Annotated in this window: 206 protein-coding genes, 4 tRNA genes, 3 rRNA genes and 1 other RNA gene (2 of these 214 cut by a window edge); 135 read left to right on the top strand and 79 right to left on the bottom strand. The window is 65.1% G+C overall.

Annotation, left to right across the window (positions count from 1 at the left end):
* The 5 genes from U0034_RS15510 to U0034_RS15530 all read left to right on the top strand — a co-directional run.
* Positions 1-46, top strand: partial view of a DUF2818 family protein gene (locus tag U0034_RS15510; protein ID WP_085230141.1) — the end only. Its footprint begins 251 nt before the window's first position; the window shows 46 of its 297 coding nt (coding positions 252-297); the start codon falls outside the window, past its left edge; its stop codon occupies positions 44-46.
* 45 nt (positions 47-91) lie between these two features.
* Positions 92-730 (top strand): NUDIX domain-containing protein, encoded by a 639-nt coding sequence (locus U0034_RS15515; protein WP_085230142.1) that lies wholly within the window; start codon positions 92-94, stop codon positions 728-730.
* Positions 731-846: 116 nt separating this feature from the next.
* Positions 847-1,338: a DUF1178 family protein gene (locus tag U0034_RS15520; protein WP_085230143.1), complete on the top strand. Its 492-nt coding sequence runs from the start codon at positions 847-849 to the stop codon at positions 1,336-1,338.
* Between the two features lie 156 nt (positions 1,339-1,494).
* On the top strand, positions 1,495-1,971 hold the full coding sequence (locus tag U0034_RS15525; protein WP_085230144.1) for a MaoC family dehydratase: 477 nt from the start codon (positions 1,495-1,497) through the stop codon (positions 1,969-1,971).
* A complete protein-coding gene (locus tag U0034_RS15530; protein ID WP_085230145.1) occupies positions 1,968-2,465 on the top strand; it encodes a MaoC family dehydratase in 498 nt (165 codons plus the stop codon). The genes U0034_RS15525 and U0034_RS15530 overlap by 4 nt, the downstream gene beginning before the upstream one ends.
* Before the next feature lie 95 nt (positions 2,466-2,560).
* On the opposite strand, the gene U0034_RS15535 is transcribed toward U0034_RS15530, so the two are convergent.
* The 7 genes from U0034_RS15535 to U0034_RS15565 form a co-directional block, all read right to left on the bottom strand.
* Positions 2,561-3,253: a glutathione binding-like protein gene (locus tag U0034_RS15535; protein ID WP_085230146.1), complete on the bottom strand. Its 693-nt coding sequence runs from the start codon at positions 3,251-3,253 to the stop codon at positions 2,561-2,563.
* 134 nt (positions 3,254-3,387) lie between these two features.
* The gene (locus U0034_RS15540; RefSeq protein WP_085230147.1) at positions 3,388-4,623 is read right to left on the bottom strand and encodes an acyl-CoA dehydrogenase family protein; all 1,236 of its coding nucleotides are present in this window, start codon (positions 4,621-4,623) and stop codon (positions 3,388-3,390) included.
* Between the two features lie 20 nt (positions 4,624-4,643).
* Positions 4,644-5,765, bottom strand: coding sequence for a phosphotransferase (locus U0034_RS15545; RefSeq protein WP_085230148.1), 1,122 nt, complete (start codon positions 5,763-5,765; stop codon positions 4,644-4,646).
* A 50-nt stretch (positions 5,766-5,815) separates the two neighbouring features.
* Positions 5,816-6,535 (bottom strand): histidine phosphatase family protein, encoded by a 720-nt coding sequence (locus U0034_RS15550; protein ID WP_085230149.1) that lies wholly within the window; start codon positions 6,533-6,535, stop codon positions 5,816-5,818.
* Between the two features lie 12 nt (positions 6,536-6,547).
* The gene (locus U0034_RS15555; protein WP_085230150.1) at positions 6,548-7,336 is read right to left on the bottom strand and encodes an oxepin-CoA hydrolase, alternative type; all 789 of its coding nucleotides are present in this window, start codon (positions 7,334-7,336) and stop codon (positions 6,548-6,550) included.
* 71 nt (positions 7,337-7,407) lie between these two features.
* Entirely contained in the window at positions 7,408-8,586 is a 1,179-nt protein-coding gene (locus tag U0034_RS15560) for a pyridoxal phosphate-dependent aminotransferase (RefSeq protein ID WP_085230151.1), read from the bottom strand.
* Positions 8,583-9,131 carry a putative toxin-antitoxin system toxin component, PIN family gene (locus tag U0034_RS15565; protein WP_085230152.1) on the bottom strand — a complete coding sequence of 183 codons (549 nt, stop codon included), beginning with the start codon at positions 9,129-9,131 and terminating at the stop codon, positions 8,583-8,585. Before U0034_RS15565 ends, U0034_RS15560 begins: the two co-directional genes overlap by 4 nt.
* Before the next feature lie 57 nt (positions 9,132-9,188).
* Here U0034_RS15565 and yaaA point away from each other — a divergent pair, with 57 nt between their 5' ends.
* On the top strand, positions 9,189-9,971 hold the full coding sequence (gene yaaA / locus U0034_RS15570; RefSeq protein ID WP_085230153.1) for a peroxide stress protein YaaA: 783 nt from the start codon (positions 9,189-9,191) through the stop codon (positions 9,969-9,971).
* Between the two features lie 65 nt (positions 9,972-10,036).
* Positions 10,037-11,203, top strand: a complete 1,167-nt coding sequence (locus tag U0034_RS15575) for a M14 family metallopeptidase (protein ID WP_085230154.1) — start codon at positions 10,037-10,039, stop codon at positions 11,201-11,203.
* A 26-nt stretch (positions 11,204-11,229) separates the two neighbouring features.
* Here U0034_RS15575 and U0034_RS15580 read toward each other — a convergent pair whose 3' ends face one another.
* From U0034_RS15580 to U0034_RS15595, 4 genes are all read right to left on the bottom strand, one after another.
* A complete protein-coding gene (locus tag U0034_RS15580; RefSeq protein WP_085230155.1) occupies positions 11,230-11,811 on the bottom strand; it encodes a BspC domain-containing protein in 582 nt (193 codons plus the stop codon).
* Positions 11,812-11,984: 173 nt separating this feature from the next.
* The gene (locus tag U0034_RS15585; RefSeq protein WP_085230170.1) at positions 11,985-12,659 is read right to left on the bottom strand and encodes an energy-coupling factor ABC transporter permease; all 675 of its coding nucleotides are present in this window, start codon (positions 12,657-12,659) and stop codon (positions 11,985-11,987) included.
* A 95-nt stretch (positions 12,660-12,754) separates the two neighbouring features.
* The gene (locus U0034_RS15590; protein WP_085230156.1) at positions 12,755-13,606 is read right to left on the bottom strand and encodes a helix-turn-helix transcriptional regulator; all 852 of its coding nucleotides are present in this window, start codon (positions 13,604-13,606) and stop codon (positions 12,755-12,757) included.
* Between the two features lie 177 nt (positions 13,607-13,783).
* Positions 13,784-14,989: a DUF2863 family protein gene (locus U0034_RS15595; protein ID WP_085230157.1), complete on the bottom strand. Its 1,206-nt coding sequence runs from the start codon at positions 14,987-14,989 to the stop codon at positions 13,784-13,786.
* Between the two features lie 646 nt (positions 14,990-15,635).
* On the opposite strand from U0034_RS15595, the gene U0034_RS15600 reads away from it, so the two are divergent.
* From U0034_RS15600 to U0034_RS15625, 6 genes are all read left to right on the top strand, one after another.
* Positions 15,636-17,166: ribosomal RNA gene (locus U0034_RS15600) — 16S ribosomal RNA — on the top strand.
* Between the two features lie 64 nt (positions 17,167-17,230).
* A tRNA-Ile gene (locus U0034_RS15605) sits at positions 17,231-17,307 on the top strand.
* A gap of 110 nt (positions 17,308-17,417) precedes the next feature.
* A tRNA-Ala gene (locus tag U0034_RS15610) sits at positions 17,418-17,493 on the top strand.
* Between the two features lie 335 nt (positions 17,494-17,828).
* Positions 17,829-20,712: ribosomal RNA gene (locus tag U0034_RS15615) — 23S ribosomal RNA — on the top strand.
* Between the two features lie 171 nt (positions 20,713-20,883).
* Positions 20,884-20,997: ribosomal RNA gene (gene rrf / locus U0034_RS15620) — 5S ribosomal RNA — on the top strand.
* The 16S, 23S and 5S rRNA genes sit together here with 2 tRNA genes alongside, the layout of an rRNA operon.
* Positions 20,998-21,333: 336 nt before the next feature.
* Positions 21,334-22,461, top strand: coding sequence for a PA0069 family radical SAM protein (locus tag U0034_RS15625; protein WP_085226530.1), 1,128 nt, complete (start codon positions 21,334-21,336; stop codon positions 22,459-22,461).
* 21 nt (positions 22,462-22,482) lie between these two features.
* On the opposite strand, the gene U0034_RS15630 is transcribed toward U0034_RS15625, so the two are convergent.
* Positions 22,483-22,953: an NINE protein gene (locus tag U0034_RS15630; RefSeq protein WP_085226532.1), complete on the bottom strand. Its 471-nt coding sequence runs from the start codon at positions 22,951-22,953 to the stop codon at positions 22,483-22,485.
* Positions 22,954-23,165: 212 nt separating this feature from the next.
* Here U0034_RS15630 and rpsP point away from each other — a divergent pair, with 212 nt between their 5' ends.
* The 6 genes from rpsP to U0034_RS15660 all read left to right on the top strand — a co-directional run bounded on the left by rpsP (position 23,166) and on the right by U0034_RS15660 (position 27,323).
* The gene (gene rpsP, locus U0034_RS15635; RefSeq protein WP_008342343.1) at positions 23,166-23,420 is read left to right on the top strand and encodes a 30S ribosomal protein S16; all 255 of its coding nucleotides are present in this window, start codon (positions 23,166-23,168) and stop codon (positions 23,418-23,420) included.
* 67 nt (positions 23,421-23,487) lie between these two features.
* The gene (rimM, locus tag U0034_RS15640) at positions 23,488-24,165 is read left to right on the top strand and encodes a ribosome maturation factor RimM (protein ID WP_085226534.1); all 678 of its coding nucleotides are present in this window, start codon (positions 23,488-23,490) and stop codon (positions 24,163-24,165) included.
* A 26-nt stretch (positions 24,166-24,191) separates the two neighbouring features.
* Entirely contained in the window at positions 24,192-24,959 is a 768-nt protein-coding gene (gene trmD, locus U0034_RS15645; RefSeq protein ID WP_085227225.1) for a tRNA (guanosine(37)-N1)-methyltransferase TrmD, read from the top strand.
* 150 nt (positions 24,960-25,109) lie between these two features.
* Positions 25,110-25,490, top strand: coding sequence for a 50S ribosomal protein L19 (rplS, locus tag U0034_RS15650; RefSeq protein WP_085226536.1), 381 nt, complete (start codon positions 25,110-25,112; stop codon positions 25,488-25,490).
* A 93-nt stretch (positions 25,491-25,583) separates the two neighbouring features.
* On the top strand, positions 25,584-26,267 hold the full coding sequence (locus U0034_RS15655; RefSeq protein ID WP_085226538.1) for a CoA pyrophosphatase: 684 nt from the start codon (positions 25,584-25,586) through the stop codon (positions 26,265-26,267).
* A gap of 117 nt (positions 26,268-26,384) precedes the next feature.
* The gene (locus U0034_RS15660; protein ID WP_085226541.1) at positions 26,385-27,323 is read left to right on the top strand and encodes a CobD/CbiB family protein; all 939 of its coding nucleotides are present in this window, start codon (positions 26,385-26,387) and stop codon (positions 27,321-27,323) included.
* A 46-nt stretch (positions 27,324-27,369) separates the two neighbouring features.
* Here U0034_RS15660 and U0034_RS15665 read toward each other — a convergent pair whose 3' ends face one another.
* From U0034_RS15665 to U0034_RS15675, 3 genes are all read right to left on the bottom strand, one after another.
* Positions 27,370-27,690: a putative signal transducing protein gene (locus U0034_RS15665; RefSeq protein WP_085227226.1), complete on the bottom strand. Its 321-nt coding sequence runs from the start codon at positions 27,688-27,690 to the stop codon at positions 27,370-27,372.
* Positions 27,691-27,758: 68 nt separating this feature from the next.
* The gene (gene rsgA / locus U0034_RS15670; RefSeq protein ID WP_085226543.1) at positions 27,759-28,700 is read right to left on the bottom strand and encodes a ribosome small subunit-dependent GTPase A; all 942 of its coding nucleotides are present in this window, start codon (positions 28,698-28,700) and stop codon (positions 27,759-27,761) included.
* Entirely contained in the window at positions 28,697-29,956 is a 1,260-nt protein-coding gene (locus U0034_RS15675) for a M48 family metallopeptidase (protein WP_085226545.1), read from the bottom strand. Before U0034_RS15675 ends, rsgA begins: the two co-directional genes overlap by 4 nt.
* Positions 29,957-30,115: 159 nt before the next feature.
* Here U0034_RS15675 and orn point away from each other — a divergent pair, with 159 nt between their 5' ends.
* Positions 30,116-30,724, top strand: coding sequence for an oligoribonuclease (gene orn, locus U0034_RS15680; RefSeq protein ID WP_085227227.1), 609 nt, complete (start codon positions 30,116-30,118; stop codon positions 30,722-30,724).
* 22 nt (positions 30,725-30,746) lie between these two features.
* Here orn and mog read toward each other — a convergent pair whose 3' ends face one another.
* On the bottom strand, positions 30,747-31,370 hold the full coding sequence (gene mog / locus U0034_RS15685) for a molybdopterin adenylyltransferase (RefSeq protein ID WP_085226547.1): 624 nt from the start codon (positions 31,368-31,370) through the stop codon (positions 30,747-30,749).
* Positions 31,351-31,971: a ribosome biogenesis factor YjgA gene (gene yjgA, locus U0034_RS15690; RefSeq protein ID WP_276330975.1), complete on the bottom strand. Its 621-nt coding sequence runs from the start codon at positions 31,969-31,971 to the stop codon at positions 31,351-31,353. Before yjgA ends, mog begins: the two co-directional genes overlap by 20 nt.
* A 210-nt stretch (positions 31,972-32,181) precedes the next feature.
* Here yjgA and pmbA point away from each other — a divergent pair, with 210 nt between their 5' ends.
* Positions 32,182-33,552: a metalloprotease PmbA gene (gene pmbA, locus U0034_RS15695; protein WP_085227229.1), complete on the top strand. Its 1,371-nt coding sequence runs from the start codon at positions 32,182-32,184 to the stop codon at positions 33,550-33,552.
* 48 nt (positions 33,553-33,600) lie between these two features.
* Here the strand turns inward: pmbA and U0034_RS15700 are convergent, their stop codons facing one another.
* The gene (locus U0034_RS15700; RefSeq protein WP_085226550.1) at positions 33,601-34,815 is read right to left on the bottom strand and encodes a PepSY-associated TM helix domain-containing protein; all 1,215 of its coding nucleotides are present in this window, start codon (positions 34,813-34,815) and stop codon (positions 33,601-33,603) included.
* A 299-nt stretch (positions 34,816-35,114) separates the two neighbouring features.
* Here U0034_RS15700 and U0034_RS15705 point away from each other — a divergent pair, with 299 nt between their 5' ends.
* Entirely contained in the window at positions 35,115-37,286 is a 2,172-nt protein-coding gene (locus U0034_RS15705; RefSeq protein ID WP_085226552.1) for a TonB-dependent siderophore receptor, read from the top strand.
* A 21-nt stretch (positions 37,287-37,307) separates the two neighbouring features.
* Here U0034_RS15705 and U0034_RS15710 read toward each other — a convergent pair whose 3' ends face one another.
* On the bottom strand, positions 37,308-37,808 hold the full coding sequence (locus tag U0034_RS15710) for a dihydrofolate reductase (RefSeq protein WP_085226554.1): 501 nt from the start codon (positions 37,806-37,808) through the stop codon (positions 37,308-37,310).
* Between the two features lie 112 nt (positions 37,809-37,920).
* On the bottom strand, positions 37,921-39,567 hold the full coding sequence (locus tag U0034_RS15715) for a sigma-54 dependent transcriptional regulator (protein ID WP_386092259.1): 1,647 nt from the start codon (positions 39,565-39,567) through the stop codon (positions 37,921-37,923).
* A 1,212-nt stretch (positions 39,568-40,779) separates the two neighbouring features.
* Here U0034_RS15715 and U0034_RS15720 point away from each other — a divergent pair.
* Positions 40,780-42,150: a sigma-54 dependent transcriptional regulator gene (locus U0034_RS15720; protein ID WP_085226558.1), complete on the top strand. Its 1,371-nt coding sequence runs from the start codon at positions 40,780-40,782 to the stop codon at positions 42,148-42,150.
* 143 nt (positions 42,151-42,293) lie between these two features.
* Positions 42,294-43,265: a thymidylate synthase gene (locus U0034_RS15725; RefSeq protein WP_085226560.1), complete on the top strand. Its 972-nt coding sequence runs from the start codon at positions 42,294-42,296 to the stop codon at positions 43,263-43,265.
* A gap of 79 nt (positions 43,266-43,344) precedes the next feature.
* On the opposite strand, the gene U0034_RS15730 is transcribed toward U0034_RS15725, so the two are convergent.
* Together U0034_RS15730 and U0034_RS15735 are read right to left on the bottom strand one after the other, a co-directional pair.
* The gene (locus U0034_RS15730) at positions 43,345-45,849 is read right to left on the bottom strand and encodes a DUF6600 domain-containing protein (RefSeq protein WP_139831133.1); all 2,505 of its coding nucleotides are present in this window, start codon (positions 45,847-45,849) and stop codon (positions 43,345-43,347) included.
* A 136-nt stretch (positions 45,850-45,985) separates the two neighbouring features.
* Positions 45,986-46,705 carry an ArsR/SmtB family transcription factor gene (locus U0034_RS15735; RefSeq protein WP_085226564.1) on the bottom strand — a complete coding sequence of 240 codons (720 nt, stop codon included), beginning with the start codon at positions 46,703-46,705 and terminating at the stop codon, positions 45,986-45,988.
* A gap of 199 nt (positions 46,706-46,904) precedes the next feature.
* Between U0034_RS15735 and U0034_RS15740 the strand changes: the two genes are divergently transcribed.
* Positions 46,905-47,042 (top strand): hypothetical protein, encoded by a 138-nt coding sequence (locus U0034_RS15740; RefSeq protein ID WP_170151679.1) that lies wholly within the window; start codon positions 46,905-46,907, stop codon positions 47,040-47,042.
* Between the two features lie 114 nt (positions 47,043-47,156).
* Entirely contained in the window at positions 47,157-47,660 is a 504-nt protein-coding gene (locus tag U0034_RS15745) for an acyl-CoA thioesterase (protein WP_085226568.1), read from the top strand.
* Positions 47,661-47,729: 69 nt separating this feature from the next.
* On the opposite strand, the gene fumC is transcribed toward U0034_RS15745, so the two are convergent.
* The 4 genes from fumC to U0034_RS15765 all read right to left on the bottom strand — a co-directional run bounded on the left by fumC (position 47,730) and on the right by U0034_RS15765 (position 53,018).
* Positions 47,730-49,124: a class II fumarate hydratase gene (fumC, locus tag U0034_RS15750; protein ID WP_085226570.1), complete on the bottom strand. Its 1,395-nt coding sequence runs from the start codon at positions 49,122-49,124 to the stop codon at positions 47,730-47,732.
* 71 nt (positions 49,125-49,195) lie between these two features.
* Positions 49,196-50,833: a phospholipase D-like domain-containing protein gene (locus U0034_RS15755; protein WP_085227230.1), complete on the bottom strand. Its 1,638-nt coding sequence runs from the start codon at positions 50,831-50,833 to the stop codon at positions 49,196-49,198.
* A gap of 327 nt (positions 50,834-51,160) precedes the next feature.
* A complete protein-coding gene (locus U0034_RS15760; RefSeq protein ID WP_085226572.1) occupies positions 51,161-52,540 on the bottom strand; it encodes an MATE family efflux transporter in 1,380 nt (459 codons plus the stop codon).
* A 256-nt stretch (positions 52,541-52,796) separates the two neighbouring features.
* Positions 52,797-53,018, bottom strand: coding sequence for an RNA-binding S4 domain-containing protein (locus tag U0034_RS15765; RefSeq protein ID WP_085226574.1), 222 nt, complete (start codon positions 53,016-53,018; stop codon positions 52,797-52,799).
* A 100-nt stretch (positions 53,019-53,118) separates the two neighbouring features.
* On the opposite strand from U0034_RS15765, the gene U0034_RS15770 reads away from it, so the two are divergent.
* Positions 53,119-55,287 (top strand): ATP-dependent helicase, encoded by a 2,169-nt coding sequence (locus U0034_RS15770; protein ID WP_085226576.1) that lies wholly within the window; start codon positions 53,119-53,121, stop codon positions 55,285-55,287.
* Between the two features lie 28 nt (positions 55,288-55,315).
* Here U0034_RS15770 and U0034_RS15775 read toward each other — a convergent pair whose 3' ends face one another.
* The 7 genes from U0034_RS15775 to fdxA form a co-directional block, all read right to left on the bottom strand.
* A complete protein-coding gene (locus U0034_RS15775) occupies positions 55,316-56,083 on the bottom strand; it encodes a DUF4088 domain-containing protein (RefSeq protein WP_085226578.1) in 768 nt (255 codons plus the stop codon).
* A gap of 252 nt (positions 56,084-56,335) precedes the next feature.
* Positions 56,336-56,659 carry an AzlD domain-containing protein gene (locus U0034_RS15780; protein ID WP_085226580.1) on the bottom strand — a complete coding sequence of 108 codons (324 nt, stop codon included), beginning with the start codon at positions 56,657-56,659 and terminating at the stop codon, positions 56,336-56,338.
* Positions 56,656-57,330 carry an AzlC family ABC transporter permease gene (locus U0034_RS15785; protein ID WP_085226583.1) on the bottom strand — a complete coding sequence of 225 codons (675 nt, stop codon included), beginning with the start codon at positions 57,328-57,330 and terminating at the stop codon, positions 56,656-56,658. Before U0034_RS15785 ends, U0034_RS15780 begins: the two co-directional genes overlap by 4 nt.
* A 192-nt stretch (positions 57,331-57,522) precedes the next feature.
* Positions 57,523-58,350 carry an AraC family transcriptional regulator gene (locus U0034_RS15790; protein WP_085226585.1) on the bottom strand — a complete coding sequence of 276 codons (828 nt, stop codon included), beginning with the start codon at positions 58,348-58,350 and terminating at the stop codon, positions 57,523-57,525.
* A 232-nt stretch (positions 58,351-58,582) separates the two neighbouring features.
* Positions 58,583-58,658: transfer RNA gene (locus U0034_RS15795), tRNA-Asn, on the bottom strand.
* A gap of 78 nt (positions 58,659-58,736) precedes the next feature.
* Positions 58,737-58,812, bottom strand: a tRNA-Asn gene (locus U0034_RS15800).
* A gap of 241 nt (positions 58,813-59,053) precedes the next feature.
* Positions 59,054-59,377 (bottom strand): ferredoxin FdxA, encoded by a 324-nt coding sequence (fdxA, locus tag U0034_RS15805; RefSeq protein WP_085226587.1) that lies wholly within the window; start codon positions 59,375-59,377, stop codon positions 59,054-59,056.
* 223 nt (positions 59,378-59,600) lie between these two features.
* Between fdxA and pncB the strand changes: the two genes are divergently transcribed.
* The 5 genes from pncB (at position 59,601) to U0034_RS15830 (ending at position 65,675) form a co-directional block, all read left to right on the top strand.
* Positions 59,601-60,797, top strand: coding sequence for a nicotinate phosphoribosyltransferase (gene pncB, locus U0034_RS15810; protein WP_085226589.1), 1,197 nt, complete (start codon positions 59,601-59,603; stop codon positions 60,795-60,797).
* Between the two features lie 131 nt (positions 60,798-60,928).
* Positions 60,929-61,600 carry a LutC/YkgG family protein gene (locus U0034_RS15815; RefSeq protein ID WP_085226592.1) on the top strand — a complete coding sequence of 224 codons (672 nt, stop codon included), beginning with the start codon at positions 60,929-60,931 and terminating at the stop codon, positions 61,598-61,600.
* Between the two features lie 121 nt (positions 61,601-61,721).
* Positions 61,722-63,134 carry a sodium:proton antiporter gene (locus U0034_RS15820; protein ID WP_233212098.1) on the top strand — a complete coding sequence of 471 codons (1,413 nt, stop codon included), beginning with the start codon at positions 61,722-61,724 and terminating at the stop codon, positions 63,132-63,134.
* Positions 63,135-63,195: 61 nt separating this feature from the next.
* Positions 63,196-64,185, top strand: coding sequence for a 2-hydroxyacid dehydrogenase (locus U0034_RS15825; RefSeq protein WP_085227232.1), 990 nt, complete (start codon positions 63,196-63,198; stop codon positions 64,183-64,185).
* The gene (locus U0034_RS15830) at positions 64,182-65,675 is read left to right on the top strand and encodes a DNA recombination protein RmuC (RefSeq protein ID WP_085226594.1); all 1,494 of its coding nucleotides are present in this window, start codon (positions 64,182-64,184) and stop codon (positions 65,673-65,675) included. Before U0034_RS15825 ends, U0034_RS15830 begins: the two co-directional genes overlap by 4 nt.
* A 38-nt stretch (positions 65,676-65,713) precedes the next feature.
* On the opposite strand, the gene U0034_RS15835 is transcribed toward U0034_RS15830, so the two are convergent.
* The 6 genes from U0034_RS15835 to U0034_RS15860 form a co-directional block, all read right to left on the bottom strand.
* Complete coding sequence (locus tag U0034_RS15835; protein WP_085226596.1) at positions 65,714-66,196, bottom strand: GNAT family N-acetyltransferase; 483 nt, start codon at positions 66,194-66,196, stop codon at positions 65,714-65,716.
* A complete protein-coding gene (locus U0034_RS15840) occupies positions 66,196-66,471 on the bottom strand; it encodes a hypothetical protein (RefSeq protein WP_085226598.1) in 276 nt (91 codons plus the stop codon). The genes U0034_RS15835 and U0034_RS15840 overlap by 1 nt, the downstream gene beginning before the upstream one ends.
* 96 nt (positions 66,472-66,567) lie before the next feature.
* Positions 66,568-67,860 (bottom strand): molybdopterin molybdotransferase MoeA, encoded by a 1,293-nt coding sequence (gene moeA, locus U0034_RS15845; RefSeq protein ID WP_085226600.1) that lies wholly within the window; start codon positions 67,858-67,860, stop codon positions 66,568-66,570.
* 111 nt (positions 67,861-67,971) lie between these two features.
* Positions 67,972-68,589 (bottom strand): molybdenum cofactor guanylyltransferase MobA, encoded by a 618-nt coding sequence (gene mobA / locus U0034_RS15850; RefSeq protein WP_085226602.1) that lies wholly within the window; start codon positions 68,587-68,589, stop codon positions 67,972-67,974.
* Between the two features lie 15 nt (positions 68,590-68,604).
* On the bottom strand, positions 68,605-69,711 hold the full coding sequence (moaA, locus tag U0034_RS15855; protein WP_085226603.1) for a GTP 3',8-cyclase MoaA: 1,107 nt from the start codon (positions 69,709-69,711) through the stop codon (positions 68,605-68,607).
* Positions 69,712-69,962: 251 nt separating this feature from the next.
* Positions 69,963-73,163, bottom strand: coding sequence for an Rne/Rng family ribonuclease (locus U0034_RS15860; protein ID WP_085226605.1), 3,201 nt, complete (start codon positions 73,161-73,163; stop codon positions 69,963-69,965).
* A 729-nt stretch (positions 73,164-73,892) separates the two neighbouring features.
* On the opposite strand from U0034_RS15860, the gene U0034_RS15865 reads away from it, so the two are divergent.
* Genes U0034_RS15865 through U0034_RS15880 form a run of 4 tightly spaced genes read left to right on the top strand, consistent with a single transcriptional unit; the run spans position 73,893 to position 76,996 of the window.
* Positions 73,893-74,918, top strand: a complete 1,026-nt coding sequence (locus U0034_RS15865) for an RluA family pseudouridine synthase (RefSeq protein WP_085226609.1) — start codon at positions 73,893-73,895, stop codon at positions 74,916-74,918.
* Positions 74,899-75,558, top strand: coding sequence for an HAD-IIIA family hydrolase (locus U0034_RS15870; RefSeq protein ID WP_085226611.1), 660 nt, complete (start codon positions 74,899-74,901; stop codon positions 75,556-75,558). Before U0034_RS15865 ends, U0034_RS15870 begins: the two co-directional genes overlap by 20 nt.
* Complete coding sequence (locus tag U0034_RS15875) at positions 75,555-75,962, top strand: Rieske (2Fe-2S) protein (protein ID WP_085226613.1); 408 nt, start codon at positions 75,555-75,557, stop codon at positions 75,960-75,962. Before U0034_RS15870 ends, U0034_RS15875 begins: the two co-directional genes overlap by 4 nt.
* Positions 75,963-76,009: 47 nt before the next feature.
* Positions 76,010-76,996 (top strand): S49 family peptidase, encoded by a 987-nt coding sequence (locus U0034_RS15880; protein WP_085226615.1) that lies wholly within the window; start codon positions 76,010-76,012, stop codon positions 76,994-76,996.
* 81 nt (positions 76,997-77,077) lie between these two features.
* Here the strand turns inward: U0034_RS15880 and U0034_RS15885 are convergent, their stop codons facing one another.
* Positions 77,078-77,800, bottom strand: a complete 723-nt coding sequence (locus U0034_RS15885; RefSeq protein WP_085226617.1) for an SAM-dependent methyltransferase — start codon at positions 77,798-77,800, stop codon at positions 77,078-77,080.
* The gene (locus U0034_RS15890) at positions 77,797-78,444 is read right to left on the bottom strand and encodes a Maf-like protein (protein ID WP_085227233.1); all 648 of its coding nucleotides are present in this window, start codon (positions 78,442-78,444) and stop codon (positions 77,797-77,799) included. Before U0034_RS15890 ends, U0034_RS15885 begins: the two co-directional genes overlap by 4 nt.
* Positions 78,445-78,800: 356 nt before the next feature.
* Here U0034_RS15890 and U0034_RS15895 point away from each other — a divergent pair, with 356 nt between their 5' ends.
* The 22 genes from U0034_RS15895 to nagZ all read left to right on the top strand — a co-directional run bounded on the left by U0034_RS15895 (position 78,801) and on the right by nagZ (position 98,906).
* On the top strand, positions 78,801-79,475 hold the full coding sequence (locus U0034_RS15895; RefSeq protein ID WP_085226619.1) for a DUF177 domain-containing protein: 675 nt from the start codon (positions 78,801-78,803) through the stop codon (positions 79,473-79,475).
* 144 nt (positions 79,476-79,619) lie between these two features.
* Complete coding sequence (rpmF, locus tag U0034_RS15900) at positions 79,620-79,799, top strand: 50S ribosomal protein L32 (protein ID WP_007741736.1); 180 nt, start codon at positions 79,620-79,622, stop codon at positions 79,797-79,799.
* A 240-nt stretch (positions 79,800-80,039) separates the two neighbouring features.
* Positions 80,040-81,143: a phosphate acyltransferase PlsX gene (gene plsX / locus U0034_RS15905; protein ID WP_085226621.1), complete on the top strand. Its 1,104-nt coding sequence runs from the start codon at positions 80,040-80,042 to the stop codon at positions 81,141-81,143.
* Complete coding sequence (locus U0034_RS15910) at positions 81,143-82,132, top strand: beta-ketoacyl-ACP synthase III (protein WP_085226623.1); 990 nt, start codon at positions 81,143-81,145, stop codon at positions 82,130-82,132. The genes plsX and U0034_RS15910 overlap by 1 nt, the downstream gene beginning before the upstream one ends.
* Before the next feature lie 96 nt (positions 82,133-82,228).
* Complete coding sequence (gene fabD, locus U0034_RS15915) at positions 82,229-83,167, top strand: ACP S-malonyltransferase (protein ID WP_085226625.1); 939 nt, start codon at positions 82,229-82,231, stop codon at positions 83,165-83,167.
* A 71-nt stretch (positions 83,168-83,238) separates the two neighbouring features.
* Positions 83,239-83,988, top strand: coding sequence for a 3-oxoacyl-ACP reductase FabG (fabG, locus tag U0034_RS15920; RefSeq protein WP_085226627.1), 750 nt, complete (start codon positions 83,239-83,241; stop codon positions 83,986-83,988).
* 158 nt (positions 83,989-84,146) lie between these two features.
* On the top strand, positions 84,147-84,386 hold the full coding sequence (gene acpP, locus U0034_RS15925; RefSeq protein ID WP_004197638.1) for an acyl carrier protein: 240 nt from the start codon (positions 84,147-84,149) through the stop codon (positions 84,384-84,386).
* Positions 84,387-84,561: 175 nt separating this feature from the next.
* On the top strand, positions 84,562-85,800 hold the full coding sequence (gene fabF / locus U0034_RS15930; RefSeq protein ID WP_085226630.1) for a beta-ketoacyl-ACP synthase II: 1,239 nt from the start codon (positions 84,562-84,564) through the stop codon (positions 85,798-85,800).
* 19 nt (positions 85,801-85,819) lie between these two features.
* Positions 85,820-86,272, top strand: a complete 453-nt coding sequence (locus U0034_RS15935; protein WP_085226632.1) for a hypothetical protein — start codon at positions 85,820-85,822, stop codon at positions 86,270-86,272.
* Between the two features lie 102 nt (positions 86,273-86,374).
* Positions 86,375-86,974: an RNA polymerase sigma factor RpoE gene (rpoE, locus tag U0034_RS15940; RefSeq protein WP_085226634.1), complete on the top strand. Its 600-nt coding sequence runs from the start codon at positions 86,375-86,377 to the stop codon at positions 86,972-86,974.
* A 79-nt stretch (positions 86,975-87,053) separates the two neighbouring features.
* Positions 87,054-87,647, top strand: coding sequence for a sigma-E factor negative regulatory protein (locus U0034_RS15945; protein ID WP_085226636.1), 594 nt, complete (start codon positions 87,054-87,056; stop codon positions 87,645-87,647).
* A 4-nt stretch (positions 87,648-87,651) separates the two neighbouring features.
* A complete protein-coding gene (locus U0034_RS15950) occupies positions 87,652-88,698 on the top strand; it encodes a MucB/RseB C-terminal domain-containing protein (RefSeq protein WP_085226638.1) in 1,047 nt (348 codons plus the stop codon).
* Positions 88,699-88,718: 20 nt separating this feature from the next.
* A complete protein-coding gene (locus U0034_RS15955) occupies positions 88,719-90,233 on the top strand; it encodes a DegQ family serine endoprotease (protein ID WP_085226640.1) in 1,515 nt (504 codons plus the stop codon).
* Positions 90,230-90,550: a glutaredoxin family protein gene (locus U0034_RS15960; RefSeq protein ID WP_386092097.1), complete on the top strand. Its 321-nt coding sequence runs from the start codon at positions 90,230-90,232 to the stop codon at positions 90,548-90,550. The genes U0034_RS15955 and U0034_RS15960 overlap by 4 nt, the downstream gene beginning before the upstream one ends.
* A gap of 110 nt (positions 90,551-90,660) precedes the next feature.
* Positions 90,661-92,454 carry a translation elongation factor 4 gene (gene lepA / locus U0034_RS15965; RefSeq protein ID WP_085226642.1) on the top strand — a complete coding sequence of 598 codons (1,794 nt, stop codon included), beginning with the start codon at positions 90,661-90,663 and terminating at the stop codon, positions 92,452-92,454.
* 17 nt (positions 92,455-92,471) lie between these two features.
* Positions 92,472-93,365, top strand: coding sequence for a signal peptidase I (gene lepB / locus U0034_RS15970; protein ID WP_085226644.1), 894 nt, complete (start codon positions 92,472-92,474; stop codon positions 93,363-93,365).
* 123 nt (positions 93,366-93,488) lie between these two features.
* Positions 93,489-94,712, top strand: coding sequence for a ribonuclease III (gene rnc / locus U0034_RS15975; RefSeq protein ID WP_085226646.1), 1,224 nt, complete (start codon positions 93,489-93,491; stop codon positions 94,710-94,712).
* A 100-nt stretch (positions 94,713-94,812) separates the two neighbouring features.
* Positions 94,813-95,676: a GTPase Era gene (gene era, locus U0034_RS15980; RefSeq protein ID WP_085226648.1), complete on the top strand. Its 864-nt coding sequence runs from the start codon at positions 94,813-94,815 to the stop codon at positions 95,674-95,676.
* Positions 95,663-96,496: a DNA repair protein RecO gene (gene recO / locus U0034_RS15985; RefSeq protein ID WP_085226650.1), complete on the top strand. Its 834-nt coding sequence runs from the start codon at positions 95,663-95,665 to the stop codon at positions 96,494-96,496. Before era ends, recO begins: the two co-directional genes overlap by 14 nt.
* Positions 96,493-97,257 (top strand): pyridoxine 5'-phosphate synthase, encoded by a 765-nt coding sequence (gene pdxJ / locus U0034_RS15990; RefSeq protein WP_085226652.1) that lies wholly within the window; start codon positions 96,493-96,495, stop codon positions 97,255-97,257. Before recO ends, pdxJ begins: the two co-directional genes overlap by 4 nt.
* Before the next feature lie 10 nt (positions 97,258-97,267).
* A complete protein-coding gene (gene acpS / locus U0034_RS15995; RefSeq protein ID WP_233212097.1) occupies positions 97,268-97,783 on the top strand; it encodes a holo-ACP synthase in 516 nt (171 codons plus the stop codon).
* 94 nt (positions 97,784-97,877) lie between these two features.
* Positions 97,878-98,906: a beta-N-acetylhexosaminidase gene (gene nagZ / locus U0034_RS16000; RefSeq protein ID WP_085226654.1), complete on the top strand. Its 1,029-nt coding sequence runs from the start codon at positions 97,878-97,880 to the stop codon at positions 98,904-98,906.
* A gap of 43 nt (positions 98,907-98,949) precedes the next feature.
* On the opposite strand, the gene U0034_RS16005 is transcribed toward nagZ, so the two are convergent.
* The 3 genes from U0034_RS16005 to earP all read right to left on the bottom strand — a co-directional run bounded on the left by U0034_RS16005 (position 98,950) and on the right by earP (position 102,471).
* Positions 98,950-100,329 carry a sigma-54-dependent transcriptional regulator gene (locus U0034_RS16005; RefSeq protein WP_085226657.1) on the bottom strand — a complete coding sequence of 460 codons (1,380 nt, stop codon included), beginning with the start codon at positions 100,327-100,329 and terminating at the stop codon, positions 98,950-98,952.
* A 311-nt stretch (positions 100,330-100,640) separates the two neighbouring features.
* The gene (efp, locus tag U0034_RS16010) at positions 100,641-101,198 is read right to left on the bottom strand and encodes an elongation factor P (protein WP_085227235.1); all 558 of its coding nucleotides are present in this window, start codon (positions 101,196-101,198) and stop codon (positions 100,641-100,643) included.
* Positions 101,199-101,292: 94 nt separating this feature from the next.
* Positions 101,293-102,471 (bottom strand): elongation factor P maturation arginine rhamnosyltransferase EarP, encoded by a 1,179-nt coding sequence (gene earP, locus U0034_RS16015; RefSeq protein WP_085226659.1) that lies wholly within the window; start codon positions 102,469-102,471, stop codon positions 101,293-101,295.
* A 99-nt stretch (positions 102,472-102,570) separates the two neighbouring features.
* Between earP and uvrC the strand changes: the two genes are divergently transcribed.
* The 3 genes from uvrC to tcuC all read left to right on the top strand — a co-directional run bounded on the left by uvrC (position 102,571) and on the right by tcuC (position 106,905).
* Complete coding sequence (uvrC, locus tag U0034_RS16020) at positions 102,571-104,697, top strand: excinuclease ABC subunit UvrC (RefSeq protein WP_085226661.1); 2,127 nt, start codon at positions 102,571-102,573, stop codon at positions 104,695-104,697.
* A gap of 139 nt (positions 104,698-104,836) precedes the next feature.
* Positions 104,837-105,433, top strand: a complete 597-nt coding sequence (gene pgsA, locus U0034_RS16025) for a CDP-diacylglycerol--glycerol-3-phosphate 3-phosphatidyltransferase (RefSeq protein ID WP_085226663.1) — start codon at positions 104,837-104,839, stop codon at positions 105,431-105,433.
* A 167-nt stretch (positions 105,434-105,600) separates the two neighbouring features.
* Positions 105,601-106,905 carry an MFS transporter gene (gene tcuC / locus U0034_RS16030; RefSeq protein WP_085226665.1) on the top strand — a complete coding sequence of 435 codons (1,305 nt, stop codon included), beginning with the start codon at positions 105,601-105,603 and terminating at the stop codon, positions 106,903-106,905.
* Between the two features lie 7 nt (positions 106,906-106,912).
* Here the strand turns inward: tcuC and U0034_RS16035 are convergent, their stop codons facing one another.
* Entirely contained in the window at positions 106,913-108,838 is a 1,926-nt protein-coding gene (locus U0034_RS16035) for a tetratricopeptide repeat protein (RefSeq protein ID WP_085227236.1), read from the bottom strand.
* Positions 108,839-109,045: 207 nt separating this feature from the next.
* Here U0034_RS16035 and U0034_RS16040 point away from each other — a divergent pair, with 207 nt between their 5' ends.
* On the top strand, positions 109,046-110,776 hold the full coding sequence (locus U0034_RS16040) for an FAD-dependent monooxygenase (protein WP_085226667.1): 1,731 nt from the start codon (positions 109,046-109,048) through the stop codon (positions 110,774-110,776).
* A 64-nt stretch (positions 110,777-110,840) separates the two neighbouring features.
* Here the strand turns inward: U0034_RS16040 and U0034_RS16045 are convergent, their stop codons facing one another.
* Genes U0034_RS16045 through U0034_RS16060 form a run of 4 tightly spaced genes read right to left on the bottom strand, consistent with a single transcriptional unit; the run spans position 110,841 to position 116,197 of the window.
* Positions 110,841-111,083, bottom strand: a complete 243-nt coding sequence (locus tag U0034_RS16045) for a formate dehydrogenase subunit delta (protein ID WP_085226669.1) — start codon at positions 111,081-111,083, stop codon at positions 110,841-110,843.
* 42 nt (positions 111,084-111,125) lie between these two features.
* Positions 111,126-114,074 (bottom strand): formate dehydrogenase subunit alpha, encoded by a 2,949-nt coding sequence (fdhF, locus tag U0034_RS16050; protein WP_085226671.1) that lies wholly within the window; start codon positions 114,072-114,074, stop codon positions 111,126-111,128.
* 18 nt (positions 114,075-114,092) lie between these two features.
* Complete coding sequence (locus tag U0034_RS16055) at positions 114,093-115,682, bottom strand: formate dehydrogenase beta subunit (RefSeq protein WP_085226673.1); 1,590 nt, start codon at positions 115,680-115,682, stop codon at positions 114,093-114,095.
* Positions 115,679-116,197: an NAD(P)H-dependent oxidoreductase subunit E gene (locus tag U0034_RS16060; protein WP_085226675.1), complete on the bottom strand. Its 519-nt coding sequence runs from the start codon at positions 116,195-116,197 to the stop codon at positions 115,679-115,681. The genes U0034_RS16055 and U0034_RS16060 overlap by 4 nt, the downstream gene beginning before the upstream one ends.
* A 131-nt stretch (positions 116,198-116,328) precedes the next feature.
* Here U0034_RS16060 and U0034_RS16065 point away from each other — a divergent pair, with 131 nt between their 5' ends.
* The 8 genes from U0034_RS16065 to U0034_RS16100 all read left to right on the top strand — a co-directional run bounded on the left by U0034_RS16065 (position 116,329) and on the right by U0034_RS16100 (position 126,779).
* Positions 116,329-117,426, top strand: coding sequence for a substrate-binding domain-containing protein (locus U0034_RS16065; protein WP_085226677.1), 1,098 nt, complete (start codon positions 116,329-116,331; stop codon positions 117,424-117,426).
* 131 nt (positions 117,427-117,557) lie between these two features.
* The gene (locus U0034_RS16070) at positions 117,558-117,824 is read left to right on the top strand and encodes a hypothetical protein (RefSeq protein ID WP_085227237.1); all 267 of its coding nucleotides are present in this window, start codon (positions 117,558-117,560) and stop codon (positions 117,822-117,824) included.
* A gap of 720 nt (positions 117,825-118,544) precedes the next feature.
* Positions 118,545-120,314 (top strand): Hint domain-containing protein, encoded by a 1,770-nt coding sequence (locus U0034_RS16075; RefSeq protein WP_085226679.1) that lies wholly within the window; start codon positions 118,545-118,547, stop codon positions 120,312-120,314.
* A gap of 160 nt (positions 120,315-120,474) precedes the next feature.
* A complete protein-coding gene (locus U0034_RS16080) occupies positions 120,475-120,747 on the top strand; it encodes a hypothetical protein (RefSeq protein WP_146012743.1) in 273 nt (90 codons plus the stop codon).
* A gap of 66 nt (positions 120,748-120,813) precedes the next feature.
* Positions 120,814-121,122, top strand: a complete 309-nt coding sequence (locus U0034_RS16085; protein ID WP_085226683.1) for a hypothetical protein — start codon at positions 120,814-120,816, stop codon at positions 121,120-121,122.
* Between the two features lie 230 nt (positions 121,123-121,352).
* The gene (locus U0034_RS16090; protein WP_085226685.1) at positions 121,353-122,837 is read left to right on the top strand and encodes a hypothetical protein; all 1,485 of its coding nucleotides are present in this window, start codon (positions 121,353-121,355) and stop codon (positions 122,835-122,837) included.
* 84 nt (positions 122,838-122,921) lie between these two features.
* Positions 122,922-124,463, top strand: coding sequence for a hypothetical protein (locus U0034_RS16095; protein ID WP_139831134.1), 1,542 nt, complete (start codon positions 122,922-122,924; stop codon positions 124,461-124,463).
* Between the two features lie 315 nt (positions 124,464-124,778).
* Positions 124,779-126,779 (top strand): Ig domain-containing protein, encoded by a 2,001-nt coding sequence (locus U0034_RS16100; RefSeq protein ID WP_139831135.1) that lies wholly within the window; start codon positions 124,779-124,781, stop codon positions 126,777-126,779.
* 119 nt (positions 126,780-126,898) lie between these two features.
* On the opposite strand, the gene U0034_RS16105 is transcribed toward U0034_RS16100, so the two are convergent.
* Entirely contained in the window at positions 126,899-127,264 is a 366-nt protein-coding gene (locus tag U0034_RS16105; protein ID WP_085226693.1) for a hypothetical protein, read from the bottom strand.
* 410 nt (positions 127,265-127,674) lie between these two features.
* Here U0034_RS16105 and U0034_RS16110 point away from each other — a divergent pair, with 410 nt between their 5' ends.
* The 5 genes from U0034_RS16110 (at position 127,675) to U0034_RS16130 (ending at position 132,783) form a co-directional block, all read left to right on the top strand.
* Complete coding sequence (locus U0034_RS16110) at positions 127,675-130,056, top strand: HAMP domain-containing protein (protein ID WP_085226695.1); 2,382 nt, start codon at positions 127,675-127,677, stop codon at positions 130,054-130,056.
* Between the two features lie 34 nt (positions 130,057-130,090).
* Positions 130,091-130,825 carry a methyl-accepting chemotaxis protein gene (locus U0034_RS16115; protein WP_102622847.1) on the top strand — a complete coding sequence of 245 codons (735 nt, stop codon included), beginning with the start codon at positions 130,091-130,093 and terminating at the stop codon, positions 130,823-130,825.
* Positions 130,822-131,361 (top strand): hypothetical protein, encoded by a 540-nt coding sequence (locus U0034_RS16120; RefSeq protein WP_085226699.1) that lies wholly within the window; start codon positions 130,822-130,824, stop codon positions 131,359-131,361. The genes U0034_RS16115 and U0034_RS16120 overlap by 4 nt, the downstream gene beginning before the upstream one ends.
* A 61-nt stretch (positions 131,362-131,422) precedes the next feature.
* On the top strand, positions 131,423-132,385 hold the full coding sequence (locus U0034_RS16125; protein WP_085227238.1) for a chemotaxis protein CheX: 963 nt from the start codon (positions 131,423-131,425) through the stop codon (positions 132,383-132,385).
* A 32-nt stretch (positions 132,386-132,417) separates the two neighbouring features.
* Positions 132,418-132,783, top strand: coding sequence for a response regulator (locus U0034_RS16130; protein ID WP_085226701.1), 366 nt, complete (start codon positions 132,418-132,420; stop codon positions 132,781-132,783).
* Between the two features lie 109 nt (positions 132,784-132,892).
* Here U0034_RS16130 and ssrA read toward each other — a convergent pair.
* From ssrA to ompA, 4 genes are all read right to left on the bottom strand, one after another.
* Positions 132,893-133,250, bottom strand: a transfer-messenger RNA (tmRNA) gene (gene ssrA, locus U0034_RS16135).
* A gap of 110 nt (positions 133,251-133,360) precedes the next feature.
* On the bottom strand, positions 133,361-134,074 hold the full coding sequence (locus U0034_RS16140) for an HAD family hydrolase (RefSeq protein ID WP_085226703.1): 714 nt from the start codon (positions 134,072-134,074) through the stop codon (positions 133,361-133,363).
* Between the two features lie 45 nt (positions 134,075-134,119).
* A complete protein-coding gene (gene ubiG, locus U0034_RS16145) occupies positions 134,120-134,818 on the bottom strand; it encodes a bifunctional 2-polyprenyl-6-hydroxyphenol methylase/3-demethylubiquinol 3-O-methyltransferase UbiG (RefSeq protein ID WP_085226705.1) in 699 nt (232 codons plus the stop codon).
* Positions 134,819-135,090: 272 nt separating this feature from the next.
* Positions 135,091-135,762: an outer membrane protein OmpA gene (ompA, locus tag U0034_RS16150; RefSeq protein ID WP_085226707.1), complete on the bottom strand. Its 672-nt coding sequence runs from the start codon at positions 135,760-135,762 to the stop codon at positions 135,091-135,093.
* A 529-nt stretch (positions 135,763-136,291) separates the two neighbouring features.
* On the opposite strand from ompA, the gene gyrA reads away from it, so the two are divergent.
* The 17 genes from gyrA to cysM all read left to right on the top strand — a co-directional run bounded on the left by gyrA (position 136,292) and on the right by cysM (position 155,652).
* Complete coding sequence (gene gyrA / locus U0034_RS16155; RefSeq protein WP_085226709.1) at positions 136,292-138,910, top strand: DNA gyrase subunit A; 2,619 nt, start codon at positions 136,292-136,294, stop codon at positions 138,908-138,910.
* A 127-nt stretch (positions 138,911-139,037) separates the two neighbouring features.
* On the top strand, positions 139,038-139,649 hold the full coding sequence (locus U0034_RS16160) for a DUF2059 domain-containing protein (protein WP_085226711.1): 612 nt from the start codon (positions 139,038-139,040) through the stop codon (positions 139,647-139,649).
* Positions 139,650-139,857: 208 nt separating this feature from the next.
* Positions 139,858-140,940, top strand: coding sequence for a 3-phosphoserine/phosphohydroxythreonine transaminase (gene serC / locus U0034_RS16165; RefSeq protein ID WP_085227239.1), 1,083 nt, complete (start codon positions 139,858-139,860; stop codon positions 140,938-140,940).
* 64 nt (positions 140,941-141,004) lie between these two features.
* Positions 141,005-142,087, top strand: a complete 1,083-nt coding sequence (gene pheA, locus U0034_RS16170) for a prephenate dehydratase (RefSeq protein WP_085226713.1) — start codon at positions 141,005-141,007, stop codon at positions 142,085-142,087.
* 115 nt (positions 142,088-142,202) lie between these two features.
* Positions 142,203-143,312: a histidinol-phosphate transaminase gene (gene hisC, locus U0034_RS16175; RefSeq protein ID WP_085226715.1), complete on the top strand. Its 1,110-nt coding sequence runs from the start codon at positions 142,203-142,205 to the stop codon at positions 143,310-143,312.
* 59 nt (positions 143,313-143,371) lie between these two features.
* Positions 143,372-144,316: a prephenate dehydrogenase gene (locus U0034_RS16180; RefSeq protein WP_114717871.1), complete on the top strand. Its 945-nt coding sequence runs from the start codon at positions 143,372-143,374 to the stop codon at positions 144,314-144,316.
* Between the two features lie 12 nt (positions 144,317-144,328).
* Positions 144,329-145,633, top strand: coding sequence for a 3-phosphoshikimate 1-carboxyvinyltransferase (gene aroA, locus U0034_RS16185; RefSeq protein ID WP_085226719.1), 1,305 nt, complete (start codon positions 144,329-144,331; stop codon positions 145,631-145,633).
* 7 nt (positions 145,634-145,640) lie between these two features.
* Complete coding sequence (cmk, locus tag U0034_RS16190; protein WP_085226722.1) at positions 145,641-146,315, top strand: (d)CMP kinase; 675 nt, start codon at positions 145,641-145,643, stop codon at positions 146,313-146,315.
* Positions 146,316-146,461: 146 nt separating this feature from the next.
* A complete protein-coding gene (rpsA, locus tag U0034_RS16195) occupies positions 146,462-148,219 on the top strand; it encodes a 30S ribosomal protein S1 (protein ID WP_327197019.1) in 1,758 nt (585 codons plus the stop codon).
* Between the two features lie 22 nt (positions 148,220-148,241).
* Positions 148,242-148,565, top strand: a complete 324-nt coding sequence (locus U0034_RS16200) for an integration host factor subunit beta (RefSeq protein ID WP_085226726.1) — start codon at positions 148,242-148,244, stop codon at positions 148,563-148,565.
* Between the two features lie 300 nt (positions 148,566-148,865).
* Positions 148,866-149,159, top strand: a complete 294-nt coding sequence (locus U0034_RS16205) for a LapA family protein (protein ID WP_085226728.1) — start codon at positions 148,866-148,868, stop codon at positions 149,157-149,159.
* A 54-nt stretch (positions 149,160-149,213) separates the two neighbouring features.
* Positions 149,214-150,389 carry a lipopolysaccharide assembly protein LapB gene (gene lapB, locus U0034_RS16210; protein WP_085226730.1) on the top strand — a complete coding sequence of 392 codons (1,176 nt, stop codon included), beginning with the start codon at positions 149,214-149,216 and terminating at the stop codon, positions 150,387-150,389.
* Positions 150,390-150,558: 169 nt separating this feature from the next.
* A complete protein-coding gene (locus U0034_RS16215) occupies positions 150,559-151,956 on the top strand; it encodes a UDP-glucose dehydrogenase family protein (protein ID WP_085226732.1) in 1,398 nt (465 codons plus the stop codon).
* Positions 151,943-152,950, top strand: coding sequence for a D-glycero-beta-D-manno-heptose-7-phosphate kinase (rfaE1, locus tag U0034_RS16220; protein WP_170151683.1), 1,008 nt, complete (start codon positions 151,943-151,945; stop codon positions 152,948-152,950). Before U0034_RS16215 ends, rfaE1 begins: the two co-directional genes overlap by 14 nt.
* A 64-nt stretch (positions 152,951-153,014) precedes the next feature.
* Positions 153,015-154,007, top strand: a complete 993-nt coding sequence (gene rfaD, locus U0034_RS16225) for an ADP-glyceromanno-heptose 6-epimerase (protein ID WP_085226736.1) — start codon at positions 153,015-153,017, stop codon at positions 154,005-154,007.
* Positions 154,008-154,089: 82 nt separating this feature from the next.
* Positions 154,090-154,437, top strand: a complete 348-nt coding sequence (locus U0034_RS16230) for a ComEA family DNA-binding protein (protein ID WP_085226738.1) — start codon at positions 154,090-154,092, stop codon at positions 154,435-154,437.
* 312 nt (positions 154,438-154,749) lie between these two features.
* Positions 154,750-155,652, top strand: a complete 903-nt coding sequence (gene cysM / locus U0034_RS16235) for a cysteine synthase CysM (RefSeq protein ID WP_085226740.1) — start codon at positions 154,750-154,752, stop codon at positions 155,650-155,652.
* Between the two features lie 20 nt (positions 155,653-155,672).
* Here cysM and mltB read toward each other — a convergent pair whose 3' ends face one another.
* The gene (mltB, locus tag U0034_RS16240; RefSeq protein ID WP_085226743.1) at positions 155,673-156,899 is read right to left on the bottom strand and encodes a lytic murein transglycosylase B; all 1,227 of its coding nucleotides are present in this window, start codon (positions 156,897-156,899) and stop codon (positions 155,673-155,675) included.
* Positions 156,900-157,123: 224 nt separating this feature from the next.
* On the opposite strand from mltB, the gene U0034_RS16245 reads away from it, so the two are divergent.
* Both U0034_RS16245 and U0034_RS16250 read left to right on the top strand, forming a co-directional pair.
* Complete coding sequence (locus tag U0034_RS16245; protein ID WP_085226745.1) at positions 157,124-158,047, top strand: histone deacetylase family protein; 924 nt, start codon at positions 157,124-157,126, stop codon at positions 158,045-158,047.
* Positions 158,048-158,093: 46 nt separating this feature from the next.
* Positions 158,094-158,921 carry an enoyl-CoA hydratase gene (locus U0034_RS16250; RefSeq protein ID WP_085226747.1) on the top strand — a complete coding sequence of 276 codons (828 nt, stop codon included), beginning with the start codon at positions 158,094-158,096 and terminating at the stop codon, positions 158,919-158,921.
* A 25-nt stretch (positions 158,922-158,946) separates the two neighbouring features.
* Here the strand turns inward: U0034_RS16250 and U0034_RS16255 are convergent, their stop codons facing one another.
* On the bottom strand, positions 158,947-159,843 hold the full coding sequence (locus U0034_RS16255; RefSeq protein WP_085226749.1) for an alpha/beta hydrolase: 897 nt from the start codon (positions 159,841-159,843) through the stop codon (positions 158,947-158,949).
* 239 nt (positions 159,844-160,082) lie between these two features.
* Here U0034_RS16255 and U0034_RS16260 point away from each other — a divergent pair, with 239 nt between their 5' ends.
* From U0034_RS16260 to U0034_RS16280, 5 genes are all read left to right on the top strand, one after another.
* Positions 160,083-161,114: a methionine ABC transporter ATP-binding protein gene (locus U0034_RS16260; RefSeq protein WP_085227240.1), complete on the top strand. Its 1,032-nt coding sequence runs from the start codon at positions 160,083-160,085 to the stop codon at positions 161,112-161,114.
* On the top strand, positions 161,107-161,760 hold the full coding sequence (locus tag U0034_RS16265) for a methionine ABC transporter permease (RefSeq protein ID WP_085226751.1): 654 nt from the start codon (positions 161,107-161,109) through the stop codon (positions 161,758-161,760). The genes U0034_RS16260 and U0034_RS16265 overlap by 8 nt, the downstream gene beginning before the upstream one ends.
* A gap of 210 nt (positions 161,761-161,970) precedes the next feature.
* Positions 161,971-162,720 (top strand): electron transfer flavoprotein subunit beta/FixA family protein, encoded by a 750-nt coding sequence (locus U0034_RS16270; RefSeq protein WP_085226753.1) that lies wholly within the window; start codon positions 161,971-161,973, stop codon positions 162,718-162,720.
* 16 nt (positions 162,721-162,736) lie between these two features.
* Positions 162,737-163,672 carry an electron transfer flavoprotein subunit alpha/FixB family protein gene (locus U0034_RS16275; protein ID WP_085226755.1) on the top strand — a complete coding sequence of 312 codons (936 nt, stop codon included), beginning with the start codon at positions 162,737-162,739 and terminating at the stop codon, positions 163,670-163,672.
* A gap of 91 nt (positions 163,673-163,763) precedes the next feature.
* Entirely contained in the window at positions 163,764-165,554 is a 1,791-nt protein-coding gene (locus tag U0034_RS16280) for an acyl-CoA dehydrogenase (protein WP_085226757.1), read from the top strand.
* 145 nt (positions 165,555-165,699) lie between these two features.
* Here the strand turns inward: U0034_RS16280 and U0034_RS16285 are convergent, their stop codons facing one another.
* Positions 165,700-166,986, bottom strand: coding sequence for a D-amino acid dehydrogenase (locus U0034_RS16285; RefSeq protein ID WP_085226759.1), 1,287 nt, complete (start codon positions 166,984-166,986; stop codon positions 165,700-165,702).
* Between the two features lie 98 nt (positions 166,987-167,084).
* Here U0034_RS16285 and U0034_RS16290 point away from each other — a divergent pair, with 98 nt between their 5' ends.
* Positions 167,085-167,573: an Lrp/AsnC ligand binding domain-containing protein gene (locus U0034_RS16290; RefSeq protein WP_085226761.1), complete on the top strand. Its 489-nt coding sequence runs from the start codon at positions 167,085-167,087 to the stop codon at positions 167,571-167,573.
* 129 nt (positions 167,574-167,702) lie between these two features.
* Positions 167,703-168,779, top strand: coding sequence for a DMT family transporter (locus U0034_RS16295; protein WP_085226763.1), 1,077 nt, complete (start codon positions 167,703-167,705; stop codon positions 168,777-168,779).
* On the opposite strand, the gene U0034_RS16300 is transcribed toward U0034_RS16295, so the two are convergent.
* Genes U0034_RS16300 through U0034_RS16310 form a run of 3 tightly spaced genes read right to left on the bottom strand, consistent with a single transcriptional unit; the run spans position 168,773 to position 173,388 of the window.
* Positions 168,773-169,939, bottom strand: a complete 1,167-nt coding sequence (locus U0034_RS16300; protein WP_085226765.1) for an acyl-CoA dehydrogenase family protein — start codon at positions 169,937-169,939, stop codon at positions 168,773-168,775. The genes U0034_RS16295 and U0034_RS16300 overlap by 7 nt on opposite strands.
* Before the next feature lie 53 nt (positions 169,940-169,992).
* Entirely contained in the window at positions 169,993-171,201 is a 1,209-nt protein-coding gene (locus U0034_RS16305) for an acyl-CoA dehydrogenase family protein (protein ID WP_085226767.1), read from the bottom strand.
* Positions 171,202-171,261: 60 nt separating this feature from the next.
* Entirely contained in the window at positions 171,262-173,388 is a 2,127-nt protein-coding gene (locus tag U0034_RS16310; RefSeq protein WP_085226769.1) for a 3-hydroxyacyl-CoA dehydrogenase NAD-binding domain-containing protein, read from the bottom strand.
* Positions 173,389-173,569: 181 nt separating this feature from the next.
* On the opposite strand from U0034_RS16310, the gene U0034_RS16315 reads away from it, so the two are divergent.
* Entirely contained in the window at positions 173,570-174,490 is a 921-nt protein-coding gene (locus U0034_RS16315) for a LysR family transcriptional regulator (RefSeq protein WP_085227241.1), read from the top strand.
* Between the two features lie 173 nt (positions 174,491-174,663).
* On the opposite strand, the gene U0034_RS16320 is transcribed toward U0034_RS16315, so the two are convergent.
* Both U0034_RS16320 and U0034_RS16325 read right to left on the bottom strand, forming a co-directional pair.
* Entirely contained in the window at positions 174,664-174,846 is a 183-nt protein-coding gene (locus U0034_RS16320; protein WP_085226771.1) for a CsbD family protein, read from the bottom strand.
* A 100-nt stretch (positions 174,847-174,946) separates the two neighbouring features.
* Positions 174,947-178,093: a transglycosylase domain-containing protein gene (locus tag U0034_RS16325; protein WP_085226773.1), complete on the bottom strand. Its 3,147-nt coding sequence runs from the start codon at positions 178,091-178,093 to the stop codon at positions 174,947-174,949.
* Between the two features lie 655 nt (positions 178,094-178,748).
* Here U0034_RS16325 and U0034_RS16330 point away from each other — a divergent pair.
* Entirely contained in the window at positions 178,749-179,462 is a 714-nt protein-coding gene (locus tag U0034_RS16330) for an autoinducer binding domain-containing protein (RefSeq protein WP_085226775.1), read from the top strand.
* Between the two features lie 102 nt (positions 179,463-179,564).
* Here U0034_RS16330 and U0034_RS16335 read toward each other — a convergent pair whose 3' ends face one another.
* Entirely contained in the window at positions 179,565-180,296 is a 732-nt protein-coding gene (locus tag U0034_RS16335) for an ABC transporter ATP-binding protein (protein WP_085226777.1), read from the bottom strand.
* Positions 180,297-180,548: 252 nt separating this feature from the next.
* On the opposite strand from U0034_RS16335, the gene U0034_RS16340 reads away from it, so the two are divergent.
* On the top strand, positions 180,549-181,589 hold the full coding sequence (locus tag U0034_RS16340) for an alpha/beta hydrolase family protein (RefSeq protein ID WP_085226779.1): 1,041 nt from the start codon (positions 180,549-180,551) through the stop codon (positions 181,587-181,589).
* A 93-nt stretch (positions 181,590-181,682) separates the two neighbouring features.
* A complete protein-coding gene (locus tag U0034_RS16345) occupies positions 181,683-182,468 on the top strand; it encodes a 4'-phosphopantetheinyl transferase family protein (protein WP_085226781.1) in 786 nt (261 codons plus the stop codon).
* A 67-nt stretch (positions 182,469-182,535) separates the two neighbouring features.
* Here the strand turns inward: U0034_RS16345 and U0034_RS16350 are convergent, their stop codons facing one another.
* Complete coding sequence (locus tag U0034_RS16350) at positions 182,536-182,706, bottom strand: hypothetical protein (RefSeq protein WP_170151680.1); 171 nt, start codon at positions 182,704-182,706, stop codon at positions 182,536-182,538.
* A gap of 566 nt (positions 182,707-183,272) precedes the next feature.
* Here U0034_RS16350 and hutH point away from each other — a divergent pair.
* The 8 genes from hutH (at position 183,273) to U0034_RS16390 (ending at position 192,530) form a co-directional block, all read left to right on the top strand.
* Positions 183,273-184,808, top strand: a complete 1,536-nt coding sequence (gene hutH / locus U0034_RS16355) for a histidine ammonia-lyase (protein ID WP_176072612.1) — start codon at positions 183,273-183,275, stop codon at positions 184,806-184,808.
* 18 nt (positions 184,809-184,826) lie between these two features.
* Complete coding sequence (gene hutC, locus U0034_RS16360; protein ID WP_085226784.1) at positions 184,827-185,522, top strand: histidine utilization repressor; 696 nt, start codon at positions 184,827-184,829, stop codon at positions 185,520-185,522.
* Between the two features lie 24 nt (positions 185,523-185,546).
* Positions 185,547-187,238 carry a urocanate hydratase gene (hutU, locus tag U0034_RS16365; protein ID WP_085226786.1) on the top strand — a complete coding sequence of 564 codons (1,692 nt, stop codon included), beginning with the start codon at positions 185,547-185,549 and terminating at the stop codon, positions 187,236-187,238.
* A gap of 11 nt (positions 187,239-187,249) precedes the next feature.
* Complete coding sequence (locus U0034_RS16370; protein WP_233211796.1) at positions 187,250-187,879, top strand: HutD/Ves family protein; 630 nt, start codon at positions 187,250-187,252, stop codon at positions 187,877-187,879.
* A gap of 127 nt (positions 187,880-188,006) precedes the next feature.
* A complete protein-coding gene (hutI, locus tag U0034_RS16375; protein ID WP_085227244.1) occupies positions 188,007-189,260 on the top strand; it encodes an imidazolonepropionase in 1,254 nt (417 codons plus the stop codon).
* Positions 189,257-190,651 carry a formimidoylglutamate deiminase gene (locus U0034_RS16380; protein WP_085226788.1) on the top strand — a complete coding sequence of 465 codons (1,395 nt, stop codon included), beginning with the start codon at positions 189,257-189,259 and terminating at the stop codon, positions 190,649-190,651. Before hutI ends, U0034_RS16380 begins: the two co-directional genes overlap by 4 nt.
* 90 nt (positions 190,652-190,741) lie before the next feature.
* Positions 190,742-191,563 carry an N-formylglutamate deformylase gene (gene hutG / locus U0034_RS16385; protein ID WP_085227245.1) on the top strand — a complete coding sequence of 274 codons (822 nt, stop codon included), beginning with the start codon at positions 190,742-190,744 and terminating at the stop codon, positions 191,561-191,563.
* Between the two features lie 127 nt (positions 191,564-191,690).
* Entirely contained in the window at positions 191,691-192,530 is an 840-nt protein-coding gene (locus U0034_RS16390) for an alpha/beta fold hydrolase (RefSeq protein WP_085226790.1), read from the top strand.
* Positions 192,531-192,620: 90 nt separating this feature from the next.
* Here the strand turns inward: U0034_RS16390 and U0034_RS16395 are convergent, their stop codons facing one another.
* Entirely contained in the window at positions 192,621-193,589 is a 969-nt protein-coding gene (locus U0034_RS16395) for a LysR family transcriptional regulator (RefSeq protein ID WP_085226792.1), read from the bottom strand.
* Between the two features lie 160 nt (positions 193,590-193,749).
* Entirely contained in the window at positions 193,750-194,100 is a 351-nt protein-coding gene (locus U0034_RS16400) for a hypothetical protein (protein WP_199187016.1), read from the bottom strand.
* Between the two features lie 403 nt (positions 194,101-194,503).
* On the opposite strand from U0034_RS16400, the gene U0034_RS16405 reads away from it, so the two are divergent.
* Positions 194,504-194,809 carry a HigA family addiction module antitoxin gene (locus tag U0034_RS16405; RefSeq protein WP_085226797.1) on the top strand — a complete coding sequence of 102 codons (306 nt, stop codon included), beginning with the start codon at positions 194,504-194,506 and terminating at the stop codon, positions 194,807-194,809.
* A 36-nt stretch (positions 194,810-194,845) separates the two neighbouring features.
* Here U0034_RS16405 and U0034_RS16410 read toward each other — a convergent pair whose 3' ends face one another.
* Positions 194,846-195,394, bottom strand: coding sequence for a hypothetical protein (locus tag U0034_RS16410; protein ID WP_085226800.1), 549 nt, complete (start codon positions 195,392-195,394; stop codon positions 194,846-194,848).
* 151 nt (positions 195,395-195,545) lie between these two features.
* Between U0034_RS16410 and U0034_RS16415 the strand changes: the two genes are divergently transcribed.
* The 4 genes from U0034_RS16415 to U0034_RS16430 are packed head-to-tail and all read left to right on the top strand — an operon-like array spanning position 195,546 to position 200,082.
* A complete protein-coding gene (locus tag U0034_RS16415; RefSeq protein ID WP_085226802.1) occupies positions 195,546-196,439 on the top strand; it encodes a helix-turn-helix transcriptional regulator in 894 nt (297 codons plus the stop codon).
* Positions 196,440-196,445: 6 nt separating this feature from the next.
* Complete coding sequence (locus U0034_RS16420) at positions 196,446-198,410, top strand: DUF3857 domain-containing transglutaminase family protein (RefSeq protein ID WP_085226804.1); 1,965 nt, start codon at positions 196,446-196,448, stop codon at positions 198,408-198,410.
* Positions 198,411-198,440: 30 nt separating this feature from the next.
* Entirely contained in the window at positions 198,441-199,079 is a 639-nt protein-coding gene (locus tag U0034_RS16425; protein ID WP_085226806.1) for a helix-turn-helix transcriptional regulator, read from the top strand.
* A gap of 40 nt (positions 199,080-199,119) precedes the next feature.
* Positions 199,120-200,082: a threo-3-hydroxy-L-aspartate ammonia-lyase gene (locus U0034_RS16430; protein WP_085226808.1), complete on the top strand. Its 963-nt coding sequence runs from the start codon at positions 199,120-199,122 to the stop codon at positions 200,080-200,082.
* 16 nt (positions 200,083-200,098) lie between these two features.
* Here the strand turns inward: U0034_RS16430 and U0034_RS16435 are convergent, their stop codons facing one another.
* The 4 genes from U0034_RS16435 to U0034_RS16450 form a co-directional block, all read right to left on the bottom strand.
* Positions 200,099-200,920 carry a hypothetical protein gene (locus tag U0034_RS16435; protein WP_085226811.1) on the bottom strand — a complete coding sequence of 274 codons (822 nt, stop codon included), beginning with the start codon at positions 200,918-200,920 and terminating at the stop codon, positions 200,099-200,101.
* Between the two features lie 97 nt (positions 200,921-201,017).
* Positions 201,018-201,881, bottom strand: coding sequence for a cytochrome c oxidase assembly protein (locus tag U0034_RS16440; RefSeq protein ID WP_102622845.1), 864 nt, complete (start codon positions 201,879-201,881; stop codon positions 201,018-201,020).
* Positions 201,882-201,958: 77 nt separating this feature from the next.
* Complete coding sequence (locus U0034_RS16445) at positions 201,959-203,002, bottom strand: HoxN/HupN/NixA family nickel/cobalt transporter (RefSeq protein ID WP_085227246.1); 1,044 nt, start codon at positions 203,000-203,002, stop codon at positions 201,959-201,961.
* Between the two features lie 165 nt (positions 203,003-203,167).
* Positions 203,168-204,325 carry a pyridoxal phosphate-dependent aminotransferase gene (locus U0034_RS16450; protein WP_085226815.1) on the bottom strand — a complete coding sequence of 386 codons (1,158 nt, stop codon included), beginning with the start codon at positions 204,323-204,325 and terminating at the stop codon, positions 203,168-203,170.
* 35 nt (positions 204,326-204,360) lie between these two features.
* Here U0034_RS16450 and U0034_RS16455 point away from each other — a divergent pair, with 35 nt between their 5' ends.
* Positions 204,361-205,071: a GntR family transcriptional regulator gene (locus U0034_RS16455; protein WP_085226818.1), complete on the top strand. Its 711-nt coding sequence runs from the start codon at positions 204,361-204,363 to the stop codon at positions 205,069-205,071.
* 58 nt (positions 205,072-205,129) lie between these two features.
* On the opposite strand, the gene U0034_RS16460 is transcribed toward U0034_RS16455, so the two are convergent.
* The 4 genes from U0034_RS16460 to pdxY form a co-directional block, all read right to left on the bottom strand.
* On the bottom strand, positions 205,130-206,278 hold the full coding sequence (locus U0034_RS16460; RefSeq protein ID WP_085226820.1) for a branched-chain amino acid ABC transporter substrate-binding protein: 1,149 nt from the start codon (positions 206,276-206,278) through the stop codon (positions 205,130-205,132).
* Between the two features lie 491 nt (positions 206,279-206,769).
* A complete protein-coding gene (locus tag U0034_RS16465; protein WP_085226824.1) occupies positions 206,770-207,246 on the bottom strand; it encodes a cupredoxin domain-containing protein in 477 nt (158 codons plus the stop codon).
* A 161-nt stretch (positions 207,247-207,407) separates the two neighbouring features.
* Positions 207,408-207,758, bottom strand: coding sequence for a hypothetical protein (locus U0034_RS16470; protein WP_085226826.1), 351 nt, complete (start codon positions 207,756-207,758; stop codon positions 207,408-207,410).
* Between the two features lie 62 nt (positions 207,759-207,820).
* Positions 207,821-208,672, bottom strand: coding sequence for a pyridoxal kinase PdxY (gene pdxY / locus U0034_RS16475; RefSeq protein ID WP_085226829.1), 852 nt, complete (start codon positions 208,670-208,672; stop codon positions 207,821-207,823).
* A gap of 518 nt (positions 208,673-209,190) precedes the next feature.
* Here pdxY and hpnI point away from each other — a divergent pair.
* The 14 genes from hpnI to astE all read left to right on the top strand — a co-directional run bounded on the left by hpnI (position 209,191) and on the right by astE (position 225,407).
* A complete protein-coding gene (gene hpnI / locus U0034_RS16480) occupies positions 209,191-210,366 on the top strand; it encodes a bacteriohopanetetrol glucosamine biosynthesis glycosyltransferase HpnI (protein ID WP_085227247.1) in 1,176 nt (391 codons plus the stop codon).
* Positions 210,367-210,421: 55 nt separating this feature from the next.
* Positions 210,422-211,843, top strand: coding sequence for a hopanoid biosynthesis associated radical SAM protein HpnJ (gene hpnJ, locus U0034_RS16485; RefSeq protein WP_085226831.1), 1,422 nt, complete (start codon positions 210,422-210,424; stop codon positions 211,841-211,843).
* Between the two features lie 5 nt (positions 211,844-211,848).
* Positions 211,849-212,718 carry a hopanoid biosynthesis-associated protein HpnK gene (gene hpnK / locus U0034_RS16490; protein WP_085226833.1) on the top strand — a complete coding sequence of 290 codons (870 nt, stop codon included), beginning with the start codon at positions 211,849-211,851 and terminating at the stop codon, positions 212,716-212,718.
* Positions 212,715-213,767, top strand: coding sequence for a lysylphosphatidylglycerol synthase domain-containing protein (locus U0034_RS16495; protein ID WP_085226836.1), 1,053 nt, complete (start codon positions 212,715-212,717; stop codon positions 213,765-213,767). The genes hpnK and U0034_RS16495 overlap by 4 nt, the downstream gene beginning before the upstream one ends.
* Before the next feature lie 679 nt (positions 213,768-214,446).
* Positions 214,447-215,136, top strand: coding sequence for an ABC transporter permease (locus U0034_RS16500; RefSeq protein WP_176072614.1), 690 nt, complete (start codon positions 214,447-214,449; stop codon positions 215,134-215,136).
* Complete coding sequence (locus tag U0034_RS16505) at positions 215,133-215,846, top strand: ABC transporter permease (protein WP_085226838.1); 714 nt, start codon at positions 215,133-215,135, stop codon at positions 215,844-215,846. The genes U0034_RS16500 and U0034_RS16505 overlap by 4 nt, the downstream gene beginning before the upstream one ends.
* A 15-nt stretch (positions 215,847-215,861) precedes the next feature.
* On the top strand, positions 215,862-216,659 hold the full coding sequence (locus tag U0034_RS16510) for an ABC transporter ATP-binding protein (RefSeq protein WP_085226841.1): 798 nt from the start codon (positions 215,862-215,864) through the stop codon (positions 216,657-216,659).
* Positions 216,660-216,767: 108 nt separating this feature from the next.
* On the top strand, positions 216,768-217,838 hold the full coding sequence (locus U0034_RS16515; protein ID WP_085227249.1) for a GlxA family transcriptional regulator: 1,071 nt from the start codon (positions 216,768-216,770) through the stop codon (positions 217,836-217,838).
* 75 nt (positions 217,839-217,913) lie between these two features.
* Positions 217,914-219,131, top strand: a complete 1,218-nt coding sequence (locus tag U0034_RS16520) for an aspartate aminotransferase family protein (RefSeq protein ID WP_085226843.1) — start codon at positions 217,914-217,916, stop codon at positions 219,129-219,131.
* Positions 219,132-219,171: 40 nt separating this feature from the next.
* Positions 219,172-220,335, top strand: coding sequence for an arginine/ornithine succinyltransferase subunit alpha (gene aruF, locus U0034_RS16525; protein WP_085226845.1), 1,164 nt, complete (start codon positions 219,172-219,174; stop codon positions 220,333-220,335).
* Entirely contained in the window at positions 220,332-221,369 is a 1,038-nt protein-coding gene (gene astA, locus U0034_RS16530; protein WP_085226847.1) for an arginine N-succinyltransferase, read from the top strand. Before aruF ends, astA begins: the two co-directional genes overlap by 4 nt.
* Positions 221,370-221,506: 137 nt before the next feature.
* Positions 221,507-222,973: a succinylglutamate-semialdehyde dehydrogenase gene (astD, locus tag U0034_RS16535; RefSeq protein ID WP_085227250.1), complete on the top strand. Its 1,467-nt coding sequence runs from the start codon at positions 221,507-221,509 to the stop codon at positions 222,971-222,973.
* A 30-nt stretch (positions 222,974-223,003) separates the two neighbouring features.
* A complete protein-coding gene (gene astB, locus U0034_RS16540; protein WP_085226849.1) occupies positions 223,004-224,344 on the top strand; it encodes an N-succinylarginine dihydrolase in 1,341 nt (446 codons plus the stop codon).
* Positions 224,328-225,407, top strand: a complete 1,080-nt coding sequence (astE, locus tag U0034_RS16545; protein ID WP_085226851.1) for a succinylglutamate desuccinylase — start codon at positions 224,328-224,330, stop codon at positions 225,405-225,407. The genes astB and astE overlap by 17 nt, the downstream gene beginning before the upstream one ends.
* Before the next feature lie 12 nt (positions 225,408-225,419).
* Here the strand turns inward: astE and gstA are convergent, their stop codons facing one another.
* Positions 225,420-226,037: a glutathione transferase GstA gene (gene gstA / locus U0034_RS16550; RefSeq protein WP_085226853.1), complete on the bottom strand. Its 618-nt coding sequence runs from the start codon at positions 226,035-226,037 to the stop codon at positions 225,420-225,422.
* Positions 226,038-226,335: 298 nt separating this feature from the next.
* On the opposite strand from gstA, the gene U0034_RS16555 reads away from it, so the two are divergent.
* Positions 226,336-226,773 (top strand): Hsp20/alpha crystallin family protein, encoded by a 438-nt coding sequence (locus U0034_RS16555; RefSeq protein WP_085226855.1) that lies wholly within the window; start codon positions 226,336-226,338, stop codon positions 226,771-226,773.
* A gap of 97 nt (positions 226,774-226,870) precedes the next feature.
* On the opposite strand, the gene U0034_RS16560 is transcribed toward U0034_RS16555, so the two are convergent.
* Positions 226,871-228,700 carry an adenosylcobalamin-dependent ribonucleoside-diphosphate reductase gene (locus U0034_RS16560; RefSeq protein WP_085226857.1) on the bottom strand — a complete coding sequence of 610 codons (1,830 nt, stop codon included), beginning with the start codon at positions 228,698-228,700 and terminating at the stop codon, positions 226,871-226,873.
* A gap of 109 nt (positions 228,701-228,809) precedes the next feature.
* Positions 228,810-229,493 (bottom strand): hypothetical protein, encoded by a 684-nt coding sequence (locus U0034_RS16565; RefSeq protein WP_249037212.1) that lies wholly within the window; start codon positions 229,491-229,493, stop codon positions 228,810-228,812.
* A 260-nt stretch (positions 229,494-229,753) separates the two neighbouring features.
* Here U0034_RS16565 and U0034_RS16570 point away from each other — a divergent pair, with 260 nt between their 5' ends.
* A complete protein-coding gene (locus U0034_RS16570; protein WP_085226859.1) occupies positions 229,754-230,005 on the top strand; it encodes a hypothetical protein in 252 nt (83 codons plus the stop codon).
* Between the two features lie 63 nt (positions 230,006-230,068).
* On the opposite strand, the gene ppsA is transcribed toward U0034_RS16570, so the two are convergent.
* A protein-coding gene (ppsA, locus tag U0034_RS16575) for a phosphoenolpyruvate synthase (RefSeq protein ID WP_085226861.1) crosses the window boundary here: on the bottom strand, positions 230,069-230,686 show its 3' end. Its footprint extends 1,818 nt past the window's final position; the window shows 618 of its 2,436 coding nt (coding positions 1,819-2,436); the start codon falls outside the window, past its right edge; its stop codon occupies positions 230,069-230,071.

The following is a 230,686-nucleotide window of genomic DNA, read 5'->3' on the forward strand; positions in this document are numbered from 1 at the left end:
CGCGTTTCCCGGCTTTACGTTTCAATACCTCGTCAAACGCCGCTGACGGTTTCTCGCCGGCTGCGGCGTTGTGCGCCACCGGAGACTGCAGATGGCTCAACTGCCCGATCACGATCACGATGCGTCGCTGACCGAGACGCGGGTCGATTCCCGCACGCTCCACGAAGGCTCCTTTCTGGTCGTCAAGCGCGACACCGTCCGCTTGCCCGACGGCAAAGAGGCGACGCGCGAATACGTGCAGCATCCCGGCGCCGTCATGGTGATCCCGATGTTCGACGATGGGCGCGTCCTGCTTGAGCGGCAGTATCGCTACCCGATCGGCCGCGTCATGATCGAATACCCAGCCGGGAAGCTCGATCCCGACGAAGGCGCTCTCGCGTGCGCGCAGCGCGAGTTGCAGGAGGAAACGGGCTATACGGCACGGGATTTCCTCTTCCTCACGCGCATCCATCCGATCATTTCGTACTCCACCGAATTTATCGACCTTTATCTTGCGCGTGGCCTGACGGCCGGCGAGCGCAAGCTCGACGACGGAGAGTTTCTCGACACGTTCGTGGCTGATTTGCCGCAGGTGCTCGAATGGGTGCGAACGGGTGCCATCAGCGACGTGAAGACGATTATCGGCACGATGTGGCTCGAAAAGCTGATATCCGGCGCATGGGAGCCGGGTGAAGTCCAACAATCGGCGCTCGATGCGATCGCGGCCGCGGCGCCCGCGCCGCGGGACTGAGGTTTCCGGCCGTACGGCGCGCGCGAGGACGTGTTCTCGAGCAGCGCTGGAACGCTGGTAACGATTTCGCGCTACACTGTACCGGCACTTTTGCCGCACCCAGGTTCCGATTCGTCATGAAGGTTCTCGATCTGCAATGCTCGCACGGTCATCGGTTCGAAGGCTGGTTCGCCTCCGCCGCTGACTTCGAATCCCAGTTGTCGCGCAAGTTGGTCGAATGTCCGATCTGCGCCGCGACTGAGGTGAGCCGCGTGCCGTCTGCGCCGAGGCTGAATTTGTCGGGGGCGACGGCGCCCGAGCAGCCAGCGGCAAACCGCGGCGCGGGAGCGGGCGACAGCGCGCGAGCGGGCGGCCAGGAGCGGGAAGTGGCCGAACACATGCGCGAAGTCGAAGCCCGCGTCATGCGTGCCTTGCGCGAAGCCGTGCAAAAGGCCGAGAACGTAGGCAATCGATTTGCCGAAGAGGCGCGTCGCATTCATTACAACGAAGCCCCGGCGCGTACGATTCGCGGCGTCGCCTCGCCCGAAGACGCGCGTTCGCTCGCCGAGGAGGGCATCGACGTCATGCCGTTGCCCGGCGCCTGGGCCCCGAAAGAGACGCTGCAATAGGCCGTCCAGCCTATTGCGGGTTCGCCCCTGTCCGTTCGATACTGCTCATCGCTTCCATGCAAGCAGACCGCGTATTCGCGTGACCTGCTTGCCTCGTCATGCCGTACCGTATCCGCCGCGGCGTAAGCTGGGCGGCGATCAAAGGAGACGCCGGAGATGGGATTGAGCTTCGAAGACCTGACCGTGGGCGCACGCGACGAAATTGGCGCCCACACGTTTACCGCTGAGGAGATCGTCGAGTTTGCTCAGCGATACGATCCACAGCCATTTCACGTCGACGAAGTCGCCGCCCGGGCTTCGCCGTTTTGCGGCTTGATCGCGAGCGGCTGGCAGACCTGTTCGGTGCTCATGGGCATTTTCGTGCGCAAGCGGCTCAACGGCTCCACGTCAATGGGCTCGCCCGGCGTCGAGGAAATTCGCTGGCTCAAACCCGTCCGCCCCGGCGATACCATTCGTCTTTTCAGCACCGTTCTCGACAAGCGTCCGCTGGCGAGCCGCCCGGATCGAGGCATCGCGACCATTCTCTGGGAAGGCGTGAATCAGGCTGGCGAAACCGTGGTCAGCGTTCGCTCGAAGGTGCTGTTCGGCCTGCGCGGCGAAGGCGGCGAGGGTGTGCCGGGAGCGCCGGTATGACGGGGGCCACGGAGCGCGCCGCGCCGGCCGCACCCGTTGCCCGCGCGATTGCGGATGCGGCGGCCCTTCGCGCGCTCGTCGGTGGTGCCCAGCTTTGCAGCGCGCCGGTGCTCGTTGATCAATCGCGCATCGATATGTTCGCCGAAGCCACGGGCGACCGGCAGTGGATTCATGTCGATCGCGAACGGGCCCACCGGGAGTCGCCGTTCGGCGGCACGATCGCGCACGGCTTCTTGACGCTTTCGCTGATTCCCGCGTTGCTGACCGAGACGGTGACCATTCGCCAACGCATGGGCGTGAACTATGGCTTGAACCGCGTCCGTTTCACTTCGCCGGTGCCTGCCGGTGCACGCGTGTTCGCGAGGTTTCAGGTTGCCGACGCAAGCGACGTCGAAGGCGGCGGCGTGCAGGTGACGTGGAACGTCACGCTGGAAGTCGAGGGTGAGCGCAAGCCTGCGTGCGTTGCGGAGTTCCTCACCCGTCATTACTTCTGAGTGCGTGTATCGTGTATCGGGCTCGAGGCGGAGCCAGGAGACGAAAGGCGCCCCTTCCGCGGAGGGCGCTGTTCGCTTGAGCTTGCCGCCACGCGTCAATGCTTCGCGTATTGCGTCGCGCCGAACAGTACTTCTCTGGCTTTGTCGTCCATCAAAGGCTTGCGCGCCGAGGCCAATACTTCAACGCCGCGGATCACGGCAGGCCGTGCGGCAATTGCTTCGTGCCAGCGCTTCACGTTGGGGAACTCGGCGAGCTCGATGCCCTGGTTTTGCCATGAGCGCGTCCACGGGAAGGCCGCGATGTCCGCGATCGTGTATTCGTCCGTCGCCAGGTATTGCGTCTTCCCAAGTTGCCTGTCCATCACGCCGTAAAGCCGCTTTGCCTCGTTCGTGTAGCGATTGATCGCATACTCGATTTTCTCGGGTGCATAGACGCGAAAGTGGTGCGTCTGCCCGAGCATTGGGCCGATGCCGCCCATCTGGAACATCAACCACTGCAGCGTGGCATAGCGTGCAACGGGCTCGGCCGGCAGGAACTTGCCCGTTTTCTCGGCAAGGTAGATCAGAATCGCGCCCGACTCGAAAAGTGCGAGCGGCTTGCCCCCCGGCCCGTCGGAGTCGACGATGGCCGGGATCTTGTTATTGGGGCTGATGGCGAGAAATTCCGGTTTGAACTGATCGCCCGCGCCGATATCGATCGGATGGACACGGTACTCGAGGCCGGTCTCCTCGAGCATGATGTGAACCTTGTGGCCGTTGGGTGTGGCCCAGCTATATGCATCGATCATCGCCGCTCCTTGATGAAGGAGGCGCCGCGGCCGCAGCGCCGGTCGAGCCGCAAATTAGCATAGAACTGCCGGTATCGTGCGCGAGCCCGGCATGTCGCCTCGCGCGCGGCATCGATGCCGATGCTGCGCCGTCGTCAATGGCGCGTGGCATCTTGTGCGGCGTGGCGGGCGAGCTCGAGCTTCGCAATCGCGTTGCGATGCACTTCGTCCGGGCCGTCGGCAAAACGCAGCGTGCGTGCGCAGGCATATGCGTAGGCGAGCGGGAAGTCGTCGCTTACGCCGCCGCCGCCATGCGCCTGGATCGCCCAATCGATTACCTGACACGCTACGTTCGGCGCGACGACCTTGATCATCGCAATCTCCGCGCGTGCGGCCTTGTTGCCGACCGTATCCATCATGTAGGCGGCCTTGAGCGTCAGCAGCCGCGCCTGCTCGATCGCGCAGCGCGCTTCGGCGATCCGCTCCTGCGTCACTGTTTGCGCGGCGATCGGCTTACCGAACGCCACGCGTGCGGCAGTGCGCTTGCACATGAGTTCGAGCGCGCGCTCGGCCAGCCCGACGAGCCGCATGCAGTGGTGGATGCGCCCCGGCCCGAGCCTGCCCTGGGCGATCTCGAAGCCGCGGCCGGCGCCGAGCAGGATATTCCCGGCCGGCACGCGCACGTTGTCGAGCGAGATATCCATGTGGCCGTGCGGCGCATCGTCATAGCCGAATACGTTCAGCGGGCGCTGCACGGTAATACCCGGCGTATCGGCGGGAACGAGGATCATCGATTGCTGCGCATGCTTCGGCGCGTCGGGATCGCTTTTGCCCATGACGATATAAAGTTTGCAGCGCGGGTCGCCGGCGCCGGACGACCACCATTTGCGGCCATTGATGACGTAGTGGTCACCGTCGGGCTCGATGCGCGTGGCGATGTTGGTGGCGTCCGACGAAGCGACGTCGGGTTCGGTCATCAGAAACGCCGATCGGATTTCGCCGGCGAGGAGTGGCTCGAGCCACTGTCGCTTTTGCTCATCGGTGCCGTAGCGCTCGATCGTTTCCATGTTGCCCGTGTCTGGCGCGTTGCAATTGAAGACCTCCGGCGCCCACGGCACGCGTCCCATGATTTCGGCAAGGGGAGCATATTCGAGGTTCGTGAGGCCAGCGCCGCGCGCGGAGTCGGGCAGAAAGAGATTCCAGAGCCCTGCCTCGCGAGCGCGTGCCTTGAGGGATTCGACGAGGCGCGTCGGCACCCATGCATTGCCCGCTCGCCGGTTGCCGGCCACTTCGTCGAGAAAGGCGCGTTCGTTGGGATAGATGTGCTCATCGAAGAATGCGAGCAGCCTCGCACGCAAGGCTTGCACTTTCGGGGTGTAGTCGAAGTTCATCGGGTCCTCGCGGTATCGGGTCAGCGAACCTTTTGCGCATAGCGCCACGCCAGCTCGGCCATCGGGCGGGCGCGGCGGCCGGCGTCCGCGGCCTGTGCGCTCGCGGCCGTGCCCACCGTGACGCGTTTCATGATGCCTTGCAAGATGGCGGCGATGCGGAACATGTTGAATGCCAGATAGAAATTCCAGTCGCCCGGGATGACGAACCCCGTGCGCCCGCAATACCGCGCAATGTAATGGTGTTCGTCGGGAATCCCGAGTCCGGGCAAGTCCAGGCCGCCGATGCCTCGGAACTGCTGCGGATCGGTGTGCCAGGCCATGACGTGATACGCGAAATCGACGATCGGATCGCCGAGCGTCGAGAGCTCCCAGTCGAGCACCGCGAGCACGCGCGGCTCGCTCGGGTGAAAGATCAGATTGTCGAGCCGGTAATCGCCGTGCACGACGGCCACGCGCGCGCCGTCGGAGGATTCGCCCGGAATATGCGCCGGCAGCCACGCCATGAGTTCGCGCATCGCCTCGATGGGCTCCGTCTCGGACGCTTCGTACTGCTTGCTCCAGCGTGCGATCTGGCGCGAGAGATAGTTGCCGGGCTTGCCATAGTCGGCGAGGCCGGCTGCCTCGACGTCGATCATGTGCAGCGCTGCGATCACGCGATTCGTCTCGTCGTAGATGGCCGCGCGCTCCTCGCGCGTCATTCCGGGCAGGGAGGGGTCCCACAGGACGCGGCCTTCGACGTACTCCATCACATAGAACGCGCGGCCGACGATCGATTCGTCCTCGCACAATGCCAGCATGCGTGCGACCGGCACGTCGCTGCCGGCGAGTGCGCGCATCACGCGATATTCGCGCTCGATCGCGTGGGCGGAAGGCAGCAGCTTGGCCGCCGGGCCCGGTTTCGCGCGCATGACGTAGCAGCGCGCCGGCGTGACGAGTTTGAACGTCGGATTCGATTGGCCGCCCGCGAACTGCTCGACCGCAAGCGGGCCCACAAAGCCGTCGATGTGGCTACCGAGCCATGCTGCCAGCTTGTCGACATCGAAGCGTTGTTGCTCGGAAACGGCCCGAGTACCGGCGAATGCCGTGTAGTCCTGCGTGTGCTGCGTGCCCTGCGAGGGTGTTGCCGAAGCTTCTGTCGCCATCGTCTCCTCCCGTCCGTGGTGCCGCGCCCCATGCCGCTGGCCGATTCAGTTCAACTGTCGCTCCGGTAGCGCAGGTACTGAGCGTAGAGCATTTCCATCGTCGTATGCCTCACGTCGCGAAAGAGCGGCGCGGGCGGTGCGTAGTTGATCGCGCGCACGACCCAGTCCTGCTCTTTTTCACCGACGTCGAGCGCATTGATGCATCCCGTCGCTTGCGCAAGATGCCCGAAGAACACGCGAGCGCCCGCGGCAATCGCATGCGAAAGGAGCGCGCGGTTGACGCCGCCGTGCAGCACGAGCAGGACGGTGTCCCAACGGCTATCGGCACGCAGGCGTGCAAGGGGGGGAAGCACACGATCGAGCAGCTCGCCGATCGTCTCGCCGCCGAGAAAGCGCGTGTGTTCGGGCACGATACCGTCGAAGATGCCGAGGAACGCGCGCTCGACATCGGCGGGGGTGAGATCGGGAAGCCGTCCGGGGCGGATTTCGCGCCACTCCGGCCAGGTCTCGATTTCGATGCGCTGGCCCGTCTTCGCGAGCACGCGCTCGGCCGTCTCGACGGTGCGCGGCAGACCGCTCGCGATTACCCGGTCGAAGCGCACTTCGCCTGCGGAGAACGCCTCGCCGGCCGCACTGGCTTGCAGGCGTCCTTGTTCGTTGAGCGGCACGGCATCGGGGTCGATCGCGCGCCCCGTGTCGTCGAAGTAGGTCACGTCGCCGTGACGCATGAGAAAGATGCGGCGGCGTCGAGGGAGCGTAAATCCGGGCATCGTCGTATTCCGCTAGCGATAGCGCGGGGCGCGCTTGTCGAGAAACGCCATGATGCCTTCGAGTGCGTCCCGGTGGTGTAACGACGCGACGAATTCATCGCGCTCGATGTTCAGATGCTCGGGGAGTGTCGAGTCGCTCGCAGCCGAAATCAGATTCTTGATGCGCGCGAACGCATTGGGGGAGCCGCCGCCGAGCGTGTCGGCCCATGCGATGGCCGCGTCTCGTGTCTGGCCGGGCTTGACGAGGCGATTGACGACGCCGAGCGTATGGAGCCGTTCGGCGGTAACCGGCTTGGCTTCGAGCAGGATTTCGCTCGCGAGCTGCCGTGGCAGGCTTTGGGCGAGGAACCAGGACCCGCCGCCGTCGGGGGTGAGTCCGACGCGCGCGTACGACATGACGAACTTGGCCTCGGCGGCCGCGACGATGAGATCGCAAGCGAGCGCGAGCGAGAATCCCGCACCTGCGGCGGCACCCTCGACCGCCGCGATGACGGGCTTCGTGGACGTGCGCAGCGCCAGAATCCACTGTGCCAGTTGGTCGATGCTCTCGGCCTGAACCGAGGCGTCCTTCGCCCGGTTCTCGAGGAGGCGGTGCAGATTGCCGCCCGCGCAGAAAAAATCGTCGGCGCCTGTCAGCACGACGGCGCGGATCGACGGATCGCGTTCGGCCGTCTCGAGCGCGACGATGCCCGCGGCGTACATATCAGGGTGCAGCGCATTGCGAGCGCCGGGGTTGGACAGCGTGAGGACGAGCGTCGACTCGCTTTCGGGTGGACGCGAGGCGAGCAGTTCTGCGCTCATGAGGTCTCCTTTTCGTCGATATGTCGTTGTCGCTGTCGTCGTCGCTATCGCTGCGGCCGCTGCAGCGGCCGTCAAAGCCGGGCAAGCCGCTCGAGTGCCGTCGCGAGCGTATCTTCGCGCTTTGCGAAGCAAAACCGCACGATTCCGGACTCGTGAGGCTCATGATAGAACGCCGAGACCGGAATGGCAGCGACGCCGATCTCGCGCGTGAGCCACTTCGAGAACTCGGCTTCGGGCAGATCGCTCACGGCCGAATAGTCGACACACTGGAAATAGGTACCCTCGCACGGCAACAGCTTGAAGCGCGTATTCGCGAGGCCGTCGCGGAACAAGTCGCGCTTGCGCTGATAGAAGGCGGGCAAGCCGAGATAAGGGGCCGGGTCGTTCATGTAGTCTGCCAGCCCGGCCTGCATCGGGGTGTTGACGGTAAACACGTTGAACTGATGGACCTTGCGGAATTCGGCGCTCAGCGCCGCGGGTGCGGCGACGTAGCCGACCTTCCATCCCGTCACGTGATAGGTTTTGCCGAAGCTCGAGACGACGAAGCTGCGTTCGGCGAGTTCGGGGTAGCGCGCGACGCTTTCGTGACGCGCGCCGTCATAGACCATGTGCTCGTAGACTTCGTCCGAGACCACGAGCGCGCGCGTGCCGCGCACGATCGACTCGAGCCGACGCATGTCGTCGGTGTGCCAGACGCGCCCGGTCGGGTTGTGCGGGGTATTGACGATGATGAGCCGCGTGCGCGGTGTGATCGCGGCCGCGAGCTTGTCGAACGGGATGGCGTAGTCGGGTGCTTCGAGCGATACGAACACCGGCGTGCCGCCCGCGAGCTCGATCGACGGCACGTAGCTGTCATAAGTCGGCTCCAGTACGACCACTTCGTCGCCAGGGTGGACCGTGGCCAGGATTGCGGTGAGCAGCGCCTGCGTGGCGCCGGCGGTGACGGTGATTTCCGTTTGCGGGTCGTAGCGGCGGCCGTACACCGATTCGATCTTGTGTGCGATCGCGTCGCGCAGCGCGAGGGTGCCCGCCATCGGAGGGTACTGGTTGTGGCCCTCGCGCATGGCACGGGCAACGGCATCGACGACGCGCGAATCGCACTCGAAGTCGGGAAATCCCTGCCCGAGGTTGACCGCGCCGTGCTCCGCGGCAAGCGCGCTCATTACGGTGAAGATGGTGGTGCCGACGTTCGGCAGGCGGGAGTCGAGCGCGATGCGCGCGGTGGTCGTCGGTTCGTGCGGTGCATTCATGGCGCAATCGGCGAAGTGGTCGAAACGAGAGGGTGGGGCGCCGGCGCGTTGGCTTCGGGCACTGCCGGCGGCGGCAGACATGCGGCGACGAAGGGCCCGGGCTGGGCGATCCTGAAGCCGAATTCGCGAGCCGTGCGCTTCGCGAGCTTGAGCAGCGCGCGGTCTTTCGATACGAGCCAGTCCACCCCGGCCGCATGCGCGAGCTCGAGAAACTTCTGGTCGTCGCGGTCTTTGCACTTGGGCAGCGCCGGTGTGCCCCCGGGCGCCCCGGCTGCCGGTGCGGCCATCACCGACAGTTGGGCAACGCGTGCGAGGGCGGCCGGTTTGTCCACGGCACGGCGCGTGAACTGCGGATAGTCGAGCACGCACGAAAGTTCGGCGAGGCAGCGAGCGTCGATCACCGCGCGAAGCAGGCCGGCACTCAATGCGGCATGAATCGGACGGGTGGCATCGTCGTCGAATACGAGGATGTCGATCCAGACGTTCGAATCGAGCACGACCTGTGCGAGGGGGCGCACGGCGCCGGAACCAGGAAGACTAGGCATTCGCTACAATCGGAATTTTGGCTTTCACCGCTCGGCACGGCGTGCCGGCGAACCTTTATGATAATTGTTTTGTCTCCGGCGAAGTCGCTCGACTATGAGACGCCGCCGCACGTCGCCCGCCATACGATTCCCGATTTCGTCGACGAGGCTGCCGAACTGGTCGATGGCCTCAAGCGCCTTTCGCCGCAGGAAATCGGCACGCTGATGGGTATTTCCGACACGCTGGCGCGGCTGAATTTCGAACGCTTCGCCGAATGGTCCCCGCGATTCGGTACGGGCAACGCGAAGCAGGCGGTGCTGGCGTTCAACGGCGATGTGTACGAGGGCTTCGACGCGAAGTCGCTTTCGGCAGCGGATCTCGACTACGCGCAGCAGCACGTGCGCGTGCTCTCGGGACTCTACGGCCTGCTGCGCCCACTGGATCTGCTGCAGCCGTACCGGCTCGAAATGGGCACGCGTTTCGCCAACGCCCGCGGCAAGGACCTTTATGCCTTCTGGGGGGATCGGATCACGCAAGCGCTCAATAAGGCGCTCGCGAAGAAGTCGCATGCAACCCGCGTGCTCGTGAATTGCGCGTCGGAGGAATACTTCAAGTCCGTCAAGAAGGACCGGCTCGACGCACCCGTGGTCACGCCCGTATTCGAGGACTGGAAGGGCGGGCGCTACAAGATCATCAGCTTCCATGCGAAACGCGCGCGCGGGCTGATGGCGCGGTTCGTCGTCGAAGGCCGCCTCGAACGGCCCGAACAGCTGAAGGCCTTCGAGGCCGAAGGCTACGCATTCGACGAGGCCGCCTCGAATGACGAGACGTACATTTTTCGCCGACGCGTAGGCGATTGACAGGCCATTGCCTGTTCACCATTGCACCTTTTCCCTTTCATTGCGTTGTCCGTCCGAGGAAAACCATGGCGCTTTCGATTACGAGCAACTTCCACGGTGGTGCGATCGACGTGCTGGCTTGCGAGCGGGCCGGTGACATTCGCCTGCGTATCCGGCCCGACAGCCAGGCGCCGTTTGCACAGTGGTTCTACTTCCGGCTTTCGGGTGCGCGCGGCGAGCGCTGCGTGATGACGTTCGAAAATGCGGCCGAATGCGCCTTTACCGAGGGGTGGGCTCATTACCGTGCGGTGGCGAGCTACGACCGCGTGCACTGGTTCCGCGTACCTGCGAGCTACGACGGGCGCGTGCTGACGATCGACCACACGCCCGAGTTTGACCAGGTCTATTACGCGTACTTCGAGCCTTATAGCGACGAGCGCCATTCCGATTTTCTCGGCGCGGTCCAGCAGATGCCGCATGCCCAGGTGGTGGAACTCGGCCGCACGGTCGAGGGCCGGCCGATGTCGCTGCTCGTGCTCGATACGGGCGAGGCCGCGCCTTCCGAGCCCGCAAGACCGAAGAAGAAAGTCTGGATCATTGCGCGCCAGCACCCGGGCGAGACGATGGCCGAATGGTTCGTCGAGGGGCTCGTCAAGCGGCTCGCGGGCTGGGGCGATTGGGCTGGCGACGCGGTTGCGCGCAAGCTTTACGAGCGTGCGGTGTTCTATATCGTGCCGAATATGAACCCCGACGGCAGTGCGCATGGCAACCTGCGTACGAATGCGGCCGGCGCGAATCTGAATCGCGAGTGGATGGAGCCCGATGCCGGGCGCAGCCCCGAGGTGCTGGCCGTGCGCGAGGCGATCCACGCCACCGGGTGCGACCTTTTCTTCGATATCCACGGCGACGAGGCGCTGCCTTATGTATTCGTTGCCGGCTGCGAAATGCTGGCCGGGTTCACTGCGCGGCAGGCCGAGGAGCAGAGCGCTTTCATCGAGGCCTTCAAGCGCGCGAGCCCCGATTTCCAGGACAAGTACGGCTACGAGGCCGGCAAGTATCAGGAAGATATGCTCAAGCTCGCGTCGAAGTACATCGGCAAGACGTTCGGCTGTCTCTCGCTCACGCTCGAGATGCCGTTCAAGGACAACGCTGATTTACCGGACGAGCGCGTCGGCTGGAACGGCGAGCGCAGTGCCGCGCTGGGCGCTGCGATGCTCGGGGCCATCTTGCATCACGTCGAATCGTTCGACTGAGCGGTGCGCCCTGGCGAGCGCGCCCGCTATGACTTCGTGGTGCTCGTGCGGCGCTTGGCGGGCGCCTGCTTCTGTTTCTTCGTCGAACGCTTTACGGCATTTTTGGCGCCGTGCTTGCCTTTGCTCTTTTGCGCGCGTTCGGAGCGCGGCTTCGCGGCCGGCACCGGATCGTTCCAGCTGAAGGCGAGCATTTGCTGCCCGACATACCCGCAGCGGAACTTCAGTGGATAGGCGGAGTGCCCCTGCTCGCGCGCGACGCCTTGACCCTCCACGGTCACGACGTTGTCCACTTTCGTGCGTTGTTTGCCTTCGTCGAATGGCTCGTTCCAGGGCGTGACGGACGCATGCTTGCTGTCGAGTGCCTCGGGCGGGAATTCGACGCGGTCGATCACATTCGAGGTGCTGGCAACGAATGCGCCGTGCGCCGCGCAATCCGCGACGAGCGGGTCCGCGTGCATTTCGTTGACGAACCTGGCGATCATTTCGTTGCGCTGATCGATCAGATCGGCGCGTGCGGACAGAGCGAAGACGAGGGGCAGGCCGGCGGCCGCGGTGCTCAGCCAGCGGCCGAATTGGCGCCGGCGGCGTAGAGTGTTGGAGCTATCCATCCAGGTGGCAATATCGAGACATCAGGCACGTAAGATGCCGCAGTCTCGCCCGGAGTTCAATCGGCGGTTGAAAATTTCGCTCGCGCGAATGGTGCGGGGCCGCTCTTCGCTCGTTACGTTGGCGCTGAGGCTGGCGCGGCATGGGGCCGCGCATGTCGCGCAGGTCCTCGTCCTCATGTACGCGGACCGCCGAGGTGGTAACGCCGGACATCGTTGGTCGTCACCCAGGTGGGCCGATAGACGGCGATGAGCGCGGTGGCCATGCCGGTGAACCATGATTCGCCGAGCGAAAGCAGAACGACGCTGAGCGCATAACCGGCCGGTACGACGGCGAGCGAGCCGTTCGCGAGGCCGACGTGCACGCCGGCGGCGGCCGCCGACGCCGCGACCACTGCAATCGCGGGCGAAACAACGCCTTGCGTGCCGACGAATACGAACAGATTGCGGGGTAGCCAGGCGGTCGAGGCGCGTTGCAGTATCGCCGATACGCCGACCGGCATCGCGCCGTAAACGAGGAACGTGAGGGCGACGCCTTGCCAGGTCGCGTCGAAGACGACTACCGCGATGCCCGTTACCGCCGCCATGGCGATCAAGGCGAGCGCCCAGTCGAACAGCGTGACGAAGAGGGTGGCGCCGAGCAGATGCATGACCGGGCCGTCTTCGAGCCAGGCGTTGGTCGCCCAGAGCACCGAAACCGCGACGACGAGCGCGAGCCAGACGTGTTGGAGCGTGGCATCCTGGAGACGCCGAAACGGCCTTGTTGCCAAGGCGAGCGCGAGAAGGCCCGCGGCGGCGATCCAAGCACCGACGGCGAACCATGGCGGAAGCGGCGTGTAAAGGAAACCCATATCGTCCATATTACTCGTTGGAATGCGACTCGTGGGAATGCGCAAGCTGCCGCGCACGCTGTTGTGCAAAAGCAGCCACAGCAACCGCCGCCGCTTCAGCCGGGATGCGATTCCGTCTTGCGAAAAGGCGTGTCCGGCTCGGCGGCCAGCGGCAGACCGTCAGGCTCCTCATGCCTCGGCAATGCGTACTTGAATCCGATGCCTTGGCGCAACGGCGCGGCGCAAGGCTGTCCTACGGCTGCCTCGGGTGCTTCCTCGTCCGCACGCAGCACTTCGAGATGCGGTGCCAGCCAGCCGTTGTAGATTGCCACGGCGGCCGCGCGATTGGGCGCGCCCAGTTGCTGGAAGATGCTGGCCAGGTGGATCTTGACCGTACCTTCGCTGATGCCGAGTGTGCGCGCGATCATCTTGTTGGTGCTGCCCATATGGACACAGCGCATGATTTGCTCCTGACGTGGCGAAAGCGCCGGGCAGAACCGCATACGCCTGGCCGGCGACCCGGAGAGTTCACGGACGGGAGCGAGCGGGGCCTGCGGGGGCTCGTAGGACGCGTGGCCGTCATGCAAAAAAGCGCGGTGCGGCGCGTAATGTCCGCCTGCGAGGACGAGCTCGAGCAGCCGTACGATCAGCTTCGGGTTCGTGGTGCGGGGGATTACCCCGTGCACGCCCTCGTCCATGAGCGGGCGCACGCAGCCGGGTGAGGCATCGTCCACGACGGCGGCGATGCGCAGCGACGGCTGCTCGCCGACGAGCGAGCGCAGATCGGCGATCCGCATTGCATCGCTCCAATCGACCACGAGCAGATCGGCGGGCATGCGCCGCAATGCGCGGGCCGACTGCAGCCAATCCCTCGCCTCGCAAAATCGGGCCTGCCGGTTGATCTGCCGCAACAGCGCTTTCAGGCCGTCGCGTCGTTCTGCTTCTGAACTGAGAACTGCGAACCGCATGCTTGCCTCCTGGGTAGTCCGATGAGGCGGTGCCCCTGGCCGGCCCGAGAGGATGCGCCGGCTGGCCCAGGGGGCGCCGCCGATGCAATAATGACAAATTCCTTACGGAGAATCGGCTAGCCGGACGGCATAGGACGCTCCTGCCGCCCCGGAGGGGCAGCAGGCAGGCAGGGGGGGTCAGTGGAAGTGGGGTTGAGCTGGCTCGGCGTCTTCCGGCATCTCCGCGTGGACGATTTCGCCGAGCGGGTCCGCGTAAAGCGGTACGCCGCAATCGTCGCAATATTCCGGCTCGAATCGCCCCGCATGCCGGCGGATGTCGCTGATGCCGGCTTCTTTCAGCAACGCGACGATTTCCTCGAGCGGACCATCGCCATCTTCGTCCTCCTCGTCGGTCGAGAGCTCGCCGTTTTCGCGGCCGTAAAGCGGCCAGACCACGCCGTAGATGACGTCGTTGCTGCCGCGGCGCGTGAATCCGATCCGGTATTCGTCGATGCGCCGCTCGCCGAAGCCTGCTACGACGGCGCGCAGCTCTTGCGGTGTCGCACCCGTCGTGTCGAACAGGTAGCGGATGGCCGTGCGCACGGTGTGCGGACGTACCCGCTCGTCGGCGTCGCGGCAAGCGGAGTAGTACGCGTCCGGCAGCAGGCACTCGAATTCGCAGCCGGGCAAAACGAGCGCGAGGTTCGCACCCCCCTGGCTCGCCCATTGTTCGAGGCATTGCCCGCGCTCGATGCGCGTGCCGTTTTCTTCTTCCTGCCAACGAAAGAGCGGGGCGCCCACCGGCGCGGCCACGACGGCGAGCAAAAAGCGCGGATCGGCGAGAATCGGCGAGGTCTCGGGCAACTCGCCGAAGTTTATCTTCGCGGGCGATCCTGCGATGGCTGCCTGGACGAGCTGCTGGGCGACCCGGTACGTCTCGACGTGGTGGCGCGGCAATTGATCGATGCTGTAGAGGAAAGGCGCGAGTGCCACGCGTGCGCCGTCGGCGAGGACGTGAGCCTGAAGATGAGTGCGCAGCGCCTCGACCGAATCGGCCTTGAGCGACCCGGAGGGAATAACGTAGCGTGTCCAGGCAAGCACGGGGGCGGCGATCAGCAGTGCCTCGTAAGGTGCGCCTTCGTGGTCGACGACGAACGATTCGCTGTGCGTTTCGGCCATGTCCGCGAGTGCCCCGTAAGCGTCGGGGTGGTTCTGCTGGAGATGGTCGAGGGCTGCATCGAGCGTGGTCTGATTGCCGTTGCGGATGATCTTCGCGAGCAATGCATCGAGCTTGGCTTCCCAGAAGCGGTCTTCGATGCGGCTGCCGGAGGCGAAGAGCGCGAGGGACAGACCGACGAGTTTGTCGGCGTCAGGGGGGAGGCGTTTGGCGATTCGCGAGCGCATAGGGAACTGGGTTGGTTGGATTCGATGAACCTTCCATTCTAGACGCTTCGGGCGGCTTTAAGCGCCGCCGCGCGCGCCGCCTGGGAGGAGCGTGCGCGGCAAGCACGGGCGGAGACCATGTATTTGGCTGCGAGCGTTTTCCGCTTGCGCCCCGTCGAGAAGGCGCCTAGAATCACGCCCTTTCCGCGCTACCGAAAGCGGCGGCGCGGGGGAAGCGAGGGGTTGTAGCGATGGAGTGGCGAGGCGTTGTGTGCGGTTTGTGCGCGGTTTGTGCGCGGTAAGCGGAAGGGCGCAACACAACGGCTGAGTCGATGGGTGAAGCAAGCAGCGATGCAAAAAACCTGTTGACGAAAAGCGAAACGCTCTGCATAATCTCGTTTCTCTGCTGCTGATGCAGCAACGCAAGACGGGCGGTACGGAAGGTAGGTACTGCGGTGTTGAGCGACGTGATCTTTAACAATTCACAGCCGATAAGTGTGGGTACTTGATGGCGAGCGCAGTCGAATCCTTCGGGGTTCGATGAAGCGAAAGTATCAAGTCTCACGCTGTATTGAGAGTAAGGTTTGTCCGTCGAGAGATGGATGAATCCTGTCAGTACGTTGAGTGAGCGACCGACTCGAGAGAGTCGAAAACAGTAACAGGTATTGAACTGAAGAGTTTGATCCTGGCTCAGATTGAACGCTGGCGGCATGCTTTACACATGCAAGTCGAACGGCAGCACGGGGGCAACCCTGGTGGCGAGTGGCGAACGGGTGAGTAATACATCGGAACGTGTCCTGGAGTGGGGGATAGCCCGGCGAAAGCCGGATTAATACCGCATACGCTCGGGAGAGGAAAGCGGGGGACCTTCGGGCCTCGCGCTCAAGGGGCGGCCGATGGCGGATTAGCTAGTTGGTGGGGTAAAGGCCTACCAAGGCGACGATCCGTAGCTGGTCTGAGAGGACGACCAGCCACACTGGGACTGAGACACGGCCCAGACTCCTACGGGAGGCAGCAGTGGGGAATTTTGGACAATGGGGGCAACCCTGATCCAGCAATGCCGCGTGTGCGAAGAAGGCCTTCGGGTTGTAAAGCACTTTTGTCCGGAAAGAAATCCTGCCTGATAATACCGGGCGGGGATGACGGTACCGGAAGAATAAGCACCGGCTAACTACGTGCCAGCAGCCGCGGTAATACGTAGGGTGCGAGCGTTAATCGGAATTACTGGGCGTAAAGCGTGCGCAGGCGGTTCGCTAAGACCGATGTGAAATCCCCGGGCTTAACCTGGGAACTGCATTGGTGACTGGCGGGCTAGAGTATGGCAGAGGGGGGTAGAATTCCACGTGTAGCAGTGAAATGCGTAGAGATGTGGAGGAATACCGATGGCGAAGGCAGCCCCCTGGGCCAATACTGACGCTCATGCACGAAAGCGTGGGGAGCAAACAGGATTAGATACCCTGGTAGTCCACGCCCTAAACGATGTCAACTAGTTGTTGGGGATTCATTTCCTTAGTAACGAAGCTAACGCGTGAAGTTGACCGCCTGGGGAGTACGGTCGCAAGATTAAAACTCAAAGGAATTGACGGGGACCCGCACAAGCGGTGGATGATGTGGATTAATTCGATGCAACGCGAAAAACCTTACCTACCCTTGACATGGACGGAATCCCGCTGAGAGGTGGGAGTGCTCGAAAGAGAACCGTCGCACAGGTGCTGCATGGCTGTCGTCAGCTCGTGTCGTGAGATGTTGGGTTAAGTCCCGCAACGAGCGCAACCCTTGTCCTTAGTTGCTACGCAAGAGCACTCTAAGGAGACTGCCGGTGACAAACCGGAGGAAGGTGGGGATGACGTCAAGTCCTCATGGCCCTTATGGGTAGGGCTTCACACGTCATACAATGGTCGGAACAGAGGGTCGCCAACCCGCGAGGGGGAGCCAATCCCAGAAAACCGATCGTAGTCCGGATTGCACTCTGCAACTCGAGTGCATGAAGCTGGAATCGCTAGTAATCGCGGATCAGCATGCCGCGGTGAATACGTTCCCGGGTCTTGTACACACCGCCCGTCACACCATGGGAGTGGGTTTTACCAGAAGTGGCTAGTCTAACCGCAAGGAGGACGGTCACCACGGTAGGATTCATGACTGGGGTGAAGTCGTAACAAGGTAGCCGTATCGGAAGGTGCGGCTGGATCACCTCCTTTCCAGAGCTTGCGCGCTCAAGATTAAGTACTCACGCTTATCGGCTGTGAAGATTGACAGACTCAGGGGTCTGTAGCTCAGTCGGTTAGAGCACCGTCTTGATAAGGCGGGGGTCGTTGGTTCGAATCCAACCAGACCCACCAATTGCGATGATCGTTAGTGCTTCAGCACTTACGAGCATCTCACTCCCGAAGGGAGTTAAGCGGTGGTGATAAGCGACGGAGTTATCTGAGTCTCAAATTGGTTGTGCCTTGGGGGCATAGCTCAGCTGGGAGAGCACCTGCTTTGCAAGCAGGGGGTCGTCGGTTCGATCCCGTCTGCCTCCACCATCCCCGCCCACGTTGGCGCTTTAGCGCGTACGTGGGTGCGATCGCCGAAGGGGGGTCCCCAATGACAAGTGCGTGAGCGCATCCGCTCGAGCCTTTGTCATTGGCGATAGAGCCAGTCAGAGCGACTGAACAAGTCGGCTGTCGATCTTTAACAATCTGGAAGAAGTAGTAATGGATATTGGAAGCGTCTGATGAGATGGACGTGGAAGATATCAATGGGTAGTGATTGTATCGAAGTATGAAAAGGGAATCGAAAGATGCCCTTGGAATACGGCACAAATGCGAGAACTCAACCTGTAGCGCAAGCGGCTCGAAGAGAGACGCTCTCGTTATAGGGTCAAGCGAACAAGTGCATGTGGTGGATGCCTTGGCGATCACAGGCGATGAAGGACGCGGTAGCCTGCGAAAAGCTCCGGGGAGCTGGCAAACAAGCTTTGATCCGGAGATGTCCGAATGGGGAAACCCGGCCCGTATGGGTCATCCATGGCTGAATACATAGGCCATGCGAAGCGAACGCGGTGAACTGAAACATCTAAGTAACCGCAGGAACAGAAATCAACCGAGATTCCCAAAGTAGTGGCGAGCGAAATGGGATGAGCCTTGTACTCTTTATCTTTGTTGTTAGCCGAACGCTCTGGAAAGTGCGGCCATAGCAGGTGATAGCCCTGTAGGCGAAAACAGCGAGGAAGAACTAGGTGTACGACAAGTAGGGCGGGACACGTGAAATCCTGTCTGAAGATGGGGGGACCATCCTCCAAGGCTAAATACTCGTGATCGACCGATAGTGAACCAGTACCGTGAGGGAAAGGCGAAAAGAACCCCGGGAGGGGAGTGAAATAGATCCTGAAACCGCATGCATACAAACAGTCGGAGCCTCGTAAGGGGTGACGGCGTACCTTTTGTATAATGGGTCAGCGACTTACGTTCAGTAGCAAGCTTAACCGATTAGGGCAGGCGTAGCGAAAGCGAGTCCGAATAGGGCGTTCAGTTGCTGGGCGTAGACCCGAAACCAAGTGATCTATCCATGGCCAGGTTGAAGGTGCGGTAACACGTACTGGAGGACCGAACCCACTAACGTTGAAAAGTTAGGGGATGAGCTGTGGATAGGGGTGAAAGGCTAAACAAACTTGGAAATAGCTGGTTCTCTCCGAAAACTATTTAGGTAGTGCCTCGTGTGTCACCTTCGGGGGTAGAGCACTGTCATGGTTGAAGGGTCCATTGCGGATTACTTCGCCATAGCAAACTCCGAATACCGAAGAGTGTAATCACGGGAGACAGACATCGGGTGCTAACGTCCGGTGTCAAGAGGGAAACAACCCAGACCGCCAGCTAAGGTCCCCAAATATGGCTAAGTGGGAAACGAAGTGGGAAGGCTAAAACAGTCAGGAGGTTGGCTTAGAAGCAGCCACCCTTTAAAGAAAGCGTAATAGCTCACTGATCGAGTCGTCCTGCGCGGAAGATGTAACGGGGCTAAGCCATATACCGAAGCTGCGGATGCGTACGTAAGTACGTGTGGTAGGAGAGCGTTCCGTAAGCCTGCGAAGGTGTCTTGTAAAGGATGCTGGAGGTATCGGAAGTGCGAATGCTGACATGAGTAGCGATAAAGGGGGTGAAAGGCCCCCTCGCCGTAAGCCCAAGGTTTCCTACGCAACGTTCATCGGCGTAGGGTGAGTCGGCCCCTAAGGCGAGGCAGAAATGCGTAGCTGATGGGAAGCAGGTCAATATTCCTGCACCGTCGTGAGATGCGATGGGGGGACGGATCGCGGAAGGTTGTCCGGGTGTTGGAAGTCCCGGTCGCTGCATTGGAGAAGGCGCTTAGGCAAATCCGGGCGCGTAATTCAAGGGTGTGGCGCGAGTGGCTATAAGCCGCGAAGCAATCGGAAGGGGTCCCAAGAAAAGCCTCTAAGCTTCAGTCTCACGATGACCGTACCGCAAACCGACACAGGTGGGCGAGATGAGTATTCTAAGGCGCTTGAGAGAACTCGGGAGAAGGAACTCGGCAAATTGGTACCGTAACTTCGGGATAAGGTACGCCCTTGTAGCTTGACTGGCTCGCGCCAGGAGGGTGAAGGGGTTGCAATAAACTGGTGGCTGCGACTGTTTAATAAAAACACAGCACTCTGCAAACACGAAAGTGGACGTATAGGGTGTGACGCCTGCCCGGTGCCGGAAGATTAAATGATGGGGTGCAAGCTCTTGATTGAAGTCCCGGTAAACGGCGGCCGTAACTATAACGGTCCTAAGGTAGCGAAATTCCTTGTCGGGTAAGTTCCGACCTGCACGAATGGCGTAACGATGGCCACACTGTCTCCTCCCGAGACTCAGCGAAGTTGAAGTGTTTGTGATGATGCAATCTCCCCGCGGCTAGACGGAAAGACCCCATGAACCTTTACTGTAGCTTTGCATTGGACTTTGAACCGATCTGTGTAGGATAGGTGGGAGGCTATGAAACCGGAACGCTAGTTTCGGTGGAGCCGTCCTTGAAATACCACCCTGGTTTGTTTGAGGTTCTAACCTTGGCCCGTGATCCGGGTCGGGGACAGTGCATGGTAGGCAGTTTGACTGGGGCGGTCTCCTCCCAAAGTGTAACGGAGGAGTACGAAGGTACGCTAGGTACGGTCGGAAATCGTGCTGATAGTGCAATGGCATAAGCGTGCTTAACTGCGAGACCGACAAGTCGAGCAGGTGCGAAAGCAGGTCATAGTGATCCGGTGGTTCTGTATGGAAGGGCCATCGCTCAACGGATAAAAGGTACTCTGGGGATAACAGGCTGATACCGCCCAAGAGTTCATATCGACGGCGGTGTTTGGCACCTCGATGTCGGCTCATCTCATCCTGGGGCTGTAGCCGGTCCCAAGGGTATGGCTGTTCGCCATTTAAAGAGGTACGTGAGCTGGGTTTAAAACGTCGTGAGACAGTTTGGTCCCTATCTGCCGTGGGCGTTGGAAGTTTGAGGGGGGCTGCTCCTAGTACGAGAGGACCGGAGTGGACGAACCTCTGGTGTACCGGTTGTCACGCCAGTGGCATCGCCGGGTAGCTATGTTCGGAAGAGATAACCGCTGAAAGCATCTAAGCGGGAAACTCGCCTCAAGATGAGACTTCCCTGGGGACTCGATCCCCTTGAAGGGTCGTTCAAGACCAGGACGTTGATAGGTCGGGTGTGTACGTGCAGTAATGCACTCAGCTAACCGATACTAATTGCCCGTAAGGCTTGATCCTATAACCGGAGCGTCTTCGCTCTGATCGCGCGTGCCCCGCACCGCGTTCAGTGTGTGACAGGCGCGCTCAGGTTGACTCGCGATTCAGTGCCGTACAAGCACTACCACATTACGCCATACTTCTTCCCAGATTGGCTTCGCAGCCCACACCGCTGCGCAGCAACAAGTCATGCCTGATGACCATAGCGAGTTGGTACCACCCCTTCCCATCCCGAACAGGACCGTGAAACGACTCCACGCCGATGATAGTGCGGATTGCCCGTGTGAAAGTAGGTAATCGTCAGGCTCCCTTCTTCTGAAAACCCCCGCCAGCTCCAAGCTCGCGGGGGTTTTTGCTTTGCGCCGCGCGCCCCCCTTCGAGCGCGCTACGCTGCCTCAACCCCTTTCAGAAACCGCTGCGCGAGCTGCACCCAGTAACTCGACCCGATCGGCAGTAGCGCGTCGCCGACGTTCACCGCGATGCTGCGACGTTTTGCTGCAGGGCGCGTATCATAGTGACATCCGCACTTCCCGATCCCGCCTGATTTCCGGGGCGAATCCGGAACGTCTCCCACGCTTCGACGCATTCCTCGCTTTCGCTTGCTACCGCTTTACGATCAGCACTTTCCTGATCGCCTAGATCATGGACGATTCAGACGTCGAATTTCCCATTGTTCCTCCGACCCCTAGAAAGGGGCGCGGTGCCGTCACGAATCTGCAGGGCCGTTACGAGGCGGAGCAGAGGGAGTCCGTCGACGATGGCTGGGCCGCGAACGTCCATGTCCACGACGACGGCGAAGGGGAAGCGACACTTCGCACACTGGTGTTCGAAGAAAGGGCGAAGTCCATTCTCACGCGCAACGCCTCGCCGGACATTCCTTTCAGCGTTTCGTTGAATCCCTACCGCGGATGCGAGCACGGTTGCATCTATTGCTTCGCGCGTCCAACGCATAGCTATCTCGGTCTTTCGCCCGGCCTCGACTTCGAAAGCCGAATCTATGCAAAGATCAACGCGCCCGAGCTGCTTCAGCACGAGTTGTCGAAGAAGCGCTATGTACCGGAACCCATCGCGTTGGGCGTCAATACCGATGCCTATCAGCCCGTCGAGCGCGAGCTGCGCATCACGCGTCGGGTCATCGAATTACTGCACGAGCATCGGCATCCATTTGCCGCGATCACGAAATCTTCGTTGATTGAGCGTGATCTCGATCTTCTGGCGCCGATGGCGGCCGAGGGGCGCTGTATGGTAGCCGTGACGATCACGACGCTCGATGCGGATATCGCGCGCACGCTCGAGCCACGTGCCGCCGCACCCGCACGGCGTCTGAGAACGATACGCACCTTGAGCGAGGCCGGGGTGCCGGTTGGCGTCAGCATCGCACCGGTCATTCCGTTTGTGACCGAGCCGGATCTCGAGCGCGTACTCGAGGCCTGCGCAGAGGCGGGGGCAACGAGTGCCAGCTACATCGTGCTTCGGCTGCCGTGGGAAGTGGCGCCGCTTTTCAAGGAATGGCTCTCCGCCCATTTCCCGCAGCGCGCCGAGCGCGTCATGGCGCGAATCCACGACATGCGCGGCGGCAAAGACTACGATTCGTCGTTCGCAAAGCGAATGAAGGGCGAAGGCGCATGGGCGCAACTGCTTAAGCAACGCTTCGACAAAACGGTGCGCCGCCTCGGCCTCAACGAACGCCGGCACGGCATCCTCGATATGTCGCAGTTTCGGCGGCCCGCCGCCGACGGAAGACCGAATCCGCAGCTGAGCCTCTTCTGATCGTCGCGAAGCAGTCGGTTGCTATCGCGACAGCGATCCGTTGACGTCTGGCTGCGACTCGAAGTAGGTCTGAAACGATACTGCGAGCCCGGCCATCAGAAGCAGCGCACCGATGAAAAGCGAGAAGATGACTACGAAGACGACAGCCCAGCCCGAGCGGCTGCGCTCATCGCATTGCGCATTGAACTGCGCATCCCACTTGGCATCGGGACGCAGACCGTAGACGATCGCCGCGAGAAATGAGGCGAGCACGGAGACGGCGCCGGGCACGGCCAACGCCCAGCCAAGCGGCACGGTGCGCCCGCTCTCGACAAGCAGCAGCACGCCCGGTATGCCGGCCAGCGTTGCCACGACATGCAGCCATGCCATGACGTCGCGCACACCATAAAGATAAAAGCGATGCCCGCCGAGGCTTCCGAGGAAAAAGGCCAGTGTGGCTGTCAACGTTTTCGAACGAAACCGCGGACGAGGTGCGAGGACATGCGTGGACATAGGCGCGGGTTGCAGCGTCGCTGCGTGGAATCAATGCGAGATCGTGCCCGGCCGTATCGGCCGGAGCGCGCATTTTACGCCTAAGACCCCGGGTCGCCGCTCCCTTCGGCCCTCTCGAGGGCGTGGTTGCGTAAGTGTTTGTTATGGTTTTGATTTCGGGCTATAATCGAGCGTTTCAGTGGTTCTGAACCCCGGTTTTCAAGGATTACAGCATGGTCATCATCCGTCTTGCACGCGGTGGCTCGAAGAAGCGCCCGTTCTATAACATCGTCGCAACCGATTCTCGCAGCCGCCGCGATGGTCGCTTTATCGAGCGCGTTGGTTTCTACAATCCCGTCGCCACGAAGGGCGAATCGCTGCGTATCGCGCAGGACCGCCTGACGTACTGGCAAGGCGTTGGCGCACAACTGTCGCCGACGGTCGAGCGTCTGGTAAAGCAAGCGCAACAGGCGCAGCCGGCAGCCTAAGAGCGGCACGGTATGCGCTTCGGCGGTCCGCATATGCGATGCTGCCGGTTTTGATCGGGATTTGCCGATGTCCACTCGTAACCCGGACGAGAGCCCCAGCCAGCGAGCACCCGCAGCATTTGGTGCCTTCGTTCGCAAGCCCGCCGCGCGACGCGCTGTAGCGGCTGAAGCCGCGCCGGGTCTCGAACCCGTGGCCGCGGGTGCATGGCCCGACGACACCGTGGAAATCGGCGCAATCGTCGATGCCTACGGCCTCAAAGGCTGGGTAAAGATCGCGGCGCACGCCAATGCCGGTCAAGGCGGTGACGCCCTGAAGCATGCCAAGCGCTGGTGGCTCGAAAACGGCCGCGAACGCAAGCTGGCTATCGTTGCGCAAGCGAAGCCGCACAGCGATACCTTTGTTGCTCAGATTGCCGGCGTGACCGACCGAGATGAGGCGCGGGCACTGCGCGGTTATCGCGTTCATGTGCGCCGGGCCGATTTCCCGGCGCTTGGGGCGGACGAGTTTTACTGGGTCGATCTTGTCGGCCTTGACGTCGTGAACGAGGCTGGCGTGGCGTTGGGTCGCGTCACCGACTTGCTGGACAACGGTGCGCATTCGGTATTGCGTGTCGAGTATCCGTCGGTCGGCAAGGACGGCCTGCCGTCCAAGGGCGAGCGGTTGATTCCGTTCGTCGGGGCCTACGTCAAAACGGTGGACCAGGCGGCGAAGCGCATCGTCGTCGACTGGCAAGCCGACTATTGAGCGAAAGCGAGATCAAGGAGCGCGCGATGCAGTTCGATGTCGTCACGCTCTTCCCCGAAATGTTCCAAGCGCTCACCGACTGGGGCATTACGAGCCGCGCAGCCAAGCAGGGGCGTTTCGGGCTGCGCACGTGGAATCCGCGCGATTTCACCACCGACAACTATCGGACGATCGACGATCGCCCCTACGGCGGTGGTCCCGGCATGGTGATGCTGGCGCGGCCGCTCGAGGCCGCGATCGACGCGGCGAAGGCCGCCCAGGCCGCGCAAGGCGTGGCGGGCTCGCGGGTCGTGATGATGTCGCCTCAGGGCGGCCGGCTCGATCATGAGCGCGTGATGCAATTTGCTGGCGAACCCGGACTCGTGCTGCTGTGCGGGCGCTACGAGGCGATCGATCAGCGGCTGATCGATCGGTGCGTCGATGAAGAGGTGAGCCTCGGCGATTTCGTGCTGTCGGGAGGGGAGTTGCCCGCGATGGCGTTGATGGATGCCGTGGTGAGGCAGTTGCCCGGTGTGCTGAACGACGCGTTGTCCGCCGTTCAAGACAGCTTTGTCGACGGGCTGCTCGATTGCCCGCACTACACGCGCCCCGAAGAGTACGAAGGAATGCGTGTACCCGACGTCCTGCTGGGCGGGCATCACGCCGAAATCGAGCAATGGCGCCGCCGCGAAGCGCTCAGGAATACCGCCGCGAAGCGGCCGGATCTGATCGAACGCGCGAGGCGCAACAAGATGTTGAGCCGTGCCGATGAGGCATGGCTCACAAATCTTGCCAAAGCGGAACCGAAGGCTTGACCGAGCGTTCGGGCCGCGGGCAGGATCAGGCGGTGTGTGCAGTAATGCATGCACCGGTCGTAACCCCATCCTCTATCGGGGCCGTGGCACGCGCAACGCAGTAGGCGCAAGTCCGGCAGAACGCCGACAAGATGGCATCAGGAGTCAGTCATGAATTTGATTGCAAAACTCGAGCAGGAAGAAATCGAGCGCGTGCTCGCAGGCAAGACCGTTCCCGACTTCGCCCCCGGCGATACGGTAATCGTCAACGTGAACGTGGTTGAAGGTAGCCGCAAGCGTGTGCAGGCCTACGAAGGCGTCGTCATCGCCAAGCGCAACCGCGGTCTGAACTCGTCGTTCATCGTTCGCAAGATCTCGTCGGGCGAAGGCGTGGAGCGTACGTTCCAGACCTACTCGCCGCTGTTGGCGAGCATCGTCGTGAAGCGTCGCGGCGATGTGCGTCGTGCCAAGCTCTACTACCTGCGCGAGCGTTCGGGCAAGTCGGCTCGAATCAAGGAAAAGCTGGTCTTCAAGGACCGCACCGCTTCCTGAGCGTAAAAGCTGTAAAAAAAGCACCCGGCGACGGGTGCTTTTTTGTTTTGCGGGCGACAATAACGGTATTCGCTCTTCCCTCAGGGGATCACGTTGATCCGCCCCGTTTTCGAACCCGAAGTCCTGCCGATCGAATCGACCGGCGCCGATCTGCCTCAGGTCGCCGATGAACGGCTTACGCCGAACGGCTTGCGCGCGCGCTTCGCCCAGCGTCTCGTCTGGGATCCGGAGCCTACCGATGTCTACTGGCGCGAACCCGGCGACCCGCGGGCCGCGGCCGTGCTGATGCCGCTCGTGCAGCGCGAGGCGGGGCTCACGGTGCTGCTTACGCAGCGCGCCGACCACCTCAGCGACCACGCCGGGCAAATCAGCTTTCCTGGCGGCCGCCGGGAACCCGACGATGCGAACGCGGTCGCAACGGCGTTGCGTGAGGCGCATGAGGAAATCGCGCTTGCCTCCGACCGCGTCGAGATATTGGGCGCGTTGCCCGACTATCTCACGGGTACCGGTTTTCGCGTCACGCCTGTGGTCGGCCTGGTGCATCCACCATTTGCCCTCGAGGCGGATGCGCTCGAAGTAGCGGAAATCTTCGAGGTTCCGCTTGCGTTTCTGATGCACCCGGCCAACCACGAGGTGCGTGTATTGCGTTGGGAGGGCGGGGAGCGGCGCTTCTTTTCCATGCCGTATCCGCGCCCGGGCGTGGGTAGCCACTATTTCATCTGGGGCGCTACGGCCGGTATGCTGCGCAACTTCTACCGCTTCCTCGTGGCCGCCTGACGTGCGCCCAGGCGCCACAATCCCGCGCATCTTCGTCTGGCACACGTTGCGCCACGGCGGCCCTGTGCTATCGTTATGCGACAAATGCAAAGAACCTGAATTGGCACGGCGCGTCGCATGACCTTTTTCTCCGTATTGCTGGCACTCGTTATCGAACAGTTGCGTGCGCTCTCGCCGAACAATCCGGTGTTCGCATTGCTTCAATATCATGCGGAATGGGCGGAGCAAGGCTTCGATGCCGGCAAGCGCAAGCACGGCATACTCGCGTGGCTCGTCGTCGTGCTGCCGTGGACGCTCGCCGTGGCAGCCGTCTATTACGTCCTTTTTCGCATCAGCTTCGTGCTGGCGTTTCTCTGGAACGTCGTCATCGTTTATTTCACCCTCGGTTTCCGGCAATTCAGCCATTACTTCACCGATATCCATCTCGCGCTCAATAACGACGACGTACCGCGGGCACGCGAAATCCTCAACGAGTGGACGGGCATGGATACAGTGGATATGCCAGTCGGCGAAATCGTCCGTCACACGCTTATCCACGCAGTTGTCGCTTCGCATCGTCACGTGTTCGGCGTCTTCTTCTGGTTTCTGGTACCGATCGGGCCAGCAGGCGCCGTCCTTTACCGCATTTCGGAGTACCTCGCGCGCTCGTGGTCGACGCCGGCGGGTGACCGGACCGCCGCCTTCGGGACGTTCGCGAAAGGTGCATTCTTCGTGATGGACTGGGTGCCGGCGCGGTTGACCGCGCTAGGGTTTGCGATCGTCGGCAATTTCGAAGATGCCATTTACGCGTGGCGCAACCATGCGCGACAGTGGCCGGATGCGAACGATGGCGTGCTGCTCGCAGCCGGTAGCGGGGCGCTCGGTGCCCGATTGGCCGGACCGCTCGCCGAGCCGTCGAGCCTCGAGGCGCTGGGTGCGCCCGATGGCGGCCCGATTCCGGTCGGCGACGACTGCACGCCGCGTACGCTACAGTCGGCCGTCGGCCTGGTGTGGCGCGCCGTCATCCTCTGGATGATTCTGCTGCTGATGTTGACGATCGCTGTCTGGGTCGGCTGAGCGGAGCGCATAGCGGTCGCGGTGCCCGCCGGAGCCGCCGGCTGACTCAGTTGTCAAGCGGGTCACGTGCTGTCGCGCATCGCCAGCAGGTCGTGAACTGCGGCTCCAGCATTTCGCCGCACTGTCTGCAGCGCCAGGGCGCGCTCTGAGACTCCGGGCCGGCCATCCCTCGCTCGATGATCGTCCTGGCGATAACCGCATCGCGCTCATCGATCAGCCACAGCTCCGGCGAGCATTGCTCCGCGGGGATTTCGCCGAGGGCGCCATGCAGATACCGGTTGTGTAGCTCGCAAGGGATGCCAGCGACGGTCAGCAGGTTCACCCAGTGCTGGCCGATCAGGGCATTTGGGGCGCGCATCAGTTTCAGCACGATGTATTCCTCCCAACCTGAAAGGAAGGCGGGTGGCCGATGGCGCAGGCTGTCACCGGCGTCGCCTAGCGTACCACCTGATTCGCCTCGTGCACGAGCTGGGCATAGAGTGCATGGCGCTCCCGTGCGACGCGGCCGTCGGCGACTGCCTCCAATACGGCGCAACCGGGCTCGTGCAGGTGATGACAGTTGTAAAAGCGGCAATGCGCCAGGAGCGGCCGGAACTCCGGGAAAGCGCGTTCGAGCTGGCCTTCCGTCATATGGTGCAGTCCGAACTCCTGGAATCCTGGCGAATCGATCAGCTCACCGCCGTCCGGCAGCGTGTAGAGCCGTGTGAAGGTCGTCGTATGGCGGCCGCTGTTGAGCGCAGTCGAGATTTCGCGCGTCGCCGCGTCCGCTTCCGGCACCAGCAGATTCACGAGCGTCGATTTGCCCATACCTGACTGTCCGAGCAAAAGCGTGGCATGCGCGCGGAGCCTTGCGCCGAGCAGCGCGCGAGCCTCGTCGGGCTGCGCCTTCACGGACAATTCCCATACGTCGTAGCCGAGCTGGCGATAAGGCGCCAGCCTCGCGCGGGCGCGCGGCAGGGCCGGTTCGATGTCGGTCTTGTTCAGCACGATCAGGGGCGCCAGGCTGTTCGCCTCGGCGGCGACGAGTGCCCGGCCGAGCAGATCTTCGCTGAAGTGAGGCTCGGTGGCGAGCACGATCAGCAACTGATCGAGATTCGCCGCGAACAGCTTCGATTTGTACTGGTCCGACCGATAAAGGAGATTGCGGCGCTCGCCGATCTCGACGATCACCCCCTGATCGGCGGAAGTGGATTCATAGACGACACGATCGCCCACCGCGATCTCGCTTTTCTTGCCGCGCGGAAAACACTGGACGAACGTATGTGGGCGGTCGCCCGTGGCCACGAGGTAGTGGCGGCCGTGCGCCGCGACGACGAGCCCGTCGAGGCGCGCGGTACCGTCCGCTCCCGCGGCGGATTTGGTCGGGCGGCGGGTCATGCGTGGCGCAACAGCCGGTCGATTCGCTGCGACGCAGGAGGATGCGAATAGTAGAACGCCGTGTACACCGGATCGGGGGTGAGGGTGGCCGCGTTGTCCTCGTAGAGTTTCACGAGCGCGTTGACGAGCTCGCGTGCGTCGGTCTGGCTCGCCGCGAACGCGTCGGCCTCGAACTCGTGCTTGCGCGAGCTGAGACTGCCGAGCGGCGTGACGAAAAACACGAAGGCCGGCAGGGCGAGAAAAAAGAGAACGAGTGCGAGGCCGTTGTTGCTGGCAGTCATCGACGGTTCGACGCCGAGCCCTTCATAGAACCACGTTCGCTGCGTGAGCCAGCCGAGCAGCGCGAGCAGGACGAGACTGAGCCCGAACGTCACGATCATGCGTTTGACGACGTGGCGCCGCTTGAAATGGCCGAGCTCGTGCGCGAGCACGGCTTCGATCTCGCTGCCCGTCAGCCTCGAAAGCAGCGTATCGAAGAAAACGATGCGCTTGGCTGCGCCGAATCCGGTGAAGTAGGCGTTGCCGTGCGCGGAGCGGCGGCTGCCGTCCATGACGAAAAGCCCTTTCGCGGCGAACCCGCAGCGCTTCATCAGTGCCTCGATGCGCGCTTTGAGGGCTTCGTCGCTGAGCGGCTCGAACTTGTTGAAAAGCGGCGCGATCAGCGTCGGATAGAGAATGAGCACCAGCAACTGAAACACCACGAGCACGGCCCACGCCCAGAGCCACCAGAAGGCGCCCGCCTGCTCCATGAGCCAAAGCACGACGAAGACGAGCGGCAGACCGAACGCGGCGCCGAGCACCGTGCCTTTCGCGAGGTCGGCGAAGAAGATGGTCTTCGTCATCCGGTTGAACCCGAAGCGCTCTTCGACGACGAATTGACGATAGTAGTCGAACGGGAGGTCAATGAGGCTCGTGACCGCGACCACCACCGCCACGAGCGCGATTTGCCCGATATAGCCGCGGCCGAGCCATCCGGAGACGGTCGTATCGAGCCACTGAACACCGCCGAGCAAGGTGAGCCCGATCGTGACGGCCGCGGCGACGACGACCTCGATCATGCCCAGCCGTGTGCGCTCGACCGTATAGTCGGCCGCGCGTTGATGCGCGGCCAGCGTGATAGTCCCGGCGAACTGGTCCGGCACGCCGCCGCGGTGCGCGCAGACGAAGCGCACCTGGCGCGAGGCCAGCCAGAGTTTCGTGCCGACCATGGCGAGCACGGTGGCCGCAAACAGCGCGGTGAAGTAGAAAGAAGGCATCGACGGTGTCCGTTGTATCTATGCGACAATTATAGAGTTTTCGCCGCGCCGGCGAGTGCACCGGTTCGCACGTTCGGATTTGCACGTTCGTTGCCGCCGTATCGGCGCACCAGCGCACCGGCGCAAACGCCGAACGCTTACGTAACCTGGATTGCTTTCATGACTGACACTCTCGAACCCGTCGGCGAGCCGACGCTCATCCGCAGCGAGATGAATCTCGTCTGGCTCGATATGGAAATGACGGGACTCGAGCCCGACACGGACCGCATTATCGAGATTGCCGTCGTGGTCACGAATTCGACGCTCGACAGGGTGGTGGAGGGCCCCGTGCTCGCCATTCATCAGAGCGACGAGACGCTCGGAAAAATGGACGATTGGAACAAGAACACGCACGGGCGCTCCGGCCTCATCGATCGTGTGCGGGCTTCGACCGTGACCGAGGCACAGGCCGCCGAGCAGATTCGCACGTTTCTCGGCCAGTACGTGCCGCCCGGGAAGTCGCCGATGTGCGGTAACTCCATTTGCCAGGATCGGCGCTTCATGGCGCGCTGGATGCCCGAGCTCGAGAAGTTCTTCCACTATCGCAACCTCGACGTCAGCACGCTCAAGGAGCTCTGCCGCCGCTGGCAGCCAGCCGTCTACAAGGGCTTCCAAAAGCGCGCGATGCATACCGCGCTCGCCGACATTCACGAATCGATCGACGAACTCAAGTACTACCGGCAGCACTTTCTCGTCGTAGCGCCGAGCGCAGCGGTCGAGGGCGCCTGAGCGGCGGGCGCGAGCGCCCCGCTTATGCGCGCGGCGCCCGTTGCGCACTCTTCGGCCGGAAGGCCGCCACGACTTCCTCGCGCGTCGTCATGTACGGCCCGCCGATCAGATCGATGCAGTAAGGGATGGCCGCGAAAATGCCCGATACTTTTATGGCACCGGTCGTGTCCCGCAACCCTTCCAGCGTTTCTTGAATCGATTTCGGTTGGCCCGGAAGATTCACGATGAGCGCTGCATGGTCCGGCGTCTCCCGCACAACGGCGACTTGGCGAGAGAGAATCGCCGTCGGCACGAAGTTCAGGCTGATCTGCCGCATCTGCTCGCCGAAGCCGGGCATTTCCTTCGTCGCCACTGCAAGCGTTGCCTCGGGTGTGACGTCGCGGCGGGCAGGGCCCGTGCCGCCCGTCGTCAGGACGAGATCGCAGCCGACGTGGTCGACGAGTTCGACGAGCGTGGCGGAGATGGTCGGCGCATCGTCGGCAACGAGCCGGGTCACGGTCTGCCACGGCGAGCTCAGCGCCTTTTCAAGCCAGCCCGTCAGCGCCGGAATACCCTTGTCCTCGTACACGCCGGTGCTCGCGCGATCGCTGATCGAGACGAGGCCGATCACGATTTCGTCGGGGTGCTTACGCGTGGCTCGCGTCATCGTCGTCTTCCGTCAGGTGATCGGCGGCAGCGTCGCCACCGGGCAGCCGCGGCGCTTCGCTCGCAGCCTTGATCCATTGAAAGAGTTCGCGGTAGTACCGCGGCGGTTTCGCCTGCTGCGCTTCCTTGCGCGCATTGCGGATCAGCGTGCGGCCGGCTTGGGCGTCGGCGCCGGGATGCGCGCGCAGGAACTCGGTAAAGGCGGCATCGTCGGCAAGCAGCTGCTCGCGCGTACGTTCGATCCAGTGCAGACGCGCCGTTTCGGCCTTGCTTTCGCCGCGCTGCGCATCGAGCGCGGCGCGCAGGGCCGCGATTTCCTCCTCGGCGAGCGAGCGCATCAGCCGGCCGACGTACTGCAACTGCCTGCGCTTGCCTTCATGGTCCGTGATGCGCCGGGCCTCGCGAACGGCGTCGGCAAGGTCTTCCGGCATGGGCATGCGTCTGAGCGCGTCTTTCGGCAACTCCACGAGTGCTACGCCGAGTGCTTGCAGCGCATGCATTTCGCGTTTCAACTGCGATTTGCTCGGGCGGTCGCTGCCGCCCTCGTCGTCGATCGCCGGATCGGCAGGTTCGATCGGCTGAATACGGGTTTTGCGTGTCATGGGCTCCATTGTAGCGCGCGCCATCGCCCCCCTCCGTCCCCTGTCCCTTGTCCGAATGGACGATGGCGACGTGCAAGGCCGCGGACCTTGCTATGATCGCGGGATGCGAACGACGGGCGCGAGCGCCGCGGCGCTGCCGGCATGGCGAGCCGAGCGCCGTCGCTCACGCAACGCCCTTTATCGAAGGCTCTGAACCGGATGGCAACCACGATGGCAGCGGATACCGACACCCCCCAACGCTTTTTCCCGCATACGCAAGACGAACTCAAAGAGATCGCGTCGGACATTCTTCGCCATGCGAAATCGCTCGGCGCGACGGATGCCGCGACGGAGATCTCCGAGGGGGACGGCCTGTCCGTCTCCGTACGGCGTGGCGAGGTCGAGACGATCGAGCACAACCGGGACAAGATGGTGGGTGTCACCGTGTTCATCGGCGCCAAGCGCGGTAATGCCAGTACTTCCGATTTTTCGAAGGAGGCGCTGCGCGACACCGTCGCGGCGGCTTACAACATCGCGCGTTTCACGGCCGAAGATCATTGCGCGGGTCTTGCCGAAGCCGAACTGCTCGAAAAGGCGCCGCGCGATCTCGACCTTTACCATCCGTGGCAACTGAGCGCCGATGAAGCCGTCGAAATCGCACGCCGAGCCGAGGACGCCGCGTTCGCGACCGACCCGCAGATTCGCAATTCGGAGGGCGCGAGCGTCTCGGCGCAGCATTCTCAGTTCGTGCTGGCGACTACGCGCGGCTTTCTGGCTGGCTATCCGTATTCGCGCCACTACGTTGCATGCGCGCCGATCGCGGGCAGCGGGCGCAACATGCAGCGCGACGACTGGTACTCGTCCAAGCGCAGCGCCGGCGAGCTCGCGCCGCCGGAGGCTGTGGGGCGGTATGCGGCCCAACGGGCACTCGCGCGGCTGAATGCACGCCGCCTCGATACGCGCAAGGTGCCGGTGCTGTTCGAGGCGCCGCTCGCTGCCGGGCTGCTCGGCGCATTCGTGCAGGCCACGAGCGGTGGCGCGCTTTACCGCAAGACTTCGTTTCTCGTCGACAGTCTCGGCAAGCCTGTCTTCGCGCCGCATGTGCAGATCGTCGAGGATCCCCATGTGCCGCGCGCCATGGGCAGCGCGCCATTCGACGAAGAGGGCGTGCGCACGCAGCGGCGCGCCGTCGTGAAGGATGGCGTGGTCGAAGGGTATTTTCTGTCGACCTATTCCGCACGCAAACTCGGCATGCAGACTACGGGCAATGCAGGCGGATCGCACAACCTGTCGCTGGCCAGCTCGGCCACGCAACCGGGCGACGATTTCGAAGCCATGCTCAGGAAACTCGGTACGGGCCTGCTGCTGACCGAGCTGATGGGGCAGGGCGTCAACTACGTGACGGGCGACTATTCGCGCGGCGCTTCCGGGTTCTGGGTCGAAAACGGCGAGATCCAGTACGCGGTGGAGGAGATCACGGTTGCCAGTACGCTGCAGGAGATGTTCCGTCACATCGCGGCGATCGGTGCCGATACGATCGTGCGCGGGACGAAGCAAACGGGCTCGGTGCTGATCGAACAGATGACGGTTGCGGGGCAGTAAGCGCACCGAGGCCGCGCGCTTGCGCGGCGCTTGGTGCGTTACCTGCTCTCAGGTTCTGATCGGCGAGCGTGACGGCGACAGCGCTGGCGCCGCACGGCGCCGTGCACGTGCCTTTTTCAGCCAGATGAGTACGCCCGTCAAGCTGAGCATGGCGACGACGATACCCATCGCGCTGATGATCACGCGGCCCGCCATGCCGGCGATACGGCCCGAGTGCAATGGAAATTGCGCTTGCATGAACAGATCGCCCGGCGAGCCCTTGCCGGGTATCTGACGGCCCACGAGCGCGCCCGTGCGCGCGTCCCAGTAAAGCCAGGCGTTGCCGAGCCCGATATCGCCATGCTCGTTGCCTGCGCCGAAGTAGCCGACGCCATACGCGGCGAGCGTGGGGACGAAGAAGATCGCGCCGGGTGCCTCCTTCAGCCCCTCGTCGCGCCCTGCGGCAACGGCCATTTCTGCGATGCGTTCGCGGCTCAGTGCCGTTTCCACGGGGCCAAGTGGTTCGCGGCCGGCCGGGTTCGTGAACGGCGTAGCCGAAAGCGGCGACAGCAGCGACACGAGGGGACGCACGACGGGCGCGCTCAGGTTCATCGACACCGACGTCACTGCCAGCACGAGCAACAGCCCCCATACCCATACGCCGCCCGAGCGGTGCAGATCGAATACGAGCGCGTGGCCGCCACGCCGCAACCGGAACGCGAAGGATTTGCGCCAGCTTTTCGCGCTGGGGAAGGCGAGCACGAGCGCCACCATGCCATCGAACATCCAGACGATGCCGACGAGGCCCATCAGCCAGGTGCCGAGGTCGATGCCGCGCAGTATCGGCAGATGCAGCGAGTAATGAAGCTTGTAGACGAACGGAAGAAGGTCGAGCCGGTTCAGCGATAGGGCGCCCCACTCGCGCCGGCCCTGCACCGCAGCGGTTGCCGGATCGACCGCCACCTGGGTAAAGCCCAGCACGTAGGGCCGTCCCGTGCGCGGGTCGACGCGTGGCGTGACGCTTACGATCAACGTATTGCCGGCCTCCACCTGCAACGGCAGATAGCTCACCATCAGTCGCGGATCGTTCGCTTCGATGCGTCTAGCCAACTCCAATGGGGGGAGCGGGGCGCCGCGCGTCGCAGCACGGTAGAACGTGGGGTTCAGCGCTGCATCGAGTTCGTGGTCCCAGGCGATGATCGCGCCGGTCAGCCCCGCAACGAACAAAAAAGCCGCCGTTGCAAGCCCGAACCAGCGATGCAGCCGGACTAAAAGCGGCCTCATGCCGCGCGCCTCACATGCCTGGAGGCCCCGAGGCGGGCCTTCGCGCGGTCCGCGCGCGTCGAGAGCAAAGACATGTTGCGTCCATCGTAAATGCGAATTGTTCGCATTCTATGTGCGTTGCCGACGCCCGGCAAGTAAAACGAAAGCCCCCGCGTAGGGGTGGAACCGTTTCGTTGCGCCCCTCCCAAAGACCCTTTCACTTTCCTCCCACCCTTTCAATCCCGAAAATTTCCCGGTACCATCGCGACCTCAATAATAAGAATAATTCGTATTTCCATTAACATCAACAGCTCAGACCAATGAAGACCGCCGTCATCCGTCACGCTCCCTCTTTTCGCCGCAAGCCGGGTCCCGCCCGGCTCATCGCTTCACTGTTGTTCGCCGCCGGGCACGCGGGCCTCGTTTGCGCGCAAACGACGACGAACGCCGACGAGACATCCGCTGCGGCGAAAGGGGTGCTGCCCGCCGTCAAAGTAACCGCCGGCGCGGTGACGGATCCCGGGCAGCACCTGCGCACGGAGGTGACGAGCGGCGCGCTCGGCGCCCGCTCGCAACTCGACACGCCCTTCTCCACCACGGTCGTGACGAACGAGCAGTTGGCCGACCAGCAGACCTACAAGCTCGGCGACGTATTCATCGGCGATGCTTCGGTGACGGACAACAGCGGCGCCTATAGTGCCTGGGCCAGCTACATGACCGTGCGAGGCATGCAGCTCGACTGGCAGACGGGCTATCGCATCGACGGTATGCCGTTCATCGCGTACGGCATCACGATGCCGTACGAGCAACTGGATCGCGTGGAGCTTCTGAAGGGCCTGACGGGCTTCATGTACGGATTCGGCGCGCCGGGCGGCGTCGTCAACTACGTGACCAAGAAGCCCACGGAAACGGTTCGAAGCGTCGACATCGGTTACCGGAACAACGGCGTGTGGAGCGAGCATGCCGATCTGGGCGGGCGCTTCGGTCCCGACGATATGTTCGGCGCGCGCCTGAACGTGACGCACGAGGACGGCAAGACCTACAACAATGGCAACGTCCGACGCGATACGGTGTCGCTCTCGCTCGACGGGCACCTGACGCGCGACTTGTCGGTGAGCTTCGGCGCGCTTTATCAGAATCGGCACACCGATGGGCAGACGCCGTCAATCTATACGGGCTCGCTGCCGGGCGGGAGTCTGCCGTCGACCATCAGCGCCGGCAACAGCAACCTCGCCGGCAACGATCAGTATCTGAACACGAACCTGCAGCTCTACACGGCGGGTGTGCGCTATCAACTCTCGCCCGACTGGGCGTTCAGTTCGACGTTCAGCTACAGCCAGGTCTCGCGAGAGCGTAACGAGAGTACGCTCTATCTGCTCGATAGCGCCGGCAACTATTCCGATGCGCGCTGGAACGGCAAGGAAGGCCATCAGTTCAGCCTTTGGCAAGGCATGTTCGAAGGCAAGGTGAAGACGGGGCCGTTCTCGCACGACCTCGTGCTCGGTGCGGCATGGCAGCGGCAGACCAACGACTACGCCCGCAACTCGACGTTCGCAACCCTCGGCGCGGGCAATCTGTACTCGTCGGACCCTTATCGCTACTACAGCCCAGGCGGTCTCGAGACCTATCGCGATAGCGACATCACGCAAAAGTCGCTGTTCGCGAGCGACACGATGCACCTGACGAGCCGCCTGTCGGTGCTGGCCGGCCTGCGCTATACGAACTATCAGCAGAACTCGTACACGACATCGGGTGCGCTCAGTTCGTCCTACGACCAAAGCGGCGTACTCACGCCGACCTTCGCGGTCATGTACAAGCTCGACCCGCAGACGACGCTCTACGCGAGCTATGTCGAGTCGCTCGAACAAGGCGCGCGCGTGGGCGATACCTATGCGAACGCCGGTCAGCTGCTGAGGCCGCTGCGCAGCCGCCAGTACGAGCTCGGAATTAAGACCGAGCGCTCGCGCTGGAGCGCCTCGGCTGCCGTCTTTCGCATCGAGCGCGGCGCGGAATACGCCAACGCCAGCAACGTCTACGTTCAGGACGGCGAGTCGATCTTTCAGGGTGTCGAGGCTGGCGGGGCTTTGCGGCTCGGTCGCGACTGGCGCGTTTCCGGCGACCTGATGCTGCTCGACTCCTGGTACGCGAAGGGCTCCGCGTACAACGGCAACCGCGTGGCGGGCGCGCCCACCTTCGTGGCGGCCGGACGCATCGCCTATACGGTGCCTTACTTGCCGGGCCTGCAGGTTGGCGTCGACGCCAAGTTTACCGGCAACACGCAATTGCGGGCCGCCGGGGATCTGAAGGTACCCGGGTTCCTGCTCGTCAACCTCGGGGCGAGCTACATGACGCGTATCGGCGGACATGACGTGACGCTGCGCGCGGCGCTCGACAATGTCCTGAACCGCCGTTACTGGGAGTTCCAGTACGCCGACTACGTCAAGCCCGGCGATCCGCGTACGATCAGTCTGAACGCGAAGATCGATTTCTAGGCGCGCGCCGTCGACGCCGCTTTACCGCGCAGCCGCCACGCGCGCATACACGACGCGCGCATAGTCGAACCCGTCGGCGCCCTCGAGGCGGTGCGGCTCGTGCGACACGGCGTGCCACTGTGCCGGATCGGGGGCGGGAAACGTCGCGTCGCCCTCGAAATCGGCGTCGATCTCGGTCACGATGAGTTTGTCTGCGTGCCCGATCGCCTGCCGATACAGCTCAGTGCCGCCGATGAGAAACGCCTCCGGGGCATCGGCTGCGAGGGCGAGCGCGGCGTCGATGCTCGTTGCGGTCTCGCATCCGTCGAAACGTCGGAATGCATCGCGCGTCACCACGATATTGCGCCGGCCGGGCAGCGGTCTGCCGATCGACTCATGCGTCTTGCGACCCATGATGATCGGCGCGCCCATCGTCGTTCGCTTGAAGAACGCGAGGTCTTCGGGCAGGCGCCAGGGTAGCTGGTTGTCGCGGCCGATCACGCCGTTGCGGGCGCGAGCGACGATCAGGGTCAACGTCGTCATCTGGGAGGGCTAACCGAAAAAGCAGAGATGCGCCGATTTTACGCGACGCGCGCCCGCTTCTCGTCCATCCGTTGTTTGCGTCTGCCGCATGCACGCAACCCCGGCCGCGGCATCAGTCGCGTTCGTCGTCGTGTGTCCCCGCCGCGCCGGCCTTCTCTTGCTCGTTTCCATTGCCCGAGCGCAGCCCGTGAGCGCTCATGAGCCGATACAGCGTCACGCGCGAAATGCCGAGATCCGCTGCCGCTTCGTTGAGCCGGTGACGGTGGCGCAGCAACGCCGCTTCGATGGCGCGTTTTTCCGCAGCGTCGCGCGCCTGCGCGAGCGTTGTCGTCTGCTGGTCGGTGAATTGCGTCAGCCCGAGGTCGTCGGCCGAGATCAGCTTGCCTTCGGCCATCACGATCGCGCGCCTCACGCGGTTGATCAGTTCGCGCACATTGCCGGGCCAGCCGTAGCTGTGCATCGCCTCCACGGCCGATGGCGCGAAGCCGCGGATCTTGCGCGTGCTGTCGGCCTTGAACCGATGCAGGACATGATGCGCCAGGATCTCGATGTCCTTGCCGCGGGCGCGCAGCGGCGGCTCGTCGATGCGAAGTACGCACAGGCGATGGAACAGGTCGGCACGGAAGCGCCCTTCGCGCATCGCGGCCTCGAGATCGACGTGCGTGGCGGAGATCACACGTACATTCACCGCAACCGACTCGCGTCCGCCGAGCCGCTCGATCTTGCCCTCCTGGAGAAAGCGCAGCAGACTCGCCTGGCTCTCGAGCGGCAGATCGCCGATTTCGTCGAGAAAAAGCGTGCCACCATTGGCCGCCTCCACGCGCCCGATCTTGCGCTGGCTTGCGCCAGTGAAGGCGCCGCGCTCATAGCCGAAGAGCTCGGACTGGAGCAGGTGGTGAGGGATGGCGCCGCAGTTGATGGCAACGAAAGGCGCTTTGCGCCTCGGCGAGCGTTCGTGAAGCGCGAGCGCCGTCAGCTCCTTGCCGGTACCCGATTCGCCCGAGATGAAGACGGCGGCATCCGTATTCGCGACCTTGCGGATGGTGCGAAAAAGCTGCTGCATGGCTTCGCAGGTGCCGACCATTTCGTCGTCGCCGGCCGTCGCGATGCAGGACACCACGTCGAAATCGCCCAGCGTCACCATGCCGAAGGCATGCCCCGCAAGATAGTCGACGGTCTGATAGGAGACGGGCGTCTTCACATAGTCGAAGCAGTAATGACGGATCAGCCGCCGCACATCGGGCTCGGCGAGCCGTTCGGGGCTCGCGAGCGCGATCCAGCCGATCTGTTGTTGCCGCAGGCTCGATTCGAGCGAGGCGAGGTCGCGCGCGTTGAACCGCGTCAGGTCGACGATGCCGGCATAGGGGTTCTCGGGGCGGGCGATCCGCGCGGCGTCGCCGGGCGAGCACGCAACCGAGACATGCCAGCCACGGCTTGTCAGATGTTCGATGAGCGTATCGTCGGGAATTCTCGCCGCATAGACGAGCGCGCGTTTCCGGGTGCTGTCGGTTTCGGCATAGCGGCCTGCTTGCGTGCGAGCCGCGCCATCGAGCGAGGTGCCAGCCCCCGAAGGCCCGATGTTGGTCAGATGGATGGTGTCGCGCACGATGTCTCCTCGCGATCGGGCTTCAGAGGAGGGGCGGAAGCGGCGAGCGCGGGCATGCCCTTCCTGGCGCTCCCGCGTCGTACCGGCCTGGGCCACACGGCGCAAAAGGGGCGGCGCGCTTCCCGTACCTTCGGCAGATGCTCGATTCGACAGCGTGCGTTGTCACAGACGGCCCAAGGTGCCGCACGAATGGTGCTGACAGGCTGATCATTGTTTTCCCCCGGTTTGCAGCGGGCCGCGACGTCTTTCGCCTGGCCGGTCCCGGCGCGCTGCCATGACTACCGCAGCCGTGCGTAACGCGCTGTTGTCGCTGCGCGGCGCCGCCTCGAACGGCGCCGGTGCGTTACTGACGCCGGCTGCATGACTGCAAGCGTAGAAGCAACCCGCGTAAGCCGCGCGTTGCTTGCCGCACATTTCGCAATGCATCGGCGGTTTCGCCGCAGCGCTTCTGTGCGAAAGCAGACCCGCCGGCGGCGGTCCCTGCGCTCACCGCGCGAAGGGACCGCATGGATAAAAAAGTGCCCGCCGGGGGACGGAGCACAAACCGGTCGATGTTTGTCTCGATCTGTCGTTCTCACGCGATCGCACGATGACACGCGTGGCCGCACCCGTGGCGTCCAATGGCTATGGATTGGCGTACGCATGCGGTATCGCAACGGAAGTCCCATCGTGTCGGCAGGCGCCGGTAGCGGCGTCGGCACTGGCGCAGGTCGCGCGATCTCGTCCCAGAGTATGACGCTCGACGCATGCGGCTCTTGATGCGGCGGCCTTCGCCACGCACGCGACAAGCGTCGCGCGCTCGAGTGCATGCGCCTTCGCAGACGAACTGGGCGACGCAATTGCATGACGCTGCCTCCGTTGTTGCGAAGCCATGGAGCGAAAGACATGCCATTGCCGCGAGATCATTGCGGCAATTGGGGCCGAGCCGCATTGCTCGAATTGAGTAACCGGGAATTGCACCAAATCGTTTCATGGATGAAACGAGTGCGTCCCGATCTTCATTGAGAAGGGTTTGCGAAGCGCCGGTGCTGTCGCAAAGAGTCACGAGGTCAAAGCAACGCTCGGCAACGATGGCGGACGCGGTCTGGCGTGTGCCCGAGCCTGCGCTTCCAATTTTGTTACATATGCTCAGGATGCTGAACGACGGCCCCTATAGTAAGCTTTTGAAGCGGTTTTCTTTCTTGAAAAAAGGCCAATCGAAGGCCATTGCTATTAATAATTCCTTTAGACGTTGGATGCAATGTAGCGGGGAGGAGACGACTTGATCGGCGTATGAAGCGAAGCGAGACGCCGGGATTCGGGCGAGGCGGGTGCGACGAGCCTGCGTGAAAGCCCGAAATGGTCGATAGCAACGAGGTCTGAACAATGGAACCCGCTAAACGCCATTTGATTTACGTAACGCGAAACGCCAGCGCGCAATTGAGCGCGCAGTTCGTGCAGCGCGGGTGGGAAGTCGACGTCGTGGCGAACGCACGCGATGTGCGCCGGGCGATACGCGGCGATGCGGCCGCGGGAGGCCTCCTCGATCTCGCGTGCGGGTTCGATGGGCAGGAGATCGACGCGCTCGAGCCTTGCCTCATGCTGCCGAGCATCGGCTGGGTGGCTGCCACCGTACCCGGGCAGTTGCAGGACGGCGCGCTGCGCCGGCTCGTGCGCGATTACTGTTTCGATTACGTGACGATGCCCGACGAAGCTCGCCGCATCGTCGATTCGGTCGGTCACGCCTATGGCATGGTGGTGTTGTCGGATGCCGAAGACGAACAGTCTGCGCGCGTGGGCGAAGGTGAAATGATCGGCTCGTGCGAGGCGATGCGAGCACTCTTTCGTGCAATCCGCAAAGTCGCGATGACCGACGCGCCCGTGTTCGTCTCGGGCGAGTCGGGCACGGGCAAGGAGTTGAGCGCGCTTGCGATCCACGAGCGTTCGCCCCGTCGCCATGCACCATTCGTCGCCATCAATTGCGGCGCCATTCCCCCGCATCTTTTGCAATCGGAATTGTTCGGCTACGAACGCGGCGCGTTCACCGGCGCGAACCAGCGCAAGATCGGCCGTATCGAAGCGGCTCACGGTGGTACGCTTTTTCTCGATGAGATCGGCGACCTGCCGCTCGAAAGCCAGGCGAGCCTGCTGCGCTTTCTTCAGGAGGGCAAGATCGAACGGCTCGGCGGCCATGACACGATTCCTGTCGACGTGCGTATCATTTCGGCGACGCACGTGGACATGCATCGCGCCATGATGGAAAGCCGGTTCCGCGGGGATCTCTATCATCGGCTGTGCGTTCTGCAGATCGACGAGCCACCGCTGCGGGCGCGGGGCAGGGATATCGAGCTGCTCGCGCGCCATATGCTCGAACGTTACCGCAAGGATGCGAGCCGCCGCTTGCGCGGCTTTTCGGCCGATGCGATCGCCGCCCTGCACAACTACCGCTGGCCAGGAAACGTGCGCGAGCTGATCAACCGTGTGCGTCGTGCGATCGTCATGTCGGAAGGCCGGCTCATCACGGCGCGCGACCTCGAACTCGTGGAATATGTCGAAGTCGTTCCTATCTCGCTCGCGCAGGCTCGCGAGGCTGCCGAACGGCAGGCGATCGAGCTGGCCTTGCTGCGCCATCGAGGGCGCCTCGGCGATGCGGCGCACGAACTCGGTATATCGCGCGTGACCCTCTATCGGCTGCTCGGCGCGCACGGCATGCGCCACGTCGAGGTGCATCCGGGCTCGAATCGCATGACGAGTTGAATCGGGTGCGGGATTTGCGTCGGTAATGGGCTGAGACGGCGCAGGGGCGCCGCCGAAACGTGCCGCCCGCGCCTTGGTAGAATCGTGCCTTACGCGAACGGGCGCTTGGCCGGCCACCTCGCCTCGAGCATGAGGAAACACCAATGAAACAGTATCTCGACCTTGTCCGCACGATCCTCGATACGGGTGCGTGGCAGGAAAACCGCACGGGCATCCGTACGATCAGCATGCCCGGCGCGATGATGCGCTTCGACTTGCAGGAAGGCTTTCCTGCCGTCACGACGAAAAAGCTTGCGTTCAAGTCGGCGATCGGCGAGTTGGTGGGCTTTCTGCGCGCATCGCGCAGCGCCGCAGATTTTCGCGATCTCGGCTGCAAGGTGTGGGATGCGAACGCCAACGACAACGCCGAATGGCTCGCGAACCCGTATCGCGAAGGTCCGGACGATCTGGGCGACATCTACGGCGTGCAATGGCGTCAGTGGCCTGCCTACAAGGTGCTCGATGCGCAGGCCGCCGCGTGCATCGAGGACGCGCGCGCGCGTGGCTACCGGATCGTCACGCAGTTCGAGGAAGCAGGGCAGGCGAAGGTCCTGCTCTATAAGGCGATCGATCAATTGCGGCAATGCCTCGACACGATCATGAGCCGCCCCACCGATCGACGCATTCTTTTTCATGGCTGGAATCCCGCGGCGCTCGACGAGATCGCGCTTCCCGCCTGCCATCTGCTCTACCAGTTCATACCCAACGTCACGCGCCGCGAGATTTCGCTGTGCCTCTACATCCGCAGCAACGACGTGGGCCTCGGCACGCCGTTCAATCTCGCGGAAGGGGCGGCGCTGCTCACGCTCGTGGGGCGGCTGACGGGATACACGCCGCGTTGGTTCACCTATTTCATCGGCGATGCCCACATCTACGAGAACCAGCTCGATATGTTGCAGCGGCAACTCGAACGCACGCCGCTCGAGCGCCCCCGGCTCGTGATTGCCGACCGTGTTCCCGCCTATGCGGAGACTGGCCGCTACGAACCGGAGTGGCTCGAAAAGGTCGAGCCCGCCGATTTCTCGCTGGTGGGCTACCGCCATCACGAGCCGCTGACCGCGCCCATGGCCGTCTGAACGCGAGCGCGTCCACACCGTCAGCGCCCGCCGCGATGCCATCGCGGCGGGCGCTTTCGCTTTTGCGGCCTTTTGCGGTTCAACCTTGGTGGTGCGGTTCGCGCGCTTGTGCCTGCGGGTGCTGGGGCTGGGGTTGCGGACGCGGCTGTTCGAAGTGCGGCTGCGGCTGGGGTTGCGGACGCGGCTGTTCGAAGTGCGGCTGCGGCTGGGGTTGCGGACGCGGCTGTTCGAAATGCGGCTGCGGCTGGGGTTGCGGACGCGGCTGTTCGAAGTGCGGCTGCGGCTGGGGTTGCGGACGCGGCTGTTCGAAATGCGGTTGCGGCTGGGGTTGCACGTGTGGCTGCTCGAAGCGGGGCTGAACCTGGGGCTGCTCGACGCGGGGGCCAGGCTGCTGCGGCATTGGCTCAGGGCGCGCTTTCGCTTGAGCCTGTACCCGGGGTTCCTCCGCGCGCGATTGCGGGATCTGTCCCATCTGCCGCGGGGCGACGCGTGACTCGCTGCCGCCTGGCCCCGCCGATTCGCGGTATCCGGGCTGCGGCACGCGTGCCGTCGGTTGCATACCCGGTTGCGGTACGCGCTCTGCCTGAGGCTGCATGGGTGCCTGCGCCCGTGGGCCCTGCGCGGCACGGGTTGGTGCCCCGTCCACACGGCCCGTCATTCCATGCGGTTGCTGCGCCATCGGCGTATGGGGTTGCGTCCACGCCGGCTGTGGGCGTGGTGCCGCCGCTGCGGGGCCCGCACCGCCCATGGCGCCCGGCTCGCTGCGGGCAGCCGCCGGCGGTCGCGGCACGCCGTTGCCAGGCGTGCGCGTTTGAGCGCCGGGCAGTCCGCCACGGGGTGCCTGCGGCTCGCCGCCCGGATAGAAACTCCCCCGCCCGCCTTGCGCGCCGGGCTCCCCGGCTGTCTGCCGCTGGCCCGGCGCGACGACGGGCGATTGCCGCGCGACGACCCTTACGTTGCGTGCTGCTTCGGCATTGCCGGCGCGCGGCGCCATCTGGGCCGCAATGCCGGCCGGCGGGGTCATATGTGCCACGGGACGGCCGGCTCCCGGCACCTGCCCGCCCGTTTGCGCGAGGTGCTGAGCGAGCGGGTCGCGATAGACGGCCGGCACGCCCGGGGCATGGGTGGCGACTACCGGCCGTTGTGCGAGCGGGCCGGGCGGACGATAGCCGGCCGGGCGCAAGCCCGGTCTGTAGCTCTCGCGCACAGGCGCGATGCCGGGCGCCCCCGGATTGATGCGCGCGTTGTGCCACTGCGCCGGGTCCACCCGCTGGGCAAAGTGGGCAACCGGACGGCCCCGCACGAAGGCCGTGGCGGGCACGGCGGTCACGGCGCCCGGTGCGCGATAGTTCACATACGTGTTGTGGATGTTGTTGATGTTGACATTGGTCTGGTTGACGATGACTGTCTGATTCACGCGCTCGTAATAGCGCGGGCTCCATCCGCCATAGCTCGGACGCCAGGCTTCGCCTGGACCGAGCGGAAACCAGGCGACACCCGGTGAAGGTGCACCGCCGATCGTGAGCCCGACGCTCCAACTGAGCCCGCCCCCCGAGCCGCCCACGAAGGCGACGAGCGCGGGCGCGTAGACCGGCGGTGCACTGACGACGGGGCCGGGCACCCAGCACCAGGACGAGCCGACATATGCCCAACGGCCATAGTGATAGGGCGCGAAGCCCCACGGCGCATCGTCGACCCAAGTCCATCCCCACGGTGGAATCCAGGCCCAGTGGCCGTTGTGATAGGGCGCCCACCCCACCGGCACCGCGCGCGGAATCCAAACGGCGCCGTACTGCGGATCGTCGCTCCAGGAGCCGTTCGCATCGAGATCTTCGTAACCCGGCATTTCGCGCGACACGTAGCGCGCGGAGACCGATCGCTCGGCTGCGGCATCGCGGCTCTCGGCCCATTGGTCGAACCCGTCGGGCGCGGGCACCTGATCGTTCGCCGCGACTTGCAGGCTCGTGCCGGAAAACGTAATCTGCTGTCCCGCTTCCAGCGGCATCTGCCCGTTGTCACCGTAGGCGGTCAGGGCCCCGCGTCGCACGGTCACTGTTGTCGAGCCGCCATCGGGCGAGACGTCGATGCGATAGTCGCCCGGCCGTGTGACCGCCAGCGCGGCGTTCGGTGTATCGATCTCATACGATGAACCTGGCGCCAGGTCGTGCACGTGCGTCGAAAGCATGCCTTGCGTTACTTTCAACTGAGCGTTCGCATCGTCGAGATTCAGGATGTCGAGGCTCGTCGAGGAGCCGAGACGTACCGCCGTCGAGCCGATATGAAGTTCGGAGCGGGCATTCGCGTCGTTCCAGAGCTGATCGCCCGTGGTCAGTGGCCGATTCACCGATGCGTACGACCAATCGCTTGCGCCGGCGGGCTCGGTCGTGACCGTCCCGGCCATGTAGTTGAGTCGCGCGACGCGGCCGGGGGGATCGCCGCCCTGCGTAGCTGCGCGTGCGCCGAGCGGCGGTGCGCTTTGCGCGAGCGCGGGGCTTGGAGGCAGCACGAACGGCGCGCTCGCGGCGAGCACGCAGCTCGTCAGGCGGCGAAAGGTGACGAGGGGGGAAGTTGTCCGCTTTGTCATGATGATCTCGAGGCCGGATGGCAGTGACTCATCCGTGAGACCACTCTAGCGTCATTGCCTGTATCAAGGCTCTGTCTTTTGTAAGTCCGCGCGGCGCGGCTGTAACGAAAAATGTCAGCGATCGCCGCCTTGCGCGCTAGGGCGCGAGAATCGCTTCGAAGCTGCGATGCCCCGCGGGCGTGATGCGCAGCACGCGCGGCCTGGTTGTCTGCTCCACGCAACCCTGCGCGCACCAGTGCTCGAAAAGCGCGGCGCCAAGTGCCCCGCCCAGATGCGCGCGCCGCTCGCTCCAGTCGAGGCAGGTACAGGCGAAGCGCCGCCGCCGCGCGCGCTGGCGGGCGAGGTCGATGCCCCAGCGCGCGAAGACGTCGTTGCCCGCCTCGGTCGTCTCGATCTCGCCATCGTGTTCGGCGAGCCAGCCGCGTGCGACGAGCCGATCAAAGAGGCGCACGGCGAGCTCGCCCGCCATGTGGTCATAGCAGGTCCGCGCGAAGCGCAGATCGAGCGGCACCGTACGCGCGGGCCGCAGCGCGGGCCGTGCCGGCGCGCTGGCCTGCGCGAGATGGGCGAGGGCTTCGATTGCGGTCGCGACCTCGGGCGTCGCAATCCGGTAGTAGCGGTGCCGCCCGCGCGCCTCGAGCGACAGCAGGCCGCCTTCGGTGAGGCGCGCGAGGTGCCCGCTCGCCGCCGACGGCGATAATCCCGCAATGACGGTGAGTTCGCCCGCGGGGCGTGCGCTGCCGTCCATCAGGGCCCATAGCATGGCTGCGCGCCCGGGATCGGCGAGCAGCGCGCCGATCCGCGAGAGCCCCGGGAAGTGGCTGGCGTCGCGTTCGTGGTCATGGGCGGGGGGCATGGCAATCTCCGGGCGGCGCGACGACTCGCTACATCGAGCGCCTCGAATCGATATGAACAGTCTTCAGTCTAATGGGTGGCGGCATTCGATGTTTCATCGCGAGGCGAAATATCGAATTCGCGCCTTTCTCGTGATGGAAACGGGAGCCGGCTGCCGCCGCGCTAGAATTCATCGGGAGCAAGAAGCCAGTGGGGGTTCGATGAAAGCATGGATTGCGGCGCTCACGGTGGTTTGGGCGCTCGGCGCGTGTGCGCAAAGCGGCGCTTCGGGCAGCAGCCAGGGTGGAAGCATCACGATGTACGGCACGATCGACACGGGCGTGACCATTCGGAAGTGAATGGGGCGACGGGGAGGGCTGGGCGGGCCGCGCGGGCGCATCCACCGCAGCCCAATATGGCGCCCGTATAATCGCCACCTTTGCCGCCCGATTGGATGCTTGACCGGAGCCACGATGACTACCCCGACTGCCCCGCTGGACCGTTCCGAAACCACCTTCCGCTTCCTGGCCGAACCCACCTCCGTCAACTTCGGCGGCAAGGTTCACGGGGGTGCGTTGATGAAATGGATCGACGAAACCGCCTATGCCTGCGCGGCGGTCTGGTCGGGCCGGTACTGCGTGACCGTGAGCGTGGGCAATATCCGGTTCCGGCGGCCGATTCTCGTTGGCAATCTCGTCGAGTTGCGCGCCCGGGTGGTGGCCACGGGCCGCACGAGCATGCATATCCACGTGACGGTGCACGCCGGGGACCCAAAGAGCGGCCAGTTGCGGCTCACGACCGATTGCCTCGTCGTCTTCGTCGCGGTGGACGAAAACGGAACGCCGATTCCCGTGCCGCCGTTCGTGCCGGCCACGGACGAGCAAAAGCGCGTGGCCAAATATGCGATGGACGTGAAAGCGGCCCTTGACGCGATCATCGAACTCAAGCCCGAAGAAATGGCGCAGGGCAAGATCTGAGCGCGGCCTAGCGGCGGTGCCGCGGCGCCCGGCATTCGAGCGTCGCGCTCCTGCGTTTCGCAGCGCGGCTTAGCGGCGTCCGACCATCTGCTCCGGGCGCACCCATTCGTCGAACTGGGCCTCGCTGACGTAGCCGAGGGCGAGTGCCGCCGCTTTGAGCGTTGCCCCGTCCTTGTGCGCTTTCTTTGCAATCTGCGCGGCCTTGTCGTAGCCGATGTGCGGATTGAGCGCCGTCACCAGCATCAGCGATTCGTTGAGCAGCGCGTCGATGCGGGCGCGGTTCGGCTCGATGCCCACGGCACAATGATCGTTGAAGCTTTGGGCACCGTCCGCGAGCAGCCGGATCGATTGCAGCACGTTGTGCGCGATCATCGGGCGAAACACGTTCAGCTCGAAGTTGCCGCTCGCGCCGCCGACGTTGACGGCGACATCGTTGCCGAATACCTGGCAGCAGAGCATCGTCACGGCTTCCGATTGCGTCGGATTGACCTTGCCCGGCATGATGGAGCTGCCCGGCTCGTTTTCGGGAATCGCAATTTCGCCGAGGCCGCAGCGGGGGCCGCTTGCGAGCCAGCGCACGTCGTTGGCGATCTTCATGAGGCTCGCCGCGACGGTCTTTAACGCGCCGTGCGCGAAGACGAGCGCATCGGCTGCGGCCATCACTTCGAATTTGTTGGCCGCGCTCACGAACGGCAGTCCGGTCAGACGTCCGATGGCGGCGGCCACGCGCGTGGCGAATTCAGGGTGCGCGTTCAGGCCGGTACCCACGGCCGTGCCGCCTTGGGCAAGTTCGTACAGATGCGGCAGCGTCGCTTGTACGTGCGCTACGCAGTGTTCGAGCTGCGCGACGTAGCCGGAGAATTCCTGGCCGAGCGTGAGCGGCGTGGCGTCCTGCAGATGCGTGCGGCCGATTTTCACGATATCGGCGAACGCGCGGGCCTTCGTGTCGAGCGTTGCGCGCAGCGTCGCGAGCGCGGGCAACAGGTGCTTTACGATTCCCTGAGCGGCGGCCACGTGCATGGCGGTTGGGAACACATCGTTGGACGACTGTCCGCGGTTCACGTCGTCGTTCGGATGGATCTTGCGTGCTTCACCGCGCTCGCCGCCAAGGATCTCGCTCGCACGATTGGCGATGACCTCGTTCAGGTTCATGTTCGTTTGCGTGCCGGAGCCCGTTTGCCATACCGCAAGCGGGAATTCCCCCGCATGCCGGCCTGCGATCACTTCGTCGGCGGCCTGCATGATGGCACGCGCCTTGTCTTCGGCAAGGACGCCGAGCTCGAGGTTGACCTCGGCAGCGGCGCGTTTGACGATCGCAAGCGATGTAATCAGTTCGGGCGACTGCTTCTCGGTCGAAATCCTGAAATTCTCGAGCGAGCGCTGTGTTTGCGTCCCCCACAGGCGCGCATTCGGGACGGCGATCTCGCCGAACGTATCGCGTTCCATGCGAACGTCTTCGGTCATGTCTGGCTCCGGGTTGATGGCGATTGATGTGGAAAGATTACGCCTGAGCGAGCTGCGGTGCCTGCAACCGCTCAAAGCTGCGAGTCGATCGGCAGCAGACGGAAGAACCCGGTCAGCAAGTTGCGCACGAAGCCGGCCTCCGGATCCAGCGACCACGTGCGCCGATACGAAACGCTGCCGTTGTGCTCGTCGCCGCTCCACTCGAGACCCGAGACGGGCGCACCCAGCGCGCGCAGCCGCGCGTTCTCCTCGGGCGTCGCGAGCGTGACGCGATAGCTCACATCGGGGGACGTGGCCCGCACGATGAGCGATGCGACCTGGTTCGCGAGTTGTTCGCTGTCGATGAAGAGCGCAAGTTCGGTATTGAGATGCGCGGAGCGCGGATCGAAGTTCATCGAGCCGATCACGAGCTTGCGGCGATCGATCACGTATGCTTTCGCGTGCAGGCTCGAGCGCGAGTTGGACCCTGCAAAAAAGCGTGAGCGCTCGCGCTGCAACGGCTGGAATTCATAAAGTTCCACGCCGTTTTCGAGCAGCGGGATGCGATAGGGGTTGTAGCCTGCCTGAACGGCCACGGCGTCGGTCGATGCCATCGAGTTCGTGACGACGATCACGCGCACGCCGCGATGAGTCAATGTGCCGAGCAGGCGTACCCCCGCGTCGTGCGGAACGAAGTAGGGCGAGAGAATGAGCACTTCGTGCCGCGCATCGCCGAGCAGTTGAGCGAGACGCTGCATTGGCGGGCTGCGGTAAGTGCCGTCGAGATCGGTCACCTTGCGTGGCGAGTCGACGAGGAATTGGGCGGGTGCCCAGACCAGGCCGAGACCATGTTGGGCAATCCGCGCCGCGAGCGGCGCGGTGGTAAGCGGCCTCGCGCCGACCGCCTGCGCCTCCGTGCGCCAGTGCGTGCGTAGCGCGTCGCGCGCCGAGCGCAGATCTTCCGTTGCATAGCTGCCCTTGTCGAGCGCGGCAACGGGGTAGGCGAGGGCGCTGTTCCAAAACTGATCGAAGCTGGCCGAAGCCTTGGCCACGATCGGCCCGGCGGCGAGTACGTCAAGATCGCGAAACTGAAGCTTCGGGCTGGCGCTGAAGTATTCGTCGCCGAGATTTCGGCCGCCGACGATCGCCACGGCACCGTCCGCGATCATCGCCTTGTTGTGCATGCGGCGGGTGAATCGGTCGATGCGCGTGAAGAGGTCTTCGGTACGCGCGAATACGCTGTCGTGCGCGCTGCCGAACGGGTTGAACACGCGCACTTCAATGCGCGCGTGGGTGGCGAGCGCCGCCATGAGGCGTTTGCTGTCCTTGAAATTCAGATCGTCGACGAGCATGCGCACGCGCACCCCGCGGTCGGCCGCGTAGAGCGCGGCCGCGAGCAGCAGCCGTCCCGTCGTATCCTCGGAAGCAATGTAGTACTGCAAGTCGAGCGTTTGCGTAGCGGCCCGCGCGACAGCGATGCGCATCTGCAGGGCGTCGGTGCCATCGGTAAGCAGACGAAAGCCCGATTGACCGGGATGGGCTGCTTCGAGGGGCGTCAGAGCCTTGCCGAGCGGGGTGGCATCAGGATCAGCGAGCGCATGCGTGACAGGGCGCTCGAGCGACGTGGCGGGCGGCAGCGTCGTGCAGGCCGCACCCAGCGCGACGGCCGCCGCGAGCAGTAGCCACGCGGCGAAACGTAGGGACACATGGGCGTTTGAGCTTGACCGCATGAACTCGAACACGGCGGACCTCTCCAGGCGATGAACGTTATCGTGCGGGCATCCGGTGCCGGTTGCTCCGGCACGAAATACATTCTAGGGCCAGTTGCAGCTGGTGGGTGGCCGGCGCGAGCCTGCATCGAGCGCGAGCGGACTGCGCCTCGGCGGCTTGCGTGCCGTCTGCCATCCGAGAGGCAAGGACGGGGCCAGACGGCCAGCGGCCTGCCATCGGTCCGCAAACCAATGGTCAGCAGGTGTCGGCCGGGGGCGGGCGGGTCAACGGGCCGATTCGTCAGACGAGCGGATTTGCACCGCGCCCGGCATGGGGTCGCGCGCGGCTCACTTGCGGTGTGGCCGGGTCATGCGCTCGAAGCGCAGTGTCAGCAGGAGCGCAACACTCGACAGTCCGGCGGCAAGCCCCCACCAGAGTCCTCGCGCGCCCAGATCCGCGTGGAACGCGAGCAGGTAGCCCGTGGGAAATCCGACACCCCAGTAGCCGAACGCGGCAGCCACCATCGGGATGCGTGTGTCTTTGAGCCCGCGCAGGCAACCGGCGCCGATCACCTGCATGCCGTCGACGATCTGATAAACCGCGGCGATGCCGAGCAGCGCGGTGGCGATCGCGACGGTCTGTGCATTGACCGGGTCATGGAGGTTCAGATACAGCCCGACGATGGCATGCGGCGCGATGATGAGCAGCAGCCCCGAGAGCGACATGAACGCGATGCCGAGGCCGAGCGCGACGAAGCCGGCATGGCGCGCCGCGAGCGGATGTCCGGCTCCGATCCAATAACCGACCCGCACATTGGCAGCTTGCCCGATCGCGAGCGGCACCATGAAGAGGACGGACGTGACGTTCAGTGCGATCTGGTTCGCGGCCAGATGTGTTTCGCCGAAGAGGCCTGCCATGAGACCGGTAGCCAGAAAGAGCGCGGACTCGACGCCGAACGTGATGGCCACAGGCCAGCCGATGCCGAAGAGCTCGCTCATCAGCGGGACGTTGGGCCGGGCCGCCGCGACGAAATGGCGATAGCGCGGGCGGCCATGCAGCAGCGCGACGAGGGCGATTGCCGTCAGCCAGATCGTCACCGTGGTGGCAGTGGCCGAGCCGAGCAGGCCAAGCCGGGGCAGGCCGTAAGCGCCGTGAATGAGACCATAATTGAGCACTGCGTTGACGCCAACGCTCGCGACCGAAATCCACAAGAGGCGCTTGGCTGCGCCGATCGCCGGCAGGAATGCGCGCATCATGCCGACGCCGATGAGACTGCCGAGCGATGCCCAGCGCAGCACGGCCGTGTAGGCGCCGACATCGCGCGCGAGCGCCGCGGGTTCGCCGAACAGGAGCAGGATCGGCTCCGTGAATGAAAGTACGGCGAATGCGGGCACGGTGAGCAGCACCGACAGCACCAGGCCGCTCCAATAGATCGGCGGCACGCGATGCTCGGCCTTGGAGCCGCGCGCATTGGCCACGGTCACGCTGACGGAACTCAGCACGCCTTGCAACAGCGTGACGGCGAAAAAAAAGATATTCGATCCGAGGCCGCCGGCTGCGATCGCGCCTGCTCCGAGTGCGCCGAGCAGGATCGTATCGGTCACGCCCATGGCCATTTGCGAGAGTTGGGCGATAGCGAGCGGCGCGGCGAGCCGGGCTGTTTCGGCTGCGTGAGTGGAAAGCTTCGGCGGCGCGGCCGCCGCATGCGAGAGACCGGATTGCGACATGGCTTGAACGGGAGCGATAGTGCGACGGCGGCCCGTGCTATGTGCCAACGGGGCATCGATCGGAGTTGGCGCTACGAGCGCTGTACCTGGATCTCCGCCACGCCGGGGCCGCGCATTTGTCGGAAAATAAAGAGCTTATTGCGACAGCGTCCGGCTGTCGATGGGCACGGCCGGGTACCGGACGCGCGGCCGTGTATCGAGGCGACGATATAAAGCGGGGTGCCCTGCTCGCGCTGCCACCTCGAGCGAGCGCGCGTCAGGCCGGCTCGTGTATGGCGATGCGCGTGTCTCCGAGCAGGACGACCTGCCCCGCGCGGATCTTGCAGGTCTTGCGCAGCTCGACGCGACCGTCCACACGCACCGCCCCTGACGCGACGAGCGCTTTGGCTGAGCCGCCGCTATCGGCGAGCCCCGAGAGCTTGAGCAGATTATGCAGTTCGACGTACTCGCCGGTGAGCGTGAAATCGAGATTGGCCATCGAATGAGACGTCGGTAACGCGGGGGCGGGCAGGCATCATAAGCCAAAGGTGCCCGTCTCGGGAATAGGACGCGCCAATTTGCTTGCCTGCGCGGGTTGTATGGATATACAGTATGCTTCGCCGCTCTTCGCCGGCGCTTATTGCATTCGAGTCCGATCCGCCGTGTTTGCTTCCACCTCCCTCGCGCGTCCCTCGGAAGACGCTCCGTACCTTGCCAAGCTCAACGACGCGCAGCGCGCGGCTGTGGAGTACGGCATCGATGCGGCCGCTCAACCGGGTGGCCCGCTACTCGTCATCGCGGGCGCGGGCTCGGGCAAGACGAACACGCTTGCGCACCGCGTCGCGCACTTGCTCGTGCGGGGCGCGGATCCACGCCGTGTGCTGCTGCTGACGTTCTCCCGGCGCGCCGCTCAGGAAATGACGCGCCGCGCGGCGCGGATCGCCGCCGCGGCGCTCGGCTCGCGCGCGGATCTGGCCGATGCGTTGGCCTGGTCGGGCACTTTCCACAGCGTCGGCGCGCGGCTCTTGCGCGAGTACGCCGAGTCGATCGGCTTGTCGCCGGTGTTTACGATCGGCGACCGTGAAGACTGCGCCGATCTGCTCGATGTCGTCCGTCACGAGCAGGGCCTCTCGGCGAAAGCACGCCGTTTTCCGAAGAAGGGGACCTGCCTGGCGATCTATTCGCGGGTGGTCAATACCGGTGCGTCGCTGCCGGAAGTGCTCGATGCGGCGTTCGCCTGGTGCCGTGAATGGGAGGCCGAGCTGCGCGCGCTGTTTGCGGGCTATGTGCGGGCGAAGCAAGCGCAAAACGTGCTCGACTATGACGATTTGCTGCTCTACTGGGCTCGCATGGCCGAAGTGAGCGAGATCGGTGCGGATCTCGCGGCGCGCTTCGACCATGTGCTCGTCGACGAATATCAGGACACGAACCGCCTGCAGGCCTCGATCCTGCGTGCGATGAAGCCCGACGGGCGCGGGCTTACTGTCGTCGGTGACGACGCGCAGTCGATCTACGCGTTTCGCGGCGCGACCGTGCGCAATATCCTCGATTTCCCGGCGCAGTTCGAACCCGAGGCGCATCGGGTGACGCTCGAGCGTAATTACCGGTCGAGCGCGCCGATTCTCGCTGCGTCGAACGCGGTGATCGGGCTCGCGGCCGAGCGTTTCACGAAAGACCTGTGGACGGACAAGACCTCCGGCGGGCGCCCGCGCCTCGTGACGGTGGCAGGCGAGCTCGAGCAGGCGCGCTACGTCGTCGAATGTGTGCTCGAAGCGCGCGAGGCCGGCGTGAGGCTGAAGTCTCAAGCCGTGCTGTTCCGGGCCGCGCATCACAGCGCTGCGCTCGAACTGGAGCTTGCGCGGCGCAACATTCCTTTCGTGAAGTTCGGCGGGCTCAGGTTTCTCGATTCGGTGCACGTCAAAGACGTGCTCGCCGTGCTGCGATGGGCGTTCAATCCGCGCGACCGCATTGCCGGTTTTCGCGTGGCGCAGCTGTTGCCCGGGGTCGGGCCGGCAACGGCCGGGCGGCTGCTCGATGCGGCCCAGGCGGACGATGCTTCCCGCTCGCTCGCGGGATTCGCACCGCCGTTGCGTGCGGCCGACGACTGGCCTTCTTTTACCGCGCTGATGACGGACCTCTGGTGCGTGCGCACGCCATGGCCTGCCGAGTTCGAGCAGGTCCGGCGCTGGTACGAGCCGCATCTCGAGCGCAATCACGACGATGCAGCGGCCCGCCATGCCGACATCCTGCAAATGGAGAGCCTGGCGGCAACGTACGCGTCGCGCGAGCGCTTCTTGACCGAACTCGCGCTCGATCCGCCCGACGCCACGAGCGACGAGTCGGGTGCACCGCTTGTCGACGAAGACTATTTGATTCTCTCGACGATCCACTCGGCGAAGGGCCAGGAGTGGCGCAACGTGTTCGTGCTGAACGGCGTGGACGGCTGTATCCCGTCGGATCTTGGGGCGGGCAGCGAGGCCGAGCTCGAGGAGGAACGGCGGCTGCTTTACGTCGCCATGACACGCGCGAAGGACGACTTGCACATCGTCGTGCCGCAGCGCTTTTATGTCCACGGGCAGGCGCAGCACGGAGACCGCCACGTCTATGCGTCGCGCACGCGCTTCATTCCCGCGCAACTGCTACCGCTTTTCGAACTCGAGGCATGGCCGCCCGTGCCGCGGTCCGCACCGCCCACCGAGGCGGGATTGGCTGCCGCGGCGAAGGCGCGCGTCGATATCGCCGCGCAGTTGAAGAAAATGTGGGAGTGAGCGAGGAGCGACCGCGCTCGAAACGCACTCAGCGCTGGCGTCGCTCCTGCGGGCGCGGCTGCCGTACCGGGGGATTGAAGAAGTTGCGCAACCAGGCGGCCATGCGCGAGAAGATGTCGTACGGCTCCTCGACGAAGATCTCGGGCTTGAGCAGGCGCAGGAATTCCATGATCTGCTGCGCCTCCTGTTTCTGGAAGGAGCCGTGCGAGAGGCCGAGCTTGAGCAGGCCGCGCAATTCACCGAGCTTCTCGCGCGCCGTGCTGCCGATGCTCGTCTCGCAGGCGATCTTCGCTTCGTACACGCGCTGGCGCAGCGATTCCGCGAGCCGCCAGGCCGGCGTCTGCATCTTTTCCTCGAGCGATTCGATGTCTCGCGCTGACGACTTGATCTGCGCGGAGAGCGGGTCGACGAGCGCCGCGTCGCCGCCCGCTTCCTTCACGATGGCCGAGGCCCAGTCGTGGCAAGCCTTGGCGAGCTCGTCCGAGGTCCACTGCGAGCGATAGGCGAACGAAAACCCGTGCTCCTCGGCTTGCCGCACGAGGATCGCGACAACATCCGGGAACTCCTTGTCAAGCGTGCGCTTGGCCCAGGCGTATTGGCCCCCCTGCAGCATCCGCTGCACGGCGTGTTCGGTGAGCGGCACCATGTTGTCGAGTAGCTTGGCGCGCAAAAAATCCTCGAACGAGGGCGTCGCGAACTGGGGGTCGAGCTTCAGCGACACGCGCACGAAGGCCTCGAAGTCCTTGTGCAGCGAGGCGACGGTCTCGTCTCGAAGATGAAGGGTGATCTGACCCATGGCATGTCCTGAAGGCTCGTGAGCGCGCTTGCTCGTCGATGGGCGAGCAAGCGCACCGTTGCGCCCGCCGGCACGGCGGAGGCGGTACGGCACGCGCGTCGGCGCCCGTACATCGATGTCGTCAATGCGTTCGACGGCCGGCAGCCATGCTGGCCGGCCTACGCGGTTCGTCTGTTTATCGGCGGGCGACGGCGGAACTTGAGGGTTATCACGGGCGTTTATCGTTGAAGCCGAACCATCGACCCGGGTGCTTCAATGCACGACGAGCCATTGCCATAGGAAAAAGACGCCGAGCCCGACCGCGATCGTGAGGAGCGGCCGGCGCGTCGCGGCCGAGACGAGGCAGGCCGCCAGGGCCCCCACGAGCTGCGGGTTGCGCCAGGTGATTTCGGCTGCACCACCATGGGGCGCGACCGTCATTGGCACGATGATGGCCGTGAGCACGGTTACTGGAACGAATCCGAGTGCGGTGCGCAGGAGCGGAGGGAAGGCGATGCGCTCGCCCAACACGAACACCGTTGCCCGAATGAGGCAGGTGATGAGCGCCATGCCGAGGATGAGTATCGCGTAGATCATCGCATCGCCTCCGCGTGTGCGCGTTGGCCGGATTGCCACGGGCGCGACAGCGCGAGGCCGACGACGACGCCGCCCGCCACGGCGGCGAGGAGCCCCAGCTTGTACGGCCACGCGGCGCAGAGCCAGGCGAGAAGGCCGGCGACCGCCGCGGCGGCGATATAGCGAAGCGCGACGAGTTGCGGCACGACGATCGCGATGAACGTGGCGGCCATCGCGAAATCGAGGCCAAGCGATTGCAGACCCGGAAACGCCGCCCCGAAAAGCAGGCCGGCGAGTGTCCAGAGTTGCCAGTTGATATACATGGCCAGGCCGGAGCCGAGAAAATAGTGCGGGCCGATCGCGCCGACAGGCGCCGCGCGATAGTGCGAATAGGCGACGGCAAATACTTCGTCGGTGAGCAGCGCGCCAAGCGCCCAGCGCCAGCGCGTCGGCAGGTGCGCGACGTAGGGGGCGAGCGTTGCGCTGTAGAGCACATGCCGCAGATTGACGATGAGCGTCGTCGCCCAGACGACGGCGAAACTGGCATGGCCGGCGATCAGGCCGAGCGCGATGAACTGCGCGGAGCCGGCGAACACGGCAAGCGACATCAACTGGCCGTGCCAGAGCCGCAGTGGGCTGGAGGCAACGAGCGTGCCGAAGATAATGCCGAACGGGCCCGCACCGATCATCATCGGAAGTGTGTCGCGTGCGCCGTTGGCGAATTCACTGAGGGGGGTGCGCGGGTTCAACGAGAGATCCTCCTATGGCAGCCGAGGATAGTCGTGCGCGCCCGCATGCGCTTGTACGTTCTTGCGCGCGTACCCGCGCGTACCCGTGTGTGGCCGGAGCCCGGGCGCGCTCGGGCGCTTCGTCGCTGAACGGGGTCAGCTGGCCTGCCAGCGGCCGGGCGGCACACCGAACATCCGCTTGAAATGCCGCGTGAAATGGCTCTGGTCGGTGAAGCCGCTCGCGGCCGCGACGTCCGTGACGGACATGCCCGAACGCAGCGGTCCGAGCGCATGCTGCAGCCGCAACTGGTTGCGCCAGGCATGGGGAGCGAGGCCCGTGGCTCGCGTGAAAAGCCGGGCCGCGTGAAAAGGCGAGAGGCCGACTTCGTCGGCCAGCTCGGCGAGCGTAATCGGCTCCGCGAGTTCGGCTGCGAGGCGCGCTTTCATGGCGGCGACGCGCGGCGCGTCGGCCGCGAGCTTCAGCGTTTCCGGCTGCCCTTGCGCGTGCCTTGCGACAAGCGTCGAAAGCGCATCGACGAGCGCAGTCTGCGCGGCGAGCGGGTCGCCATCAGCTTCGAGCAGGCGGTGTGCCCGAGCAATGCGCGCGGCAAGATCGGGGTCGTCGATGGGCGCCGCGGGGAACCAGGGCAGCATGTGAGGCTTGCCCGACAACTCGCCGGCAAGGCGCCGGATTTCGTCGACCGGCACGTAAAGCACGCGGTAGCGCCAGCCGGCCTCGATGGCGCGCGAGCCGGTGTGCACTTCGCCGGGATTGATGATAGGCACCGTACCCGCTTGCGCGACGTAGCGTGCGCCGCGATAGGCGTAGGCTTCGGCACCGGCCTCGATGACAGGGACGGTGTAGGCCTCGTGCCAGTGCGGGGCGAACGTGTGCTCGCGATACTCGGCGGTCAGCATGTCGGCGCCGGGCAGAAGCGGCGTGCGCCAGTAGCGGGCGGAGTCGCGAAAGCGGGGCGCGTTCATGGCAGTTCGGAAAGGTGGCGATGCAAATATGTCGAGCAGCGGGCGTGCCGCGACCAGTGGACCGGACCGTCTCCTTGCGACGGAACGCCAGCATAGCGCGAAGTGCGCACGTGTGTCCGATCGGCACGTCGCGAACGACGGGGACGGAAAACGGGGACAGGAAGCGATGAAGGAAAAGGATGGAGCAGGCAAAAAAAAGCCCGTCATTGCTGACGGGCTTTTTTTTGTACTTTGGCTCCCCGACCTGGGCTCGAACCAGGGACCTACGGATTAACAGTCCGGCGCTCTACCGACTGAGCTATCGGGGAACAATACTGCTACGGTAAATCGTGACGCTTCTATGCAAAGAGCCCGTCGTCTTCAACGGGCTCTTTGCTTGTATTCTTTGGCTCCCCGACCTGGGCTCGAACCAGGGACCTACGGATTAACAGTCCGGCGCTCTACCGACTGAGCTATCGGGGAACAACAACAGCAGAGAAGCGGGATTTTATGGACGGTTGCTCATGCTGTCAATACCCCTGTCCTCGGCTGACCGTTTGCGCAACACTGATGCGCGCCGGACGGCTCGGCCCATCGCCTGCACGGGTCGGCCTGCAAAAGCGGAGAAAAGACGAAGGGGAACAGGAGAGGCGCAAAGAGCCGCAAAGAGCCGCGAACCGATGGCCCAAAGCCGCCGAGGGCGTCTTGCCGACGCCGACGCCGCTTAACGCTCGAGCTTGTCGAGCTTGTCTTTCACGTCCTTCCACTGATCGGCCTCGGGCAGTGCGCCCTTGGTCTTCGTGATGCTCGGCCAGCCCTTGGCGAGGTCGGCGTTCAGCTCGACGAACTGCTGCTGATCGCCAGGAACGTCTTCCTCGGCATAGATGGCATTGACCGGGCACTCGGCCACGCAAACGGCGCAGTCGATGCATTCATCGGGATCGATCGCGAGGAAGTTGGGACCTTCGCGAAAGCAGTCGACCGGACATACGTCCACGCAGTCTGTGTATTTGCATTTGATGCAGCTTTCGGTCACAACGTGAGTCATTCAAGCTCCTGCACACTGGTATCGGGGAATCTGTTGCGAGTAGGCAAACGAGTTATTGTAACGTAACAAGCCGTACCCAAGGTCCGGGCTCCCGTTGCGCCTTAGATCGATTCGTGATTAGTTTATGGGGCCCCAGGCGCGGCCACGAGCGGGTGCGACATCCGGTAACATGCCGCTACCGCGCGTGGGCCGCGCCTTAAGTTCGATTCCCGGCTGGAGCGTCATGATCATCACCTCGCTGCTCGATACCGATCTCTACAAGTTCACGATGATGCAGGTCGTACTGCATCAGTTTCCCGCCGCGAACGTCGAATATCGTTTTCGCTGCCGCACGCCGAACGTGGCGCTCGCCCCCTACGTGGAAGAGATTCGCGACGAAGTCCGCCGCCTGTGTTCGCTGCGGTTCTCGGATGACGAGCTCGACTATCTGCGCCGCATGCGCTTTATCAAAAGCGATTTCGTCGATTTTCTCGGCCTTTTCCACCTGAACGAAAAATACATTTCGATCGAACCATCGGCCAAAGGCAACGGCGAAATCGAAATCATCATCCAGGGGCCGTGGCTGCATACGATTCTCTTCGAGATCCCCGTGCTCGCCATCGTCAACGAAGTGTATTTCCGCAATACGCAGCGCGCGCCCGACTATGCGATCGGCCGCGAGCGACTGCGCGAGAAGATCAAGCTGCTCGGCGCGCGTCCCGAGTTCGCCGACTGCAAGATTGCCGATTACGGGACCCGCCGGCGCTTTTCGAAGCGTTGGCACGAAGAGGTGATTCTCACGCTCACGAGCGGCATCAGCGAGCAGTTCGCGGGTACGAGCAATGTGTTTTATGCGAAGAAACACGGCCTCGTGCCGCTCGGCACAATGGCGCACGAATATCTGCAGGCTTGCCAGGCGCTCGGCCCACGGCTGCGCGACTCGCAGACATACGGCTTCGAGGTCTGGGCCAAGGAATACCGCGGCGATCTCGGCATCGCGCTTTCCGACGTCTACGGAATGAAGGCATTTCTGCGCGACTTCGACATGTACTTCTGCAAGCTCTTCGACGGCGCGCGGCACGATTCGGGCGATCCGTTCGAATGGGGCGAGCGGTTGCTGCGCCATTACGAGGAAAACCGCTGCGATCCGCGCACGAAAGTGCTCGTGTTTTCCGACGCGCTCGACATTCCGAAAGTACTGCAGCTCTACGAACGGTTTCGCACCCGCTGCCGCCTCGCCTTCGGCGTGGGCACGAATCTCACCAACGACCTCGGCTACAGCCCACTGCAGATCGTCATCAAGATGGTCCGCTGTAACGGCCAGCCCGTGGCGAAGCTCTCCGATTCGCCGGGCAAGAACATGTGCGACGACAAGGCTTATCTCGCCTATCTGCGGCAGGTCTTCGACATCGAAGCGCCCGCCGACGATTCCGGCGAGTGACACGGGGGCGCCCGCATCGGCGGCATCGGCGGCATCGGCAGCATCGGCCATTCGGCCATTCGGCCCATATGTCTCGAAAAAGACCGCCGCTATAATCGGCCATTCGTCATCGCCTCGGACAGGAGCAACGCATGGATACCTCTGCGGCGCGCCGCAACATCTTGGCGCGCATTCGTGCAGCGAGCGGCCGCGAGGCGCAACCCGAGCCCGCGGAACAAGAGGCGGCAGCCGATTACCTCGCGCGCCATCCCACGGGGCCGCGCCCCGCGATGCCGGGGGACCCCGAAGGGCTCCTCGCGCGTTTCGTCGACGAGGCACGGTTGATGGCCACGAGTGTCGAAACAGTCGATACGCTCGATCACGTGCCGGCGGCCGTCGCGCGTTATCTGACGGCCGGCGCCCTGCCGCTGCAAGCGGTGGCGTGGCGCACCCTCGAATCGCTGCCATGGGCGGCTGCCGGGGTGGCGGTGGAGTGCCGCAAACCTCGCGACGGCGATCTGGTTGGCATCACGGGCTGTTTTTGCGCAACGGCCGAGACGGGTTCGCTCGCGCTCGTGTCGGGCCCCGGCACTGACGTATCGGCCGGGCTCTTGCCCGAGACGCATATCGCGATCGTGCCGGCTTCGCGCATCGTCGCGGGGCATGAAGAGGCATTCGCGCTCATGCGTGCCGAACTCGGCGAGCTGCCGCGCGCGGTCAATTTCGTGTCGGGGCCTTCTCGCACCGGCGACATCGAACAAACCATCGTCCTGGGCGCGCACGGCCCATACCGTGTTCACGCGATCGTCGTGCGCGGCGCGTGAGCGTGCAGGCGGCACGGCGGCGGTGCCGCCGAACGTTGTTTGCGCCGGGCCGCCGGGCAGGGACTTCGAAGAGAATAACGAACCAACCGTGATGAAATCGAAATATGCCGCAGCGGCGCGCATGCCGCTCGCGGCCGCGCTTTTCTTTCTGGCGATCCAGCTGTGGCCGAGTGCCGCGTTCGCCGCCACACTCGACGGTGCGACGCTCAGCGCTGCGTGGGCGTTGCCGTTCGCCGGGATTCTGCTGTCGATCGCGGTTTTTCCGCTGATTGCCCCGATGTTCTGGCATCGCCATTTCGGCAAGATCGCCGCGGCGTGGGCATTCGCTTTCCTCGTGCCGTTCGCGATCGCCTTCGGTATGGGGCCCGCGTTCGACACGCTCGCACATGCGCTCGTCGCCGAGTACATCCCGTTCATCGTGCTGCTGAGCGCGCTTTATACGATTGCCGGCGGCATCTGCGTGCGCGGGAATCTCCATGGCTCGCCCGGCATGAACACGGCGATGCTGGCGCTCGGCACGCTACTCGCCAGCGTCATGGGGACGACGGGCGCGGCGATGCTGCTGATTCGCCCCCTGCTGCGCGCGAACGACAACCGCAAGCACGTTGTGCATGTGGTGGTCTTCTTCATCTTTCTTGTCGCCAATGTCGGCGGTGCGCTTACGCCGCTCGGCGATCCGCCGCTCTTCCTCGGCTTTCTGAACGGCGTGAGCTTCTTCTGGACCACGCGGCATCTGCTGCTGCCGATGCTCGTGGTCTGCGGGTTGCTGCTCGCAATCTTCTATGCGCTCGACTCGTATTTCTACCATCGTCGCGAAGAAGAGCGCGCGCCGTTTCTCGATCCGACGCCGGACACGCGCGGGTTTTCCATCGAGGGCAAGCTGAACTTCCTCCTGCTCGGGCTCGTGATCGTGGCGGTGCTGATGAGCGGGATGTGGAAGCCGGGTATCGCGTTCCCTATGGCAGGGATGCATGTCGAGCTGCAAAACGTCGTCCGGGACGTCGTGCTCGTCGCGCTCGCGCTGGCATCGCTCAAGCTCACGCCGCGTACGGCGCGCGTCGGCAATGCATTCACGTGGGCGCCCATCGAGGAGGTGGCCAAGCTCTTCGCCGGCATCTTCGTCACGATTGCGCCGGTCATCGTCATGTTGCGTGCCGGCGCGGGCGGTGCGTTTGCATCCGTCGTCGCGCTCGTGACCGATGCGCACGGCGCGCCGATCGACGCCATGTACTTTTGGGCCACGGGGCTGCTCTCGTCGTTCCTCGACAATGCACCGACCTACCTCGTCTTCTTCAATCTCGTTGGTGGCGATGCACAGACGCTGATGACGGCCGGCGCGAAGACGCTGACCGCCATCTCGGCCGGCGCTGTGTTCATGGGCGCCAATACCTATATCGGCAATGCGCCGAACTTCATGGTGAAGTCGATCGCGGAATCGCGCGGCGTGCGCATGCCGAGCTTTTTCGCTTATCTTGCATGGTCGGGAGCAGTGCTCGCTCCCGTCTTCTTGTTGACGACGTGGCTGTTTTTCTAGCTGTGCAGCTTCCCAGGGGCCTCGCGGCTTGCCGCCGCAGGCCGTCATTCCGGAGACACCGATGCAAAAGATTTTCGTCGCACGGCCGATTTTTCCCGATGTCGTCGAACGGCTCAGGCTGCATTTCGACGTGGACTGGAACGATGGTCCGCCGCTCGGGCCCGAGGCGCTCGCGAGCCGTCTCGCAGACAAGGACGGCGCATTGACGGCCGGCGACCCGATCGGCGCTGCCACGCTGGCGGCCGCGCCGCGGCTACGCGTGGTATCGAACATGGCGGTTGGCTACAACAACTTCGATATTCCAGCCTTCAACGCCGCGAATGTGCTCGCGACGAACACGCCCGACGTACTGAACGAGTCGACGGCCGATTTCGGCTGGGCGCTGATGATGGCTGCCGCCAGGCGCATGGCCGAAAGCGAGCGCTGGCTGCGCGCGGGGCACTGGAAGGGATGGCGCCACGACGGTTTTCTGGGCAGCGACGTCTATGGCTCGACGCTCGGGATCATCGGCATGGGGCGCATCGGGCAGGCACTCGCGCGCCGCGCGCGCGGCTTTTCCATGCGGGTTGTCTATCACAACCGCTCGCGGGTGGGGGCCGAAGTCGAAGCCGAGCTTGACGCCCAATATCTGTCGAAAGCCGAACTGCTGAGTCAGGCCGACCACGTCGTTCTGGTCTTGCCCTATACGCCCGAGAACCACCACACGATTGGCGCGGCGGAGTTTGCGCTCATGAAACCGACGGCCACGCTCACGAACATCGCGCGCGGCGGCATCGTCGACGACGCGGCGCTTGCGAAGGCCTTGCGCGAGAAGCGGATCGCCGCGGCCGGCCTCGACGTATTCGAAGGGGAGCCACAGGTTCACCCGGGGCTGCTCGAAGTGCCCAATGTCGTGCTGACGCCGCATATCGCGAGCGCGAGCGAAGCGACGCGGCGTGCGATGGCGAATCTTGCGGCCGATAACCTCATGGCGGCGCTCGGGGTCGGGCCGCGGGCCGGCCAGCCGCCCAATCCGGTCAACCCGCAAGTGCTCGGCAAGGCGCGCGCATGACGACGGCAATCCTGTTTGCGCTCGCTGCGACAGTCGTGGTGCTGGCGGTGGCGCTCGCGGTAGCGTTGCGGGCCGTATCGCATGCGAACGATCGAGCGGCGTTCGTGGAGCTCGGCGAATGCATCGAGACGGCGAGCCAAACACAGGCTCGCGCCTACGAGCGGCTCGAGCGCGAGTTGCGCAGCGAGATCGCCGAAACGTCGCGGCTTGCCCGCGTGGAGCTGGGCGGCGGATTCGCGCAGTTCCAGCAGACGCTCGCTGCGCAGCTAACGAGCGTTGCCACGGTGCAGAACCAGCAGATCGAAGGGTTCGCGGCGCGTCTTGCGCAGCTCGTCGAGACCAACGCGAAGCAGTTGGATGCGATGCGCGAGAGTTTGCAGCGCCATTCGCTCGAATCGCGCGACGAGCAGGGGATGGCGCTCAAGCGCTTCGGCGACACGCAGGCTCAGCAGCTTGCTCAACTGACGGAAGCGAACGATCGCCGCTTTGCGGAAGTGCGGGCCACACTCGAGCAACGCCTGAAGGACATCGAGGCGAACAACGCAACCAAGCTCGAGGAGATGCGCCGGACTGTCGACGAGAAGCTGCATGCGACGCTCGAGCAGCGCCTCGGCGAGTCGTTCAAGCTTGTCTCGGAGCGGCTCGAGCAGGTGCACCGCGGCCTCGGCGAGATGCAGACGCTCGCAGCCGGTGTGGGCGACCTGAAGAAGGTGTTGACCAACGTAAAGACGCGCGGCACGTGGGGCGAGGTGCAGCTCGAAGCGCTGCTCGAGCAGATGCTCACGCCCGACCAATATGCGAAGAATGTAGCGACGGTGCCGAAGAGCGCCGAACGGGTCGAGTTTGCGATCAAGCTGCCGGGGCGGGGGGAACGCGGCAACGGCGAGGCGGCGGCCGTGCCGGTCTGGTTGCCCATCGACGCCAAGTTTCCTCGCGAGGACTATGAGCGGTTGATCGACGCGCAGGAGCGCGCGGACCCCGCTGCGGTCGAAGAGGCGGCGCGCTCGCTCGAGACACGTGTGCGCAATGAGGCGCGCACGATCGCCGAGAAATATCTCGCGCCGCCCCATACGACCGATTTCGCGCTGCTGTTTCTGCCCACAGAAGGCCTCTATGCCGAGGTCTTGAGGCGGCCGGGCCTGACCGACCTGCTGCAGCGCGAGTACCGCGTGACCGTGGCGGGCCCCACTACGCTGACGGCCTTGCTCAACAGCCTGCAGATGGGTTTCCGAACGCTCGCCATCGAAAAGCGCTCGAGCGAGGTCTGGCAGGTACTGGGTGCGGTGAAGACAGAGTTCGGCAAGTTCGGCGAGGTCCTTGCCAGAACGAAATCGCAGCTCGAGACTGTGACGCGCTCAATCGAGGCGGCCGAGCGTCGTACGCGCGTGATGAATACGAGGCTGCGGGAAGTCGAAGCGTTGCCGGGCGACGAGGCAGCGGGGCTGCTGGGTGACCGCCAACCGGGCGGCCCGGACGAGCCGGAGACCTGACGCCCGGATGAGGCCCGGATGAGGCCCGGGCGTGTACGTCAGCCGCCCTGGGCGAGCCGCCGCAGTGCTTCGTCGGTTACGCGCACGATGCGCCAATCCGGCATCACTGTTGCCCCGAGCTTCGTATAGAAATCGATGGCCGGCTGATTCCAGTCGAGCACCGACCACTCGAAGCGTCCGCACTGCCTCTCGAGGGCGATCTCGGCCACGCGCCTGAGCAGTGCGGTGCCAAGGCCGCCGCCGCGTATCGCGGGTTGCACGTAGATGTCCTCGAGGTAGAGTCCACGGCGGCTGAGAAACGTCGAGAAGTTGTGGAAGAAAAGCGCGTAGCCCACGATGCTTCCGTCGCGCTCGGCCACGAGCGCTTCCGCGGCGGGCCGGGTGCCGAAGAGTGCGTCACGCAGGCTGTCTTCCGTTGCGACGAACAGATGCGTGAGCTTTTCGTACTCGGCGAGCTCGAGCATGAGCCCGAGCATGGCCGGCACATCACGCGGCTCGGCCGCGCGGATCGCGTCGGTCATCAGGCTTCCTCCGGCACGTCGGACAGCACGATCTCGATGCCGCCGAAGCGCGAGGCCACCCAGTTATAGGCGTGGCAGGCGATCCATAGCAGCACGAAGCCGAGGATCGCGTTGAGCAGGAGCGCGCTGAAGAGCGTGCTCAGTTCGACAGATCCGTACTTGACGAAGGCGACGAGCATACCGAGCAGCACGATCGGCACGCTGAAGGTCAAGTAGACGAGGATGAGCGCTTTGGCGGTTTGCCCGGGCGCGATCGAGAGGATTTGTTTTTTCATATGGGTAGATCCCCGTGTAGAGACGATGTACTCGATTCGAAGAGGGAAGGAGCGGTCGCTCGTTGCCGGTCCGGTTCAGGGTTTGCGCGTCAGATTTCAGATGAGGCCGTCGAACGGCATGATGTCCACGCATTCGCCTGCCGGTATGTCGCCTTGCTCGTGTGCGAGCATGATGAAGCAATTGGCGTCGCTCATCGAACTCAGCACCCCCGAGCCTTGCGAGCGCGTTGGCGTGACGTGCCAGCTGCCGTCGGCTTCGCGCGTTGCGACGCCGCGCTGAAATTCGGTGCGACCCGCCCGTTTCTTGATGGGTGTTCCTGCGATGGCCGAAAAGCGCAGAGGGGGATTGGCGGTGGCGCCCGACATCGCGAGCAATGCTTCGCGCACGATTTGGTAGAACGTTGCCATGACCGCCACCGGGTTGCCCGGGAGCCCAAAAAAGAGCGCGGGCGGCTTGCCCGCATCTTTGCCGTGCGGCCACAGGCGGCCGAAGGCGAGCGGCCGTCCCGGGCGCATCGCGAGCTGCCAGAATGCAACGTCGCCGAGCGATCCGAACATTCGCCGCGTGAAATCGGCTTCTCCGACCGAAACCCCGCCCGAACTCAACACGACGTCCGCGCTTTCGGCTGCCGAGCGAAAAGCGGCTTCGAGTGCAGCCGGCTCGTCGCGCACGATGCCAAGATCGAGGGCCTCGATGTCGAGCCGCGTGAGCATCGCGTGCAGCGTATAGCGGTTACTGTCGTAAACACCGCTCTCGCCGAGTGCCTGACCGACGGAGCGCAATTCGTCGCCCGTCGAAAAAAAAGCGACCCGCAACCGCCGCCGCACGGCTACTTCGGGGATGCCGAGCGAGGCGAGCAGGCCTATGTCCGCGGCTCGCATGATGCGCCCGGCAGTGAGTGCTGGACGCCCGCGCGCGAGGTCTTCGCCGGCCCGACGGCAGTTGGCGCCCCGCTCGATGCGAGCGACATCGAACACGACGCGCTCGTCGATGCGTGTGACGAACTCCTGGGGGATGACCGTGTCGCAGCCCGCGGGCAATGGCGCACCCGTCATGATCCGTATGCATCTGCCGGGCTCGGCGCGGCCCGTGAACGGATGTCCCGCCAGGGCCCGGCCTGCTATATCGAGGCTTAGTTCGCCGGTGCTCGTCAACGCCGCGCCATCGAATGCATAGCCGTCCATGGCGGCATTGTCGTGCGCGGGCACATCGATTGGCGAAACGACGTCTTCGGCCAGCACGCGATCGAGCGATGCGCGCAGCGCGACGCGCTCGATCGTGGCGACGGGCCGTACCCAGCCGCGCACGATAGCCTGAGCGGAAGCGACTGGCAAAGCCTGTGCGTCGTGGGCCGAAACGCTGCGCGAAATGTCGTTGGGAGTGGTCATCGATGATTGGCGCCGAGCCTGTTCCGCATGAGCGCGAACGTCTTTGTGGGATCGAGCCTCGGCTCGAGGGCTCGGCGCTCGCCTGCGGCGCGTGCGCTGCCTGGGCCGGTCTCAGCTCCGTTCGAGGCCGGCGAGCTCCTGCAAAGAGTTGGCATTGTAAAACGCGTGCTCGTCGGCAAACGGCACTTCGATGTGCCTGTGGCGCGCGTACCACGCCCGCACCTTGCGTTCGCCAGCGGCAAGGTAGCGATCGAGATCGTCGGCAAGCGAGCGGCGCAAAAGCGCGAAAACGGGATGCAGCGTCACTTCTCCCGAGGCCGAGCGCGTCGTCACGGTGGCGATCTCGGCGCGGGCGGCCTCCAACGGCTGCAGGAGGCTCGTGGCAAGGTCTGGGGGCAGATTGGGCGCATCGCACGGTACGGCGAGCACGAGGTCCGTTTGCGCGGCGCGCAGCCCCGCGAGGATGCCGGCGAGCGGCCCGGGGAAGTCGGGCAGAGCGTCGCTCACGACGCGCGCACCGAACGGCGCGCCGAGCGCTTCATAGGCTTCGAGGTTTCGGTTCGCGCTGATAAGAATCGTATCGACTTGCGGTGCCAGTCTGCGGGCGACATGTAGCGCGAGCGGTTGGCCGTGCAGCGGCTGCAGCCCTTTGTCGCGGCCTCCCATGCGCGTGCCCTGCCCGCCTGCAAGCAGCAGGCCGGTCAGGCGCACGGAGGAGGGCGGCGTCATGATGAGAGGGCTCTTTCAGCCGCCGATGTACGACATCTCGACACGAGGCGTGTCGCTCGCCGGCACGGCCGTGCCGCTGCCGCGCAACTGGGAGTAGCGATCCGTGCGCACCTGCCAGATACCGGCGATTGCCGTGGCGATCTCGGCGTCGGAGGCGCCGCCGCGCACGAGCGCCCGCAGGTCATGTCCTCCCGATGCGAAGAGGCAGAGGTAGAGCTTGCCTTCCGTCGAGAGCCGCGCGCGGGTACAGGTGCCGCAAAATGCGCGCGTGACGCTCGAGATTACGCCGATCTCGCCGCTGCCGTCGGCGTAGCCCCAGCGCTGGGCGGTTTCCGACGGGGTATTCGGCTCGAGCGGCACGAGCGAAAAAACGCTGCCGATTCGGGCCACGACCTCGGCCGATGGCAGGACTTCGGTCATGTTCCAGCCGTTGGAGGTGCCGACGTCCATATATTCGATGAAGCGCAGTACGACGCCCGAGCCTTTGAAGTGCCGGGCCATCGGCACGATCTCGCTGTCGTTGGTGCCGCGCTTGACGACCATGTTGACCTTGATCGGTGCCAGGCCCGCGGCTTCGGCGGCTTCGATGCCTTCCAGCACGCTCGAAGGTGCGTAATCGGCGTCGTTCATGCGTTTGAAGAGCGCCTCGTCGAGCGCATCGAGGCTCACCGTCACGCGCGTGAGCCCGGCGTCTTTCAGCGCCCGCGCCTTGCGCGCGAGCAGGGAGCCGTTCGTCGTCAGCGTGATGTCGAGTGGCCGGCCGCCGGGCGTGGTCATCCGCGCGAGCTGCTCGATCAGCCACTCGATATTCTTGCGCAGCAGAGGCTCGCCACCCGTCAGCCGGATTTTCTCGACGCCGTGCGCGACGAAAATGCGCGCGAGGCGGGCGATCTCCTCGAAGGTCAGCAGTGCGCTATGGGGCAGGAACGGGTAGTCCTTGTCGAACACGGCCCGCGGCATGCAATAGACGCAGCGGAAGTTGCAACGGTCGGTGATGGAGATGCGCAGGTCGCGCATTGGCCGTTCGAGCGCATCGGTCAATATCCCGCGCGGCACGAACGCGGTACCGGCGATCTCGGGTACGGCGCTGAGATTGGCGACGGGGATGATGCGGCGGGACATGATCGAATAAAGAAACAGTTAGGTAATCATTCTAGCCGAACGCGCAACGGCGGGTCGGCTTCGCCCGGCTCGCCGCGCGGATATTGGCCGGGCACGCAGAAAAAAGCCCGCCTCCGGAGAGACGGGCCTGACACCGGCGGCATGCATCGCGCGCGTGGTCCCGGGCCGGAGCCCGGTGCGACGAGGGCTTCGGGCGGGTGTGGCGGTTTGCCGCCGCCACCGCCCGCCCCGCCCGCGCCTGGCGGCGCCGGTCAGTCGGCTTTGCGCGTTTCGATTTGCTGCATAGACGTCGTATCGACCGGCGGCAGCGCCTTGCGCTCGCGCGGCACGCGCAAGGGCGGCACGATTTGCGCGGCGGCTTGCTGGGCCGCGTGCAATTTTTCCGCGTTGGTGTTGACCCAGACGAGGCCGACGGCGTCCAACATCGGCTGCAGATCCGTCGCGGACAAGCTGTTGGTCCGCGGTGCCGGTGCAACGGGCGCTGCCTGAGTGGCGGCCGTTTCAGCGCTGGCGGGCTGGAGCGTGTCGGCCTGTACCGCGGGCTCGGCTGCCGCTTCGACGGTCGGTGCGGTGGCTGGCGCGATGGCGCTCGCCGTAACCGGCTCGACGACAGGTGCCGGGGCGACCGGTACGTCGACATCGACGTGAGCAACGTGAGCCGGCTCGGCCGGTTCTTGCGGTGCGCTAGCAGGCGTTGGCGCTTTAGCGCTTACTTCTGCCAACGGGGCATCGATCGGAGCTGGCACGTTAGCGACGTACTCCGATTCCTGCGGTGCCGGCGCCGGGGTTGCAGGCGGCACGGCCGACACTGTTGTCGGGGCGGGCGCGGGTGCTTCAGCGGCGGGCGCGACCGGCCGTACCGTCGCCGGCTCGACTTCGACGGGCCGGGCAAGCGTTTCGGGCAGTGGCGCGGTGACGGGCGCCTCGCTCGGCACGGGCGTCACGACGACGTGTTCGTCTGCTGCGAACTGCTCGGCCGGCTGCATGGCTGCGTCGATGTGCTGATGGGCGGGCGCTTGAGCCGGAGCGGTCTCGCCTTCGGCCTCCGCGAGGTCGGCGGCGTGCGTGATGTTGACTGCTTCTTCCTCGCGCTCGCGACGACCGCCGCGGCGGCCGCGACGGCGGCGCCGGCGTTCGTCGCCATCACCTCGCGCAAGTCCGTCCTGCTCGGGCATACCGGCGCCGGGCGCTGCCGCGGCTTCAGCGGCGCTCGCATCGTGAGCGGCGGCTTCAGCGCGTACGGCCGCTTCAGCGCTTACCTCGGCTGTTGCCTTGCGGCGCTCGCCGCGTTCCTGGCGTTCGGCGCGCTCGGCGCGCTCCGCGCGTTCCGGACGTTCGGTACGTTCCTGGCGTTCGGCACGTTCGCGACGCTCCTGCCGTTCGCCGCGCGGCGCGGCTTCGGCGGTTTCGCGGTCGCGATCCTGCCCGCGCTCGCGACCTTCGCGCCCCTCACGTGGCTCACGCGGCTCGCGGCCCTCACGTGGTTCACGTCCTTCACGTGGCTCGCGGGTGCCTCGGCCCTCGCGAGGTTCGCGCTGCGCCTGCTCTTCGCGGCGGCCCGCAGGTTGTTGCGGCCGGGTGCCGCCCTCGGCACGCGCTGCGCCTTCGCGGCCCGGCGCACCATTGCGGCGATTGCGGTTGCGATCGCCGGCGCGCTCTCCGCTACGCTCCCCGCGGGTGGGCTTGGTCGGTTGAACGGGCTCGGGTGCCGGTGCAGGCGCGGCCGGCTGGGCACCGAAGAGGCCTTTGAGCCAGGCGATGAAACCGCCGGAGCGGGCCGGTGCGGCCTCGACGGCCACGGGTTGGGGCCGGGGCGCCGCGCTCGGCGCGGGCTTTTCGGGCGTGATGCCTTTGACGGCGGCTTCCTGCTTCGGCCGGACTTCCTCGTTGCGTTTGCTGTAGCCCGTTTCCGATTCGAGTTCGCGGGCGGCTTCCTCGGCCATCTTCCACGATGCGCGCGGGTCGTCCAGGCGGGTATCGTCGTGGCGCAGGCGCTCGAGCTTGTAGTGAGGCGTATCGAGGTGCTTGTTCGGGATCAGGACGACGTTGACCTTGAAGCGCGACTCGATCTTGTTGATTTCCTGGCGCTTTTCGTTGAGCAGGAAGGCCGTTACCTCGACGGGCACCTGGCAGTGGATGGCCGCCGTGTTTTCCTTCATCGCTTCTTCCTGAATGATCCGCAGCACTTGCAGCGCGGATGATTCGGTATCGCGGATATGGCCGGTGCCGTTGCAGCGCGGGCACGTCACATGGCTACCTTCGGACAGCGCGGGGCGCAGCCGCTGGCGCGACAGCTCCATGAGGCCGAAGCGCGAGATCTTGCCCATCTGGACGCGTGCGCGATCGTGCTTGAGCGCGTCTTTCAGGCGTTGCTCGACTTCACGCTGGCTCTTGGCCGACTCCATGTCGATGAAGTCGATCACGATCAGGCCGCCGAGATCGCGCAGGCGCAGTTGCCGCGCCACTTCGTCGGCTGCTTCGAGGTTCGTGCGCGTGGCCGTTTCCTCGATGTCGGCGCCCTTGGTGGCGCGAGCCGAGTTGACGTCGATGGCGACGAGCGCTTCGGTGTGATCGATGACGATCGCACCGCCGGAGGGCAGCGGCACCGTGCGCGAGTACGCCGTCTCGATTTGATGCTCGATCTGGAAGCGCGAGAAGAGCGGGACGTCGTCGTGATAACGCTTCACCTTGCCGACGTTGTCCGGCATCACGATATCCATGAAGGCGCGAGCCTGGTCGTGGATCTCGGTCGTATCGATCAGAATTTCGCCGATGTCGGGCTGGAAGTAATCGCGAATCGCGCGGATGACGAGGCTCGATTCGAGATAGATCAGCATCGGCTGGCCGGGCTGGCCGCTTTGCGAGGCGGCCTCGATCGCGCGCCACAGCTGCATCAGGTAGTTGAGATCCCACTGCAGCTCTTCGGCGCTGCGGCCGATGCCGGCCGTGCGCGCGATGATGCTCATGCCGTCGGGCAACTGCAGCTGCGCCATCGTTTCGCGCAGCTCCTGACGGTCGTCACCCTCGATGCGGCGCGAGACGCCGCCGCCACGCGGGTTGTTCGGCATCAGTACGAGATAGCGCCCGGCGAGCGAGATGAACGTCGTCAGTGCCGCGCCCTTGTTGCCGCGCTCTTCCTTTTCGACCTGGACGATCAGCTCCTGGCCTTCGCGCAGGGCGTCCTGGATGCGCGCGGAGCGCATCTCCACCCCGTCGCGGAAATACTGGCGGGCGACTTCCTTGAACGGCAGGAAGCCGTGGCGATCTTCGCCGTAGTTGACGAAACAGGCTTCGAGCGACGGCTCGATGCGCGTGACGATGCCCTTGTAGATGTTGCCCTTGCGCTGTTCGCGCCCGGCGGTTTCGATATCGATGTCGATGAGTTTTTGCCCATCGACGATGGCGACGCGCAGTTCTTCCTGCTGCGTCGCGTTGAACAGCATGCGTTTCATTGAACGGCTCCAGAGCGGCTGGGCCTGCGAGCGAACGCGGCTTGTCAGGCCGCTGGCACCGCTCGCGACGGCGCACCGCATCGTTGTTCTGTTGTCACAAGCACGCTGGAGCGGGAACGATGGCGGGGAGAATTGCCTTGAAGGGGCTCACTGCGGCCTAATGGGCCGCGAGCCGCCGGGGCGCATGCGAACACGGCTTCAAATAGCGGCGCTTCACAGGGCGTGCGTCGCGCCGTCGTGCCGCGCCAACCTCGGCGCGCAGCGTGTCGGACACGCCTGCCGGCCGGGTGACGCTGCGCCGCCGATGCGGCGCGAAGCGCGAAGGACGCTGGACAGCCACGCGGGGTGTCTCGCCAATTTGACGTCGCCGGGCACGTCGCGCACGAGGCGCTGACGCTTATGGGCGCTCGCCGTATTTTCGCAATCGGGAGCCTCCGTTGCGCTCGACATCGCTCGATACCGAGGCTCGCCAGATGAATTCTTTTTTACCAAAATTCCGTTACCGTCGAAGCGGGCCGCGACCGAACGCACCTGTGGGCGCCGTCCTTGCCGCAACGCGTTTCGTGCGTGCAACTCGTTGCTTCTCTTCTTAAACAGGGCGAGCAACCGACCCGTGGGTACAGCCAAGCAAGTAAAATAACAGCTTCTCGCTTACCCCCGCACAACCAGCCGGGCTACCCGGCGATACGCGCCGGCAGCGGCAGGCTGCTCGGGCAAATTATATTCAGAATGAATGAGTTAGGCAAAATATCCCAGAAATCGGTCGCAAGCGACCAAGCTTCGATGATACAGGTTGACGAGGGTGTCGCCGGGCAGCGCATCGACAATTTTTTGCTGCGGGTCTGCAAAGGTGTCCCTAAAAGTCATATTTACCGGATATTGCGCAGTGGGGAAGTACGGGTAAACAAGGGGCGCGTCGACGCGAAATACCGGCTCGCGGCCGGCGATGTCGTGCGCGTGCCGCCGATCCGCGTGGCCGAGGCCAGCATGGCTCCGATGCCGATGGCCGCGCCTCCGGCTCACTTCGATGTCCTGTTCGAGGACGACTACCTGCTCGTGATCGACAAGCCGGCCGGCGTAGCCGTGCACGGCGGCAGCGGGATCGCTTTCGGGGTGATCGAGCAGATGCGCGAGGCACGGCCGGCCGGCAAGTTCCTGGAACTCGTGCACCGGCTCGATCGCGAGACCTCGGGCGTGCTGATGCTTGCCAAGAAGCGCGCGGCGCTCGTGGGGCTGCACGAGCAGATCCGCGAGAACCGGATCGACAAGCGCTATTTCGCCTGCGGGCATGGCGAATGGGCGGCCGACTGGGGGCGGCGGCGGGCCGTCAAGGCGCCGCTCACGAAGTATCTGACGGCGGACGGCGAGCGCCGCGTGCGCATCGACCCGGAGGGGCTCGCTTCGCACACGGTGTTCAATCTCGTCGAGCGCTGGCCCGGGTACGTGCTCGTCGAGGCGGAGCTGAAGACGGGGCGTACGCACCAGATCCGCGTGCATCTTGCCAGTCTCGGCCTGCCGATCGTCGGCGACGCCAAGTACGGCGACTTCGCGCTCAATAAGGCGCTCGCTCGCGCCGATGCCCGGCCCGGCCTCAAACGCATGTTTCTGCATGCGCACAGGCTGAGCTTCGCGCATCCGGTCACGGGCGAGCCGCTCGTGCTCGAGGCGCGCTTGCCGGCCGAGTGCCGGCGGTTCATCGATCAATTGAAGGATTCGACAAGCGAGGCGCGTGCCAATGGCCCGACAGCAATTTGACCTGATCGTCTTCGACTGGGACGGCACGCTCATGGATTCCACGGCGCACATCACGCGCAGCATCCAGGCGGCGTGCCGCGACCTGGGCGTGGCCGTGCCCGACGACGCGGCGGCGAGCTTCGTGATCGGGCTCGGCCTGCGCGATGCGCTGCAAATCGCCGCACCGGCGCTCGATCCGGACGACTATCCGCGGCTTGCCGAGCGCTACCGCTACCACTTCCTGACGAAGGATGTGCAGATCGAACTCTTCGGCGGGGTGCGCGAGATGCTCGAGGAACTGCGCGACCACGGCTATCTGCTCGCGGTGGCCACCGGCAAGAGTCGGGTCGGGCTGAACCGCGCGCTCGAGGAAGCGGGCGTCGGGAAATTCTTCGACAGTACGCGCTGCGCCGACGAGACCTTTTCGAAGCCGCATCCCGCCATGCTTTACGAGCTCACGCGGGAACTGGGGCAGGATGCGGCACGCACGGTCATGATCGGCGATACCACTCATGACCTGCAGATGGCGCAAAACGCCGGCACGGCCGGAATTGCCGTGACCTACGGCGCGCATCCGGTGCAGGCGCTCGCGGCGATGTCGCCCGCGTTCGTCGCCGAAAGCGTGACGGCACTGGCCGGCTGGCTGAGGCAGCACGCATGAGCGCGGCCGTCGGCGCGGCAAATGAGCGCACGCCCGTGAAAGTCTGCGGCTCGGAGGCGCTCGTCGACGGTGGCGCCGGCGTCCGCGTGGCCGCGCGACACGGCGGCGGCGATGCGGTCGTTTTTTTCGTGCGCTACGAAGGGCGCGTTTACGGCTATTTGAACCGGTGCGCGCATGTGCCGATGGAGCTGGATTGGGCGGAGGGCCAGTTCTTCGAATCGTCGGGCTTATACTTGATGTGCGCGACACACGGCGCCGTCTATGAGCCCGACACCGGCCGCTGCGTCGGCGGGCCGTGCCGCGGCGCTTCGCTTCGCGCGGTGGCCGTCGAGGAGCGCGATACGCCCGAGGGCCGGGCCGTCTTTTGGCTGCCGGACGATCAACTCGTTCCCGCGCAGTCCTGATCGTTTTCACCCATCCTCACGACTTTCCCACTCGCGATCGTTCCCGCATGTCCGACCACATCCATCCCGAAGGTAACGAACAACCGAACCAGCCCGTGCGCGAGCCGGCCTGGGAGCGCGCCGCGCTCGAGCGCATCGCGCTTGCCGCCATCAACGAGCAGCGTGCTGCGCGGCGCTGGCGCATCTTTTTTCGCTTCGCCTTTTTGGCGATATTGGCGCTGATCGCCTTTGGGCTTTTCGATTCGTCGAGCGAGAAAGTGGCCGCCACGGGCCGGCATACGGCGCTCATTACGATCAATGGGGAGATCTCGGCCGATACGAACGCCAACGCGGAGGACGTCGGCCGCGCGCTGCGCCATGCGTTCGAGGACAGCGATACGGCCGGGGTCGTGCTGCAAATCGACAGCCCCGGCGGCAGCCCCGTGCAGGCCGGCATGATCAACGCCGAGATCGGTCGTCTGCGCAAGAAGTATCCTGGCACGCCGCTGTATGTGGTCGTCGGGGACATGTGCGCATCGGGCGGCTACTACATCGCGGCGGCGGGCGACAAGATCTACGTCGACCGCGCGAGCATTGTCGGCTCGATCGGCGTGCTGATGGACGGGTTCGGCTTCACGGGTCTGATGAGCAAGCTCGGCGTGGAGCGGCGGCTGCATACGTCGGGTGCCAACAAGGGCTTTTACGATCCGTTCTCGCCCGAGACGCCCGCGATGAACGAGCACGCGCAGGCGATGCTCGACGACATCCACAAGCAGTTCATCGATGCGGTACGCGCTGGCCGCGGCTCGCGCCTGCATGAAACACCGGACGTCTTCTCGGGTCTTTTCTGGACCGGCGAGAAGAGCGTCGAACTCGGTCTGGCCGACGGTTTCGGCGACACGGGCTACGTCGCGCGCGACGTGATCAAGGCGCCGCATATCGTCGACTACACGGTCAAGGAAAGCATTTCGGACCGTATCGCGCGCAAGTTCGGGTCCGCGGTTGGCAGCGCCGCCGTGCACGCGCTCGTCGGAGGCGGGCTGGGCCTGCGCTGAAAATGCCCGGCCGAGCCCAGGCGCGCGGAAAAACCGGAAGGCGCCCGTGAGCGTTCCCCGGCCCGGCCGGACCGGGGAACGCTATACCGCGAGCAGCAGGAAGATCGCCGGCCGCTTGTGCAACTCGAGCACGGCGGGATCCTTCTTCCAGGCCGAGATCGGGCGGCTCACGATTCGCTCGGTTTCGAGCGTGAGATCGACGGCGACGGCCACGAGCGTCGACGGAGCGCAACTGGCAACGAGTGCATCGAGCAGCGCGCGATTGCGATAGGGCGTTTCGATGAAAATCTGTGTCTCGCGCGCCTTGCGCGAGTGTGCCTCGAGCTCGCGCAGCCGCTTAGCGCGCTCGCCTGCGTCCACCGGCAAATAGCCATGAAAGGCGAAACGCTGGCCGTCCAGTCCCGATGCCATCAGCGCGAGCAGGATCGAGCTCGGGCCGACGAGCGGCACGACCTTCACGCCGCGCTCGTGGGCGCGCCGCACGAGCAGCGCGCCCGGATCCGCCACCGCGGGGCAGCCCGCTTCGGAAACGAGCCCCGCATCGGCGCCGGCGAGCACGGGTTCGAGCAGCCGGTCGATTTCGCCAGCGGGCGTCTTCACATTGAGTTCGCGGATCTCGATGTCCTGGATAGGCCGGTCGGTACCCACCTTCTTCAGGAACGCGCGCGTCGTCTTCGCGTTTTCGCCGATGTAATAGTGCAGCGACGCGGCGCGCGCGATCACGGCGGCAGGCAGCACGGCCGCGAGCGCCGCGGCGTCGCCCTCGCCGAGCGTGTTCGGAATCAGATAGAGAACGCCCGTCATCGCGCGCCGCCCAACAGCGGATAGCCAGCGGCGCGCAGCATGCGCGTGAGCGCGATGAGCGGCAGCCCGACGAGTGCGGTCGGGTCGTCGGACTCGATCGCCTCGACGAGCGCGATGCCGAGGCCCTCGGATTTTGCACTGCCCGCCACGTCGTACGGTGTCTCGGCGCGCAAGTAGGCGTCGAGTTGCGCGTCGGGTAGATCCCGGAACCGCACGCGCGTGACGACGTCCTCGGTCTGCGCGGTATCGCGAGTGGCGTCGAGCAGGCAGAGCGCGCTATGGAACTCGACCGTGCGTCCGCGCATCGCCTGAAGCTGGGCGAGCGCCTTGTCGTGCGTGCCGGGCTTGCCGATCTGGCGGCCGTCGAACGTGGCGACTTGATCGGAGCCGATGACGAAGAGCGCGCGCGGCCCGGCGGCCGCATTCGTGGCGCCTTCGCTTGCGGCGCGCTCGGCGACGGCGCGAGCCTTGAGTTCGGCGAGCCGCATTGCCGTGGCGGCCGGCGCCTCGCCGGGCAGCGGTGTTTCGTCGATCGAGGGCGAGCTGACCTCGAACGGCACGCGCAGCCGCTCGAGCAGCTCGCGGCGGTAGGGCGAGCTCGATGCGAGAATCAGTCGCGGCGGCTCAGCGGGAAAATCGGACATGATTTGAAAGTTGATGAACAAGCGTGATGGAACGTGAACGAAGCGTAAAGCAAGTCCTTCGGCGCAACGCGTCAGGCGGTTCGCCGTTCGCTCGATAAGTGTTTGACTTGAAACGGTAAAACAGATATAGTTACCGGCTTTTCGTGGCGGCTTGCGCCGTGCTGCGCGAATGCTGCCAAGTGGCTGGCGGATGCGTCGCTGGCGGATCGGGCGACTTCATCCGCTTGTAGTCCGGTCGAGCTGGGCCCGGGCGGAAACCGTGTCGCGCCGGGCTGGCCCAAAGCAAGCTGAAATATCCGGGTCCGGGCGTCGCTTTCGCTGGCGGCGCAGGGTCTGCAAGAGTCGAGGAGCGAGTCATGACGCAACAGGCTGGCAAGGCGGGCGGGGCCATCGATCCGCACGCGCTCGACGTCTTCGAATTCGCGCGCACCGGGCGTCAGGCAGCGGGCGCCCTGCGCGTTTCGCAACTGCCGCGAATGTTAAACGAAGTCCCGGCCGATGCGCCAGGGCGCGACACGGTGTTCACGTGGCAGGCCGAGGGTTCGACGCAGCCCGAGTTGCAAGACGACGGCAGCGAGGCTGAGCAGCCGTACCTGCGGCTTGCCGTGCACGGCTCCGCATGGCTCGAGTGCCAGCGCTGTTTGGCGCCGTACGCGCAGGCATTCGATGTCGACGCGACGTACAGGCTGGTGGCAACGGAGGCCGAGGCAGAGGAATATCCGCTCGACGACGACGAGATGGACGTGATCGTGGGTTCGCGCCAGTTCGATCTCGTCGACCTGATCGAAGAGGAGCTTTTGCTGGCGTTGCCGCTTGTGCCAAAGCACGAAGCTTGTCCCTCGGTGCACGAAAGCCTGGTGTCGGGCGTCGGCGGCGGCGAGGGCAACGAAAGCGGCGAAAGTGGCGAGAGCGGTGAAAGCGGTGCGGCGGATGAAGACGAAGGCGGCGAGGAGCGAGGCGGCAAGCCCAATCCGTTCGCCGCTCTCGAAGTGTTGAAGCGCGATGGCGGTGCCGGAGGCAAGAAGCACTGAGTCGCGGCGAGGATCTGTCTGCTTACTTTGTCTGTATGTAAACGGGTCTGAAAGTCGTAGCGCGATGCGGCGCGCCGGCCGATTGGCCAATGGCGTCTCGCCGGTCGGGCTGTGTTAGAATCCCAAAAATTTTTAGGAGTTACCATGGCAGTCCAGCAAAACAAGAAGTCGCCGTCGAAGCGCGGCATGCACCGCTCGCACGATTTCCTGAACGCGGCGCCCCTGGCCGTCGAGCCGAGCACGGGTGAAGTGCATCTGCGTCACCATGTCAGCCCGAATGGTTATTACCGCGGCAAGAAAGTCGTCAAGACGAAGAACGACTAATCGCTTCGCAAGCGATGCTCGCCTTGCTGGGCCGCGTCTCGCGCGGCCGGCGGCGTGCCTGACATTTTCCCGGCGCTACAGAAATGCGGCATTCAACTGCCGCTTTTTTGTGTCGCCCGCAGTTGGCGCGCAGTTGGCGGTTCGGCTGTCGGCAGCAGTGGGTGTTGCAGTACTTTGTTCTGCTCCACGCAGCGCACTGACCGCGGTTCGATGCCACGCGCCTGAAATCCGTCGCAGTCCATGACCATAACGCTCACGATCGACTGCATGGGAGGCGACCACGGCCCGTCCGTGACCGTTCCCGCGGCCGTCAGCTTCGTTCGTTCGCACGCCGATGCACGTCTCATGCTCGTCGGCCTCGAGGCCCCGATCCGGGCCCAGCTGAAGAAACTCAAAGCGCAGGATCTCGATGCGCTCACCGTCGTGCCGGCGTCCGAAGTCGTCGCGATGGACGACCCGGTCGAGGTCGCGCTTCGCAAGAAGAAAGACTCGTCAATGCGAGTCGCCCTGAACCTCGTGAAGGAACAGACGGGGCAGGCGTGCATTTCCGCCGGCAATACGGGCGCTTTGATGGCGGTGTCCCGCTATGTCCTGAAAACGCTCGCCGGCATCGAGCGGCCGGCCATTGCGTCCGCACTGCCGAATCCGCGCGGCTACACGATGATGCTCGACCTCGGCGCCAACGTCGATTGCGAACCGCAGCATCTGCTGCAGTTCGCCGAGATGGGGCACGCCCTCGTCTCGGCGCTCGAGGGCAAGGAGCGGCCGACGATCGGTCTGCTCAATATCGGCGAAGAAGTCATCAAGGGCAACGACACGATCAAGCGCGCCGGCGAGCTGCTGCGCGCGAGTACGCTCAACTTCTACGGTAACGTCGAAGGAAACGACATCTACAAAGGCACGACGGACGTTATCGTCTGCGACGGCTTCGTCGGCAACGTGGCGCTGAAGACGTCCGAGGGCCTGGCCCAGATGCTTTCCGACATCATCCGCGAGGAGTTCGGCCGTTCGCTGCTCACGAAGCTGATGGCCCTGTGCGCAATGCCCGTTCTCCTGCGCTTCAAGCGCCGTGTCGATCATCGGCAATACAACGGCGCGGCGTTGCTCGGCTTGCGCGGGCTCGTGATCAAAAGCCACGGGTCGGCCGATGCCTATGCGTTTGAGTGGGCTATCAAACGCGGGTATGATGCCGTCAAAAATGGCGTACTCGATCGCCTCGCGCGCGCAATGGAAGAGAACGCCTACCCGCTCGAGCAGGCATCGCGCGATGCCGGAGGCGCCGGCCATGCGAGCCCCGCTGGCCGTCCGGCCGAGCCCTATTCTGCGGTTTCTTCGAAAGCATAATGGCCCAATCGAACATCTATTCCCGCGTGCTCGGCACGGGCAGCTATCTGCCGGCGAACCGTGTCACGAATCAGGATCTGGCCGAGCGCCTCGCCGAGCACGGCGTGGAGACGAGCGACGAGTGGATCGTCGCCCGCACGGGCATCCAGGCCCGGCATTTCGCCGCGGCTGACGAGGCGACGAGCGATCTCGCGCTCAAGGCGTCGCAGCGAGCCATCGAGGCGGCGGGTGTCGACCCGCAGTCGATCGACCTAGTCGTCGTGGCCACCTCCACGCCGGACTTCGTGTTTCCGAGCACCGCTTGCCTGCTGCAGAACAAACTGCAGATCAAGAACAACGGCGCCGCGTTCGACATTCAGGCCGTTTGCTCCGGTTTCGCCTATGCCCTTGCGACGGTCGATGCGCTGATCCGCAGCGGCCAGCACCGCACGGCGCTCATCGTCGGTGCGGAGACATTCTCGCGCATTCTCGATTTCGACGACCGCACCACCTGCGTCCTTTTCGGCGACGGCGCGGGCGCGGTCGTGGTCGGCGCTTCCGAGGAGCCCGGCGTGCTCGCGAGCGCACTGCATGCCGATGGCAGTTACTCCAACATTCTCTGCGCACCTGGGCGCATCAACGACGGGGCCATCGCTGGCAGCGCATTTCTTCACATGGACGGCCAGGCGGTCTTCAAGCTCGCGGTCAACGTGCTCGAGAAGGTGGCGGTCGAGGCGTTGGACAAGGCGCATATGACGCCCGACCAGGTCGATTGGCTGATTCCGCACCAGGCCAACATCCGTATCATGACGAGCACGTGCCGCAAGCTCGGCTTGCCGCAGGAGCGCATGATCGTTACCGTCGGCGAGCACGGCAATACGTCCGCCGCCTCGATCCCGCTTGCGTTCGACCTCGCCGTGCGCGACGGACGCATCCGGCGTGGCCAGAACGTATTGATCGAAGGCGTGGGCGGCGGCTTCACGTGGGGTGCGTCGGTCATTCGCTATTGACGCGGCGGCGCGGCAGGGCCATACGATGCGCGCCGCGGTACGCGCGCGCCGTGTCGTGCGCCCATTCCCGCAGACTTCAGCAATTTTGGGGGCGATATGAAATTTGCGTTCGTTTTTCCGGGGCAGGGATCGCAAGCGGTCGGCATGCTCAATGCATTCGCCGATCAGGCCGTCGTGCGTGAAACGCTTCAGGAAGCTTCCGACGCGCTGGGTCAGGACATCGGCAAGCTGATTGCCGAGGGGCCGGCCGACGAATTGAACCTGACGACGAATACGCAGCCCGTCATGCTGAGCGCCGCTTATGCGGTCTACCGCGCGTGGCAGCAGGCAGGGGGTGCGACGCCCGCGATTGTCGCGGGCCATAGCCTGGGCGAATATACGGCGCTCGTCGCCGCCGGCGCACTGGCTTTCCGGGATGCCGTGCCGCTCGTGCGCTTTCGCGCCGAAGCGATGCAGACGGCCGTGCCGGTGGGCGTCGGCGGAATGGCCGCCATCCTCGGCCTCGACGACGAAACCGTGCGCGACGTATGCGCGCAGGCCGCGCGCGAGGGGGCTGGCGTGGTCGAAGCCGTGAACTTCAATGCGCCGGCCCAGGTCGTGATCGCGGGCCACAAGGCGGCAGTCGAAAAGGCCTGCGAACTCGCGAAGGGCAAGGGCGCGAAGCGCGCGCTGCCGCTGGCTGTTTCAGCGCCGTTTCACTCATCGCTGCTCAAGCCCGCGTCGGACCGCCTGCGCGAGTATCTGGCGAGCGTCGAAGTGCATGTGCCGCACATTCCGGTCCTCAACAACATCGACGTTGCCACCGCCATGGAGCCCGCCGCGATCAAGGACGCGCTCGTCAGGCAGGCAGCCGGCCCGGTGCGCTGGGTCGAGTGCGTACAGGCCATGGCGAAGACAGGTGTCACGCACGTCGTTGAATGCGGTCCCGGCAAGGTGCTCGCGGGGCTCACGAAGCGCATCGACGGCAACCTCGTCGGAGCGGCGATTGCCGATCCGGCATCGCTCGAAGAGGCGCTCAAGCTCGTCGCGGGCTGACTCGGCCGGATTTCGCTCAACGGAGTCGCCCGCCTTTTCGGGGCGGCAGCGACAGGTTATTCGGATAAATCATGGAAAAAGCACTCGATAAACAGACCGCGCTCGTGACGGGCGCTTCGCGCGGTATCGGCCGCGCGATCGCGCTCGAACTGGCGCGGCAGGGCGCCACGGTGATCGGCACGGCGACGAGCGAGTCGGGCGCCAGGGGCATCGACGAGGCATTCGGCGCGGCCGGCCTGTCGGGCCGCGGCGCCGTCCTCGACGTGCGCGACGGTGCGGCCGTCGAGGCACTCGTTGAATCGGTCGTCAAGGAATTCGGTGCGCTCAACATCCTCGTCAATAATGCCGGCATCACGCAGGATCAACTCGCGATGCGCATGAAGGACGACGAGTGGGACGCCGTCATCGATACGAACCTGAAAGCCGTATTCCGGCTCTCGCGCGCAGTGCTCCGGCCGATGATGAAGGCGCGGGGCGGGCGCATCATCAACATCACGTCGGTGGTCGGCTCGGCGGGTAATCCGGGCCAGGTCAATTACGCGGCCGCGAAGGCCGGTGTGGCGGGCATGACACGTGCGCTTGCGCGCGAAATCGGCAGCCGCGGCATCACGGTCAATTGCGTTGCGCCGGGTTTCATCGACACCGATATGACGAAAGTGCTGCCCGAGGAGCAACAGACGGCGCTGAAGACGCAGATCCCGCTCGGGCGCCTTGGCAGCCCGGAGGACATCGCGCACGCGGTGGCCTTCCTGGCATCGCCGTTCGCCGGCTACGTCACGGGCACGACGCTGCACGTGAATGGCGGCATGTTCATGTCGTAACCGAATTCATGTACTATCCGCGCCTTGGTGCATTTTCTCCGGAAAAATGCCGCCCTGGCGCGTGCCTTACGGCCGGTCTCGCGCGCGCGTTTTCGGGAAGGCAAACCTGATAAAATGCGCGCACTTGCATTTTTGAACTTTTTTCCCTCGGAGGGGTAATGGACAACATCGAACAGCGCGTCAAGAAGATCGTCGCGGAACAACTGGGCGTCGCGGAAGCGGAAATCAAAAACGAAGCCTCGTTCGTGAACGACCTTGGCGCCGACTCGCTCGACACGGTCGAACTGGTCATGGCCCTCGAAGACGAGTTCGGCATGGAAATTCCCGACGAAGAAGCCGAGAAGATCACGACCGTTCAGCAAGCGATCGACTACGCTCGCGCGAACGTCAAGGCCTGAGGCCGGTCGTCTATTTCTGCTTTTCGCGCTGGCCGCGTTCGACGCGTGAGTCACATCCGGTGAGTCACATCCGATGTCGACGCTGGTGCCGAATTCATAGCCACAGGGCTCACAGGGCAGGTCCCTGTGGCCACTGTGGCTTTTGTTTTTGTCATTCTATGGAAAAGGGGTTACCGTGAGCCGCCGTCGTGTTGTTGTTACAGGCCTTGGGCTGGTGTCGCCTGTTGGCAATAATGTTGCCGATGGGTGGGCCAATCTGGTCGCCGGCAAGTCCGGCATCGCGAACATCACCAAGTTCGACGCTACGAACTACTCGACCCGCTTTGCCGGCGAGGTGAAGGGTTTCAACGTCGAGGAGTACATGCCGGCGAAGGAAGCCCGCCACATGGATACATTTATCCATTACGGCATGGCGGCCGGGATTCAGGCGATGCAAGACAGCGGCCTCGAGGTCACCGAGGCGAATGCCGAGCGCATTGGCGTTCTGGTCGGTTCGGGCATCGGCGGGTTGCCGATGATCGAAATCACCCAGACGGAGCTGCTCAACCGCGGCCCCCGCCGCATTTCGCCGTTCTTCGTGCCGGCTTCGATCATCAACATGATCTCGGGGCACTTGTCGATGAGGTTTGGCCTGAAGGGGCCTAATCTCGCGATCGTCACGGCCTGTACGACGGGTCTGCACTGTATTGGCGATGCTTCGCGCCTCATCGAGTACGGCGACGCCGACGTGATGGTGGCGGGCGGTGCAGAGGCCACGGTGTCACCGCTTGGCATCGGCGGCTTCGCGGCGGCGCGTGCGCTCTCGCAGCGCAACGACGATCCGGCCACGGCGAGTCGCCCCTGGGACAAGGACCGCGATGGCTTCGTCCTCGGCGAGGGCGCCGGCGTGATGGTGCTCGAGGAGTACGAGCATGCGAAGGCCCGCGGGGCGAAGATTTATGCCGAGATTGCCGGGTACGGCATGAGCGCCGATGCGTATCACATGACCGCGCCGCTCGAAGATGGCGACGGTGCGCGCCGCTGCATGCAGGCCGCGTTGCGCAACGCGCGTGTCAACGCCGACGAGGTGAACTACGTCAACGCGCATGGCACCTCGACGCCGCTCGGCGATCTGGCCGAAACCATCGGCATCAAGCGCGCGCTTGGCGATCAGGCCAAGCGGACCGTCGTCAATTCGACGAAGTCGATGACGGGCCACCTGTTGGGCGGTTCGGGCGGCCTCGAGGCGGTGTTTACGGTGCTCGCCGTGCACAATCAGGTGTCGCCGCCGACGATCAACATCTTCAATCAAGACCCCGAGTGCGATCTCGATTACTGCGCGAACACGGCGCGGGAACTGAAGATCGACGTGGCGCTCAAGAACTCGTTCGGGTTCGGCGGCACCAACGGCACACTCGTGTTCAAGCGCGTCTGATCACGCGCGCCGTCGCCGCTTGAACGACGAGTCCGGCTGCTTTTCATCGGCGCGAGCGACGCAGCCGCTCGCGCTGCGCCGCTCGCCGTTTCTTGCCGCGGCGACGTTCTCATTTGCGCTGCTCGCCGGCGTTTGCGTTCATCTCGTCGCCGCCCCGCGCGGCGCTTCGCTGGCAGGTGCGGCGACGCTTGCCGCGCTCTGGCTCGCGGCGCGGGCTCACGCGCGCCGGCAGCCCGCGGCGCTCGTCTTCGAGCCGGGCGGCATTGCCGCGCACGACCTCGAGGGCAGGGCGGTCGTGCATGGCGCGATTGCGGGCTGCATGCATTGGGCTGGCCGTCTGCTCGTTATCTCGGTGAGGCCGCACGGCGGCGGCCGGGCCGTGCGGATCGTGGTGGCGAGCGATGCGCTCGGCGCCGAGGCGTTTCGCGAGTGCGCGGTCCGGGTGCGCCAGGCTGCTCATTCGTTTCTGTAACGTCGGTAACGGCCGTTACAGATGCCGCATGAGGCGCAGACGGGGACGGTACAATAGCGCTCCACGCCACGCCCTATACAAGCCAACACGGACGACTCATCAGTGAGCGAAAAAGAAATTGACCAGGTACTCGTCGAACGCGTGCAAAAAGGCGACAAAGCCGCGTTCGAACTCCTGGTTGCGAAATATCATCGCAAGATCATTCGGCTGATTTCGCGCCTCGTGCGCGATCCGGCCGAGGTCGAGGATGTGGCTCAGGATGCGTTCATCAAGGCTTATCGCGCGTTGCCGCAGTTTCGCGGCGAATCGGCTTTTTATACCTGGCTGTACCGCATCGCCGTCAACACGGCGAAGAACTATCTTGCCACGCAAAGCCGGCGCGCCCCCACTTCCACCGAAGCGGACGCAGAGGAAGCTGAAACTTTCTCGGACGCGGATCAACTAAGGGATATCAATACGCCCGAGTCGGTGCTGATGAGCAAGCAGATCGCGCAGACGGTCAACGCGGCCATGGCCGTGTTGCCCGAGGAACTGCGCGTGGCGATCACGCTTCGCGAGATCGAAGGCCTCAGCTACGAGGAGATCGCGGAAATGATGGGCTGCCCGATCGGCACCGTGCGCTCGCGAATTTTTCGCGCGCGCGAGGCGATTGCGGCAAAATTGCGTCCGCTGCTCGATACGCCGGAGGGCAGGCGCTGGTAAGCGGTAGCCTGCGGCGTTGCAGGAAGCGCGGCGGGCTGTGCGGGGTAGTTACACGGGGTGTATGAAGATGGGGAGCGTCATGGGGTCGGTGTCCAAGCAATCGCAGGCGTGCTCGCGAGACGAGCGTCTATCCGCCTTGGTCGACGGTGAGTGGTTCGGCGAGTCGGAGCCCGCAGGCGATCTGCTCGCGGGCTTGAGCGGAGCGGATCGGGCGGCATGGTCCAGCTATCATTTGATCGGCGATGCCTTGCGCTCCGACGATCTGGCCGTTCATCCGGCCAAGAGCGACGCTTTTCTGCGCGGTTTTGCCGCGCGGCTGGAGGCCGAGCCGCACGTCCTCGCACCGGCCGCCTCGAAGGGCTCGCACCGTGGGTTTACGCTCTCCACGATCAAGCGGCGCGTCGTGCCGGGCCTCGCGGTCGCTGCCGCGGCCGCGACGCTGAGCTGGATCGTACTGCCCCAGCTGCAGCGCGCCGATGCGCCGCAGGCGCCGTTACAGACGGCTTCGGTCGCAATGCGGCCCGTCGCGTCGAGCGCGGCCGACACGAACATCATCCGCGACGCACGGCTTGACGACTATCTCGAAGCGCACCAGCAGTTCGCGCAACAACCGGTGTTGTCAGGCTCGGAGCCTTTCATCCGCGCTGCGGCGCTGAGCTCGCAGGGTCGATAAGCTGATGCCGACATCGCGGTTCGGGCGCCTCGCCGCTTTCGGGCGCTTGCCGGCGCTGCTGTGCGCAGCCATTTTGCTCCTGCCGTGTGCCGAGGCCGCGCGAGCGGCCAGCCAGCCCGCCGCCGCGTCGAGCGATCGGGGTGCGGCGTCGTGGCTCGGTCGCATTGCACATGCGGCGAGGCAGGAGAATTACGAAGGTGTCTTCGTCTACCAGCGCGGCACGTTCGTGCAGTCCTCGCGCATCGCTCACTATGCCACGCGAGGCGAGGGCGAATTCGAGTCCCTCGAAAGCCTCGACGGCAAGCCGCGCAAGCTGCTGCGCCATGACGACGACGTATACACGTTTCTGCCCGAGCGGCATTTATGCATCGTCGAGCGCCGGCAAAACAAGGACGCGTTTCCGGCCCTGCTGAGCGATGGCGACCAGCAGGTACTGACGGTCTACGACCCGAAGCTGCTGGGGACCGACCGCGTGGCCGGCATCGACGCGCAGGTGATCGAACTCGCGCCGAAGGATGCCTATCGTTTCACTTACAAGCTGTGGGCCGACGCCAAAACCGGGCTGCTTTTGCGCGAGCAGACGCTCGACGCGAGCGGTCAGGTGCTGGAGCAGGTGTCGTTCACGCAACTGCGCGTCGGGGTGCCGGCGGAAAAGGCGCGGATTGCCGCAGGCATCCGCAATACGTCGGGCTGGACGCTCGTGCGCCCGCCGGCCGAGCCCGTCGACATGGAAGCCCACGGCTGGACGATCGCGCCAGATGTGCCGGGTTTTCGTAAAATCCGCGAAGTGCGGCGGCCGATGGCCGCGCGCGATGCCGGCGCACCTGCGATTCCAGTCGATCAGGCCGTGTTTTCGGATGGTCTGACAACGGTCTCCGTCTTCATCGAGCCGGCCGAAAAGAACTCCCGCAAGGAAGGCGCGGGCGAGAGCGGCGCTACGCACGTGCTCGTCACGCGCCATGGTGATTACTGGATCACCTTGCTTGGCGAGGTTCCGCAAGGCACACTGCAGGTCTTCGCCTCTGCCATAAAATACAAGGCTCCCAAGTAACGCTTCGCTCGACCCCGTTTATGACGATTTCCTCGGTGCGCAAACTCTTCGCGGCCGCGGCGGTGCTTGCGTGCCTGCCGCTGATGCCGCATACGGCCATGGCCGTGCCGGCGGCAAGCCTGCCCGATTTCACCGATCTCGTCGACAAGGTCGGCCCAGCGGTGGTCAACATTCGCACGACCACCCGGGTTTCGAGCCTGCCCACGCAGCGGGCGATGCCGCCCGGCGCCGATGACGGGGATATGTCGGAGTTCTTCCGGCGCTTTTTCGGTATTCCGCTGCCGCAGGCGCCGAATAGCCCGAACAGTCCGAACACGCCGCGCGGCGGCGACAACGGCGGCCCCGACACGCCCGATGGCGGAGACAACGAACAAAGCGCCGGCGTGGGGTCGGGATTCATCTTGTCGGCCGACGGCTATGTCATGACGAATGCGCACGTCGTCGACGACGCCGACACGATCTACGTCACGCTCACCGACAAGCGCGAGTTCAAGGCGAAGTTGATCGGTGCCGACGATCGCACCGACGTTGCGGTGGTGAAGATCAACGCGGCCAGTCTGCCCACGGTGACGATCGGCGATTCGGACAAGGTGCGCGTGGGCGAATGGGTCGTGGCGATCGGCTCGCCTTTCGGGCTCGATAATACGGTGACGGCCGGCATCGTCAGCGCCAAGGGGCGCGACACGGGCGATTACCTGCCTTTCATCCAGACCGACGTGGCCGTCAACCCCGGCAACTCGGGCGGCCCGCTCATCGACATGCAGGGGCGGGTGATCGGCATCAATTCGCAGATCTACAGCCGCACGGGCGGCTTCATGGGTATTTCGTTCGCGATTCCGATCGACGAGGCGATGCGCGTGGCCGATCAGCTCAAGGCCACGGGCAAGGTCGTACGCGGCCGTATCGCGGTGGCTGTGGGGCAGGTGACGAAAGACGTGGCCGAATCGCTGGGTCTGCCGAAGGCGGGTGGGGCGCTCGTGAGCAGCGTCGAACCCGGCGGGCCCGCCGACAAGGCGGGTATTCAACCCGGCGACATCATCCTGAAATTCAACGGTATGTCGGTCGACACCGATACCGACCTGCCGCGGCTCGTGGGCGAAACGAAGCCCGGTACGAAATCGACTGTCACGATCTGGCGCAAGGGGCGAACGAGCGATCTGTCAGTAACGGTGGCGGAGACGCCTTCCGACAAGGCCGCCAAGGCCGCGGCCGAGCGTCAGGCGCCAACCCCGAAGGCACCGTCGCACAATGCGCTCGGCATTACGGTCGGGGACCTCTCGGCCGACCAGCAAAAGGCGCTGAAGCTGCGCCGCGGCGGCGTGGAGGTCCAGTCGGTCGAAGGGCCGGCGGCACGCGTCGGCTTGCAAAAGGGGGACATCATCTTGCGGGTCGGCGATGCCGACGTCACGAGCGCCAAGGAATTCAATCAGGCCGTGGCGCACCTCGATCCGCAAAAGACGGTGGCCGTGCTCGTGCGCCGGGGCGATAATACGCAATTCGTGCCCATTCGCCCGCGGGCCGCGCCGCAGAAATGACGGCGCCCACGGCAATGGCGGGGCAAAGCCCGCAGCAGGCCTTGCAGCCAAACGCTCGGTTGATCGTCTATGGGCGCCAATGGTGCCACCTCTGCGAGGAGATGCTCGCGGCGCTCGCGCCTGTTGCGGCGGAGTTCGGCGCGCGGATAGAAGTAATCGACGTCGATACCGACCCGGTACTCGAGGCGCGTTACGACGAACTCGTGCCGGTGCTCATGCTCGATGGCATCGAGCTGAGCCGCTACCGGCTCGATGAGCCGCGTGTGCGAGCGGCGCTCGACGCCCGTCGCGCGGGCGGCACGGCAAAATCCGCCTGACGAGGGCCATTTCGGCTAAAATAACCCGGTTTTTCACGTACTTACGAGGCGTGCTCCGCAGTTGTCCGAGCGCGCCTTTTTCGCTTCGGGACAGCCCCAATCGGCACTGAATGGATCATATTCGCAACTTTTCGATCATTGCGCACATCGACCACGGCAAGTCGACGCTCGCCGATCGCATTATTCAACTCTGCGGCGGCTTGTCCGATCGCGAAATGGAATCGCAGGTGCTCGATTCGATGGATCTCGAGCGCGAGCGCGGCATCACCATCAAGGCACAAACGGCCGCGCTCAGCTATCGCGCGCGTGACGGAAAGGTTTACAACCTCAACCTGATCGACACGCCGGGCCACGTCGACTTTTCTTACGAGGTGAGCCGCTCGCTTTCGGCCTGTGAAGGCGCGCTGCTCGTGGTGGATGCGAGCCAGGGCGTCGAGGCGCAGACCGTCGCGAACTGCTATACCGCGATCGAACTCGGCGTCGAGGTCGTGCCCGTACTCAACAAGATCGACCTGCCCGCCGCCAACCCCGAGAACGCCATCGCCGAGATCGAGGACGTCATCGGCATCGACGCCGCCGACGCCGTGCGCTGCAGTGCGAAGACGGGGCTCGGTGTCGAGGACGTGCTCGAGGCGCTGATCGCCAAGGTGCCGCCGCCGCAAGGCGACCCCAACGCACCGCTGCAGGCGCTCATCATCGATTCATGGTTCGACAACTACGTCGGCGTGGTCATGCTCGTGCGCATCGTCAACGGCACGTTGCGGCCCAAGGACAAGATCAAGCTGATGGCGACCGACGCGCAGTACCCGGTCGAGCATATCGGGGTCTTCACGCCGAAGTCGAAGAACCTCGAGTCGCTATCGGCAGGGCAGGTGGGCTTCATCATCGCCGGCATCAAGGAACTGACGGCCGCCAAGGTCGGCGATACGGTCACGCTTGCCGCGAAGCCTGCCGCCGAGCCGCTGCCCGGCTTCAAGGAAGTCAAGCCGCAGGTGTTCGCGGGGCTTTATCCGGTCGAGGCGAACCAGTACGATGCGCTGCGCGAGTCACTCGAAAAGCTCAAGCTCAACGACGCCTCGCTGCAGTACGAGCCCGAAGTGTCCCAGGCGCTCGGCTTCGGCTTTCGCTGCGGCTTTCTCGGCCTGCTGCACATGGAGATCGTGCAGGAGCGGCTCGAGCGCGAGTTCGACATGGACCTCATCACCACGGCGCCCACCGTTGTCTATGAGGTCATGCTCAACGACGGCTCCACGGTCATGGTCGAGAACCCGGCCAAGATGCCTGATCCGTCGAAGACGGCCGAGATCCGCGAGCCTATTGTCACCGTGAACCTGTATATGCCGCAGGATTACGTCGGGTCGGTCATCACGCTGTGCACGCAAAAGCGCGGCTCGCAGATCAACATGCAGTATCACGGCCGCCAGGTGCAGCTCACGTACGAAATCCCGATGGCGGAAATCGTGCTCGACTTCTTCGACCGGCTGAAGTCGGTGTCGCGCGGCTACGCCTCGATGGATTACGAGTTCAAGGAGTACCGGGCGTCGGACGTCGTCAAGGTCGACATGCTGATCAACGGCGACAAGGTCGACGCGCTGTCCGTCATCGTCCACCGCTCGCAGTCGCAATACCGTGGGCGCGAGGTTGCCGCCAAGATGCGTGAGATCATTCCCCGGCAGATGTACGACGTGGCGATCCAGGCCGCGATCGGTGCGCATATCATCGCGCGCGAGAACATCAAGGCGCTGCGCAAGAACGTGCTTGCAAAATGCTATGGCGGCGACATCACGCGCAAGAAGAAGCTGCTCGAAAAGCAAAAAGAAGGCAAGAAGCGAATGAAGCAGGTGGGGTCGGTGGAAATCCCGCAGGAGGCCTTTCTCGCGATCTTGCGCGTCGAAGACAAATAACAAAGGGTTCCGCATAAATGAATTTCGCGTTGATTCTGTTTGTGCTCGTCATCTTGACGGGCCTCGCGTGGGTTGCCGACAAACTGGTGTTTCTGCCCCGCCGGCGTCGCGCGGCGGATGAGGCGGCCGCGGAGTTCGACCGCCAGCAAGCGCGCATCGATGCGCGCTTCGCCGACGAAAACGCGGCGCAAACGCGTGCACGCCTGCGCGAGGAAAAGCTGCGCCAGCCGTGGTGGCTCGAGTACACGGCCAGTTTCTTCCCCGTGATTCTGGTCGTTTTCCTCGTGCGCTCGTTCGTCGTCGAGCCGTTCAAGATTCCGTCGGGCTCAATGGTGCCGACGCTGCTCGTCGGCGATTTCATCCTCGTCAACAAGTTCGATTACGGCCTGCGGCTGCCGATCGTGAATACGAAGATCACGGCTGGCCGGCCGCTTCAGCGTGGCGACGTCGTGGTGTTCCGCTACCCGAAAGACGAGTCGGTCGACTACATCAAGCGCGTGGTCGGTTTACCGGGTGACGTCGTGGCTTACGAAGACAAGAAGCTCACGATCAACGGCAAGCCCGTGACCGAGACGCCACTGCCCGACTACTTCGACGAGGAGCGTGTGGGCTATGCGAAGCAGTTCGAAGAGGCGTTCGGCGACCGCAAGAACGCGATTCTGAACAACCCCGCCGTGCCGCCCTTTGTCATTGGGGCGGAAGACTACCCCTATCGCGACAACTGTTCGTACAACAGCCGCGGAGTCGTCTGCAAGGTGCCGCCCGGCCATTACTTCATGATGGGCGACAACCGCGACAACAGTGCCGACAGCCGGTACTGGGGCTTCGTGCCGGATGCCAACATCGTTGGCCGCGCGTTCTTCATCTGGATGAACTTCAGTAATCTGAAGCGTATCGGCTTCTTCCAATGAGCCGCACGAGGCGTCGCTCACGCGGCGCCATTCGATCCCGCTTCGATCCTGCTTCGATCCCGCTTCCCCCGAGCGTCAACCCTGCCTAACCGGACGGGCTGACGCGCGCGTTATACTCTGCACATGCCGCTATCTCCGCTGGAAAGCCGGTTGCGCTACGAATTTCGCAATGCGGAATTACTGCGCCAGGCCCTCACTCACCGCAGTCATAGTGCCTCGCACAACGAACGGCTCGAATTTCTGGGCGACTCCGTTCTGAATTGCGCGGTGGCTGCGTTATTGTTTCAGCGATTCGGCAAGCTCGACGAAGGCGACCTCTCGCGCGTACGCGCCAACCTCGTCAAGCAGCAATCGCTCTACGAAATTGCTCAGGCCCTCAATATTGCCGAGGGGTTGCGTCTCGGCGAGGGCGAGTTGCGCAGCGGCGGCTACCGGCGGCCTTCGATCCTGGCCGATGCCTTCGAGGCTGTGCTGGGGGCGGTGTTCCTCGATGGCGGTTTCGAGGCGGCGCAGGGTGTCATCAAACGCCTGTACGTGCCAATCCTCGATCACATCGATCCGCGCACGCTCGGCAAGGATTCCAAGACGTTGCTGCAGGAGTACCTGCAGGGCCACAAGATCGCATTGCCCACCTATACGGTGGTCGCCACGCATGGTGCGGCGCACAATCAACAGTTCGAGGTCGAGTGCACGGTGCCGAAGCTCGAGGTGAAGGTCTCGGGCTCAGGGGCGAGCCGGCGCGCCGCCGAGCAGGCGGCCGCCAAGAAGGCGCTCGACGAAGTCATGGCGCGCGCGCCGGCCATGGAAGTCAAGGCCAGGCGCTCGCGCAGCGCGCGTACCGGCAAGCACGTCGAGCCGGAAATCGTGCCGGGCGTGAAGGGCGTGCAGGCGGCGCTCGATTTGCGCGCGCCCGAGCGCAAGTCCGATCGGGACAAGGCGCCGCGCGGCGATACGAAGCCGGTGCCCGCGCCGGAGGCTGGCGCCGAGCGCGCGGCCGCCGTGCCGCCGGCGATGATCCGCGCCGCTCACGTGGAGCACAAGCCGGCGCCGCGAGCGGGGGAGAGCACGCCGAAAGGCGAACCCCCGGCCAGGGGCGAGGGGCAGTCGAAGGACGAGCCGGCACCCCGTACCGACGCTGGGGCAACCAGGGCTGCCGCCGAGTCCATCGGGCAGCCCGTCAGGGGCGAGAGCGCCTCGAAAGCCGAGCCCGGCGCGAAGAGCGACGCGGTCGCGAAGGGCGCGCCATCAAGGGCCGAGACGCCGCGCGCGTCGGGCGGCGACGCCGAACTCGTTTCCGACGTGGCTGCGGGCGCGCGCCCGCGCGCGGCCGAACCCGATCATTCATGAGCGAATTTCGCGCTCCGGCACGCCATGCGGTGCCGGAGCGCATCCCCTCTGCGCAGCCAGCACCATGACAGAAACTATTTCCCCCGGCTTTCGCTGCGGCATGATCGCCATCGTCGGCCGACCCAACGTCGGCAAATCGACGCTGATGAACGCGCTCGTCGGCCAGAAGATCAGCATCACGTCGCGCAAGGCGCAAACGACGCGCCACCGCATTACCGGCATCCATACCTTCGACGATGCGCAATTCATCTTCGTCGATACCCCGGGTTTTCAGACGCAGCACAGCGGGGCACTGAACCGGTCGCTGAACCGGGCCGTCACCTCGACGCTCAGTTCCGTCGATGCGGTCCTGTTCGTGGTCGAGGCGGGCCGCTTCGGCCCGGACGACCAAAAGGTGCTCGATCTGATCCCGCCGTCGGCACCCACGCTCTTGATCGCCAACAAGCTCGACCGCGTAGCCGACAAGAAATCGCTGTTCCCGTTCCTGCAAAAGATGGGCGCGCTGCGTGAGTTCCGGGAAGTGGTGCCGCTCTCGGCGAAGCGGCATGAAGACATCGAGCATCTGCTCGCGACGCTCAAGCCTTATCTGCCGGAGGGCGAGCCGATCTACGGCGAAGACGATCTGACCGATCGCAGCGAGCGCTTTCTCGCAGCCGAGATCCTGCGCGAGAAAGTGTTCCGCTGGACCGGCGACGAGTTGCCGTACACGAGCACGGTGCTCATCGACAAATTCGAAACCGAAGGGCGCCTGCGCCGCGTGTTCGCAACGATTCTCGTCGATCGCGATGGGCACAAGGCCATGATCATCGGCCAGAAGGGTGCGAAGCTCAAACAGATCAGCACCGAGGCGCGGCTCGACATGGAGAAGCTCTTCGGCGGGCCCGTCTACCTCGAGACGTTCGTCAAAGTGAAAAGCGGCTGGGCCGACAACGAAGCCGGGCTGCGTGCCTATGGCTACGAATGACGCCTGCATGAACGTCGTGGCCGCCGACGACGGCGGCGAGGCCCCGGCCGAGCCGGAGGCCAAGGAATCGCGCAAAGCCGCGCGGCGCGGGGGCGCGCGTGCATCCGACTATCGCATTGCCGAGCAGCCCGCGTTCGTCCTGCATAGCTATCCGTATCGCGAGACGAGTCTCGTGATCGACGTGTTTTCGCGCGATCACGGCCGCGTCGCGCTCGTGGCGAAGGGAGCCAAGCGTCCGCATTCGGCCCTGCGCGGCGTGCTGCAGACGTTCCAACCGCTCGCGTTGTCCTGGTCGGGCAAGTCGGAAATGCGCACGCTGACGGGGGCCGAATGGGTAGGCGGCATGCTGCCGCTCTCGGGCGATGCGCTCTTCAGCGGGTTTTACGTCAACGAACTGCTCGTGAAGTTTCTCGCGCGCGAAGACCCGCACCCTCCGCTTTTCCATCATTACGTGGTCACCCTTACGCGCCTTGCGCACGACGAGCCCGCCGCACAGGTGCTGCGCTCGTTCGAGCGTATGCTGTTGCGCGAAACCGGCTATGCGATGTCGCTTGCGCGTACCGTCGCGCGCAAACCCGTGACGGCCGAAGGCCGCTACGTCTTCGATCCCGAGCGGGGCGTGCGCGAGGCGGCGCCCGAGTTGCCGTCGCATTGGCCGATCGTCTCGGGTCAGACGTTGCTCGACATGGAAAGCGACGATTACCATCGGGTGCAGACCGTCGCGCAAAGCAAGGCGCTGATGCGCTTTTTGCTGAATATCTATCTCGGTGGCGCGCCGCTCGCGACGCGCCAGATTCTGATCGACTTGCAGAACCTATGAGCTTCTTTCTGACGTCTCCCAATGTGATCGATCTCGGTGTCAACATCGATCACGTCGCCACGCTGCGCAACGTGCGCGGCACGCGCTACCCCGACCCGATCCGCGCGGCGCTCGCCGCCGAAGATGCCGGTGCGGATGCGATCACCCTTCATCTGCGCGAGGACCGTCGCCATATCGTCGACGCCGACGTGCGCGCGCTGCGCCCGCAACTGAAAACCCGGATGAACCTGGAGTGCGCGGTGACGCCGGAGATGCTCGACATCGCGTGCGAGGTGCGTCCGCACGACGTGTGCCTCGTGCCCGAGAAGCGCAGCGAGTTGACGACCGAGGGCGGGCTCGACGTTGCCGGCCATTTCGAGGCTGTTCGCGCGGCCTGCCGCCAACTTGCCGATGCCGGTTCGCGCGTGTCGCTTTTCATCGACGCCGATGAGGCGCAGATCCGCGCGGCGCAGGAGGCGGGCGCCCCCGTGATCGAGCTGCACACGGGCCGCTATGCCGATGCACACGACGAGGCCGGGCAGCGCGCCGAATACGAGCGGATCGTGCGCGGTGTCGCGCTCGGCGCGTCGCTGGGTTTGAAGGTCAACGCGGGCCATGGTCTGCATTACACGAACGTGCAGCAGATCGCGGCGATCGAGGGCATCGTCGAGCTCAACATCGGTCATGCGATCGTGGCTCAGGCTGTCTTCTGCGGCTGGGAAAACGCCGTGCGCGAGATGAAGGCGATCATGGTCGCGGCACGGCTTGCCGCGGCTCGGTGAGCGATCGGCCATGGCGATCTACGGTATCGGCACGGATCTGGTCCAGGTGAGCCGCGTCGCCGGCGTGATGTCGCGCACGGGCGGGCGCTTTGCCGAGAAGGTGCTCGGGCCCGACGAGTTGCGCGTTTATCACGCCCGCCGCGCACGTTCCGAGGCGCGTGGGCTCGCTTACCTCGCTACGCGTTTCTCGGCCAAGGAAGCGTTCTCGAAAGCCATCGGTCTCGGCATGCATTGGCCGATGACCTGGCGCGCGGTGCAAACGCTCAACGAGCCGAGCGGCAAGCCGTTCGTCGTGGCGTCCGGCGAGCTTGCGCAATGGCTCGCGGCACGTGGCATTACCGCGACCGTGACGCTCAGCGACGAGCGCGATTATGCAGTGACGTTCGTTGTGGCGGAAACGAGCGAGAGGAGCAATGCCTGCGACGCCACCGAAGATAAAGCGAGCGTCGGCGGCAACGCCGCCGACGCCGCCGGCCGCTCCGTGAAGCGCGGCAAGATGGGCCAGGCGGGCCGGGCGGGGCACTGATGCCGCCTGGCTCGCGCCGGCCGGAGCCTGCGCGAGCTCGTTGTTTCACGAAGCCATTCATCCACTCATTCGCGATCCCTCGACCTGCCAACCGATGAAGTGCATTCCCGGACCGATCATGCTCGATATCGAGGGCACTGCCCTCGGCGAAGCCGACATACGGCGCCTGTCCCATCCCATGACGGGCGGCGTGATCCTCTTTGCCCGTCATTTCCAGAACCGTGCGCAGCTTGCGGCGCTGACGGCTGCCATTCGAGCCGTACGCGACGATATTCTCATCGCCGTCGATCATGAGGGCGGCCGTGTGCAGCGGTTCCGCACCGACGGCTTCACGGTGTTGCCGCCGATGCGGCGCCTGGGCGAGCTATGGGACGAGGACGTGCTGCTGGCGACCAAGGTGGCAACGGCGACCGGTTACGTACTGGCCGCCGAATTGCGCGCGGTCGGCATCGACATGAGCTTTACGCCCGTGCTCGATCTCGATTACGGGCACTCGCAGGTGATCGGCAATCGCGCGTTCCATCGCGACCCGCGTGTCGTCGCGCTGTTGGCCAAGAGCCTCACCCACGGGCTCGCGCTCGCCGGAATGAGCAATTGCGGCAAGCATTTTCCGGGGCACGGCTGGGCAAGCGCCGATTCTCATGTGGCGTTGCCGGTGGACGACCGCCCGCTCGCAACGATCCTCGGCGACGATGCGATGCCCTACGATTGGCTCGGCGTGGCACTGGACGCCGTGATTCCGGCCCATGTTATCTACGAGAAGGTGGACGGCAAACCTGCAGGGTTCTCGCGACTTTGGCTGCAGGATATCCTGCGCGGCAAATTGGGCTTCACGGGGGCGATTTTCAGCGACGACCTCTCGATGGAAGCGGCGCGTGCGGGCGGGACGTTGACCCAGGCGGCCGCGGCGGCGCTCGAGGCCGGCTGCGACATGGTGCTCATCTGCAACCAACCCGAGGCTGCCGAGCGTGTGCTCGTCGAGTTGCAGCATGCGACGTCGAGCGAGTCCGCGGCCCGCATCGCGCGGATGCGCGGCCGAGGCGGTGCGCCAGCCTGGGACGACCTCATGGTCGAGCCTCGCTATCGACAAGCCCTGGAACTGCTCGGGCGTACCGTCGGCTGAGCGCGATGCGCCGCCGGGAGCCCGCGCCGGCGGGCGGCCCCGCTCACGAGAGCTTCATGCGCTGAAGTTTGTTGTAGAGCGTCTTGGGGCTGATGCCGAGGAGTGTGGCGGCGCGATGCCGTGTGCCGCCCACCGCATCGAGCGTGGCGCGGATCAGCAGATCCTCCACGTCCGACAGCGGCGTACCCACCGCAACCTGCACGCTGCCGCCGTTCAACCGTCGCCCGCCGATCGTCGTCATTTCGTCCGCGCGCAAGGTGTCGACGATATCGTCCGATACGTTGTAGGCGCGGCGCACGCGCTCATGAAGCTCGCGTACATTGCCGGGCCAGTCGTAGCTCAGGCATTCGCGCACGAGGTTCGGCCCGATGCGTTTGTTGACGGTCGCGAGGCCGCTCGCGTTGACCTCGCGGTTCAGGTCGTCGACGAGCGCTTCCGCGAGCAGCACCGCATCGTCGTCGCGCTCGCGTAGCGGCGGCAGCGCGATCGATGCGGCATCGAGCCGCAGCCAAAGGTCCTCGCGCAGCGTGCCCTCGGCAACGGCCTCGCGCGGCGGCTTGCGCATCGTCGCGACGATACGGCAATCGAGGCTCACCTGCGTCGTGCCGCCGACACGCGTGTACATCTGCGAATCGAGCGCTTTGCGCAAAGCCTCCTGCTGAGGCAATGGCAGCTCGGCAATTTCGTCCAGAAAAAGGGTGCCGCCGGCAGCCTGTTCGATGAGGCCGGGCTCCCGCCGCTCCGTACCCGCCGCTGCGCCGGGCTCCTGCCCGAAGAGCAGTGCGTCGAGCGGGCGGTCCCCACCTTCGCGCGCGAGCGTGCGGCAATCGAACACGACGAATGGGCCTTTGCGGCGCCGGCTCATCTCGTGCAGCGTACGCGCCGCGACTTCCTTGCCGGTGCCCGCTTCGCCGCAGATCAGCACTGCGGCTTCCGTTGGCGCGAGGCGCTCGATCGTGTCGTAGACGTGCTGGATCGCCACGCTGCGGCCGATCATGGGCCCGAAGCGGCCCAGGCGGCGCAGCTTTGCACGCAAGGTTTGAACTTCCTCGGTGAGCTCGTAGGGGCGGGGAATCCGCGCAAGGAGACTGCGCAGGCGCGGGATGTTGACGGGCTTCAGCAGATAATCCCAGATGCCGTGACGCAGGCCCTCGATAGCGCTCTCCACGGTGGCGTTGCCGGTCATCACGATGACGGGCAGCACGCCGTCGGGCTGTGCCGGCAGGTGCGAAAGGAGATCGAGGCCGCTACCGTCGGGCAGATTCAGATCGATCAGCACGACATCCGGAATGAAGCGGCTCAGCGCCGCGCGCGCTTCGGCGAGCGAGACGGCCGTGTCGACGGAAAAGCCGTCGGCGGCAACGATCGCGGACAGGCCGGACAAGCTGTTGGGATCGTCTTCGACAATCAGAGCATGTCGCATAGCGGGCGCTATCAATCAGATTCGAGGAGTCGGCCAGGCACGGCGCGGCGACGAAAACGTTTCAGGCCCGAAGGCCGATGGAACGGGCAAGCATCTTTCGCACCAGCGATTTTTCTGTTTTGTATACAAGGGCTTATGGTTTCTTGTCGCAAGGGTCCCATAGTGGGGCCACAAAAAATGGAAAAAACGACCGGTAAAGTTTTCTTAACCATACACGACTCATACGAAAAAAAAAGCGCCCCGAAGGGGCGCTTTCCCGGATACCGAGCGGGCGACTTCTGTGCGCGCGCCGGCATCGGCCGCATCGCGCGTTATGCGCGGCTGCGATATTCGTGCGTGCGCGTATCGATTTCGATTTTATCGCCGATGTTGCAAAAGAGCGGTACCTGGAGCTCGAAGCCGGTGTTGAGCTTGGCCGTCTTCAGGACCTTGCCCGACGAGGTATCGCCCTTGACCGCCGGTTCCGTATACGTGATTTCACGTACGAGCGTGGTCGGCAGTTCCACCGAGATGGCCTTGTCGTTGTAGAACACGACTTCGCAAGCCATGCCGTCTTCGAGGTAGTTGAGGGCGTCGCCCATCATTTCCTGCTCGACTTCGTATTGGTTGTAGTCGGCATCCATGAAGACGTACATCGGGTCAGCGAAGTACGAGTAGGTGACTTCCTTGCGGTCGAGCACCACGACGTCGAATTTGTCGTCGGCCTTGTAGACCGTTTCCATGCCGGCGCCCGTGAGGAGGTTCTTGAACTTCATCTTGACGACGGCTGCGTTGCGGCCCGATTTGTTGTACTCGGCTTTTTGCACGACCATGGCGTCGTTACCGATCATCACGACGTTTCCGGTACGCAGTTCCTGTGCGGTCTTCATAAAAAAACTGTCCTTGCAAATGAAAAGTGCATGTCGTTCAACGGCATCGATCGCGGCATCGAGCACGCCAGGAACCGCCGTTGGAGATAACCGCTTATTTTAACTGGCTTTTTGCAAACTGCGCTAGGTTCGCGGCAAGATCGCCGAGTAACGCCAGTTCGCCGGCCCACTGCGGGCCGCGCGCCCGGAGGGCGGCGCGGTGCGACCAAAAGTCCGCCCAGTCGGGTGTTCCGGCCCCGTTCCATGCGTGCCAGAAACGATCGACCGCGGCGCGCGCGCGCGCCGGCAACGCCGCCGCGTAATGCGCGAGCGCCGCATCGAGCTTCGGCAGGTGCGCCGCATCGGCCTGCGGGTAGATGTGCCAGACGAAGGGCCGCTCGGCCCACTGCGCCCGCACGAATGAGTCCTCCCCGCGCACGAAGTTCACATCGGATGCCCACAGCAGCGCGTCGAACTCCAACTGCGGCACGAATGGGAGCGCATGCGCGCGAACGCTGCCGCGCTCGGCGATGCTGCCCGCGACGAAAGAGGACAAGCCGTAAAAGCGCGCGAGCGCACCCGACAGGCGGCCCTCGGGCACGAGCAACACGATCGGTGCGGTGCCGTCGCGCCATTGCTCCAGCAGCACATCGACCGCCGGGTTCTCATAGGCGAAAAGCGAGATGACCGTCGCATCGCCGGCCGGCGGCGGCCCGGAAGTCGCGCGTTGCCACCAGGCCTCGCGTGCCGCGCCGGATCCCTCGAACGCCATACGGGCGGCGTCGAGACCGCGCTCCTTGAGGACGCCGCCCGTACCGGGGCCGAGACCGGGAAAAAAGAACGTTTTCGTCAGTGGGTAGCGCGGATGCGGCGATGGTTTCAGATGAAACTCCGCGACCCAGTCTTCGGCACTGAGGTACTCGACGTTGATCCACACCGGCGCGCGCTCGCGTCGGGCCATGGCCGCGACATAGCCGGACGGCAGTTCGCAGGCGAACGCCTCGATGACGACGTCGGCCACCTCGAGCATGTCGCCCGCGTGGAGCGGTTCGCGCCAGTGCTCGATCGCGACGCCGTGGCAGGTCTGGCGAACGAGCGAGACGTCGAGTGCCGGCTCGAGCCGCGCGAAAGTGTGGAGGTCGTCGACGTAGAGGCGCACCTGCCAGCCTTGTTCGGCGGCGAGTTGGCGCGCGAGCCGCCAGCACACGCCCACGTCGCCGAAATTGTCGATAACGGCGCAAAAGATGTCGCAGGCGATCTGCGGTGCGCGGGCGGCTGGCGTGGCGGCGGACATCGGGGTGGGGCGGGCGGACCGGGCGCCGGCCCAAATGTTCTAAACTTGCGATTCTAAAGCAGGCCGACGCACCGCGCGCCGCATGGCTCCGACATCCGCATGACCGAACCGCACGCTCCCGAACCCGTTTTCGAACCGAAGCCGACCCTCGCGCAACTGCCGCATCTGCCGGGCGTCTACCGCTATTACGACAAATCCGGCGAGGTGCTCTACGTCGGCAAGGCGCGCGACCTCAAAAAGCGCGTATCGAGCTATTTCACGAAGACGCTGCTGTCGCCGCGCATTGCGATGATGGTGACGCGCATCGCGCGCATCGAAACGACGGTGACACGCTCGGAGGCCGAGGCGCTGCTGCTCGAGAACAATCTCATCAAGGCGCTCGCGCCGCGCTACAACATTCTCTTTCGCGACGACAAGTCGTACCCCTACTTGAAGCTCACGGGCCACAAGTTTCCGCGCATGGCGTATTACCGGGGGGGCGTCGACAAGAAAAACCAGTACTTCGGACCGTTTCCGAGCGCCTGGGCCGTACGCGAGAGCATCCAGATCCTGCAGCGCGTGTTCCAGCTGCGCACCTGCGAGGACTCGGTTTTCAACAATCGCACGCGGCCGTGCCTGCTGCACCAGATTGCCCGTTGCACCGCGCCTTGCGTCGGCGCGATCAGCGAGGAGGATTACGCGCGCGACGTTCAAAACGCTTCGCGATTCCTGCTCGGCCGGCAAAGCGAGGTCATGAAGGAGCTCGAAACGAAGATGCACGGGTTCGCCGCCGAACTGAAGTTCGAGCAGGCCGCCGCCGTGCGCAATCAGATGAGCTCGCTCGCGACCGTCTTGCATCAGCAGGCCATCGAGGTCGGCAGCGACAGCGACGTCGATATCCTTGCTGCCGTTGCCGAGGGCGGCCGCGTGTGCGTCAACCTCGCGATGGTGCGCGGCGGGCGGCATCTTGGCGACAAAGCCTACTTTCCCGCGCACGTCGAGAGCGCGATTGCAGGCGAAGAGGCCGCACTCGAGGCCGCACTCGAGGCCGCGGAGCGCGATGAATTGGATGACGGTGCCGCGGCCGAAGGCAGCCGGGGGGCGCACGGGGCGCAAGCAGAAGAGCGCGCCGTGATGGAAGGCGGTGGCGACGGGGACGCTCGAGGTGCGAGCGAGCCGTCCGCGCCGGCCGCGTTCGTCGAGATCGAGACGCAGGTGCTCGAGGCGTTCGTCGCCCAGCATTATCTCGGCAACCGTATTCCGCCCGTGCTCGTTCTCAGTCATGCGCTTGCCACTCCGGGGCTCGCCGAGCTGCTTTCCGAACAGGCGGGCTACCGGGTCGCCATCGTGCGCCAGCCGCAGGGTCAGCGGCGCGTCTGGCTCGGCATGGCCGAGCAAAATGCGCGGCTCGCGCTCACGCGCCTGCTCTCCGAGCAGGGCTCCCAGCAGGCGCGCACGCGCTCGCTCGCCGATACGCTCGGCCTCGAGTGCGAAGATCTGACGCATCTGCGCATCGAATGCTTCGACATCAGCCACACGATGGGCGAAGCGACCCAGGCCTCGTGCGTCGTCTACCGCGACCACAAGATGCAGTCGAGCGAGTACCGGCGCTACAACATCACCGGCATCACGCCCGGCGACGACTACGCCGCCATGCGCCAGGTGCTCACGCGGCGCTACGAGAAACTCGTCGAATCGGCGGCCGGCAACGCCGCTGACCGGGCTGTCGAACTGCAGCCCGATGCGGCCGCGCAACCCGAGCTCGCGGCCGATTCGGCCGAGCCCGTGGCGGCAGGCGGCCTCTTGCCCCAAATCGTGCTGATCGACGGCGGCAAGGGCCAGGTCGAAATCGCGCGGCAGGTGTTCACGGAGCTGGGGCTCGATCGTTCGATCATCGTCGGCGTGGCCAAGGGCGAGGGGCGCAAGGTCGGTCTCGAAACGCTCGTTTTCGCCGATGGGCGGGCGCCGCTCGAACTCGGCAAGGAAAGCGCCGCGCTCATGCTCGTCGCACAGATTCGCGACGAGGCGCACCGCTTTGCCATCACGGGCATGCGCGCCAAGCGCGCCAAAGCCCGCCAGACCTCGCGGCTGGAGGAACTCGAAGGCGTCGGCGCCAAGCGCCGGCAGCGCCTGCTCGCGCGCTTCGGCGGCCTGCGCGGCGTCGTCGCGGCAAGCGTCGAGGAGCTTGCGAGCGTGGAAGGGATCTCACGCACCCTTGCCGAGCAGATCTATCGCCAATTGCATTGAGGGAGGCCGGCCGGCGCGCGGCGGCCTCGGCTGCCCGGCGGCTGAGCTTGCAACAGCTCGGCTTGTGGCGGGGTCGTCGACACGGCAAAATGGCGTCTGCCCGTTTGTTCACTCTCGCTCGCCGTCCGGCCAATCCCCCATGCCGTTCAACTTTCCGATTTTTCTGACGTGGTTGCGGATCGTGTTGATTCCGCTCGTCGTCGGCGTGTTCTACCTGCCGGACACATTCATGGACGGCCCGCATCGCAACGTGGCCGCCGCCGCGATCTTCGTCCTGGCTGCGCTAACCGATTGGTTCGACGGTTATCTGGCGCGCAAGTGGAACCAGACCTCGGCCTTCGGCGCGTTTCTCGACCCCGTGGCCGACAAGCTCATGGTGACCGCGGCGCTGCTGATCCTCGTGCAGCTCGCGCGGATCGAGGCGGCGATCGCGCTCGTCATCGTCGGCCGCGAAATCGCCATCTCGGCGCTGCGCGAATGGATGGCGCAGATCGGCGCATCGAAGAGCGTCGCCGTCAATCAGCTTGGTAAATTCAAGACGGCCTGCCAGATGGTGGCGATTCCGATGCTGCTCTTTTACGGCCCCGTCCGGTTGGGTGCAACCGGGCCGACGGTCGACACGCGCGTATGGGGTATCTGGTTGATTTATCTCGCGGCCGTGCTCACCATTTGGTCGATGCTTTATTACATGAAGCTTGCGTGGCCCCAGATTCGCGAACGCGGCGGCGTGCTTTGAGCGGCTGAAGTATGATGGCGCCTGCCCGGCCCCTTGGCCCGGCAGGCGCTTTTCCATACGCGCCTCGTTTTCGTGGCCGCCTGCGGCTTCGATGCGGTCGGCTTTGATCCGCTTCGGCCCGCTTCTGTCCGCTTCGGCCGGGCGGTCGCCCGTCTTCCGAGAGTTTCATGTCCACTGCGTCTTCCACATTGCAGCAGCCTTCGAAGCAGGAATCGAAGGTTCGCACCGTCTTTCGCGTTGTCAGCGGCAATTTCCTCGAAATGTACGACTTCATGGTCTATGGCTATTACGCCTCGGCCATTGCGAAGACCTATTTCCCGAGCGGCAACGATTTTGTCTCGCTGATGCTCTCGCTTTCGGTGTTCGGCGCCGGCTTCATGATGCGTCCGCTCGGCGCGCTCGTGCTCGGTGCGTATATCGATCAGCATGGCCGCCGCAAGGGGCTCATTCTGACGCTCGGCCTCATGGCGCTCGGCACGTTGACCGTGGCCGCCGTGCCAGGCTACGCCACGATCGGTATGCTTGCGCCCGTGCTCGTGCTGTTCGGGCGCTTGCTGCAGGGGTTCTCCGCAGGGGTCGAACTCGGCGGCGTATCGGTCTATCTCGCCGAAATTGCGACCAAGGGCCATCGCGGTTTTTACTGCTCGTGGCAATCGGGCAGCCAGCAGGTAGCCGTCGTCTTCGCCGCCCTGCTCGGCGTGATCCTGCACGAGTGGCTGCCGGCCGAACAGGTGGCGGCGTGGGGCTGGCGTATCCCGTTTCTGATCGGCTGCCTGATCGTCCCATTCCTTTTTCTGATCCGTCGCTCGCTGAAGGAGACGGACGAGTTTCTCGCCCGGCATCATCGGCCGTCGATGAGCGAAGTGTTCGCCTCGCTCGTGCAAAACTGGCCCGTCGTGCTGGGCGGCATGGGCATGGTCATCATGACCACGGTCTCGTTCTACATGATCACGGCCTACACGCCGACGTTCGGCAAGGAAGTGCTCAAGCTGTCGGCGATCGATACGCTCGTCGTGACCGTCTGCATCGGCCTTTCGAATCTGGTCTGGCTGCCTGTCATGGGTGCGGTTTCGGACAAGGTCGGCCGCCGCCCCGTGCTGATCGTCTTCACGCTGCTGACCGTGCTCACGGCCTACCCGGCTGTGCAGTGGCTCGTTGGCGAGCCGTCGTTCCTGCGCCTGCTCGCGGTCGAACTCTGGCTCTCCTTTCTTTACGGCAGCTACAACGGCGCGATGGTCGTAGCGCTCACGGAAGTCATGCCGAGCCATGTTCGAACAGCGGGGTTCTCGCTTGCCTACAGCCTCGCCACGACGATAGGCGGCTTCACGCCCGCGATCTCCACGCTACTCATCCATGAGACGGGCAACAAGGCGGCGCCGGGGCTGTGGATGTCGGTTGCGGCGCTGTGCGGACTCGTCGCCACGCTCGGCCTTTACCGCACGCGCGAATCGCGGGAGCGTTACAAGGCCTGAGCGCGCATCATGCGCGGCCCAGGTCGTTCGCGAGCAGGCGGGCCGCCGTTTCGACCGCGCTTTCCCAATTCCCCGGCGCGGGTTGCCGGATGACTCTCGCACTCGGATACCAGTCGTTCGGCTCGCTATCCATCCCGCGCCGGGTGCCCGGCGGCGGCAGAAACCAGCGCCAGTCCGCCGCGAACGGCAGCAGCAGCCAGAGCGGCTTGCCGAGCGCCCCCGCCAAGTGTGCGATCGACGTATCGATCGACACGACGGCATCGAGCCGGTCGACGATCGCAGCCGTATCGGCGAAGTCGCGGATGCGCCCGCCGTAGCGATGGATCGATCGCGCGCGTGGATGCGCATCGAGCATGTGCGTCTCCTGCGCCGAGAGGTCCGGCTGTAGCACGATCCAGTCGATGTCGGGCAGTGCGAAAAGCGGTTCGAGCATGGCAAGCGGCATCGAGCGTGTTTCCTGCGCCTGGATGCGGCCCGACCACGCAATGCCGACCTTGCGCCGCGCGGGGCCGCCGAGCGAGCCGCGCCAGCGGCGGCGATAGGCTGCGGGCACCTCGACATAGCGGCGCGCGCTTGCCAGGGCCTCGCGGTCAATGCCGAGTACGAGCGGCAGGCTCAGCAGCGGGCATTGCAGCTGCGCGTCGATGCGCGCCGCGTCGCGGTCCACCACCTGCACGCGCCACGATGCGCCGAGCGGCGCGAGGAGCGGCAACAGGGCCGGCTGCACGGCGAACACGACCTGTGCCGCTCGCATCCTCGCGAGCGGCACGAAGCGCATGAACTGCAGCGTATCGCCAAAGCCTTGCTCGGCTACGATCACGAGCGTGCGCTCGACCAGCGGCTCGCCTTGCCAGCGAGGCAGCGCCGCAATCGACGTTGCGCCGGCCGCGGTGCGGCCGGGCGCCTCCGGTGCCGGCGCAGCGGCGAGCGCGAGGCGCGCTTCGTAGTCGGGCAGGCCGCGCGTGAAATCGCCGAGGGTCAGGCGCGTCAGCGCGCGGTTCAGCCGCGCCGCCGCCAGATCGGGGCGCAGGCGCAATGCCTGGTCGTACGCGCGCAATGCCGCGCCGTGCGCGCCCAGTGCGTGATGGGCATTGCCGAGACTCAGCCACGCGAACGCCAGCCGCGGATCGAGCCCGACAGCCCGTTCGAGCGGCGCGATCGCTTCCTGATGCCGGCCCAGCGCCGAGAGAGCATTGCCGAGGCCGAGCAGCGCGGCCGGGAACGGCGCGTGCAGGGCGAGCGCCGCCGCATAGGCGCTTGCTGCTTCGGCGTGCCGCCCGATCGCATCGAGCGTATTGCCGAGGTTGAAATGCGCCGCGATGAAGCGAGGTTCGGCCTGCGTGGCGAGTTGGAAATGGGCGAGCGCATCGTCGGCACGCCCGAGTGCGGCCAGCGCCATGCCGAGGTTGTTGTGCGCGCCGGCGTGGCCTGGGCGGAGCGCGAGTGCGCGCTCGAACGCCGCGATTGCTTCGTCGTGCCGGCCCGTCGCGTGCAGCGCGTTGCCAAGGTTGTTCCAGATCGACGCGTCGTCGGGCGCAAGACGCAGCGAGCGCTCGAACTGGTCGACCGCGTCGCCGTGCCGTCCCGCCGCTGCATAGGCGTTGCCGAGGTTGTAGTGCGCCAGCGCGAATCCCGGCGCCAGCGTGAGCGCATTGCGAAACCGCTCGATGGCGGGCTCGAGCTGCCCCAGTGCCTTCAGTGCATTGCCGAGGTTCAGCTGCAGGCCGGCATCGTTCGGGCGCAACTGCACGGCACGGCCGACGAGATCGGCCGCTTCGGCATGACGTCCTTGCTGATGGCGCAGGACGCCGAGCAGATGCAGTGCATCGGCGTGGGCGGGCTCGGCATCGAGCGTGGCGCGGTAATCGCGCTCGGCATCGGCGAGCCGTCCGTCACGATGGGCCGCGTAGGCGCGGGCAAAAAGAGAGTCCATGACGGCGCGAAGATCGGCAAACGCGCCATTTTCCCACACTCGCCGCCACGCGAGCCAATGTGCGGCGTGCAAGCCGGCCTTGCGTACCGCATTGCATGCCGAGTGCGCGCTTCGCAGTGCTGCACTGCGTCGCAACGCGCGCGCGCCATGCCGAAGCGCATGCCCGTGCGGGCGTACACTACCTCTTTGGTTCGCCGGAGGAAAAGCATGGCAGCCGCCCAGAACGAGCAGCCGGTGCTGATCGTGGGTGCGGGCCCAACCGGGCTTGCGGCCGCGATGAGCCTCGCGCGCGCGCATGTGCCCGTTCGCGTCATCGATCGTGCGCCGCGGCCTGCCGAGCACTCGCGCGCAATCGGCATCCAGGCGCGCACGCTCGAGCTCTTCGAACAGCACCGCGTCGTGGATCCGTTCCTCGAGGCGGGGCACAGGCTGCGCGCGGTCAATCTCTATTCGAACGGCCACAGGCTCGCGCGGCTCGACTTCGATCCGCTGCAAACGCGCTACCCCTATCTGCTGTGCCTCGACCAGACCGTCACCGAGCGGCTCCTGACCGAGCACCTGGCGGGCCTCGGCGTGGCTGTCGAGCGCGGCGTGCAACTCGTGCGGCTGATCCAGGGCGCATCGCGCGTCGAAGCAGACCTTCTGCACGCGGATGGGCGCCAGGAGACGGCGCATGCCGCGTACGTGGTCGCCGCCGATGGCGCGCACAGCAGCGTGCGTCACCTGCTCGGGCTCAATTTTGCGGGCAAGGCGCTCGAACAGACCTTCATGCTCGCCGATCTGCATGCCGATTCCGACCTGTCGAGCGACGAGTTTCATATCTTCGCGTCGGGAGAGGGCCTTGCGGCGCTGCTGCCGCTGAGCCCGGTCCGGCATCGCTTCATCGCCGATCATCCCGAGTCCGCGACCGAGGCCGAGGTTTCTCCGGTGCCGAACGGCAACGATCATGGCTTTCATGCCGACACCGGCCTCGATACGGGCGGCGGCCCGAGCCTCGACCGGCTGCGCGCGGCGGCGGCGCGGCGCATTCGCCATCCGCTCGAGCTGTCCGCGCTCGAATGGTCGTCGTACTTCAGCGTGCAAAGCCGCATGGTCGAGAAGCTGCGCGTGCAACGCGTCTTTCTGGCCGGAGATGCCGCCCACGTGCACAGCCCGGCGGGCGCGCAGGGCATGAACACGGGGATTCAGGAAGCGTTCAATCTCGGGTGGAAGCTCGCGCGCGTGCTAAGCGGGCAGGGCGCGGAGCAACTGCTCGACACTTATCAGACCGAGCGTCATCCGATCGAGCGCGACGTATTGCGGCAAACGACTTTCATCACCCAGATGGCCGAAGCCGAGCGCGGGCCGTTGAAGCTGCTGCGCGAACGCGCGATGCCGGTGCTGGCCGCGTTCGGGCCGTTGCGCGACGCGGCGCGCCTCATGGTGAGCGAACTTTCGGTCCAGTACCGGCGCAGTCCGCTCACGCTCGAGCGCGTGCTCGACGGTGGCCCGCGCGCGGGCGAGCGCGCCCCCGATGCGCTCGTGCACGTGATCGACGGGCCGCTCGGACGCGCGCCCGGGACCGGCTGCATCTTCGATCTGCACGATCCGGCGTTCTTTTCGCTGTTTCTGCTCGTCGCGCCGCCGAAAGACGGCCAGGCGCTCTTCGATGCCACCGGCGCGCTGGCGCCCGAATCGATCCCGGCCGATCCCGAGCTCGAGCGGCTCGCGACCGCTGTCGAGGCAATATTGGGCAGCGCTGTGCGGATCTGGCGCGTGACCGATGCGGCGAACGGCGGCGGCACGCCGCTTACCGAGGCTTATGGACGTACGCGCCCCGCGTTCTACCTGCTGCGCCCCGACGGCTATATCTGCGCGCGCGGACGGCCCGCCTCGGACGTCAACGCGCTCGCGCGGCACTGCGAGAACTGGTTCTCATCGTCGCGGCAGTACGGCTGACGAGGCGCAGGCCGTGGGGCACTGCGCGCGGTGAGATACAGGCTGCTTGCGGCGCGCAGCGCGCTTACGCGGCCTTGTCCGGTGTCAGTTCGGCGCGCGCGTGCTCCAGTGCTTCGCGAACGATCGGCAGGAGCGGGGCGCTCGCGGCCGGATCGTCGAGCACGGCGAGGATGACGCGCCGCATGCGCGGATCCCAGAAACGCCGGATGTGATCGGCGATGCCGGCAGTGGCTTCATCGCGGTCGGGCATCGACTCGAAGAACTCGCCGATGCGGTTCGCCATGTCGATCAAATGGTGCTCGTTCATCGTGCTGATCCTGGTTTGTGGGTCGCCGTCGCGTCTTATACCTCACTTGCCCGTGCTGGCGAGCGCCTGCTCGCGCTCGCGCAGCAGCGCAAGCTGCGTTTCGCTGAAGCGCGAGTACTGCTGCTGCCATTCCGAAGGCTGCTGCACCGGCAGCACCTGCACGGCCGTCACCTTGTACTCGGGGCAGTTCGTGGCCCAGTCGGAGCTGTCGGTCGTGATCACGTTGGCGCCCGACTCGGGGAAGTGGAACGTCGTGTAGACCACACCCGGCTGCATGCGCTCGGTCACGAGCGCGCGCAGCACCGTTTGCCCCGCGCGCGACTGGATGCCCACCCAGTCGCCTGTCTTGATGCCGCGATCCTCGGCGTCGTGCGGATGGATCTCGAGCTGATCTTCGTGGTGCCAGTGCACGTTCTCCGTGCGCCGGGTCTGCGCGCCGACGTTGTACTGCGACAGGATGCGGCCTGTCGTCAGCAGTAGCGGGAAGCGCTGCGTGACCTTCTCGTGCGTGGCGACGAACTTGGTGATCACGAACTTGCCCTTGCCGCGGACGAACGCGTCCACGTGCATCGTCGGCGTGCCTTGCGGCGCTGCCTCGTTGCAGGGCCATTGCACGCTGCCGAGTTCGTCGATGAGCGCATACGAGACACCGTGGAAGGTGGGGGTCAGCGCTGCGATCTCGTCCATGATCTCCGACGGATGCGCGTAGTCCATTTCGTAGCCGAGGGCGCGAGACAACTCGAGCGTCACTTCCCAGTCGGCGTAGCCGGCGAGCGGCTGCATGACGCGCCGTACGCGTGAAATGCGGCGCTCAGCGTTCGTGAACGTGCCGTCCTTCTCGAGGAACGACGAGCCCGGCAGGAACACGTGCGCGTATTTCGCCGTCTCGTTCAGGAAGATGTCCTGCACGACGATGCACTCCATCGACGACAACGCGGCCGTCACGTGCTGCGTGTCCGGATCCGACTGAACGATGTCTTCGCCCTGGCAGTAAAGGCCCAGGAAACTGCCGTCGAGCGCCGCATCGAACATGTTCGGAATGCGCAGACCCGGCTCGGGATCGAGCCGTACGTGCCACGCGTCTTCGAACTGCGAGCGGACTTCGGCGCCGCCGATATGGCGGTAGCCGGGCAGCTCGTGCGGGAACGAGCCCATGTCGCACGAACCCTGCACGTTGTTCTGACCGCGCAGCGGATTCACGCCCACGCCTTCGCGACCGATGTTGCCGGTGGCCATCGCCAGATTGGCGATGCCCATGACCATCGTCGAACCCTGCGAGTGCTCGGTGACGCCGAGGCCGTAGTAGATGGCTGCGTTGCCGCCCGTCGCGTAGAGACGGGCCGCTTCGCGCACCTGCTGCGCCGGAACGCCGGTTACCGCTTCCATGGCTTCCGGCGAGTTTTCCCCGCTCGCAACGAACGCGCGCCATTGCTCGAAGGCGAGCGGCTCGCACCGTTCGGCGACGAACGCTTCGTTCACGAGCCCTTCCGTCACGATCACGTGCGCGAGTGCATTGACGAGCGCGACGTTGGTGCCGGGACGCAACTGCAGGTGATAGTCGGCCTTCACGTGCGGGCCGTCGACGATGTCGATGCGGCGCGGATCGGCTACGATCAGCTTCGCCCCTTCGCGCACGCGGCGCTTCAGGCGCGAGCCGAACACGGGGTGGCCGTCGGTCGGGTTTGCGCCGATCACCATGATCACGTCGGCCTTGCTGATCGAGGCGAAGGTTTGCGTCCCGGCCGACTCGCCGAGTGTCGTCTTCAAGCCATAGCCCGTCGGCGAATGGCACACGCGGGCGCAGGTATCGACATTGTTGTTGCCGAAGGCCGCCCGCACGAGCTTTTGCACGAGGTAGGTTTCTTCGTTCGTGCAGCGCGAGGACGTGATGCCGCCGATCGAGCCGCGTCCGTATTTGGCCTGGATGCGGCGGAACTCGGAGGCTGCGTGCGCGATCGCTTCGTCCCAGCTCACTTCGCGCCATGGATCGGTGATCTTCGCCCGGATCATCGGCTTCGTGATGCGGTCCTTGTGCGTGGCATAGCCCCATGCGAACCGGCCTTTCACGCAGGCATGGCCTTCGTTGGCGAGCCCGTTCTTGTGCGGCACCATGCGCACGACCTGACTGCCCTTCATTTCGGCCTTGAACGAGCAGCCCACACCGCAATAGGCGCAGGTCGTGACGACCGAGTGCTCGGCCTGGCCAAACACCGTCACGCTCTTTTCCATCAGCGTGGCAGTGGGGCAGGCGGCAACGCACGCGCCGCACGACACGCACTCGGATTCCATGAACGGGTCGTTCTGGCTCGCGGCCACGCGCGAATCGAAACCGCGTCCGGCGATCGTCAGCGCGAACGTGCCCTGTGTTTCTTCACAGGCGCGCACGCAGCGGTTGCAGACGATGCACTTCGACGGATCGTAGGTGAAGTACGGGTTCGACTCGTCCTTGACGTCCTTCAGGTGATTCTCGCCCTCGAAGCCGTAACGCACCTCGCGCAGTCCCACCACGCCTGCCATGTCCTGCAGTTCGCAGTTGCCGTTGGCGGGGCAGGTGAGGCAATCGAGCGGATGGTCGGAGATGTAAAGCTCCATCACGTTGCGGCGCAGGTCCTGCAGACGCGGCGTTTGCGTCGACACGCGCATGCCCGCTTCCACGGGTGTCGTGCACGACGCGGGGTAGCCGCGCCGGCCCTCGATTTCGACGAGGCACAGGCGGCACGAGCCGAACGGCTCGAGCGAATCGGTCGCGCAAAGCTTCGGCACGTTGACGCCGGCTTCGACCGCCGCGCGCATGACCGAAGTGCCGGCGGGGACCGTCACCGAGCGGCCGTCGATTTCGAGCGTGACGTCGATATCGGCATGACGCTGCGGCGTACCGTAGTCGGTATCGTCGAACGGAGCGCGCATGGCCGCGCTCTTGCCGGCGCACTGGCCGGAGCCGCAGCCACCTGTCGTTGCCGTACGAGGGGATTGAGCGAATGCGTCGGACATGAGTCGGTACTCCAATCGTCAAGCCGCAGCCGCGTTCGGCTGGACAGGATGAAGACCGAAGTCTTCGGGGAAATGGTTGAGCGCGGAGAGCACGGGGTAGGGCGTCATGCCGCCCATCGCGCAGAGCGAACCCGAGACCATCGTGTCGCACAGATCGCGCAGCAGTTGTACCTGCTTTTCCGACCGGTCGCCGTTGCGGATGCGCTGGATCACTTCCACGCCTCGCGTGGAGCCGATGCGGCACGGTGTGCACTTGCCGCACGATTCGAGCGCGCAAAAGTGCATGGCGTATTGCGCGAGGTCGGCGAGATCCGACGTGTCGTCGTGCACGACGATGCCGCCGTGGCCGACGACGGCGCCTACCGCCGCATACGCTTCGTAGTCCAGCGGGATGTCCCACTGACTTTCCGGCAGGTAAGTGCCGAGCGGGCCGCCGACCTGCACCGCACGCGCGGGACGGCCGCTCGCCGTGCCGCCGCCGAATTCGTCGATGAGCGCGCGCAGCGTCACGCCGAACGCCAATTCGACGAGTCCGCCCTGCTTGATGTTGCCCGCCAGCTGGAACGGCAGCGTGCCGCGCGAGCGGCCCATGCCGAAGTCCCGATAGAACGCGGCGCCGCGCGCGAAGATGATCGGCACGGTGGCGAGCGTGATGACGTTGTTGATGACGGTCGGCTGGCCGAAAAGACCTGCCAGCGCTGGCAGCGGCGGCTTCGCGCGCACGATGCCGCGCTTGCCTTCGAGCGATTCGAGCAGTGCCGTTTCTTCGCCGCAGACATAAGCGCCCGCGCCCTTGGCCACCTCGAGCTCGAACGCGTGCGCGGAGCCGAGCACGCTCGCGCCGAGCCAGCCGGCCGCGCGCGCTTTCACGATCGCGGCGTCGAGCATGGCGATCGAGTGCGGGTACTCGCTGCGCACGTAGATATAACCCTTCGTCGCGCCCGTCACGATGCCCGCGATGATCATCCCTTCGATCAGGCAGAACGGGTCGCCTTCCATGGCGAGACGATCCGAGAACGTGCCCGAGTCGCCTTCGTCCGCATTGCAGACTACGTACTTTTGCGCTGCTTTCGCCGCGCGTACAGTGCGCCATTTGATTCCGGCCGGGAACGCCGCGCCGCCGCGGCCGCGCAACCCCGATTCGACGAGCGCCTCGACGGCCGCGTCGCCATCCATCGCGAGCGCCGCTTTCAGGCCCGCCAGGCCTTCGTGCGCCACGTAATCGTCGATGGAAAGCGGGTCGGTGATGCCGAGCCGTGCGAACGTGAGCCGCTGCTGGCGCTTGAGATAGGGAATGTCGTCCACGACGCCCACCGAGCGAGCGTGCGTGCCGCCGGCGAGCCAGCCGGCTTCGAAAAGCGAAGGAACGTCAGCCGCCTCCACGTTGCCGTAGCCGACGCGGCCGGCGGCCGTTTCTATTTCGACGAGCGGCTCGAGCCACAGGAGCCCGCGCGAGCCGTTACGCACGAGCTCGATGGCGGCGCCGAGCGCGGCGGCCTCGCGCACGATCGCCTCGGCTACGGCGTCAGCGCCGAGCGCCAGCGCGGAGGAGTCGCGCGGCACGAATACGCGCACCGCGCGCTCGGGAGTCGTCGCGGACGTGTTCATACCGGCTCCTTGTCGGTGGCGGGAATGCCCGCTTGCGCGCAGGCAGCGTCGAAAAGCGCGTCGAATTTGGCCGGAGTCATTTTGGCGTACAGCGTGCCGTTGATCGTCATGGCCGGCGAGAGCGCGCACTGGCCGAGGCAGTAGACCGACTCGAGTTCGACGTCGTCATGTGCATGCTGCTCGCGTTTCTCGTGCTTTTGGTCGAAGCGGCAGCCCGTACGCGATTCGACATGCTGCGCGAGTGCTTCGGTGCCCATGCTGCGGCACGCTTCGGCGCGGCACAGCGCGACGGCGACGCGCGCGGGCGGCGTGGAGCGGAAATGATGGTAGTAAGTCAGCACGCCATGCACTTCCGCGCGCGAAAGATTCATCGCCCGGGCGAGAGGAGGGAGCGTCTCGGGAGGGACGAAGCCGGCTTCGTCCTGAATCGCGTGCAGCACCGCAACGAGCGATGCGCCCGGCTTGACATGCCGGCGGACGAGTTCGTCCGGCGCCTGAGGGCTTGCTTGTTCCAAGTGGGGTCTCCTTCCAGCCGCAATATGCACTTGATCCTCATATGGCGCACATATATGCTGGGTTTTTTCCGTTTGTGCTTGAACGATAGGCCCGTGCTTTCTGATATGCAATAGGAAATTGGACTACATAAATGATCGAGATCCGATGCGTCACTGAATTGATCATCCGCGATAGTGCCGGGCGGGAGGCGAGCCTTACGGACATCGTGCCGTTGCTTGCGCTCGTCGACGAAACGGGCAGCATTGCGCAGGCGGCGGAGCAAAGCCGCCTTTCGTACCGGCATGCTTGGGGGCTTTTGCGGCTGTTCGAGGCGCGCCTGGGCGGCGACCTCATCGCCAAGGAGCGCGGCAAGGGCTCGGCGCTGTCGGATCTTGGCCATGCGGTCGTACGCGCGCAGCGGCTTTGCGCCGAGCGGCTCGACGGCTCGATGCAAATGCTGGCGAGTGAAGTGGCCGACGAGTTGAACCGGCATCTGGGCCGGGTCGGGGCCGTGCGGATTCACGCATCGCACGGCTACGCGGTGGCGGCGCTCGTGGCGGAACTGGGCGGCCGCGATCCGGCGGCCGTCGACATCAAGTATCGGGAAAGCGCCGAGGCGGTGGCGGCGCTCGCGCGCGGCGAGTGCGACTTCGCCGGCTTTCATTTGCCGCGTGGAGCATTTCGCGAGCTTTGCGCCGACATCTACCGGCGCTGGCTCGATCCGCGCCGCCATGTGCTCGTTTATCTGACGCGTCGCAAGCAGGGGCTCTTTCTCGCGAAGGGAAACCCCAAGGGCGTGCAGGGTCTCGAGGACCTCGCGCGCGGCGACGTGCGCTTCGTCAACCGGCAGCCCGGTTCCGGCACGCGTCTTTTGATCGACCTCGAGTTGCGGCGAGCAGGTGTCGATCCCGAGCGTATCGACGGCTACGCGTCGACCGAGCTCACGCACACGGCCATTGCGGCCTTCGTCGCGAGCGGGATGGCCGATGTAGGCTTTGGCGTCGCACCCGCGGCGCACCATTTCGGTCTCGACTTCATCCCGATCGTCGATGAAGACTATTACTTCGCCTGCGAGCGCGCCCGGCTCGAGGCGGGCCCGCTCGCCGCAGCGCTCCAGGTGCTGCGCAGCGAGGGCTTTCGCGCCGGGGTGTCTCGGCTCGAGGGCTACGATCCGGCCGAATGCGGCTCGCTCATCGACATTCCCCATGGCCTGCGCGGGATGCCCAAGGCGGGGGCGGCGCCGGAGTGAGATACGCCCGATGCTGTTATTCAGGGGCGCGCAATGTTACTGGGGTAATGCGGCGCGCGTGCAAGGAGGGGGCGTTCTGCGTTACGCTTGCGCTCTTCGTCCGATCAATATGGCGTGCGCCAATCGTATTTATGAAACTGCTCATCCATGCGAGCGCGGTGGCCCTGGCGGGCGGCGTGCTCTTCGCCGTCACGACGCTTTCGTTTGCCCAGATGTCGCCCGGCGTACCGGGCGGAATTCTCAACGAAGAGTTCCGCTTGCAGGAGCACCCGCAAATGCAGTTCGCAGCGTCTGCGCCTTCCAACAAATATCAGCGTGGTGCGCGTTCGGAATTGCGCAAAAAGGGCGACCTCGGCGATCCGGACGGCTGCAACCTCAAGTGCCCGCAGGGCAACTAGGTGCCGCGTGTGCCGAAACCGGTAGCGCTCGACTCTCGTCGAGCATGATATGAAATCGCGGTCTTCGTGGGCGGCGGGCCGTTGCCCGCGCCGAACGACCGAGTGCCGGTTGCGGCTGGTGCTGGCGGCGATGTAACGAGGCTGCCCGCCGACCGCTCGCGCGGCATTCCCGGGCAGCTCGGGCCAGCCAATGGCCGCACAGGCCATTCAGCGGTATTTCATGCCGGCCGAACGCCGGCTGCCCCACGTTCGCATCCCCGTGGTCTTCCCCCTTTTCCTACTCTTCCATTTGCCGCGGCCGCTCGACGGTAGCGGTTGTCAGCCTGCGTTCATGAGCATCGATTCGATAATGCGCCGTAATGCGTTGGTGTCGGATCTGACGACGTCTTTCCCAACTATTGGAAATTATGCGGGAAATAAAAAGACCCCATGCCGAGTTCCCTGCTAGTTGTTATAGGTTGGAAATGTACGGCTCTGTGCAATGATAAGAGCCAGTACATCTCGTGATTTGCAGCCGTTCGAGCTTATGTGACACGCGTGGCCGATGGGGGCTCGGCAAGGGTAAACGGGTAGCACGAGCAGGCATCCCGCGTGAGCGCGGCGAGCGGAGGATTATCGTTCGCCGAAAAAGCTGCATCTGTTTTTGTCATGCCGGGGCAATGCGATAACTTGAGAGAATGCGCGGTTCAATTATTTGAATAACTTCAGACCGGAGGGGGTATGCTGCGTAAAGCGATGCTCGCAATCATCTGCACGTCGATTGCGGTATTCAATTGTGCCCGAGCAGCATCGTACATAGCCCCGACTCGCGAGGAGGCGGCTGCGGTCAAGCGCTTCTTTTCCCAGCCGGCCAAGCGGGGAATCATCGATCTGAGTATTCCAGACAACGAAAAAGCTTATTACGCAATACTCAAGGCGAGCGGCATTACCCCGGCCAGCAAGCCCAGCCTCTTCGAGAAGCTCGCCGACGTCAAGCGTCGGCACCTGGCTTTGCGGATGGCCGGGCGTCCGATCGAGGATGACAGTTGCGAGAGCACCGCGACAAATCAATTGCGGCATGTATTCGAAGTCATAGGCATATCGGCAAACAGCGACTTCTCGAGCGTCAACGCCAAGGCGCTCGACAGCATCTTCAAAGGAGCCGACGACTACACGGACACGCTGCAGGTTTGGGACGAGGACGTGAATACGGTGTTGGCAACCGGAAGTGCCGAGTTTCCCAAGGAGGGAGACGGCAGGCGCATCATCTTCGATACCACGGGAACCGGCGAAGATAATTCAAGCAAGAATCCCGTCAATATCATCGGCACATACAGCTACAGCCAGGGCAACACGTTTTATGGTCCTTGCAGGACCAACCTGGCGCGAATCCACTCCGTGCCGCGCCAGATGATTCCTGGAGACCCGACGTACGTTAAAAATACCGTCAACACGGAGCCGAATGGCGTAGTCGTTTGCCTGAACCGGTCGAACAACGATGGCAGCGGCGGCGATCCGTGCGACTACGGTCCGATGTACAACCCTCACGTGTCGAACGACCAAACACATGTTCTGTTGCCCGTGAGCGGAGAAGTCGACTATTACGACGAACTGCAGGACGGAACGGCATGGCAAAAGGGTGGCCAGGACGCTCCGGTCATGTGGGTAATGCCGCGCACCACCGGAGGGGGATGTAAGCTCTATGCCGACAAGAATGACCTCACGGCATTTTGGAGCCACTTCACGCCAGCCAACGATGGTAAAGGGCAGCGGACTCGCTTGAAGTTCAGCTGGCCGATGAGCGCACCCGCGGATTTCGGACTGCTTTGCTACCAGATTGCAGGCCCGGATGCAGTATGGGATTTTCTTTTGTCCTTCAACGTCGGCACCCAGGCGGGCAACGCGGGCAACCAATATACGGTGCAGGCCGTCTTCACCAGCGACAGCGGTGGCAGCACCACGCCCAACGATGTCGCGCTCGTGTATCCGATTCAATTCCAATATGGCTGTGTGAGAGAGGGTACTCTGATCACGATGGGTGACGGCACACGCAAGCCGATCGAGCAGGTGAAGAAAGGGGACGTGGTGCTTGGCAAAGGCGGCGAGCAGGCGCGCGTCGCAAGCACCACGATCGGTACCGACGAGAAGTTCTATCAAATCGTCGATTCCGGAGGCAATACGGTGTCGCTCACGCCGGCGCATCCTGTTCCCACCCGTCGCGGCATGCTGCAGGCGAAAGACGTGCGCTCGGGCGATACCGTATTCACGAGCGATGGCGGCAAATCAACGGTGGTGGCCAATAAGGCGTCGTCTTCGGCGAGCAGCGTTCGTGTCTACAACCTGGCGTTGGAGACAATGCACGGCCGCCCGTTCGCCCACCCGCAAGACGCGGTTTTCTATGCCGGCGGCGTAATGGTCGGTGACAACAAGATGCAGGGCATCTTAAGCCGTAAGGCGTTATCCGAGATCGAACGCGGTCGCGTAGCGGAATCAGGCCGAAGCACGAACTAGCGTGCATGAAGCGGAGGCGGGATTGTCCGCCCGATACGCAGCCCACCGTTGTCATTGACGCAGCAGCCGTACGTCCGTGCATTGAGAAATGGCAAAGATACGAATATTAACGGCCGGGTTCGTCAAGGATACCTCGGGGCAAGGCACCAAAGGATATTTCATGGCCACTTGGGAGCCCTATGTCGACAACGGCGAAGGGGCTACCCAACTCGTCGTCACGTTAGCTGGAACACATTGGGGAAACTGGTCTCCGGACCAAACGTCCGCCGTCGACGAGGTAGCGGCATGGGCGCCATGCGATGAGCGGGTCTATCCCGGGTGCGGGCAGGATCAAGGCATTCAGATCTACTGCTATGTGCAGGCCTGGATGGGGAGTTTTCCCCTTGGCGATACGAAGAGCGACGGGTTTCCACTCAATCCAACGCCCGTCTGATCAAGTGGATGTCCCACGTCGAGAAACGAAGGATTGATCGAGCGCTATTCGGGGAGGGCGAAGGAAATGAGCGAGAAAGTCAAGGTCGTTTCTGCAAACTATATGACGCGAGGGTATGTATTAGCTGCATGGCAGGCTCCAGACACCAATCAATCCATCGCCGGTTGGGCGATAGGCGTGAATGGTGTTGGCGCTTCTTTGATGAACTTCGATGTGCAGGACGGCAGCTCGCTTTATTGCGGGTTTCCCTTTCAGGCCAGGACAGGTGTGGCCTACAAGGTGCAGATTACACCTTATGACGGCGATGGGAATTTGATCGATCCACTCGCGTCGGACCCCTTCGACGTCACCGTGGTTCATCAACCTCCAGGATAAGAGGCGGCGAACGTCTCATGCCGGTAGCACATATGGACGGCAGCGCATTCGTTCTTGGCGCTTGCCGGCGCGTGAACGCGTTGCATGCGTTACCTGCTCGACGCCATGGGCGAATCGAGCTTTGCCTGGCGCGCGCCGCAGGCCTGAAAGCGTGAGTCGTTAGAGCCGCCGCCCGACGCGCCCAAGGCGGAGGGGGGCATATGCGATTAGCTGATGAAGGAGAAGATGCCATGACGAACGATGCGAATGAGCCTCATGAGTCGCAGCAAGTCCTAGCCAATATCACGGTTACGAGCATTTCACCGCCGGATGGTTCGAAGTTGCTCGTCAACGTAGTCAATAATTGGTCCGCCAAATTTTCGAACAGCGAGGGCGAAAAGTGGACCTTGACGCAACCGGCGGGCGCCATCGATGCCGACGTATCCGTGGACCCGTCGACCGGCAACGTGAATTCGCAGGAGGATACGGGGCCGGTAACCATCAAGAAGAAGGGCGTGGCCAAAGCCGAGCAGTTCGTGATCGAAGACGATAACGGCGCGTCGGCGTTGGGCTTCACCTATACCTTCGTTACGCGGGTAATCAACCCCCTCTCCTACTCTGGCGAGGTATATGCGGTAGCTCCGTTCAACGGGCAAATCGATACGAATAATGCCGACCAACTGGTCGGGCTCCAGGTCTCGGCCGACGAGGACGGTGCGATCGCCACGAACGTCGAATTGAGTGTTCAGGCCGACGGCAACGCTTTTCTTTACGACGCAAATAAGGCCGAGATCAGGGATGGCAAGCTGAATACGGGAGCTACCGGCACCGCCGTGATCTACGTGGCGAATACCGTTCCGGGAATATTCAAGGTCAACTTCCGTGGCGGGACGGATCAGTACGGAAATCCGCAAGTGGAAGGAAGTCAATCCATTCAGGTCGTGATTGCGGATTCGGATGGTGGCGGCAATCTGACGCCTAGCCCGTATATCGTGGAGATGGGGGGGGGTACTCTGGACCTCGATTCGGTGGGCAGCACGGTAACCGTCAAGATCGACACCTATCCACCGTCTGTGGGCGCCTTCATGCCCGTGGTCATTGTGGTCAACAATGTGCCCGTGGTGAACAGTACCCTGAATACTTTTGCGGAATTCGTTACTGCCGGAATTCCGATTCCGGCGACGCTGCTTACGAAGAATAATAATTTCATATATTACGCTACCTATATCTCCGGGGCAAACGTTCCCGACTACGAATCTGTTCCCCTGGGGCCCTTCGAAACCACGGGCGCGCCTCATAATGAACCGCTCACGGGTGTTTCGCGAACCTACCCGGCCCCGGCACTGGCGCCGAATATCAACATTGTCAACCAATCGGCCATAGCTGGCGGCCTGCCGGTATATATCGATAACAGCGGCGGTATGATCAAAACCGGCGACAAGATCTACGTGATGGGTTATGCCAACGGATGGGATGGCGATGATGCGACGCAGTCACGAGGAACCTCCCCGCGCGGTTATCCTTATCCTTTGACTGTGACGGACCAAAACAAGAATAACCTCACGGTTAATCTCGATCAGGCTCAGTTGAGTAATTTTGGCGATAATGTGAATGGCCGTTCTGGAAACCTGAAGATCGATTATTACGTGCTCGCTGGCGGCGTCGGGCCAAAGCTGTACTCGAAATATAAGGCGGACGGATGGGATTTGCGCACTGCATTTCGCCAGGCGGGGTAAAGGCGTGCGCAACGACGGTTCGGCATTTGAGCCGGACCGTCATATGAGCGGCCAGCACTGTGCCAGGCGAGGCACGCGGCGCGCGTGAGCGCGCCGCACTCGACTTCCCCGGCCGTCAACAAAACATTCTTCGACGTTTCGGCATCGCCGCGCGACCGGATTCCAGGGCGAGCGCGACGAAAGCGGAATCGAGCCAGAAAGAGAGAGATCATGTCAGATTCGAAGCTTCGTTTCGCCTATCCGCAGCCGTTTACCCCGCTTCTCGTCGGCCCTGGCGGGAACAAGGTGACTGTCCAACTGACGCCGCGCGAAGACCAGGCACTGAGGGGGCAGCCCATCCAATGGAAGGTGGAGCCGAGCGGGAGTATCAGTCTGGGTGACGGGCCCCAAACTCAAACGCTGAAGGATGGCACGACCGCCAACTTTCTGAGCGTCCCCGAGCCGGTCGACGACCTCGTGACAGTTTCCGTTTGGGACGGCTCGCAGCCCGACGCCGCGCACTACACCACGCTCTTTCAGTGCGTCGTGCCCAGGGTGTGGGGGAGTATGGACACGAACATCGTGCCCACGACACCGCCGGCGACCACGCCCGGGAGCAATCAATTGATTACCGCGACGGCGACCGTCGTGGACGACAGTAGCGCGCCCGTTCGAGGGCTGCTTTTCTATTGGACCGGATCGCCCGCCACGCCCACTTCGGCGTACCGCGTGCTTCCGCTCGGACTCGAACCGGTAGCCGGTCAGGCCGACGGGTATCCGTGCGTGACCGATGATAGCGGCATGGGGGGACTTGCCTTTGCGAATACCAGGCCCACCATCATATTGCTGGGGATAGCCACGAACACGACGCAGCGATATCTGGTCGCTTTCAGCGATGTGGCCAAGGGCATCGGCAAGTTGCCTCCGCTGATCGTTCCGCTCGGCGACGGCAACGTTCTCGACCTCGACAGTCAGAGCGATCCGCTCGGCGTGCCGATTTTTCTGGATCCGACATTGAGCAGCACCCAGAATTACGTCATGGTCTGGCTCAACGGCGTGATTGCGGCGGTCGGCTATCCCGGCAAGGACTACACGACTACGCCGTTGTACGTGCCGAAGAATTACTTCAAGAATGAGCAGGCTTCCAATCTGATCGGCGCAGTGATCAGCAATGTTGCCGGTAACGGAGGCGACACCGGACTGCTGCAGTTTCCCGCCAAGGGCGATGTGCCTGTGATAGAGCCGCCTCAGAGAATTCGCACGCTCGAAGCGCCGACGCTCGTGCGTGGAGTGGGTGGCGGAGCCGTCAATCAATCGACGCTTTCTGGCGGCCTTCAAATCTGGATTCCCGCATACGATCATATCGACGATGGCGACAAAATCCAGATCAGGATGTATCTGCAAGGCTATTTCGCGGGTACCACCATCAAGCGATACGGTCTCGTTCAAATGGAGGTGACGACGTCGTACGGCGACGTCGACGACGGCTTGCTGGTGGTTGCCAACGAGGCGGACTTCGCCGGTTACGACGTATCGTCGATGGGGGACGTCGGGGTGCTCCAAATCGAATATATCGTGGATGGCGATGAGTATTCGAAGCTCCTGACGCGACCGTTTTCGTACGCGGGACTTGGGGCTCAGCTGTGACAACGCCCGTCGCCGCCGCGAAATCGTCGACTTGCGGAGCGTCTTCACGATGATCGCGAAGAAAATCAAATCGACCGAGGCGAATACGAATATCTCGCTTGCGCGGCGCTGGATCGTCGTTTCCTCAATCGGCTTGACCCATCCCATTTGGGCGGAAGACCGGCTCTTTTTAGGCCGATGCCCATATTAGGCGCCTTCTCGGGAAATCAGAATAAGCAGGTAACAAGAGCATGCGTCCGTCGCAAGGCATCGGTTGTTGAAACGGAGCGCTCACTCGTCACCGAGTAACGATCTGATTCCGAGAAGGAGATAGTTGTGATCAAGAATCTATTTTTGGTTGTCGCTACCATAGCGACGATGGGGCTTGCCGGCTGCGGAGGCGGGGGAGGCGGCATTGGACAGGATCTGTCGCAACCGGGCACGACCTCGCCGCCCACGAGCCTCGAGTACGAACAGAGCGTTGTCTCGTATGCGCGCGACGTGGCAATCCCCGAAAACCACCCGCAAAGCACGGGCGGGGCAATTTCTCACTATTCGATTGCGCCGGCTCTGCCGCAGGGCCTGGTCATCGATCCCGACAGCGGGGTGATCAGTGGTACGCCTACCGTCGTCAGCCCGGCGAGAGGCTATACGGTGACGGGCAGCAACAGCGCCGGATCGGTAACGGCGGCGCTGCGCATCCAAGTCGACGAGACGGTTCAGGCGCCTCAATCGCTTCACTATACGAACCCCGTCGTCGACTATGTGGTGAACCAGCCGATTCAGCCTAACGAGCCGAATCCCGAGGGCGGGGCGGTCTCGAGCTACAGCATCTCGCCGTCACTGCCTGCCGGATTGGATTTCGACACAAGCACAGGCGTGATCAGCGGCACCCCCACGGTGGTTACCGCCGAGCAGAAATACACGGTCACCGCTTTGAACAGTGCGGGCTCGACCAGCGAAGACCTGAAAATCTCGGTTGTGACTTCGCCGGAACCGCCGACGTCGCTGACGTACCAGCAGACGTGGGCAGCCTATGCGATGGACCGGGCGATGTTGCCCAACAGGCCGATTTCGGAGGGGGGGACGGTGACGCACTACACGATTTCTCCCGCTGTGCCGGCCGGCATGACATTCGACGAGAACACGGGTGTAATCAGCGGCACCCCCACCGTTCAGGCGAGCGAGCAGACCTATACCGTCAGCGGTACCAATGCGGCCAGCCAGCAACCGGTTCTCGCGCAGATCCAGATGCAGGTGGTGCCCCAGGGAACGTGGGTTCGCACACCCGGCCAGATGTCGGCCAACCGCAGGTACCCGATGGTCGTCAAACTTTCCAATGGCGATGTCCTCGCGATCGGCGGTGCGAATACGTCGGACAAGACGGTGGACAGGTACGACCCGAACAGCGGGCAGTGGAAGGCCGTTGCTCCGACAGCTGTTGCGCACACGAACGGCGTCTCGGTATTGCTGGACGATGACCGGGTGCTCGTCGCAGGCGGACAACAAGGCGCAACGCCGCAGACTTCGGCGGAACTCTACAACACGAAAACCGATACGTGGACGACGGTTGCCGATGCGATTCCCGGCACCCCCGCCATCAACGGCCGGGCCGGAATTGTCGGTGCCGATAAACGTGTCTACATGGTGGGTGGCTTCGACAGCGCGGGCAATGGGCTCTCTTCGACGGTCATCTACAACCCGGCCGCCACCGGCAATCCCTGGAGCACGGGCCCGAATCTGACGAAGTGCGGAAGCGTCGCGGGGCTGTACAAGCTCAGTAACGACAATCTGCTGGCCGCAGGGGGCATGATGCCGCCGAACGGTTCCTGTACGGCGGGCGCGCTGCAGGTGACGTCCAACGGTTCGGCCCGGCTCGACCCCGCGAGCGGCTCGCCCAGCTGGACGGCGACCGCTGGGCAGATGCCGCAGCAGGCGAGTGGTTTCGGCGCGTTGTCGGTCGGCGATACCGCGATAGCGGTGGGCGGGGTTGCCAATGACCCGCTGGCGGGCTTCAACCAAACCCGGTTGAGCACCATTCAGGAGTTTTCGCCTGCCACGGATTCGTGGACGACGGTGGGTTCGCTGAAAGAGGCGCTTCAGGCTCCGCGCGTCGCATTGCTCGACGACGGTGAGGTTTTGGTCGCGGGCGGCGTGAGCGCCACCGGTGTCCCGGTAGCCGACGCCGAGATCTACGACCCTGCCACGAAGCAGACGAAGATGATTGCGCCGATGACGGCAGCGCGCGGTGCCAACGCCCAGAGCGTGACGTTGAACGACGGCCACGTGCTGGTGACGGGCGGTGACGGCACGAGCTCGGAGCTGTATGTGCAGTAACGTCTGATTCGGCTGATTGTCTACGCTCGGGAGTCCGGCGGGCGCGCATGAATGTGCGCGTCCGCCGGGCTCTTTTCGACAACTGCACTCGGCGCGTGACGCGTGGTGCCCGGTTTCGGTCAGACCACGCAGCGTGCGATATGGAAGCGCATCTCGGGTTCGGAAACCGGGCCGTCGTCGGCGGATCGACGCACGTTGACCGCGGTGCCACTGCCGGCCGGCGCGAGGGTGATGAGCCACGCTTGCCTGCCCACCTCGAGCTGGGTGGCCGTTCCGCCAGCCGTGCGGCGCACCGCGTGCACTCTGTCTTCGAGGCAACTGGCGATCGCCGTGGCCGGACGGCGCGAAGTGAACGCCATGAGCGAATCGGAGCCGCGAGCGGCGGCGGGTGCGCCGCCGGTCTGGGCCGAAGGCGTGGGCGCCGAACCGCAGGCGGTAAGCCCGAGGAGTGTGAATGCGGCGAGAGCGGCGAAAGGTTTGGGCATGTGAGTCCGGCGAACGAAAAGATGCGGAAAAAGCGGCTCTATCGACGAGCGTCGACAGTCTAACCGCGGCGGACCGAAAAGAATTTTCCGAAAAAGGCCGAGAAAACCCCCTATTTGAAGGTTGTGAGGCTGCTCGCTCGCCTCGGAACGTGCGCGGGCGTGGGCGGCATTCGCAAGCAGCACGGGCCCCATTTTCCGAGGTCGGGCGCGTGCCGATAAGCGCCTCGACGAGTTGGCCGCGCCCCGCTCTTCGCGCGAGCGAACATCGTCCGCAAGGGACGGTCATCGCTTTGTAACACCGCCGCCACCATAATCTCCCCGCTTCTCAAAGTAAGCAGACGTTACAAATGCGTGCGGACTTCCACGAGAAAGAGGGGAGCCGGGCGCGAGCCGGTACGGGGAACTTGCTCATGACAATCCGTCATCGCATTACGCTTTTGGTGGTCCTGATGTTCGTCGCCCTGGTGGCGATCGGAGGGTATGCAACCTATCAGGCGCGGCGCAGTGCCGCGGACGTTCGTCAGGTGACGCAAGGGGTGGTGCCGAGCGCACTGGCATCGGCCGATCTGGTCTCCGATGTCAAAGCGGTGCAACTCGCGACGATGACGCTCGTTTATGCGCCGGACGCGAACATGGTCGAGCAGGCCAAAGCGCAGCTCGCCACGAAGGAGGCGGTGCTGCGCCGATCGCTCGATCTTCAGGAAAAGGCAGCGGCGAGCCAGGCCCAGAAGGGGCTCGTCGTGCAGGCGCGCGAGACGCTGGCCAACTATTTCAACGCCATTCGCGACACCGAAAAGATGAAAGCCGATGGCAAGGATGCGCTTGCGCAGGCCTATCTTTTCGCGAACGTCGCTCAGTATCGCGACGAGCTCGAAGGCATCGTCGAGACGATGCGCATCGAGAAGAACCGCCAAAAGGACGAGGCCATCGGGCGCCTGAACGGGATGCTCGCGACGACGACTGTGGCGATCGGCGGCGCGACGGCCGCGGCCATGATGCTGCTCGTCGTCATCGGCGCGCTGCTTTATCGTCAGATCACGCGTCCGCTCAGCAGCATGCAGAAAATGATGAGCGAGATCGCGGCGAACCAGGACTTCACGCGTCGTGTGCCGATCGCGCGTATGGACGAAATCGGCCGCTCCATTGCCGCGTTCAATGAAATGATCGAGCGGATCCAGGAGAGCTCCACGCAGCTCAAGCAAAAGACAGCCGATATCCAGGCGATGTTGCAGAACATGCAACAGGGGATCCTGACCGTCGTCGGCGAGGGCAAGGTCCACGCCGAATACTCGGCCTACCTCGAAGCGATCTTCGAGACGCCCGACATCGCGGGGCGCGACGTGATGGCGCTCGTGTTCGACGACAGCAGCCTCGATGCCGATACCCGTTCGCAAGTCGAGGCGGCCATACATGCCTGCATCGGCGAAGACGCGATCAATTTCGAATTCAATCAGCACTTGCTCGTCAACGAGATCGAAAAGACGGTGGCCGACGGTCGCAGAAAAACGCTTGATCTGAGCTGGTCCGCGATCACGGACGAAACGGACACGGTCATGCGCCTCATGCTGTGCGTGCGCGACGTAACCGAACTGAGGCGCCTTGCTGCCGAAGCGGGCGAGCAAAAGCGTCAGCTCGAGATGATCGGCGAAATCCTCTCGGTCAGTCAGGAAAAATTCCATCAGTTCGTCGAAAGCGCGAAGGGCTTCATTCACGAGAATGAACGGATCATCGGCCAGCACGAGTACGCCACCGATGCGGCCGTGGCGGAACTCTTTCGCAACATGCATACGATCAAAGGCAATGCACGCACTTATGGCCTGCGGCATCTGACGAGCGTGGTGCACGAGGCCGAGCAACGCTACGACGCATTGCGCCGCGGCGGGGCCGCCGAGGGCTGGGACCGGGATGCGTCGATTGCCGAGCTGGCGCGCGTAAAGGCGGCAGTCGAACATTACGAAACGATCAATGCGGTCAATCTCGGCCGCAAGCGCGATCAGCGGCCGGCTGGCGCCGATCGCTATCTCGTGGTGGACCGCGCGCATATCGTGGCGAGCCTGCAGTTGCTGGATGCTGTCGATACCGGCGATGCCGCGCAGTTGCGCAGCATGCGCGAGCATGTGCGGCGCACGCTGTGCCTGCTCGATACGCAGTCGTTCGCCGAGACGCTTTCCGGCATTACCGATTCGCTGCCTTCGCTGGCGAAGGAACTTGGCAAGGCGGCGCCACGCGTGTCGATCGACGACAACGGGTATCGCCTGCGCTCGCAAGTCGGCGAGACGCTTGCGCACGTCTTCACGCACCTGCTGCGCAATGCCGTGGATCACGGCATCGAGACCGTGGACGAACGCGAGGCCGCGGGCAAGCCGGCCGCCGGCACGATCGATCTCGAGGTGGGCGTCGATAAAGGCGAACTGCAGATCGCACTGAGCGACGACGGCCGCGGGCTCGCGCTCGCCCGTATCCGCGCCAAGGCTGAATCGCTGGGCTGGATCGCACCGGGCGAGGCGGTGGCCGACGAAGCCGTGGCGGAGTACGTATTCCGGTCGGGTTTTTCCACGGCACAGGCGGTTACGGAAGTGTCGGGGCGCGGGGTCGGCATGGACGCCGTGCGCGGCATGCTTGCGCGGGAGCTGGGCCGCATCGAACTACGCTTCACCGACGACCGCGTGGGCAGTGCCTACCGGCGCTTCCAGACCATCATCAGGCTGCCCGAATCGTGCATGGTCGACAGCCTCGGGATTTCCGCCGGCCGCCAGTCGGACGACGCGACAAGCGGCTCGCTCGTGTCGTAGCGGCGTGGGTCCTCAAGCTCATCGGGAAGAAACCTTGTTTTTATCGTATGCAATGCCGGCGCTCGCGGGCGCGGTTTTCTCGGCGCTCGCCGCATGGCTTGTCCACCGGCGTGTTTCCGCGCGAATGACGCACAGGTATCGCGATGCACTCGAGCGCGAGCATGGCTCGCTCGTCGAAGCGCAGGCACGTTTTGCCGAAAGCCTGAACGGGCTCCAAACGCGCTGCGCGGAGCACGAGGCGGTGCAATCCGGCTTGCGCGATCAACTCGCTCACGCCGAGAAAGGCGCGGCGGACTTGCGCCTCGCGCTCGATGCGGCCGGCGCGCGCAACGCCGATCTGGTGGCCCACGCGCAGCGGATTGCCGAAGAAGCCGCGCGGCTCAGGCAACTGTCCACGACCTTCGAGCGCTGGCACGAGCAGATGATCTCGCTGATGGCGCAGAACCAGGACATGCATCGCAAGAATCATGAACTCGCGCGTATCGTCAATCATGTGCTGATCGTTTCGCTCAATGCCTCGATCGAGGCCGCGCGGGCCGGCGCGGCGGGGCGCGGGTTTTCGATCGTGGCAAGCGAGGTGCGCACGCTCGCATCGCGCTCGCAGGAGTTGTCGAAGAGTTACCGCGACAGCCTCGACCGCAATGACCTGATCACGACGGCCACGTTTCAGGACATTCAGGCCGGCGGGAAAATGATCACGGCATCGCTGGGTGCCGTCCAGGCGCTGGCGGCGCAATTTCAGTCGAAACTCGAACGGGCGCCCGCGTGATCAGCGAACAGGCGAAAAACAGCTTCACACGCCTTTTCGAAGAGGCGGCACGCTCGCGGCTCGTGGTCGATGCGAGCCATCGCTGTGAGCTTGTCCCGCTGGAGCCTGCGGCGAGCGCGACTTTGCCCGGCGCCGATCTGGTCGTGCTGACGATCGTCTCGATCGACTTTCGGCTGCTGCTGTTGCTGCGCTTCGACGAAGACGAGGCCACGCGGCGCTACTACCTCGGCGATCGTGGCGAACGTTCGTTATCCGAAGCATTCATGGAAGTCGGCAACCTGTGCTGCGGCGCGATCAATCAGCAGCTTGTCGAGACCTTTCCCGATCTCGGGATGTCGACGCCCTATGTGCTGGCGGCCGATTGCCTCGGATATCTGGACGAATTGAGCCCCGCCTGGCTGAGGGGCTGGCGCATCACAGTCGACGAAACGATACAGCTCGCAGCGACGCTTTGCGTCTGCGCCAGCGTGCCGCTCGACTTCGCCGCGAGCTGCGCACCGGCCATGGAAAGCGCGGGCGAACTCGAGCTTTTTTGAGCCGACGGTTGTGGGACTCACGGCTGGCCGCGATCGGAAGCGCATTGAAACGGAACGAAACATGAACGCGAGCAAGCCTGTATCGAAAGTCCTCGTGCTCGAAGACGACCCTGCGCACGTCGCACTGCTGAAACGCTTTTGCGACGAGCACAACCTGATCGGCCTGAAGGTGCGCAAGCAGCGCCTCATGAGCGTGCTGCGTTCGAATCTCGATCTCGGGGCCGTCATTCTGGCGGAGGAGTACGGCGGATCGGTTGCCGAAAGTACGGCCGTGGCCGCGCGTATCGATACGCTGCGTCCCGAGTTGCCGATCATCGTGCGTCGCAACGGGCGCAGCGCGCTGGATGGCCTGCCGCGCTCGCTTGCCGATATTGCATGCGGTGCCTACACGGCAGCCGACATGAGGCCCTTGGCGGCACTTGTCGACAAATACCTGTTCAGCCTCGACTATCCGAACGAACTCGTGCGCGGCATCACGGAAATCACCGAAGCACGCCTTGCCGACTTGTTCAGGCCGCTCTCGGTGAGCTGGGAAACACCCTGCATCGTGCGCGACCGGATCATCGTCGGCGAAGTATTCACGCTGATTGCGCTCGAAAGCGGTTGGTGTCGTGGGTACATGATGTTGCAGGCCGAGGAGGGCCCGCTCGTCGATCTTCTGCACGGTATCGACCTCGGCAATGGCGTGGCCGACTTCCGCGACGTCAATGCACTGCTCGGCGAGTTGACGAATCTGGTGTGGGGAGCATTCAAGGAGCGCTTCTTTCGCGGCGCAAGCCCGGCGGCGGCCAGTGCGCAGGTGCAGGTACCGCTCATCGTCAACCACAAGCACAAATACATCTCTTTCGGCTCGGACAATCCCCAGCTTTCTTTCAAATACCGTCTTACCGACGAGGAGACTGGCGCGTCGGTTGTGCTCGATCAGCGCTTCATTTTCAGCCTCAGCTGGTCACCCGAGGATTTCCCGGGTGAACGCGCCGATGTCGATACGCTTGTCGATGCCGGCGAGCTTGAACTTTTTTGATGGGCAAGGCCTGATAAACGCAAGGAATGACAATGGCAAAGATTCTGGTAGTGGACGACTCGAGCGCGGTGCGCGACGAAGTGGCGGGCTTCTTGCGCAAGAACGGTCTCGAGGTCGATACGGCCGTCGACGGCAAGGACGGCTTGACCAAGGTGAAGTCGAATCCGGGCGTGAGGCTCGTTATCAGCGACGTCAACATGCCGAACATGGACGGCTTGACGATGGTCGAGAAGATCCGGGGCGAACTGTCGAACGCCTCGCTCAACGTAATCATGCTCACGACCGAAAGCAGCCCAGCCATGAAGGAGCGAGGCAAGGCAGCAGGCGTGAAGGGATGGATCGTGAAGCCCTTCAAGGGCGAGGCGGTCATCGAGACGCTGCGCAAGCTCGCGGGCTGACCTGGCGAGGCGCTGCAGCACGCTGCATGCAGCAAAAAGAAAACCCCGAAAGGCGCAAGCCGTTCGGGGTTTCGGTGCGCTCGCGACGTGAAGCCGCAAGCGATGTGTTTGGTGGAGCCGGCGGGAATCGAACCCGCGTCCGCAAATAGTCCACAGCCAGTTCTACATACTTAGTTCTGTCATTTGATTTAACCGCACCGACGCGGACGAACACGCTTCGTTACGGCGAGTCACTAGATTTTTGGCCCCGGCGTCGTGACACCACAGAGGATTAGCTGACGTAAATGACCTCGCTGGTCTTGCGACCCTAGCCCGTCAGCGAGCCAGTGCGAGGCAGGCGGGGTTTAAGCCGCCAGTGCGTACGTGTTGTCGTTCGCAGTTACTTAAGTCCCATTGATTTACGAGGTGACGGGTCCTCGGTATGCCCTGAACTGCTTCATTATCCACGTCGAAACCAGGTCGGCCCCGGACGAAGGGAGGATTATCCCACAGAACCCATATGGTGCGGTGCAGTCGTGAATCAAGCCCGCCCATCAACCTTTTTTTGGGGGACGGACTGCTCGTCCAGCCGGCGACGTCAGGCAAGGCCGCTCAGCAGCCGCTGCAACTGGCCGGGCGAATCCACGATGTGCTGTGCGTGCCACATGGCCGGCGGCAGATCCGTGCCGCAATAGCCATAGGCCGCCGCGACCGTCACCATGCCGGCGGCAAACCCGGCTTGTACGTCGCGCAGGTCGTCGCCGATGTAGACGATCTTTTCCGGCTGCAGCGCCATTTCGTTGGCGGCAAAAAGAAGCGGGGCGGGGTGCGGCTTCGAATGTGGCGTCGTGTCGCCGGCCACGACGCAGCTCGCGCGCTCGGCCAGCCCCAGCGAGGCGACGAGCGGCATCGTGAGCCGCGCCACCTTGTTGGTCACGATTCCCCATCGGATTTCACGGGCGTCGAGCTCCTCGAGCAACTCGCCGATGCCGGGAAAGAGCGCCGTCTCGATACACAGATCAGCCTCGTAGTTGGCGAGGAATTCCTCGCGCATCGACGCGTACTCGTGGTGCTCGGGACCGATGCCGAATGCGCCGCCGATCAGCCCGCGCGCACCGGCCGAGGCAAGCGGACGCAGGTCGTCGAGCGGCACCATGTCGAGCCCCCGATCGACGCGCATCTTGTTGACGGCGGCGGCAAGGTCGGGCGCCGTATCGGCGAGCGTGCCGTCGAGGTCGAAAAGGACCGCCCGGCACACGCTGATCGATGCGAGGCCATCTTCCGGTGCCGGCTGGGGGGTCGTCTGGCTCATATAAAAGAAACGAAAGTTGAGAGTCCGCGGCGGCGACGCGATGCCTCAGCCCTGACGGCGGCAGGCGAACAGGTAGTTGACGCTCGTATCGTCGGACAACATGAAATGCTTGCCGAGCGGGCGGTAGGTGATGCCCTTGATATCGGCGCTCACGAGCCCGGCCGTGCGCGCATAGGCCGCAAGCTCCGATGGGCGGATGAAGCGCGCGTAGTCGTGCGTGCCTTTCGGCAGCATCTGCGCGACGTATTCGGCGCCGACGACCGCGAGCAGATACGACTTGACGTTGCGATTCAGGGTGGAGAAGAACACCCACCCGCCTGGCTTGACGAGCGTGGCACACGCTTGCACGATGGCGGCCGGATCCGGCACGTGCTCGAGCATTTCCATGCAGGTCACGACGTCGTAGCTCGCGGGTTCCCGCGCCGCAAGGGCCTCGGCCGAGATCTCCTCGTATTCGACAGTAATGCCGCTTTCCAGGCTGTGCAGATCCGCCACGCCGAGGGCCTGCGACGAAAGGTCGATGCCTTTCACGAGCGCGCCGAGCCCGGCCATCGACTCGGAGAGAATGCCGCCGCCGCAGCCCACGTCGAGCACGCGCTTGGCCGGAAGATGTGCGTGCGCATCGATCCAGCCGAGGCGCACGGGGTTCAGTTCATGGAGGGGCTTGAATTCCGCGTTTGGATCCCACCAGCGATGAGCGAGATCGCTGAATTTCCGAAGTTCATGGGGATCGGCATTCGTCATAGTGTCGGGCTGAATTGAGATGCTGCGGGTGAGCCCCGAGTATATCGGGGCTCGGGCAACGGCAAAAGTCACGGCTCACGGATCGCGGGCTGGAACCCTTTGCCGGCGCGATGGCGCGCAGATCGGTGAATCATCGGGGGAAATCGCCGCTGCGCGTTATCCTGGGGCTGTATCGATCGGCCGACCGGTCCGCCCAAGTGCACGAGCGGGGATCCGGCGCGAATGAAAAAACCCCGCCGAAGCGGGGTTTCGAGACTGCGTGCGGGTGCGGATTACTGCTGGCTGGCCGGAGCCGGGCCTTGCTGCGTACCGACCACTTCCACTTCCACGCGACGGTTCGGTGCGAGGCAGGCGATGAGCGCCTTGCGGTTCTTCTGGTTGCAATCGGTCTTGACCGGGTTGCGCTTGCCCTTGCCTTCCGTGTAGATCTTGTTGGCGGGAACGCCCTTGCTGACCAGGTAGGCCTTGACGGCTTGCGCACGGCGCAGCGACAGACGGTCGTTGTACTTGTCCGAACCGATCTTGTCCGTGTAGCCCGTGGCGACGACCACTTCCGTGTTCATGCCTTGGACCTTCGTGGCCAGATCGTCGAGCTGTTGCTTGCCAGCCGGCTTCAACACAGCCTTGTCGAAGTCGAACAGGGTATCGGCCTGGTACGTGACCTTCTGGCTGGTGATCGCCGGAGCGACCGGGGCGGCGGGAGCCGGCGGCGTCGGTGCCTGGGCAACCAGCGCGCCGTCGCACTTCGCGTTCGCCGTTGCCGGCGTCCAGAACGCATCGCGCCAGCAAAGCTCGTTCGTGCCGTTCATCCACACGTATTCGCCGGTGCCGTTGACCCAATTGTCATTCGTGGCTTGTCGCGACGCCGGCACGGACTGTGCCGAAGCGGATGCAGCCATTACTGCGGTAGCTGCAATGAACGCGAGCTTTGAAAGTTTATTCATATTTCTCCTCTCGAAATTGAGATTACCGCAGGTTTACTGCGAGCCTGGATGACGAAGACAAGTCATACATTGCTCGAAGTATAACATTGGTGCGGCACAAAAGACGCGCAGCCCTGCGGACACTTCGAGCAGTGTCTAACCAAGTGCGTTGGCATTTTGCCATATCGTTCCCTTCTTACGAAAAAAAAATCCTGCGGCCCGGAGACGCCCGATTCGAATGTGGTGCGTGCACAACACTAGACGGGACGGGCTTCTCCGGGCGGTCGGGCATCGCACGATGCATGCCAGCGGCAGGAGAAAAATCGACTCGCGAAGAGGGCAAAACGGCGCACGGCGCCGCTTGCCCGGGTAAGTCGATGGGGGAGTACGTACGCGCGCCGGGCGGCCCCTGCGGGCGTGTTAGAATCGCCTGATGCCCGGCTTGGCGCCGCACCCGGCGCGAGGCGAGGGGCAAAGCAGCGCAAAGCAGCGGCGAAGTGTGCCGCAACGCGTTTGGCAGGCTCGTTTTCGCCTGAAAAAGATACGGATAATGGATCAATTCGCCAAAGAGACTCTGCCCATCTCCCTCGAGGAGGAAATGCGCCGCTCGTATATCGAGTACGCGATGAGCGTGATCGTGGGGCGTGCGCTGCCCGATGTCCGCGACGGCCTGAAACCGGTGCACCGGCGTGTTCTGTACGCCATGCACGAGCTCAACAACGACTGGAATCGCGCCTACAAGAAGTCCGCGCGTATCGTCGGCGACGTCATCGGTAAGTACCATCCCCATGGCGATTCGGCCGTATACGACACGATCGTGCGCATGGCGCAGGACTTTTCGCTGCGCTACATGCTGGTGGACGGGCAGGGCAACTTCGGTTCCGTCGATGGCGACAACGCCGCGGCCATGCGTTACACCGAAATCCGCATGGCGAAGATCGGCCACGAACTGCTCGCCGACATCGACAAGGAAACCGTCGATTTCGGCCCGAACTACGACGGCAGCGAGAACGAGCCGCTGATCCTGCCCGCGCGCATCCCCAATCTGCTGATCAATGGTTCGTCGGGGATCGCGGTGGGCATGGCGACGAACATTCCGCCGCACAACCTGAACGAGGTGGTCGATGCGTGCCACCACCTGCTCAAGAATCCGCAGGCGAGCGTGGACGAACTGGCCGAGATCGTGCCGGCGCCCGATTTTCCGACGGGCGGCATCATCTACGGCGTGACCGGCGTACGCGAGGGCTATCGCACCGGGCGCGGCCGCGTGGTGATGCGCGCGGCCACGCACTTCGAGGAAATCGATCGCGGGCAGCGCATGGCGATCATCGTCGACGAACTGCCCTATCAGGTGAACAAGCGCTCGCTGCTCGAGCGTATTGCCGAGCTCGTCAACGAGAAGAAGCTCGAGGGCATCTCCGACATCCGCGACGAGTCCGACAAGAGCGGCATGCGCGTCGTGATCGAGCTCAAGCGCGGCGAGGTGCCCGAGGTCGTTCTCAACAACCTGTACAAGGCCACCCAGCTTCAGGATACGTTCGGCATCAACATGGTCGCGCTCGTGGACGGCCAGCCGAAGCTGCTGAATCTGCGGGAAATGCTCGAGTCGTTCCTCGCGCATCGGCGCGAAGTGCTGACGCGGCGCACCGTCTACGAACTCAGGAAGGCGCGCGAGCGCGGCCACGTGCTCGAAGGCCTCGCCGTCGCGCTTGCGAACATCGACGAATTCATCGCGATCATCAAGGCGGCTCCGACGCCACCGATCGCCAAGCAGGAGCTGATGGCCCGCCCCTGGGATTCGTCGCTCGTGCGCGACATGCTCACGCGCGCGGAAAGCGACAACGCCGCAGCCGGTGGGCGCGAGGCGTACCGCCCCGAAGGGCTCAATCCGGCGTTCGGCATGCAGCCGGACGGCCTTTACAGGCTTTCCGACACGCAGGCGCAGGAAATTTTGCAGATGCGCCTGCAGCGCCTCACGGGACTCGAGCAGGACAAGATCATCGGCGAGTATCGCGAAGTGATGGCTCAGATCGCCGATCTGCTCGACATCCTCGCGCGGCCCGAGCGGATCACGGCGATCATCGGCGACGAACTCACCGCGATCAAGGCCGAGTTCGGCGATGCGCGCCGCTCGAAGATCGAACCGAACGCGACCGAGCTCAATACCGAGGATCTGATCACGCCGCAGGAAATGGTGGTCACGATGTCGCACGCGGGCTACGTGAAGTCGCAGCCGCTTTCCGAATATCGCGCGCAAAAGCGCGGCGGGCGCGGCAAGCAGGCCACGCAGATGAAGGAAGACGATTGGATCGACACGCTGTTCATCGCGAACACGCACGATCACATTCTTTGCTTCTCGAACCGCGGGCGCGTCTATTGGGTCAAGGTCTACGAGGTGCCGCAAGGCTCGCGCAACGCGCGCGGCCGGCCCATCGTAAACATGTTCCCGCTGCAAGATGGCGAGAAGATCAACGTCGTGCTGCCGGTGAAGGAGTTTTCGGCAGACAAGTTCGTTTTTATGACAACGGCGCTCGGCACCGTCAAGAAAACGCCGCTCGAGGCTTTCAGCAGACCATTGCGCAAAGGTATCATTGCGGTTGGCCTCGACGATGGCGATTATCTGATCGGCGCCGCGATCACCGACGGTCAGCACGACGTCATGCTGTTCTCGGATGCGGGTAAAGCCGTGCGCTTCGACGAGAACGACGTGCGCCCGATGGGCCGCGAAGCGCGTGGCGTGCGCGGCATGCAGCTCGAGGAAGGGCAGCAGGTCATCGCCATGCTGGTGGCGGGCAGCGAAGAGCAATCGGTGCTGACGGCAACCGAGAACGGTTTCGGCAAACGCACGCCGATCACGGAGTACACGCGCCACGGCCGCGGCACGAAGGGCATGATCGCGATCCAGACCTCGGAGCGAAACGGCAAGGTGGTCGCCGCCACGCTCGTCGATGCGGAAGATCAGATCATGCTGATCACGACGACGGGTGTGCTGATTCGCACGCGTGTAGCCGAGATCCGTGAAATGGGCCGCGCGACGCAGGGTGTTACACTCATCAGCCTCGACGAAGGTACCAAGCTTTCCGGCCTGCAGAAGATTGCGGAGGCGGACGGCGAGGTCGATTTGGATATCGCGGCCGAGGATGGAAGCGGCGCGGACGACGAAAGCTGATCGACAGCCGGCGGGTACGAAAGGATTCATGACTCACGCATGGCGCGCGAGGGCGGGGCAGTGCAACGAATGTTGCGGCAAACCGCGCGCAGCCAGCAAATCAACTCATTTTTTTGAGGGAGTGACGATGCAACGACGATTCAAACAATGGATGCTGCTGGCCGCTTTCGTGCCGACCTTCGCAATGGCGCAAGCCTTGCAGAATCAGGCCCCGGCCGCCTCGTCCGGCGCGAACACGGCCACGACCGCCAACGATCCGGCCAAGCAGGCTGCGATCAAGGAACTGCTGGCCGCGATCGATGCGCAAAAGCTCGTCGGCGCCATCGCCAACAGCGCGCAGATGCAGGCCAAGCAGCTCGTGCCGGCGATCCTGTCCGACGCGCTGTCCGAAAATAAATCGATGAACGACAAGCAGAAGCAGGCTGCCGTTCCCGCGCTGCAGAAGAACGCGGTGCCGAAGCTCGTCGACTCGGCGGGCCAGGTCTTCGCGGGCGACTCGTTCCGTCAGGACGCGATGCAGGCTCAGTACGACGCGTACGGCAAGTACTACTCGACGCAGGAAATCAAGGATCTGACGACGTTCTACAAGAGCCCGACGGGCCGCAAGTTCATCGAGGTGCAGGACCAGGTCGGCCGCGATGTCGTCAACGGCCTGATGCAGAAGTACATGCCGCAATCGATCAAGGCAACGCGCGACCAGGCCGACAAGGAAGTCGCCTCCGTCAAGCCGGGCAAGTAAGCCCGCTTCGATTCGACGCTGGGCAGCCGCCGCTTCGACCAGGAAATGCCCGCCTGCGGGCGGGCACGTTTTGGCGGCTTTCAAGCGACGGTGCGATAATGGCCGTTTGCGCACTACGCGCGAACGGCCATTATCTATTTCTGACAGGCGCGGCTTCGCCGGATGGTCTTTTTTGCCGCTGCGCCGCCTTTTCGAGGAATCTCCGATCATGCGCGTCTTCAATTTCTCCGCCGGCCCGGCCGCGATGCCCGAAGAGGTGTTGCGTCAAGCGGCCGACGAGATGCTCGATTGGCGCGGCAGTGGCATGAGCGTGATGGAGATGAGCCATCGCGGGCGCGAATTCATGTCGATTCATGAAGAGGCGCTCCTCGATTTGCGCGAGTTGCTCGAGGTGCCGGCGAGCCACCATATCCTGTTTCTGCAGGGCGGCGGGTTGGCCGAAAACGCGATCGTGCCGATGAACATGCTGGGCACGCGCAAGACGGCCGATTTCGTCGTCACCGGCTCCTGGTCGATGAAATCTTTCAAGGAAGCGGGCAAGTACTGCACGGCGCACCTCGCGGCAAGCGGCGAGACGGCCGACGGCTATACGCGCGCACCGGCGCGTGCCGAGTGGCAGCTTTCGGACGATCCTGCCTACGTGCATCTGTGCACGAACGAGACGATCCACGGCGTGGAGACGTTCGATATTCCCGATCTCGGCGATATTCCGCTCGTGGCCGATGTCTCGTCGCACATCCTGTCGCGCCCGCTCGACGTCGCCAAGTACGGCGTGCTCTTCGGCGGAGCGCAAAAGAACATCGGCATGGCGGGCGTGACCGTCGTCGTCGTGCGGGAGGATCTGCTCGACCGCGCACTTGCGATCTGCCCGTCGGCCTTCGAATGGAAGACGGTTGCCGCGAACAACTCGATGTTCAACACGCCACCCACCTACGCGATCTACATCGCCGGGCTCGTGTTCAAGTGGCTCAAGCGCCAAGGCGGCGTGCGCGCCATCGAGGCGCGCAATCTCGAGAAAGCGAAGCTGCTCTACGACACAATCGATGCGAGCCGCTTCTATCTCAACAAAGTGGAGCGCAGCTCGCGCTCGAGGATGAACGTGCCGTTCTTCCTCGCCGACGAGTCGCGCAACGAGGATTTTCTGGCCGGCGCGAAGGCGCGCGGGCTGATGCAGCTGAAGGGCCACAAGTCCGTCGGCGGGATGCGGGCGTCGATCTATAACGCGGTGCCGCTCGAGGGCGTGCAAGCGCTCGTCGAGTACATGTTGGACTTCGAGCAGCATCGCGCATGACGATGCGCATGATCGGGCAAGCCGGCATGCCGGTTTGTCGACTTTGATTACGGCCGTTTCACGCATGGACGACGAACTGAATTCCCAGTTGAAGCCGCTGCGCGATCGCATCGACGAGATCGACGCGCAGCTCATAGCCTTGCTGAACCAGCGCGCGGCGATCGCGCTCGAGGTTGGCGAGGTGAAAAAACATTACAACGCGCCCGTGTTCCGCCCGGAACGCGAGCAGCAGGTCATCGCGCGCTTGCAGAAGATCAGCGCGGGCCCGCTCGTGGACGAGCACATCAGCGCCATCTGGCGCGAGATCATGGCTGCGAGCCGCTCCCTCGAGCGTCCCATCACCACGGCCTTTCTCGGCCCCGCCGGCACCTACAGCGAAGAGGCGATGCACGAATACTTCGGCCATTCGATCGAAGGGCTGCCGTGCCTGTCGATCGACGAGGTATTCCGTGCGGTCGAGGCGGGCGGCGCGGAGTTCGGCGTAGCGCCGGTCGAGAATTCGAGCGAAGGCGCGGTGTCGCGCACGCTCGATCTCTTCTTGCAGACGCAGCTTGTGATAGGCGGCGAGATCGCACTGCCGATTCATCACAATCTGCTCACTCTGAGCGGCAAGACCGACGGGCTCACGCGCGTGTGCGCGCATGCTCAGGCGCTCGCGCAATGCCAGCGCTGGCTTGCCACGCACCTGCCCGGCGTCGAGCGCCAGGCCGTGTCGAGCAATGCGGAGGCAGCGCGGATGGCGGCCGCCGACCCGCGCGTCGCGGCGATCGCCGGCGATCGGGCCGCGGCCCGCTACGGGCTGCGGATCGCCTATCCGCTGATTCAGGACGATCCGCACAATCGCACGCGCTTCGTCATCATCGGCCGTGCGCCGACGGGCCCGAGCGGGTACGACCAGACCTCGGTCATCGTCTCGGTCAAGAACGAGCCGGGCGCCGTCATGAGGCTGCTCGAGCCGCTTGCCAAGCACGGCGTGTCGATGACGCGCTTCGAGTCGCGCCCGGCGCGCGTCGGCACCTGGGAGTACTACTTCTATATCGACATCGAGGGCCACCGCGACGACGCCGCGGTAGCTTCAGCGCTCGACGAGCTCGGCAGGAAGGCCGCGTTCCTGAAGATCCTCGGTTCGTATCCGCGCGCGCGTTGAAGCCGCGCAGCGAGAATCCGCCCGCCGTCCGGCCGCGTCGCATTTCGCCGATCGCGGCCGGGCCCTGGCCCCGGTATTACACAGATTACGCAGACAGTGTGCTTTGGAGACATTCATGACCCTGCAATACGGCCCTTCCTATGTGCGTCAGATTGCGCCTTACGTCGCCGGCAAGCCGATCTCCGAGGTCGCGCGCGAATTCGGCCTGGAAGAAGCGCGCATCGTGAAGCTCGCATCGAACGAGAACCCGCTCGGCATGCCGGAATCGGCCAAGAAGGCGATGGCCGCGGCCGTCGCGGAGCTCGGCCGCTACCCCGATTCGAACGCGTTCGAACTCAAGGCGGCGCTTGCCGCCCGCTACGGCGTGCCGGCGGACTGGGTCACGCTCGGCAACGGCAGCAACGACATCCTCGAACTGGCCGCACACGCGTTCGTGGAGAAGGGCCAGTCGATCGTCTACGCACAGTATTCGTTCGCCGTCTACGCGCTGGCGACGCAAGGGCTCGGCGCGCGCGCGATCGTCGTGCCGGCCGTGCGTTATGGGCATGACCTCGATGCGATGCTGGCCGCCATCGAGGAGGACACCCGCCTCGTCTTCATCGCGAACCCGAATAACCCGACGGGCACCTTCATCGAAGGGCCCGCGCTCGAAGCATTCCTGGAAAAGGTGCCCAAGCGTGTCGTCGTCGTGCTCGACGAGGCCTATACCGAGTATCTGCCGGCCGGGAAGCGCTATGACTCGATCGACTGGGTGCGCCGCTATCCGAACCTGCTCGTCTCGCGCACGTTCTCGAAAGCGTACGGTCTGGCCGGGCTGCGCGTCGGCTTCGCGATCGCTCAGCCCGAGCTCACGGACCTGCTGAACCGCCTGCGGCAACCCTTCAACGTCAATTCGATCGCCCAGGCCGCCGCGGTCGCGGCGCTGGCCGATCAGGCGTTCCTCGACGAAAGCGCGGCGCTCAACGCGGCCGGCTATGGCCAGCTCACGCAGGCGTTCGACCGGCTCGGGCTCGAATACGTCCCCTCCTGCGGCAACTTCGTGCTCGTGCGCGTCGGCAACGACGACGGCGCGGGCGCGCGCGTGAACCTCGCGCTGCTCAAGCAGGGTGTGATCGTGCGCCCGGTGGGCAACTACGGGTTGCCGCAATGGCTGCGCGTGACGATCGGGCTGCCGCAGGAAAACGAGGCGTTCGTCGCGGCGCTTGAAAAAGCGCTCGGCGCCTGAGCGACGAGGACCTTCGGCGCGCCGCGTGTCGGCGCGCCCCATGTTTGAGCGGAACCGTTGTGGGTAAGTTTTCTTTCGACAAACTCGTGATATTCGGCGTCGGCCTGATCGGCGGCTCGCTCGCTCGCGCGCTGCGCGAACGGGAAGGCGTGGCCGCGGGCGGCACGATCGTCGGGGTGGGGCGCTCGCTCGCGTCGGTCGAGCGCGCAAGGGTGCTCGGCGTGGTGGACGAGGCCGCTGCGCTCGACGACGACGCGGCGCTTGCGCGTGCACTGATGGGGGCGGACCTCGTGCTCGTGGCGGCGCCGGTTGCCCAGACCGAACCGTTGCTCAGGCGTATTGCCCCCTTTCTCGGCGAGGCGGCGATCGTGACCGACGCCGGCAGCACCAAATCGGACGTCGTCGCGGCCGCCCGCGCGGCGCTCGGCGCGCGCGTGGGGCAGTTCGTGCCTGGGCATCCGATCGCGGGCCGCGAGTCGAGCGGCGTGGACGCGGCGCTGCCCGATCTGTACGTGGGCCGCAACGTCATCTTGTGCCCGCTGCCCGAGAACCGCGCGGCGGACGTCGCGCGCATCGAGGCGCTCTGGCATGCGACCGGTGCGCTCGTGAGCACGATGGACGCGGCGCGTCACGACCGGGTGCTCGCGTCGGTGAGCCATTTGCCGCATCTGCTGTCGTTCGCGCTCGTCGAGCAGATCCTCGGCGCGCCCGATGCCGCGCTCAAATTTTCGTTCGCCGCCGGCGGCTTTCGCGACTTCACGCGTATTGCGGCGTCGAGCCCCGAGATGTGGCGCGATGTCTGCTTGGCCAACCGCGAGGCGCTCGTCGGCGAACTCGACGCGTACACGGCGGTGTTGCAGCGGCTGCGCGCGGCGATCCTTGCAGGCGACGGCGCGGCGCTCGAAGCGGTCTTCGCCCGCTCCCGCGAGGCACGCACGGAATGGCAGGAGCGGGGCGCGAAAATGGCGCCCGCGCGGCCCCGCGGCGATCTCGCACCGGAATAATCAGGAACCGTTATGGAATATCTCGATCTCGGACCGTACGCCAAGGCAGCAGGGACGATCCGCCTACCCGGCTCGAAGAGCATTTCGAACCGTGTGCTGCTGCTCGCGGCGCTCGCCGAAGGCGAGACGACGATCTCGAATCTGCTCGACTCCGACGATACGCGCGTCATGCTCGACGCGCTGGCCAAGCTCGGTGTGCGATTCGCGCGCGAGGGCGATCGCTGCGTCGTCACGGGGACGCGCGGAGCGTTCACGGCGAGGACGGCCGATCTCTTCCTCGGCAACGCGGGCACGGCCGTGCGACCGCTTACGGCCGCGCTCGCCGTCAACGGCGGCGATTATCGCGTGCACGGTGTGCCGCGCATGCACGAGCGGCCGATCGGCGATCTCGTTGACGGCTTGCGCCAGATCGGTGCGCGCATCGATTACGAAGCGAACGAAGGTTTTCCGCCGCTGCGGATCCGCCCGGCCACCATCGATGTCGACGCGCCGATTCGCGTGCGCGGCGACGTCTCGAGCCAGTTCCTGACAGCGCTGCTGATGGCGCTGCCGCTCGTGCGCACGAAATCGGGTACGGCCGAAATCGAGGTCGACGGCGAGCTCATTTCGAAGCCGTACATCGAGATCACGATGCGGCTGATGGCGCGCTTCGGTGTGGAGGTGGAGCGCGAAGGTTGGCAGCGCTTCGCGATGCCGGCTGGCGTGCGCTATCAGTCGCCGGGCTCGATCAAGGTCGAGGGCGATGCGTCTTCGGCATCGTACTTCCTCGCCGCCGGAGCACTCGGCGGCGGGCCCGTGCGGGTCGAGGGCGTGGGCCGCGACAGCATTCAGGGCGACGTCGCGTTCGCCGAGGCGCTTTCCCGGATGGGGGCGAACGTGTCGATGGGCGAGGACTGGATCGAGGTGCGCGGCGTTGGCCACGACCACGGCCAGCTCGAGGCCGTCGACATGGATTTCAACCTGATTCCCGATGCGGCGATGACGATCGCGGTGGCCGCGCTGGCTGCGCGCGGCACGACCACGCTGCGCAACATCGGCAGCTGGCGCGTGAAGGAAACCGACCGCATCGCCGCGATGGCGGCCGAGTTGCGCAAGGTCGGGGCCACCGTCGAGGAAGGCGTCGACTATCTGACCGTGACGCCGCCCGCCAGTCTCACGCCGAACGCGGCGATCGACACCTACGACGATCACCGGATGGCGATGTGTTTCTCGCTCGTGAGCCTGCTGGGGGTGCCCGTACGCATCAATGACCCGAAGTGCGTCGCCAAGACGTTCCCCGATTATTTCGACCGCTTCAAAACGCTCGTGGCCCGCTGAGCACCCGATGAAACCGACCCGTCCCTTTCACCAGACTCCCGTTATTGCCATCGACGGCCCGACCGCGTCGGGCAAAGGCACCGTGGCCGCGCTCGTGGCCGCGCAACTCGGCTTCCACCTGCTCGACAGCGGGGCGCTCTATCGCCTGGCGGCGCTCGCGAGCGTCCGCTACGGTGTGCCGCCCGACGCGCCCGATGCCCTTGCGCAATTGGTGGGCGGCCTCCATATCACGTTCCGCGAGGGCTGTGCCCAACTGGACGGAGCCGACGTCTCGAACGAAATCCGTGCCGAGGAGATCGGCAACCGGGCCTCGGCCATTGCCGTGCACCAGGCGGTGCGAGCCGCGCTCGTGGCCCGCCAGCGGGCCTTTCGCAAGGAGCCGGGGCTCGTCGCGGACGGCCGGGACATGGGCACCGTCATCTTTCCCGATGCGGCCCTGAAGGTGTTCCTGACGGCAAGTGTGGAGGCGCGCGCGGCTCGCCGGTATAAGCAATTGATCCAAAAAGGTTTTTCTGCTAATATGGATGACTTGCTCCGGGATTTGCGCGAGCGGGACGCGCGCGATAGCAATCGCGCCGCCGCGCCGCTCAAGCCCGCGGCAGATGCGCAGTTGCTCGATACCTCGGCGCTCACGGTCGACCAGGCGGTCGACCAGGTGGTGCAGTGGTATCAGGCGCAATAGCCGTAGCAGTGGCAGTAGCTGTTTCGCAGTAGGTGTTTCGCGCGCGCGGCGCGGCTCGAAAGAGTGGCGGCCAGTCAGGCGTCGCGCGAAACGTGGTCTTAACCCTTAACCCCGTATGGCGCCATCGCGCCGCGGCGGGCCGGCGAATGAGCCGGTCGTCAGCGCGAAGCCATGCATTTACGATTTTTATGTCCGACCTGCAAACCTCCAACCCGAATACCGAATCCTTTGCGGCTCTGTTCGAAGAGTCGCTGACCAAGCAAGACATGCGCGCCGGCGAGGTCATCTCCGCCGAAGTCGTGCGTGTCGACCACAACTTCGTGGTCGTCAACGCGGGTCTCAAGTCCGAAGCCTACATTCCCATCGAGGAATTCCTGAACGATCAGGGCGAGGTTGAAGTGCAGGCGGGCGACTTCGTTTCGGTCGCGATCGACGCGCTCGAAAACGGCTATGGCGACACGATCCTGTCGCGCGACAAGGCGAAGCGTCTGGCTTCGTGGCTCTCGCTCGAGAAGGCGCTCGACAACAACGAACTCGTGACGGGCACGATCACGGGCAAGGTCAAGGGCGGCATGACCGTCATGGTCAACGGCATCCGCGCGTTCCTCCCGGGCTCGCTCGTCGACACGCGTCCCGTCAAGGATACGACGCCGTACGAAGGCAAGACGCTCGAGTTCCGCGTCATCAAGCTCGACCGCAAGCGCAACAACGTGGTGCTGTCGCGCCGCGCGGTGATCGAAGCGACGCAGGGCGAAGAGCGCGCGAAGCTGCTCGAGACGCTCAAGGAAGGCGCGATCGTCAACGGCGTGGTCAAGAACATCACCGATTACGGTGCGTTCGTGGATCTCGGCGGCATCGACGGCCTGCTGCACATCACCGACATCGCATGGCGCCGCGTGCGTCACCCGAGCGAAGTGTTGTCGGTCGGCCAGGAAGTTACGGCCAAGATCCTCAAGTTCGACCAGGAAAAGAACCGCGTCTCGCTCGGCATCAAGCAACTGGGCGACGATCCGTGGGAAGGCATTTCGCGCCGCTACCCGTCGGGCACGCGTCTGTTCGGCAAGGTCACGAACATCACCGACTACGGCGCGTTCGTCGAAGTGGAGTCGGGCATCGAAGGCCTCGTCCACGTGTCGGAAATGGACTGGACGAACAAGAACGTTGCACCGTCGAAGGTCGTTCAGCTCGGCGACGAAGTGGAAGTCATGGTGCTCGAGATCGACGAAGATCGTCGTCGTATCAGCCTCGGCATGAAGCAGTGCAAGCCGAATCCGTGGGATGACTTCAGCCGCAACTTCAAGAAGGGCGACAAGATCACGGGCGCGATCAAGTCGATCACCGACTTCGGCGTGTTCATCGGCTTGCCTGGTGGCATCGATGGCCTCGTTCACCTCTCGGACCTCTCGTGGAGCGAGTCGGGCGAGGAAGCCGTTCGCAAGTACAAGAAGGGCGACGAAGTGGAAGCGGTCGTGCTCGGCATCGACGTCGAGAAAGAGCGCATTTCGCTCGGCATCAAGCAGCTCGAAGGCGATCCGTTCAGCAACTACGTTGCAATGAACGACAAGGGCTCGGTTGTCGACGGCACGGTGAAGTCGGTCGATGCCAAGGGCGCGGTCATCGCGCTTACGGCTGACGTCGAAGGCTACCTGCGTGCGTCGGAAATCGCGCAAGACCGCGTCGAAGATGCCCGCAACGTGCTGAAGGAAGGCGACAAGGTCAACGCGATGGTGATCAACATCGATCGCAAGTCGCGCAGCATCAACCTGTCGATCAAGGCAAAGGATTCGGCCGAACAGCAAGAAGCGATGCGCGGTCTTGCAGCCGATACGAGCGCCGCGGCGTCGGGTACGACGAACCTTGGCGCGCTGCTGAAGGCCAAGCTCGACGGCCAGCAGAACCAGTAAGCCTCGAGAGGTCTGCCGCAGTATGACCAAATCCGAATTGGTCGCCCAGCTGGCAGCGCGATTTCCGCAACTTGTCCTCAAGGATGCGGATTTCGCGGTGAAGACGATGCTCGATGCGATGTCCGAGGCACTGGCCAAGGGCCATCGCATCGAAATTCGAGGCTTCGGCAGCTTTGGCCTGAACCGGCGTCCGTCCCGCGTGGGGCGCAATCCGAAGTCGGGAGAGAAGGTGCTCGTGCCGGAAAAGCACGTGCCCCATTTCAAACCGGGCAAGGAGTTGCGCGAGCGCGTCGACCGGCGCGCAGGCGGGCCACTGAAGGACGGCGAAGCCGACGATGACGTGTGAGGAGCGCAGCGGCACTTGCCGCTCGCAAATTGCTCGTTATCGGAGCTGGCCGGGCCGGTACGACACGAAAAAGCGCCTTCGAGGCGCTTTTTTTACGCCCATCGTCCGGCAACATGGCGCGACGGGGCGCGGCCATCCCGCCGTAATCCTTACGTCCACCCCTCGCTTGCGCCGAACGGCAGGGGCTTTCCTTTACAATACGGGCACCTCGGCCCGGCGGCCGCGGGGCGACACCCCTTTGCGCATCGAGCTGTCGCGCACCGCCGAGCGCATGTACAAGTCCTAATCGAGAGAGCCTCTATGAAATTGATCGTCTGGCTGGTCCGTGCGCTGGTGTTCGTCCTGCTGCTCGTGCTCGCGCTCGCCAACACCCAACCGGCTACGCTGAATTTCCTCGCGGGCTATGCGTGGCAGGCGCCGCTGATCCTGATCGGGCTCGCTTTCTTCGGCGTGGGACTGATCGCCGGCATCGTATCGGTGTTTCCGGCCGTGGTCCGGCTGAAGCTCGAGAACGGTCGGCTGAGGCGGGATTTGCGCGCCGCACGCGAAACGCCGGCCGTGGCGGCGGAGCCGCCGATGCCGCCTGTGGTTTGACGCCAGCGCTGTCTCCCGCCGTTTCCGAATTCTTCTCGCATCGCCGACTCTCGCATGGATCTCGATTTCTGGTGGCTGCTCATCATCCCCGTTGCGTTCGCGCTCGGCTGGATAGCGGCCCGCTACGACCTGAAGACACTGCTCTCGGAGAGCAACAATTTGCCGAGGTCGTATTTCCGCGGCCTTAATTTCCTGCTCAACGAGCAACCCGATCAGGCGATCGACGCGTTCATCGAGGTCGTCAAGCTCGACCCGGAAACGGTGGAGCTGCATTTCGCGCTTGGCAATCTGTTTCGCCGCCGCGGCGAGACCGATCGGGCCATCCGCATCCACCAGAATCTTCTGAGCCGGGCCGATTTGCCCGAAAGCGAGCGCGATCACGCGTTGTTCGAACTGGGCCAGGATTTTCTGAAGGCCGGCTTGCTCGATCGGGCCGAAGAGGCGCTCGTGCGCCTCACGAGCGGCGCGCATGGGCTCGGTGCGCAACGGGCGCTGCTCACGATCTACGAGATCGAGAAGGACTGGAAAAAAGCGATTGCGACTGCCGGGCAGATCGAGCAGATGGGCGCCGAGCCGCTTTCCAAGGAGATTGCGCAATTTCATTGCGAGTTGGCGCAGGAAGCGCTCGCCCGCAAGGATGTCGCCGAGGCGCAGGCCGAACTGGCGCTCGCGCTGAAAGCGAACGCCGAAAACGTACGCGCAACGATCCTTGCCGGCGACGTGGCCGCCGCGAATGGCGATCATGAGGCTGCCATCGCGCACTGGCGTCAGGTGGAAAGCCAGAATTCCGCGTACTTGCCGCTCGTGGCGGAAAAGCTCATGAAAACCTATGCGGCGCTCTCGCGCGCCGACGAGGGCGTAGCGCTGTTGACGGGCTATGTCGAGCGCTACCGTTCGAACGATCTGCTCGATATCGTCTATCCACGGGTGGCCGAGCTGCGTGGCGCGGATGCCGCGCACGCGCTTGCACGCGACCAGATGCAGGCTTCGCCGAATCTCGCGGGCATGATCCGGCTCATCGAGGCTCAACTGGCTGCCGCCGAAGAGCCGAGGCGCAGCGAGCTCGAGCTGATTCGCGCCCTCGTCAAACAGCGCACCAAAAATCTGCCACGATACACGTGTCAGAATTGCGGTTTCCGGGCACGCCTCTTTTATTGGCAGTGCCCCGGTTGCAGCGGATGGGAGACGTATGCACCGCGCCGCGTCGAACCGATCACGACCTCTCAGTGACGCGCGTGCGCGTCGGTTGGCGGGCCACGGAATGCGTGCGTCGTTCAGCGCTTCATCGAATACGGGCGGCGGGCCGATGCGCTCAGGGCGTGGCGGTGTGTTTCATCGTGCGCGCCGCCGCTCATTGCGTGCCTTCGCTTGAAGGCCGCCATCAACCAGTGAAACGCGTATGAAAATCACCATTATCGGTACGGGCTACGTGGGCCTCGTCACCGGCGCTTGCCTTGCCGAAATCGGCAACGACGTTTTCTGTCTCGACGTCGACCCGCGCAAGATCGATATCCTCAACAACGGCGGCGTGCCGATCCACGAGCCGGGGTTGAAGGAAATCATCGCGCGCACGCGCGCTCACGGCCGTATTACGTTCTCGACCGACATCAAGGCCGCCGTGGAGCACGGCGAGATCCAGTTCATCGCTGTCGGCACGCCACCCGATGAAGACGGCTCGGCCGATCTCCAATACGTGCTCGAGGCGGCGCGCAACATAGGCCGCTATATGAACGGGTTCAAGGTCATCGTCGATAAATCGACCGTGCCGGTGGGCACCGCCGAGCGCGTGCGCGCCGTCGTCGAAGCGGAGCTTTCCGCGCGCGGCGCCGGCGAACGCTTCTCGGTCGTGTCGAACCCCGAGTTTCTCAAGGAGGGGGCCGCCGTCGAGGATTTCATGCGGCCCGACCGCATCGTGATCGGCAACGACGACGACGAAGCCGGCCGGCTCGCCCGCGAGAAGATGAAGCGGCTCTACGCGCCGTTCAACCGCAATCACGAGCGCACGCTCTACATGGATGTCCGCTCCGCGGAGTTCACCAAATACGCGGCCAACGCCATGCTGGCCACGCGTATCTCGTTCATGAACGAGATGTCGAATCTGGCCGACCGCGTGGGTGCCGATATCGAAGCGGTGCGTCGCGGCATCGGTTCGGATCCGCGCATCGGCTATCACTTCCTTTATGCGGGCGTGGGGTATGGCGGCTCGTGCTTTCCGAAGGACGTGCAGGCGCTCGTGCGCACCGCTGACGAGAACGGGGAGCGGCTGCGCATCCTCGAGGCCGTGGAAGCCGTGAACGCCGATCAGAAGGAAGTCCTCGTGGGCAAGATCGAGCAGGTGTTCGGCGGCGATCTGTCGGGTCGCGCATTCGCCGTGTGGGGGCTGTCCTTCAAGCCCAACACCGACGACATGCGCGAGGCGCCGAGCCGGCGCGTGATCGCGGCGCTGCTCGCGCGCGGCGCCACCATACGGGCCTACGATCCCGTTGCGCTCGATGAAGCGCGGCGCGTCTTCGATCTGGATCTGGCCGGGCGCCCCGAGGAGCGCGCACGGCTCACGTTCGCCCCGAGCCACGAGGAGACGCTCGTGGGCGCCGACGCGCTCGTCGTGCTGACCGAATGGAAGGAGTTCAAGAGCCCCGACTTCGCGCATATGAAGTCGGTATTGAATTCGCCGGTCGTGTTCGACGGCCGCAACCTATACGAACCGCAGGCGATGGCCGAACTGGGCATCGACTATTACGCAATCGGGCGCCCCCATGTCCAAGCAGACCGCAGTTCAACCCATGCAGGCGCCTGATCTCGCGCAGCGCGAGCAAGGCGCGCGTTCCCCCGCTCAACCCTCGCCCGCGGTGCCCGCCGTATCACGCGAACGCCTTGCGCGCTCGCGCGTGCTCGTCGTGGGCGACGTCATGCTCGATCGGTACTGGTTCGGCGACGTGAACCGCATTTCGCCCGAGGCGCCCGTGCCGGTCGTGCACGTGCAACGGCAGGAAGACCGGCTCGGCGGCGCGGCGAACGTCGCGCGCAATGCGGCCGCCATCGGCGCGCAGGCGGGGCTCCTGTGCGTGGTGGGCCACGACGAGCCGGGTGAGCGCATCGTCGAGTTGCTCAAGGACAGCGGCGTCGTGCCGCACCTCGAGCGCGACCCTGAACTCTCGACGACGATCAAGCTGCGCGTCCTCTCGCGTCAGCAACAATTGCTGCGCATGGACTTCGAGAATACGCCTGCGCACGAGGCGCTGCTTGCGGGGCTTGCGCGCTTCGATGCCTTGCTGGCCTCGCACGACGTGGTGCTGCTCTCCGATTACGCGAAAGGCGGCCTCACGCATGTGACCGCGATGATCGCCAAGGCGCGCGCAGCCGACAAACCGGTGCTCGTCGATCCCAAGGGCGACGACTGGGAGCGCTATCGCGGCGCGACGCTGATCACGCCGAACCGGGCGGAGCTGCGCGAGGTGATCGGCCAGTGGAAATCCGAAAGCGACCTGCTCGAGCGCGTGACGGCGCTACGGACGTCGCTCGATATCGCGTCGTTGCTGCTCACGCGCTCGGAAGAGGGCATGACGCTTTTCATGGATGGCAAGGTGCTCAATGCGCCGGCGGTCGCGCGCGAAGTGTACGATGTCTCCGGCGCGGGCGACACGGTGATCGCGACGCTGGCCGTGATGCTCGGCGCCGGCCTGTCGCTCGTCGATGCGGTCGCGCTGGCCAATCGCGCGGCCGGGATCGTCGTCGGCAAGCTCGGTACGGCCACGGTCGACTACGACGAGCTGTTCTCGCCGGCCAACTGACGACGTAGCCGCCGCGAGCGCGGCGGCTGCCTGGCCCGATTTTCACTTTCATCGCGATACGATCATGACTCTCATCGTTACCGGTGCCGCCGGCTTCGTCGGCAGCAACATCGTCAAGGCGCTCAACGAGCGTGGCGAGACGCGCATCATTGCCGTCGACAACCTCACGCGCGCGGACAAATTCAAGAACCTCGTCGATTGCGAGATCGACGATTACCTCGACAAGTCGGATTTCGTCGAACGCTTCGTGCGCGGCGATTTCGGCAAGGTGCGTGCCGTCTTTCACGAAGGCGCCTGCTCGGACACGATGGAAACCGACGGCCGCTACATGATGGACAACAACTTCCGCTACAGCCGCGCCGTGCTCGACGCATGCCTCGCGCAGGGGGCCCAGTTCCTCTACGCGTCCTCGGCGGCGATCTACGGCGGCTCGAGCCGCTTCGTCGAAGACCGCGAGGTCGAGGCACCGCTCAATGTCTATGGCTATTCGAAGTTTCTCTTCGATCAACTGATCCGCCGCGTGCTGCCGGGTGCGAAAAGCCAGATCGCGGGCTTTCGCTACTTCAACGTGTACGGTCCGCGGGAAAACCACAAGGGCCGGATGGCGTCCGTGGCGTTCCACAACTTCAACCAGTTTCGCGCCGAGGGCAAGGTCAAGCTCTTCGGCGAATACAACGGCTACGCAGCCGGCGAGCAGACGCGCGACTTCGTCTCGGTGGAAGACGTGGCCAAGGTCAATCTGTTCTTCTTCGACCACCCCGAGACGTCGGGCATCTTCAATCTCGGCACGGGTCGCGCCCAGCCGTTCAACGATATCGCTTCCACGGTCGTCAATACGCTGCGCGCGCTCGATAATCAGCCGCCGCTGTCGCTCGCCGAGATGGTGCAGCGTGGGCTCGTCGAGTATGTCCCGTTTCCCGACGCATTGCGCGGCAAGTACCAGTGCTTCACGCAGGCGGACCTCACGCGCCTGCGCGCGGCCGGCTACGACGCGCCGTTCCTGACCGTGCAAGAAGGCGTCGATCGCTACGTGCGTTGGCTGTTCGGCCAGCTGTAAGCCGGTCGGGCGTTTGCCTACACTGGGGTTTCTCTGACGGCCCGCATCGGTGTGCCGGCCGTTCCGCCCAACGGAGGTCCCAGTGTTCAAACGATTTCTGCTGTTCACTTTTTTTGCTTCCGCGATCGGCTCGGCCGTTGCCGCCGTCCCGATCGATGTCAATGCGGCCAACGAAGCCGCCTTGCGCAGTCTCAAAGGCATCGGCCCGGTCAAGGCGCGCGCGATTGTGGAAGAGCGCGCCGCGCATGGCCCGTTCAAGGACGCGGCCGACCTGGCCGCGCGGGTCAAAGGGCTCGCTGGCCCCACGCTCGAGCGCCTGCGCAACGAGGGGCTCGCGATCGGCGACTTCCCTGTTCTCGCACCCACTGACGCCGCGCACGTCGCTCCGCGTGCGTCGGCGCGTACCGCCGCCCTGGCCATGAGGCCGTAGCGCCCTGCGTTTCCTCGCTTCGATGTTTGTGCGGCGAGTGTTGGCAGGCAGGCACAGGTCTGCGGCACGTCGTCCCGCCCCCGGGGCTCCTTCACCGTCTGTCGTATGACGGCTTCCCGCGCATCGTCGCGGGCTTTTTGCTTGGGACGCGTGCGTCGCGTCCCTCGGCGGCGGCACCGGCCGGGTCCTTCGCTCAGGGTGTGTCCGAGTGCGGCAAACCCATGAGAGGCGTGTGGGCGTACGGTGCTTTACAATCGTCACAATCCGGGATAGCCCATCCAATGACGAAACGGCGCATCCGCGCAACCGCCCATGCCTTACAAAACCATAGAAGATACCGTCGGCAATACGCCGCTCGTCCAACTCGTGCGCTTGCCCGATGACGAAATCCGCAGCCGCAACAACGTGGTGCTGGCCAAACTGGAGGGGAACAACCCGGCCGGCTCGGTCAAGGATCGTCCGGCGCTTTCGATGATCAAGCATGCCGAGGCGCGCGGCCGTATCAAGCCTGGCGATACGCTGATCGAATCGACGAGCGGCAATACGGGCATCGCGCTCGCGATGGCGGCCGCGATCCGTGGCTACAGGATGATTCTCGTGATGCCGGAGGATCTCTCGGTCGAGCGGCGCCAAAGCATGGCCGCTTACGGCGCGGAGATTCTCCTTACCCCGGTCAAGGGCGGCATGGAGTACGCGCGCGACCTCGCCGAACAGATGCAGCGCGAGGGCAAGGGTGTCATCCTCGATCAATTCGCGAATCCCGACAATCCGCTTGCCCATTACGACGCCACGGGGCCCGAAATCTGGCGCGACACCGAGGGCCGGGTCACGCATTTCGTGTCCTCGATGGGCACCACCGGCACGATCATGGGCGTCTCGCGCTACCTGAAGGAGAAGAACGCCGCGATCGAAATCGTCGGAGCGCAGCCCGAGGAAGGGTCGCGCATTCCAGGCATCCGCAAGTGGCCCGAGGCCTATTTGCCGAAGATCTTCGATCGCAGCCGTATCGATCGCGTGGAAAACGTCTCGCAGTCGGCAGCCGAAGCCATGGCGCGCCGCCTCGCTTCCGTCGAAGGCATTTTTGCCGGGATTTCATCGGGGGGCGCCTGCGAAGTGGCGCTGCGCCTCGCGCGCCAGCTCGAAAACGCCACGATCGTGTTCATCGTCTGCGATCGCGGTGACCGTTACCTTTCGACGGGCGTTTTTCCGGCCTGATGCGTTGATCGCCCGCGGCGTCAGTTTATGGCCGACGCGGGCTTGGGCGCGGCCGTCGCGCTCGCATCGGCGGCGAGCATGCGGGCCTTCACGCGCTGGCCGAGCTCGTATACCGCGAGCGCGTAAAAGAAGCTGCGGTTGTAGCGCGTGAGCGCATAAAAGTTCTGCAGGCCCAGCATATACTCCGTGGGCTGTCCGGGCGTGGGCAGATCGATGACGAGTACCGGCGTGCTGCTCTCGGCATCGACATCGAGCCCGGGCTCGTCGAGGAGCATCCCGGCGCGCGTGAGCTGCGAGAGCGGCCAGTGCGGCTCGGGCCGCCCATCGGCCGCCGCCTGGGCGATGCCGATGCTGCCTGCGTCGTGCGCGATCTTCCACACCACGGGTTGCCCGGTATTCCAGCCGTTCTCCCTCAGATAGTTCGCTACGCTGCCGATGGCATCGGCCACGCTTGTGCGCAAATCCACATGATTGTTGCCCTCGTAGTCGACCGCATATTTCACGATGCTGCTGGGCAGGAATTGCGGAATGCCGATGGCGCCCGTGTAAGAGCCGCGCACCGATTTCGGGTCGAGTTGCGCGTTGCGCGTCCAGACGAGAAAGTCCTCGAGATTTTTTCTGAACGTCATCATCCGCTCGGCCCGGTTCGGCGTGTTCGGATAGTCGAAGGCCAGCGTCGTCAGCGCGTCGAGCACACGGAAATTGCCCATGTATCGGCCGTAGATCGTCTCCACGCCGATGATGCCGACGATGACTTCCGGCGGCACGCCGTATTGTTCATAGGCGCGCTGCAGCGTGGCGCGATTCTCGCGCCAGAATTTCATGCCTGCGCCGATCCGCACCGGGTCGAGAAAGCGCGCCTCGTAGGCGTGCCAATTCTTGATGGACGGTGTGGGAGATGGCGTGACGAGCTTGACGACCGTGGCCGAGTAATCGGCGCTTGCGAAGAGCGCATGCAAGGTATCGGGATCGAAATCGTAGCGCGCCACCATGTCGTCGATGAAGGCGTTGACGTCGGCATTGTTGGCATAGCGCTGCGGAACGATTTCTTCCTCGAACGTATGGTTCTGCGCGGCGGGCGATGGGTTGTCGCTGGTGGCCGCGGGTGCCGATGGCGCGCTCGACGAGGGCGGTGGTGCGGTCTGAGCCACGGCGTTGGCGCCGGCGGCGGCCGCGAAAGCGGTCAGTGCAGCGACGGCGGCAAGACGCAACCGCTGGGCTGTGCGTGAGGCGAAAATGACGGTCATCTTGGATAGAGAGCGAACGACGGTGCGCAGAGCTGGGTTCGGCGCAGTATAACGAACGCTCGCGGTGCGCGAAACCGGCATTCCGGCGAGCATGCCCGAGCGTGGTGGCGGGCAGGCACGGGCCGGCCTCAGGCGCATGGGTGTGTCCGCGCTGTGGTAACGTAATCGCGTTTCGGGCTCGAAGCCGATAGAGGAGACGTGCCGTACGCGGCAGGCGAACGAACATGGCGACTGCTTTTTTCACCCACCCCGACTGTCTGCTGCACGAGATGGGCCCGGAGCACCCCGAATGCCCGGAACGGCTGCAGGCGATCGAAGATCAACTGATCGCGAGCCGCATCGGGCCGCTCCTGCAGCGCGATGTGGCGCCGCTCGCCAGCCTCGACGATCTCGCCCGCGTCCATACCCGCTCGCACATCGATTACATCCATAGCCGTTCGCCCGGCGAGGGCCATGCATGGATCGACCCCGACACGGCGATGAACCCGCACACTTGGCAGGCGGCGTTGCGCGCGGCCGGCGCCGCTGTCGCGGCTACCGACGCCGTCATCGAGGGCCGCTACGAAAACGCGTTTTGCAGCATACGCCCACCCGGCCATCACGCCGAGCCCGCACGCGCGATGGGCTTCTGCTTTTTCAACAACGTCGCCATCGCCGCGCGACGGGCGCTCGACGTGCATGGCCTCGCGCGCGTGGCCGTCGTCGATTTCGACGTGCATCACGGCAACGGTACCGAAGCCGCGTTTACGGGCGACGAGCGCGTGCTCATGTGCAGTTTCTTCCAGCACCCTTTCTACCCGTTCAGCGGCGCGGACAATCATGCGCCCAACATGGTCAATCTGCCGATGCCGGCGCGCACGAAGGGCGATGTCGTGCGCGAGGCGATCGACATGATCTGGCTGCCGCGTCTCGACGAGTTCAAGCCCGAGATGATCTTCATCTCGGCGGGTTTCGACGCGCATCGCGAGGACGATCTGGGGAACATGGGGCTCGTGGAGGACGATTACATCTGGATCACCGACCAGATCGTACGCGTCGCGCGGCGCCATGCGCGCGGGCGCATCGTAAGCTGCCTCGAGGGCGGCTATAACCTGTCGGCGCTCGGGCGCAGCGTCGTCGCGCACGTGCGCGCGCTCGCCGACATCTAAGCGCGATGGCGGTCGCGCGATCGCGAGCCGAGGAGGGAGGTCCGCAATGAACGTCAACGAATCGTTGCCGGTGCCATCGGGTGGGACACCCGGCGCCGGCGTGTTGCAGATCGAGCACGCGGCCTACGGGCTGCCCGGTGTGGTGCGGCTCACGCTCAATCGACCCGATGCGTTCAACGCGCTATCGGAGCAGTTGATCGCCGAATTGCACGCTGCGTTGAAGACGCTCGCCGCGAGCGAGGCACGCGTTGTCGTCATCGCGGCGGCCGGTCGCGCGTTTTGCGCGGGCCACGATCTCAAGGAGATGCGCGCAACGCCGACGCTCGAGTACTACCAGGCGCTCTTTACACGCTGCTCGGCGCTGATGCTGACGATCCAGCGCATGCCGCAGCCTGTCATCGCGCGCGTGCAGGGCACCGCGACCGCGGCGGGCTGCCAGCTCGTGGCCATGTGCGATCTGGCCGTTGCTGCCGATACCGCGCGGTTCGCCGTTTCGGGGATCAACGTCGGCCTCTTTTGTGCAACGCCGGCCGTGCCGCTTTCGCGCAACGTTTCGCGCAAGGCCGCCTTCGAGATGCTGATGACGGGCGAGTTCATCGACGCGGCCCAGGCACGCGAGCAAGGACTCATCAATAGCATGGCGCCGCTCGATGCGCTCGATGCCGAGGTCGTTCGTCTTGCCTCGAGCATTTGCGCCAAGCCCGCCGCCGCCGTGCGCGCGGGCAAGGCGCTCTTCTATCGGCAGATCGAGACGGGAATCGAAGCCGCCTATCAGCTCGCCGGCCAGACGATGGCGTGCAATGCCATCGACGAAGCAACGCAGGAAGGTCTCCAGGCGTTCGTGGAAAAGCGTCCGCCGAACTGGAAGCGTTGAGCGCGGCGGCGCGTCCATCGCGCTGTTACGGCGTGGCGCGCGCGAGGATCCATCCCGCCAGCGCGGCGATGACCTCGGTGCGGTCGAGATCGTTCATCGTTTCGTGATAGCTGCCGTTGTAGATCGCAAGCGTGCGATCGCGCGAGCCGACCTGCGCGGCGAACGCGCGGCTGCCGTCCGGTTCGGTCAGCTTGTCCTCGCTGCCGTGAAAAACGAGCACCGGCAGCGTCAGGCCGCCGCGACCGCGTTCGATGCGCGCCATGGCGGCGAGAATCTCCGCGCCGGTGCGCGCCGGTATGCCTCCGTGATGCACGAGCGGGTCGCGGCGATTCGCTTCGACGACGGCCGGATCGCGCGAGAGTAGCGCGGGCTCGATTCTCATGGCGGGAAAGCGTGGCCAGAGGCGGCTCACGATGCGGCTCGCCACGATCATCCAGCGCGGGACGTCGCGGCCCGGTGCGAGTGCCGCGCTCGATAGCACGAGGCCGGCGACAGGTCGATGCCCGGCAGCGAAGCGCGCCAGCCGTTCGACTGCGAACAGAGCGGCGATCGCGCCGCCCATGCTGTGTCCCATCAGAAAAAGCGGCACGCCGGGCCGGGCCGCCGCCGCCAGCAGCGCCTCGAGATCGAGCAGGTACTCGTCGATGCGCGTTACCCATGCGCGTGGGCCGGGCGAGCGGCCATGGCCGCGCAAATCGATGGCGACGAGCTCGATGCCCGCCGCGTTGAGCCGTTCGGCCAGCGCGGCGTAGCGGCCCGCATGTTCGGCCAGCCCGTGTACGAGCGCAACGACGGCGCGTGGTGCGGCATCGCGTCGCGGCAGCCAGCGGTAAAGCGCGAGGGACTGCCCGTCCGCAGCCCGTATGGTGCCGTACTGGGCGTCGGTGCCGGACGGCGCCGATTCTGCTTCCACGCTTGCCATGAGCGCTGTCTCCTGTGTTTTTGTGCGGCACGAGCCGTCCTCAATGGTAGCGGGGGCGGGCGGTTGCGCGGCCGGTCGAGGGCCTCTAATTTCTTCCGGTTATGTGCGGCTGCGCATTAATTATTAAACGCTATTTGTGCGCCGCGATAAAATAACCGGCTGTTCCAAGCGAGCCACGGCGGCCGGCTGTCGAGATGCGTGCGACGCTGATCGATGGCTGCCCGCCGTTTTGCCTTTTCATGATCGAACTACGCAAAATATTTCAGCGCTATCCGGGCCCGCAGGGGCCGGTCGACGCGCTGCACGACATCAATCTCGCGATTCCCGGGGGCGAGATCTTCGGCATCATCGGCCGCAGCGGCGCGGGCAAGAGCACCCTCGTGCGCACCATCAATCTCCTCGCGCGCCCCAGTTCGGGGGACGTGGTGGTGGCCGGACGCACGCTCACGGCGTTGCCGCCGGCCGAGTTGCGAGAAGCCCGTCGTGAAATCGGGATGATCTTTCAGCACTTCAACCTGCTGAGCTCGCGCACCGTCTTCGAGAACATCGCGCTGCCGCTCGAACTCACGGGGATGAAGCGCCACGCGATCGAAGCGGCGGTGCTCCCGCTCATCGAACTCGTCGGCCTGACGGCACAAAAAGACCGCTACCCCTCGCAGATCAGCGGCGGGCAGAAGCAGCGCGTCGGCATAGCGCGCGCGCTCGCGAGCAAGCCCAAGGTGCTGCTTTCGGATGAAGCCACCTCGGCGCTCGATCCCGAAACCACACGTTCGATTCTCGAACTGCTGAAGCGGATCAACCGCGAACTCGGCCTGACGATCGTGCTGATCACCCACCAGATGGAAGTGATCAAGCAGGTTTGCGACCGCGTGGCGGTGCTCGATGCGGGCAAGATCGTCGAGGCGGGCAACGTCGTGGACGTTTTCCTGCAGCCGCGGCACGAAGTCACGCGCGCGCTGCTCGGCGACGTCATCGCGCACGAGTTGCCGAGCGCCGTGAAGGCGCGCGTGGCGAAGCATCTGGAAACCGGCGCGGGCCAACTGCTGCGGCTCGCGTTTGCCGGCGGCAGCGTCGATCGCCCCGTGCTGTCGGAGGCGATCCGTCGTTTTGCGCTGGACGTGAACATCCTGCACGGGCAGATCGATGAAATTCAGGGCCGCCCGTTCGGCTCGCTCGCGGTGCTGGCCGACGGCGAGCGCGGGCAGCTCGACGCGGCGCTCGCGTTCCTGCGCGAGCAGGGCGTTGTCGTGGAGACCCTTTCGCATGTTTGAAGAAATGTTTTCGATGTTCGTCGAGTCGTTTTGGGAAACGCTCGTCATGGTCGGGATATCGGGCGTGCTCGGCGCGCTTGTGGGCTTGCCTCTCGGCGTGCTGCTGCATTTGACCGATCGCGGCGGCGTGCTCGAGCACCTCACCGCAAACCGCGTCATGGGCTTGACGGTCAATGCCGTACGCTCCACGCCCTTCATCATCCTGCTCGTCGCCGTCATCCCGTTTACGCGGCTCGTCGTGGGCACCTCGATCGGCACAGCTGCGGCAGTCGTGCCGCTGACGATCGCGGCGGCGCCGTTCATCGCGCGCCTCGTGGAAACGGCGTTGAGAGAGGTCGATCGCGGCCTGATCGAAACGGCCACGGCGCTCGGCGCGACGACGCGGCAGATCGTCTTCAAGGTGCTGTTGCCCGAGGCGCTGCCCGGCATCGTCGCCGGGCTGACGATCACTTTCGTTTCGCTCGTCGGCTATTCGGCCATGGCCGGCGCGATCGGCGGCGGGGGGCTGGGCGATCTCGGCATCCGCTACGGCTATCAGCGCTTCCTGCCCGAAGTGATGCTGGCCGTGGTCGTGATCCTGATCGTCTTCGTCCAGTTGGTGCAGTCGTTCGGCGACTGGCTCGTGCGGCGGCTCAGCCACCGCTGAGCCTCGAAGGCGCCTTTAGAGGCATTGATCGAGATTCCGGGCTTGGCGGACGCGACGCGGCTCAATAAAATGGAACGATCGTTCGTTATTCTTGAGTGCGCCGTCGAAGGGGAAATCCCTCGTGCTGATCGGGGGACCGGCTCGGTTGCCGAAGTCGCTGTCGTTATAATGGCCGCTGGGTTGACGTATTCGTAACTTTGGAGCGTGTGGATGAAAATTCTGGTGCCAGTCAAGCGCGTAGTCGACTACAACGTGAAGGTCCGTGTGAAGTCGGACGGCACGGGCGTCGATATCGCGAACGTGAAGATGTCGATGAACCCGTTCGACGAGATTGCCGTGGAAGAGGCGGTGCGTCTGAAGGAAGCGGGCGTGGCCACCGAGGTGATCGCGGTGTCGGCGGGCGTGGCGCAGGCGCAGGAGACGTTGCGCACGGCGCTGGCCATCGGAGCGGATCGCGCGATCCTGATCGAGTCGAACGAGGAGCTGCAGCCGCTCGCCGTGGCCAAGCTGTTGAAGGCGCTCGTCGACAAGGAGCAGCCGCAGCTCGTGATTCTGGGCAAGCAGGCCATCGACGACGACTCGAACCAGACAGGCCAGATGCTGGCGGCGCTGGCGGGCCTGCCGCAGGCGACGTTTGCGTCGAAGGTGACGGTGGCCGATGGCAAGGCGACGGTTGCCCGCGAAGTGGACGGCGGTGCCGAGACGCTGACGCTCACGCTGCCGGCGGTGGTGACGACGGACCTGCGCCTGAACGAGCCGCGCTACGTCACTCTGCCGAACATCATGAAGGCGAAGAAGAAGCCATTGGAGACGCTCAAGCCCGAAGACCTGGGCGTGGACGTGACTCCCCGTTTGAAGACCTTGAAGGTGGCCGAGCCGCCGAAGCGCAGCGCCGGCGTGAAGGTGGCCGACGTGAAGACGCTGGTCGAGAAGCTGAAGACCGAAGCCAAGGTGCTGTAAGGGGAGCGAAACAGACATGACGATTCTCGTAATTGCGGAACACGACAACGCGTCGATCAAGGGTGCGACGCTGAACACGGTGGCGGCGGCGACCAAGATCGGCGGCGATATTCACGTGCTGGTGGCGGGCCACAACGCGCAGGGCGCGGCGGACGCGGCGGCCAGGATCGCGGGCGTGACGAAGGTGCTGCTGGCCGATGCGCCGCAGCTGGCCGAGGGCATCGCGGAAAACGTCGAGGCGACCGCGCTGAACATCGCCAAGGACTACTCGCATATCGTGCTGCCGGCCACGGCCTACGGCAAGAACGTGGCGCCGCGCATCGCGGCGAAGCTCGATGTGGCGCAGATCAGCGAAATCACGGCGGTGGTATCGAGCGATACGTTCGAGCGTCCGATCTACGCGGGCAATGCGATCGCGACGGTGCAGTCGGCGGATCCCGTCAAGGTCATCACGGTTCGCGCAACGGGCTTCGACGCGGTGGCGGCCGAGGGCGGCAGCGCGCCGGTGGAGAAGATCGAGGCGGCGGCCGATCGCGGCATCTCGCAGTTCGTGAGCCGCGAGGTGACGAAGCTCGATCGCCCGGAGTTGACGAGCGCGCAGATCGTGGTTTCGGGCGGCCGGGGCCTTGGCAGCGGCGAGAACTACGAAAGTGTGCTCGTGCCGCTGGCCGACAAGCTCGGCGCGGCGCTGGGCGCTTCGCGCGCGGCCGTGGATGCGGGTTACGTGCCGAACGATTATCAGGTGGGCCAGACGGGCAAGATCGTGGCGCCGCAACTGTACGTGGCCGTGGGCATTTCGGGTGCGATTCAGCATCTGGCCGGCATGAAAGATTCGAAGGTGATCGTGGCGATCAACAAGGACCCCGAAGCGCCGATCTTCAGCGTGGCCGATTACGGCCTCGTGGGCGATCTGTTCACGGTCGTGCCGGAGCTCGTCGCCGCGCTCGGCTGATCCGGCCGGAGCGAAGCGCCGCGAGACAAGGCGCCTGACGACATACGAGGGGCGCGACGCGCCCCTTTTTTATACCTCGGAGGAGAACACGATGAGCTATACCGCGCCCATCAAGGACATGTTGTTCGCGATGAAGGAACTGGCCGGCCTCGATACGGTGGCCGAGCTGCCGGGCTTCGAAGACGCGGGCTTCGAGACGGCCCAGGCCGTGCTCGGCGAATCGGCGAAGTTGTGCGAGGAGGTGCTCGCGCCTCTGAACGTCGATGGCGATCGCAATCCGAGCGTATGGAAGGACGGCGCCGTCACGGCGACGCCCGGCTTCAAGGAGGCGTTCCGCCAGTTCGTCGAAGGCGGCTGGCAAGGTGTGCAGCATCCGGCCGACTATGAGGGCCAGGGGCTGCCGAAGCTCATCGCCACGCCCTGCATGGAGATGCTCAATGCGGCCAATCTGTCGTTCGCGCTTTGTCCGCTGCTGACCGACGGTGCCATCGAGGCGCTGCTGACGGCCGGCAGCGAGCAGCAAAAGCAGCGCTACGTGCCGAAGCTGATCTCGGGCGAGTGGACCGGCACGATGAATCTGACCGAGCCGCAGGCGGGCTCCGATCTCGCACTCGTGCGCACGCGCGCCGAGCCGCAAGGCGACGGCAGCTATCGGCTCTTCGGCACGAAGATCTTCATCACGTGGGGCGAGCACGACATGGCGGACAACATCGTGCACCTCGTGCTCGCGCGCACGCCCGATGCGCCGGAAGGCGTGAAGGGCATCTCGCTTTTCATCGTGCCCAAGTTCGTCGTGGGTGACGACGGTTCGCTCGGCGCCCGCAACGATGTGCATTGTGTGTCGATCGAGCACAAGCTCGGCATCAAGGCGAGCCCGACAGCGGTATTGCAGTACGGCGATCACGGCGGTGCGATCGGCTATCTCGTCGGCGAGGAGAATCGCGGCCTTGAGTATATGTTCATCATGATGAACGCCGCGCGTTTCGCAGTCGGCCTGCAGGGCATCTCGGTGGCCGAGCGTGCGTATCAGAAGGCCGTCGCCTATGCGAAGGAGCGCGTGCAGAGCCGGCCCGTGGACGGCTCGGCCAAGGCCTCCGTCACGATCATTCACCATCCGGATGTGCGCCGCATGCTCGCGACGATGCGTGCGCTGACCGAAGGCGCGCGCGCACTTGCCTACGTGGCCGCCGCGCATAGCGACATCGCGCATCATCATGCCGACGCCGCGGTGCGTGCGGCGCATCAGGCAATCTACGAGTACCTCGTGCCCGTGGTGAAGGGATGGAGCACGGAGCTGTCGATCGACGTTGCCAGCCTTGGCGTGCAGGTGCACGGCGGAATGGGCTTTATCGAGGAAACGGGGGCGGCCCAGTACTACCGCGACGCGCGCATTCTCACCATCTACGAGGGTACGACGGCTATCCAGGCCAACGATCTCGTCGGCCGCAAGACGCTGCGCGACGGCGGCGCCGTCGCCCGGCAATTGATTGCCGCTGTCGGCGAGACCGTTGCCGCGCTCGAGGGCCACGAGGGCACCGGATTTGTCGCGATGCGCGAGCAACTCGCGGCGGGGCAGCGCGCGTTGGCGGCCGTCGTCGAGTACGTCGTCGCGAATGCCAAACGCGATCCCAACGCCGTATTCGCGGGCAGTGTGCCGTACCTGAAGCTCGCCGGAATCGTGCTGTGCGGTTGGCAGATGGCGCGGGCGATGCTCGCGGCCGCTCGCGACGAGGCGAGCGATCCCGCGTTTTTCGGCGCAAAGCTCGCGACGGCGCGTTTTTATGCCGAACAGGTTCTGCCGCAGGCCGGTGCGCTGGAAGCGGCGATCGTGTCCGGCAACGGCAGCGAAGGCGTGTTCGCGCTCTCGGAAGATCAGTTCTGATTCGTTCAGACCCGATCCGATCGACGCCGGCGGCCCGGTCGCCCTCGGCGTCGACGCGAAGAGCGGAACGCGGGATAGGAATGCAAACGGCGCCCTGTAGGGCGCCGTTGTCGTTACAGCCGGCTCTTTGGGTAAGCGTGAGCCATTACGCGTAAGCGGGGCGGTGCGAGGAACCGGCTTCGCCGAGATAGCGGTGCACCGAAAGGTCGTCGGCCTGAATGGCCGGCCGGCGGCCCGAGATCAGGTCGGCCAGCAACTGGCCCGAGCCGCACGACATCGTCCAGCCGAGCGTGCCGTGGCCCGTGTTGAGCAACAGGTTCGACACGGGCGTGCGGCCGACGATCGGCGTGCCGTCTGGCGTCATCGGGCGCAAGCCCGTCCAGAACGTGGCGGCCGTGGTATCGCCGCCGCCCGGGAACAGATCGTTTACGCACATCTCGAGCGTCTCGCGGCGCGCCTGGCGCAACTTCAAATCGAAACCGACGATCTCGGCCATGCCGCCCACGCGGATGCGGTCGTCGAAACGCGTAATCGCGATCTTGTAGGTTTCGTCGAGCACCGTGGAGACGGGCGCGGCCGAGGCGTCGACGATCGGCGCCGTGATCGAGTACCCCTTGAGCGGATAAACCGGAATCTTCATGATGTCGGCGACGAACTTCGTCGAGTACGCGCCGAGCGCGACCACGTAGGTATCGGCGCGCAGCGTTTCGTCGCCGCAGCGCACGCCGGCGATCCTGCCTCCGGCCATCTCGAGCGCATCGATGGATGTGTTGTAGCGGAACGTCACGCCGAGCTTTTCGGCGAGCGCAGCCAGCCGCGTGGTGAACATCTGGCAATCGCCCGTTTCGTCGCCCGGCAGACGCAGGCCGCCCGTAAGCTTGTGCGATACGGCCGCGAGCGCGGGCTCGGCGCGCGAGAGTTCCGCAGGGCTCAGCAGTTCGTAGGCGACGTTCGCTTCCTTCAGCACCGCGATGTCCTTTTGCGCTCCGTCGAGCTGTTGCTGCGTGCGGAATACCTGCAGCGTGCCGCCCGTACGGCCTTCGTACTGGATGCCGGTGTCGGCCCGCAGCGCCTGCAGACAGTCGCGGCTATATTCGGCCAGTCGCACCATGCGTCCCTTGTTGACCGCATAGCGCGAGGCCGTGCAGTTCTGCAGCATTTGCCACATCCAGCGCAACTGGAACTGCGTCCCGTCGAGCCGGATCGCGAGCGGCGCGTGCTTCTGGAACATCCACTTGACGGCTTTCAACGGCACGCCCGGGGCCGCCCATGGCGCCGCGTAGCCCGGCGAAATCTGGCCTGCATTCGCATAGCTCGTCTCGAGCGCGGGACCGGGCGACCGATCGACGACCGTGACCTCATGGCCCGCGCGCGCCAGGTAATAAGCGCTCGTGATGCCGACCACACCGCTGCCGAGAACGAGGACTCGCATGTTGGCTCCGAAAATTCCGATTCATCCAGTGATGGGCGCTATACTATTGCGCCAAAAGCAGTTTTTGTTTCTGTAGTTTTCCGATTTTTGGTGGAAACATGCGAACTCAGCGCCAGCCGGTACGCCGGCTCGACAAAATCGATCACCACATTCTCAAGGTGCTCCAGGACGACGGCCGCATCGCCATGAAAGATCTGGCCGAGCGGGTCGGCTTGACGGTGACGCCCTGCATCGAACGCGTGAAGCGCATGGAGCGCGACGGCGTGATCACGGGCTATTACGCGCGCGTCGATCCGACGCAGCTCGGCGCCTCGCTGCTCGTGTTCGTCGAAATCACGCTGGACCACAAGAGCGGGAACATGTTCGAAAAGTTTCGGCGCGAGGTGCAGAAGATCCCCGAGGTGCTGGAATGCCATCTCGTCTCGGGCGATTTCGACTATCTGATCAAGGCCCGCATCGGCGAAATGGCCGACTATCGCAAGTTGCTCGGCGACATCCTGCTGCAGTTGCCCGGCGCCGTTCAGTCGAAGAGCTATGTCGTCATGGAAGAGATCAAGGAAACGCTCGCGATCCCCTTGAGCGATTGAGCAAGCGCGGGGTTGCGCCGCGCCGATCATGCGTAGCGTGTCAGCTTCGGCTGCCGTAAGATCGCTCCTGCGAGCCGCAGCTTCGGCCGCCAGCCTTTTTTCGCTTACGCCTACTCCGATTCTCCGACGATGCCCGCACGCTTGAATGCCGCCCCCTTGACGGCGCTCGCCGCCGCTGCGCTGTTCGGCGCGACCACCCCGCTCGCGAAACTGCTGCTCGGGTCCGTGCCGCCTTTCGTGCTCGCCGGCCTTTTTTATCTCGGCAGCGGGATCGGACTTGCACTCGTCCTGCTCGTGCGTCGAGCGGGCAGGCGCGGTGACGGCGAAGCCGAACGCGCAACCCACATGCAACGCCTCACGCGCGGCGAGCTGCCGTGGCTCGCGGGCGCGATCCTCGCGGGCGGCGTGGCCGGCCCGGCGCTGCTGATGTTCGGCCTTACGGCGACGCCCGCGGCCACCGCCTCGCTGCTGCTCAATCTGGAAGGGGTGTTTACGGCCGGCCTCGCATGGATCGTCTTTCGGGAAAATGTCGACTGGCAGGTATTCCTCGGCATGATCGCGATCGTCGCAGGCGGGGTTGTGCTGTCGTGGCAACCGGGCGTGGCCGCCGTGCCGCTCGGCGCGCTTTTCGTCGCGGCCGCGTGCGCGTGCTGGGCCGTCGACAACAACCTCACGCGCAAGGTATCGACCAACGATGCGATCGCGATCGCCTGCATCAAGGGGCTCGCCGCCGGCTCGGTCAATCTCGCGATCGGGCTTGCGACCGGCGCCGCGCTGCCGCAGGCCACCGCGCTCGGAGCGGCCATGATCATCGGTTTCGCCGGCTACGGCGTGAGCCTTTCGCTTTTCATCGTCGCTCTACGACATCTGGGCACGGCGAGAACGGGCGCTTATTTCTCGGTCGCGCCGTTGATCGGCGTGGCGCTCTCGCTCGCGATCTGGCCGGCGTGGCCGCCCGTTGCGTTCTGGTTCGCGTGCGCGCTGATGGCAGCGGGTGTCTGGCTGCATCTGCGCGAACGGCACGAGCACGCGCATACGCACGAGCCGCTCGAGCACAGCCATCGGCATCGTCATGACAGCCATCATCGACACGAGCACGATTTCGCGTGGGACGGCACCGAACCGCACGTGCATCCACACCGGCACGAGCGGATAACGCATACCCACGCGCATTACCCCGACATTCACCATCGCCACGGTCACTGAGCGGCCGGCCGCCCGGCTGCGGGGGCGTCGTGCTCGCGGCTCAACGCGGCATACCGGGCCAGATGGTGGTCTTCGTCGCCGAGCTGATGATCGATCATCACGAGCCGTTTGGCATAGTGCGAGAGCGGCAGCTCCCAGGTCATACCGATGCCGCCATGCATCTGGACGGACTCGCGCGCGACGAGCTGGCCCGCCTGTCCGATCGTGTATTTGGCGGCCGATAGCGCTCGCTCGCGGGCGAGCCGCGCGCCGTCGAGCGCGCTCGATGCGTTGATGACGGACGAGCGGGCCTGTTCGAGCTCGATCGCGAGATCGGCCACGCGGTGCCGCAGCGCCTGGAAGGTGCCAAGCGGCGCGCCGAACTGGCGGCGCGTGCGCAGATAGTCGAGCGTCATCTCGAATGCGGCGTTCATCGTGCCGAGCGCTTGCGCGCAAAGCGCCAGCGTGCCGCGCGCAAGCGCCGCCTCGATTATCTCGAAGCCGGTGCCGGCGGTGCCGACGAGCGCATCGGCGGGCACGCATAGCCCGTCGAACGAGATATCCGCCGCGCGTCCGCCGTCGATCAGCGTATAGCCGCGCCGGCGCAAGCCTGCCGCTTCGCGCGGCACGAGAAAGAGCGAAATGCCGTGTTCGTCGCCGAGGGCGCCCGACGTGCGTGCGGACACGAGCACGACATCGGCTTGTTCGGCCGCCGCTACGACGGCCTTGGCTCCATCCAGGCGCCATCCGTTCGCATGCGGCACGGCGCGCGTGTTCACGTGCGAGCGTGCATAGCGGGTGTCGGGTTCGCCGTGCGCGAACGCAGCGATGGCTTCGCCCGTCATGAGGCGCGCAAGCCATGCGCGTTGAGACGGGCTGCCCGCGCGGGCCAGCGCGTGACCGACGACGAGCGCGCCGAGAAAGGGCTCGATCACGAGCCCGCGGCCGAGCGCTTCGAAGACGACGGCGATATCGTCGCCGGTGCCGCCGAAGCCGCCATCGGCTTCGGCGAAGAGCGCGCCGATGGCGCCCAGTTCGCCGAAGCGTTGCCAGAGCCCACGATCGAGGCCGCCCGGCGACCGGGCAATCCGTTCACGCACGGCGTGCCCGTATTGCCCGGCGATGAAACGCGCGAGCGTATCGGCGAGCATGTGCTGCTCGTCGGTGAGGTCGAAGTTCATGGTGGCACTCCGTCAGCTTGATGCGCTTGAACCGCTCGCAGCGCGCGCATCGTTCAAAGTCCGAGCAGCGCTTGGGCGATGATGTTCTTCTGGATTTCGTTCGAGCCGCCGTAGATCGACAGCTTGTACTGGTTGAAGTCGCTTTTCGCGGCGTCGAAGACGTCGACAGGACCGAGTGGGCCGCCGTCGTAGCCCTCGTCGAACGCTTCGTCGACGAACGGCCGGGCATAAGGCCCGAGCGCTCGGCGCATGAGCGAAGCGAGGGTCTGGCGAATTTGCGTGCCGCGCACCTTCAGCATGGAGCTTTGCACGCCAGGCGTAGCGCCGCCCGCCGCGGCCGCGATCATGCGCAGGTTCGTCGTCTTCATGTTCTCGAGGTCGATCGTCACGCGTGCCACGCGCGCAGCGAAGAGCGAGTCCTCGGCGAGCGGGCGGCCGTTTTCGAGAATCTGCCCGGCCACGTGGCGCAGGCGTTCGAGCGCAGCCATCGAAAAGCCGACGCCCGCAATGTTCGTGCGCTCGTAGGTCAGCAGGTATTTTGCGTACGTCCAGCCACGGTTTTCTTCGCCAACGAGGTTGCCGGCCGGCACGCGCACGTCTGTGAGAAATACCTCGTTGACCTCGTGCTCGCCGTCGAGCGTGACGATCGGGCGCACTTCGACGCCGGGCGAGCGCATGTCGACGAGCAAAAAGCTGATGCCTTCCTGCTTGCGCGCGTGGGGATCGGTGCGCACGAGGCAGAACATCATGTTGGCGTAGTGGCCGAGGGTGGTCCAGGTTTTCTGGCCGTTCACGACGTAGTAATCGCCGTCGGAATCGGCAACGCGTACGGCGCGTGTCGAGAGCCCGGCCAGATCGGAGCCCGCGCCGGGCTCCGAATAACCCTGGCACCACCAGTCCGAGCCGTCGAGAATGCGTGGCAGCCAGTGGCGTTTTTGCGCGTCGCTGCCGTATTCGATCAGCACGGGGCCGAGCATGTTCACGCCGAACGGCACGATGCGCGGCGCATGCGCGAGCGCACATTCGTTTTCGAAGACGAAGCGCTCGATCGGTGTCCAGCCAGGGCCGCCGTATTCGCGCGGCCAGTGACTCGCGAGCCACCCGCGCGCGTTGACGAGCGCATGCCATTGCGCCATGTCTTCGCGCCGAAGCCGTTGCCCGTGGCGCACCTTGTGTGCGATCCGCGGCGGCAGCGATTCCGCGAGAAAGCGCCGCACTTCGTCGCGAAACGCATGTTCCTTTTCAGTGAAATCGAGGTCCATCGCATATCTCTTTCGCCGAGCGTTCGCTTCGGCGGGCAGGGGCGGTCAGATCTCCGACGCTCAGGAGCGCGGCTCGTCGAGGCTCGAGAAGTCCGCGCCGCGCTCGACGAGTTCGATGATCAGCGTGGACGGTTTCCAGAACAGTGCGTCTTCGCGTTCGTAGCGGCGCAGAGCCGCGAGCACGTTGGCGAGGCCGAGCGTATCGGCGTATTTCATCGGGCCGCCGCGATAGCGCGGAAAACCGTAGCCATGCACGAGCGTCACGTCGACATCGAGCGGACGCAGCGCGATCCCCTCCCGCACGACGTTCGCTGCCTCGTTGATGACGGCCATCATGAGGCGCCGCACGATCTCCTCGTCACTGAAGGTGCGCGGGACGATGCCGTGCCGCTCGCGCTCCGCCGCGACGATGGCTTCGACTTCCGGGTCCGGCTTGCCCACGCGCGCCCCGTCCTCATAGCGGTAGAACCCGCGGCCCGTCTTCTGCCCGAACCAGCCGCGCTCGCAGAGCCGGTCGGCGATTTCGACGTAGCGGGCGCGCGGATCGCGCGTGGCTGCGCGGCGCTTGCGCGCCGCCCAGCCGATGTCGCCGCCTGCCAGGTCGACAACTTGATAAGGGCCCATGGGGTAACCGAACGCGCGCATGGCGCCATCGATCTGGTACGGCGAGGCGCCGTCTTCCAGCAGATAGTCGGCCGCCGTCCGATAAACGGCGAGCAGACGGTTGCCGATGAAACCGTCGCATACGCCCGCGCGCACGGCCACCTTGCGCAGGCGCCGTGCGAAATCGAATGCGGTGGCGACCACGTCGGGTGCGACGCGCGCGGGCACGACGATCTCCAGCAGCTTCATCACGTTGGCGGGCGAGAAGAAGTGCAGGCCGATCACGTCGGCGGGCCGCCCGGTGGCCGACGCAATTTCGTCGATGTCGAGGTACGACGTATTGGTGGCCAGCACGGCGCCGGACCGCGCCACGCGATCGAGTTCGACGAAGACGGCTTTTTTTACGGACATGTCCTCGAACACGGCTTCGATGACGAGATCGGCATCCGAGAGCGCCTCGTAAGATGTGCTGCCGGTGAAGCGCGCCAGCGCCGCAGCCTTATCGGCGGCCTGAATGCGGCCCTTCGCGACGAGCCCTTCGTAGACGCGCTCGACGCGCGCGCGCCCTGCGGCGAGCGCGGCCTCCTCGCGCTCGATCATGACGATGGGCAAGCCGGCATCGAGTACGGCCACGGCAATGCCGGCACCCATGGTGCCGCCGCCCACGATGCCGACGCGTTCGATCGAGCGAGGAGACGACGCTTGCGTTTCGGGCGCCTTGGCAGCTTCGCGCTCGGCGAAGAACGCATGGACGAGCCCCGCGCGCTGCGGGCTCGCGAGGCATTCGAGAAAGGCGCTGCGCTCCAGCGCAAGACCTTCGTCGAATGGCCGCTCGAGCGCGGCTTGCACCGCGTCGACGATCTTCATCGGCGAGAGCAGGCCGCGCGAGCGCGCGGCGATCTGCGCGCGTGCGGCATCGATTGCCGCCTTTGCGGCGGTCGGGTCTCGCGCGAGCGCTTGCGCGTCGCGCGTCGGACGGGGGGCCGCCTGGGCGGAGGCGAGTTCGCGCGCATAGGCGAGACCTTCGGCTGCGATGTCGCCGCTTGCGGCGAGGCGGTCGACGAGCCCGAGCGCAAGCGCCTCGTTACCGCTTACGTGACGGCCCGAAAGCATGAGGTCGAGCGCCGCGGGCGCACCGATGAGGCGGGGCGCGCGCTGCGTGCCCCCTGCACCCGGCAGCAAGCCGAGATTCACCTCGGGCAATCCGAGCTTCGCATCGCGCAGCGCGATGCGATAGTGCGCGGCCAGGGCGATCTCGAGCCCGCCGCCGAGCGCTGCCCCGTGGATCGCGGCGACCACCGGTTTCGTCGACGACTCGATGCGCTCGCAGACCGTGGGCAGCAGGGGCGGCTGAGGGGGCTTGCCGAACTCGCGGATATCGGCGCCCGCGATGAAGTTGCGGCCGGTGCCGATGATCAGTGCGACAGCGACGGCTGGGTTGGCCTCGGCTTCCTCGATGGCCGCGACGAGCGAGCGGCGCACGTCGGCACTCAGTGCGTTCACGGGAGGGTGATCGATCCTGATGACGAGCACGTTCGCATCGAGCGCGTGCGTGACGAAGGGGGCGGCTTGAGATCCATTCATGAGAGGCGGCTCTGTCTCGTAAAGTCTTTTCTCTGGGCTTCGGCTGGGCTGGGGCTTAAGCCGGCGGAGCATGTTCTTGATTGTCGATGGGATAAGCACAATTGACAATGGAAGCGTGCATTGACAGACTGTCAAATTGCATTTGACGCGAGAGCGAAGTAAGCCTGATTCCGACATGTCGATCGACCCGAACGCGCTGGCGCTGCTCGTGGAAATCCTCGAGGCTGGCAACCTGAGCGCGGCTGCTCGCCGGCTCAAGATGACGCGCGCGAACGTGAGCTACCATCTCGCCCATCTCGAGCGCACGCTCGGGCTGCAACTCGTGCGGCGCACGACACGGCGCGTCGAGCCGACGGAAGCGGGTTTGCGTCTCGTCGAGCATGGCCGCGCGATCCGCAATGCCGTGCGCGCAGCCAAGGAGTCGGCGGAAACGCTCGGCAAGACGCTGCAGGGGCGAGTCCGGCTCTCGGTGCCGAGCGGCTACGGCCAGCTCGTCATGGCCGATTGGCTCGTCGCATTCAAGCGGCAGCACCCGGGCATCGTGCTCGACGTGACCTTCGAGAACCGCATCGAAGATCTGCTGCGCGACGAAATCGACATTGCAGTACGCGTGATGTCCGAGCCGCCGCAAAACGTCGTCGCGCGTGACATGGGTCCCGTGCACTACGTGGCCTGCGCATCGGTGTACTATGCCCGCGAACACGGCATGCCCGGCGGACTCGATGCGTTGCGTCGGGCACCGCTGATCACGTCGGCCGTGGTGGGGCGGCAGTTGAGAGTCTCGGCATACCTCGACGATGAACGCCATGAGGTACTGCTCGAGCCGACGCTCATTTCGGAGAATTTTGCGTTTCTGCGGCAGGCATTGCTCGCGGGGCTCGGCGTGGGCATCGTGCCTCGGTACGTCGTCGACGACGACATACGCCGGCGCGAAGTGGTGACGACGCTCGACGCGTGGCGCCTGAGCATTTTCGGTACGCACATGTACATGCTCTACATGCCGGACCGGCATCAAACGCGCGCGGCTGCCGCATTGATCGAATTCCTGCTGGGCCGGGCTGCGACGCGGGCGGCGGGCCGCCCGCGCGATCCCGGCGAGTGAAATGGCCGGCATCGCGCGCTTCCTCGGGGGCGGCGCGACGCCGGCGATAACGGGAAAAGCCGCGACGTCGCCGCGGCTCGGCCCGTGAGGCAGGGCGCTTCGATCGGAGCACCATCGGCGCCCCGATCCGATTTTGGCGCGGCCGGCGCGCAATGCGCCGGCCAGCGCGAGCATCAGTGGTGATGGCCTTTCTTCAGTTCTTCCTTGGCGTCACCATAACCCTTGCGGATCTCGCCGGCACCTTGCTGCAGATCGCCCTTCGCTTCGCGAGCCGGGTTGTCGGTGGCCTTGCCCACCGTCTCGTTCACCTTGCCCTTCGCTTTTTCGGTCATGCCCTTCACTTGGTCCTTGTTCATGCGAGCCTCCGTTGGTTCAGTTCAGTGAGCCGCAACGTGCGGCATCTGACATCCTGCAACGGACGTGCCCGCGGCTCGCCTCCCGGAGCGCGGCCAGACCTCAAAACGAGACGATGGGTGCCGCCGCGGCCCCCGCCTTTGCGGCCTTCGACGGCGTGCCCGCCGCACCCGCCACGTTTTTCGCGCGGGCCGGCGGCGGCCCGAAAAGCGGGGCGAGTTCGGGGCCGAGCGACTTCAACAACTGTACGGCCATCGCGCTCGTGTACGAATAGCGCTCGGCGTAGGGTTCATGCGCGTAGGCGGTCAAGGTGCCGAAGAAGCGGTTGTCGATGACGAAAACGAACGTGGCCGTGCGATTGACCTTGCGCGACTCGATGAGGCGCGCGCCCGGCGCATAGACCTGGAAGCGCTGATCGCCGGTGCCCGTTTTGCCATAGACCTCGAACGCGCGTCCATCGGGCAGCGGCAGCCCGCCCGCGAGCCGTGCGCCGGTGCCGCCTTGCACCACGTCGTGCAGCAGCCGATGTACGACGTCGACGATTTCGGGCGCGATCGCCGTGCCGCGCGCGCCTGCCGCGTGAGCGAACGCGGTCTCGTACGGCGTGCCGGCGGCGAACTCGAGCGAGCCGATGCTGTGTGGCGGCAGCATCGTCCCATCGTTGGCGACGATGCCGATCAATTGCGCAAGCGCATCGGGCCGATCGCCCGATGCACCGACGGCGGCCGCATACGAGGGGGTGACGGTTTCGAACGGGTAGCCGAGCGCGCGCCATGACCTGGCTATCCGCGCGTAGGCTTCGAGTTCCACCATGTGGCGGATGCGCCGGTCCTGCGCGCCGCGGTGACGCGTCTTGAAGAGCCACGCATAGGACGTAAGCCGTGCGTCCTTGCTCGCGGCCCTCAGCTCGCCCTCCGATGCGCGCGGGTGCGCGCGCAGGTAGTTCAGCATCCAAAGCTCGACGGGGTGCACGCGCGCGATGTAGCCCCGGTCGTTGAGATCGAACTTGTCGGGGCCGTATTTCGCATAGAGCTTGCCGAGATCGTCGTCCTTGAGCGACGCGTTCGGGGTGCCCTTCAGCGCGGCGCGCATGCGCCTGTCGAACCAGCCGCGCGGGCCATCGGGGACGACGCTGCGCAAGACGGTGGCCACCTTCGCCGGCGCCTTGCTGCGCATGCCGGCAATGAGCTTGTCGAGCGCGGCATCGGGCGTTTCGCCCTTGTACTTCACATAGAACCGATGCAGATAGACGAGGCTTTCCTGATCGGCGAATCGAGTGAGATAGCTGCGCCGGAGCGCGGGGTCGTCGAGCCACCGCTGCGAGGGGCCGGCCGCATCGACCATCTCGTAGCGGACGATGTCGCGCATCAGCCGCACGAACACGAGGTTGACCGAATGCTGAAAGGCGTCGTGCACGGTCAGGATGCGCCCGTTGTCCGACTTGTCGAAATTCGTGAATGCTTGCAGCCCGCCGCCGGTGGAGAACATCTCGCCGGGGCTCGCCGAGTATTTGCGCTCGACCGCGGCCTGCAGCATCGTGGGTAGCGAGCGGTCGTTCGTGTGCGCGAGATAATCGAGCGCCCAGCGCGTGAGCGCATCGCTCGGATCGGGGCGCACGCGTTTCAACTCGGCGCCCGAGAGCGCGCCGTACCGTGCGTGCAGCGCTTCGACAACCTGCAAATACGTGATGATCGTACGCAGCTTGGCCGTGGACCCGAGGTTCAATCTTGCCCCGCGGTTGATGTCGAACGGCTGGTTGACGCTGTCCGTCTGCACGCGCAGCAGGTTTTCGCCGTTGCGGCGTTCGAAGAGCGTGAAGCTGAACGCGATCTTCGATGGATCGTCGCCGGGGCGCAGCATCTCGAAGCCATAGAGCCCCGCTGCTTTCGCGCCTTCGGCCGTGCTCGCGCGCGCGAGACGATCGCTTACTTCGGCTTGTACGTGCTTGTTCAGTGTCGAATGCACGGTGAGGTCGAGGCGATCGAGATCGTAGACGTTGGCGACGCCCAGCGCGTTCATCAACTGCGCGCGCAGCAAGGTGACGGCCTTGCGGGCGACGTACGAGGTCGCCGGTGGTGGCGGGGGCGCGCGACGCAATTCGAGGCGTTCGGCGAGCGCGGCGTCGCGCAGTGCGGTCGTGATGACACCGTTGGCCGCCAGCACGCGCACGTAGCTGTCCGTCAGGCGATCGAGCGCCGCCGGGTTGCGCACGAGAAAATACGACGGCGCACGCTGCGCAATGAGCAAGGAGAGCATCTGCTTGAACGCGAGCGCCTGTTGAGCCGTCTGCTCGGGCGGCGTTGCCTCGTTGAGACCTTGCACGCTGGCCTGCGAGAGCAACTGGTTCACTTCGTCGAAATCGCGTCCGTACCAGGCCGTCAAACCGTCGCCCAATCCTTCGATCTCGCCCACGCCCGGCTGCGCCGCGAGGGGTACCGTGTTCAGGTAGTGCACGACGATCCCGCGCCGTGCCGGCAGCGTCTCTTCGCCGCCGAGGTAGGCGCGCACGGAAGCCGATGCGATCTGACGCAGCTTTTCGGGCGGGGTGGACGTGCGCCCGCCGGGAGAGTGGCGGAATTTCTCGATCTGCGTGGCGAGCGTGCTGCCGCCCGGCGTCGACTGATGGCGGTTCACGAGCCTCAGCACCTGATCGCTCAGCGCGCGCGAGAAGCGGCCCCAGTCGATCGCGGGATTGCGGTAAGGCTGGCTCGAATCGAGCAGATAGCGGTCTTCGATGAACGTGAGCGCGCTCACGACGAGCGGCGGGATCGATTCGAAATCGGCGTAGACGAGCGCCGGGTAGCGCGCCTGAAAAAGCGGCTCGCCCGTCGTGTCGAAAAGCCGCAGGCCGCCTTGATCCTTCTCCGCGTAAGGGACGAAGAGGCCATGATCGGCGATTGACGCCATCGTCGGCGAAATACGCGCTTGCCGGGTCACCTCGTAACCGCGCGTGGCAAGCCGCTTTTGAAAGTCAGGCAGACGCGCGTAGCCGAGCCGTCCGTCGTATGGGCCGTGCGCGGGGAAGCGGATGCTGTAGCTCGCCCCGCTTTCGACCGAAAAGCCCACGTCGTGGTCGAGCCGCGCCAGATAGCGCGCCTGCAGCCGGGAACTCTGCATCTCGATCGAGGCAAGGTAGGCGACAACGGCGACCAGGGCCGCGGCGGCGAGCCCAAGGAGCCACTTCAAGCGCGCGCCGGGCGACATCGTGGCGATGGCGCGCAACGGCATTCGGGCGAGCGGGCGGTTCATGTTGGCTCCTTGATGCCTCGGCGCGACGGCGATTCCGTGGTCTCCCGGAACGTCGTGACGTCCGTATTAGTTTAATCATGCTCCGGCGCTATGGGCAGCCGCTGTGGCGTGGCGCACGAATCGCACAGCCGGGCATCCGTCGGCGCAAGGAGACGACCGCGTGCAGCGTCTCCGGGAGTCGAGCAAGCCCTGCGCCAGTCCGAAAGACGGCGGCGTTTGACGCTTGTTCGGGGTCGGACGACTTTTAAAAGCGGTTCCCGAGTTTGGGAAGAGGAGCACTTCGAATTTTGAGACGGATGTGCGAAATGTCGGAGGACGCGCGTCTTTGCATGGATGGGATCGGTTCTCCGCCTGGACGATCGCGAAAAAGCGTAGCGCGCGGCGAGTGATACCGAACTGTCTGATCTCATGCAGACCGCGGCGAGTGGAGTAGCATACGCCGCGCAGTTCGACGCACGGTTGCGACCGTCGCGATCAGCAGATCCACGCTGAAATAAAGAGCCTTTGGCGCGTACCTCACTCGAGAGCCGGCGCTCGCATTGCGAGCGAGGCGGGGGCGCGCCGGGATGTCGATACTTCGGCCGCGTCACGCGGCCGTTTCGTCATCGCGCATGCGCGTTTCGCGCCGCGCGTGCGCGACGACCAGGAGGCATCAATGAGAAGCTGGGCCGAGGAACTGGTGGGCGAGTTCAACGAGACGGACTCGGATGCGCAGGTGTTCGCCAAAATCGAAAGCGCGGCAAACCATCTTGGTTTCGAGTATTGCGCGTACGCATTGCGCGCGCCATGGCCGTTGTCGAAACCGAAAACGCGCCTCGTCAACAACTACCCCGAATGGTGGCAAAGGCGCTACGAGGAGGCGCGCTACATCGAGATCGATCCGACCGTGCGGCACGCGCGACGCTCCCGCACGCCGGTCATATGGAGCGATGCACTTTTCGCCGAGGCGCCTCAGCTGTGGCGTGAGGCGCGCTCTGTCGGACTGCGCGTCGGGTGGGCGCAATCGGCCTTCGATAGTTGCGGGGTGGCGGGCATGTTGACGCTCGCGCGCTCGGACGGCCCGCTGACGGCGGACGAACTGACCGAGAAAGAAGCGCGCATGCGCTGGCTCGTCAACACCGCGCATCTGGCGCTCAAGCGGGTGCTGATGCCGAAGCTCATGGACGATCCCGAGCGCGGTTTGACCGAGCGCGAAATCGAGGTCCTGAAGTGGGCGGCCGATGGCAAGACGTCGGGCGAGATCTCGAAGATCCTCGTCATCTCGGTCGATACCGTCAACTTCCATGTGAAGAATGCGGTGACGAAGCTCAAGAGCGCGAACAAGACCGCGGCGGTGGTGCGCGCAGCGATGCTCGGCCTCCTGCATTAGGGCCTGCTCGCGGTGAGCGCGGGCTTGCGAGACGCGCCTTGCAGACCCGGCCCGGCCGGCACCCGCCCGAGCACCCGAGCACGGCGGGCGAGCCGCGGATGCTCATGTCGGCCGCGGCGATGGTGCGGGCCGGCCGCCGCGCAACGGCGAATCGCTCGTGCGCCGCTCGCCGCCCGATACGATGCGGCCCTGGGCGAGACGGTAGGCGTCGCTCGCGAGGCGCAGCAGCGGCGTATGCGGTTCGCGCGCGCCGAGCAGCACGCCAATGCCGTCGCGATTGAGTTCGGCGAGCCATGCGCAGATGTCGTCGGCGGTGCCGGGCGGCAGATCGGCAGTCGGATCGTCGATGAGCAGCATCGTCGGGCGCGACATCAATGCTCGCCCGATCGCGAGCAGTTGCTGATCGCTGCTCGAAAGCTGGCACGCGCTTTCCTGGGCGCGCGCGCCCAGGCGCGGAAAGCGCTCGAAGAGCCGGGCGGCGTCGGCTTCAACGCGGGCGCGGTCGGGCTCGCGCCAGACGTACGCGAGCAAGTTCTCGCGCACCGACAGATTGCGAAACAGCAAGCGGTTTTGCGGTACCCAGGCGATGCCGCGCGCGGCGATTTCGTTGGCTCGTTTGCGGCGGATTTCCTCGCCGGCGAACCGGATAGAGCCGCGGCTCGGGCGCACGAGTCCGGCGACGGTCATGAGCAGGGTGCTTTTGCCCGCGCCAGGCTCGCCGAGCACACAAGCCGTCGAACCGGGTGCCACGCTCAGCGAGACGTCGTCGAGTACCGCGGTGGCACCGCGCGCTGCGGCGAGCGCCAGGATCTGCAGCAGTGGCGGGCAGCTCAAGCGCGGTCTCCCTCAGTCGCAATGCGGTCGATTTCACCCGTTGCGCGCACCTGCGACAACTACCAGAAATCAGGATGGCGGTGTATTGGGCCGGCCCGGACGAGGTTCGTCGATGCGTAGGTCGACATACGAGCGCCGGCCGTGTCTGAAGGCATGGGTACCCGGTCGTCATATCATTGCGCACGAAGGTTCGACTATGTCGCTGTTTCGCGATTCGACAGGGCGGTGCACGCACCGGAAGGGGATGAGACGATGACGGAAGCGAGAGACGTTCCCGCACCTGAACCCGTGTGGTTCGACGCCGAGGACGGCTATCGGCTCGGCGGTTTCGTCTGGCATGCGGATAGGCCTGCCGCGGCAGATGCCGGTCACCCAGGCGGCGCCCGCTCGGTGGTGGTCGTCAACGCGGCCACCTCGGTGCGCTGCCGCTATTACTTCCGCTTTGCGGCCCGCGTGGCTGCACAGGGCCACGATGTGGTGCTCTACGACTATCGCGGCATCGGCGAGTCGCGCCCGCCGCGGCTTGCTGGTCTTCGTGCGACATGGCTCGACTGGGGCCGCCTCGACTGCGAAGCGGCGCTGCGTTTTGCCCTCCATCGCTTTCCGGGCAAGCCGCTCGATGTGGTTGCGCACAGCATCGGCGGATTCGTCGTCGGTCTCGCGCCGTCGAATCACACGTTACGGCGCGTTTTTACGATGGGCGCTCAGTACGCGTATTGGCGAGACTACGCGCAGCGGGAGCGCCTGGCGATGCTCGCGAAGTGGCATGTGGCCATGCCCGCGCTGGCCGCGCTCCTCGGCTACGTTCCCGCCCGCCGGCTCGGCTGGATGGAAGATACGCCACGCGGTGTGGCGCTTGCGTGGAGCCGCAGCCGGGCGCGCTTCGAAGATACCTATCGGCGCGGGCCGCTGGCAGTGCCGCGGGCCGCGCGCGAGCGGCTCGTGAGCCAGTTCGCGCAATTGCGTGCGCCGATCTGCGCAGTGAGCGTGACCGACGATCCGTTCGGTACCGTACCGGCGATCGAGCGACTCCTGGGCTATTTCGCCGCGAGCGCCGAGCGCTTGCATGTGCGGCTGGCGCCGCGGCACATCGGCGCCGACGCGATCGGTCACTTTGCGTTTTTTCATCGGCGCTTCGAGCATACCCTCTGGCCGATCGCGTTGCATTGGCTCGCGACGGGCGCGCTCGTGCCCGCCTTCGGCGACATGCTCGTATCGCGGCGCGGTGCGGACGCGCCCCTTGCACCGTCGGTCTCATCGGGCGCCGCTTGCGAGGATGCGGATGCGGCATAGGACGCGACGGCAAGCCGTGGTTGGCGTGAACAGGCCCTTATCACCTGCCTTATCGCCTACCATTTGCGCTCTTACAGTGAAGGTTGGAACACTTTGCAACGCGATCAACGTCCCGTTTTCGAGACAGTGGTGCTCGATGTGCCGGCGGCCGCCGAGGCCGGTGTGGAAGTGCTGCTCGTTTCGATCGAACTCGACGCCGCGCTCGATTCGCCGCAACTCGTCTCGCTCGACGACGATGAGCGCCGACGTGCGGCGCGCTTTCTCAGACGAGAAGACGCCGTGCGCCAGTCCGCGACGCGCGCGGCCCTGCGCGAAGCGCTCGGGGAGCGGTTGAGGGTGCCGCCCGGCTCGCTCGTGTTTTCTCGTGAGGAATCGGGCCGACCGCATCTGGCCGGTGGTGCCGATGGTGCCGATGGTGCCGATGCCGCGATCGATTTCAATGTGTCGCATTCGGGCGGTTATGCGCTGATTGCGCTTTCGGCGACGAGGCGTGTCGGCGTCGACATCGAATCATGCCGGCAGGCGTTGGATTGGCGCCAGCTCGGTGCGAGCGTGTTTGCGCCCGAGGAAGCGGCGCGCGTCGCAGGGGTGGACGATGAACAAGGGCGCCGCACGTTCTTCGATGTATGGACGGCGAAGGAGGCACTCGTAAAAGCGCATGGCGCCGGCATCGCCATCGCCGAGGGCTTGTCCGGTTTCGCCGTGCTCGGCGAGCGGCATGGCGAAGGCCTGGCACCCGTCGTACGCGTCGTGGCGGGAGTGCGAAGGGCACCGTCCGAACCGTCTATTGCCGGGTTCGATGCGCGCTGGTTCCGCGCGCCGGCAGGCTACGCCGCGTGCGTGGCCTGGTCGCGCGCGCTGACCCGTCCGGCTCGCTGACCGGATGCCCGTCTCGCGACGGGGAGCCGCCACGCCTGCCGTGGCGGGCGCTTCGCCGCGCGCGTGCTCACGATCCTCCGCCGTCCGATTCGTCGGATTCGGGTTCGTTGCGCACGGCATCGGCGAAGCGTGCGAGTGCCGCCAGCGAGCCGCTTACGCTCACATACTCCTCGCGCCCTATGCGCGCATCGAGGAGAACGGCCATGCCCGATTCTCTTGCCAGTTCGATGAGATCCATCTGTCGCTGTCCCTGTTGCGTCTGTCGTGTTTTGTTCATGACTGAATACGGTGTGCCCTATGGGCCGAACGGTGTTCGACCTGTGTTGCATCGGCGCGCCATGCCGCGTCTCGCCCCTCCACAAGCACAGGCCGTACCTGCTCCGTTGCGGTGGGTCGAGCCGATTCGCGTGCCCGCTCGCGGTGCCTGGCGTGCTCGTTGTTGCACCGGCGAGGGGCGCCGAGCGCATCGCTTGTACGCGTCGCACCGGTGCGCGGCCGCATGGAGCGGCGGTGGAGGACACGCCCCTCGCCACGGCCTGTCGTGACAGTCGTGGATTGAAATGTCTAGACAAGTAATGGGCCGATGACCGGCGCGCGAATCCGCCCGCGCAGTCGCGCGCCGCGCACCTGGAACACAGTCCGGAAGTCTGCGAATCTCCCTATGAAGACGGCTCGAAGCCGTTCTCCGCTCCGCTGTCGGCGGCCTCATGGAAATCCCTGAGGAGGGATTTGTAAAAACGCGTTGTATATACAACTGAGTGCCGCTAGACTGCCACGTCATCGAATGACGCAACAGGACCTCCCATGATGATTCTCACGCCCGGCCGACTGACACTGGCGCAATTGCGGCGCATCGCGCGCGAACCCGTGACGCTGCAGCTCGATCCGGCGAGCCATGCGGGCATCGACGCGTGCGCGCGCGCCGTAGCCGAGATCGCCGCCGAGGGCCAGCCCGCCTACGGCATCAACACCGGCTTCGGGCGCCTGGCAAGCACGCACATTCCGCACGATCAGCTCGAACTGCTGCAGCGCAATCTCGTCCTCTCGCACGCGGTGGGCGTGGGCGAACCGATGCAGGCGCCCGTCGTGCGCCTGCTGATCGCGCTCAAGCTTTCGAGCCTGGGGCGCGGGCATTCCGGTGTGCGGCGCGAGGTGATCGACGCGCTCGTCGCGCTTTTCAATGCGGACGTGCTGCCTGTGATTCCCGTCAAGGGGTCGGTAGGCGCGTCGGGCGATCTGGCGCCCCTTGCGCATTTGTCGGCCGCGCTGATCGGCATCGGCGAAGTGCACGTGCGTGGCGAGCGCATGAGCGCCGCCGCCGGCCTCGCGCACGCCGGATTGACGCCGCTCACGCTGCAGGCGAAGGAGGGCCTCGCGCTGCTCAACGGCACGCAGGCCTCGGCGGCGCTTGCGCTCGACAATCTCTTCGCGATCGAGGACTTGTTCCGCACGGCGCTCGTTTCGGGGGCGCTGTCGGTGGACGCGGCGGCAGGCTCCGTCAAGCCGTTCGATGCGCGCATTCACGAGCTGCGCGGCCACCGCGGCCAGATCGAGGCGGCAGCGGCTTATCGCGGCCTGCTCGAGGGCTCGGGCATCAATCTCTCGCATCGCGATTGCGGCAAGGTGCAGGATCCGTACAGTCTGCGCTGCCAGCCGCAGGTGATGGGAGCCTGCCTCGACCAGATTCGCCACGCGGCCGACGTGCTGCTGATCGAGGCGAATGCCGTCTCCGACAATCCGCTCGTGTTTCCCGATACCCGCGAGGTGCTCTCGGGCGGCAACTTCCATGCGGAGCCCGTTGCGTTCGCCGCCGATAACCTCGCGCTGGCCGCCGCCGAAATCGGCGCGCTCGCCGAGCGTCGTATCGCCTTGCTGATCGATGCGACGCTTTCGGGGCTGCCGCCGTTTCTCGTCCGGGATGGCGGCGTGAACTCGGGCTTCATGATCGCGCACGTGACCGCGGCGGCGCTCGCGTCCGAGAACAAGACGCTTGCGCATCCCGCGTCTGTGGATTCGCTGCCGACTTCGGCGAACCAGGAAGATCACGTGTCGATGGCGACGTTCGCGGCGCGCAAGCTCGGGGACATCGCCGCGAACACCGCGCATATTCTCGCGATCGAGCTGCTGGCGGCGGCGCAAGGCGTCGATCTGCGCGAGCCGAATCACACGAGCGCGGCGCTCAGCCGGGTGATGGAGACCGTACGCGCGGTCGTGCCGCACTACGAACTCGATCGCTACTTCGCACCCGATATCGCCGCGATCACGACGCTCGTGGAAGACGGCACGATCGCGGCGGCGAGCCCGCTGTCGTTCGCGTCGCTCGCACCCGTGGCGGCCTGAGCGAGCGACGCCGACATCATGAACGCTCCTGCGTATCAGGGCATCAAGGACTTCATCCTCGCGCGCATTCACTCGGGCGAGTGGGCCGAGGGCGACCAGGTGCCCTCTGAAAACGAACTCGCGCGCGATTTCAGCGTCGCGCGCATGACGGTGAACCGCGCGTTGCGCGAGCTCACGGCCGAGCAGGTGCTCACGCGCGTGCAAGGCGCGGGAACGTTCGTCGCGCGGCCCAAATACGAATCGACGCTGGTTGCGATCCGCAGCATTTCGGATGAGATCGCCGCACGAGGGCACGCGCATCGCGCGGCCGTGCTCGCGCTCGGCGCGGCGGTGGCCGACGCGGCGCTTGCGCTCGAACTGCAGGTGAAGCCCGGCAGCCCGATTTTTCACTCGCTGCTTGTGCACTTCGAGAACGACGAACCGGTGCAGCTCGAGGAGCGCTGGGTCAATCCGGCCGCGGCGCCCGAGTATGCGCTCCAGGACTTCACGAAGATCACCCCGAATCAGTACCTCGTGCGCGTGGCCCCGCTGTCGCGCGTGGAGTACCGCATCGAAGCCGCGTCGCCGGAACCGTCTACGTGCGAGCATCTCGCGATGGACGAGGGCGAGCCGTGCCTCGTCTTGCATCGCCGCACGTGGACGCGTTCGCTCGTGGCCTCGGTGGCGAATCTTTGGCACCCCGGCAGCCGGTACCGCTTCACCGGCCATTTCTGAACCACGGACTCTGGAGAGTCGCCCATGACCGATTCGAATTTCGCCGATCCGCGTTTCGACGCCACGCGCAACATACGTGCGCCGCGCGGTGCGCAAAAGACCTGCAAGAGCTGGCTCACCGAGGCCGCTTACCGCATGATCCAGAACAACCTCGATGCCGAAGTGGCCGAGCACCCGCATGCGCTCGTCGTCTACGGCGGAATCGGGCGGGCCGCGCGCAACTGGGCCTGCTTCGACCAGATCCTCGCCTCGTTGAAGGATCTCGAGGACGACGAGACGCTGCTCGTGCAATCGGGCAAGCCCGTGGGCGTATTCCGCACGCATCCCGATGCGCCGCGCGTGCTGATCGCGAATTCCAACCTCGTGCCGCACTGGGCGACCTGGGAGCATTTTCACGAGCTGGACCGCAAGGGGCTCATGATGTACGGCCAGATGACAGCCGGCAGCTGGATTTATATCGGCAGCCAGGGCATCGTGCAGGGTACGTACGAGACGTTTTTTGCCGTCGCGAACCAGCACTTCGGCGGCCGCGCGCAGGGGCGCTGGATCCTCACGGGCGGGCTGGGCGGCATGGGCGGCGCGCAGCCCCTCGCCGCGACGATGGCCGGTTTTTCGATGATCGCGGTCGAATGCGACGAGACGCGCATCGATTTCCGTCTGAAGACGCGCTATCTCGATCGCAAGGCGACGACGCTCGATGAAGCGCTCGAGATGATCGAGGCGGCGAAGGCGAGCGGGCAGCCGGTATCCGTCGGCCTCGTCGGCAACGCCGCCGATGTGTTCGCCGAGTGCGTCGCGCGCGGCATCACGCCCGATTGCGTGACCGATCAAACGAGCGCGCACGATCCCATTCATGGCTATTTGCCGCAGGGGTGGACGCTCGCCGAGTGGCGCGAGCGGCAAAAGCGAGATCCGCAGAGCATCGTCGCGGCGGCCAAGCAGTCGATGGCCCACCAGGTGCGCGCAATGCTCGCGCTGCAATCGCGCGGTGCCGCAACGCTCGATTACGGCAACAACATCCGCCAGATGGCGCTCGACATGGGCGTCGAAAATGCCTTCGACTTCCCCGGCTTCGTGCCGGCCTATATTCGTCCGCTCTTTTGCGAAGGAAAGGGGCCGTTCCGTTGGGTCGCGCTCTCGGGCGATCCCGAGGACATCTACAAGACGGATGCGAAGGTCAAGGAGTTGATTCCCGACGACGCGCATCTGCACAACTGGCTCGACATGGCGCGCGCACGCATTGCGTTCCAGGGGCTGCCCGCGCGTATTTGCTGGGTTGGCGTGAAAGACCGCTATCGTCTCGGGCTCGCGTTCAACGAGATGGTCGCGCGTGGCGAGCTCAAGGCGCCGATCGTCATTGGCCGCGACCACCTCGACACGGGCTCCGTGGCGAGCCCGAACCGCGAGACGGAGGCGATGAAGGACGGCTCCGATGCGGTGAGCGACTGGCCGTTGCTGAACGCGCTCCTGAACACCGCGGGTGGGGCCACATGGGTCTCGCTGCACCATGGCGGCGGCGTGGGGATGGGCTTCAGTCAGCATGCGGGCGTCGTCATCGTGTGCGACGGCACCGAGGCGGCCGCGCGGCGTATCGAGCGCGTGCTGTTCAACGATCCGGCAACGGGCATCATGCGTCACGCCGATGCCGGCTACGAGATCGCGCAGCGTACGGCGCGCGAGGTCGGGCTCCAGTTGCCGATGCTTGATCGTCGATGACGGCGGCGCCGATGGCGGCAATTCCGGACCACTCGCGCGGCGACACGGCGCCGAGCACCTCGATGCGGATCGTGCGCGGCGCGGCGTTGGCTGCGGCGCCGTGGAAGAACGGCGGGGGCGTGACGCGCGAGGTTGCCGTGCATCCGCCGGGCGCCGGTTTCGATAACTTCGTCTGGCGCGTGAGCGTGGCCGATGTCGAGCGTTCGGGGCCGTTCTCCCGCTTTGCCGGTGTCGATCGCACGCTGGTGTTGCTCGCGGGTGCCGGGATGCAGATTGCCGACGCGCGCGGGATGGCGCAGACCTCGCTGACGGCGCCGTTCGCGTTCGTGCAATTCCCTGGCGAACTCGCGATCGATGCGGCGCTTGTCGACGGGCCGACGCGCGATTTGAACATCATGTTGCGGCGCGGCTTGGCGACGAGCGCAGTCGAGCTTTGGCATGGCCCCGGCGAGCATCGGCTCGATGCCGACACGGTGCTCGTTTTCTGCGCCGAGGGACCGATCGAGTTGACCGACGGCGAGGGCGCGTTCGTGCGGCTCGACACGATGGATACCTTGCGTGTCGACGGCGCGCGCGCCTGGCATTGCACCGTGACCGGCGGCGGCAGTGCCGTTGCGATCGGCATTCGTGGGGCTTGCTGATGCGCGCTTTGATGCACGCTTTGGTGCGCGCTTCGATGCTTGCTTGCCGGCGGCAAGCGCATCGCTGCCGGCGCATCGTGCGAGCCGCCGATTCATCGAACCAATCCAGCTTGAAGGGTGCTGTACGATGACCGAATCGATCTGGCAGGACATGCATCTTTGCCCGCGCGGCGATCTCGACGAGACGATCCAGGACGCCGCGATGGCCGTGCGCGACGGCAAGATCGTGTGGGTCGGAGCGCGGTGCGCGTTGCCGGAATCATTCTCCGCGTGGCCACACGAAAATCTGAACGGCGCATGGGTGACGCCGGGGCTTGTCGATTGCCACACGCACCTCGTCTACGGTGGCCATCGCGCGGACGAGTTCGCGTTGCGCCTTGCGGGTGCGAGCTATGAGGAAATCGCGCGGCGCGGCGGCGGCATCGTTTCGACGGTGCGCGCGACGCGCGAGGCGGACGAGCCCGCGCTCATGCGCGCGTCCGCGCGACGGCTCGAGCCGCTCTTGGCTGAAGGGGTAAGTGCGATCGAGATCAAGTCCGGCTACGGGCTCGATCTCGACAGCGAACGCAAGATGTTGCGCGTCGCGCGCGAACTGGGGCGTCGCTATCCGGTTTCCGTCTATACGACGTTTCTCGGTGCGCATGCGCTGCCGCCGGAGTTCGCCGGCCGCGCCGACGCGTACATCGACGAGGTCTGCGAGCGCATGCTGCCGGCACTGGCCGGCGAGGGGCTCGTCGACGCGGTGGACGTGTTTTGCGAGCGCATCGGCTTCACGCTCGCGCAAAGCGAGCGCGTGTTCGAAGCGGCCGTGCGTCATGGCCTGCCGGTCAAGATGCATGCCGAGCAGTTGAGCGCGAACGGCGGAGCGGCGCTTGCCGCGCGCTATGGGGCGCTGTCGGCCGATCACCTCGAATATCTCGACGAAGCCGGCGTGGCGGCGATGAAGGCGGCTGGGACCGTGGCCGTGCTGCTGCCGGGCGCCTATTACTTCATTCGGGAGACGCAGCTGCCGCCAATCGAGCTGCTGCGCCGCTACGAAGTGCCGATTGCGCTGGCGACCGACAGCAACCCTGGCACGTCGCCTGCCACGTCGCTCGTGGCGATGATGAACATGGCTTGCACGCTTTTCCGGCTTACTGTTCGCGAAGCGCTTGCCGGCGTTACGGCGAATGCGGCGCGCGCGCTCGGACGAAGCGACCGGCACGGCGTGCTCGAACCGGGGCGTCAGGCCGATTTCGTTGCGTGGTCGGTCGACTCCCTGGCCGAACTCGCTTACTGGATCGGTCGCCCTCTCGCCGCGCGTGTCGTGCACGCGGGCGTGCCGGTCGCACACCCGTACGGCCCGGGGGCGAACACGATGATGCAAGGAGCGGCGCAATGACGAACGGAGAGCGACAGGCCCTCTTCGCGCCTCACGCGTATTTGCCAGAAGGCTGGCGCGAAAACGTACTGATCGAATGGAGCGATGCCGGCATGCTCGCGCGCGTGACGCCGGATGCCGCGCCACCAGCAGGCGTGCCGCGTGCGCAGGGGCCGGTGATGCCCGGCATCCCCAATCTGCATTCGCACGCATTCCAGCGCGCGATGGCCGGACTCACCGAATACCGCGCGCAGGGCAGCGATACGTTCTGGAGCTGGCGCGATCTCATGTATCGGTTTGCCGCGCGCGTGACGCCCGAGATCCTCGCGGCGGTGGCGTATTGGCTCTATGTCGAGATGTTGAAGACCGGTTACACCTCGGTCTGCGAATTCCATTATCTGCACCATGCGCCGGACGGCAGCCCCTATGCGAATCGTGCCGAGTTGGCTTCGCGTGTCGTCGATGCGGGCGCGCGCGCGGGCATCGGGCTCACGATGCTGCCCGTGCTCTACGAGTACAGCGGCTTCGGCGAGCGGCCGCCGCGTGCCGACCAGCGCCGGTTCATCAATACGCCCGAGCAATTGGTCGCGCTGCTCGACGCGCTCGCGAGCGCGTACCCCGAGCACGCCGGATTGGCTTATGGCGTGGCGCCGCATTCGCTGCGTGCGGTGTCGGCGGCCTCTCTGGCGCGGTTGAGCGCCGCGATGAGCGAGCGGCCCGCGGCGCCTGTCCATATCCATATCGCCGAGCAAACCGGCGAGGTGGACGATTGCATTGCGGCGACGGGCATGCGCCCCGTGGAATGGCTGCTCGAGCACGCCGATGTGGATGCGCGGTGGTGCCTCGTCCATGCAACGCACCTGAGCGGGACCGAAGTCGGCGCACTCGCGGCAAGCGGCGCGGTGGCGGGGCTTTGCCCCACGACCGAAGCGAATCTCGGCGACGGCGTGTTCCCGGCTGCCGCCTTTCTGGAAGCGGGTGGGCGGATCGGCATCGGCTCGGACAGTCACATTGCCGTCGATTGGCGTGCCGAGCTGCGCCTGCTTGAATACGGGCAGCGTTTGGCCAGGCGCGAGCGTAATGTGCTCGCGTCGGCCGAGCGTGTACAGGTGGCCGAACGGCTGTTCGACGCGGTGCTCGCCGGGGGCGCCGCCACGACGGGCCGCGCAACAGGCGCGCTGCGCGAAGGCTGTCGGGCCGACTGGCTCGTGCTCGATGAGGCGCATCCGAGCGTCGACGGGCATCGCCCCGAGGATTGGCTGGCCGGCCTCGTCTTCTGCGAGCATGGCGGCATGCCGGTATGCGATGTCTATACGGGCGGTCGGCGCGTGGTCGAGGCTGGCCGGCACGCCGACGAAGAGCGGGCTTACGCCGGCTATCGCGCGGCGCTTGCGCAATTGATCGGCGGATAGATACGAACCCGGGCTTGATGTACCGCTGAGGCTGCGCTCGCGCGCAGGCTTTGCCCGATGAGGGCGCACGTCTCTTCTGCGAGAACGATGATGGACAGCACGACCGATCTTCCGATTTTCACGCTGCGGCAAGGAACGCTGCCGCTCGTCATTTCCATGCCGCACGTCGGCACGTGCATCGCCCCCGACATTGCCGCGACGATGACCGAGGCCGCATCACACGTCGACGATTGCGACTGGCACCTCCAACGTCTTTATGCGTTCGCCGAGACGAGCGGCGCCTCGATGATCGTGCCGACGTATGCGCGCTACGTGATCGATCTCAATCGGCCGCCCGATGACGCGAATCTCTATCCAGGGCAGGACACGACCGGCCTGGTGCCGGTCGACACGTTCGACAAGGCGCCGCTCTATCCGCCGGGCGGGCAGCCGCAAGCCGAGGAGATTGCCCGGCGGCGGGCGCGGTATTGGCAGCCTTATCACGATGCACTCGCAAGCGAGATTGTCCGGCTGAAGCAGCGGCATGGACGCGTGCTGCTCTGGGAGGCGCATTCGATTCGATCGGAGGTGCCGCGGTTTTTCGCGGGGCGGCTGCCCGATTTCAACTTCGGCACGGCGGGCGGTGCGAGTGCCGCGCCGGGGCTGGCCGATGCGCTCGTGGATGAAGTGACTCGGCATGGCGGCTATACCGCCGTTGCGAACGGGCGGTTCAAGGGCGGATACATTACGCGGCGATACGGTGTGCCCGATGACGGTGTGCACGCCGTGCAGCTCGAACTCGCACAGATCACCTATATGCAGGAGACGCGGCCTTATGCCTGCGACGAGGCGCTTGCTTCGCGGGTGAGTACGCTGCTCGGCAAGCTCGTAGACCATGCGCTTCGGTATATCTCGACGGATTCGATCATGTGATGATCGACACTCCGTCACGCGGCGGCGGTTATCAAGCTAAACGACGGAATCTAAGATGCCTCCATGGTGCGGGCGATCCATCCCGCACCCATACGTGTTCGATTGACACACTGAAAGGGGCATCGCAATGCAGATTCGAACGAGGGGAACCACGATTCACGTGGAGACGCAAGGCAGTGGGAATCCGGCGCTTGTCTTCCTCCACTATTGGGGCGGCTCGTCGCGCACATGGGACGGCGTGGCGCGCGAACTCCGCGCCGACCACGAGATCGTGGCCATCGATCATCGGGGATGGGGAGAATCGGGCGTACCCGACGAGGGCTATGGCATCGCCGACATGGCGAACGACGCGCAGGACGTGATCGAAGCGCTCGGTTTGCGACGCTACGTCCTGGTCGGCCATTCGATGGGCGGAAAAGTGGCCCAACTGCTCGCGTCGCGCCGGCCCACAGGGCTCGAGGGGCTCGTTCTGGTCGCGCCGTCTCCGCCTTCGGCCATGGCGTTGCCGGACGAACAGCGCAAGGCGATGGCGGGCGCCTACGATTCGCGCGAATCGATCTGCTGGGTGCTCGATCATGTCCTCACCGCGCAGCGTCTCTCTAACGAAAGTCGCGAGCAGGTCATCGCGGATAGCCTGCGCGGCGCCAGGAAAGCGAAGGAGGCATGGCCGAACGCGGCCATGCTCGAGGACATTACCGCAGACGTCGGCTTCGTCGACGTGCCCGTGCAGGTAATCGCCGGTGAGCTGGATCAGGTCGACCGTGTGGAAACCTTGCAAAAGGAACTGCTGTCGCGAATGGCCGGCGCACGGCTGCATGTCCTGCCGGGGATCGGACACCTTTCGCCGCTCGAGGCGCCGTCAGCGGTCGCGGCACTCATTGGCGAGTTCGTACGTACAGTGCGGGCGCGCATCGATGCAAGCGTGCCTCAGGCGTCCAGGCGGGTTGCCACCGCTGCCGATCGCTGAAGCGCAGCTTTGCGGCTTTGCGACTCGCGGCGCAAACCATACGTTCATCTCGCGCGCGGGAGCGGACCGCTGTTGCCGTCCGTTCGGCTTCTATGCGCTTCGACGCTGGGGCTCGCCGTTGGCGCGACGCCGCGTGGTCTTCTTCCGATTCATCGTGCGATCCCATGGCGGTTCGTTGCCGAACGCGGCGACCAGATGATCGATCAGGTTGCGCACCTTGACGGGCACGTGACGCGTGCTTGGGTAGACCGCATGAATCGCGAGTTCGGATGCGCGATAGTCGGGCAGCAACTCGACGAGCCTGCCTGGTGAGATCTGCTCGCCGAAGACGAACGTCGGGCCATAGGCTACGCCAACCCCCGCGAGCGCCGCGGCAACGAGCATCTGCGTGTTGTTGGCGGCCATCCGGCTCGGGCCGTCGATCACGTGCTTGCGCCCGGCCGCATCGATCAGCGTCCAATCCCCCGCGGATACGGCTTCGCTGAAGACGAGCCGCGGAGCGTGCCGCAAGTCCTCCGGGGTGCGCGGCGTGCCATGGCGGCGCAAATACTCCGGCGACGCGCAGACGACCATCCGGCAAGGTGCGAGCCGGCGCGCGATCAGTCCTGAATCCGGCAGACGCCCGATCCGTACCGCGACGTCGACGCCGGTTTCGAGCAAATCGACGTAGCGATCACTGAGCAAGACTTCGACATTGACGTGCGGATGGGCTTCCAGATATTGCGCGAGCACGTTGCCAAGATGCATCGCGCCGAACGTGACGGGCGCGGCGATGCGCACCGTGCCACGGGCTGTACCTTGAGCGTCGCTCGCTTCGCGATTTGCTTCTTCGAACGCTTCGAGAATGCGCTTGCAACGCTCGTAATAGATCTGGCCGACGTCGGTCAGGCTCAGGCGGCGCGTCGTTCGCTGCAGCAGCCTGGCGTTGAGTCCGGCTTCGATCGCGCTGACGTACTTGCCAGCCATGGCGGGCGAGAGCCCGAAACGCCGCGCGGCGGCGGCGAGACTACCCTCGTCGACGGCGGCGACGAATACGCCCATCCCGGTCAGCCGGTCCATTCGTTCCTCGATTCGATAGTGAGATGATCGAATCAGTGAGTATGAACGAGGATCGATGGCGCGAACTCGGTTTACGCGGTACCGGAGCCCGATTAATCGGCCGTCGGCACATCGATTCCGGCAATGAAGCGGAAAGACTCCATTGCCGGGGAGCTGGCCTTTACTGCATCATCGCGCCCGTTTGTCGGGGCTGCCCTTTTCGATTGCAGGCGGGCGGGTTCACCATGCCGAAGCTGAGCAGGTTGCCGCCGTTGATGGTGCAGGCGAACTCCTTGCCGTCTTTCGCCTTGACGTTGACGTACGTATTCGTACCTTCGGTACGGCGATTGGTCACGACGAGCTCGTCCGGAGAATATCCCAGCGTACCGGCGGTGCTCGATCTGATTTTTTCGTCAGTCAACATGTTGGTGCTGCCCGCAATACTGGAACAGCCCGAAATCGCCAAAACCACGATACCCGCGAAAAAGACGCTTGCTGACCGCATAAACCCTCCGTTGTTTGCTTTTACCACCGTTGTCTACGGGACATAGGAACAACTTCTGGCGCTCCCCGTTGGGTCCCGGCGCCAGCCCGATGCCCGCATAGAGGAAAAGAATCGAATCGTGCCTTTTGAACTTATCCGGTTATACGAAGGTACCCCGCGAACGAATGCGGAAAATACCATGATTTAGCGTGGATGGCATCAAATTAAAGTATATAGATCGGTCTACAAAGAAGTCAATCGTGCACTAAAGCATGGCTTGTACCGTAATGCGGGGCTGGTGCGCAGTTCGCATAGGCAAGCGATGAAAAGGGTGCCGTATGCGTGCCGGAGACCGGTCACCTCAACGATGTCGCTGATTGGCTACAGTGGCGAATGACAAGCAGCCATTGTCAGTTGACGCTATGGTCGTTCCCCGATAAGGTGGCGAGCCATGGCCGATACCGACTTCATTCATCCCGGCGCGATCGTGCGCCAGCTCTGCCTCGAGCGCTTCAACCTGAGCGTGACCGAGGCTGCCACGGTGCTCGGCGTGAGCCGGCAGGCGCTCACGAACCTGTTGAGCGGCAAGGCTGGCATTTCGCCGGAAATGGCGCTGAGGCTCGATAAGGCGTTCGGCGGCGGCGCGGAAACCTGGCTGCAACGTCAGCTCGTACACGATCTGGCCCGCGCTCGCGAACGTTTCGACGATCTCGCCGTCATGTCGATGGCGCAGCAGCGCCAGCGCTCGTTGTTCTGATCGGCGAATCCGCGCGCCCGTCTCCCGCGCCCCTGTTCATTGGCCCGTACGCGTCGCGAGGAATTCGCCTTCGAGCCGCCACGTCGCCCCGTCCGCATCGAGCGCCTCGCCAATCCAATGAAAACGGTCGTGCGCGATATCGGTAAAACGCCACCGTGTCGGCTGGCCGTCGGAGCGCGCGCCGGTCTGCACGATATCGCGCCCGATACGGCGGCCGATTTGCGTTTCGCGATGGCTCCTGGCCGGGTTGGTCCATTGAATGCGCCAAGCTCGCAATTCGGGATCCCAACTGCGCAGCGTCGTGCCGTACATGTTCATGTCCGGGTCTTCAGGCGGGCGCGCGCCGCGCGCGGGCATGATCCAGACGTCCTCGATCGCACGCCCCTCGAGCACCCAGCCGAAATGGACCTCGCCCGTCATGCCCTGGCCGCGCAGGTCCACGCCCCGATAGCAGAGGACGTCGAGCGACCAGCTGCCGACCAGCCAGCCGTAGACGTCATCGGTTTCGGCGATGTCGGATGCGCGCCCCGGTGCGGCGAGTGCGAGCACAAACGCATTCGTCAGGTTGGTTTCGATGCGGTTCATCGTTGTCGCTCCATGGGCAATGGATTCGTTCATCGGAATCCGGTTTTCCTCTCCATCAGGCGACGCGCGTCGTGCCGCGTATTCTCCCGCTTGCCGACGGCTTGGCGCGTGATGTCCTATAACGATCGTATGCAACGGGAGAGGACGAAACTTGGCAAAAATTGCGGTGGCCCTCGATGCGGCACTGGCGCGGCAACGGGCCGGCGAACTGCCCCCCGACGTGCGGCCGCGGCGGCTCGCAGCCGGCACGGGGTGGAGCGTCGAGGATGTGCTTTGCACGCACGGCCCGAATGACGAGCCGTTCGAGGAGCGGCACGATCGATTCGTCATTGCGCTCGTGGCTGCCGGCGCGTTCGAGTACCGGTCGAGCGCGGGCCCCGCGCTGATGACCCCGGGTTCGCTGTTGCTGGGCAACGCGGGCGCGGTGTTCGAATGCCGGCACGACCATCGAACGGGCGATCGCTGCATTGCATTTCGTTTTGCACGCGAGTGTTTCGAGCAGATCGCGGCCGATGCCGGCATGGGCGGCACCGAGGCGCGGTTGCGCGCCTCCCGGGTCGCGCCGTCGCGTACGTTTGCCCGTCATGCGGCGGCGGCCTGTGCCGGCGTGGTACGAGGCACGGCGTACGGATGGGACACGCTCGCATTCTCGCTGGCCGACCGTGTGCTTTCGCACCTTGCGGGCAAGGCCGCCGTCCATCCGGACGCGCTCGATGCAAGGGCGCTCGAGCGCGTCATGCAAGTGGTGTCGCGCATCGACGAAGCACCCGACGGCGTGCTCGATCTCGACAGCCTCGCTCGGCACGCGGGCCTGAGCCCTTATCACTTCGTTCGTACCTTCCGGAGGGCCACGGGCACCACCCCGCACCAATACGTGTTGCGTGCGCGGCTACGGGCCGCTGCCGCGCGGCTTGCGGACGAGCCGGCGAAAATCGTCGACATCGCGCTCGATTGCGGATTCGATGATCTCTCCAATTTCAATCGTGCGTTCCGGGCCGAATTCGGGGCCAATCCTCGCGCCTATCGTGCCCGGTTCGCGGGCTGACATGCCATGCCGCGCGAGGGCTGTTCGGTGAGCGCCGTGACCGTCGAATACGTTGCCATCGTTTGCACGATCGTTGCGCTCGCAACGGGCCTGGCGCGCGCCGAGGGAACGGCCGGCGATGCGCCGGCTTCGGGCGTGCCGCCATGGACCCTCGAATCGGATGCCCATCGCTTCGTGCTTCGGTACGACGGCACCCTCGAAGAGCGCGACGAGAAGACGCTCAGAGCCAATACGGCGGCGGGCGTCGATGCCATTGCTCAGCAATACGTCTGGTTCGATAAGGACACCGAACGATTGACGATCCTCGCAGCGGAGTCGATCGACCCGGACGGTCGGGCGTATGCGGTCGGGCCCGAGGCGATTCGCGACGTCGAGGAGCCGCGTGCGGCCGGTGCGCCACGATTCGACAGCGGCTTGCTGCGCACCGTCATTTTCCCTCGCATGGGACCGGGCTGGCGCGTTCATCTCGTCTTCGCCAAGACGCGCACGGTTCCGATCGAACGCGGCGTGTTCAGCTACTACGTGGAGCCGACGCGCGAGCCCGTCGAAGACCAGCAGTTGGTTTTCGATCTGCCGGCCGACATGCCGCTTTTCGCGGACGCGCGCGGCTACGTGGCTGAGCCGGCCGAGACGGAGGATGGACGCACGCGCTATCGCTTTCGCTACCGGCATGGGCCGTACGCGCCGATCGAGCGGGGCGCGGTGGGCTATGCGCAGACGGGCGACCGTTTGATGGTGACGACGTTGCCCGACTTTGCCGCCTTCGCCGAGCGTTATCGGAGCGGTTCGGCCGATCCGAGCGCCGACGATCCGGCCGTTGCCGCGCTGGCCCTGCGGCTCACGGCCGGTTCGCCCGATACATGGTCCAAGGCGCGCGCCGTCTACGACTGGGTGCGCATGAACATTCGCTATGTGGCGCTTTTCGTCGGACAGACGGTCGCACGGCCGCATCGCGTGGCGGACGTGCTGCGCGATCGCTATGGCGACTGCAAGGATCACGTCGCGCTCTTCGTCGCGCTGCTGCGCGCGGCTGGCATTCGTGCCCAGCCAGCGCTGATCGCGCTCGGGAACGTCTATACGCTGCCATCGGTGCCGGGCTACGGTGCCAGCGCCATCAACCACATCATCGTCTGGATACCCGACGTCGGGCGTTTTGCCGATACGACGGCCGGAGGCGGCATCGCATTTGGCGACCTCCCGGCCGGCGTGATGGACCGGCCGGCCTTGCTCGTGGACGACGGCGCGATGACGCGCACGCCGCCTGACGCCGAGCGATCGCGCGACGCGCGTATGCAACTCGAGGTGGACGAGCGCGGGCATGCGCGCTACGCCTACCGGGTGGAGGACAGCGGCTGGACGGCGGAGCTCGAGCGCAACGTGTTTCGCCGCGCCACGCGCGAGCGCGTTCAGCAGATCGGCGGCGAGCGGTTGCGGCAGGGCCGCCTGCGTGGCACGGCGCAAGTCGTCACCGGCGACGTTGCCGCGACGAGCGGGCCGTTTGCGGTATCGATGACGGGCACGATCGATCGCCTGATCCGGCCCGACGGCATGGCGGGCCTGCCATTGCTTTCGAGCCTGCCGGGCGGAATCGCGACTCAAGTGGACGGGTGGCTCGGCATTGGCACGCGCACGCAGCCCTTCATCTGCACCGGCGGCAGCTTCGACGAGACCGGGCAGGTTGCGCTGCCGTCGGCAATGCGCATCGTGTTCGTGCCGGGCGACACGATCGTCGTCACGCCGTCGATCCGCTATGAATCGCACTACATCGCGGATCAGGCAAGCGGCGTGGTTCAGGTGACGCGGCGGCTGCGGGCGTCGTTCGATGGGCAGGTCTGCAGCCCGCATCAATTCGAGTCGATGCGCGCGGCGCTCGAGCAGATCGAGCGCGATGCCGATTCTCAACTCATCGTGCGAGGCGTGCCTCAGCACGACGCCGCGATCCGCGATGGGGTTCGCGATGGGGTTCGTTGACGAAACGTCTAATTCTAGATAAATTGAGGAATGGCGACGAAGAAACAGACGAGGAACGACGGCGATGCGTTGATCGGTCAACTGGAGCAGATCGCGCGCGGCCTGGGCGAAACATTCGCGCCGTTTTGCGAGGTCGTAGTGCACGATCTGCGCGATCCCGCGCATACGGTGGTGGCTATTCACAACAATCTGTCTGGGCGGGCCGTGGGCGATCCGCCTACCGAAGTCGGCCTTGCGCGACTTGGTGACGAGGGCTTTCCCGAGGTGGTCGCGAACTACCCGAACCGCTTTCCGGATGGCCGGCCGGCCAAGAGCACGTCCATCGGCATTCGTGGTGCCGACGGCCGCTACGTGGCCGCGCTGTGCCTGAACATCGACCTGACGCTTTTCAGTGCCCTGGAGAACGTCCTGCGTCGGTTCGGTGCCATGAACACGGCGGCGGGCGTCGTCGAGTCGCTCGAGCCCGCGGGGGCGCACGCCATCCGCGCCCGGATCGATGCATTCGCGGCCCGGCTTGCCACGACGCCGCGAGCGCTGAAGGCCGAGGATCGCCGCGCGCTCGTGCGCGAGTTGAAGGCGTCGGGCAGCATGGAGATCCGGCGTGCGATGGATGTCGTCGCGCAACATCTCGGTGTATCGCGCGCAACCGTCTACAACGACGCCAAATGAACACGCTCCTCTCCAACCGAACGAAAGGGAATGGAACACCATGCTGACGCTGCCTGCTTATGACGACGTGGTTGCCGCAGCCGAGCGGCTGCAAGGGTATGCGCATAAAACACCGGTGATGACCTCGCGCACCGCGAACGAGGCGCTCGGCGCGCAGGTGTTCTTCAAGTGCGAAAACCTGCAGCGCATCGGCGCGTTCAAGTTTCGCGGCGCGTTCAATGCGCTTTCGCAGTTCGACGAAAGACAGTGCAAGGCGGGCGTGGTGACGTTCTCGTCGGGCAATCACGCGCAGGCCATCGCCCTGGCGGCGAAGCTGCTCGGCATTCCGGCGACGATCGTCATGCCGCTCGACGCGCCCGCCGCCAAGGTGGCGGCGACGCGCGGCTACGGCGCGAATATCGTCACCTACGACCGCTACAAGGAAGATCGCGAGGAGATTGGCCGCGAACTGGCCGAACGGCATGGGCTCACGTTGATCCCGCCCTACGATCACCCGCACGTGATTGCGGGCCAGGGCACGGCGGCCAAGGAGCTATTCGAGGAAGCCGGCCCGCTCGATGCGCTTTTCGTGCCGCTCGGCGGTGGCGGGCTGCTCTCGGGCTCGGCGCTTTCGGCGCGCGCGCTGGCGCCTGCGTGCCGTGTCTATGGGGTCGAGCCCGAGGCCGGCAACGATGGGCAACGGTCGTTCCGCTCGGGCGAGATCGTCGAGATCGATACGCCGCAGACGATTGCGGACGGCGCGCAGACGCAGCATCTCGGGCAATATACGTTCGCGCTGATTCGCGCGCACGTCGACGACATTTTTACCGCGAGCGACGCCGCGCTCGTCGAGTGCATGCGCTTTTTCGCCGAGCGCATGAAGATCGTGGTGGAGCCGACCGGGTGCCTCGCCTTCGCCGCCGTGCGAGAGCAGCGCGAGACGTGGGCAGGCAAGCGCGTGGGCGTGATTCTGAGCGGCGGCAACGTCGACATCGCGCGCTATGGCGCGTGGCTCGCAGCCTGACCCGGCGCCGGCGCTTTTACTGCTGGGCCGCCTTCTCGGCCGTGCGGGAGGGTGCCGGCTCGAGCGATATCGCGGATTCCCTTCGGCGGTTCAGCGCGAGCCGCTTCGTGCACCACTGCACGAACATGGCGAGTACCGCTGCCTCGACGAATGCGGCAGGCACCGGCTGAGCGGGCAGCGTTGCGGCGAGTGCGAGGCAGAATGCGGCGAACGAGAAGCGCCCGAGCACCATGCCGCGCATCAGCGAGACGACGAAGTCGGGACCGTGCGCACGATGCGAAGAGACGGCCAGCACGCTTCCCAGCAGCGGAAACACGGCGAGCAGGCCGCTCCAGCTTGCACCGGCCCAGGCCGACAGTGACGTGACGGCCAGCGTCAGGACCGCGCCGGCGGCCATCCGGCCCGCGAGATCGGTATAGCCGAGCGGTGCTTGCGGCGCGACCGCTCCTGCTTTTGGCAGAAACGACTGGCCGCAGAGGACGGCCACGGCAGCGACCGTTGCCGCATAAGCCGGCGAAGCGGGCAATGCCGCGAGCGCACCGGCGCTCATGCCCCAGGCTGTGAATGCGTTCGCGAGCGCGACGGGCCATGGCCATCGGCGGCAGCTCCAGGCATACGCAAAATTGAACGCCTCCGATGCAACGATGGCGGCAAGGGCCATCCCGGCGGCATGCGCGGCGAAGGCGGCCCCGCGCTCGAGCGCCAGCAGAAAGAGAATCGGCCCTGCCACGACGGGCAGCCCTGCGATCCATCCGGCAACCGATGGGCCCCACCATTTGCCCGACATCGACACGATCATCAGAAACAGCGGGACCAGCGTGAGCTTGAGGGCGAGCATGGCGGATTGGCGTTCGCTTGACGCTGGATTGTAGCGAAGGTGCGGGCGAAGCGTTGCAAGGTGCGCGAGCGGTACCGTTGTTCGGCCGCCCAGCCGCTCATCCTCCGAGCACGGGCGCGGCGCTGCTCTGGGCCCGGCGCGGTGCCCTGGGTGTGGCCGGGCGGCGCGCCGACAGACGCATCATATGACGCAGCGCCATCATCGCGCCGATCGCCTCGAGCACGGCCGCGGGCACCCACATGATGAGGCCGCCGAGGCTCTGGTCGAGCACGGGCGGGATGGACGTGAAGGCCCGGCCGCACAGCGTGAAGATCGGATACAGATCGCGCGACGAGAACGTGATGATGGCGCCGACGAGAATCTGCGGCGTCATCGTGATGACGGGCGACAGCACGCGCAGCCCGGGGCGCGTGCGGCTCGGCGGTGCAGGCCGATGATCGAGCAGCATCCACCAGTAGAGCAGCCCGCTGATCGCCACGGTCCAATTCATCAGCGTATAGATGCGCCAGTCGAGCATGGCGACGAACTGCACTGACGGGATCAGCCAGAACACGACCGAGACGACGAATGCGAGCGAGATGAACGTCGGATTGAGCAGGACGGACCCGGCAATGCGCGCGGCTCGCGTGTGTTGCGCCTGCCGCAGCCGCCTGCGCCAGGCGAGCGGCAGGCCGGCGCGCATGACGTTGCCCGGGTACGAGGACATCAGCACCAGCGGCGCGAGATGATGAAGCACGAGGTGCTGGAGGCGGTGGATGAAGAACTGATGCTCGGCGTAATAGTCGAGCCGCGTGTGCAGCGCGACGTAAAAGAGCACGAGCCCCGTCCAGAACGCTGCCTGGCGCGCAAACGACACGCTGATGCGGCGGGCGCCGCGCGCGTAGACCAGCGCGGCGGCGATGAAGAGGGTAACGAGAACCGGGGACGGTTCCCACGGGGCGAGCAGGCTGAGGAGCGACATGGCACGGCGGCGGCTAGGCGGCGAACCGCGATGGTAGCAGGCGCCGGTCCGATGTGGATGTTTTTGCCGGCGGGCCGTCAGTCGGCCTGTCGCAGCCGCCGGCGTTCATGGGCGCCGACCGAGGCCATCCAGCATAGGAGGAACAAGCCGGCGATGAGATAGCCGATCGTCGAGAAATGTTCGTTCAGCGCGCGTACGGCTTGCCAGATGGGGCCGTCCCGATGCCAGGCGTCGCCGACGAGGCCGAGCGCTTCGACGGTTCCCACGCCGAACGCCACGACGATCGAACAGGTCGTGATCGCGATGTTGTAGCGCAGCTTGCGCATCGGATCGACGAGGGCCCACCCGTAGGCGCGGACCATCAAGAGGCTGTCGGTCGTGTCGACGAGCGTCATGCCGGCCGTGAAAAGCGCCGGCATGACGAGAATCGACGCGATCGGAGTGCCTTGCGCCGCGTTCGTTGCCGAGATGCCGAGCAGCGCGATTTCGGTAGCGGTATCGAAGCCGACGCCGAAAAGCAGGCCGAGCCAGTACATATGATGGCTGCGCGTCACGAGCCGCATGAGCGGCTGCACGACGCGGGCGAGCAGCCCGCCGCCCGCAAACGGCGCACCGGTGGGAATCGAAACGATGGGCGATCCGGCCCGCACGCGCCGCCAGGCGCGCACCGCGGACGACAAAATGGCGACGTTGACGAGCGCGACGGCGAAGAGAAACCCGGTGGAGACGAGCGTGCCGATCGTCGAGCCGATCTCGCGCCATTCGGCCACGCGGGCTTGTACCGTGCCGGCTGCGAGCGCAACGCCGATGCACGCGGCCACGACCACGGTCGAATGCCCGAGCGAGAACATCAGGCCGGCTGCGATCGGGCGCTGCCCGGCTTGCATCATCTTGCGCGTGGCGTTGTCGATCGCGGCGATGTGGTCGGCATCGACCGCATGGCGCAGGCCCAGCGAGTAGGCGACGAGGCAGGTCCCCATGAGCAGCGTCTGGCCGCTAAACGCGATGAAGGCCCACGCCCAGGCGGCCACGTTGAAGGCGATGAGCGGCAGATAAAGCGCGAGGAACCGCCCGCGCTGGGAGCGCGCATCGTCGGCGGGCGGAAGCGTCGAAAAAGACATGTGGTTCGGTTCGGAGGACGCACCCGCGGTTCGGGCGCTCGGGGCTTCGATCATAAGCGGTCAAAAATGACGCCGCTGCGACACTGTCGCCTCCGTTGCCATCTTGCGGCCGATGCGGGATAGCGTCAGACCATTGGCATGCCGATCTCTGTCGCGCAGCACCGCTCAGAGCTGCCACGCCCTGCGGATACGCTCGCGCAGGTCCGCGAGACGCGCAGCCGGTTCGTTGGCATAAACGAAGCGCAAATACCGCTCCGCGCCCGGCCCCCAGCCCGCCATCGCCGTGGCGGCCACCTTGCCGCGCGCGAGCAGCCGGGCAGAGGCGTCCTGCGGCTCCAGGCCGAGCGCGCGCGTGTCGATGAGCAGCGACCAGCCGCCATGCGGGCGCACGATGGGCAGATCGGCGAGGCTACTCATCAGCACGTCGCGCCGATGCTGCCAGGTGTCGACCGCGGCGCCGACACCATCGTCGGCGGCCGTGAGCGCCGCGGCGGCGCCCGACATGGCGATGCCGACCTGGCAGACGACGTTCGACAGGCTCGTGAGCCGCACGTCGTTCATGAGTGCGGCGGGCCCCACTATCCAGCCGACGCGCCAGCCGATCATCCGATACTCCTTCGACACGGCACCCACGGTGACCGTGCGCTCGCGCATACCCGGCAGGGCGGCCGGATGCAGTACCTCCCGGCCGTCGAACAGAATGCGCTCCATCGCGGCGTCGTAGACGAGCCATGCGCCGGTGCGTTCGCAATGAGTGGCCACGGCCTGCCATTCCTCGAGCGAGAAAACATGCCCGGTCGGCATCGACGGCGACATCAACAGCAGTGCCTTCGTGCGGGGGCCGATCGCCGCGCGCAGTTGCTCGAGATCGAGCCGCCAGCCGTCCGCTCCCGCCACGAGCGGCGCGAAGCGGCACACCCCGCCGGCAAGACGCACGCGATTGATGAGGCCGGCGTAGGTGGGCGCGGTGAGCACGACTTCGTCGCCGGGTTCGAGGATCGACAACAGCACGTTGAAGATACCTGCAAGCCCTCCGGCCGAGACGATGCACTCGCTCACCGCGTCGTACCGCGTTCGAGCGGCACGGCCGACGCGCTCGGCCGCCGCCTGCCGCAACGAGCCGATGCCGAGAAACGGCAGATAACTGTTGGCCGCATCGTCGTCGATTGCTGCGTGGGTGCGGCGCAGGGCGTCCGCGGGCGGACGAAGATCGGTGTCGAGGTTCTCGAGCCGTAAAATGTCCGGATCGTGCAACGCATCCGCCGCGTTGCCGACCTGGTCCACGCCGATGCCGGGAATGTTCCTCAACCGGGACACTGTCATCGCGACCTCCTCCGTCGAGTTTTTAATATATTAAAATGAAGAAGTCCGCGGATGCAAAGTTTTCCTCGGTTTCGCTGGCCGAGCGTATTCGCGAACGTATCGCGAGCGGCGAGTGGCCGCCGGGCACGCAGCTGAGGCAGGATCGCCTCGCCGAGGCGTTCGGCACGAGTCACATTCCCGTGCGCGAGGCGTTCGTGCAATTGCAGGCGAGCGGCTTCGTCACGATCGTTCCGAACCGCGGCGCGTTCGTTTCCGCGATGACGGCCGCCGAGGCCGAGGAGTTGCAGGCCATGCGCGTGGCGCTGGAGCTGCTGGCGCTGGATGCGGCCATCGACGCATTCGGCCCGGAGCACGAGCGGCGCGCGCGGGAAGTGCTGGCGAGCGACAAGAAGGCCCGCCAAGTGGATGAATGGTCGCGTGACAACTGGGCGTTTCACCGGGCCATCTACGAGGCCGGCGGCCAGCGGCATTTGCTCGAGACGCTCGAAGGCATCTGGTTGAAGGCCGACCGGTACTTGCGGCTCGTCTGGCAGTTGCGCCGGTATCAGGGCGCATCGTTCGCCGAACATGCGGCCATTCTCGAAGCGGTGGCCGCGCGCGATCGCCGGCTCGCCAAACGTCTCACGAAGGCACACATCGTCGCGGCCGGCGCCGTAATGCACGAAGCGCTGCGCAGTCTGCCGCAGCGGCACGCCCATGACGACGGGAGCGTTGCCGCTGCTCAAAAGAAAAGCGGCGCCTCCTGAACGGGGCGCCGCGAGTGCGGGGGAGAGGCGGGCGCGAGCCGCAGCCTCTAGCCCGGAATCACAACCCCTTCATCGTGTTGACGGCCGTCCATTTCCCGCCTTTGACCTGATAGACGGTGGACGAGCCTTCCTTGAGCGAGCCATCCGGGTTGAAAGCGATATGGCCCGTGATGCCGTCGAAGGCGATGGTCTTCAACTTCGGACGATAATCGGCAGGCTTGGTCGAGTTCGCGGCCTGCATGGCCTTGATGGCGGTCCAGGCCGCGTCATAGCCGAACGGCGCGTACGAGGCGGCGTCCGCATTGAACTTCTTCTTGAACTTCTCGGCGAAGCCTTTACCGACCGGCGTGCTGTCGAGCGGCCGCCCGTACTCCCAGGCCATCGCGCCGTCGGCGGCATCGCCGGCGAGCTTGACGAACTCGGCGTCCATTACGCCGCCTCCGCCCACGAACTGCGCGTTGATGCCCAACTGGCGCATCTGCTTCATGATGCCGGCTGCCTGCGGGTTGAGCGCCGCGACGAAGATGAGATCGGGGTTGAGGCCCTTGAGCTTCGTGAGCTGCGTCTTGAAGTCGGTCGCCTGGTTCGTCGTATATTCGCGCCCGATGATATTGCCGCCCGCGGCTTTCACGGCTTTTTCGAACTCGTCGGCTTCGCCCTGGCCGAAGGCGGTCCGATCGTCGATGATCGCGATGCGCTTGGCCTTCGTCGTCTTCACCGCATAGGTGCCCGCCGTCCCGGCGTTTTGCGCGTCGCTCGAGATGACCATGAAGATGTTTTCATAGCCCCGGCCGGTGATCTTCGGATTCGTGGCGGCCGGGTCGATATCGGGAATGCCGGCTCGCTGATAGATCTCGGAGGCCGGAATCGTCGTGCCCGAATTGAAGTGACCGACGATGACGTTCACACCTTCGTCGACAAGCTTTTGCGCAACGGCACTACCGGTTTTCGGGTCGGCCTGGTCGTCCTCGGCCACGAGTTGAAGCTTGGCAGGCTGCCCGTTGATCTTGATGCCTTGCGCCATGGCATCGTCGAGCGCCATTTGCACGCCGTATTGGAGATCCTTGCCGTAGTTCGCATTCGGTCCGGTGAGCGGCGCGGCGAAGCCGACTTTGACGACGACATCCGCGGAAGCGGAAAACGGGATGACGGAGAAAAGCGTCCCCAGTGCAACGGCAACGGGGGTAATCGTCTTCGTGAAACGCATGTTCTTTCCTTTATTCGGCAAACATGGTGAAAACGGCAGTGGCGTGCATGCCGGCGCCGATACAGGCGCGAGCGAATCGAGAGCGAATCGAGAGCGAAGCGCGGGCGGCGGCCGGTGCACGGCTCTTTTCGATGAAGCGGGCGTGTGGCGAAGTCCTCCTGGCATTCGTAGTATTGATCGGCAGCCGCCTTCGGTCATGCGATACGGCGTGCCACTCGAGGCGAATATAGAAAGCCAATAACGGATCGTCTTGACGGTTCGACTCGCTCGCCATGCGCATTTCGGCATAGAGAAAAAACGCGGGCAATCAGGGCAAACACGCCGCTCGCCCGCGCTTTGGACGCGCTGCCGGCGAGCCCGCGTGCGCCGCTCGCACGCGAAAACGAGCAAACCGATCGCGCCGTGCACTGCCGTCGCCGGTGGCAACACATCGAAGTCAAGGGCCTGGTACCGGTGCCACCGGCGCGCCTCGCAGCGGAGGCGGCGTGCTTCTACCTCAATGTCACACGCTTGAACATCCCGGCCTGATAGTGGCCCGGCACGTTGCACGCGAACACGAGCCGGGGGTCGCGTACGTCGGCAAAGCGCCAGATGAGCGTTTTCGTTTCGCCCGGCGCGAGGCTGACGACGTTCGGGTCGTCGTGCTGCATGCCCGGCATCGCCATCATCTCTTGCTGATGGGCTGCTTGCCCGGCCTCGTCGGCCACACCGAACTCGTGCGGCGCCGATCCGGTGTTCCTGACGACGAACGCGACGACATCGCCGCGGCGGATATCGTCGCTGTCGAAGACGAGTTGCATCTGGTCGTTGGCTTGCACGTGAATTGTCCGGGTGACCGCGCGTGCGTCGGCCGTGCTGCCGAACGGGAAGCGATGGCCGGCGTCCGCCTGCGCGGTCGGCGTGGCGAGGGCGGCGGAGAGGGCGAGGGCGAGCGCGGCGAGCGTCGCCGCGGATTGGAGGGATTTCATCGTCGATTCCGAATATGTGAGTTCACAGGGGGAGCAGTGGGCGCTCGATTTGCGCCGCTCCGACAGTCGATGCGCAGCGGGCATGGCGGCATAGGGCCGCGGCGCGATGCCGCAGCCCTATGCCGGAATAGCGGCTGGGCGGGTACTGCGCGAGGGGAGGTTCAGGTGCGGCGCGGAGGGCGCAGGGGCGGCGCGGCGGACGTGCCGAGCGCCAACGTGGCGGTGTGCGCCCGCCGGACATGGCCGAGCGAGGCGAGCGCGGGTTCGCCGTTGCGGCCGGCCGCGCCTGCGCTGGCGCAGGCCGCGCCGCACGCGGCATCGGTCATGCAGGCGGCACGGGAGGCATGCCCCGGCGAGTGCGTTGCGCTCGATGCTTGGACGGCGCGCTCGTTCGTTGCCATACCCGTGCGAGGCGCACAGGACGCGTGCGCCGGGGCCTCGCCGTGGGCGAAGGCAGGGCGCACCGCGAATGCGAGCAACAACACGAGAGCGAAGCGGACAAGCGCGTTCATGGCCGCGAGTATAGGGCCCGCGGCGCCGGCCGCGCAATGCGCGAGCGTACGTCCGTACGTCGTCAGGCAGCATCGACGAACCAGGCGCCGAGCCATTCGCTGGGCCGCGCGATGTCGTCCTGAGCGGCGACGAGTTCCAGCTCGTAGCGGCCGGCTTCATAGGTGGCCTTGAGCACGGCATGCACGGCGGCCACGGTGTGCTCGAGCGCCGTGCGTACGTTGTCGCCGAGCAGCCGCCGGGCGACGAACACGGCGCTCGTGAGTTCGGCCACGCCGACCGGCTGGCGCGCGAACGGATAGCGCGGGTGCTGAGTCATCCAGGCCTCGCTTTGCGTCACGGCGAGCAGATTGATGCGATCGGCCGGGCTGTTGCGGTCGCGCAACTGCTTGACGAGGACGACCTGCGGGCCTCGGCGGATAATGTCGCGGCACGCGGCCACTGCTTCGTCGACGGTGTCGACCGTTCTGCCGGCGAGTTTTTGCAGTGCGTCGTGCGTCGGCGCGAGGCCATCCGCGTACTCCGGAATCGTCTGGAGCAGGTAGTCGTCGACGTTCGCGCCGGCACCGGCGCCGATGACGGGCGTGGCGAAATGCCATGCGTGCGGGTTGGTCGCCTTGACGGTGCGTACGATCTCGACGACGGCGCGCACCTGGTCGGTCGAACTGAGGTAGCCGGACAGCACCGCGTCGCAGCGACGCAACATGCCGATTGTGCCGATGCCGTCCACGAGTTCCGTCATCTGCTCTGCGTCGATGGCGCTGCCGGCCCAGTGACCGTACTGCATATGGTTCGAAAACTGCATCGTCTCGAGCGGCCAGACGTTCACCCCGAGGCGCTGCATCGGAAATGCGGCGGCGCTGTTGCCTGCATGGCCGAAGACGACGTGCGGCTGGATGCTGAGAACGTTCTTCATCATGGCTTCGCTTCGCGCGTCGGGCGCGCGGTTCGAGGTCGACCGGGGCGGGCTGGCTGCCTCGCAGCAGCGTTTGCGCGGCGAGCGGCTTCCGATCTGAAACACGATACATGAGTTGCTGCGTCGCGTCATCGTTTCCAGGCCCCTTGGTCGCACCTCGTGGTTGCGCCCGTGGCCGGCCGCGCAGCCCGGCGCGCCGGGGCTGCGCGGCCGCCGCGGCAGGGGTGCGCGCGTGCCGCGGGTATGCCAGGGTGGGTTTGGCGCAACGCGCGGCCTGCCGTCCGGGCGCCTTGGTCACGCCGCGCTGCTACAATTGCCGGTTCGCGAACCCCTCCCTGCACACATTGCGCGCCGCTCAGCGGGCCGGCAAGAGCAGACAGAAAGGGGAAGGCGAGCAGGATAGGGGAAAGATTCGAGATGAGATGGGAGCCACCAACCTTGGCCGCTAGCGAATTTTCATCGTGTTGCAGCGCGGCGTGGGCGGCCATGCCGCGCCCGCCGGTTCGGGGGCACCGACCGTGACGACTGCGCTCGTCTCCGATTGGGTGCTCGTGTTGCTCTGCTGCATCGCAGCCGGGTACGCGCTCGCGGCCGCGCTCGCAATGCGCCCGGCTTCGTCGCGCCGGCATGAGCGCTGCGCAGGCCCCACCCTCTCACCCGTAAGCGTGCTCAAGCCGCTATGCGGCGCGGAGCCGCGTCTCTTCGAAAACCTCGCCACGTTTTGCAATCAGACGCATCCGCATTATCAACTGCTCTTCGGCGTGTCGTCGCCGAGCGATCCGGCCATCGCGGTCGTGCAGCGCCTCCAGGAGGCTTATCCGCGGCACGACATCGCGCTCGTCGTCGATCCGCTCGTGCATGGGCAAAACCTCAAGGTCAGCAATCTCATCAATCTGGCGGCGCAGGCGCGGCACGATCTGATCGTGATTGCCGATAGCGACATCGCCGTGCAGCCCGATTACCTCGAAGCGGTGACGGCACCGCTTGCCGACCCGAAGGTCGGCATCGTCACCTGCCTCTACCACGCGCGCAGCATCGGCGGATTCTGGACGCGAGTCGGAGCGCTCTTCGTCAACGAATGGTTCGCGCCGTCCGTTTATATAGCGCATGCCGGCGGCTCGCGCCGGTTCGGCTTCGGCGCGACGCTCGCGTTGCGGATGTCCACGCTGGCCGCCATGGGTGGCTTCAACGCGCTCAAGGACTGCCTCGCCGACGACTACTGGCTCGCCGAGCATACGCGCCAGCGCGGGCTCGTGACCGTGCTCTCGGACGTCGTCGTGGCCACTGACGTCATCGAGCCCGATCTTGCCTCGTTGTGGCTGCGCGAGACGCGCTGGCTGCGCACGATCCGCTCGATCAACCCGCTCGGTTTCGCGTTTCTGTTCGTCACGTTCACCGCGCCGTGGCTGCTGCTTTCAGCGCTGCTCGCGGCCGCGCCGTTCGGCCACGCCGGCGGGGCACGCGAAGCGGCGCTCGTGGCCGCGACGGCGATCGGGTTCGCGGCCCGGCTCGCCATCCACGTACGCGGCTCGCTCGGCGCGCGCGCGTTCTGGCGCGACCTGCCGCTCGTGCCGCTGCGCGACGCGTTGCTCGCGCTGCAGTGGCTCGCCGCGGCCTTCGGCTCGCACGTGATCTGGCGCGGGGCGCGCATGCCCGTCGTCACGCAGGCGGTGGAGGGCCCCGATGGCTCTTGACCGCCTCCATTCCAACCATCAGTACCCCGTATCTCCACAGGATGCCGGAGCATTCATGAAAACGCTCTTTTTGCAGGCCCCGTCGTATGACGGTTTCGACGGCGGAGCCGGATCGCGCTATCAGGCCAAGCGTGAAATTCGTTCGTTCTGGTATCCGACGTGGCTCGCCCAGCCCGCGGCGCTCGTGCCCGGCAGCCGCGTGCTCGACGCGCCGGCCGACGGCCTGTCGGTCGATGCAACGCTCGAGATCGCCGCGCAATACGACCTCGTCGTCATTCATACGAGCACCCCGTCGTTTCCGACCGACGCGCTCTTTGCGCAGGACCTGAAAAAGCGCAAGCCGTCGGTACTGATCGGCATGGTCGGCGCCAAGGTGGCCGTCGATCCGCACAACTCGCTCGTTGCCACGGACGCGATCGATTTCGTCGGCCGCGAGGAGTTCGACTTCACCTGCAAGGAAGTGGCCGAAGGCAAGCCGTTCCCGGAAATCAAGGGGCTGAGCTGGCGCGCGAAGGACGGCTCGATCGAGCACAACGAGGCGCGCCCGATTCTCGAGAACATGGACGAGCTGCCGTTCGTTGCGCCCGTCTACAAGCGCGACCTGAAGATCGAGAACTACTTCATCGGCTATCTGAACTACCCGTACGTCTCGATCTACACGGGGCGTGGCTGCAAGTCGCGCTGCACGTTCTGCCTGTGGCCCCAGACGGTCAGCGGCCATCGCTATCGCACACGCTCGGTGGAGAACGTGCTCGAGGAAGTGAAGTGGATTCGCGACAACATGCCCGAGGTCAAGGAGATCATGTTCGACGACGACACCTTCACCGACGATACGGCGCGCGCCGAAGAGATCGCGCGCGGGCTCGGCAAGCTCGGCGTGACGTGGTCGTGCAACGCCAAGGCCAACGTGCCTTACGAGACGCTCAAGGTCCTGAAGGAAAACGGGCTGCGCCTGCTGCTGGTCGGCTACGAGTCGGGCGACGACCAGATCCTCGTCAACATCAAGAAGGGGCTGCGCACGGACTTTGCGCGCCGCTTCAACGCGGATTGCAAGAAGCTCGGCATCAAGATCCACGGTACCTTCATCCTCGGCCTGCCGGGCGAGACGAAGGAGACGATTCGCAAGACGATCGAGTACGCCAAGGAAATCAACCCGCACACGATCCAGGTTTCGCTTGCGGCGCCTTATCCGGGCACGACGCTCTACAAGCAGGCTGTCGACAACGGCTGGCTCGAAGAGAACAAGGTCGTCAATCTCGTCAGCAAGGAAGGCGTGCAGCTTGCCGCCATAGGCTATCCGCACCTGTCGCGCGAAGAGATCTACCACCACCTCGAGGCGTTCTACAAGGAGTTCTATTTCCGCCCCTCGAAGATCTGGGAAATCGTGCGCGAGATGTTGACGAGCTGGGACATGATGAAACGCCGTCTGCGCGAAGGCGTCGAGTTCTTCCGGTTCCTGCGCGCACACGAGGCGTAGGCAGCGTGAACGCGCCGGCGCCGCGTGCGCTCATCGTTACCGCTGACGATTTCGGGCTCGATCGCCGCGTCAATGCCGCTGTCGAGCGCGCGCATCGCGACGGCGTATTGACGAGCGCCAGCCTGATGGTGGGCGCGCCGGCTGCCGCCGATGCGCTCGAGCGGGCGCGGCGGTGCCCAAGCCTGCGCGTGGGGCTGCATCTCGTGCTGGCCGATGGCGCCCCGACGCTGCCGCCGGCCGAAGTGCCGGCGCTCGTCGGTCCCGACGGCCGCTTCGGCGATGCGATGGTGCGCGACGGCTTCAGGTTTTTCTTCCTTCCTTCCGTGCGGGCGGCACTCGCGCGCGAGATCCGCGCGCAGTTCGAGGCGTTCGCCGCAACGGGCCTCCCCCTCGATCACGTCAACGCGCATAAGCATTTTCACGTGCATCCAACGGTGCTTTCGCTGATCCTTTCGATCGGGCGTGCCTACGGGCTGCGCGCCATCCGGTTGCCGTTCGAGGCGCATGCGCCGTGGTGGCTCGCGCCCTGGATCGCGCTCATGCGGGCGCGGCTCGCGCGAGCGGGGATCGCGCATAACGACTACGTGGTCGGCATCGCCGCCACGGGTCGTATGGACGAGGGCGCCATGCTCGAGGCGCTCGCCGCGTTGCCGCCCGGCGTCGGGGAAATTTACTGTCATCCGGCCGAGGCAGGCGAGGCGCCTCTCACGCCGTCGATGCATGCCTACCGTCACGCCGACGAACTGGCGGCGCTGCTCTCGCCGCGCGTGAAGGCCGCCATGGCCGGCATCGCCCGCGGTGGGTTTGCGGATGTTTGCGGCACCGCCGTCGCGACGCATTCGGGCGCGGTGGAGCAAGAGGGCGGCCGGTTATGACGAAGTGGTTCAAGTGGGCCGGATGGCCCGTCGGGATTGCACTGCTGATCGCGGTGGTCGTGCACGAAGGCGCGGGCGACGTCGTACGCGTGATCGGGCAGGCGGGCTTCTCGCTACTGTGGCTCGTGCCTTTCCATGCGCTGCCGCTGCTGCTCGACGCATGGGCGTGGCGGATCCTGCTCGGTGCGCGCGCGCCGATCGCGTTCCTTTGGTGGGTCGCGACCGTACGCGAGGCGGTGACGCGGCTTTTGCCCGTGGTCGGCGTGGGTGGGGAGATCGTCGGCATCCGGCTCGCGCGCTGGCGCGTGAACGACGCGAGCGTGGTCAGCGCCTCGGTCATCGTCGAGGTGCTGGTCACCATTGCCGTGCAGTATGTGTTTTCCGCGCTCGGGCTCGTGCTGATTCTGGCTTCGACCGGCAGTTCGAATGCAAAAACGATCGGCCTTGCCCTGGCCGTCTCGCTGCCGCTGCCGCTCATCGCCGTGGCGTTGCTGCGTCGTGGCGGCGTCTTTCATGCGATCGAGCGTTTCGCGGCGCGCGCGCTCGGTTCCGAGCATCGGCTCTTGCAGGGCATCGACGGCAAGCGGCTCGACGAGGAAATCGATGCGCTGATGCGCCGCACGGGTATGCTGCTTCGCGCTTTCGCATGGCAGCTCGCCGGCTATGTGCTGGGCGCGCTGGAAACCTATTGGGCGCTCGCGCTGCTCGGGCACCCGGTGTCGGTGGGCGGCGCGATCGCCATCGAGGCCTTGACGCAGGCCGTGCGGCACGCCGCTTTCATGGTGCCCGCGGGCCTTGGCGTGCAGGAAGCAACCGTCGTCCTGCTGGCGCAAATGTTCGGCGTCGGCCGCGAAGTGGCGCTTTCGCTTGCGCTCGTCAAGCGGATGCGGGAGGTCATCTTCGGCTGCGCGGCGCTCGCTTCGTGGCAATGGGCCGAACTCGCGCGGGCCCGGCGCCGCCTGCCCGCCGCGGTGGCGCAGGCCGTGCCGGCACCTGCGGTACGCGACGCCCGATCCGGCAAGGCGCGCGATCGGGATTTCGTGCGCTAGCGCAACGCCGAGGGGCGGCTTGTGCGTCGGGCCGCCGCGCGAATGTGCGGCAGGCCGCTTACGGGTCTGCTCATTGCGTCGCTTATGGGTGTTAACACCGCTGGCCCGCCCTATGCGCGCGGACTAAAGTTCAAGCAACCGGACCCACTTCATACCTAAGGCCAGACGGCACGGCGCAGCGAAGGCAGCGGGGGGCAGGCCAATCGACCGGCATCGTCCGAGCGCGGTTGGCTGCATGCCAGAGATGCTTCGCACCACAGATGCCGATCGACCATGGTCCGGCGCATTGCGCCGACGCTTTGCGCCTCGCGCATCATGACTGTTGCCGGCCGCTCATCGCACGATGACGGCCGGTTCTGTTTTTCGCGTCCGATTTTTTGTCCTATCCGATGGCGGCGCGGCTCATGGCGTCCGAATATCGAAAATGCGACGGGAAACCAGCCTAATCGGGATGCCGTTTGCATGGTGCCATTCGCCTTGCGTTTGAGCCGTGCGCCGCGCCGCCAATCCGATGCGCGTGGACACACGGTGTTTGCTGCGCTGCGGCATAACGTCTCTTCCGGTTTGATGAATCGAATGACGTTTGCGACGATGTGCTGCGCACGCTGCGGCGCCGGCTTCGATCGCCGGCCTTCGCCGCCCGCGCATGTTCGTTTTCAACTACCGAATGGAGACGCCCGTGTTTCTCTACGGCTTCGGGCCGGTCCTGCTCGAGGGGACGGTCCGCACGATCGAGTTGTCGGTGCTTTCGCTGGCTGTCGCGGTGGTACTGGGCCTCGCCGGCGCGGCCGCCAAGCTCGCCCATCACCGCGTGTCGGCGGCGCTGGCCACGGCCTATACGACGCTCATCCGTTCGGTGCCGGACCTGGTTCTGATGCTGCTGCTCTTTTATAGCATTCAGATCGGGCTGAACGAGATCACCGATGCGCTCGGCTTTGCCCAGATCGACATCGATCCGTTCGCGGCCGGCGTGCTCACGCTCGGCTTCATCTATGGCGCCTACTTCACGGAGACTTTTCGCGGTGCTTTTCTCGCGGTGCCGCGCGGGCAGATCGAAGCGGGGCTCGCTTACGGCATGAGCGGTGCACGCGTGTTCGCGCGCATTCTCTTTCCTCAGATGATGCGCTTTGCGCTACCGGGCATCGGCAACAACTGGCAGGTGCTCGTCAAGGCGACGGCCCTCGTCTCGATCATCGGGCTTGCCGATGTGGTCAAAGCCGCGCAGGACGCCGGCAAGAGCACGCTCCAGATGTTCTTCTTTCTGGTCGTGGCCGCGCTCATCTATCTCGCGATCACGACCGCGTCGAACGTCGTGCTCCTGTGGCTCGACCGGCGCTATTCGGCCGGCGTGAGGCGGGCAGAACTATGATCGATATCGTCGCTCAATTCGGCCGTGCGTTTCTGTACTGGGACGGGCAGCGCTTTTCGGGCCTCGCGATGACGCTTTGGCTGCTCGTCGCATCGCTCGTCATCGGCTTCGTCATGGCCGTGCCGCTTGCCGTCGCGCGCGAGTCGCCGAACCGCTGGCTCGCACTGCCGGTGCGCTGCTACACCTATGTGTTCCGGGGCACGCCGCTTTATGTGCAGTTGCTGCTCATCTACAGCGGTGTCTACAGCCTCGAAGCGGTGCGCGCCAATCCGATGCTCGGCGAGTTCTTTCGCAGCGGCCTGAACTGCGCCGTTCTCGCGTTCGGGCTCAACACCGCCGCCTATACGACCGAAATCTTCGCCGGGGCGATCCGCTCGACGTCGCACGGCGAGGTCGAGGCGGCGCGCGCCTACGGCATGAGCCGCTTCACGATGTACCGGCGCGTGATCCTGCCCTCGGCGCTGCGCCGCGCGCTGCCGCTTTACAGCAACGAGGCGATTCTCATGCTGCACGCGACGACGCTCGCGTTCACTGCTACGGTGCCCGACATCCTGAAGGTCGCCCGCGACGCGAATTCGGCCACCTACATGTCGTTCCAGGCGTTCGGCCTCGCCGCGCTGATCTATCTTGCGGTATCGTTCGCACTCGTCGCGGTATTCAGGCGCGCCGAGAGGCGCTGGCTCGCCTACCTGGCCGTCGGCCGTCATTGATCGATTCAGGAGAGCATGGTGCTCCAGCAGAGTTCTCAATCGAACCCGCCCAAGCTTGCGGCGCGCGACATTCACAAACGCTACGGCGACAACGAGGTGCTGAAGGGCGTGACGCTCGAAGCGAAAGCCGGCGACGTCATCAGCATCATCGGTGCGAGCGGCTCGGGCAAGAGCACGTTCCTGCGGTGCGTCAACTTCCTCGAGCGGCCGAACGCGGGCGAGATCGTCGTCGACGGCGAGGCCGTACGCACGAAGCCCGACCGCGAGGGCAATCTGCTGGTGGCGGATCACAAGCAGTTGCAGCGCATGCGCACGAAGCTGGCTATGGTGTTTCAGCACTTCAACCTCTGGGCCCACATGACGGTGCTCGAGAACGTGATGGAAGCGCCCGTACACGTGCTGGGGCTGTCGCGGCGCGAGGCCGAGGAGCGTGCGCGCGTCTATCTCGAGAAGGTCGGCCTCGCGCCGCGGCTCGAGAAGCAGTATCCGTCGCACTTGTCGGGCGGGCAGCAGCAGCGCGTGGCCATCGCGCGGGCGCTGGCGATGCACCCCGACGTGATGCTTTTCGACGAACCGACCTCGGCGCTCGACCCCGAACTCGTGGGCGAAGTGCTGAAAGTCATGCAAAAGCTCGCCGAGGAAGGCCGCACGATGATCGTCGTCACGCACGAGATGGGGTTCGCGCGCAACGTCTCCAATCACGTCATGTTTCTTCACCAGGGCCGCACCGAGGAGCAGGGCGATCCATCGGAGGTGCTCGTCACGCCGCGGAGCGAACGCCTCAAGCAGTTTCTCTCCGGCAGCCTCAAGTAGCGGCGCGGCCATGGGCGAAGGCGTCGCAATCCGGTGCCGAGCGGTGTGCCGGCCGGCTTTGTCGCCGCAGCGGCTGCGGCGGTTCCGCGCGGCATCGCGGGTGCAAGCATGACGGTGCGCCCGCCCTCGGGCGTGCCGCGTGTGACCGAGGTCGCCGTCGTTGCGCTGCCGCCCGTTTCGCTCTCGGGCCTCGCGCCTATCGTCGATACCCTTTCGCTCGCCAACGAGATCGACGGGCGGCAGCGGTTTCGCATGCGCATCTGCTCGTGGGACGGGCGGCCCGTTTCGCTCTCGGGCGGCGCGGTCCTGCCAGCCGATTGCGCGTTCGGCGACGGGCTCGCCTGCGACTGGCTCATCGTCCTGACCGAGCGCTTCCAGCAGTTTGCCGACTACCGGCTTTTTCTCGCGTCGCTCGCGCGCGTCGGGCAGCGCACGCCGCTCGTCAGCGGAATTCACCACGGCGTCTGGTGGCTCGCGATGGCCGGACAGCTTTCCGGCTACCGCGTGAGCGTCAACTGGGAGACCTATCAACAGTTCGCCGAGCAGTTCGAGCGCTCGATCGTCACGCAGCAGATCTTCGAAATCGACCGCGATCGCGCCACCTGCGCGGGCGGGCAGGCGAGCGCCGACTTCATGCTCGCGATGATCGCGCGCGAACACGGTGCCGAGTTGGCCGAGCGCATCGCCGACACCCTCGGGCTCGGCGCGCTGCGCCAGGCGGAGGAGCGCCAGCGCATTCCTTATGTGACGGCGCCGGGCGAGCGGCATCCGCGGCTCAATGACGCGCTCAAGCTGATGGAGGCGAATGTCGAGGATCCGCTCACGACGGACGAGATCGCCGAGGCAGTCGGCGTTTCGCGGCGGCAGCTCGAGCGGCTCTTTCGCCAGTACCTCGGTGCGATGCCGTCCAAATATTACCTGGGCCTGCGGCTCGTCAAGGCCCGGCTGCAACTGCAGCGCACGAGCAAATCGATCGTGCAGGTGAGTCTCGCCTGTGGGTTCGCGTCGGCGGCGCATTTCTCGAATGCCTACCGGGAGCGCTTTGGCGTCACGCCGCGCGAGGAGCGCCGCAACTGGATCGCGCGGCAGGGCTCGGGTGCGCCGTTTGCGGCGGAACCTCGTGCCGGCGCGCTGATCGAGCCCCCCGAGGCGGGCGCGACGCGCACCGAACCCCGATAAATCGCGTCGCGGATGCGCAAGACGCCGGCGCGAAGGTTTTCTAGACTATTGCCATTGCCTCCGAGAGGATTTGCCATGAACGAGTTCGCTGTGAATCGCCAGACGTTCGACGACGTCATGGTGCCCGTGTTTTCGCCCGCCTCCTTCATGCCGGTGCGCGGCCTCGGCTCCCGCGTCTGGGATTCGGACGGGCGGGACTATGTCGATTTCACGGGCGGTATCGCGGTGACGGCGCTCGGGCATACCCATCCCGAGCTCGTGCGCGTGCTGCACGAGCAAGGCGGGCGCCTGTGGCACGTGAGCAACGCCTATACGAACGAGCCGGTGCTGCGCCTCGCGAGGCGGCTGGAGACGCTGACGTTCGCACAGCGCGCGTTTTTCGCCAACTCCGGCGCGGAGGCGAACGAGGCGGCGCTCAAGCTCGCGCGCCGCGTCGCGCTCGAACGCCACGGCGCGGAAAAGTTCGAAATCGTCTCGTTCGCGCAGTCGTTTCACGGCCGCACGCTCTTTACCGTCAGCGTGGGCGGGCAGCCCAAGTACGCCGAGGGCTTCGGGCCGGTACCGGCCGGTATAGTCCATCTGCCCTACAACGACGCCGAGGCGGCGCGGCAGGCGATCGGGCCGCGCACGTGTGCCGTGATCGTCGAGCCGATCCAGGGCGAAGGCGGCGTGATTCCGGCCGACCCGGCGTTCCTGCGCACATTGCGCGAAGCCTGCGATGCGCACGGTGCGCTGCTGATCTTCGACGAAGTGCAAACGGGCGTGGGCCGCACGGGCCATCTCTATGCCTACATGGACACGGGCGTGACGCCCGACATCCTGACCACCGCCAAGGCACTGGGTAATGGCTTTCCGATCGCCGCGATGCTGACGACGAACGAGATCGCCGCGCATTTCAAGGTCGGTGTGCACGGTTCGACCTATGGCGGCAACCCGCTCGGAGCGGCCATCGCCGACAAGGTGGTCGAACTCGTCAGCGACCCCGCGCTGCTGGATGGCGTCCGGCGGCGCAGCGCCGCCCTCGTTGCCCGGCTCGATGCGATCGGCAAGCGCTTCGGGCTCATCAAGGAAATTCGCGGCAAGGGGCTGCTGATCGGTGCCGAGCTCAGCGCGACATTCGAGGGGCGTGCGAAGGACTTCGTCAACGCGGCGGCCGGCGAGGGCGTGATGCTGCTGATCGCGGGGCCGAACGTGCTGCGTTTCGCGCCGTCGCTGATCATCCCCGACGCCGATCTCGAAGAAGGGTTCGCCCGCCTCGAGCGGGCGATCGAGCGGGTCGTCGCGGTTCGCTGATGGCGGCCTGCCCACCTTTCGTCATCGCTTAGGAGCAACGATGCTCTTCGTACGTCCAGGAAGGCTTTCCGATCTCGATGCACTCGAGCGGATGGCGCGCGCGGCGCAGCCCGTGCTTCATTCTCTGCCGCATGACCGGCAGGCGCTCGAAGCGCGTGTTGCGCTTTCCGAGGATTCGTTTCGCGCCGAGGTCGATTTCCCGGGCGAGGAGTTCTATCTGTTCGTGCTTGAGGACGGCGCGAGCGGCAAGCTCCTCGGCACCGCGAGCATCGTCGCATCGGCCGGTTACGCGGAGCCGTTCTACGTTTTCCGTAACGATGCGCTGATTCACGCGTCGCGCGAGCTGCACGTCAATCGCAAGATCCACGCGCTCACGATGTCGCACGAACTGACGGGCCTGTCGCGGCTCGCGGGCTTCTATGTCGATCCGGCACTGCCCGGCGACGCGGCCGCGCACCTGCTGTCGCGCGCGCGGATGATGTACGTTGCGGCCAACCGCCGACGCTTCACGCCCGATGTGTTCTCCCTGCTGCTCGGCGTGACCGACGACGTGGGCACCTCGCCGTTCTGGGAGGCGGTCGGCCGCAGGTTTTTCCGGCGGGATTTTGCCGAGGTCGAGAAAATTTCGGGTGGGCGCAGCCGCACGTTCATCGCCGAAGTCATGCCGACCTATCCGCTTTACGTGCCGCTCTTGCCCGAGGCCGCTCAGCGCGTGCTCGGCGAACCCAACGCGAAGAGCCTCGTCGCTTACGACATCCACCTCGAAGAGGGCTTCGAGCCCGATCGCTTCGTCGATATTTTCGATGCGGGCCCGGTGCTGACGGCACGTGTAGAGCGCAGCGCCTGCGCACGCTACAACGAGACGCGCACGGTTCGCGAGGCGGACGGGGCGGGCGAGGTGGGCGAGGCAGCGGCGGTGGCGGCGCGGCGCGTCGATCCGGGGACGACGACCTACCTCGTGGCCGGAAACGGCGCGGGCGGCTTTCGCTGCATCCTGGCGGACCTGCCGGGCGAGCCCGAACCGCAGGCACCGCTGGCCGCAGTCGAGCGCGCGCTGCTCGACGTCGTGCCCGGCGACGCCGTTCGATGCGTGCCGCTGCATCGCCGGCCCGACGAGAGCCTCGATGGCGAAGGCGGTGACGGCTTCTACACGCGGGCTCCCTCGTCCGGCCTTTCGACTCATTCTTGGGGAGCCACGCGATGATCGTCGTTCGTGCCGTCGATACGGAGGACCTCGACTCGCTCGTGGCCCTGGCGGGGGAAACGGGGCCGGGGCTCACGACCTTCAAGCCCGATCGGGAAGCGCTCGCCGCGCGCATCGCGCGCGCGCGCCGTACGCTCGAGGGCCGCGCGGGCCCGCACGAGGAGGGCTACCTCTTCGTTATGGAAGACGCGGCGACGGGCGATGTCGCGGGCGTGTGCGGCATCGAGGCGCGCGTGGGTCTCGAGCAGCCGTTTTACAACTACCGCGTGAGCACAGTCGTGCATGCGAGCCAGGAACTGGGCGTATGGACCCGGATGTCGCTGCTCAACATTTCGCACGACCTGACGGGCTATGCGGAAGTCTGCTCGCTGTTCCTTTCGCCGCGTTACCGCGCACACGGTGTGGGCGGCCTGCTGTCGCGCTCGCGCTTCATGTTCATCGCGCAGTTTCGGGACCGCTTTCCCGAGCGCCTGTGCGCGGAACTGCGTGGCCATTTCGATGCGGACGGCACCTCGCCGTTCTGGCGCGCGGTGGGCTCGCACTTCTATCAGATCGATTTCAATGCGGCCGATTACCTCAGTGCACACGGGCGCAAATCGTTTCTGGCGGAGCTGATGCCGCGTTATCCGGTTTATGCCGACCTGTTGCCCGAGGAGGCGCAGCGCGTGATCGGGCTCACGCATCACGACACGGCGCCGGCGCGCACGATGCTCGAGGCTGAAGGGCTGCGCTATCAGAATCACGTCGATATCTTCGACGCGGGCCCCGTGCTCGAATGCCATATCAACGACTTGCGCACCGTACGCGAAAGCGTTGTCGTGCAAGTGATCGTCGACGATGCCGTCACGCCCGAATCGGACGATGCACCGCGCTTCCTCGTGTCGAATACGTCGCTGACGGGCTTTCGCGTCGGCGTTGCTGCGGGCGTGGTCGAAGAAGGCGCTATGCGGCTTCCCCCCTCGGACGCCGCGGCGCTCGGTGTGAAGGCGGGCGATCCGATTCGTGTGCTCGCGCTCTCCCGGCGTGCCCGATGAGAGGCGCCGAAGCGGGGCAGACCGGCGGAGAAGCACATGCAAACGCAAACGCACAGGCAAAAGCACAGGCAAAAGCACAGGCAAAAGCACAGGCAAAAGCACAGGCAAAAGCAGGCACAGCAGACAGGCTGATCGATATGAGCGAACTTTTCATCGAAGGCGAATGGGTGGCCGCGAGTGGCCCGATGTTTTCGTCCCATCACCCAGGCACCGGCGAAGCGGTCTGGCAAGGCGGCAGCGCGACGACTGACGACGTCGATCGCGCCGTGCGCAGCGCGCGGCGAGCATTTGCCGAGTGGTCGGCGCTGCCGTTCGACGCGCGTTGCGAGATCGTGCGTCGTTTCGCAGCTCTTTTGGGCGAGCGCAAGGAAGCGCTCGCTCACGCGATCGGGCGGGAGACCGGCAAGCCGCTGTGGGAAGCGCGTACCGAAGTGACGGCGATGGCGGCGAAGGTCGATATCTCGATCACGGCCTACGCTGAACGCACGGGCGAAAGACGCACGGCAATGGCCGACGGCGTGGCCGTCCTGCGGCATCGGCCGCATGGTGTCGTCGCCGTCTTCGGCCCGTACAACTTCCCGGGGCATTTGCCGAACGGCCATATCGTCCCCGCGCTGATCGCCGGCAACACTGTGGTGTTCAAGCCGTCGGAGCGGGCGCCCGGCGTGGCGCAGGCGACCGTCGCGATCTGGCACGACGCGGGATTGCCGGCTGGCGTGCTCAATCTCGTGCAAGGCGAGAAGGACACCGGGGTCGCGCTCGCGAACCATCGGCAGATCGACGGGCTGTTCTTCACCGGCAGCTCCGATACCGGTACGCTGCTGCACAAGCAGTTCGGCGGGCGGCCCGAAATCGTGCTCGCACTCGAGATGGGCGGCAACAATCCGCTCGTCGTGGCGGAGGTTGCCGATATCGATGCGGCCGTGCATCACACGATCCAGTCGGCGTACCTCTCGGCCGGGCAGCGCTGCACCTGTGCGCGGCGCATCTTCGTGCCGCGCGGGACGTTTGGCGACCGCTTTCTCGCGCGGTTCGCCGAAGTGACGTCGCGCATCGTCTACGGGCTCTACGATGCCGAGCCGCAGCCGTTCATGGGCGCGGTCATCACGGCGCGCGCGGCAGGGCGCCTCGTTGCGGCCCAACAGCGGCTCGTCGCGGCGGGCGCGCGGGCACTCCTGCCAATGACGCAGCGCGATCCGGCACTCGGTTTCGTGAGCCCCGCGATTCTCGACGTGAGCGAGGTGCGTGCGTTGCCCGATGAAGAGCATTTTGGCCCGCTCGCTCAGGTGCTCCGCTACGAGCGCCTCGAGGAGGCCATCGAGCGCGCGAACGACACCGTCTACGGGCTTTCGGCCGGGCTGCTGGCCGACGACGAAGCCGCATGGGCGCAGTTCCAGCGGACGATTCGTGCCGGCATCGTCAACTGGAACCGGCCCACCAACGGAGCATCGTCGGCCGCGCCATTCGGCGGTACGGGCCGCTCGGGCAATCACCGGCCGAGCGCCTATTACGCGGCGGATTACTGCGCTTATCCGATGGCATCGGTCGAAAGCGAGATGCTGCGCATGCCGGCGAGCGTTTCGCCCGGACTTTCATTTCAGTAACCTCGGCCACCGAACGATCAGGGAATCACGATGCAAGCACGGGAAGCCAACTTCGACGGACTCGTCGGTCCGACGCACAACTACGCGGGGCTGTCGTATGGCAACGTGGCGTCGCAGACGAACGAGAAATCGGTCGCGAACCCGCTCGCCGCCGCGCGGCAGGGGTTACGCAAGATGAAGCAGCTCGCCGACCTCGGCTTTGCGCAGGGCGTGCTGCCTCCGCAGGAACGGCCCTCGTTGCGATTGCTGCGCGAGCTTGGCTTTTCGGGAACGGACGCGCGCGTGATCGAGCGCGCGGCAAAGGAAGCGCCGGAACTGCTCGCGGCCGCAAGTTCGGCTTCGGCCATGTGGACGGCGAATGCCGCCACGGTCAGCCCGTCCGCGGATACCGCCGACGGCCGCGTACATTTCACGCCGGCCAACCTCACGAGCAAGCTCCATCGCGCGATCGAACACGAGGCGACGCGGCGGACGCTGGCGGCGATCTTTGCGAGCGAGCGGCACTTCGTCGTGCATGAGGCGTTGCCGGGCACGCCGGCGCTCGGGGACGAGGGAGCGGCCAATCACACGCGGTTTTGCGCCGATTACGGCGAGCGCGGCGTCGAGTTCTTCGTCTATGGCCGCAGCGAATACCGCCGCGGGCCGGAGCCGCAGCGCTACCCGGCCCGGCAGACGTTCGAGGCGAGTCGTGCCGTTGCGCAGCGGCACGGGCTAGGCGAAGAGCGCACGGTCTATGCGCAGCAAAATCCCGAGGTCGTCGACGCCGGCGTTTTCCACAACGACGTCATTGCCGTCGGCAATCGCCGGACGCTCTTTTGCCACCAACGCGCGTTCGTCGACCAGACGGCCGTCTACGATCGGTTGCGCACGCAACTTTCCGCGCTCGGCGCCGGGCTCGACGTGATCGAGGTGCCCGACGCGCGCGTGAGCGTTGCCGACGCGGTATCGTCCTATCTCTTCAACAGCCAGTTGTTGAGCCGCCCGGGCGGGCGCGACGTGCTGGTCTTGCCGCAGGAGTGCCGCGAGAACCCGCGGGTGGCGGCTTATCTCGACGATCTCGTGAGCGGCTCGGGGCCGATCGGCGAAGTGCTCGTCTTCGATTTGCGCGAGAGCATGAAAAACGGCGGCGGGCCCGCGTGTCTGCGCCTTCGCGTCGTGCTCAGCGACGCGGAGCGCGCGGCCGTGACGCCCGGCGTGTGGATCGACGATGCCCTGTTCGGGCGCCTCGATGCATGGATCGGCAAGCATTATCGCGACCGGCTGGCGCCGAGCGATCTGGCGGATCCGAGGCTGCTCGACGAATCGCGCACGGCGCTCGACGAACTGACGCAGATTCTCGGACTCGGTTCGCTTTATGACTTCCAGCGCTAGCGCACCCGCTTCGGCGGTGGTGAACGATTTCCTCGCATTCACGTTGGCGGGCGCGCGGCCGGACCGGGCCGGTGCCAGCGGGGTATGCGCCAGCGGTGCACGCTATATCTGGCGCGACGATGGCGTGCTTGCGTTCGAGCCTTCGCAGGCTGACGAGGCGCTCGCGGCAAGCGGCTCGCCGCCCGCGAGCGTCGTCGTTTCGGCCGGCGTGCACGGTGACGAAACCGCGCCGATCGAACTCGTTTCGCGCATGGTGGCCGACATCGCGAGCGGTGTGTTGCCGCTTGGGTGCCGCCTGCTCGTCGTGCTGGGCAATGTGGAGGCGATGCGCGCGGGCCGTCGCTACCTCGACGACGACATGAACCGGCTCTTTTGCGGCCGGCATGCCGCATTGCCGGCGAGCGGGGAAGCGCGGCGCGCGGCGGCACTCGAAGCTGCCACGATGCGGTTTTTTCGCGATGCGGCGCCGGCCGGCACCGCCGCCCGCTGGCATATCGACATGCATACGGCGATCCGCGCATCGGTGTTCGAGCAGTTCGCGCTGCTGCCGCATACGGGTGAGGCGCCGTCGCGCGCGATGATGGCGTGGCTTGCGCGGGCTCGCATCGCGGCCGTGCTGCTGCATACGGCGAAGAGCAGCACGTACTCGCAATACACGGCCCAAACGTTCGGCGCGACGGCTTGCACGCTCGAGCTGGGCAAGATCGAGCCGTTCGGGCACAACGATCTCTTGCGTTTCGCGTCGGCCGATCGCGCCGTGCGCGCGCTCGCGACGCAGGAGCGGCTCGAGGGCGGCGAGGGTGGCGAGGGCGGGGCGCTCCCGCGCGTCTTCACCGTGGTCGACCAGATCACGAAGCGCAGCGAAGCGTTCGAACTCTACCTCGATGTCGACGTGCCGAATTTCACAGCGTTGGACAAGGGCACGTTGCTGGCCGCCGACGGCGATTATCGCTATGTCGTCTCGCGCGACGGCGAGCGGATCGTCTTTCCGAATCCCGGAGTCAAGCCGGGCCTGCGCGCAGGCCTCATCGTCGTCGAAACCGGCGCTGCGCGGCCGGCGTGAATGTGCGCCGGCTCAAAGCGTTCTGACGAGCCCCTCCGCAATCAACGTTTCGCGCACCTTCGGCCGTTTCGACACGCGGGTCATGTAGGCCTTCAGATTCGGATACGACGCCAGGTCGATCTTGAGCGGCCGGCTCCAGTTGACGACCGTGAAGCAATACGCGTCCGCCACCGTAAACTCGCTTCCGCTCAGGTAATCGCGCGAAGCGAGCACCTCGTCGAGTTCGGAGAAGCGTGCGTGCAGCCGCGCGAGCGCGAGCTCGCGCGCCGATGCGTGAACCTCTTCGTGAAAGAGCCAGGGGCTGAACGTCTTGTGCAGTTCGGTCGAGACAAAGGTGAGCCACTCGATAACGGCAAGACGCGGCACCGTTCCGATGCGCGGCATCAGCAGCCCGCGCGCATCGAGGTCGCCGACGTACTGCAACAGCGCGGCCGCTTCCGTGTGTCGCGAGCCGTCGTCGAGTTCGATCAGGGGGACGTAGCCGCGTGGCGAAATCGCCCGATAGTCTTCGCCGCTTGCAAGCTGGTGCGTCTTCAGATCGACTTTGATCGCATCGAACGGGATGCCCGCTTCGACGAGCGCGATATGGACGGCCAGCGAGCATGCGCCCGGCGAGTAGTAAAGCTTCATCGTTTTCCCTCCATCTGATTCGGACCGAACCGGCTTCGTGCGGCGCGCCATGCGAAGCGACCCGGCACAGGGCGTTCATGTCGGAAGATTCCCGCCGGCAACGATACCATCAGCCGGTACGAATGCGCATCGCGGCGGCTGGGTCGAGATGGGCGGCCGTTGACGCAAATCAATCGAACGCTGCGCAGTCGGCCTAGAGTGGAATGGCGGCATGAGTGGCATGCCCGCAAGGCCATGCTTTATTCATGGCCACTTGCGCCCCCCCTCGTTTGTCACGATCATTTCAGGAGCGAATGCAATGAGCAATTTGACGCGTCATGACCCGTTCTCGATCGACTCGATTCCGGATCTTTTCCAAGGCTTCTTTCGGCCGATGCGCTCTCTCGCGTTGTCCAACGGCGACATGCCGCTCGCAGCCGTGAAGGTGGACGTGACCGAGACCGATACGGCGTACGCGGTCAAGGCGGAACTGCCGGGCGTCGACAAAAAAGACATCGACGTCAAGATCGACGGCAATGTCGTTTCCATCAGCGCGAAGGCGGAGCGCAACAAGGAACTCAAGGAGGGCGAGCGCGTGATTCGCAGCGAGCGCTACTCGGGCATGTTCAGCCGCACGTTCTCGCTGGAAAGCGATATCGACGAAAGCGCGGCGAGCGCGCAGTACCAGGACGGCGTGTTGTCGTTGACGCTGCCCAAGAAGGCCTCCGCGGCGCGCAAGCATCTCGAGATCAACTGAGTTCGCGGTACCGCCCGGGTTCGCGCCCGCGTCGCATTCGGACGCGGGTGCGCGAATCCGGTTCATCCGCCGAACGACGCGCCCGGCGCGGAGCGTCTCAGCACGTGCCGCACGGGGGCGCGGGCGGGACGGCCGGAGCCGTTATTGTTATTGCCTGCGCGTCCCGCGTCTCGCGCGCGTGGGCGGGCTCGGACGCGAACACCGCATCGAGCGCGGGATCCGGACGAAACACCGTGATCCCCTTCAGCCCGGCACGCCACGCGTCAAGGAACAGCGCCTCGACCTCGGCCGTCGTGCTTTCGGGTGAAAGCATCACGGTCTTGGAGATTGCGGCGTCGACGAACGGCTGAAGCGCCGCCAGCATCGCGAGCTGATCGGCGGGTGAGACCTGCGCCGCATTTCTGAAATAGTCGGGCAAGGGGGCATGGCTGCCTGTCAGTGCGCGAAAGAGCCGTGCGCCGTGATTTTCCACCTGATAGATGCGCGGCTGTGCCGTACCGAGACGAATTGCGCGCCGATAAACCCAGTCATAAGCCGGCTCGATGCCGTTCGAGCAGTTGTCGGCGAACGCCAGACTCACGCTGCCGGTAGGTGCGAACGAGAGCAGATGACTGTTGCGCAGGCCGTGGCGCTCCACCGCTTCGCGCACGCTGGCAGGCAACTGCGCGCCGAAGCGGCCGGCAGCAAGGTGATGCGCCGCGTCGTAGAGAGGATAGGGGCCGCGTTGTGCCGCGAGCGCGGCCGAGGCCGCGTAGGCCTCGTCGCGCAAACACATCGCTATGCGGGCTGCCATTTGCCGCGCGGCTGGCGTGTCGTAGGCGAGCCGCAGCATGGCGAGCGCATCGGCCAGGCCGGTGATGCCCACGCCGATGCGCCGCTTGGCCGATGCTTCCGATGCATGCTGCGGCAGCGGCCAACGCGTGAGCGCGAGCACGTTGTCGAGCAGGCGCACCTGTGTGCGCACGCGCGCGGCCAGGCGCACGAAATCCAGAGCGGGCGGGCCGCCGATCCCGAATGGGCAACGCACGAGGCGGCTCAGGTCGACGGGGCCCAGCACGCAACTGCCCCATGCGGGCAGTGGCTGCTCTCCGCACGGGTTCGTCGCCGCGATGGTTTCGATTTCGGAGAGGTTGTCGGCGGCGCGTATCGTGTCGAGAAACAGCAGCCCCGGCTCCGCGCTGTCGCGCGCGCAATCGACGATTTCGCGCCAAAGCGCGCGCGCCGGCATCTCGGCGTACCGCCACCGTCCGTCCGCGGCGCGTGATTCCGCGCCCATGAGGTGCGAGGCCGGCGCCGCGCGATGCACGAGCGCCCAGGGCAGATCGGCCTCGACCGCGCGCAGGAATGCGTCTGTCACGGCCACTGACACGTTGAACGTACGCCAGCGCTTGCGCCCGCGCTTGGCCCGGACAAAGGCCGGCAGATCGGGATGATCGCAGCGCAGCACCGCCATCTGCGCGCCGCGCCTAGTTCCCGCCATCGACAGGCGTTCGCACGACGCGTCGAAGCGCTCGACGATGCGGCAGACGTCGCGTGCCTGCCCATCGCCGCCGGCCGCGGCTGGCGCGACGGACGAAAAGTCGTAGCCAACACCGCCGCCCATCGCGAGCGTCGCTGCCGCATCGGCGAGTGCGGCAGCAATCTGGGCCGCATCGGGAACGGCGTCGGCGGCGCCTATCGGATGGACGAAACAGTTGACCATTGTCGCGGCGTGCGCGGTGCCCGCATTGGCCATGACGCGTCCTGCTCCGATCGATCCCTCGAGCATGTTGCGGTAAAACCGCCGTGAGGCAAGCGCGCGCTCCGCAGGGGCTTCCGCGGCGGCGAGTGCTTGAGCGACGCGGCGGAATACGTCGCGGCGACCGCTTTCGCCGGGTGCGAGGTAGCGGTCGGCGAGCACGGCGGCGCTGACCGCCTGCTGCGGCATCGGTGGCGGTCGTTCCCGACCGGGGCGGTGCGAGTTCTCTCGGCTGCGCTCGCTCATGCTGTCTCGGGGCTCAGGCGTCGGCTCGGACTCGGCGTGCCTTATCGCGGAGTCAGCGCATCGCCGCGATGGCTTGCCAGCCGCCGGGGCAGGTCGCGCCGTACGGATAGTACTGGCCGTAATACGGGCAGTAATACCAATACGTCACACCGGGCGGCGGCGCCACGACGTACGGCGGTACATACGGGTCGGGGTACGGATAGACGGGGCCAGGGTAGAAGTACCACACCCCGCCGACGATCCACCACCAGCCAGGGCGTCCGCGATGCGGGCCGTGATGCCACCGGCCGCTTTGCCATACGCGAATGTCGTGCTCGCCGAAGCGGCCGATGTCGCCATGCCAGGGCGCAGCCGCGGGCCTTCCCGGCGGCGATACGAAGTTTCCCGGCTGATGGGGCGCGACAGGTGGTTGATGAGGAACACCGGCCGGTTGGCGCGGGCCGGCACCGGGCGGGCGCGGCGCGATACCCGGGGATACGCCTGGGGCAACGCCGGGTTGGGGGCGTGGCGTGGCCGGCGACATGGCCGGCGGCGCGGGGCTTGGCTGCGGCGCGCCGACGCCCGGCGCCCGCTGCATCGCTCCGCCCTGCAGGCCGGGGCCCGGCCTGCCCGCTTCGCCATGCGGCGGCCCCGCTACGCCGCCCTGGCCGGGCGCCTGGGGCGGCGCGGCCAGCGAGAGCGCGCAGCAGCCGAAGAGCAGGGCTGCAGTCAGGGTTTTTCCGATACCGAATGCCATGGTTCCTCCGCCATGCGCTTCGTCTTTCACCAGGATAGGCTTGCCTGCCCGATCGCGCTTGACGGACATCAACGCGCCTGGCGGGGTACGGACGAATCCGGTGTAGGGGGGCGCTGACAAGGCGAGGTATCGATTGACGCGAATCTCGGCGCGCGCTGATTTCAGAATGGCGTGCCGCTGCCGATACTGTACTTAACGGCGCTGGGAATGAAGATTTGCGGTGCCGGTGCGGTCAAGAGTCGGTCGAAGGAGTCGATGCCATGAACGACGAAAAGATTTCGCTTCACGCCCTCGTGGACAAGTGGCTTGCTCCCACAGCGGATGCGCCGGCCCGCGTTATCCGCATCGGTCGCGTGGCCGCTACCGGGCGGCGCTACGTGTGTGTGGAAGGCCCGGCTTCGCGCGGCCCGCTCGCCCTGTTTCTGTTCCGCCACGACGATGGCTGCTGGCGCGTGTTTCCGCCCACGGACACGCGGCCTGTCATGCGGCAGGCGTTTGCGCTCGCATGCTGAACGTCGCCCGCCGGAAGCCCCGCGGCTGACCGATGCCGCGAGGCATCCGAGGCATCCGAGGCATCATGAGGCGGCGGCTGCCGATGCGGCTTCGGCTTCGGCGATGCGCCGTTTGACGGCGACGAAACTGTCCGGCGTGACGGAGACCGAATCGATACCCTCGGCCACGAGAAACGACGCAAACGCCGGCCGATCGCTCGGAGCCTGGCCGCATAAGCCCACCTTCGCTTTGGCCCGGTGAGCGGCCTCGATGACGTGCGCAATCATCCATTTCACCGCATCGTCCTCTTCGTCGAAGAGCGGCGCGAGCTCGGCTGCGTCGCGGTCGACACCGAGCGTGAGCTGGGTCAGATCGTTGCTGCCGATCGAGAATCTGTCGAAGCGTGCCGCGAAAGCCTCGGCCAGAATCACGTTCGACGGGATCTCGCACATCACGTAGACCTGCAGGCCGTCTTCTGCGCGCCGCAAGCCGTGCTCCGCCATTGCCGCCAGCACGCGGTCAGCCTCCTTCGTCGAGCGGCAGAAGGGGATCATCACGATCACGTTCGTGAAGCCGAGCGTGCGGCGCAGGCGATCGATCGCTCGGCATTCGAGCGCGAAGCCGTCGCGGTAGCGCGGCGAGTCGTAGCGCGATGCACCCCGGAACCCCAGCATCGGGTTTTCCTCTTTCGGCTCGAATTG

The organism is Trinickia caryophylli (genome assembly GCF_034424545.1).
In the GTDB taxonomy this organism is placed as follows: domain Bacteria; phylum Pseudomonadota; class Gammaproteobacteria; order Burkholderiales; family Burkholderiaceae; genus Trinickia; species Trinickia caryophylli.

Coding starts and splice junctions, on each gene's coding strand:
- U0034_RS15515 (WP_085230142.1), top strand. CDS start 92: ATGGCTCAACTGCCCGATCACGATCACGATGCGTCGCTGACCGAGACG.
- U0034_RS15520 (WP_085230143.1), top strand. CDS start 847: ATGAAGGTTCTCGATCTGCAATGCTCGCACGGTCATCGGTTCGAAGGC.
- U0034_RS15525 (WP_085230144.1), top strand. CDS start 1,495: ATGGGATTGAGCTTCGAAGACCTGACCGTGGGCGCACGCGACGAAATT.
- U0034_RS15530 (WP_085230145.1), top strand. CDS start 1,968: ATGACGGGGGCCACGGAGCGCGCCGCGCCGGCCGCACCCGTTGCCCGC.
- U0034_RS15535 (WP_085230146.1), bottom strand. CDS start 3,253: ATGATCGATGCATATAGCTGGGCCACACCCAACGGCCACAAGGTTCAC.
- U0034_RS15540 (WP_085230147.1), bottom strand. CDS start 4,623: ATGAACTTCGACTACACCCCGAAAGTGCAAGCCTTGCGTGCGAGGCTG.
- U0034_RS15545 (WP_085230148.1), bottom strand. CDS start 5,765: ATGGCGACAGAAGCTTCGGCAACACCCTCGCAGGGCACGCAGCACACG.
- U0034_RS15550 (WP_085230149.1), bottom strand. CDS start 6,535: ATGCCCGGATTTACGCTCCCTCGACGCCGCCGCATCTTTCTCATGCGT.
- U0034_RS15555 (WP_085230150.1), bottom strand. CDS start 7,336: ATGAGCGCAGAACTGCTCGCCTCGCGTCCACCCGAAAGCGAGTCGACG.
- U0034_RS15560 (WP_085230151.1), bottom strand. CDS start 8,586: ATGAATGCACCGCACGAACCGACGACCACCGCGCGCATCGCGCTCGAC.
- U0034_RS15565 (WP_085230152.1), bottom strand. CDS start 9,131: ATGCCTAGTCTTCCTGGTTCCGGCGCCGTGCGCCCCCTCGCACAGGTC.
- yaaA (WP_085230153.1), top strand. CDS start 9,189: ATGATAATTGTTTTGTCTCCGGCGAAGTCGCTCGACTATGAGACGCCG.
- U0034_RS15575 (WP_085230154.1), top strand. CDS start 10,037: ATGGCGCTTTCGATTACGAGCAACTTCCACGGTGGTGCGATCGACGTG.
- U0034_RS15580 (WP_085230155.1), bottom strand. CDS start 11,811: ATGGATAGCTCCAACACTCTACGCCGCCGGCGCCAATTCGGCCGCTGG.
- U0034_RS15585 (WP_085230170.1), bottom strand. CDS start 12,659: ATGGGTTTCCTTTACACGCCGCTTCCGCCATGGTTCGCCGTCGGTGCT.
- U0034_RS15590 (WP_085230156.1), bottom strand. CDS start 13,606: ATGCGGTTCGCAGTTCTCAGTTCAGAAGCAGAACGACGCGACGGCCTG.
- U0034_RS15595 (WP_085230157.1), bottom strand. CDS start 14,989: ATGCGCTCGCGAATCGCCAAACGCCTCCCCCCTGACGCCGACAAACTC.
- U0034_RS15625 (WP_085226530.1), top strand. CDS start 21,334: ATGGACGATTCAGACGTCGAATTTCCCATTGTTCCTCCGACCCCTAGA.
- U0034_RS15630 (WP_085226532.1), bottom strand. CDS start 22,953: ATGTCCACGCATGTCCTCGCACCTCGTCCGCGGTTTCGTTCGAAAACG.
- rpsP (WP_008342343.1), top strand. CDS start 23,166: ATGGTCATCATCCGTCTTGCACGCGGTGGCTCGAAGAAGCGCCCGTTC.
- rimM (WP_085226534.1), top strand. CDS start 23,488: ATGTCCACTCGTAACCCGGACGAGAGCCCCAGCCAGCGAGCACCCGCA.
- trmD (WP_085227225.1), top strand. CDS start 24,192: ATGCAGTTCGATGTCGTCACGCTCTTCCCCGAAATGTTCCAAGCGCTC.
- rplS (WP_085226536.1), top strand. CDS start 25,110: ATGAATTTGATTGCAAAACTCGAGCAGGAAGAAATCGAGCGCGTGCTC.
- U0034_RS15660 (WP_085226541.1), top strand. CDS start 26,385: ATGACCTTTTTCTCCGTATTGCTGGCACTCGTTATCGAACAGTTGCGT.
- rsgA (WP_085226543.1), bottom strand. CDS start 28,700: ATGACCCGCCGCCCGACCAAATCCGCCGCGGGAGCGGACGGTACCGCG.
- U0034_RS15675 (WP_085226545.1), bottom strand. CDS start 29,956: ATGCCTTCTTTCTACTTCACCGCGCTGTTTGCGGCCACCGTGCTCGCC.
- orn (WP_085227227.1), top strand. CDS start 30,116: ATGACTGACACTCTCGAACCCGTCGGCGAGCCGACGCTCATCCGCAGC.
- mog (WP_085226547.1), bottom strand. CDS start 31,370: ATGACGCGAGCCACGCGTAAGCACCCCGACGAAATCGTGATCGGCCTC.
- yjgA (WP_276330975.1), bottom strand. CDS start 31,971: ATGACACGCAAAACCCGTATTCAGCCGATCGAACCTGCCGATCCGGCG.
- pmbA (WP_085227229.1), top strand. CDS start 32,182: ATGGCAGCGGATACCGACACCCCCCAACGCTTTTTCCCGCATACGCAA.
- U0034_RS15700 (WP_085226550.1), bottom strand. CDS start 34,815: ATGAGGCCGCTTTTAGTCCGGCTGCATCGCTGGTTCGGGCTTGCAACG.
- U0034_RS15705 (WP_085226552.1), top strand. CDS start 35,115: ATGAAGACCGCCGTCATCCGTCACGCTCCCTCTTTTCGCCGCAAGCCG.
- U0034_RS15710 (WP_085226554.1), bottom strand. CDS start 37,808: ATGACGACGTTGACCCTGATCGTCGCTCGCGCCCGCAACGGCGTGATC.
- U0034_RS15720 (WP_085226558.1), top strand. CDS start 40,780: ATGGAACCCGCTAAACGCCATTTGATTTACGTAACGCGAAACGCCAGC.
- U0034_RS15725 (WP_085226560.1), top strand. CDS start 42,294: ATGAAACAGTATCTCGACCTTGTCCGCACGATCCTCGATACGGGTGCG.
- U0034_RS15730 (WP_139831133.1), bottom strand. CDS start 45,849: ATGACAAAGCGGACAACTTCCCCCCTCGTCACCTTTCGCCGCCTGACG.
- U0034_RS15735 (WP_085226564.1), bottom strand. CDS start 46,705: ATGCCCCCCGCCCATGACCACGAACGCGACGCCAGCCACTTCCCGGGG.
- U0034_RS15740 (WP_170151679.1), top strand. CDS start 46,905: ATGAAAGCATGGATTGCGGCGCTCACGGTGGTTTGGGCGCTCGGCGCG.
- U0034_RS15745 (WP_085226568.1), top strand. CDS start 47,157: ATGACTACCCCGACTGCCCCGCTGGACCGTTCCGAAACCACCTTCCGC.
- fumC (WP_085226570.1), bottom strand. CDS start 49,124: ATGACCGAAGACGTTCGCATGGAACGCGATACGTTCGGCGAGATCGCC.
- U0034_RS15755 (WP_085227230.1), bottom strand. CDS start 50,833: ATGCGGTCAAGCTCAAACGCCCATGTGTCCCTACGTTTCGCCGCGTGG.
- U0034_RS15760 (WP_085226572.1), bottom strand. CDS start 52,540: ATGTCGCAATCCGGTCTCTCGCATGCGGCGGCCGCGCCGCCGAAGCTT.
- U0034_RS15765 (WP_085226574.1), bottom strand. CDS start 53,018: ATGGCCAATCTCGATTTCACGCTCACCGGCGAGTACGTCGAACTGCAT.
- U0034_RS15770 (WP_085226576.1), top strand. CDS start 53,119: ATGGATATACAGTATGCTTCGCCGCTCTTCGCCGGCGCTTATTGCATT.
- U0034_RS15775 (WP_085226578.1), bottom strand. CDS start 56,083: ATGGGTCAGATCACCCTTCATCTTCGAGACGAGACCGTCGCCTCGCTG.
- U0034_RS15780 (WP_085226580.1), bottom strand. CDS start 56,659: ATGATCTACGCGATACTCATCCTCGGCATGGCGCTCATCACCTGCCTC.
- U0034_RS15785 (WP_085226583.1), bottom strand. CDS start 57,330: ATGATGATCGGTGCGGGCCCGTTCGGCATTATCTTCGGCACGCTCGTT.
- U0034_RS15790 (WP_085226585.1), bottom strand. CDS start 58,350: ATGAACGCGCCCCGCTTTCGCGACTCCGCCCGCTACTGGCGCACGCCG.
- fdxA (WP_085226587.1), bottom strand. CDS start 59,377: ATGACTCACGTTGTGACCGAAAGCTGCATCAAATGCAAATACACAGAC.
- pncB (WP_085226589.1), top strand. CDS start 59,601: ATGATCATCACCTCGCTGCTCGATACCGATCTCTACAAGTTCACGATG.
- U0034_RS15815 (WP_085226592.1), top strand. CDS start 60,929: ATGGATACCTCTGCGGCGCGCCGCAACATCTTGGCGCGCATTCGTGCA.
- U0034_RS15820 (WP_233212098.1), top strand. CDS start 61,722: ATGCCGCTCGCGGCCGCGCTTTTCTTTCTGGCGATCCAGCTGTGGCCG.
- U0034_RS15825 (WP_085227232.1), top strand. CDS start 63,196: ATGCAAAAGATTTTCGTCGCACGGCCGATTTTTCCCGATGTCGTCGAA.
- U0034_RS15830 (WP_085226594.1), top strand. CDS start 64,182: ATGACGACGGCAATCCTGTTTGCGCTCGCTGCGACAGTCGTGGTGCTG.
- U0034_RS15835 (WP_085226596.1), bottom strand. CDS start 66,196: ATGACCGACGCGATCCGCGCGGCCGAGCCGCGTGATGTGCCGGCCATG.
- U0034_RS15840 (WP_085226598.1), bottom strand. CDS start 66,471: ATGAAAAAACAAATCCTCTCGATCGCGCCCGGGCAAACCGCCAAAGCG.
- moeA (WP_085226600.1), bottom strand. CDS start 67,860: ATGACCACTCCCAACGACATTTCGCGCAGCGTTTCGGCCCACGACGCA.
- mobA (WP_085226602.1), bottom strand. CDS start 68,589: ATGACGCCGCCCTCCTCCGTGCGCCTGACCGGCCTGCTGCTTGCAGGC.
- moaA (WP_085226603.1), bottom strand. CDS start 69,711: ATGTCCCGCCGCATCATCCCCGTCGCCAATCTCAGCGCCGTACCCGAG.
- U0034_RS15860 (WP_085226605.1), bottom strand. CDS start 73,163: ATGAAACGCATGCTGTTCAACGCGACGCAGCAGGAAGAACTGCGCGTC.
- U0034_RS15865 (WP_085226609.1), top strand. CDS start 73,893: ATGAATGAGTTAGGCAAAATATCCCAGAAATCGGTCGCAAGCGACCAA.
- U0034_RS15870 (WP_085226611.1), top strand. CDS start 74,899: ATGGCCCGACAGCAATTTGACCTGATCGTCTTCGACTGGGACGGCACG.
- U0034_RS15875 (WP_085226613.1), top strand. CDS start 75,555: ATGAGCGCGGCCGTCGGCGCGGCAAATGAGCGCACGCCCGTGAAAGTC.
- U0034_RS15880 (WP_085226615.1), top strand. CDS start 76,010: ATGTCCGACCACATCCATCCCGAAGGTAACGAACAACCGAACCAGCCC.
- U0034_RS15885 (WP_085226617.1), bottom strand. CDS start 77,800: ATGACGGGCGTTCTCTATCTGATTCCGAACACGCTCGGCGAGGGCGAC.
- U0034_RS15890 (WP_085227233.1), bottom strand. CDS start 78,444: ATGTCCGATTTTCCCGCTGAGCCGCCGCGACTGATTCTCGCATCGAGC.
- U0034_RS15895 (WP_085226619.1), top strand. CDS start 78,801: ATGACGCAACAGGCTGGCAAGGCGGGCGGGGCCATCGATCCGCACGCG.
- rpmF (WP_007741736.1), top strand. CDS start 79,620: ATGGCAGTCCAGCAAAACAAGAAGTCGCCGTCGAAGCGCGGCATGCAC.
- plsX (WP_085226621.1), top strand. CDS start 80,040: ATGACCATAACGCTCACGATCGACTGCATGGGAGGCGACCACGGCCCG.
- U0034_RS15910 (WP_085226623.1), top strand. CDS start 81,143: ATGGCCCAATCGAACATCTATTCCCGCGTGCTCGGCACGGGCAGCTAT.
- fabD (WP_085226625.1), top strand. CDS start 82,229: ATGAAATTTGCGTTCGTTTTTCCGGGGCAGGGATCGCAAGCGGTCGGC.
- fabG (WP_085226627.1), top strand. CDS start 83,239: ATGGAAAAAGCACTCGATAAACAGACCGCGCTCGTGACGGGCGCTTCG.
- acpP (WP_004197638.1), top strand. CDS start 84,147: ATGGACAACATCGAACAGCGCGTCAAGAAGATCGTCGCGGAACAACTG.
- U0034_RS15945 (WP_085226636.1), top strand. CDS start 87,054: ATGGGGTCGGTGTCCAAGCAATCGCAGGCGTGCTCGCGAGACGAGCGT.
- U0034_RS15950 (WP_085226638.1), top strand. CDS start 87,652: ATGCCGACATCGCGGTTCGGGCGCCTCGCCGCTTTCGGGCGCTTGCCG.
- U0034_RS15955 (WP_085226640.1), top strand. CDS start 88,719: ATGACGATTTCCTCGGTGCGCAAACTCTTCGCGGCCGCGGCGGTGCTT.
- U0034_RS15960 (WP_386092097.1), top strand. CDS start 90,230: ATGACGGCGCCCACGGCAATGGCGGGGCAAAGCCCGCAGCAGGCCTTG.
- lepA (WP_085226642.1), top strand. CDS start 90,661: ATGGATCATATTCGCAACTTTTCGATCATTGCGCACATCGACCACGGC.
- lepB (WP_085226644.1), top strand. CDS start 92,472: ATGAATTTCGCGTTGATTCTGTTTGTGCTCGTCATCTTGACGGGCCTC.
- rnc (WP_085226646.1), top strand. CDS start 93,489: ATGCCGCTATCTCCGCTGGAAAGCCGGTTGCGCTACGAATTTCGCAAT.
- era (WP_085226648.1), top strand. CDS start 94,813: ATGATCGCCATCGTCGGCCGACCCAACGTCGGCAAATCGACGCTGATG.
- recO (WP_085226650.1), top strand. CDS start 95,663: ATGGCTACGAATGACGCCTGCATGAACGTCGTGGCCGCCGACGACGGC.
- pdxJ (WP_085226652.1), top strand. CDS start 96,493: ATGAGCTTCTTTCTGACGTCTCCCAATGTGATCGATCTCGGTGTCAAC.
- acpS (WP_233212097.1), top strand. CDS start 97,268: ATGGCGATCTACGGTATCGGCACGGATCTGGTCCAGGTGAGCCGCGTC.
- nagZ (WP_085226654.1), top strand. CDS start 97,878: ATGAAGTGCATTCCCGGACCGATCATGCTCGATATCGAGGGCACTGCC.
- U0034_RS16005 (WP_085226657.1), bottom strand. CDS start 100,329: ATGCGACATGCTCTGATTGTCGAAGACGATCCCAACAGCTTGTCCGGC.
- efp (WP_085227235.1), bottom strand. CDS start 101,198: ATGAAGACCGCACAGGAACTGCGTACCGGAAACGTCGTGATGATCGGT.
- earP (WP_085226659.1), bottom strand. CDS start 102,471: ATGTCCGCCGCCACGCCAGCCGCCCGCGCACCGCAGATCGCCTGCGAC.
- uvrC (WP_085226661.1), top strand. CDS start 102,571: ATGACCGAACCGCACGCTCCCGAACCCGTTTTCGAACCGAAGCCGACC.
- pgsA (WP_085226663.1), top strand. CDS start 104,837: ATGCCGTTCAACTTTCCGATTTTTCTGACGTGGTTGCGGATCGTGTTG.
- tcuC (WP_085226665.1), top strand. CDS start 105,601: ATGTCCACTGCGTCTTCCACATTGCAGCAGCCTTCGAAGCAGGAATCG.
- U0034_RS16035 (WP_085227236.1), bottom strand. CDS start 108,838: ATGGACTCTCTTTTTGCCCGCGCCTACGCGGCCCATCGTGACGGACGG.
- U0034_RS16040 (WP_085226667.1), top strand. CDS start 109,046: ATGGCAGCCGCCCAGAACGAGCAGCCGGTGCTGATCGTGGGTGCGGGC.
- U0034_RS16045 (WP_085226669.1), bottom strand. CDS start 111,083: ATGAACGAGCACCATTTGATCGACATGGCGAACCGCATCGGCGAGTTC.
- fdhF (WP_085226671.1), bottom strand. CDS start 114,074: ATGTCCGACGCATTCGCTCAATCCCCTCGTACGGCAACGACAGGTGGC.
- U0034_RS16055 (WP_085226673.1), bottom strand. CDS start 115,682: ATGAACACGTCCGCGACGACTCCCGAGCGCGCGGTGCGCGTATTCGTG.
- U0034_RS16065 (WP_085226677.1), top strand. CDS start 116,329: ATGATCGAGATCCGATGCGTCACTGAATTGATCATCCGCGATAGTGCC.
- U0034_RS16070 (WP_085227237.1), top strand. CDS start 117,558: ATGAAACTGCTCATCCATGCGAGCGCGGTGGCCCTGGCGGGCGGCGTG.
- U0034_RS16075 (WP_085226679.1), top strand. CDS start 118,545: ATGCTGCGTAAAGCGATGCTCGCAATCATCTGCACGTCGATTGCGGTA.
- U0034_RS16080 (WP_146012743.1), top strand. CDS start 120,475: ATGGCCACTTGGGAGCCCTATGTCGACAACGGCGAAGGGGCTACCCAA.
- U0034_RS16085 (WP_085226683.1), top strand. CDS start 120,814: ATGAGCGAGAAAGTCAAGGTCGTTTCTGCAAACTATATGACGCGAGGG.
- U0034_RS16090 (WP_085226685.1), top strand. CDS start 121,353: ATGACGAACGATGCGAATGAGCCTCATGAGTCGCAGCAAGTCCTAGCC.
- U0034_RS16105 (WP_085226693.1), bottom strand. CDS start 127,264: ATGCCCAAACCTTTCGCCGCTCTCGCCGCATTCACACTCCTCGGGCTT.
- U0034_RS16110 (WP_085226695.1), top strand. CDS start 127,675: ATGACAATCCGTCATCGCATTACGCTTTTGGTGGTCCTGATGTTCGTC.
- U0034_RS16125 (WP_085227238.1), top strand. CDS start 131,423: ATGAACGCGAGCAAGCCTGTATCGAAAGTCCTCGTGCTCGAAGACGAC.
- U0034_RS16130 (WP_085226701.1), top strand. CDS start 132,418: ATGGCAAAGATTCTGGTAGTGGACGACTCGAGCGCGGTGCGCGACGAA.
- U0034_RS16140 (WP_085226703.1), bottom strand. CDS start 134,074: ATGAGCCAGACGACCCCCCAGCCGGCACCGGAAGATGGCCTCGCATCG.
- ubiG (WP_085226705.1), bottom strand. CDS start 134,818: ATGACGAATGCCGATCCCCATGAACTTCGGAAATTCAGCGATCTCGCT.
- ompA (WP_085226707.1), bottom strand. CDS start 135,762: ATGAATAAACTTTCAAAGCTCGCGTTCATTGCAGCTACCGCAGTAATG.
- gyrA (WP_085226709.1), top strand. CDS start 136,292: ATGGATCAATTCGCCAAAGAGACTCTGCCCATCTCCCTCGAGGAGGAA.
- U0034_RS16160 (WP_085226711.1), top strand. CDS start 139,038: ATGCAACGACGATTCAAACAATGGATGCTGCTGGCCGCTTTCGTGCCG.
- serC (WP_085227239.1), top strand. CDS start 139,858: ATGCGCGTCTTCAATTTCTCCGCCGGCCCGGCCGCGATGCCCGAAGAG.
- pheA (WP_085226713.1), top strand. CDS start 141,005: ATGGACGACGAACTGAATTCCCAGTTGAAGCCGCTGCGCGATCGCATC.
- hisC (WP_085226715.1), top strand. CDS start 142,203: ATGACCCTGCAATACGGCCCTTCCTATGTGCGTCAGATTGCGCCTTAC.
- aroA (WP_085226719.1), top strand. CDS start 144,329: ATGGAATATCTCGATCTCGGACCGTACGCCAAGGCAGCAGGGACGATC.
- cmk (WP_085226722.1), top strand. CDS start 145,641: ATGAAACCGACCCGTCCCTTTCACCAGACTCCCGTTATTGCCATCGAC.
- rpsA (WP_327197019.1), top strand. CDS start 146,462: ATGAGCCGGTCGTCAGCGCGAAGCCATGCATTTACGATTTTTATGTCC.
- U0034_RS16200 (WP_085226726.1), top strand. CDS start 148,242: ATGACCAAATCCGAATTGGTCGCCCAGCTGGCAGCGCGATTTCCGCAA.
- U0034_RS16205 (WP_085226728.1), top strand. CDS start 148,866: ATGAAATTGATCGTCTGGCTGGTCCGTGCGCTGGTGTTCGTCCTGCTG.
- lapB (WP_085226730.1), top strand. CDS start 149,214: ATGGATCTCGATTTCTGGTGGCTGCTCATCATCCCCGTTGCGTTCGCG.
- U0034_RS16215 (WP_085226732.1), top strand. CDS start 150,559: ATGAAAATCACCATTATCGGTACGGGCTACGTGGGCCTCGTCACCGGC.
- rfaE1 (WP_170151683.1), top strand. CDS start 151,943: ATGCAGGCGCCTGATCTCGCGCAGCGCGAGCAAGGCGCGCGTTCCCCC.
- rfaD (WP_085226736.1), top strand. CDS start 153,015: ATGACTCTCATCGTTACCGGTGCCGCCGGCTTCGTCGGCAGCAACATC.
- cysM (WP_085226740.1), top strand. CDS start 154,750: ATGCCTTACAAAACCATAGAAGATACCGTCGGCAATACGCCGCTCGTC.
- mltB (WP_085226743.1), bottom strand. CDS start 156,899: ATGACCGTCATTTTCGCCTCACGCACAGCCCAGCGGTTGCGTCTTGCC.
- U0034_RS16245 (WP_085226745.1), top strand. CDS start 157,124: ATGGCGACTGCTTTTTTCACCCACCCCGACTGTCTGCTGCACGAGATG.
- U0034_RS16250 (WP_085226747.1), top strand. CDS start 158,094: ATGAACGTCAACGAATCGTTGCCGGTGCCATCGGGTGGGACACCCGGC.
- U0034_RS16255 (WP_085226749.1), bottom strand. CDS start 159,843: ATGGCAAGCGTGGAAGCAGAATCGGCGCCGTCCGGCACCGACGCCCAG.
- U0034_RS16260 (WP_085227240.1), top strand. CDS start 160,083: ATGATCGAACTACGCAAAATATTTCAGCGCTATCCGGGCCCGCAGGGG.
- U0034_RS16265 (WP_085226751.1), top strand. CDS start 161,107: ATGTTTGAAGAAATGTTTTCGATGTTCGTCGAGTCGTTTTGGGAAACG.
- U0034_RS16270 (WP_085226753.1), top strand. CDS start 161,971: ATGAAAATTCTGGTGCCAGTCAAGCGCGTAGTCGACTACAACGTGAAG.
- U0034_RS16275 (WP_085226755.1), top strand. CDS start 162,737: ATGACGATTCTCGTAATTGCGGAACACGACAACGCGTCGATCAAGGGT.
- U0034_RS16280 (WP_085226757.1), top strand. CDS start 163,764: ATGAGCTATACCGCGCCCATCAAGGACATGTTGTTCGCGATGAAGGAA.
- U0034_RS16285 (WP_085226759.1), bottom strand. CDS start 166,986: ATGCGAGTCCTCGTTCTCGGCAGCGGTGTGGTCGGCATCACGAGCGCT.
- U0034_RS16290 (WP_085226761.1), top strand. CDS start 167,085: ATGCGAACTCAGCGCCAGCCGGTACGCCGGCTCGACAAAATCGATCAC.
- U0034_RS16295 (WP_085226763.1), top strand. CDS start 167,703: ATGCCCGCACGCTTGAATGCCGCCCCCTTGACGGCGCTCGCCGCCGCT.
- U0034_RS16300 (WP_085226765.1), bottom strand. CDS start 169,939: ATGAACTTCGACCTCACCGACGAGCAGCACATGCTCGCCGATACGCTC.
- U0034_RS16305 (WP_085226767.1), bottom strand. CDS start 171,201: ATGGACCTCGATTTCACTGAAAAGGAACATGCGTTTCGCGACGAAGTG.
- U0034_RS16310 (WP_085226769.1), bottom strand. CDS start 173,388: ATGAATGGATCTCAAGCCGCCCCCTTCGTCACGCACGCGCTCGATGCG.
- U0034_RS16320 (WP_085226771.1), bottom strand. CDS start 174,846: ATGAACAAGGACCAAGTGAAGGGCATGACCGAAAAAGCGAAGGGCAAG.
- U0034_RS16325 (WP_085226773.1), bottom strand. CDS start 178,093: ATGAACCGCCCGCTCGCCCGAATGCCGTTGCGCGCCATCGCCACGATG.
- U0034_RS16330 (WP_085226775.1), top strand. CDS start 178,749: ATGAGAAGCTGGGCCGAGGAACTGGTGGGCGAGTTCAACGAGACGGAC.
- U0034_RS16340 (WP_085226779.1), top strand. CDS start 180,549: ATGACGGAAGCGAGAGACGTTCCCGCACCTGAACCCGTGTGGTTCGAC.
- U0034_RS16350 (WP_170151680.1), bottom strand. CDS start 182,706: ATGGATCTCATCGAACTGGCAAGAGAATCGGGCATGGCCGTTCTCCTC.
- hutH (WP_176072612.1), top strand. CDS start 183,273: ATGATGATTCTCACGCCCGGCCGACTGACACTGGCGCAATTGCGGCGC.
- hutC (WP_085226784.1), top strand. CDS start 184,827: ATGAACGCTCCTGCGTATCAGGGCATCAAGGACTTCATCCTCGCGCGC.
- hutU (WP_085226786.1), top strand. CDS start 185,547: ATGACCGATTCGAATTTCGCCGATCCGCGTTTCGACGCCACGCGCAAC.
- U0034_RS16370 (WP_233211796.1), top strand. CDS start 187,250: ATGGCGGCAATTCCGGACCACTCGCGCGGCGACACGGCGCCGAGCACC.
- hutI (WP_085227244.1), top strand. CDS start 188,007: ATGACCGAATCGATCTGGCAGGACATGCATCTTTGCCCGCGCGGCGAT.
- U0034_RS16380 (WP_085226788.1), top strand. CDS start 189,257: ATGACGAACGGAGAGCGACAGGCCCTCTTCGCGCCTCACGCGTATTTG.
- hutG (WP_085227245.1), top strand. CDS start 190,742: ATGGACAGCACGACCGATCTTCCGATTTTCACGCTGCGGCAAGGAACG.
- U0034_RS16390 (WP_085226790.1), top strand. CDS start 191,691: ATGCAGATTCGAACGAGGGGAACCACGATTCACGTGGAGACGCAAGGC.
- U0034_RS16395 (WP_085226792.1), bottom strand. CDS start 193,589: ATGGACCGGCTGACCGGGATGGGCGTATTCGTCGCCGCCGTCGACGAG.
- U0034_RS16405 (WP_085226797.1), top strand. CDS start 194,504: ATGGCCGATACCGACTTCATTCATCCCGGCGCGATCGTGCGCCAGCTC.
- U0034_RS16410 (WP_085226800.1), bottom strand. CDS start 195,394: ATGAACCGCATCGAAACCAACCTGACGAATGCGTTTGTGCTCGCACTC.
- U0034_RS16420 (WP_085226804.1), top strand. CDS start 196,446: ATGCCGCGCGAGGGCTGTTCGGTGAGCGCCGTGACCGTCGAATACGTT.
- U0034_RS16425 (WP_085226806.1), top strand. CDS start 198,441: ATGGCGACGAAGAAACAGACGAGGAACGACGGCGATGCGTTGATCGGT.
- U0034_RS16430 (WP_085226808.1), top strand. CDS start 199,120: ATGCTGACGCTGCCTGCTTATGACGACGTGGTTGCCGCAGCCGAGCGG.
- U0034_RS16435 (WP_085226811.1), bottom strand. CDS start 200,920: ATGCTCGCCCTCAAGCTCACGCTGGTCCCGCTGTTTCTGATGATCGTG.
- U0034_RS16440 (WP_102622845.1), bottom strand. CDS start 201,881: ATGTCGCTCCTCAGCCTGCTCGCCCCGTGGGAACCGTCCCCGGTTCTC.
- U0034_RS16445 (WP_085227246.1), bottom strand. CDS start 203,002: ATGTCTTTTTCGACGCTTCCGCCCGCCGACGATGCGCGCTCCCAGCGC.
- U0034_RS16450 (WP_085226815.1), bottom strand. CDS start 204,325: ATGACAGTGTCCCGGTTGAGGAACATTCCCGGCATCGGCGTGGACCAG.
- U0034_RS16455 (WP_085226818.1), top strand. CDS start 204,361: ATGAAGAAGTCCGCGGATGCAAAGTTTTCCTCGGTTTCGCTGGCCGAG.
- U0034_RS16460 (WP_085226820.1), bottom strand. CDS start 206,278: ATGCGTTTCACGAAGACGATTACCCCCGTTGCCGTTGCACTGGGGACG.
- U0034_RS16465 (WP_085226824.1), bottom strand. CDS start 207,246: ATGAAATCCCTCCAATCCGCGGCGACGCTCGCCGCGCTCGCCCTCGCC.
- U0034_RS16470 (WP_085226826.1), bottom strand. CDS start 207,758: ATGAACGCGCTTGTCCGCTTCGCTCTCGTGTTGTTGCTCGCATTCGCG.
- pdxY (WP_085226829.1), bottom strand. CDS start 208,672: ATGAAGAACGTTCTCAGCATCCAGCCGCACGTCGTCTTCGGCCATGCA.
- hpnJ (WP_085226831.1), top strand. CDS start 210,422: ATGAAAACGCTCTTTTTGCAGGCCCCGTCGTATGACGGTTTCGACGGC.
- U0034_RS16495 (WP_085226836.1), top strand. CDS start 212,715: ATGACGAAGTGGTTCAAGTGGGCCGGATGGCCCGTCGGGATTGCACTG.
- U0034_RS16505 (WP_085226838.1), top strand. CDS start 215,133: ATGATCGATATCGTCGCTCAATTCGGCCGTGCGTTTCTGTACTGGGAC.
- U0034_RS16510 (WP_085226841.1), top strand. CDS start 215,862: ATGGTGCTCCAGCAGAGTTCTCAATCGAACCCGCCCAAGCTTGCGGCG.
- U0034_RS16515 (WP_085227249.1), top strand. CDS start 216,768: ATGACGGTGCGCCCGCCCTCGGGCGTGCCGCGTGTGACCGAGGTCGCC.
- U0034_RS16520 (WP_085226843.1), top strand. CDS start 217,914: ATGAACGAGTTCGCTGTGAATCGCCAGACGTTCGACGACGTCATGGTG.
- aruF (WP_085226845.1), top strand. CDS start 219,172: ATGCTCTTCGTACGTCCAGGAAGGCTTTCCGATCTCGATGCACTCGAG.
- astA (WP_085226847.1), top strand. CDS start 220,332: ATGATCGTCGTTCGTGCCGTCGATACGGAGGACCTCGACTCGCTCGTG.
- astD (WP_085227250.1), top strand. CDS start 221,507: ATGAGCGAACTTTTCATCGAAGGCGAATGGGTGGCCGCGAGTGGCCCG.
- astB (WP_085226849.1), top strand. CDS start 223,004: ATGCAAGCACGGGAAGCCAACTTCGACGGACTCGTCGGTCCGACGCAC.
- astE (WP_085226851.1), top strand. CDS start 224,328: ATGACTTCCAGCGCTAGCGCACCCGCTTCGGCGGTGGTGAACGATTTC.
- gstA (WP_085226853.1), bottom strand. CDS start 226,037: ATGAAGCTTTACTACTCGCCGGGCGCATGCTCGCTGGCCGTCCATATC.
- U0034_RS16555 (WP_085226855.1), top strand. CDS start 226,336: ATGAGCAATTTGACGCGTCATGACCCGTTCTCGATCGACTCGATTCCG.
- U0034_RS16560 (WP_085226857.1), bottom strand. CDS start 228,700: ATGCCGCAGCAGGCGGTCAGCGCCGCCGTGCTCGCCGACCGCTACCTC.
- U0034_RS16565 (WP_249037212.1), bottom strand. CDS start 229,493: ATGGCATTCGGTATCGGAAAAACCCTGACTGCAGCCCTGCTCTTCGGC.
- U0034_RS16570 (WP_085226859.1), top strand. CDS start 229,754: ATGAACGACGAAAAGATTTCGCTTCACGCCCTCGTGGACAAGTGGCTT.